Here is a 228,540-nt window from a genome sequence, read left to right on the forward strand (position 1 = left end):
AGGGCGGTCACGACACCCCCTGCCGACTCTACGGCGTGCGTGAGCAGGCTCACGGCCTTGCCGCCTGCGGGCACCTCGAGGCGCACGGTGATGGAGTACGACACACTGGGGACGGTCGCCACGTCAATCGCTCCTTCGGGACTGACCAAGAATGCATCCATGTTAGAGGTCATTCGGTCAATCCCGCGCCTCGGCGGCCATGACGATCAGGTCGGCACAGGTGGGCACGGGGATCGTGGTGCTGTCGATCACCAGGTGATAGAGGCAGGCGTCGGCCGGGTCGGTGCGGTAGAAGTGGCGCACGTAGGCGCTGCGCGCCCGGTCGTTGTCCTCGATGATCTGCCGGGCCTCGCGCTCGCCCAGCTGCCCCAGCGTGGCGGTCTGCCGCACCCGCCGGGCGACGGGGGCGTCGAGCCGGACGTGCAGCGCGCCGGGATGGTCGGCCAGCACCAGCGCCCCCGCCCTGCCGAGGAACACGCCGCCCTGGAGGCGCGCGGTGTCTTTCAGCACGCGCTCGGTGCGGTTGACGAACTCCTCGGGCGCGAGCGGCATCGCGCCGGGGACGTACATGTCGACGCCGCCGAACGTCACCGTGGGCAGCCGCATCGCCCCGGAGAAGAGCCGGCCGATGCCGTGCTCGGCCCGGTCGTCGTGGGCCAGCGCCTCCTCCAGCGTGCAGCCCAGCTCCTCGGCGACGGCACTGGGGATCGCGCGGTCGACGAAGGGCACGCCGAGGCGCTCGGCCACGGCCGGGCCGATCTGGCTGCCGGCCGTGCCGTATGTCGCCGATATGGTGACGACCCGCATGAATTCAGGTTAAAACAGGGCGCTCGCCAACGCTCTACGGGCCTTGGCCAAGGATGGGTCTTCGGCGGGCAAAGCCTCGAACAACCCGAGCAGGTGCCGCCTAGCCTTGTCGCGCTCGTCGCCCGAGGTGCGCTTGACCACGGCGATGATGCGCTCGAACGCCTGGTCGACCGCGCCCGACATCATCTCGAGGTCGGCCGCGAGCAGCTGCGCGTCCAGGTCGGCGAGGTCCTGCGCGCGGCGCTGGACGTCGGCGGGGTCGGCCTCGGACGTGCGTTTGAGCAGGCCCACCCCGGCCAGCCCCATCTTCGCGTCCTCGTTGCCAGGCTCGCGGGCCAGCAGCCGCTGGTAGGCCTGCATGGCCGCGTCGAAGTCACCACGGTCGATCGCCTGCTCGGCCGCCATCATGTCGGGGTCGGCGGGCGGCCCCGACGGCGCCTCCTGCTCACCGGGCTGGCCGGCCTCGCCAGCCTCCGGGGGCCTGGCACCGGGGTTGGCCTGGTAGAACTGCTCGACCGCGCCCATCAACTCGTCGAGCCAGCGGCGCACCTCCTGCTCGGGCAGCACCTGCTGGAAACCGGTCACCGCCTGGCCCTGGAAGATCGCCAGCACGGTCGGCACGGCCTGGACCCGCAGCGCCTGCGCGATCTGCGGGCTGGCGTCGACGTTGACCTTGGCCAGCACGGCCTTGCCGCCGAGGTCGCCGACCACCTTCTCCAGCACCGGGCTGAGCTGGGCGCTGCCCGGCGCCCTCGGCGACCAGAGGTCGAGCACGACGGGCACCGTCATGGACTTGTCGATGACGTCGCTCGTGAACGTCTCCTCGGTCACGTCGACGACCGAGGCAGTGGCCGCCTGGGGACCTGCGGCCTCCCGCCGGGCCTGCGCCTCCAGTGCCTGCTTGCGCGCGCCCAGGTCCACAGCTCCGTAGAGCGACCCGGGTTTAGAGAAGTCCGCCATGCTCTTCATCTTGCCGCATCGACGACCCCGCGAAGTCACCAGCCGCCACCCGGAGGGTGCGCAACTGGTCGAACATCTCCTGGAGTTCGTCCTCGGCGTACATCGACAGGCCGAACTCGGCGGCCATCAGGTCACCCGTGGCACGGCGTACGACGTCGCGTCCGGACTCGGTGATCTCGGCGAGCACGCCGCGCCCGTCGCGTGGATTGGGCAACCGCCGGACGAACCCGGACTTCTCCAGCCTGTCCACCGTGTTCGTGACGCTGGTGGGGTGGACCATCAACCTTTCCCCGATCTTTGACAAGGGCAGCGCCCCCGCCCTGCTGAACGTCAGCAACACCAGCGCCTCATACCGCGCGAAGGTCAGGCCGTAGGGCTTGAGCAGCGCGTCGAGCTGCGACAGCAGGATCTGGTGCGCTCGCATGATCGACGTCACCGCGGCCATGGCCGCGGACGGGCCGAAGTGCGCGCGCCAGCTCTCCGCGGCGCGGTCGATCGGGTCGAACGGCAGGTTGAGCGGCTTCGGCTGCGTCACAGCGATACGGTAGCGCGCTGGTCGTCCCGGTTCGTCTGGCTACTCACAGCGACAGGCCTCTCCGCTTGGCCAAGAGTCCGGACATCAATCATCACGCTCAGTTATGGTTCTCCTACGAATGGTGACGCGGAAGCCAAGTCCATCAGCCTGTGGGGACCGGCCGGACTGATCGTTTCCGCCTTGCCGAGGGGCACGGGGGGTGCTTGATGAACTTCAACGGGAAAACGGGTGCGTGAGCACGGGGGCGTTTCACGGGAGGAGCTGAAGCAGAGCGCGGCCGTCACTGTGGCCGTGCTGCTCGCTGTCGGCCTGGTCGCGGCGTGGAACGTCCTGATACCCGGCGTCGACGCCTGGGAGAACATCGTGGCAGCGGTCATCGGATCGCTGCGGTTGACCGGGCCGGTCGCCGCGGCCTTCGCCGCGTGGGTGGCGCTGCGCAAGCGCAAGGCGTTGCGCGGGCGCTCGCTCACGACGTGGCGGGCGCTCAAGGCCCCGCTGGCGATCGTGGTGGTGGTGCTGGGGTCGTTCGGGGCGACGGTGCTGGTCCTGGCAGTCAAGACGGTGCTGACCGACCAGGCCGGCCGGCTGAGCCTGGCGGGCCTGGGCATGGGCATGGCGGGCCTGGCCCTCTACTCGGTGATCGGGTGGGTGGCCGGCTGGGTGCTGCCGCACCCGTTCACGCCGCCGGTCGCCGGGCTGGCCTGCTACGGGGTGTTCTCATGGCTGGCCGACGACCGCGGGTGGGCCGACAAGCTGGCGCCGGGCACCGGTGAGCCGTACGACCTGTTCCAGGGGCTGAGCGGGGCGGCGTTCTTCGACCAGACGATCTGGCTGCTCGGCCTGACGGCGGCGCTGCTGCTCGGCTGGGCGGCGCTGGTGACCAGGCAGGCGCTGGTGCTGGCGTGCGCGCTGCTGGCCGTGCTGGCCGCGGGCATGGGCGTGTCCCGCGTCCTGACCCACTCCAAGCCGGCCGCCGCCGAGGAGATCGCCTACAGCTGCCAGGAGTGGCCGATCACGGTGTGCGTGCATCCGGGCATGCAGGCGGGGCTGACCGAGCTGGGGGCGTCGTTCACGCAGATCGCCTCCAGGCTGGCGGGCACGCCGGCCGCGTTCACGCGGGTGGAGCAGCGGCCGCTCGACGACGAGCTGAAACCGTCGAACGGGCTCGCGCCGATCCACGTGCCCGACCTTTCCGCCGGGTTCGCGGAGGAGGCGGCGTACGAGTACATCGAGTCGCTGGCCGCCCGCTGCCCCGGCACGGTCGCCGACGGCTACCGGGAGATCGTGATGGCCTGGCTGCGCGGCGAGCCGCTGCCCGGAGGGCCGCTGCCCGAGCACCAGTACGCCGCGTCGTGGTTCTCGGGGCTGAGCGAGCACCAGCGCAGGGAGTGGTTGCGGATGTTCTACAGCGACTTCCAGAGCTGCCGGCTGGCCGGCACCCACTTCGGCGGCGGGCCCGCCCACGCCCAGGTGGCGCCCTCACCCGTACGCCCCACGCCCTCGTCGAGCCACGTCTATCCCGTCTACCCCGACACCGGCGGCACACCGGCGTCGACCTCGGCCCCCGGTACGAGCTCGCCGCCGTTCGGACGTGGGCCGGGGACGTCCTCGCCGGTCGGCGGGGGCACGGCGGCGCCGGCGGTCGCGGCCGCGGACAGGTCCGCTGCCGCGAAGGGACCGGAGATGTCACCGCTCGGCTGGCGATGATGATCGCCAGGAGGGTAGTCATGCTCCCATGACGACTTCCCGTACGACGCCGCCCGAGGTGACGCCAGGGCGGCGCCGCAGGTGGCGATATCTCGCGGCGTTCCTGGTCCTGGCGGTCCTGCTCGTGGTGGGCGGCCGCCTGGCCTGGTCCTGGCTCGACCCGTTCGGCGGGCGGACCATCGACCGCAGCCAGCCGGCGCTGCTGCAGTCGATCAAGGACATGAGCCGCTACGAGGCGGCGACCGGCACCTTCCAGGTGGTCGTCGACCTGGAGAAGGACGCCAACTTCCTGCCCGACGCCGTCAAGGGCACGCGGACGTTGTTCGTCGGGGCGGGCGGCGTGGACGCGTACGTCGACTTCTCCGCCATGGGCACCAACGCGGTCACCGTCTCGCCGGACCGCACGGAGGCGACCATCCGCCTGCCGCACGCCCAGCTCGAGAAGCCCAACCTGGACAACAGCCGCTCTTACGTGTTCGCGCACCAGCGGGGGCTGTTCGACCGGGTGCAGGATTTCCTGTCGGGCTCGCCGGGTGACCAGCGGGAGCTGTACCTGCTGGCCGAGAAGAAGATCACGGAAGCGGCGGTGGCCAGTGACCTGCGCGCCAGGGCCGACGCCAACACCAAGGCGATGTTGTCGGGCATGCTCAAGTCGCTCGGGTTCACGAAGGTGACGGTCGAGTTCACCGGCGAGCCCTAGCCGCGCCTCAGCGGCCTTAGCCGCCCGTGCCCCCGCTTAAGTACCTGCCCGCGTCCAGAGATAAGGCATCCGCCCGATGTGGCGGGGAGGGCCTTAGGACGAGTCTTGAGAGTGCAGGCAACAGAGCAGAGGAGCACTTGGATGAACGCCGAACTCGAATACACCGTGATGCAGCACCGCGCGTCGGAGCTGCGCCGCGCCGCCGCCGAGCAGCGGCGGGTCATGGAGGCGCGCAGGGGCTCGCGCGGCGAGCGCCGCCACCGCTCGCTCGTCGCCAGGTTCCTGGCCTCATGACCGCCCACAAGCAGCCCGGCCGCAACCTCCCTCGCGGCCGGGCTGAACAGCCCCCTTGAGGGGCGCTCGGGCCCTGAATTCCTGGTGAGGGCCTGAGCAGTGCGTTACGGGGCCCCGGTCCAATTCCTGGTCGGACCGGGGCATCGCGCTGTCCTGGGCCGTCGGGCGTCCGTGGCGGGATCCTATGAGGCGAGCCGGCGCAGCCATCCACCGTGGAGTGCGCTGAACGCGGCGGGACGCCCGTCGAGCGCGACGACGTAGACCGTGGTGTGTTCCGGGGGCCGCCGGTCGAGGCAGGCCGCGATCCCGGGGAGCACGTCCGGCGCCTCCTGGGAGATCCAGTGGCAGCCGAGCCCTTCGACCTGGGCCACGAACGCCGCCCTGTCGTCCTCGGGCACGTAGAACAGCACCGCGGTGTCGACGACCACGAGGGTGGCGTGCGGGGGCGCCTGGGCAGCCACCTCTCCGAGACGGGCGTTGAGGTCTCCCCGCACGACGCGGGGCGGATCGTCGCGCGCCACGGCGATCGCGGCGTCCAGGCGGTCGAGCCGGTCATGGTGCTCCGGCCAGACCAGCGTGCGCAGCCACCTGACGTCGTCGGGGTCGGTCACGTCGAGCGGGTTGAGGTCGATGCCGGCCCGCCACGCGACGGTCACCGCGCCCGGCCCCGGCCACTCGGCGAACGGCTCCCCCTCGACGTGGCAGCGCAGCCGCACCGGGCTGCCGAGGTCTCCGGCGAGCCTCCCGTCGTAGTCGTAGCCGTAGCGGTCCGGCAGGAGGCACAACCCCGCCGACGCGCCGACCTCCAGCAACGCCAACGGCTGCGGGAGCGAGGCGAGCAGGGGATACAGCGCGGCGCACCGGGCGGGCTCGTTGGTCTGCGTACGGCGGGCGAGCATCGCGGCGACGACCGCGTCCCGGTGGTCCAGGACGGACCGCCGGAACTCCGCGTAGCCGGCCGGCGTGCCCGCGACGTACCGGGTGGCGGCGAAGAGCAGGTTGGGCTGGCGTTTGGCCGGCGGCAAGCCGGCCAGCAGGTCCAGCAGTTCGCGATCACCGGCCACCCCGTCGGCGAGTCGCTCGTAGAGCGGTGACCGCCCACGGGCCTCCATGGCCGCGAACCGCCGGTATTCCTCGGCTGTCATGACCGGGTAGCCCGATCCGGGCGCGTCACGAGCTCCTCCAGCCGCCGTACGACGTGGCCGAGCGCCGCGGTGGCGTCGACCTCGGCAGTCGCGGTCGCCCTGAGCAGCGGCTCGACGGTCTCCAGGTCATGCAGGACCGCGGCCCACTCCTCCGGGCGCTTGCGCCGGTCCGAGCCCGGACGCGGGCGAGCAGCGCCCGCGGCGCGGACGACTTGCCCGTGCCCGACGTCCCGGTGATCAGCACCTTCGACATGGTTCGAGGCTACGCCCGGCGTCCGCGGGTCCGGCGTGACGCGGGCTCAGGGGACGCGGATGAGCAGCGCGTCGCCCTGGCCGCCACCGCCGCACAGGCCCGCCGCTCCCAGGCCGCCGCCCCGCCGCTTCAGCTCGTACGCCAGCGTGAGCACGATCCGGGCGCCCGACGCCCCGATCGGATGGCCCAGGGCGATGCCGCCGCCGTTGACGTTCACCTTGTCCAGCGGGACGCCCAGCTCCTGCGCCGACTGGAGCACCACGCTGGCGAAGGCCTCGTTGATCTCCACCAGGTCCAGGTCGCCCGCCGACACGCCCTGCTTGGCCATGGCGTGCTTGATGGCGTTGGCGGGCTGGGACTGGAGCGAGGCGTCGGGGCCCGCCACGTTGCCGTGCCTGCCGATCTCGGCCAGCCACGGCAGGCCCAGCTCCTCGGCTTTGGACTTCGACATGACCACCACGGCGCAGGCGCCGTCGGAGATCTGGGAGGCGGAGCCGGCGGTGATGGTGCCGTCGGCGGCGAAGGCCGGGCGCAGCTTGGCCAGCGTCTCCACCGTCGTGTCGCCGCGTACGCCCTCGTCCTCCTTGACGACGACCGGCTCGCCGCGCCGCTGCGGGATCGGCACCGGGACGATCTCGTCCTCGAAGACGCCGTTCTTGATGGCGGCGGCGGCCAGCTGGTGGGAGCGGGCCGACAGGGCGTCCTGCTCCTCGCGGCCGATGCCCAGCCTGGTGTTGTGGCGCTCGGTGGACTCGCCCATCGCGCACTGGTCGAACGCGCAGAACAGGCCGTCGTGGGCCATCGAGTCGACCACGTCGGCCCCGCCGTACTTGACTCCCTTGCGCAGGCCGGGCAGCAGGTGGGGGGCGTTGGTCATCGACTCCATGCCGCCGGCCACCACGATGTCGAACTCGCCTGCCCGGATGAGCTGGTCGGCCAGGGCGATGGCGTCGAGGCCCGACAGGCAGACCTTGTTGACGGTGACCGAGGGGACGGTCATCGGGATGCCGGCCTTGACGGCGGCCTGGCGGGAGGGGATCTGGCCCGCGCCGGCCTGGAGGACCTGGCCCATGATGACGTACTCGACGGATTCGGGCGCCACGCCGGCCCGCTCGAGGGCCGCCTTGATGGCGATGCCTCCCAGGTCGACGGCGGTCAGTCCGGACAGGGCGCCGAGCAGCTTGCCGATCGGGGTGCGAGCTCCGGCGACGATGACGGAACTGGACATGGACACGGGCCTCCTGTGCTCGCCATCTGGTTCTTTGACACCATACCCACGAGTAGGTGACCGTTCGCTATGGAGGTGGGCCACATATGTTCCTGCGGATCGACCACATCGGTATCGCGTGCCGGGACCTCGAAGAGAAGATTCGTCTCTTTTCTGACACGTTCGACCTGACAGTAGTTGCCCGGGAGGTCAACGAGGAGCAAGGTGTCAAGGAGGCCATGTTGCACATCTCCGACGGCGAAGGCGGGGGCTCCTACATTCAGCTCCTGGAGCCTCTCTCCGAGGACTCCCCTGTGGGAAAATTCCTCACCAAGCGTGGCGAGGGCGTCCATCACGTGGCATTCGGCGTACGAGATGTGGCGGACGCCATGGGTAAGATCAACGAGAGAGGGGTGAGGCTCCTGGACGAGCGTCCCAGACACGGGTCGATGGACTCACGGATCGCGTTCCTGCATCCCAAAGACGTGGGGGGAATGCTGACCGAGTTGGTCCAGGCGGCCAGACGCTAGAAAAAGCCATATAACGCGCATATGTAACTAGTCACGCAGAAAGTTGGACGGGGCTTCGCAGGTGGCACCAGCGGAGTACGCTTGACCTCCCACCGGACATGGAGCCTGCCGCGAGGCACAGGCTCCTGGATCGGATGCCCCGAACCCCCCGTCCGGCCCGTGTAGCCGTCTCGACAACCCAGGATCGAGCCTCCATGCAGTCCGACATCGACGCCCAGCTCAACAACTTTTTCGAGGACGCCCCAGCGCGCGAGTTCGACGTGGTGCTCCGTGGTTACGACCGGCATCAGGTCCATGATCACTTGAAGCAGCTCGACGGAGAGCTACGCCAGGCGCGTGAGCAGGTCGCCGGCCTGCAGCGCGATCTGTCCGACTCCCAGCGCCAGCTGCAGGAGCAGGAGCGCCCCACCTACTCCGGACTCGGCGCCCGCATCGAGCAGTTGCTCCGCCTGGCCGAGGAGCAGGCCACCGAGCTCGTGCAGGCCGCCAGGTCCGAGGCCAACGAGATCAAGGCCGCCGCCAAGGTCGAGGCCGCCGACCTGCGGGCCGCCGCGGAGGCCGAGGCGGCCGAGAAGCGGGCCCAGGCCACGCGCGAGTCCGACGAGATGCGCACCTCCGCTGAGCGGGATGCCGAGGAGATCCGCTCGACGGCGCGCCGCGAGGCCGACGAGCTGACCAACACCACCGAGCGCGAGGCCGCCAAGCTGCGGGCCACGGCCGACCACGAGGTGGCAGAGAAGCGGGCCGACGCCGAGCGCGAGATCGCCAAGCTCCGCACCACCACCGAGCGCGAGGTCGCCCAGCTGCGGGCCTCGACCAAGCGCGAGCGCGACGAGGTGCTGACCACCGCCAAGCGGCAGGCCGACGAGATGCGCGCGCAGGCCCAGCGGGTGCTGGAGGAGTCGGAGGCCAAGCGCGCCCAGGACGAGGCCGAGTTCGAGATCCAGCTCGCCGCCCGCCGCGAGGACGCCGAGCGCCAGGAGGCCGAGCGCCACGCCTCCGCCCAGGCCGCCACGCAGAAGCTGGTCGCCGAGGCCGAGCAGCGCGCCGCCACGGCCGAGTCGAGGGCCACGAAGGCGACCCAGCAGGCCGACCAGACCCGCCGCGAGGCCGACCTGCACGCCAAGCAGCTCGTCGCCAACGCCCGCAAGAGCGCCGAGACCATCGTTTCCGACGCCAAGTCGAGCGCCGAGACGATCGTCACCGAGGCGAAGAACGAAGCCGAGCGCACCCGCACGGCGATGCAGCGCCAGGTCGACGAGCTGACCCGCCAGCGTGACAGCATCACCAGCCACCTGGCCCAGCTGCGCCAGCTGCTCGGCGGCGCCGCTCTGCCGGGTCAGGAGTCGCCGGAGGTCGCGGTCGCGGCCGCCCCGGCCAAGCCGGCGATCGCCGCGCCCGTGGTCGAGGCCTCGCCCGCGGAGCCGGCGCCCGCCGCCAAGGCTCAGGCCAAGGCGGAGGACGACGCGGAGTGGTGGCAGGAATAGCCGAAGTTCGCACGGGGGCTGAGTGACGGCTGAGAGAGCCTGGCGACCTGATCGTCGCTAGGCTCTCTCTTTGTTGCCGGGCCGACATGCTCCCGTGCGGGCTCGGCGTGGCACGTCGACGATCCCCCATGGAGTTCCCATGTCCACAGATGCCGAGCCCGCCAACGCCGAGCCCGCCGCCGGGCTCGTGGCCGCACCCGAGGAACGGCCTGAGGGCGGCAGGACCATGGCCCCGGCCGGAGAACGACCTGAGGACGGCGGACTAGAGGCCGCGACCGGGGAGCGGGCCGCGGGTGGGGGCGGCGAGGCGGGCGCCCAGCCGTACGGGCTGCCCGGCAAGCCGCTGGCCCGGGGGCCGTTCCTGTTCGGGCTGGTCGGCGGGCTGGGGGTGCTGACGGCGATCGCGATCGCCCAGATGGTCGTCAACTCGCTGAGCACGATCATCCTGGTCGTCGTGGCGATGTTCCTGGCCGTCGGGCTCAACCCGGCCGTGGAGGCCCTGCAGCGCTGGGGGCTGGCCAGGCGCGCGGCGATCTCGATCGTCTTCACCGGGGTGATCGTGGCGTTCGTGCTGTTCGGCCTGGCCGTGGTGCCGCCGGTGAGCAAGCAGCTGTCGGAGTTCATCGAGGCGGTGCCGGGCTACATCACGGAGCTGAGCAACCATCCGACGCTGCGCCAGATCGACGCCGACTATCAGGTCCTGCCGCAGCTGCGCACGTTCGTGACGAGCACGCTGGGGCCGTCGCTGGCCACCGGGATCATGGGGGCGGGCCTGGTGGTGCTGAACGGCGTGTTCACCACGGTGACGCTGCTGGTGCTCATGCTCTACTTCCTCGGCTCGCTGCACACGATCAAGGACTACCTGCTCAAGCTGGTGCCCGCCTCGCGCAGGGAGCGCACGAGCGCGATCAGCGAGGAGATCCTCACCGGCATCGGCGGTTACGTGGCGGGCAACGTGCTGATCTCGGTCATCGCGGGCGTGGTGGCCTGGATCTTCCTGTCGATCGTGGACGTGCGCTACGCGCTCGCGCTCGCTCTGGTCGTGGCGTTGCTGGACCTCGTGCCGCTGGTGGGCGCCACGATCGGCGCGGTGTTCGTGAGCCTTGTCGCGCTGCTGCAGTCGCTGCCCGCGGGGATCGCCTGCGCGATCTTCTTCGTGCTCTACCAGCAGGTCGAGAACTACTTCATCTATCCCAAGGTGATGAAACGCTCGGTGGACGTGACGCCGGCCGTGACGGTGATCGCCGCGCTGTTCGGGGGCGCGCTGCTCGGCATCGTCGGCGCGCTGCTGGCCATCCCGGTCGCGGCGGCGATCTCGCTGATCATCCGTGAGGTCGTGCTACCACGCCAGGCCCGGGCCTGAGCCCCGGGCTCCTACCCCGCCGAGCTCCGACCTGAGGAACTCGGTCACCGCGGCGTTGAACGCCTCAGGCTGCTCGACCGCGCTCAGGTGGCCGGCCTTCGGGATGACCTCCAGCCGCCCTTCGGGCACGGCGCGTACCATCTCCTCGGCGTCGGCGGGCGGTGACAGCTCGTCCTCCTCCCCCACCACGACGAGCAGCGGCACCTTCAGCGCCCGCAGCGTCTCGAACGAGCCGGCCCGCGCGGCCATCGCCCGCTGCGCCCAGGCGACGGCGCCCGGCGGAGCCGACTGCACCAGCCCCTTGACCCGTCCGAACACCATGGCCCGCCGCTCCTTCGTGGTCGGCCCGATGAGCGCCGGAAGCACCTCGCTGACCAGCACCTCGCTGCCTTCCGACAGGACGGCCCTGGCGATGCGCTCCCTGTTGTCCCTGGCCGCGGGCGGGTCCTCGCCCGCCTTCGTGTCGGCCAGGATCACGCCGAGCACCCGGTCGGGATGCCGGCGGCAGAAGGCCATGGTCACGTAGCCGCCCATGGACAACCCGCCGACCACCGCCCTGTCGATGCCCTCTTCGTCGAGCAGCCTGGCGACGTCGTCGGCCATCAGGTCGAGTGACGGCTCGTCGTCGCCCAGCCGCGAACCGCCGAAGCCCCGCAGGTCAGGTGTGATGACCCGGCAGGCTGTGGCCAGCCCCTCCCGCTGCGCCAGCCACATGGCCGACGACAGGGGGAACGCGTGGAGCAGCACAACCGGGATCCCCGTCCCGGCCGATCTCTTATAGAGCTGCACAGGCCCCACGGTAACCCGGTTCACGGCGACAATCACTCCATGTCCTGAACTCCTCCCGGCTGCAGGTCGCGGCCGGAGGCCCTCCCGCGCGTCGCGGTCAGGCAGCGCGCGGGGTCGACCCGCACCGCGGCAGAAGCGAGGGCCCGCCCCCTGAGCAGGGGGCGCGCCCTCGCACCGGACCACCCGTCAGAAGCCGCCGAAGAGGATGTCCAGGGCGTCTCCCAGGCCGCCCTTGTCGATCCAGCGGGTGAACCGTCCGCCGGTCTCGGCGATGGTGCCGGCCCGCGTGCTCTCCGGCTCGATCCGCTCCGGCTTGAACAGCTGCTTCTCACCCTGGCCGCTGCCGCTGCCCCGGCCCAGGTTCGACGGCGGCCGGCCCTGGGGGTACATCCGGCCGTTGCCGTAGATGGTGTAGGACTGGGTCGGCTGCCTCGTGCCGTCGTTGCGCCAGATGTGGCTCGGCCGTGGCTGGGCCGGCTGCCGGTTCACTTTCGGCGGCGACTGCCGCTGCGTCGACCTGTGGCTGGTCGGCCGGCTCGCCGGGCGCGACCGCGCCCGCTGGATGCCGCGCGGCAGCCTGCCTGCCCGCCGGTTGCGCGCCCTGGCCGCCGCCGCGGCGCGCCGCCTGGCCGCCGCCTCGCGAGCCTCCTTCCTCGCCTTCCTCCGTGCCGCAGCCGCGGCCCTGCGCCGCGCCGCCGCCTCCCGCGCCTTCCTGGCCTTGGCGGCCGCTCGTTTCCTGGCCGCCGCCAGCGCCCGCTTGCGCGCCGCGGCTGCCGCTCTCCTCCTGGCCGCCTCGGCGGCCTTCTTCCTGGCGAGCGCCGCGGCACGGCGCCGGGCCGCCGCGATCGCCGCGCGCCTGGCCGCCGCCCGCCTGGCCGCGGCCAGCGCCGCCCGCCTGGCCGCCGCCTGGGCGGCCCGCCTGGCCGCCCACCGGATCGCGATCCGGGCCGCGATGCCGGCCGCGAACCAGAACAGCTGACCGTCGGGGTCGCTCATGGTGACAGGGCTGTTGTTGGCGTAGGCGTAGGCGTTGAGCTGCTGCGGGTCGAGATCGTCGATGACCGGGTCGACCGACAGGAAGCGGCCGTTGCGCGCGTCGTACTCGCGGGCTCCGAGGTGGATGAGCCCGGTCGTCGGATCCTTGGTGCCGCCGACGAAGGCGCGCTGGCCCGGCCACCATGGCGGTGGCGAGCCCCGGTCCTCGCCGAACGGCGTCTGCCTGCGGATCGCCAGCTCGCCGTTGCCGGCGTTCACGGCCGCCTGCGCGGTGCCCTGATGGTCGTTGGCCAGGAAATAGACCTGGTCGTCCGGCGTGCGCACCGCGATGGGCTGGTCGTTGACGGTGTAGTAGCGGGTCTGCTCGACGGCGTCCTTGGCGAAGTCGAAGCGCAGCTCCATGTCGTCGACGTAGAGCGTGGCGTCGGCCGGCGTCCTGCGGATCAGCCGCTCGCCGTCCGCGTCGTAGACGAACGACGTCGTCTTGCCGGCCTCCGTCACTGACTCCAGGTTGCCCTCGGCGTCCCAGACGAGGGTCTGGTCGGAGGCTCCGACCTTGCGCCTGGTGGTGTTGCCTGTCGCGTCGTACTCGAAGAGGTCGGATCCGGCGCTCAGCAGCGCGTGCGGCCGCTGCTCGCCCGGCTTCGGGTAGGTGGAGGTGCGCACGGTCTCGGGCGCGCCGCCCCAGGCGTGCCTGGTCTCCTTGACGCGGTTGCCGGTGACGTCGTAGGCGTAGCTGACCGCGTACGGGGCCGCGCCGCCGATCGTGCCGGACCGCGGGGAGCCGGAGGCGCAGTCGTCGGTGGCCGTCCACGCCGACGTCATGCGGCGCAGGTGGTCGTAGGTGAAGCACTGCGTGTCCTGGCCGCCCGCCCGCTCGGCGATCTTGGTGATGTTGCCGACGGCGTCGTAGGAGTAGTGCAGGTCGAGATCGGTGTCGGCAGCGCCCTCCCGGTCCAGCCGCATGCTCGTCAGCCTGCGGGTGGACTCGTCGTGGGTGTAGGTGAGCCAGGTCTTCTTGCTTCCCGAGCCCAGCTCGTACTGCAGGGTCTCGCCCAGCTTGGAGTAGCGGGTCGTGTTCACGTACGTCGACGCGCCGGCGAGCCTGACCGGCTGTCCGAGCTCGTCGTAGCTGTAGACGACCGACTCCTCCGCCAGGCCGCCGGCGGCCGGGAAGCTGATCGACTGCACCTGGTCGTCGAGCGTGTAGCGGGTGTTGAGCACGTACGCGCCGGCCAGCTTGCCCTCGCGTTCGGGGATGGTGACCGTCTGGCGCAGCGTGCGGTAGTCGGCGTCGATGGCGTTGATCTCCGCCTTGTACGCCTGCCCGCCCGCGTAGCGGATGGTGGCGTTCATGTGGCCCTTGGCCAGGCCGTCGTACTTCCACTCGGCCAGCAGCGGGCCGGTCGCCGAGCCGTCGCGCAGTTCCTTCTTGCGGCCCAGCTCGTCGTAGACGTACCAGAGCGTCCTGCCGCGGGCGTCGGTGGTGCTGACGACCTCGTCGGCGTCGTTGTACGTCATCGTGGTGACGCCCTTGTCGGGGTCCTCGGTCCTGATCTCCCGTCCGCGCATGTCGTAGTGGTGACGCCACACGTTGCCCGCGGGATCGGTCACCGTGGCCAGCCGGCCCGCGTGGTCGTAGGTATACCTGGTGGACTCGTAGTCGCCCGTCGGGGTCGCGCCCTTGTACTGGCGCAGCTCGATCAGGCGGTCCTCGGCGTCGCCGATGCGGGTGGTCGCCGTGCCGCCCGGCGGCGGGGTCACGTGGATCCTGTCGCCCTCCTGCTCGGCGCTCACCCGCTGCTTCTCCACGCCCTTCGCCTTCAGCACCTGGGCGGTCACGTCACCCGAGCCGTCGAAGGACGACACGATCTGCGCCGGCACGTCGGCGTCCGCCACCGCCAGCAGCTCCGTGGAGGGCGTCCCGGTGGCGAAGTAGCCGGTGTTCGACTTGTACTGCTCGCCGAGCGAGTTGTGGAAGGTGTCGGTGATCGTGCGCCCCTCGCGCAGCGCGGGGTCGTCCGTCTGGTCGTCGCGGGGGGCGGGCTCCTGCGTCTGCCGCTCGCGCAGCAGGCCGTCGTACAGCTCGTGGCTGGCGGTGTAGCCGCCGTCGGCGCGCAACGTCTTCGTGGTGACGACGCTGGGGCCGTCGTTGCGCATCAGGTAGGAGTACTCCGTGCTGGGCGACTGCCCGGCGGCCTTGCTGCGGTCGGGCTGCCAGACCTTGACCAGGCGGCCGAGCGCGTCGTGCTCCATGTCGACGCGGCGGTTGTTGGCGTCGATCTCGGCGACGGGCTCGCCCCACGCCGGTTCGAGCAGGGTGCGCTCGACGTGGCCGAGCTGGTTGGTCTGCCTGACCTCGGTCGCCGGGGTGCCCGCGGCCGGGACGTAGGCGGTGACGGACCTGGTGCCGGCTGCGTCGGTCTCGCTGGTCTCGCGGCCGTAGGCGTCGTAGGTGTGGACGCGGTCGGTGATCGTCGCGCCGTCCCCGGACACGAGCTGCTGGACCTGGGTCACGTCGCCCTTGCTCGGGGCCTGGCCGAAGGCCTTGCCGTCGTACTGCACCCGCTCGTCGGAGATCACCTCTCCGGCGGAGAGCGTGGACACGGCGGTGGCGCAGCTCGCCGCGACCTTCTGGATCCTGCTGGTGTAGTCGAGCATCCAGGCCGCGTCGTTGCGGGCGTAGGTGTAGCGGGTGCACTGGTCGTCGTCCGCGGCGGCCAGGTCGCCCTTCTCCTCCACCTGCGTGAGCAGGCCCTTGGCGTCGTACGTGCGCTCCTCGCCGGTCCGCCGCCACGTGCCGCCGCCCAGGGCGGTGCGGGTGACCATGGACTCCGGCTCGACCACGTACGCGGCCTTGGTGACGCCGTCGTGCGTGGACTCCGCGGTCTTGAGCGACCACGGCTTCTCGACGGTCGAGGTCACGATTGGCCCGCCGTCGCCGTCGTACAGGATCTCCTCCCGCTCGAAACCGGCCAGCTGGTCGAGGTCGTCGAGCTTGACGCCCTCGGTGTCCTCGACCTGCGCGCTGCGCTTGGAGCCGTCGGCCTGCTTGTCACCGTGCAGCCCGCGGAAGTAGCGGAACTCCGTGAGCGTGCGCTCGGTGTCCTGGCCGTCGCCCTGGCGGACGCGCACCCGGCCGAACCCCCGGTAGTCCGCCCACGTGCGGTGCTCGGGCTTGACGAGGATGTTGTCGGCGTAGCGCCAGCCGGCGCCGCCGAGATACTCGTAGTCGGTGACCACGCTCGGCGAGCCCGCGACGCGGTCCACCTCGACCGTCTGCGTCACCACGTACTTGTGGAACCAGTCGGTGACCTGGGCCTCGTCCGGCGGGGCCCAGCGCTGCGGGTAGCAGCGTTTGTCGTTCTTGTCGGCGGCGGGCAGCTTGCCTGGCTCGCACTCGGCGGCCGAGTAGTGGACGCGCAGCTCGCCGCCGGACTCGTTGTCGACGGCCTGCACGCGCCACTTGACCAGCGGGGCGCGGCCCTCGTCCGCGTCGACCCGGTTGGGCAGCTGAACGCCGGTGAACGTCGTCTTGGGCAGGGTGATCGTGCCGCCCACGTGGCCGGTCTGCTGGATCGAGGCCAGCCACAACGACGGGCTCATGCCGTCGCCGGTGGCGGGGAACTGGTGGTCCAGCGCCCAGGAGTCCACCACCGCGTACTGTCCTTCGCCGTTGAGGATCTGCGTGGTGACCTTGGCCAGCCGCTTGCGGCTGAAGAACGTCGGCGCCAGGCGGTCGGTGCACTTCTGCCCCGAGTCGCAGATCTGGTCGAACGGCACGTCCGGCCAGTGCTTGGCGGTGTCCTTCTTGAGCTGGTCGGGGGCGCAGGTGACGGTGCCGCTGGGCAGGCAGCGCTCGACCACGTCGAAGACCACGCGGCCGGCGGGCGCCCTGGTGAACAGCTCGCCCTTCAGGTAGCCGTAGTCGATGCGGGTCAGGTAGGCGCCGCGCACGTACTGGGTGCCCTGTTCGGGCTTCATGTTGCGGCCGTAGTAGTTGCTCTCCTGGGCGTACCAGTAGGTGGTGGCGTTGCCGTGGGGGTCCACCGCCGAGTCCAGGTTCCACCGGTACGCCTGCCGGCACCAGGCGTTGGCCGGGGTGCTGGAGTAGCAGGGCTCACCCTTGTTGTTGCCGAACACCGGCACCGTCTGCACCGACTTCGTCTCCGGCTTGCCTGAGGCCCAGCCGGGCAGGCGGTTCAGCCCGAACGTGTACTGCGTGCCGTCGGCGGTGGTGACGCGCCAGTACTCGCCGTCGTTGTCGCCGTTGGTCGCGCCCGTGAGCTGCTCGATCCTGGTGCCGTCGTCGCGCTTGGGCCGCCACTGCTTCGTCGTGGCGTCCTTGACCAGTTCCATGGAGGAGTTGCCGAGCGACAGGGTGGCGTTGTCCTGGTCCCAGCACAGGTCACCGGTCTTCTTGCCGTCGACCATGCAGGACTTGAAACGGCGCTCGACGTAGCCGGCGGGGTTCAGCTCGAAGCCCTCACCGGCCCAGGACGGCTGGTTGTTGGTGGAGGCGGTGCGGCCGTCCACGCTCTGGGAGGAGTAGACGAGCGACACCTCCGGCTCCTCGCCGCCCAGCGCCGGAGGCGTGCGCAGCTCGTACGTCCAGCTGAAGTCGCCCGACTGGGTGCCGACGCTCCAGTCGGCAGAGGGGGCCAGGCCGGTGGCGGAGTGGTCGCCCGACTGGCCCGACGGGGCGGCGGTCACGGCGTACAGGCCGGTCGTCGCCACCTCGGCGGTCAGCGTGCCCGCCTCGGCGTCGTTCACGCTCTTGACGGGCTGCGGCTGGGCGCAGCCGGTGGCCTTGACGTCGAGGGCGCACTCCGCCAGCTCGACGACCCGCAGCCGGGCGCCGTAGTCGCCGCCGTACGCGTGGCGGAAGCCGGAGTAGTCGATCTCCAGGCGGGTCTTGCCCTCGGCCGCCTTCGCCGTGGCCCCTCCGCCGGGGGAGACGCGCAGTGCGAGGCCCAGCCTGCCGGTGGCCTCGGCGTCGAGGATCTCGACCTTCACCGGGGCCGCCGCGGTCACGCCTTTCCGCGCGGCCAGCCGTACCGGGAATCCGGCCGCCCGGGTCTTCGTTCCGGCGCCTCCGAGCTCGGCCGTCCGCGGCTCGGGCCAGGAGACGCCCGGTGGCGCCTGCCACGCCTGCTTCTCCGCCGGGTCCGCCATCGGCGGGATCACCGGGACCTTCTCGCCCTTGACCGGCGTCTCCTTCTGCACGGACGGGGCCTGGCGGGGCGCGGCGTGGGCGGGCATGGCGTACGCCATGGGCACGACGAGGACGATCGAGAGGACTGTGGCCAGCCGGCGTGGCCAGCGGGGCTCCGGCTTGGGCTCGACGAGCCTGTTCCAGGAGGGGTCTGCGATGTCTGGGTGGCCCGGTTCCCGGGATGGCTGAAAACGATTCCAGCGGGATTCGGGCAGGTCTAACTCGCTCTGCGGGTCCATGGCTCTCTCCCAGTGAGGTGCTGCTAGGGGGACTTACTGGGTCGGTCGGGGACTATTGGGCAGCCAACTGAGCGATCTGCTCGGCGCTGAGCACACCGTCGTACGTGCGGACATCGTCGAGGGCACCCGGCCAGTAGCCGGTGAGGACGCCTGCGGTCCTGGTCCGGCCCAGGTGCAACGGGCCGGTGGCGTTCCAGGCGCTGATGTGGTCGGTCACGGTGGTCGTGGACAGGCGGCCGTTGACGTAGATACGCAGCTCTCCGGCCAGGGGGTCGTACACGCCGGCCACGTGCGTCCACTCCAGGGGGACAGGAACGGCGTCGGAGCGGGTGCTGACGAGGGCGGCGGCGTCGGTGTCGGCGGCGGCCATGCCGAGAGCCCACCGCCCCTGGTCGAAGCCGAGCTGGAAACCGGCGGCGCGGCTGCCGGTCTGGGCCACGGCCGCGGTGGCGCCGGTGGGGAGGTAGTCGAGCTGGGTCCAGGCGGCGACGGTGAAACCCGTCCTCGTGTTGACGGCCGGCGCGCTCGTCTGCGCGTGCCCGTCGACGCCGTCCAGCGCGAGCGCGCCGTCCAGCCACCCGCCCGTCCACGAGGCGGCTCCGGACAACGACGCGGCGGTCGCGCGGCCCGAGGAATCGGCAGCCGACGAGCCGGACTCCTCGTCCAGCCTCCAGTGGCCGACCAGCGTGGCAGCGCTGTTGACCAGATCGGCGACCTCGTCGGCGAACATGGCGCGGGCGTACACCCGCACCTCGTCGACGTCCCCTTGCCAGTGGTCCGAAGCCGCCCCGCCGACCCTTCCGCGGCCGATCGTCAGGGGGCCTGTGGCGTTCCATGGTGGTGAGACGGCGACCGTGGACTCCAGCCGGCCGTTCACGTAGAGCGAGATCTGGCCGGCCGCCGAGTCGTAGACGCCGGTCAGGTGGGTCCATTCGCCGATCCTGGGCGCCGCCTGCGACAGGGCCCGGGCGACCGGCGCGCCGTCCGCGTCCGCGCCCGGCAGGCTCAGCGCCCAGCGGTCGTCGGCCTTGGCGTACTGCAGCGCGAACGCGCCCGTCCTGCCGCCCTCCTGGGTGACGGCCGTCGCGGAGGCGGCCGTGCCGGTCAGGCGGACCCAGGCGCTGACGGTGAAGGTACGGCTGGTGTCGACGACAGGGCCGGACGTCTGGGCGTACGCGCCGGCCAGCCCCAGCGCGGACCCGGTCCTGCCGGCCGTCCAGGTGGCCCCGTGCAGCGTCGCCGGGTGAGCGCCGGTGGCGTCGGCCGCCACGGTCCCCTCGCCGTCGTCCATCGTCCAGTGCCCGCTCGGCGGCTTGCCGGTGTTGACGTTGAAGACGTAGGTGCGGATCGGACCGAGGTGGCCGGCGCGGTCCCTGCTGCGCACCGCCAGCACGTTGGGGCCGCTGTGGCGCGGGGTGAGCACGATGGAGGCCGTGCCGTCCGCGCCGGGCACGGCCTCCGCCTTGGGTGTCGTGTCGAGGCCCCAGAGGTAGGCGGCGACGTCAGCGACGCCGTTCGGGGCGAACGCGAACGTGCCGGGCAGGCCGACGCCGTCGCTCCAGCCGTTCTCCGTGTAGTCGGGCGAGGAGACCTGCGGTTCCCTGCCCGGGGCCGTCGCGTCCACGGTGGCCTCGCACCACGGGCTCCACGCGCCGGTGGCCGTGCCGTCCTCGGCGCGCACCCGCCAGCGGATCATCGCGCCGTCGGCGAACAGGCTGTTCGGGATGGTCGCGGAGAACGCGCCGCCCGACGAACCCAGCGGGGTGACGTACTCGCCCGACTTGACCCCGCCGGCGTCGTACCACTCGAACCGACCCCTGACCGAGTTGTCGGCGTCCGCCAGCTTGGCCCACAGCTTGGGCGTGTCGGTGCCGATGACCGGCCTGCCGTCGCCGGAGACGCAGGCGCCGCCCGGGTCCGACCACAGGTCCGCGGCCACGGGGTCGGCGGGCACCGAGTTGTACTCGATGACCAGGCTCGGGTTGTTCCTGAACTTCTTCCAGGCGTACTGGTCGGTCTCGCTGGTCGCGCGGAGGCCGATGGTGACGTTGGACCACTGGTTGGCGGCGGCGTTGACCACCTGCGGGGTGACGTCGAACTCGACCCCGCCGGGCAGGCAGCTCGGTCCCCAGCCCTTGGCGACGTTCTTCGTGTCCAGCTTGGTGACCCATGCGGGCTGCTTGTTCCAGGTGGTGCTCTTGCTGATGGTGTTGGTCGCCCAGGCCTCCACCTTGCGGGCGCTGCACGAGTACGACCACGTCTCGTACGTGCGCAGCGTGGCCTTGAGGATCTGCTTGCCGTGGATGGCCGAGCCGGTGTTCATCTGGAAGAACGAGCGGTTCTTCTGCGAGTTGACGTGGCCCACCCTGGCGACGTCGCTGGAGTTGAGGTAGTTCGAGTTGGGCCAGTTGCTCCAGACGGCGGTCCAGGCGTTGCGGGCGGCCGAGAAGTACGGGTCGAGGTAGACGGGGAAGCGGGTCCCCGGGTCCGTCAGCATCTTCCTGTCGGGCCTGAGCCGCAGCCGGCCGTCCGCCAGCCGCACGCCCATGGTGGTCTCCCTGGCCTCCGGCGAGCGGCCCTCCTTGAGCGCCTGCGGGCTCGTCATGCCCTCGGAGTCCCACATCTTCGGGGTGGGCGCGACGAAGATCGTGCCGTCGTTGTCGTCGACGGCCTCCAGATTGCCCGCGCCGTCCGCCTTCACCGACAGGCCGGAGACGGACAGCGGGAACGCCAGCTCGGTCAGCCCGGCCGCGGCGGCCCGCGACTTGACCACCAGGAGGTGCGAGAAGCCGTCCACGTCCGCGGTGACCTGGAGGTCCACGCCCGGCATGACCTCGGGGTAGGTGGCGGTGTCGCCCTTCAGCTCCGGCCTGGGCAAGGCGCCCGTCCACCCCAGCCGCATCGACTTGCCCCCGCGCGACATGGCAGCCAGCAGACCGCTGCCGCCGCCGGAGAACGTCAGGCCGACCGCGGTGGCGACCGGCTCGACCGCGCCGTCGGGGCGCAGGCGGAGCGTGGTGTCGACGGGGACCCAGCGATCCCCCTTGCGCACGCGTACGGGCCGCACGTGCATCTCCATGGTGAGCCTGCCGTCGGGCTGGGCGAACACCTGGCGGGTCTCGCTGCGCATCGACCCGACCTCGACCGGCCTGCCCGCGCGCCGGGCCATCGCCAGCGCCGCCCCTTCGGTCTCCGCCGGGACGTGCGCAGGCGGCCCGGCCACCCGCTGCGATCGTTCCTGTGCGGACACCGGCTGCGGAACCACTAAGATCGTCGCCGATAACGCCGCCGCAGCCACTCCACGCATCGCCCGCATACGTTCCTCGCCCACGCTGAGCAGGGGTTACGCGCGGGGATCAAGCACCCGGCGTCTCCACGATCTTCGCTTGACGATCGGATTCTCACCCCGGTTAATTCACTTGGTCCAGAGTTCTGCTCATTCTGCTCAAAAAAACTTTCAGTGATCTTGGGCACACGGAACTATTCGCCAAGGCGGGCTCAGACCTCCGTAGGGAGAGGCCACGCCTCCGGATTCACCCGCTTGACGATCTCGTCCAGCGCGACGCGCACGTACGGCTCCCCCACCCACAGGTGCTTGGCGCCGTCGACCCCGACGACCTCGGCCTGCGGCACCCGGGCGAACCGCTCGCGGGCCTCCTCGGGCCGCAGATAGTCGTCGAACTCGGGCACCAGCGCGACCAGCGGCCGCCCGAACCGCGCCCAGGCGTCCAGGTCGTCGTCGGTGGCCCGGTGGAGCGGGGGCGAGAGCAGGATCGCGCCCTCCACGAGCGGATCGTGCGCCCATTTCAGCGTCAGCTCGGTGCCGAACGACCAGCCGACCACCCACACGTGCGGCAGATCGTGGAAGTCGGCGTACTCGAGGGCCGCGGCCACGTCGAACCGCTCACCCTGGCCACCGTCGAACGTGCCCTCCGAGGTGCCGCGCTCCGACGAGGTGCCGCGCGTGTTGAAGCGCAGCACGGCCAGGTCGGCGAGGGCGGGCAGGCGGTTGGCGGCCTTCTTGTAGACGTGGCTGTCCATGAAGCCGCCATGGGTGGGCAGCGGGTGCAGCGTGACCAGCGTGGCCACGGGAGGCCGGTCTAAGGGCAGGGCCAGCTCGCCGACCAGGGTCAGGCCGTCGCCGGTGTGCAGCTCGATGGGCTCTCGCCGGGCGGGCAGCACCGTGGCCGCGCGAATCTCCACCATGGGTCCTCTCAGTAACGGCTGCGGCCTGGGCCGCGGTCGAGTCTCTTACGCCAGCAGGCCTGGTGCCAGTGACGGCGCTCCTCGTCGCCGCCCGGCCAGGCGGGCCAGGCCACGATGTGCGGCAGCCCGACGCGGATCTCCTGGTCGCAACCCGGGCACCGGTAGTTCTTCGTGGACGACGAGCCGGTCAGCATGCGCACTTTCCACGAGCCGTCAGGCCACTCCTCCACCTTGTCCAGGCCGGTCGGGAAGCCGAAGGGGCGGGAGGACTCCCTGCGGCGGGCGCGACGCGGGCTCATCGGCTCCCGAGACCCATCACACCCACATCCGCCATCCGCGCCGCTCCCACCCGTTCGAACGCCATGCGACCAGTTTTCCAGAGCCGCTAAGGTGGGGCGTCATGCGGTTGGTCATCGCGCGGTGCAGCGTGGATTATGTCGGACGGCTCACGGCGCACCTGCCGATGGCGCCGAGACTTGTGCTGATCAAAGCGGACGGCAGCGTGAGCATTCACGCCGACGACCGCGCGTTCAAGCCGCTCAACTGGATGAACCCGCCGTGCAAGCTCAAAGAGGACGGCGAGACCTGGACGGTCACGCACGGCAAGACCGGCGAGAAGCTCGTCCTCACCATGGCGGAGATCCTCCACGACTCCAGCCACGAGCTGGGCGTCGACCCCGGGCTGATCAAAGACGGCGTTGAGGCCCACCTGCAGGAGCTGCTCGCCGAGCACATCACCACGCTGGGCGACGGCTATTCGCTGATCCGGCGCGAATACATGACGGCGATCGGCCCCGTCGACATCCTGTGCCGCGACGGGCACGGAGCGACGGTGGCCGTCGAGATCAAGCGCCGGGGGGAGATCGACGGCGTCGAGCAGCTCACCCGCTACCTCGAGCTGCTCAACCGCGACCCGCTGCTGTCGCCCGTGCGCGGTGTCTTCGCCGCCCAGGAGATCAAACCCCAGGCCCGCGTCCTCGCCTCCGACCGCGGCATCGCCTGCGTCACCCTCGACTACGACGCCCTGCGCGGCATCCAACCCGAGAATCCGACCCTTTTTTGATCCTTTACGGCTCCGCGGAGGCCAGCCACCCGCCACACTCCGGCTGACGGCCTTCCAGGGGAACGGCTTCTGACCCTTCAGTGGTGACCCGCCGCTACGGCGCGCCCTGTGGGCCCGGTAAGTGGTGATCTTCTCACCGGCATTCCCCTCAAGAGCATTCCGGCGTGGGTGAGGGCCGTGGTAAGCGGAGGGTGGGCGGTTTATGGTGACGCCATGGCGACGCTGACGTTCGACTCACTCAATCCGGCGACCGGCGAGATCGTCGGCAGTCACCCCAACCAGGCCCCCGAGGCCGTGCACCAGGCGGTGGGGCGGGCAGAGGAAGCCGCGCGGTGGTGGGCCGCGATCGGGGCGGCCGAGCGGAGGCGGCGGCTGCTCGACTACAAGGCGGTCGTGACCCGGGAGCTCAGGGCTCTCGCCAAGCTGGTCCACGAGGAGACGGGCAAGCCGGTCGGCGACGCCACGCTGGAGCTCGTCCTCGCCGTCACGCACCTCGACTGGGCCGCCCGCAACGCGGCGAAGGTGCTGGGCCGCCGCCGGGTCGCCACCGGCATGATCGGCCTCAACCTGACCGCCACCCTCGAATACCTGCCGCTGGGCGTGGTCGGCGTGATCGGCCCGTGGAACTACCCGGTCTTCACCCCGATGGGTTCCATCGCCTACGCGCTCGCCGCCGGCAACGCGGTCGTGTTCAAGCCGAGCGAGCTCACTCCCGGCATCGGCGTGCGGCTGGCGGAGCTGTTCGAGGAGTCCGTTCCTGAGCACCCGGTGCTGCAGACCGTGACGGGGCTGGGCGAGACGGGGGCGGCGCTGGCCGCTGACCCGAGGGTGAAGAAGGTGGCGTTCACCGGCTCGACCGCCACGGCGAAGCGCGTCATGGCGGCCTGCGCCGAGAACCTCACGCCGATCGTGGCCGAGTGCGGCGGCAAGGACGCGTTCATCGTGGACGCCGACGCCGACCTGCGGGCGGCGGCGGATGCCTGCCTGTGGGGCGCGATGTCCAACGCGGGCCAGACGTGCGTGGGCGTCGAACGTGTCTACGTCGTCGACGCCGTCTATGACGGCTTCATGCGCGAGTTGTCCGAGCGGGTGGCCGGGGTGCGGGCGGGCGAGCACTACGGCCCGATCACGATGCCCGGTCAGGTGGACATCATCAAGCGGCACATCGACGACGCCGCCAAGGCGGGGCGCGTGGTGGCCGGCGGCACCGGCTCGGTGCGGGCGCCGTACGTCGATCCGGTGATCGTGGAGGACGTGCCGGAGGACTCCCCCGCGGTGCGGGAGGAGACGTTCGGGCCGACCATCACCGTGCGGCGCACCCGTGACGCGCACGAGGCGCTGGAACTGGCCAACGCCTCGGCCTACGGGCTGGGCGGCACGGTGTTCTCCAGGAACGCGCGGCGGGCGACGGACCTGGCCAGGAGGATGCGCACGGGGATGACCGCCATCAACTCGGTGATCTCGTTCGCCGGGGTTCCGGCGCTGCCGTTCGGCGGGATGGGCGATTCGGGGTTCGGCCGGATCCACGGAGCCGACGGCCTGCGCGAGTTCGCCAGGCCCAAGGCGATCTCCCGGCAGCGCTTCGCGATGCCCGGGATGAACCTGACGTCGTTCTCCCGGGGGCCCGCGGAACTTGAGCGGCTGATCAGGCTTGTCACGTTCTTGCACGGGCGACGTAAGAGATAATCGCCGTGCTCTTTCCCAGAACCGATCATCCGTCCATAATTGTGTGCTCTGGGGGCCACGATCATGTTGGACGGGTGGAATGTGAACCGGTCTTACCGGGGAATGTCGGCTGAGCAAAGGCTGGCGGACAGACGAGAGCGGCTGATGACGGCCGCGTACACGCTATACGCGAAACCGGGTTTCGCGGCGACGACCATCGAAAGGTTGTGCTCGGAGGCGAGGATCTCCAACCGGGCCTTCTACGAATGTTTCGGCGGCCGCGAAGAGCTCCTTCAGGCGTTGCACGAACGCTGCGTGGAGGAAACTCTGGCCATCGTGGCCAAGGCGTTACAGGAGGCGCCCGGCACGCTGGCGGGCCGGGTGGAGGCGGGGATCCGCGCGTATGTCGAGTTCGCCACCGCCGACTGGCGCCGGGCCCGCATCATGCACGTCGAGGTGCGCAGGTCAGGGGATGTGCTGGCCATGTCGCGCCAGCGCGCGATCGAGTCGTTCGCCCTGCTCGTGGAGGAGGCGTCCGCCGATTTCCCGCAGGCCGCCCCGTCCAATCGGCGCTTGGTGGCGCTGGGTGTCATTGGCGCGCTCCAAGAGTTGCTCATCGAATGGCTGCTCTCCGAGGATCAACCGGGGATCGACGAACTCGTCGCCGTCGCCGTGCACATCTTCTACCGCAGCCTCGGCTCCGGCTGACTCCGCATAACCACCGCTTTTCAACGAGGATTCGGAGCGGTATCACGGACAGCCGTAATCGGCTTTTTGTCTAAGCCAAGAAAGAGCGGGCGACGGCTGATCGTCGCCCGCTCCGATATGTCACCTCAGGCCACCGCGGCGGCGGGAACCTCCACGTGCAGCACCCGATTCAGCCGGGTCACCGCGAGTATCCGCATGATCCGCGGGGGCACCCCCCGAAGAACGAGGCGACGTTGCACGCTCAACGCGCGCCGATGCGCTCCCACGAGCACCCCGAGACCGGTCGCGTCGATCATCTCCAGCTTGGAGAGATCGAGGATCAGGTCGCCTTCTCCGGTGTCGAGAGCTTTGTGCAGGCGCTCGCGCACCCCGGCCGACGTCCCGGCGTCAAGCCGGGTCCCTATCCGCACCACCTGGGCTCTCGGATTCCCCCGGACGCGCATGTCACCTCCTCAATCACGCCTGCGAGCAGGTCACCGGCCAGCGCGAACCTCGCCGGATGAAACTCCCCGCAAAACTCTCCTACCCACGTATCGGAAGTGACACGACTGCGTTCAGCACGAACTCGCCATCACCTGTCGGCTGGGCGCTCACCTTCCCACCTGCGGCGGCCAGCCGCTCCCTCAGGCCCGCCAGGCCGCTCCCCAGGTCCTCGCTCTGGCGCTCGACCGCCCCGTCGTTGCGCACCTCCAGCTCCGCCTCCTCATCGGTGAAGCGGATCGTGATGCGGCAGAATGTCGCGGCGCTGTGCTTGAGCACGTTGGTCACCGCCTCGCGGACCGCGTAGGCGAACACCGGCGCCACCCCTTCCGGCAGCTCGCGGTAGGGCAGGCGCGTCTCGGAGCGGACCCCCGCCGCTTCGAGTACGCCTTCGACGCTGTTCAGCTCGGCGGCCAGATCGAGCTCGCGGTAGCCGCGCACCGCCTGGCGCAGCTCCTTGAGCGCCTTCCTGGTCAGCGTGTTGACCTCCGCCATCTCGGCCTTCGCCGCGCCGGCGTCCTTGTCCGAGAGCCGTACGGCCAGTTCGGTCTTGACCGCGATGGCGGACAGCTGGTGCCCCACGAGGTCGTGCAGGTCCCTGGAGAAGCGCAGGCGCTCCTCGGCCACAACCAGCCGCGTGTGCGCGTCACGGCCCTCGTGGGCCTCCACGGCCAGCCTCCAGATCAGCAGCCAGACCCGGCCGGACGGCGGCAGGACGACGCACCAGAGGCCGTAGAGCAGGGCGCAATAGAAGAATTCCCGATCGGTGGGCACGTCGAGGGCCATGGCTCCCGGCGCCAGACCCAGCGTGACGCCTGCGGCCCAGGTCCCGAGCATCTGCAGGACGAGCGTGCGGATGGAGACGCCGAGCATGGCGATCCCCAGCCAGGCCACGAGTACGAAGCCCCATCCGGCCGGGTCCGCCCCGCCCGCTCCCGCCGCGACCAACGCGAGAACCGCCGCCACCACCACCTGCCTGGTGGGGTAGCGGCGGTCCAGGATCGCGTCGGCCATGCGCGGGTAGAGCCAGGTGAGGCCGCCGGCGGCGATCAGCGCCGGAACGGCCCGCCACCACGAGAACGTACCCTCCATGTGCGCGGCCACGGACGAGGCGACGATGAGGACCCACATCGTCAGCAGGCCCGAGGTGATCATCACCCAGGTGAGGCGCCGCGCCCGCCTGATCGGATCCATCTACTTCGTGCGCAGCACGTCGCCGAGTTTGAGCCGGGCACCCGTCCGGAGCACCGCGCGCTCGTAGATCTTGGCCCCGAAGGCCAGCACCGCGAGCACGGCCAGGATCATCGCCGCCGTGGACGCGCCCACCTGCCACAGCGGCACCTCGGTCGCGGCCATCCGCACCGGCATGACCATGGACGAGAACGGCGGGATGTACGACACGACCGTGGCCAGCGTGCCCGTCGCATCGTTGGTGGCGTAGAAGGCGACGAAGTACGTGATCATGATGAGCATGGTCAGCGGCGTCAGGACCGAGCCCACCTCCTCCTGCCGCGAGACCAGCGACCCGAAGGCCGCCGCCAGCGCCGCGAAGAAGGCGTAGCCGAGCACGAACCAGACCAGCACGCCGGCCACCAGGCCGGGGATGCCGGGCGGGAAGTCGGTGGCGATGCCCGAGGCCATCGCCGCGCCGAGCCCGACGACCAGGATGGTGACCAGGTTGATCAGGCCGAGCACGCCCAGCCCCACGATCTTGCCGCCGAGCAGCTGCCACGGCCGTACGGCGGAGAGCAGGATCTCCACGATCCTGCTGCCCTTCTCCTCCACCACGCCCATGGCGACCATCATGACCTGGCCTATGACGAGGGTGAAGAGCACGAGGACGAGCACCACGGCGATGCCGGTGCGCGCGCCTTCGTAGCGCGTGTCGGCGCCCACCGACTGCATCTGCAGCGGCGGGATGGACACGCCTGCGGCGCCGAGCTTGACCTCACGGTTCACGCTCTGCAGCAGCACGCCGAGCTGCCCGTCGATCTCCCCGTCCGTCAGCACCTTCGACCCGTTGACCAGCACCGCGTCCACGTCGCCGTCGAGCACCGCCTGCCTCGCCGCGCCCTCGTCGGGGAACGCCCGCCACTCGAACTTCGTGTCGGGCGCGGCGGCCTGCAGCGGGAGCTGCTGGGAGTTGACGGTGCCCAGCGTGTAGGAGTCCTCACCGCCCAGCACCTTGGGAGCGAACGAGGCCGCCGCCACCAGCACCGCCGTGATGAGCAGGCCGATGATGAACCCCTTCGTCCGCACCTGCGTCGCGACCTCCCTGCGGGCGACCAGCATCAGTCCGTTCACGCCACGGCCTCCTTGAAGATCTCGGTGAGGCTCGGCTGCTCGGCCCCGAAGTGTTCGACCCGCCCCGCCTTCACGGCGCGACGCAGGATCTCCTGGTCGTCGCCGCCGGAGGTGCGCAGGGTGTGCCGGTCGCCGTCGACGGTGACCGTGCCCGGCAGACCGTCCGCCCAGCCCGGCGCGGGGTTCCTGACGACCACGCGCAGCTCGTTCCGCTCCGCCGCCCGCAGGTCGGCCACCGCGCCCGCGGCGACCATCCGCCCGGCCGAGACGATGCCCACGGAGTCGCACAGCCGCTCCACCAGCTCCAACTGGTGGCTGGAGAAGATCACCGGCACGCCTCCCCTGCACCGCTCCTGCAGCACCGTGGCCAGCGCGTCGACCGCGATCGGGTCGAGCCCGGAGAACGGCTCGTCCAGGATGAGCAGTTCGGGGTCGTGCACCAGGGCCACGGCGAGTTGCACCCGCTGCTGGTTGCCCAATGACAGGGCCTGCACCGCGTCGTTCCTGCGCTCGGTCAGCCCGAGCTGCTCCAGCAGGTCGTCGGTGGCCTTCGTGGCGACCGTCGTGCTCATCCCGTGCAGGCGGCCGAAGTATTCGATCTGTTCGGCGACCCGCATCTTCTGGTACAGACCGCGCTCCTCCGGCATGTAGCCGAAGCGCCGGCGGTCGTCTGGCGAGAGCGGCGCGCCCCTCAGGGCCACCGAGCCGGAGTCCGCCTGGAGCACGCCCATCACGATGCGCATCGTCGTGGTCTTGCCCGCGCCGTTCGCACCGACGAACCCGAACATCTCGCCCGGCCGTACGGTGAAGCTGATCCCGTCCAAGGCGATCTTGGTCGCTGGGGAGCCGGGGCCGCCCGCGAAACGTTTGCGCAGCTCGTTGATCTCGAGCATCAGGTCATCTCCTTCATCATGGGTCAATCATGGCTTTCACCCGTTTCATCGAGCCAGTCGCCGAAATCACAGGCGCCATATGGACTTCGCGGCCCATTCCGATGACATTTGTCACGAGTACGCTGGGGACATGACGCGCGCCGACAAGGACAAGCCGGTCGTCCTCTCCCGCATCTACACCCGCACGGGCGACGACGGCACCACCACGCTGAGCGACATGAGCCCCGCCCCGAAGACCGACCTGCGGCTCGCGGCCTACGCCGACGTGGAGGAGGCCAACGCCCACCTCGGGGTCGCGCTCTCGCACGGCACCCTGACCGCCGACCTGGTGGAGGTGCTCGTACGCGTCCAGAACGAACTCTTCGACCTGGGGGCCGACCTGGCCACGCCGGTCGTGGCGAAACCCGACTTCCCGCCGCTGCGGGTGGAGCAGTCGTACATCGACTGGCTGGAGACGCAGTGCGACCGCTTCAACGCCGGACTCAAGCCGCTGCGCAGCTTCATCCTGCCCGGCGGCGATCCCGCCACGGCGGCCCTGCACGTCGCCAGGGTCACGGTGCGCAGAGCCGAGCGTACGGCCTGGGCCGCGCTCCAGGCGCACGACGACATGAACGTGCTGACGGCGAAATACCTCAACCGGCTGTCCGACCTGCTCTTCATCGCCTGCCGGGTCGCCCACGCCGGCAACGAGATTCTCTGGAAACCCGGCGGCACCCGCTGAACGCGACCGTCGGCCGCCGCGGCGTTGAGAGGCGCTGGGGCGCCGAGCCGAGGTCAGGCGACGTCGAGGTAGGCGCTCGGCGGCGCCGACTCCAGCCAGGCGAGGAAGCCCGTCAGCGCGTCGGCGCTCATCGCGATGGACACTCCGCGCGTGCTCCCGCTGAGATCCACCGCGAACATCCCGCCCTCGATCTCGCGGCGGGGAGAAACGACGAGGCCGCGCCTCGCGATAGCGTGGCGCGGCCTCAGTCGCACACCCAGAAGCGGGATCCAGTGGAGCTCCCCGTCGGCGTAGCGGGCTACGCCGCTCTGCCAGGCCCGCTCCCCCACCCGCAGACGACAGGGCACGCTCCCGCGCGAGCGGGTCAGCATGACCCAGCGCAGGACCACGAGGGCGGCGAACAGCACCAGGACAATCACAACCGTCGCCATCATGCCGCCCCCTGCGCCCCGTTGGGAATATTAAACCTCTTCGCCCGCCGCGCGGAGCCGAGCCCTGGCGCGCTTGGCCTCGATCGCCGCGTCGGCGTCTTCCTGGTTGGCCTCGATCGAGGCCTGGGCCCGGTCGAGAGCGTCACGGGCAGCCGCGACGTCGACCTCGGAACCGAGCTCGGCCACCTCGGCGAGCACGGACACCTCGTCGTCGGCCACGGAGATGAAGCCTCCGTGCACGGCCGCCGCGAGATCGCCCTCGCCTTCCCGTTTGATGCGCAGCACGCCGCCCTCGACGAGGACGCCGAGCACAGGTGCGTGTTGCGGCATGATACCGATCTCGCCGTCCACGGTCTTGGCAATCACCATGTCGGCCTCGCCCGACCAGATCTCACGCTCGGGTGAGACAACCCCTACGCGTAGCTTCGCCACTTGTGTAGGTTCCTTTCCGATCAGGTGGTGGCACGGCGGGCGGCCGTACCACCACCGTAGGTCCGGGCTCGCAGAACTCGCCCTTTAGGTAGGTCCGGGCTCGAAGCCCTTCGACTGGGGCGATTTAGCGGCGCTCGAGTTCCTTGGCCTTGGCCACGGCCTGCTCGATGCCACCGACCATGAAGAACGCCTGCTCGGGGAGGTGGTCGTACTCACCCGCGCACAGGCCCTTGAAGGAGGCGATGGTCTCGTCCAGCGGGACGGTCTCGCCCGGCTGGCCGGTGAACGCCTCGGCGGCGTACATCGGGTGCGACAGGAACCGCTCGATGCGGCGGGCCCGCTGCACGGTGACCTTGTCCTCCTCGGACAGCTCATCGATACCGAGGATCGCGATGATGTCCTGGAGCTCGCGGTACTTCTGCAGGATCCGCTTGGTCTCCTGGGCGACCCGGTAGTGCTCCTCGCCCAGGATCTGCGGGTCGAGGATCCGGGAGGAGGAGTCGAGCGGGTCCACCGCGGGGTAGATGCCCTTCTCCGAGATCGGCCGGGAGAGCACGGTCTGCGCGTCGAGGTGCGCGAACGCGTTGTGCGGGGCAGGGTCGGTGATGTCGTCGGCGGGCACGTAGATCGCCTGCATGGAGGTGATCGAGTGACCGCGCGTCGAGGTGATGCGCTCCTGGAGCACACCCATCTCGTCGGCCAGTGTGGGCTGGTAACCCACGGCGGACGGCATACGGCCGAGCAGGGTCGAGACCTCCGAACCGGCCTGCGTGAAGCGGAAGATGTTGTCGATGAAGAGCAACACGTCCTGCTTCTGCACGTCACGGAAGTATTCGGCCATGGTCAGCGCCGACAGAGCCACGCGCAGACGGGTGCCCGGCGGCTCGTCCATCTGGCCGAAGACGAGCGCGGTGTCCTTGAGGACGTCCGCCTCCTCCATCTCCAGCCAGAGGTCGTTGCCCTCACGGGTGCGCTCGCCGACACCGGCGAAGCACGAGGTGCCGCCGAAGTTACGGGCGACGCGGCGGATCATCTCCTGGATGAGCACCGTCTTGCCCACGCCGGCGCCGCCGAACAGGCCGATCTTCCCACCCTGCACGTAGGGGGTGAGCAGGTCGATGACCTTGATGCCGGTGACGAGCAGCTCGGTGCGGGACTCGAGCTGGTCGAACGCCGGGGAGGGACGGTGGATGCCCCACCGCTCCTCGACCTTGAGCGACGCGGTGGGCACGTCGAGCGTCTCGCCCAGCGCGTTCCACACGTGGCCCTTGACGACGTCGCCGACCGGCACCGAGATCGGGCCGCCGGTGTCCTGCACCGCCTGGCCGCGGACCATGCCGTCGGTGGGCTGCATGGAGATGGCGCGCACGAGGTTGTCGCCCAGGTGCTGGGCCACCTCGAGGGTCAGGGTCCTGGTCTCGCCGCCGAGGGTCACCTCGACCTTGAGCGCGTTGTAGATCTCGGGCATCGCGTCGACGGGGAACTCCACGTCGACGACCGCGCCGGTGACACGTGCCACGCGGCCTGTGCCGGCCGCCGCGGCTTCCACAGTTTCAACAGCCTCTGCAGTCATTTCACTCTTTCCCCGCTGCGGCGTCAGCGAGCGCGTTGGCGCCACCGACGATCTCGCTGATTTCCTGGGTGATCTCCGCCTGGCGAGCCTGGTTCATCTCCTGGGTGAGCAGCCGCATCAGCTCGTTGGCGTTGTCGGTCGCGGACTTCATCGCGCGCCGCCGCGCTGCCTCCTCGGAGGCCGCCGACTGCAGCAGCGCCGTGAAGATCCGGGACTCGACGTAACGCGGCAGCAGCGACTCGAGAACGTCACCCGCAGTCGGCTCGAACTCGAAGTAGGGCGGGATCGCGGTGGACTCGGTCGCCTCGGTCTCCTCGACCTCGAGCGGCAGGATCCGCTTGACCACGACGTTCTGGGTCAGCATGGAGACGAACTCGGTCGAGACGATGTGGATCTCGTCGATCCCGTTGTCGTCCTTGAACGAGTCGATCAGCGTCTGCGCGATCTCCTTGGCGTCGGCGTAGGCCGGCTTCCTGGAGAAGCCGACCCACTGGCCGCCCATCTCGCGCTGGCGGAAGGTGTGCCAGGTGACACCCTTGCGCCCGGTGACGAACGGCACGACGTCGAGGCCGCGGCCCTCCAGCAACCCGCGCAGGGCCTCGGCCTCGCGCAGGACGTTGGCGTTGAAGCCGCCGCAGAACCCGCTGTCGCTGGTGACGATGAGGACACCCGCCCTCTCGGGGTTGTCCTTCGCCACGGTCAGCGGATGGTCGACGCTGGCCGCGTTGCTGACGACGCCGGTGACGGCGCGAGTGATCTCGCGCTCGTACGGCAGCGCCGCCTGCATCCGCTGCTGCGCCCTCACGATCCGTGAAGAGGCGATGAGCTCCTGGGCACGCGTGATCTTCGCGGTCGACTTGACCGAGGTGATCCGCCGCCGCAGCAGCCTTAGCTGGGCACCCATGACCTACTTCTCCGCCCGACGGACGACCTTCTTGATCTTCTCCTGGCCGACCTCTTCGGCCTCCAGCGGCGCCACCGGCTCGTCCTTGACCAGCAGCTCGCCCGAGGAGGTGGTGAAGCCCTTCTTGAACTCCGTGATGGCGTCCTTGAGCGAGGTCACCGTGTCGTCGGTGAGCTCGTTGGTCTCGCGGATGGTGTCGAGGATGCCCTTGTGCGAGGACTGCAGGAAGTCGAGGAACTCCGTCTCGAAACGCCGCACGTCGTCGACCGGCACCTCGTCGAGCTCGCCGGTGGTGCCACCCCACACCGACACGACCTGGCGCTCGACGGGGAACGGTTCGTACTGGGGCTGCTTGAGCAGCTCCACCAGGCGCTGGCCGCGTTCGAGCTGGGCCTTGGAAGCCGCGTCGAGGTCGGACGCGAACGCCGCGAAGGCCTCCAGGTCGCGATACTGCGACAGCGACAGCTTCAGCGTGCCCGCGACCTTGCGCATGGCCTTGACCTGCGCGGAACCACCGACTCGGGAAACCGAGATGCCGACGTTGATGGCTGGGCGCACACCCGCGTTGAACAGGTCCGTCTCGAGGAAGCACTGGCCGTCGGTGATGGAGATGACGTTGGTCGGGATGAACGCCGACACGTCGTTGCCCTTGGTCTCGATGACCGGCAGACCCGTCATCGAGCCGCCGCCCATGTCGTCGGAGAGCTTGGCGCAGCGCTCCAGGAGCCTGGAGTGCAGGTAGAAGACGTCGCCGGGGAAGGCCTCGCGGCCCGGAGGGCGACGCAGCAGCAGGGACACGGCGCGGTAGGCGTCGGCCTGCTTGGTCAGGTCGTCGAAGACGATCAGAACGTGCTTGCCCTGGTACATCCAGTGCTGGCCGATGGCCGAGCCGGTGTAGGGGGCAAGGTATTTGTAGCCGGCCGGGTCGGAGGCGGGGGCGGCCACGATCGTGGTGTACTCGAGCGCGCCGGCCTCCTCCAGGCGGGCCTTGACCTGCGCGATCGTCGAGCCCTTCTGGCCGACCGCGACGTAGACGCAGCGAACCTGCTTCTCAGGGTCGCCCGACGCCCAGGCCTCGCGCTGGTTGAGGATCGTGTCGACCGCGATCGCCGTCTTGCCGGTGCCGCGGTCGCCGATGATCAGCTGGCGCTGGCCGCGGCCGATCGGCGTCATGGCGTCGATCGCCTTGATGCCGGTCTGCAGCGGCTGCTTCACCGGCTGCCGCTGGACGACCGAGGGGGCCTGCAGCTCGAGGGCACGGGTGCCCTCGGCCTGGATGGCGCCCTTGCCGTCGAGCGGGTTGCCCAGGGGGTCGACCACGCGGCCGAGGAAGTCGTCGCCGACGGGCACGGACAGGACCTCGCCCGTCCTGCGGACCGTCTGGCCCTCCTCGATGCCGCTGAAGTCGCCCAGAATAACGGCACCGATCTCGCGGGTGTCGAGGTTAAGTGCCAGACCGCGCGTGCCACCCTCGAACTCGAGCAGCTCGTTCGCCATCGCCGAGGGAAGGCCGGAGACATGGGCAATGCCGTCGCCGGCGTCGACGACGGTCCCGATCTCCTCGCGCGCGGCGCCTTCCGGTTCGTACGCCTGGACGAAGCGCTCAAGCGCGTCCCGGATCTCGTCCGGCCGGATCGTAAGCTCCGCCATCTCTACTCTGTCTCCCTATTCGCCTTAGCCGGCCAACCGGCGGCGGACTTCTTCGATTCGTCCCACAATGGTGGTGTCGATGATCTCGTCGCCGATGCGGACCGAGAACCCACCGAGCACTCGCTTGTCCACCTCGACGTTCAGGTGCACGTCACGGCCGTAGGAGGTGCGCAGCCACGCCATGAGGCGCTCGCGCTGCGCGTCGGTCAGCTCGACCGCCGTGCGCACCACCGCCACGAGGCGCCGGCGCTGCTCAGCCACGAGGTGACCGACCTCTTCCAGGCCCGACTCCAGGCTACGCCCACGCGGGTGCAGCACCAGCTGGCTGATCAGGCGCAGGCTCGTGGGGGCGACCTTGCCGTCGAGCAGCCGGCTCAGCAGCTCCTGCTTGCCGGCCTCCGGCGCTCCCGCGTCGGTGAGTGCCCGGCGCAGCTCCGGGTTGGCGGCGACGATGCGGCCGAAGCGGAAGAGCTCGTCCTCCACCTCGTCGAGCCGTGACTGGCCCTCCGCCTCCGCGGCCGCGGCGGCGACGCCGAGCCGTTCGAGCACGTCGGCCAGGTCGCCGGCGCGCGACCACCGTGCCGAGACCGCGGTCTCGGCGGTGGCGAGCGCCGCCTCGCTGATCTTGCCGTCGAGCAGCGAGCGGATCGTGGCCGCCTTCTGCTCGCCCGGCCTGGACGGGTCGGACAGGGCACGCCGCAGGCCGTGTTCGCGGTCGAGCAGATCCGCGACCGCGAACAACTCGTCGGAGAGCGTGCCGAGGTCGGCACTGCCGGCGACCGCGTTGAACCGCTCCTCGACCTCGGCCAGCGACGCCCTGCTCAGGCCCCTCATTAACGCACCGCCTGCGCGTTGGAGCTTTCCAGCTCGTCGAGGAACCGGTCGACGATGCGGCTCTGCCGGGCTTCGTCCTCGAGGGACTCGCCGACGATGCGGCCGGCCAGGTCGGTCGACAGGCGGCCGATCTCAGCGCGGAGCTGGGCGAAGGCCGCCTGGCGGTCCGCCTCGATCTGCGCGTGCGCGGCCTCGACGAGACGCCGGGCCTCGGCCTGGGCCTCCTCGCGGAGCTCCGCCTTGATCTGCGCGGCCTGCTCGCGAGCCTCCTCGCGCAGCCTGGCCGCCTCCTGCCTGGCCTCGGCCAGCTGGTCGCGGTATTCCTGCTGCAGGACCTGCGCCTGGGCCTGCGCTTCTTCCGCCCTCTTGATGCCGCCCTCGATCGCGTCCGTGCGCTCGGCCAGCGTCTTCTGGATGCGCGGGACGAGGATCCGGCCGACGACGACGAGGACGACGAGGAAGGAGAAGATGCCGACGACGAGCTCGTACGTGTGCGGGATGAGGGGGTTGGCGCCCTCCTCCTGCGCGAGGAGCGTAGCTGCCATAGTCATGGATGCAGCCTTTCGTCAGGTGGGGACCGTCAGATGGCCTGGAAGATGAACGGTGCGACCAGGCCGATCAGGGCGAGGGCCTCGGTGAGGACGAAGCCGAGGAGCATGTTCTGGCGGATCAGGCCGTAGGCCTCGGGCTGGCGCGCGATGGCCTGCACGCCCTGACCGAAGATGATGCCGACGCCGATGCCGGGGCCGATGGCGGCGAGACCGTAACCGATGGCGGTGACGTTGCCGGAGACCTCAGCGAGAACGCTCATTGCTGTTTTCCTTTACTGGACGGCCGGTGAAGCGGAGTCTCACCGGTCTGGACAAATCCGGTCTGTGGTTCTCAGTGATCGGGGTGCAGGGAGCCGCCGATGTACATCGCGGCCAGCATCGCGAAGAGGAACGCCTGCAGATACTGGATGAAGATCTCCAGTCCCGTGAGCAGGATGGTCATCACCACACCCACGACGCCGACGGGCGCGCCGAGCGGGGTCAGATTCTCGAACAGGAACCAGAAGCCCACCATGCTGAAGAAGGCCAGCAGCATGTGGCCCGCGAACATGTTCGCGAACAGTCGCACCGCGTGCGTGAAGGGCGCGATGATCATGTTCGACAGGAACTCGATCGGGGCCAGCAGGAAGTAGATCGGCTTCGGCAGGCCGGGCGGGAACATCATGTTCTTGAAGTAACCGATGCCGCCCTGGTGCTTGATGCCCAGGTAGACCTTGAGGCCGTAGATCAGGAGGGCCAGCACGGCCGGGAACGCGATGTGCGAGGCGACGGGGAACTGGAGCACCGGGACGACGCCCATGAGGTTCCAGACCAGCACCAGGAAGAACACGCTGACCAGCAGGCCCATCCACCGGTCTGCGTCCTTGCCCAGGAAGGGCCGGGCGACCTGGTCGCGGACGAACATGTAGCCGAGCTCGACGGCGTTCTGGACGCCCCTCGGCACGAGCTTGGGCTTGGCGAAGGCCGCCCAGCACACGCCGACCACGAGGATGGCGCTGATGGCGGCCAGCAGCACCGGCTTGGTGAACCAGTAGACCCCGGGGATGATGGGAGGCAGGTTGAACAATTCGTCTGGCGTCGGCGCCCCGAATTGATCGCCAGCGGGAGCGAGGACCGTCAGCGCATTCACGCGGCGTTCCCTTCAACGTCGTAGTGGATCACAAGAGTTTCCTCAGCGAAGCGGTTGCTGCTCCGGGCTAGCGACCGAACTTCCGGTAGACCAGGTAGCCGCCGAGCACAACCCCCAGGACAACGCCTATGGGGAAGAACGCGGACATGTCCAACCACCGGTCCAGCAACCATCCGAGGCCACCGTAGATGGCCATCCCGGCGAGTAGAGAACTGGGGACTGACCACATGGCGTCGGCGAAGTCGCGACCGTCTTCTTCGGGTCGGCGTTCCTGTGCGCTCATCGCGGGCCCGACGATAGCAGGCGAACAGCGGACTAGTCATATCGGACCCCGTCCAGGCAAGAGCGTCATGCGTCGCCCTTTCCTGGAACTCCGGCCTCGGGGTCGACGTAAAGCATCTTGGTCTTCATGAAGGCGCGGACCTCGAAGCCCGTCCACACGAGGGTGCAGACAACCACGGACCACGCGAATGCCTGGGTGTTCCAGGCCGTGGTGTCGCGGAAGGCCGACAGCACGGCCATGATGGCCAGGACCTTGACGAGATAGCTCACCATCGCGGCTATCGCCATCATCTGCGGGGAGACCCGGGCGGCGTAGGACACCACGACGACGCTGACGCTGAAGAAGATCCCGACGAGCAGGGCGCCCATGGCCGCGCCGAGCGCGCCCTTGCCGCCCGCCGCCAGGAAGGCGATCAGCACGGCGACCACCCCAACCACGAAGGTCGGAATCGCGGCGCTTTTGAGGACGCGCACGTCATTGGCCTGCATCGGTGCTCCATCAGCCTGTTGTCAAGCGAGCGTTTGCTACCTCCAGAACCGGTGCGTCTGGAGTCCCTGCTCGTGAAAGATATCACAAGCTCACGGAAGACCGCTTTTACCTGCCGTTTCTAGTTCGCGATCACGAACGCCCTGGATGGGCAGGAATGACCGGATTGCCCTCGGCCGTCGAGCGGCCCTGCGGCGAGCCGTCTCCCGGCGGCGGCATCCGCCGCCTGACCTCGGGCTCCGGCGGGATCGGCGGCATCGGCCCCGTGGGCGGACCGTCGTCGTCGGGGTCGTCGCGCGACACCGAGTGCGCCCCGCCCCTGCCCCGCCAGCGCGGCAGGGCCATCAGCACCAGCACGGCCAGCGCCAGCACGATGACCACGGGGAACAGCAGGACCGGCACGCCGATCGTGGACATGCCCACAATGCCGAAGGCGAACAGGAACGCCCACGCGTACATGATCAGCACGGACCTGCGGTGCGAGTGGCCGATGTCCATCAGCCGGTGGTGCAGGTGGCCGCGGTCGGGCGCGAACGGCGACAGGCCGCGCGAGGTGCGCCGCACCACCGCGGTGATCAGGTCGACCAGCGGCAGCACCAGCACCGCGGCCGGCAGGAGCAGCGGCAGCAGCACCGGCACCTTGTTCATGCCCTCGATGATCGCCGGGTCGAGCGGCGTCACGGTGACGATCGACGAGGCGAGCACGAGGCCGATGAGCATGGCCCCCGTGTCGCCCATGAAGATCTTCGCCGGATGGAAGTTGTGCGGCAGGAAGCCCAGGCACGCGCCGATGAGCACGGCGGCGATGGCGGCCGTCGTCGTGATGCGCCCCCCGCTGATCTCCTCGGCCAGGAAGATCGAGTAGGCCCAGGTGGCCATGCCCGCGATGCACACGACCCCCGCCGCCAGGCCGTCGAGCCCGTCGACGAAGTTGACCGCGTTGATCGTCACGACCACGACCATGATCGTGATGACGGTGCTGAGCGTGTAGTCGAGGCTGGTGGAGCCGCCCCAGTCCTGCGGCAGCGGGATGTAGAGGAGCCGCAGGTCGAAGAAGACCAGCACACCGGCCGCCGCGATCTGCCCGGCGAGCTTGACGAAGGCGTCCATGCCCCACCAGTCGTCGAGGAAGCCCGTGACCGTGATGAGCCCGCCCGCGACGATCAGCGCGATGACGGCGTCGCCGTCGGACTCCGCCAGGGCCGCGCCCGTGTGGGTGAGCCTGCTGGCCACCAGCAGCCCCACGACCAGGCCGCCGTACATCGCCAGGCCGCCAAGCCTGGGCGTGGGCGTGGTGTGCACGTCGCGCTCGCGAACCTCGGGCATGGCGCCGATGGCGATGGCGAAGCGGCGCACCAGAGGCACCAGCAGGTAGGTCACCGCTGCCGAGATGAGCGCCATGAAGAGGTATTCGCGCACGAACCTAGTTTCCCGGATGCTCCGGCCCGCTGTGACCGGAAAACGACACAGACCGGCTCAAAATTCGCTGAGATATGGCTGATGGATGGCGAGAAGGGCCGTCACCCTTGCCCTGACCTCCTCCGCGCCGCCCGGATCGCGCACGACCCTGGCGACCAGGGACCCCAGCTCCTTCAGATCTTCCGGCTCCATGCCCTGCGTCGTCACGCACGGCGTACCGACGCGGATCCCCGAGGTCACGGCCGCCGGCTCGGGATCGTACGGGATCACGTTGCGGTTGAGTGTGATGCCCGCGGCCGCGCACCTCCGCTCCGCCTCGACACCCGACACCCCCGCCCCGCGCAGGTCGATCAGCGCCAGGTGCGTGTCGGTGCCTCCGGACACGGCCCGCATGCCCTCCGCGTCCAGCGACGCCGCCAGCGCCCGCGCGTTCGCGATCACCTTTCTGGCGTAGCCGGCGAACTCCGGCCGCATCGCCTCACCGAACGCCACGGCCTTGGCCGCCACCACGTGCATGAGCGGCCCGCCCTGGACGAACGGGAACACCGCCCGGTCGATCCTGGCGGCCAGCTCCCCCGTGCACAGGATGGCGCCGCCGCGCGGCCCGCGCAGCGCCTTGTGCGTGGTGAAGGTCACGACGTCCGCGTACGGCACCGCCGACGGGATCGCACCGCCCGCCATCAACCCGATCGGATGCGCCACGTCCGCCAGCAACCACGCCCCCACCTCGTCCGCGATACCGCGGAACGCCGCGAAGTCGATCAACCTCGGGTACGCCGTCGCGCCGCACACGATGAGCTTCGGCTGGTGCCGCAGCGCCAGATCCCGCACCTCGTCGTAGTCGATGAGTTCGCTGTCACGACGCACCCCGTACGACACGACGTCGAACCATTTTCCCGAGAAGTTCACCTTGGAACCATGCGTGAGATGGCCGCCGTGCGGCAGGGCCATGGCCAGCATGGTGTCACCCGGCTGGAGGAGCGCCGCGTAGGCGGCCAGGTTCGCCGAGGCGCCCGAGTGGGGCTGGACATTGGCGTGCTCCGCCCCGAACAACCGGCACGCCCGCTCGATCGCCAGCCGCTCGGCCCGGTCGACGACCTCGCAACCGCCGTAATAGCGCCTGCCCGGGTAGCCCTCGGCGTACTTGTTCGTCAGCGTGGAGCCCAGCGCGGCCAGGACGGCGGGCGAGGTGAAGTTCTCGCTCGCGATCAGCTGGATCCCGCCGCGCACACGTTCGAGCTCGTCGAGCAGAACCTGCGCGAGCTCGGGATCCTGCCGGCGCAGCAGCCCGAAGTCGGGACCGTAGTAGGGTTCCGCACCCATTTCCCCACTGTACGACCTGGTGTCCGTCTCTCCCATAGAGAGGTGATGCCCGGAACTTCAGGGATGCGCCCGCCACGGGCGGAGGGCCCCTTCGATCCGGGCAGCGAGCCGTCCTGCGCGCCCGCTCGTCCGCGCCGGCCGCATGCCGCGGCAGACGAACGACCGGACGCGCACCCCGTCACTGGAACGCGTGCGGGGCGCTGGCCGTCGTCTGGATCCACCTCGGCGTGTCGGCGGCCTCGTCGCTGATCGCCGTCAGCACGGCATGCCGGTAGACCGACAGCCTGGTGCGCCACTCACGGATGTCCTTGACGTAGCGCTCGCCCACCGGGGCGTCCCACGTCTGCGGGCTCTTGGCCAGGGCGTACGCCTTGTCCAGAATCGTTCTGAGCGCCTCCAGCTGGGGCAGGACGGTGTTCCATGCGACGACCAGGCGCTGGTAGTCGGGATTGAACTCCCAGGCCCGCTGCGGGTTGTCCAGGGGGCCCGTGGAGCTGATGGGCGGGGTCTCGTCGCGCTGCCTGGCCTTGGGGGCGGGCGGGTCCACGTACATCACGCGCTCCTCTCCGGAGTCCCGGGATCGACCGACCCGCTCGGGCCGTCCGGCCTGATGTCCTCGGGCGTCCACCGGCCCTCGCCGTACTCACCCGGCGGGACCGCGACGGAGGGCATGTCGGCGGGCTGGATGTCCCTGTGGTGCTCGATGACCGTCCTGAGCGCGTCCAGGTCGGGCGGGGTGACGTTCACGGAGACCACAGCGCCGCCGTCGCCGCCGTCCCGCCGTCCGGACCCGTCGGCGGGGTCGCTCCAGGCGGGCTCGGTGCCGTAGGCGATCTGCACCGTGTAGGCCGGGCCCGTAGCACCCGCTTGACGTGGTTCCGCGGCGTACACGGTCGCCGCCCCGTCACCCCGTCCCGTTGCGCGGCCGGGGTCGGAGTCGGCGACGGCCGGGGTGCCGGTGGGCGGGTCGGCCGAGGGATTCGTCGGCGGGATCCTGACGGGTTCGCCCTGCTCACCCCTGCCGGTTCCCTGGCCTCCCGTCTCCTCGTCACCGGTTCCTCGGTCGCCACCCTCACGCTCACCGGGGTCACCGGCTCTACGGTCGCCCTGGTTTCCGGCCTCACGACCACCCGTGTCCTGACCGTCACGCGTACCTTGGCCTGGTTCGTCCCCCGCTGGTCTGCTGGGCGTCGTCCCACCGTCGCCAGGAGCCGTGTCGCCTGGTGTCCTGCCCGTGCCATCCGGCTGCTCGCCGGGGCCAGGGGCGCAGGTGCCGTCCTTGCCCCCTGCGGAGTCACCCGACGGCGGGGGGGTCGCGTCGCCGGTGCTCGGACGGCCGGGGTCGACGGAGCCTGCGGGGCCGTCAGGGCGGATGTCGCGTTCGGCCCACTCGCCCTTGCCGTATTCGCCCGCCGGAACCTCGACCCGCGGCATGTCCAGCGGCCGGATGTCGCGGTGCTGCTCCACCACGGTGTTGAGCGCGTCCTGGCCGGGCGGGGTCGTGCCGGCGGAGACCACGTCGCCGCCGTCGTTCGCCCAGGCGCTGACGTCGGAGGCGGCGGTGGTGTTGTCGGCCGGCACCCGGGGCATCTCGGCCGGGACCACCTTGTCGGTGTTCTCCAGCAGGTCTTCGAGTTGCTCGGCGGTGGGCGGGTCGAGCGGCACCTGCAACACCTTGACCCCGTCGACCACCACGACCTGCGGTTGGTTCACGCCCTGCGCGTTCTGGGCCGGAGTGTCGGACGGGTCGTCCCTCGTGCCGGTCTCGGCCTCGGCACCGCGGTCACGTCTGCTGTCCAGCTCGTCGTCCTTGGGCATGCCGACAGGCTGATCACCGCTCCGGGCGTCCTGATCGGTCCCGGCGTCCCGATCCGTGCCGGTGTCCTGACCTGTGCCGGTGTCCTGACCTGTGCCCGTGTCCCGACCTGTGCCCGTGCCTTTGTCGTCGTCGCAGCCGTTCCCGCCGGGGTCGGTCCCGGACCGGCCGTCCCCTCGGGGCTGGTCATCCGTCCGGGAGTCATCACCGGTCCCCGGCTGGTCACCCGTCCCGGGTTCGTCACCGGCTCTCGCGCTGCCGCCTGTCCCGGGCTGGTCGCCTGTGCGGGGCTCCTCGCAGGTCTTCCCGTCATCACCCTTGGGAACGTCGTCGCTCTTCGGGGCATCCCCGCCCTTCGGAACGTCGGTGTCGCCCTTACCGACCCCCCTGTCCTGGTCGGTCTTCGGGGCGTCACCCGTCTTGGGAGGAGCGTCACCGCTCCTGGGCGGATCGTCGGCGGACTTCGGAGGAGCATCACCGGTCTTCGGCGGATCGTCGGCCCTCTTCGGAGGGGTCTCGTCGGTCTTGTCACCGGCGCGCGGATTCTCGTACCGCTCCCGATCCCCGCGGACCCCCTTGGATTCGTCGGCGGCCCCCGCCCCCGTCCCAGGCGGATCGGCGCGCTTCTCCAGCACCCCGAGCCGGACGTTGACGTCTTTGATCATGGTGTCGACCGCGTCGGCGATCTGGGCGGGACGGTGGGTGGTCTGGGTGGAGAGCCCGGCCCGGTTCATGGTGAGCCGGACCTGGTCCTCGACCTTGCGCATCTCCGCGGCCGCGTGTTTCGCCTCGGCCAGCAGGTCACGGACCAGCTTGGGATCCATGCCGTCGAACTTGCCCATGGGCCACTCCCGACGTCCGATGAGAAACCCGCCACGTGGACTGCCGCGACGGCGGTGGCCGGGGACGACAGCGGGGCGGCAGTCGGGCGAGCAGGTTTCTCGATGGCAGCCGCTCCGCGCCTCACCGTAATTCGGCGCGAGCGCGACCGCAGCCGGAATAAGCAGCCGGTATACGTCAGTCGTCGGTGGCGACGTAGCCGATGATGCCGCGCAGTTTCTCCACCGGGATCGCCCCTCGCCGCAACATCCTGGGCACGGCCGTGGTGAGGTCGAGGATGGTGGAGGGCGTCTGGTCGGTGGTCTTGCCTGCGTCGAGATAGACGGCGACCGACTCTCCGAGCTGCTCCTCCGCCTCCTCTGCCGTGGTGGCGGCGGGCGCGCCGGAGCGGTTGGCGCTGGAGACGGCCATCGGCCCGGTCTCCTTGAGCAGGTCGAGGGCGACGGGGTGGAGCGGCATGCGGACGGCCACCGTGCCCTTGGTGTCGCCCAGGTCCCAGGAAAGGGCCCTGTTGGCCTTGCAGACGAGCGTGAGCGGCCCCGGCCAGAACGCGTCTATCAGGTCCTGCCCATAGGGCCCCAGGTCGTCTATGAGCGCTGTGGCGGCCCTGACGGTGCCCACCAGCACCGGCGGCGGCATGTCACGGCCCCGGCCCTTGGCGTCGAGCAGTGCGGTGACCGCCGCCGGGGTGAATGCGTCGGCGCCGAGGCCGTAGACGGTGTCGGTCGGCAGCACCACGAGCTCGCCACGGCGTACGGCGGCCGCCGCCTCCGTCAGGCCTTCGGTCCGCTGCTCGAGGTCGGAGCAGTCAAAGCGTCTTCCCACGGTTTCGTTGCCTCGCTCCGCTCGGCTACGAGCGGCGCTCTCGAGGCCTCCTCCCCTCAACTCGTTCGGTGGCTTCGCTCCCTCTCGTCGCGCGAGAGAAGGCCGGGCCGCTGGCGTGCATCTTAGTCCTGGCCCAGGCGGGCCGTGACGAAGCGGTCCCGTCTGGTGAGATCCTGGCGCAGGCGTACGTCACGCCAGCCGTTGTCCTCGGGGAACGTCAGGTAGACGGCCCTGCCCTGCTCGTCGGCGTGCTCGACGGCCACCCAGCCGCCTGGGCGCAACAGGCGGCGGGCCGTGCGCTCCACCGCGCGCACCTCTCCCAGCCCGTCGTCGCCGGAGCCGAAGAGGGCCCGGGTGGGGTCGTAGTCGCGCACCTCGGGGTCGCGCGGGATCGCGCCGGGCGGGATGTAGGGAGGGTTGGAGATGACCAGGTCGACCTTGCCGTTGAGCTCGGGCAGCGCCTCCGCGAGGTCTTCCGGGTGCAGGTGGGTGCGGCCCTGGCCGTGCTCGGAGATGTTGCGCTTGGCCCAGGTGTACGCGCCGGGGTCGACCTCCACGGCGTGGACCTCGGCCAGCGCCACCTCCTGGGCGATGGAGAGCGCGATCGCGCCCGAGCCGGTGCCGAGGTCGACCACCAGGGGGGCGGTGACGTCCATCGCGCGCAGCGTCTCTATGGCCCAGCCGGCCATCACCTCGGTCTCCGGCCGCGGCACGAACACGCCGGGCCCGACCGCCAGCTCGAGGTAGCGGAAGTAGGCGTGGCCGGTGATGTGCTGCAGCGGCTCGCGGGCCTCGCGCCTCGCCACGCCCTCCCAGAACAGCGCGTCGAAGTCAGCGTCCCTGACCGTGTGGAGCTCGCTTCTGCGCACGCCGTGGACGAACGCCGCGATCTCCTCAGCGTCGGTGCGCGGTGAGGGGACACCTGCCTCGGCCAGCCGGGCAGTGGCCAGGGCGATCTCGTCCAGCAGAAATGTCATGAGTGTTGTGCGAGCTTCTCCGCCATTTCGGCGTCAATAAGGGCTTGGGTGACGGCGGTGAGCTCGCCGTCGAGAACCTGGTCGAGGTTATACGCCTTGAAGCCGACCCGGTGGTCGGAGATGCGGTTTTCCGGGAAGTTGTAGGTGCGTACGCGCTCGGAGCGGTCGACGGTGCGGACCTGCGACTTGCGCTCGGCCTGAGCGGCGGCGTCGGCCTCCTCCTGCGCGATGGCCAGCAGCCGCGCGCGCAGGATGCGCAGGGCCGACTCCTTGTTCTGGAGCTGGCTCTTCTCGTTCTGGCACGAGACGACGACGCCGGTGGGCAGGTGGGTGATGCGGACCGCGGAGTCGGTGGTGTTGACGCTCTGGCCGCCTGGGCCGCTGGAGCGATAGACGTCGACGCGCAGGTCGTTGGGGTCGATCTGGACGTCGACCTCCTCCGCCTCGGGGTAGACGAGCACGCCTGCGGCGCTGGTGTGGATGCGGCCCTGGGACTCGGTGACGGGCACCCGCTGCACGCGGTGCACGCCGCCCTCGTATTTGAGCCTCGACCACACCCCCTCGTCGCCCTTGGCCCTGATGCCGACGGTCACGTCTTTGTAGCCCCCGAGGTCGGAGGGCTGGTTGTCGATGATCTCGGTCTTCCAGCCGAGCCGCTCGGCGTAGCGCAGATACATGCGCAGCAGGTCGCCCGCGAACAGCGCGGACTCCTCGCCGCCCTCGCCCGCCTTGATCTCCATGATGATGTCCTTGTCATCGTTGGGATCGCGCGGGATGAGCAGGTGCCTGAGCCGCTCCTCCAGCTGGGGGACGCGCTCCTCGAGCTCGGCCGCTTCGGAGGCGAACGTCTCGTCCTCACCGGCCAGCTCTTTGGCGGCGGCCAGGTCTTCGCGGACCGACTCGAGCTCGCGGTAGGTGCCGATGATCGGCGTGAGCTGGGCGTAGCGCCTGCCGAGGGTGCGGGCCTTGTGCTGGTCAGCGTGCACGGCGGGATCTCCGAGCTGCAGCTCCAGCTCGGAATACTCCTTGAGCAACTCGTCGAGATTCACCGTGCGTCCTTCGTCGTGGTTTGGGGCGTCGCAACCGACAACGCCGACCCGGCGCACCGGGGTGCGTCCGGGCCGGCGTCGGTGGAGCTATTTGCCCGCGGGCTTCTTGCCGAAGCGCTTCTCGAAGCGAGCCACTCGGCCGCCGGTGTCGAGGATCTTCTGCTTGCCCGTGTAGAACGGGTGGCAGGCCGAGCACACGTCGGCGTGGATCACGCCGTTCTTCGCGGTGCTCCGCGTGGTGAACGTGTTGCCGCAGGAGCAGGTCACCTGCGTCACGTGGTATTCGGGGTGGATGTCGCGCTTCATCGCTGTCCTTTCGGGCTGCGGCCGCCGGGTCGCCCTGATCGCAGGGCGTGAACCGGAACCGCAAAATGGTCAGCTACCAGTGTGCCAGATCGTGCAACCATCCCAGGCCATCAGGGATTCCCGATCAAGCTCGGCGGGCGCGGCCGGTGACCGTCAGGCCGGGCCCTCGCTCGTACGGCCCCCCTCGTGAACGCCGCGAGAGGCGGCGGGGACACCCCGTCCGCCTCTCGCGTGACGCACCGCCGGCAGAAGGCCGTCAGTCGCGGTCGTTGCTCACCGTGGTCTTCTGGACCTGCAGGAGGAACTCCGCGTTGGACTTGGTCTCCTTCATCTTCTCCAGGAGCAGCTCGAGCGCCTGCTGCATGTCGAGCGCGTGGAGCACCCTGCGCAGCTTCCAGACGATCTGGAGCTCTTCCTTGGCCATGAGGATCTCTTCCTTGCGCGTGCCGGACGCGTCGACGTCGACCGCGGGGAAGATGCGCTTGTCGGCCAGGGAGCGGTTGAGCTTGAGCTCCATGTTGCCGGTGCCCTTGAACTCCTCGAAGATGACCTCGTCCATCTTGGACCCGGTCTCGACCAGGGCCGTGGCGAGGATCGTCAGCGAGCCGCCGTTCTCGATGTTGCGGGCGGCGCCGAAGAAGCGCTTGGGCGGGTAAAGGGCGGTGGAGTCGACACCGCCCGACAGGATGCGACCGGACGCCGGGGCCGCCAGGTTGTAGGCGCGGCCGAGGCGGGTGATCGAGTCGAGCAGGACGACCACGTCGTGGCCCAGCTCCACCAGGCGCTTGGCCCGCTCGATGGCGAGCTCGGCGACCGTGGTGTGGTCTTCCGCGGGCCGGTCGAAGGTCGAGTGGATGACCTCGCCCTTGACCGACCGCTGCATGTCGGTGACCTCTTCTGGCCGCTCGTCCACGAGCACGACCATCAGGTGGCACTCGGGGTTGTTGCGGGTGATCGCGTTGGCGATGGACTGCAGCACCATCGTCTTACCGGCCTTCGGCGGCGAGACGATGAGACCGCGCTGGCCCTTGCCGATCGGCGACACGAGGTCGATGATCCGCGTGGTCAGGATGTTGTGCTCGGTCTCGAGGCGCAGGCGCTCCTGCGGGTAGAGCGGCGTCAGCTTGTTGAAGTCGGGCCGGTTGCGGGCCTGCTCGGGGTCCATGCCGTTGACGGTGTCGAGGCGGACCAGAGCGTTGAACTTCTCGCGCCGCTCACCCTCGCGGGGCTGGCGCACGGCGCCGGTGATGACGTCGCCCTTGCGCAGGCCGTTGCGGCGGATCTGGGCGAGCGAGACGTAGACGTCGTTGCTGCCGGGCAGGTAGCCGCTGGTCCTGACGAACGCGTAGTTGTCGAGGATGTCGAGGATGCCGGCGATCGGGATGAGCACGTCGTCGTCGCCGATGACCGGCTCGCCGCTGTCGAAGCGGTCGCGGCCACGGCCACGGTTGCGCTCCCTGAAGCGGCCCCTGCGCCCGCGCCCGCCACGCTCGTCGTCATCGCCGCCGCGCTGGTCGTTGCGCTGGTCGCCGCGGTTGCCCGAGTCGGTGCCGCGCTGGTCGCCCCGGCCGCCGTCACGGCCGTCGCGGCCGTCACGACCACCGTCACGACCGTCACGACCGCCGTCACGGCTGCTCTCCGACCGGTCGCCGCCGGAGCGGTCTCCCCGGTCGCCGCGGTCTCCCCTGTCACGCCGCTCGCCGCGGCTGCGGCGCTCGCGGCGGCTCTCGCCGCGCTCGGAACGCTCGGGGCGGGTGTCGTTCTGGCCATTCTCCGCGGGCTGCGCCTGCTGCTGCTCGACGACCGGCTCGGCCGGGGCGGCGACAGGCTCGGGCGCGGCGGAGGTCACGGGGCTCGCGGAGTTCGCGGCCACGGGCTCGGCGGCGGCGGGCTGCTGGGCGGCCTGCGGTGCGGGCTCCTCCGCGGTCTTGCGCGACCGCTCTCTGCGCGTCCGGGTGGGCCGCTCCGCGGCGGGCGTCGCCTCCGCCGGGGCCGAAGCGGACGCCTCGGACGCGGCTGCGGGAGCCGAAGCGCCTTCGCCGGAACCGCCACCCTGCTTCTCCTGGATGGCCGCGATGAGCTGGCTCTTCCGCATGCGCCCGGTCCCGCTGATGCCCAGCTCGGCCGCCATCTTCTGCAGCTCGGGCAGCACCTTGGCGGACAGGCCGGTGCCGGAGCGACGCGCACGCGGCTTGGCCGGGGCGCGGGTGGGGGTGTCGCCGGACGCGGGCTCAGCGCCTGATGCGTCGGAGAGGAGTTCGGTGGTGTCGCTCAACTAAAAGGTCCTTCCCAGGGGTCGGGCGCCGGTTTTGTTCTGCCGGGCGTCCCGGAGGTGCTTGCGATCCGGCGGGACAGACCGGGTCGGGGTGCACTCTGCGATCTTCGGCTGTCGCTGGAGACGGCCGCCACTCTTGGGGAGGGGCTCGTCCAGGCCGCCACAGGACCGTGGCGCGTGGCTGACACCCCCCAGATTGCTGTCGCCAACCAGATGTCGAGATGATTCGAACGCACAGATCCCCGTCGTCGCCACCTCGCGTTGAGCCAACCGGGTGTGGGCCAACCGGAGGCAACGGATTCCGGGGAGACAGCCGCGCTGCTCACGCCTCGCGACGTGAAGCATGATGCAGCGATGTGTGGCTGACAAGCACGCACCCACCAAGGGGGCATCTGGTGCGGCTATCAGCCTAACATCACCAGCGCACACGGCTATTCCCTGAAGGTCTAAAGAGGCATCAGCGTGTCTCGGGGAACTGAACGTTCGCACCAACCGGGTCGACGTCCATTTGCTGGATGTGCCAGTCATTACCCACTTCTGGCGCGATCAAATCCTGCGAATCCGATGTAAGGAACGCAAGAACCGCGGGACCCGCTCCCGAAACGACCGCGGGCACACCCACCGCACGCAGACGTTCTACCAGATCCGCGCTCTCCGGCATCGCAGGCGCGCGGTAAGGCTGGTGGAGCCGATCTTCTGTCGCGGCGAGCAGAACCTCTCGCTCGGGCCGTCGGGTCAGCGCGGCGATCAGCAACGCGGCCCTGCCGGCGTTGAAGGAGGCGTCCTTGTGGGGCACATCCTTCGGCAGCAACCCCCTTGCGGCCTCCGTGGACAGCCGGGTCGACGGGACCACGACCACCGGACGGATGCGCTCGTCGGGAGTCAGTTTCACCATACGCGGCACCCCCGTGTGGTCGCACCAGGCCACGGTCAGCCCGCCGGCCAGGCAGGGGGCGACATTGTCCGGATGGCCCTCCATCTCGGCGGCCAGCGCGAAAACCTGGTCGTCGGAGAAATTTGTCAGGCCGGCCAGCGCCCGCGCGGCGAGGATGCCCGCGCACACGGCCGCCGACGACGACCCGAGCCCGCGGGCGTGCGGAATCCTGTTACGGCACCGCAGGCGGATCCCGGCCGGTTGGGGCACGCCCATGCGGGCGAACGTCGTGCGCATGGCTTTGACGATCAGATGGCCCTCGCCGAGATCGACCTCACCCGCGCCCTCTCCCTCGACGGTGACGGCGGCCCCCGGCTCCCCGGTGAGCGCGGCCTCGACCTCGTCGTGCAGGCTCAGTGCCAACCCGAGCGTGTCGTAGCCCGGCCCCAGGTTGGCCGATGTGGCGGGCACGCGGATCTGAACAGTGCTCACGTTTGCCTCATGATTCCTCACTTCCCCCGTGGCCCCCGCGCCCTGGTGTGGCGTCAGGCGAGGTTGAGCGCCGCCGCCGCGGCGTGGACGTCGATGGGGATCACCACAGGCGCCGGCGCACCCGAGATGGCCCAGTCGGGGTCTTTCAGGCCGTTGCCCGTGACCGTGCAGACGACACGCCGCCCTGGCTCGACCATGCCCTGCGCGTGAGCCTGCAGCAGGCCCGCCACGCTGGCCGCCGACGCGAGTTCGACGAACACGCCCTCTTCCTGCGCCAGCAGTTTGTACGCCGCCGCGATCTGCCGGTCGGTCACCGCCTGGATGGCCCCGCCCGACTCGTCACGGGCCGAGGTGGCCAGCGACCAGGAGGCCGGGTTGCCGATGCGGATCGCGGTGGCGATCGTGTGCGGGTGGGCGACGGGCGCTCCCGCCACGATGGGCGCGGCCCCACTGGCCTGGAAGCCGAGCATGCGCGGCCGCTTCGTCGCCACCCCGTCGTCGGCGTATTCGCGATAACCCATCCAGTAGGCCGAGATGTTGCCGGCGTTGCCCACCGGGATGCAGTGGATGTCGGGCGCGTCGCCCAGCGTGTCGACGATCTCGAACGCCGCCGTCTTCTGCCCCTGCAGCCGGTACGGGTTGACCGAGTTGACCAGCGCGATCGGGTAGTTGGACGACAGCTTGCGGGTCATCTCGAGACAGTCGTCGAACGACCCCTCGACCTGCAGCAGCGTGGCGCCGTGCACGAGCGCCTGGGCCAGCTTGCCCATGGCGATCTTCCCCCGTGGCACCAGCACGGCGCAGGTCAGCCCGGCGCGGACGGCGTAGGCCGCGGCCGAGGCCGAGGTGTTGCCGGTGGAGGCGCAGATGACCGCCTTGGCGCCCTCTTCGACCGCCTTGCTGATGGCCATGGTCATGCCACGGTCCTTGAAGCTGCCGGTCGGGTTGGCGCCCTCGACCTTGAGGTAGACGTCGCACCCCGTCAGGGCGGAGACGCGGTGCGCGGGCACCAGCGGCGTGCCGCCTTCGAGCAGCGTGACGACGGGCGTCTTCGTGGTCACGGGAAGACGCTCTCGGTATTCCTCGATGAGGCCACGCCACGACCTGCTCATGATGGACTCCCTACCTGCGGTGTTCGGCACAGAGTGTACGGGGTGCGGACGACCGTCGCGGAGCCGCGTCCACGGGCCGGACACGGGAACGGGCACGGGAACGGGCACGGGGACGGACGCAGACCACGTACCCCTGCCCCGGACAGTCGTTGGACAGGGGCACTATTCAGGAAATTCTCAGCATCTCCCGATAAGGTCTCGGCCAGGGGGTCACCACCATGAACGCGCGTCCTGCTTTGAGGCAGAACGACTATTCACCAGTAGCGGTTCCGCAGCTAGGCGCCTGGTCACCGGATCTGTCCGTGAGCGTGGTGATACCGGCTCACGGCGGGCAGGGGCTCGATCTGACGCTGGCCGCTCTGGCCGCGCAGACGTACCCGGACCATCTCATGGAAGTCCTGGTCGTCGACGACGGCAGCGATCCGCCGATCCGGCTGCCCGAGATCAGGCCGGTCAACACCCGCGTCGTCCGCGTGCGCGACGGCTGGGGCATCTCCAACGCCGTCAACACGGGCGTCAAGGCCGCCGACGGCGAGATCATCCAGCGCCTCGACGCCGACATGGTGGCCTGCCGCGAGCACATCGAGGCCATGGCCCGCTGGCACCACGTGACCGACTATCTGGTCAGCATCGGCATGAAGAAGTTCGTCGACACGCCGCCCGTCACGCCACGCCAGGTCTTCGCGGCGCAGCGCCTGGACGAGGTGTTCGACCTGGCCGAGGCCGTGCCGAGCTCCACCGAGGCGACGATCGCCAAGACCCACGGGCTGCGCAAGAGCCGCAACCCCTACCACGTGTGTACGGGCCCGACCTTCGCCCTGCCCAGGGAGATCTTCCACGCCGTGGGCGGTCTCGACCCGAACGTGGTGCGAGGCGAGGACACCGAGTTCTCCTACCGGCTGGCGATGCACGGCGTGGTGTTCGTGCCCGAGATGGAGGCGCAGGCCGTGCACCTGGGGCTGCCCTCGCAACACCGTGACAGGGAACGCGCCGTGCGGGCGGTCGAGCCGTACCTGGCGCACCGGATCCCGCTCCGCAGGGATCTGCGGAAGGACCGCGCGCGGCGGTGGCTGGTGCCGTACGTCGAGATCGTGCTCGACGTGACCGACACGTCCGAGTCCGTGGTGCGGCGGGCGGTGGCGGCGGCGCTGGACGGCAAGCTGCAGGACGTCGTGGTGACGCTGGTCGGGCCGTGGTCGCGGCTGGACGACGAGCGGCGCGTGACGCTGTCCGACCCGTGTTTCGAGCTGCGGCTGATGCGTGATCTGTTCGCGCACGACGAACGCGTGCGCCTCATCGACGAGGCCGCCCCGACGCCCGCGCCGGCGCCGTTCCGCTATCGAGGGCCGGCGGACGTGCCGCTGCACCGGGCGACGCTGGAGCGCATGATCGAATCGGTGCAGAAGGATCTGGCGGGCATCCTGATCGTGGACCTGCCCGACGGGCGCTCCGCCCGGCTCGAACGCACCTCGGCGCTCGGCCGCGCCGTGCTCCTGTCGCCTTCGACGGGCTGGGCGGGCGCGGACCTGGACGACGTGATCGACACCACCCATGGGGTACGCCACGAGCCCTCAGACCGCTACTGGCCCGCGCCGCCCGCGCCCGCGCCGGAGCCGGTCACCATTCCCGCCCAGGTGCCGGCGCCCGCGGAGCCGTCCGAGAAGACCCTGCTCAGACGCCTGAAGTCGGCCCTTCGCCCCAGCTGACCGCGCGCTGGGCGCCGGCACCGCGGTGACCGTTCGCGCAGGCTCGGCTCCGGCCGCGCGGGGCGGTCAGCCGCGCAGGCGTTTGCGGAGGGCGCGTCTCATAGTGGTGGACACCATCGCGCGCAGGCTCTGCTGGGCGCGGTTGGCCGCGGCGATCTGGCGGCGCAGGGTGCCGACCTCGCGGCGCAGCTCGACGGTGCTCTTGCGCCAGCGCCCCGCCTCCTCTTTCCACTTCTCCACCTGTGCCCGCAGCCGCTCGTTCTCGCCGGCCCGCCTGGCCGCCTCCGTCTGCGCCTCGACGCGGGCCTTGTACGCCGCCCGCCGCCCGGCCGGCGGCTCGGGCTCGGCGGTGAACCCGTAGGTCTCGCCGTCGACCCAGGCGACCCCCGACACCGCGTCCACCGCGTCGTCGAGCTCCTCGTCCGGTGCCGCCACGATGCGGGCCCTGGCGAAGGCCGACGCGCGTTCCAGCCGCGCCGCGACGACGCCGTCCGCCGACTCTCGCAGCAGCACGTTCACCAGGCCGAGGCCCTCGTCGCGGGCCAGGTCGAGCAGGCGGGCGAGGGTGTCCTCGCCGGGCGCCCAGCCGGGCGGCAGGCGCAGCACGAAGGGCACGGCCGGGTCGATCTCTTCCGCGGACGCCAGGCGCACCCGGTGTTCGTGCTCGTAGTGGCCGTGGACCAGCACGAGTTCGAGGTCGGGGTCCTTCAGCGGCGCGCGGCGCTCGCCGCCGAGCCGCTCCCAGGGGCCGGTGAGGAGCACGGAGAGGTCGGGGACGGTGCCGGCGAGCAGGGCGTCCACCGCCGGCCGCACGGTGTCGTAACCCACGGTGCCGTCCATCACCACGGTCACGTACGGGATCTTCCACCGCCGCGCCGGATGGCCGCGCAACCAGCGGTAGGCCGGGATGCGGTCGGCGACGAAGGCGTGGCTCACCCGGTCGATCGGCTGTTTGTCGCGCATCCGCATGGTGGGCCCGAGGTGGTAGGCGCGGGCCTGCGGCTCGGGGACGAACACGGCTCCGGCCTGGGCGAGGCGGTAGCCCAGCTCGGTGTCCTGGCCGAGGATCAGGTCGTCGTCCATCGGGCCCGTCGCCGCGATCAGGCGGGCGTTGACGGAGGTCGCGCCACCGACGTGCAGGCTGAACGGGCGCTGCGGGTTGGCGGTGAGCCCGTCGGTGCGCTCGACCAGGTCGACGATCCAGGCGTGCGGCTCGGCCGGCTCGAACGCCGCCTCCAGGTCGTCGGGCAGCACCTCGGGCAGCGGGGCCTCGGTGAACCTGATGTAGCCGGTCACGACGGCGTAGGGGGCCGCGTGATGCCAGCGCATGTGGGCCTCGATCGCTCCCCGCGTGAGCACCACGTCGGAGTCGAGCCAGAAGATCACGTCGCCGGTGGCCTCGGCGAGCCCGGCGTTGCGGGCGGTGGCCCGGCCGGGCTTGTCGCATACGACCAGCCGGGCGGCCGTGCCCCCGGGCAGGCGCAGCGGGGGCGAGGTGCCGTTGTCGACGACGATGATCTCCGTCAGCGCGGCCGGGTACGTCTGCCGCGACAGGCCCTGCAGCACCAGGTCGAGCTTGTCCTGGCCGCCGTAGGCGGGGATGACGACGCTGACCGTGAGCTCCGGGGTGACGTGCTCAGGAGGGCCGAGAACCCGGTAGTCGTTGCCGCGCACCCTGACGTGACCGGCAGCCGTGTGCCGGGGCGTGGGCCGGGGCGTGGGCTGGGCGGACGCGCCGGCGGCGCCCCCGGGTGGCGTCATGCGGCTTCCAGCAGCAGGCTCGGCCGGAAGCCGCGCCACTGGTTGGCGGCGACCTTGAGGAAGTGGGCGAGAGGCAGTTGCCAGGTGTGGTCGGCGCTGAGCCCTCTGCGCAGGACGTAGCCCAGCCCGTGGGTGCGGTAGATTCGCGCGCCGGCCTTTTGCGCGGCTTTCAGAAATTCGAGATCGACAGCCCGAGGCACAGCAGGAAATCCCCCTATTTCCTCAAATTTTGAACGAGAAACCATGATGGTTCCTCCGGCCACGTGATCGGACCACACCTCGCTCGGATACCGCGCCCCGCTCGCGAACGTCGTACGCCTGATCGTCGCCTTGAGCGGCTCCAGGTAGAAGAACTCCGCGGTCGTGCCCACCACGTCGGCGCCGGTGTACGACATCGCCATGAACAGGTCGGCCAGGTGGCGGGGTCCGTACCAGTCGTCGTCGTCCCACTTGGCCAGGTGGTCGCCGCTCGCCAGCGCGGCCGTGCGGTTGAGCACCTCGCCGAACGGCACCGACGCCTCCGCCTCGATCCACCTCACCGGCAGCGAGCAGGACTCGGCCGCCTCGCGCACCTGCTCGAACCCCACCCCGTGCAACCCGAGCAGCACCTCGGCCTCGACCTCACGCTGGCGTTCCATCTGCGCCAGCGCCGCGCCGATCAGGCCTGCCCGTTTGCTCGCCATGACGATGCTGATCTTCGGGTGGATCGCGAGCGGGTGCGCCAGCCGGCGCAGGCGTACGCTGTGCTCCTCGCGCCGGAGGTCGGCCAGGGAGCGCGCGCCGCCGTCGGCGGCGTGGCCGAGCCAGTCGCGGTCGGTGAGCAGCTCGGCGAGGCCGGCCGGCACCCAGGGCTCCGCGCGTCCGGCCGTCAGCGGGACGCCGGCGGCGGCCAGGCTCAGCAGGCCGTCGAGCGGCACCTCGGCGGCGGGCCACTCGACCTCCAGGCCGCGCAGCGGGCGTAGCACGGGAACGTCGGGCGGCTGCCCGTCGACCGCCCAGCTCCCGTCGGCCCAGTGAAGGCGGCCCAGCCCTTGCTCCGGCGTGCGCACGAAGCCGCTGGGGGTGGCGGGCCCGATGGATGACCCGATGGAGACCGGGGCGGCGGACATGAAGGGCGCTCCTCGAACGCTCGGGACTCGGTCGGCGCCTACCTTACGCCCGATGCGCTGACCGCCAGCCACAATCTGGCACAGAAGTGCGCTAGTCGTCGCCTTCCACCCGCATGACGCTGGCCACCGCGCGGACGATGTCGAGCTCGCGCAGCCCCTCCATGGTCGCCGACAGCGCGGCGTCGGTGGCGCGATGGGTGACAATGACGAGCTGGGCGTCGTCGCCGTGGCCCTCCTGGCGCACCGTCTGGATGGACACGTCGTGCTTGGCGAACAGCTCCGCCACCCGCGCCAGCACGCCGGGCTTGTCGGCCACGTCGAGCGCCACGTGGCAGCGCGTGACGGTCTCCCCCATCGGGTGCACCGCCAGGTCGGCGTAGGTGGACTCGTCGGGCCCGCGGGTGCCGGCCAGGCGGTTGCGGGCCACGGCCACGAGGTCGCCGAGCACGGCGGAGGCCGTCGGCGCGCCACCGGCGCCCTTGCCGTAGAACATGAGCTGCCCCGCCGACTCGGCTTCGACGAAGACCGCGTTGTACGCCTCGCGCACCCCGGCCAGCGGATGCGACCTCGGGATCATCGCCGGGTGCACCCGCACCCCGAAGGAGCGGCCGTCGTCGGAGCGGGCGCAGATGGCCAGCAGCTTGATGACGTAGCCCATGTCCTTGGCGGAGGCGACGTCGGTGGCGGTGATCTCGGTGATGCCCTCGCGGTGCACCTCGGCGGCCGTGACGCGGCTGTGGTAGGCGAGCCCGGCCAGGATGGCGGCCTTGGCGGCGGCGTCGAAGCCCTCGACGTCGGCCGTCGGGTCGGCCTCGGCGTAGCCGAGGGTCTGCGCCTCCTCCAGGGCGTCGGTGAAGGACGCGCCCGTGGTGTCCATCTTGTCGAGGATGTAGTTGGTGGTGCCGTTGACGATGCCCAGCACCCGCTTGACGTGGTCGCCCGCAAGCGACTCGCGCAGGGGGCGCAGCAGCGGGATGGCGCCGGCCACACTGGCCTCGAAGTAGAGGTCGCCGTTGCCCTGGCGGGCGGCTTCGTACAGGCTCGCGCCGTCCTCGGCCAGCAGCGCCTTGTTGGCGGTCACCACCGACTTGCCGCCCGACAGGGCGGCGACGATCAGCGAGCGGGCCGGCTCGATGCCGCCGATGACCTCGATCACGATGTCGACGTCGTCGCGGGTCACCAGCGCCTCGGCGTCGGTGGTGAACAGCTCGGGGCCGATCTCGACGTCGCGCTTGCGGCCCAGCCGCCGCACGGCGACGCCGGCCAGCTCGAGCGGGGCGCCGATGCGAGCGGCCAGGTCGTCGGCCTGCTCGTGCATGAGCCGGATGACCTGGGTGCCGACGACGCCGCAGCCCAGCAGCGCCACTTTCAGCGGTTTCACAGCTGCCCCCTCAACAGGTCGTCCTCGGTCTCACCCTGCACGATCACACGGGACTCGCCGCGCGACACCGCCACCACGGCGGGTCGGGGCAGGTAGTTGTAGTTGCTGGCCAGCGAGCGGCAGTAGGCGCCGGTCGCGGCCACCGCGATCAGGTCGCCGGGGGCGAGGTCGGCGGGCAGGTGGCAGTCGCGCACGATGATGTCGCCGCTCTCGCAGTGCTTGCCGACCAGGCGGCTGAGCACGGGCTGGGCCTGGCTCTCCCGGCTGGCCAGCACGGCGGTGTATTCGGCGCCGTAGAGTGCCGTGCGCACGTTGTCGCTCATGCCGCCGTCGATGCTCACGTAGGTGCGCAGGCCCTCGACGTCCTTGACGGTGCCGACCTCGTAGAGGGTGATGCCGCCCGGGCCGACGATCGTGCGGCCGGGCTCGACCGTGAGGCGGGGCACGGGCAGGCCCGCGTCGACGCAGACCTTGGTGACGATCTCTCGCAGGCCGTCGGCCAGCTCCTTGATGTCGGGCGCCTCGTCGCCGTCGACGTAGGCGATGCCGTAGCCGCCGCCCAGGTCGAGCTCGGGCAGCACCACGCCGTGCTCGTCCTTGATCTGCACGAGGAGGGTGGTCAGCCGGCGCGCGGCCACCTCGAAACCGGCGGTGTCGACGATCTGGGAGCCGATGTGCGAGTGCAGCCCGACGAGCTCGAGCTGCGGCAAGGCGAGGATGCGGCGTACGGCCTCCGCGGCGGCGCCGGAGTTGAGCGACAGCCCGAACTTCTGGTCGTCGTGGGCCGTCGCGATGAACTCGTGGGTGTGCGCCTCGACCCCGGTGGTCACCCTGACCATCACCTTGGGCCGCTTGCCGAGCCGCTCGGCGTGGTAGCCGAGGCGGGCGATCTCCTCGAACGAGTCGACCACGATGTGCCCGACCCCGGCCTCCAGCGCCCTGGTCAGCTCGGCGGCGGACTTGTTGTTGCCGTGCATCGTGATGCGCTCCGGGGGGAACCCGACGCTCAGCGCGACGGCCAGCTCGCCGCCGCTGGCGACGTCGAGCCCGAGACCCTCGTCGCGCAGCCAGCGCACGATCTCCTTGCACAGGAACGCCTTGCCGGCGTAGTGGACGTCGGAGTCGGCGAACGCCGTGGCGTAGTCGCGCATGCGCGAGCGCACGTCGTCCTCGTCGAGGACGTACAGCGGGGTGCCGTGATCGCGGGCCAGGTCGCGGACGTCCACGCCGCCGACGGTGAGCGCGCCCTGCTCGGCGCGCGTCGACGTTCGGGACCAGATCGCGGGATTGATGCGGTTGATGTCGGCGGGCGCCAGCGGCGGGCGCTCGTGGGGCATCATCTCGGCGTGGCGGTCCCCGGCGGGATGGGCGTATCGACTCACCCGATCGAGGCTATCGGAACCGCCACCCCTCCCAGGACTCGTGACCACGGATCGAGACGCGATCACGCCCTAGAAGGGATATTTTTACGCCATTTCGCCGTTTGGCCGGATATTTTGTGAGCCATCAGAACCGATCAGGCCCGACGAGCACCCTGCCGACCGCCTCCGCCAGCCGCACCCGCGCCGTGTGCACCGGCTCCGCCGGGGCGTCCCCCACCGGCACGGCGGGCGCGCGCTCGTGCGCGTCGTGATAGGCCAGCGCCAGCCGCACGAGGTACGCCTCCCACCGCGGATCCCTGCTCGCCAGCCGCCCCGGCAGCTCGGCCAGCACCCGCAGCACCCTCCGATCGTACGGGTCGGCCGGCAGCCCGGCGGGATAGCCGCCGGACGGCACCCCCAGCTCGCGGGCCCACCGCCGGACGGCGCAGGTCCGCGCGTGGCCGTAGCGCACCACGAAACCGGGGTTGTCCCAGGTGCGCGGGAAGTCGGGCCACCCGGGATCGGGGATGTCCAGCGGCTCCACAGCCTCGACCAGCTCGCCCGGCACGCTCACGACGATCCGCAGGAACCCGTCCTCGCGCACGTCCACGCAGGACACCCCGCCGACCTCGCGCACCCGGGCGGCGAGCGCCGCGGGCGGTACGCGCCGCCGCAGCGCGGCCGCCGAGACGTACGCGGCCTCCCGCTCCCACGTCCCCTCGGGCGCCGGCGGCTCCCCCAGCACCTCGGCCAGCTCGCCGGGCGTCATGGCGACGGCCTCAGATGAGGGCGTGCGGCTCGGCGGAGCCGTACTCGACCAGGAGGGCGGCGCCCAGCAGCCAGCGGTCCTCGTCGCGCACGCGCACGTAACCGAACCGGTCGGCCGAGAACACCTTGATCCCGTCGGTGCGGCACTGCCGCATCAGCACCTCGTCCCACCCGTCGGTGAGGTCGGCGAAACGCAGCTCGCGCAGCGTGTTCCTACGCGCGAGCAGGGTCGCGCCGGCGATCTCGGGAAGGTAGGAGTATTCGGCGTCCGGCTGCTTGAGCAGCGTGGCCTGCGGCTTGCGCAGGTGGGCGTAGTAGGCGGCCTTGCCGACGATGTCGGCGGTGCTGAACAGGAACGCCCGCCGCAGGTCGGACAGGTAGTGGGCGCCGTAGACGTCGCGCGGGTCCATGACCGCCACCAGGTCGGCCTCGCACAGGTCGATGCCGGCGTTGAGCATCGCGCCCCCGGTCATCGACGGCTGCGGCCTGCGGTAGATCACGTCCACGTCGGGCAGCACGTCGCGGGCCCGCAGCTCGGCCTCCGGCGGACCGATGACGATGAGCTGGTCGACGCCCGACTGCTTGGCGACCTGCGCCAGCGCGTGCTCCATCAGGAAGGGGTCGAGGATGGGCAGCAGGACGGAGGTGTTGAGCGTGGCGCGGGCGCTGGGCAGGCCGATCGCGTCGAGCATCTCGTCGATCCGCTCGGTCATCGTGCCCATCTGGTACGCCCTGCGCAGCGCCACGTGCGCCCGCCGCGCGTCGGGTTCGGTGCCGATGGCCGTGCCGCAGGCGGCGATCTCGGCCAGCCGCCACTGGGGCGTCCCCGACGGGCAGTCGGCCGCGGCCGGCCAGCGGTAGGAGGTCAGCACGTCGGGGTAGGCCAGGTGGCCGGGCAGGAGCTGGTCGAGCGTGAGCACCCGGTCGATGCGCCCGCCCGCCAGCGGCAGCGGGTTGTGCACCCGGGGCTGCACCCCGAACTGCAGCCGCGGCCACGCCACGGTCAGGTCGGTCGTGAAGCGGTGCTCGAACAGCTCGGCCGCCGCGGCGTAGGCGGCCACGTCTCCCCCGGTGTGCCAGAAGACCGTGCGGATGCCGCGCTCGGCACACCAGGCCAGCAGCGCCTTGAGCCCCTCTCCGGGCTCGCCGGTGATCTCCTCGGCCCACGGGCCCTGCGTGACGGACTCGACCACGAGCAGGTGGGGCACCTCCAGCGGGAGCACCCTGGCGAAGTCGCGCGGCGTGAAGCCGGTCGTCTGCCGCCACTCGTAGCGCAGCAGCGCCTCGGCGTGCGGGTCGGCGATCACCGCCGCCGTGAGGTGGGGTCGCGTGTTGGGGCCGGTCGGCACCCGGAACGGCTTGAGCTTGAACGAGGCGCCGCCGAGCGTCCTGGTGGTGCTGGTGGCCTGGAACGCCGCTCCAGGGCGCTCGTCCTTGGCCTTGCCCGCGCCGGCGACGGGCTTGCGCTTGGGCGCGGACGGCCGCTTGACCGGCTTGGCGGCGCCCCTCAGCCCCTTGGCCAGCCGCATGGGGTTGTTCCTGCCGCTCTTGATGGCGTCGCCGAGCCGGTTCCATCGCGCGACCTTGATCGAGGAGAGTTTCCAGTTGGCCACCTCGGCCTGGAAGCGCTGCTCGGCCAGCTCCTTGCGGAGCTTGTCGGCCGCCGCCCGCTCGATCTCCAGCCGTTCCTCGGCCTCGCCCAGCTGCTCGGCCAGCGCCCTGGCCTCCTCGGCGCTCTGCTCCGCCGCCGCCAGCTTGGCCTGGGCGGCGCCCAGCAGCCTCGCCAGCTCGGCGGCGCGCTCGGCCTGCGCCACGGCATCACGCAACGCCCTCCGCGTGCTTTCCAGCTCAGTAGACAACCGGCCCTCCGCTCTCTCGGCCCGGCAAAGGATACTCTTTTGCAGCAAGCGTCTCGAAGGGATGAGATCCGGTGCAGTTCAACGTGCGGCCCTACGTATGCGGCGCTCTCGGCCGGATCGACACCGCCATGCTCGGCAAGCTGACCGCCGCGGGCCCGAAGGTCCGGCCGGCGCTCCAGACGCCCGAGGCCGCACTGTTCAGCTCCACGCCGCTGCCGCCCTACCATCGCGCCGGCGGGGGGTTCGCGTTCTCCTGGGGCGAGCGCAAGCCCGCCGGGCCGGACGACTGGATGGCGGTCGCGGAGACGTACGAGACCCCCGGCCTGATCGGCGACGGCCGCCGGGTGACCCTCCATACGGGGGCGCTGGGGCTGGTCGACGTCTACTACGTGCGCCACGGCGACGCGGTCTACTTCTCGTCCCTGATCCAGCCGCTGCTCAGCCTGGTGCCGATCGAGATCGACTGGGCGGCGTGGGCCTCGATCATCCAGGCGACGTTCCCGATGGGCGAGGCGACCCCGTACACCGAGGTCAAGCGCCTGCCGGGGTCGAGCGCGCTGGTGTTCGAGCACGACAGGCCGATGATCGAGCGCAGGCTGCCGCGCTGGCTGCGTACCGAGCCCTACGAGGCGTGGATCAGCCCGCACGAGATCGTGGAGCTGCTGCACGACGTGTACGCCGGCTACGAAGGGCGCAAGCTGCTCGTGCCGGTCAGCGGTGGCTACGACTCGCGCCTGCTGGCGAGCGTGGCCAAGGCTCGCGGTGCCGACGTCGAGTCGTGGACCACCAGCCCCGACGACGGCACCGACACCGACATCGCGTTCGCCCAGTCGATCACCAGGGAGCTGGGCATCCCGCACCGGGTGATCACCCAGGACGCCGCCGACTATCCCGCCGACGCGGTCGACGTGGCCCGCAGGCTCGAATACCTGACGCCTCACCACGCCTGGTACGCCCCCTTCGCCAAGGAGGTGCACGGCTCCGGCCGCATGCTGATCGACGGGCTGGCGGGCGGGCCGCTGCTGAAGAACTTCATGGTCAGCGGGGCGGCCCTGGAGGCCAGGACCCAGGCCGAGCGCTCGGCCGCCGTGCTGAGGTCGCTGTCGCTGGGCGCGCCGTCGCAGCCGTTCCTGTCCAAGGCGGCGGCGGAATGGATGGAGGAGACCGTCCGCGAGCAGTTCCTGGCGGCCACGTCCATGCTCCACGGGCACCGGGCCGAGCTGCCGCTGTCGGTGCTGCACACCAGGACCGTGCGGGGCATCGCGCGCTCGGTGGTCAACCTGGTGGGCCCCGAGGCGTCGTTCGCGGCGCCGTTCATCCATCCGGGCTTCTTCGACGCGGCGCTGTCGGTCGGCGTGGCCCGTAAGGACAAGGGGCGCTTCTACCGCGAGGTGCTGCACGCCGCCAACCCGCGGGTCGCCGCGCTGCCGTCGACCAACGTCGTCAAGCAGCCGCTGCGGCGGGTGCCGCTGCGGTCGACGGCCGTTCCTGCCCGAAATTATTCGCACCGGATGCTGGAGACCCTCGTGAGCCGGGTCCCGAGCCTGCTGTCGGATGAGCTGCACGAGGTGATCGCGGGCGGCCCTGACGCGCTGACCAGGTTCAACGGGTGGAACGATCGTTTCTGGGTGCGCGGTTTGGTGCTGTTCGGGCTCTGGCTGAGCGACTTCGAGAACGACCTCTCGGACGTCGCTCCACCTTTTTAGTGAACTCTGGGTAACAGGGTGATTACATACCGATCTCTCGGGTATCAACCCGGCACAGCAGAAGCGGGTTCCGGAAAGCCAACGGGCTGGTAGTGTTCGGCCCGTAAGCGCCGCACAAACGGGCACCAGATCACAAATCCGGTCTCGTTCATGGGCATGGGGTTCGCAGGGATGACGACTCCAGGCGGCGCGGTCACCAGATAAGAACGCCGGGGTAACCGGTGACTTCGTCCTGCCCACATCTCTTCCTGTGAGCGACATATGATCAACGCATCCCCAACACCGGAGCCGATCTCCGAGGCGTTCGTCTCGGAAGATCCAGCCTGGTACAAGCGGGCGGTGTTCTACGAGATCCTCGTCCGGGGGTTCAAGGACTCCAACGGCGACGGCACCGGCGACCTGCGCGGTCTCATCGAGAAGTTGGGCTATCTCGAGTGGCTCGGTGTGGACTGCCTGTGGCTGCTGCCGCTGTACGAGTCGCCGCTGCGCGACGGCGGTTACGATATTTCGGACTATATGAAGATCCTGCCGGACTTTGGGGATCTGGGCGATTTCGTCCAGCTGATCGAGCGGGCGCACGAGCGCGGCCTGCGAATCATCACCGACCTCGTGATGAACCACACCAGCGATCGGCACCCCTGGTTCCAGGCGTCCCGGCACGACCCCGAAGGGCCGTACGGCGACTTCTACGTGTGGTCCGACCACCCCGGCGCCTATCCGGACGCGCCGATCATCTTCATCGGCGCCGAGGAGTCCAACTGGACCTACGACCCGGTGCGCAAGCAGTACTACTGGCACCGGTTCTTCCACCACCAGCCGGACCTGAACTATGACAATCCTGCCGTGCAGGAGGCGATGCTGGAGGTGCTGCGCTTCTGGCTCGACCTGGGCATCGACGGGTTCCGGCTGGACGCGGTCCCCTACCTGTTCGAGCGCGAGGGCACGGCCTGCGCCGGGCTGCCGGAGACGCACGCCTACCTGAAGAAGATCCGCGCCGAGGTCGACCGGCTCTACCCCGACCGGGTGCTGCTGGCCGAGGCCAACGGCTGGCCCGAGGACGTCGTGGAATACTTCGGCGACCCCACCACGGGCGGCGACGAGTGCCACATGGCCTTCCACTTCCCGCTGATGCCGCGCATCTACATGGCGGTGAAGAAGGAGACCCGCGAGCCGATCTCCGAGATCATGTCGCGCACCCCGAAGCTCCCCGATTCGGCCCAGTGGGGCATCTTCCTGCGCAACCACGACGAGCTCACGCTCGAGACGGTGACCGAGGAAGAACGCGACTACATGCACAGCGAATATGCCAAGGACCCGCGCATGCGGGCCTACCTCGGCATCCGGCGCCGGCTCGCCCCACTGCTCGACAACGACAGGGACCGGATCGAGCTGTTCACGGCGCTGCTGCTGAGCCTGCCGGGCTCGCCGGTCATCTACTACGGTGACGAGATCGGCATGGGCGACAACATCTGGCTGGAGGACCGCGACTCGGTCCGCACACCGATGCAGTGGAGCCCCGACCGCAACGCCGGGTTCTCCAACGCCGACCCCGGACGCCTCTACCTGCCCGCGGTCATGGACCCGATCTACGGCTTCCAGGCGGTCAACGTGGAGGCCCAGCAGCGCCATGAGGGCTCACTGCTGCACTTCACCCGCAAGATGCTGGAGATCCGGCGCAGGCACCCGGTGTTCGGCGTCGGGGCGTACACCGAGATGTGGTCGTCGAACCCCTCGGTGCTCACCTACGTGCGCGAGGACCGCGACGACGCGATGTTGTGCGTCAACAACCTGTCGAAGTTCCCGCAGCCGGTCGAGCTCGACCTGCGCCGTTTCGAGGGCATGGTCCCCGTCGAGGCGCGCGGCGGGGTGCGGTTCCCGCCGATCGGCGAGCTGCCCTACCTGCTGACGCTGCCGGGGCACGGGTTCTACTGGTTCGCGCTGAAGCGGGAGGAGACCGCGCGGCCGGGCGCGGTGAGCGGACCCGTCAGCGCGCGGTGACGGGCACCTGGGCGCGGGCCGCGCGGCGGGCCGGGATCAGCGCGACCGCGAGGGCCGTGCCCACGGCGATCACCACGGCGACGGCCAGCGTCAGTGGCGAGGGCGGCCGGCCGATGCCGGCGCCCACGCCACTGGTGTGACCCTGCAGGTCGATCAGTCCCGTGACGACGGAGGCGCCGGCGGCGGCGCCCGCGCCGACGCCGAGCACGACCAGCAGCCCGGTGCCGGTCACGAGCGTGGCCATGACCTGCCGGGGCGTCAGGCCCATGGCCTTCAGCACGGCCAGGTCGAAGGCGTGGTCACGCAGGCCGAGCGCGCTCGCGGTGAGCAGGTTGGCCAGGCCGATCAGGGCCAGCACGGCGATCAGCGCCACGATCACGACCCTGATGATCGACAGGCGGTCCGCGGGGTTGACCGCGGCCTGCACGTCCAGGCCCTCGGCCGACTCGGCCAGCAGCCGGCCGCGCACCTCCGCCCGGTCGGCGCCCGGCCTGAGCGCGAGCGCGTAGTATTCCGGCGGCACGGAGTCTTTCGCGGCCAGGCTGTCCAGCCCCACCGAGAGCACCACGCCGTCCTGGTCGGGCTCGACGGTCCTGCCGACGATCCTGACGATCAGCGGCGAGCCGCCCACCGTCAGCCGCACCCGGTCGCCGATCTTGATCCCGAGCAGGTCGAGCAGGCCCTGCCCGGCGACGGCCTCGCCCTGACGGGCATATCCGCGGCCCTCGACCACGGGGTACGGGTAGGGGTCCGTGGAACTGCCGACGGCCCGCACCCGCACCGAGCGGGCCTCCCCCGGCGCCAGGGCGTTCACGTCGGTGCCCGGATAGACCGCGGCCACGTCCTTGTCGCGCCCGGCGATGCGCCCGGCCTCCGACGCCTCCAGCTTGCCCGGCCTGACGTACAGGCCGGCGTGCTGGCCGACCTGTTCGGGATGGCTGAGAAAGTTGTCGAGCGTGGCCCACACGCCGAGGCCGATCGTGATCATCATCATCGGCACAGCCAGCCCGAACGCCGTCAGGAACGCCGGCACCCGCCTCGTGAAGGCGTCCCTGGTGCCGAGGACGAGGGCGGGCGGGAGGCGTACGAGGAGGGCGAGCCTGGCCAGCCTGGACAGGTGGCCGCGCGGCGGCGAGGCGGGCGCCGCGGGGATCGGCGGAGTGCGGCCGCCGCGCCACGCGGGCAACCCCACCGCGGCCAGCACCACCAGCGCGGTGCCCGCGACGATGGCCAGCACCGGCACCGGCGCCACGGAGGTCGGGCCGAGCACCGCCGCCATCACCCCCCAGCCCGCCAGCGCGCCGAGCGCGACCCCGAGCAGGCCGAGCGCGCCGTGCTCGACCACCAGCAGCAGCGTGATCTGGCCTCTGGTGAAACCCATCGACTTGAGCGTGGCCAGGTCACGCAACTGGCCGAGCACCCGGCCGCCGGCCGCGTTGGCCAGCGCGAGCGCGGCCGCCACCAGCCCGACCACCCCGAACAACGCCAGCAGCGTGCCGAGCAGCCGGTTGTCCAGCTCCATGGCGCCCCTGACCTCGCGCCAGGTGTAGACGCGCTGGAGCTGGTCCTCCAGCATGACGACCACGCGCTGGGAGACGACCTGCGCGGCGTCGGGATCGGCCAGGCGCAGCCCGGTCACCCACTCGCTGCGGCCCATCATGGGCTCGATCCGGTCGAGCGTCCCGGGCAGCACGTAGGCCAGGCCCGGCGTCCACTCGGGGTAGAAGCCGTGCTCGGCGGTGTCGGCGATGCCGCGTACGTACAGGGTGTGGCGCTCGCCGCTGAGCGCGATGATCGTGAAGGGCGCGCCGGCCTCCAGCCGCAGCGACGACGCGAAGGACCGCTCGACGACCACGCCGTCCGGCTGGGCGGGGTCCAGCCAGTCGCCCTCCGCCACCAGCGGGTGCGCCACCCCCGCCGGCCGGGCCGGCATCGCGCGCAGCGCCGCGGGCTCTCGCCTGCCGTCCTGGCCCACGGTCACGGGCGCCGAGCGGTACGGGCCCGCGATCTGCGTCACGCCGTCGATGCCCCCAAGAGCGACCTCTGGGCTGTCACCGGTGTAGAACCACACATGGGCGCCGTCGGTCTGGGCCGACAGGCTCCGCCACGGGTTGGTGCCGTCCTCCAGCAGGGTCACCGCGGTGATCAGCGCGGCCACGATGCCCGCCACGGCCAGCACCGTCAGCACCGCCTGGCCCTTCCTGGCCCGCAGGTCGGCCTTGATCCACCGCCTGCCCGCCAGCGCGGTGCTCATAGGTCGCTCACCGGAGGTCGATCACTTCACCGGCGGTGCCCGTGCGCCTGCGGGCGATGCGGCCGTCGTCGACGATCTCCCCGTCGAACAACGAGACCACCCGGTCGGCCAGGGCGGCCACGCGGGCGTCGTGGGTGACCATGACGATGCTCTGGCCCTCCTTGTGCACCTTGCCGAGCAGGCGGAGCACGTCGCGCGTGTTGCGGCTGTCGAGGTTGCCCGTGGGCTCGTCGGCCAGCAGCAGGGTGGGCTGGTTGGCCAGCGCCCTGGCCAGCGCCACCCGCTGCTGCTCGCCGCCGGAGAGCTGGGCCGGCGCGGCGTCGGCCCTGTCGGTCAGGTCGAGCGCGCCGAGCAGGCTCTCCCTGCGCTCGCGGGCCACCTTGGGTGAGACGCCGGCCAGCAGGGCGGGCAGCTCGACGTTGTCGCCGACGGTCATGTTGGCGACGAGGTTGAAGAACTGGAAGACGAACCCGACCTTCTTGCGCCGCAACAGCGCCCACGCGCTCTCGGAGAGGGTGTCGACGCGCTTGCCGTCGAGCCAGATCTCGCCGCTGGTCCTGGCGTCGAGCCCGCCCAGCATGTGGACGAGCGTGGACTTGCCCGAGCCGGACGGACCCATGATCGCGACGAACTCGCCCGGCTCGACCTGCAGATCCACCCCGCGCACGGCGGGCACGGGGATGGCACCATCCTGGTAGATTTTGACCAGATTGACCGTTTTCAGCACGGCGCTCATGCCAGATCCTCCTGGCAACGTTCGAGCCAGTCAAGATCCGCCTGGAGGTGGAGCATGGCGCCCTCGATGAGCAGCATCGCCACCCGGTCGGACGGGGACGTGCGGTCGAGGAGGTCGTTGAGGTCACGCATCAGCGACAGGTAGTGGCGGCGCTGCCTGTTGATCAGCGCCATGCGGTCGGCGATGCCGGTCAGCGGGGCGAGGACGAGCTTCATGAAGAACTCGTCGCGCACCCTCGGACCCTCGGTGGGCTCGTCGACCCAGGTGGTGAGGTGCTCGCGGCCCTTGGCCGTCAGGTAGTAGACCTTCTTGTTGGGCCGGTTGGACTGCTCGACATCCACCGCCCTGACCAGGCCGTCCTTCTCCAGCCTGCCGAGCGTCACGTATATCTGGCCGATGTTGGGGGAGGGGTAGGCGCCGCCGAAGGTCTGCTCGAGAGCTTGTTTGAGCTCGTAGCCGTGAGCCGGCTCTTTGGCCAGGAGCGCCAGCAGGTGAAGCCGCACCGCCCCACCTCCCCGCTGTGTTACGCATGCGTTACGAAGATATCCGTTGACCTACAGATTACCGCTGTGCATAACATGAATGCATCTACCTAACACGTATGTAAACCCTCTGAACACACGGAGGAAACAGTGCTCCGCCCGCTCGTGCTCCTGCTGGCCGTGGCTCTCGCGGCCGGATGCGCGGCGGCGGGCGACGAGAGCGGCGGCGCGACGAGGACGGGCGGCACCGGGCCCATCACGTTCGCCACCGGACGCGACACCACGACATACCTGCAGCCCTTGCTGGACCGCTGGAACCAGGCCCATCCGGCCGAGAAGGTGACGCTGCTGGAGCTGCCCGAGGCCGCCGACGAGCAGCGCGCCCAGATGGTGGCCAACCTCCAGGCCCAGAGCAGCCGATACGACGTGCTCGGGCTCGACGTGGTGTGGACCGCCGAATTCGCGGAGAACGGCTGGATCATCCCCCTGGAGCGCGGGTTGTTCCCGCTCGACAGGTTCCTGCCGCCGGTCGTGGAGACGGCTGTCTACAAGGGCAAGCTCTGGGCGGTCCCCTACACGAGCAACGCGGGGCTGCTCTACTACCGGACCGACCTGGTCGACAAGCCGCCGAGGACGTGGGCCGAGCTTCGCGACCAAGCACGAAAGATCACGAAAAAGCATGACATAGATGGGTATGCGGGGCAGTTCCTGGCGTACGAAGGGCTCACGGTCAACTTCAGCGAGGCCGTGCAATCAGCCGGCGGCCAGATCGTCAGCCGCGACGGCAAAGAGGTGACCCTCGACCCCGCCCAGGGCGGGACCGCCCTGGGCTTCCTGCTCCAGGGGCTGCGCGAGGGCTGGATCCCCGAAGAGTCGCTGAGCTACAAGGAGGAGGAGTCGCGCCTGGCCTTCCAGGAGGGCAGGCTGGCCTTCGCCCGCAACTGGCCCCACGCGTACGGCCCCGCGAAGGCCGAGCTGGGCGACAAGGTCGCGGTGACCAGGCTGCCTGGGCTCGACGGGCCGGGGTCGAGCGCGCTGGGCGGCGCCAACCTGGCCGTCAGCGCCTTCTCCAAGCACCAGCACACCGCGCAGGAGTTCATCCGCTATTTCACGAGCCTGGAGAACGAACGCCGGGTGCTCACCGAGGGCTCGTTCCCGCCCGTGTGGACCGAGCTCTACGACGACCCTGCCCTGATCAAGCGCTTCCCCTACCTGCCGGTGCTCAAGGAGAGCATCCTCGCCGCCAAGCCACGGCCGGTCAGCGCCAACTACAACCAGCTGAGCCTGGTGATCGCCAGTTCGGTCGCCAAGGCCCTCACCAACCCTGCCACCGAGTCCGCCGACGACGTCGCGGCCTCCATGAAGTCCGAACTCGAAGAGATCATCAGAACCCAGTGAGGCAGCCATGCGAAGAAGCAGAGCAGCAGCGATCCTGGCCGGGCTCGCGGTAGCGGTCGCCGCCTGCGGCAACGCGCCGACGACGACGGAGCCCACCGCCTCGGGGTCGGCGCCGGCCACCGGCGGCGACAAGACGCTCGAAGGCGTGACGCTCGAGGTCGCGGCCAAGTGGACCGGGGCCGAGCAGAAGAACTTCGAGCAGGTGCTCAAGGCCTTCACCGACAAGACGGGGGCCAAGGTCACCTACGCCTCCACCGGCGAGGACACCGGCGCCTACCTCGGCCCCCGCATCCAGGGCGGCAACCCGCCCGACGTGGCGATCCTGCCGCAGCCCGGCCTGGTCCAGCAGTACGCCGAACAGGACGCGCTCAAGCCGCTGAACGACGCCGTCATCAAGGAGATCGACACCAACTACACCCCCTACTGGAAGGAGCTCGGCTCCGCCGACGACAAGGTCTACGGCGTGCTGATCAAGGCGGCGCACAAGTCGCTGGTCTGGTATCGCTCGCAGGCGTTCGACGACGCGGGCGTACAGGCGCCGACCAACTGGGACGAGCTGGTCAAGGCCGCGCAGACCGTCGCCGACTCCGGCACGCCGCCGTTCTCCTTCTGCGGCGCCTCCGGCTGGACGCTGACCGACCTGTTCGAGAACGTCTACCTCTCCACCGCGGGCCCGGAGAACTACGACAAGCTCTCCAAGCACGAGATCCCGTGGACCGACCCCACCGTGGCCACCGCGCTGGAGAAGATCCAACAGATCGTGAGCAAGCAGGAGTTCCTGGTCGACGGCGTCTCCGGCACCATGCAGACCGACTTCCCCACCTGCGTGAGCAAGGTCTACGGCACCAAGAAGGCCGCCATGGTCATCGAGGCCGACTTCGTGGCCGTCGAGGCCGACCAGTCGGGCGCCAAGGTCGGCGAGGAGGCGAAATACTTCCCGTTCCCCAAGGTCGGTGACACCGCCCCGGTCGTGCTCGGCGGCGACGTCGCGGTGGCCATGAAGGACTCCCCCGGCGCCATGGCCCTGCTGCAGTTCCTGGCCTCCAAGGAGGGCGGCGAGGTCTGGGCCAAGCTGCCCGGCTACCTGTCGCCCAACAAGAACGTCTCCCCCGACAACTACCCCGACGAGCTGACCAAGCAGCTCGGCCAGACCATCGTCTCGGCCGGCGACACCGTCCGCTACGACATGTCCGACCTGGCGCCGAGCGCGTTCGGCGGCACCGACGGCAAGGGCGAGTGGAAGGTGCTGCAGGACTTCCTGCGCGACCCGTCCGACGTCAAGGGCGCCCAGGAGGCGCTCGAAGCCGAGGCCAAGAAGGCCTGGAAGTAAAGAGGTAAGGCCGTGACCGAACGGTTGGACGGCCCGCAGGACCCGCCCGCGAACGCCGCGGGCGGGCCCTCCACCGGACCGGCTGAAACCCCCCAACGCAAGCGACGCCTCGGCCCCTCCCCGGCGGTCGCCATCGCCTTCCTCCTCCCGGCGGCGCTGCTGCTGGGCATCTGGGTGATCTATCCGATCGCCTACTCCATCTTCAGGAGCCTGTTCGACTCGACGGGCACCGGATTCGTGGCGCTGGGCAACTACACCACGATCTTCACCGACGCCGGCACCCTCACCACCATCCGCAACAACCTGATCTGGGTGGTGGTCGCGCCCATCGTGGTCACCACGATCGGCCTGATCTTCGCGGTGCTGACCGAGCGGATCAGGTGGGCGACGGCGTTCAAGCTGATCGTGTTCATGCCGATGGCCGTCTCTCTGATGGCGGCCGGCGTGATCTTCCGGCTCGTCTACGAGGAGAGCCCCGACAAGGGCCTGGCCAACGCCGTGCTCACCACGGTGCACGACACGTTCTCCTCCTCGCAGGGCTACCCGGAGGCCCGCCCGCGCGGGGGCGACGAGTCCCCGGTCGCCGAGCAGGACGGCGCGGTCGTCACCAAGCAGCCCGCGCAGGCGGGTCAGCCCGTGCTGGTGCCGATCGTCGGCGTCAAGCCGGAGCTGGTGCCGGGCGACGCCCAGCCCGCCAGGGCCCCCGCGGCCGGCGACGGGCTCTCGGGCACCGTGTGGTTCGACTTCACCCCCGGAGGCGGAGGCACGAACAACGCGGTCGACGCCGCCGAGAAGGGCCTGCCCGGCATGACCGTCGAGGCGGTGCGCGACGGCCAGGTCGCCGCGACCGCGACCACGGCCGGCGACGGGTCCTTCCGCTTCGAGGGGCTGCCCGCCGGCTCCTACGTCGTACGGCTGCCCGCGTCGAACTTCGAGGCCGCCTACGGCGGGCTGAGCTGGCTCGGCCCGACGCTCATCACCCCGGCGATCATCGGCGCGTTCGTCTGGGTGTGGGCCGGCTTCGCCATGGTGCTGATCGCGGCCGGGCTGGCGGCGATCCCGCGCGACGCGCTGGAGGCGGCCCGCATCGACGGCGCGAGCGAGTGGCAGGTGTTCCGCAAGATCACGGTGCCGCTGCTCTCGCCGGTGCTGCTCGTCGTCTTCGTGACAATGATCATCAATACGCTGAAGGTGTTCGACCTGGTCTTCATCATCGCGCCGGCCTCGGTCCAGCCACAGGCGAACGTGGTCGCGCTGGAGATGTGGCGCGTGTCGTTCGGCGGCGGCAACAACCAGGGCCTGGGCAGCGCGCTGGCCATCTTCCTGCTCATCCTGGTCCTCCCCTTCATGATCATGAACATCCGCAGGTTCAGGAGGGAGGACACATGAGCGAGCCCATCGACAGGCCCGGCACGCCGGACGCCTCGGGATCCGACGGGGAGGGGCACATGACCACGGCGACGGTCACGGCGCCGGCCGAGACGTACGCGGGAGCGCCGCGCAGGAGCCTCGCCGGCAGGCTCGCGGACCGTCTCGGCGGCGGGGCGGTCCAGGTCGTGATGGTGCTGCTCGGCCTCTTCTGGCTGGTGCCGACGCTGGGCCTGCTCGTCGTCTCCATGCGGACCTCGGAGGTCAACAACGCCGAGGGCTGGTGGACGATCTTCACCAAGCCGGCCGAGCTGACCGTCGACAACTACGCCAACCTGCTGGGCAGCGGCTTCACGGCGTCCTTCTGGAACACCGTGCTGATCACGGTGCCGACCACGGTCCTGGTGATCGGCATCGCGGCGATGGCGGCGTACGCGTTCGCGTGGATGGACTTCCGCGGCCGTGACACCGCGTTCCTCGTCGTCGTCGGGCTGCTGATCGTACCGATCCAGATCGCGCTGATCCCCGTCGCGTCCCTCTACGGCGCCGCCGACATGTTCGGCTCGATCGCCGGCGTGGTGCTGTTCCACGTGGCGTTCGGGCTGCCGTTCGCGATCTTCCTGCTCCGCAACTTCTTCGTCGGCATCCCCAGCTCGCTGCTGGAGGCGGCGCGGATGGACGGCGCGTCGGAGTGGAAGATCTTCGCGTCGGTGGTCTTCCCGCTGGGCAAGCCCGCCATCGCCTCGCTGGGCATCTTCCAGTTCCTGTGGGTGTGGAACGACATGCTCATCGCGCTGGTCTTCGCCGACACCGGGAACCAGCCGATGACCAAATATCTGCAGTCGCAGATGCGGCAGTTCGGGTCGAACGTCGACATCCTCTCGTCCGGCGCGTTCCTGTCGCTGATCATCCCGCTGGTGCTGTTCTTCGCGTTCCAGCGGTACTTCGTCCAGGGCATGATGGCCGGCTCGGTCAAGTGACCTCGCGGGCGCCCGCCGTACCGATGTGATCATTCCGGTACGGCGGGCGACCGTGTTTTGCCCGCAAGCCGTACCAGACATGGCTAAGCTTCACGCCCATGGCTGGTCGTCCTCTTCATGAAATCGTCGATGCCGGATGGGCGCGGGCGCTTGAGCCCGTCGCCGCGCAGATCGCCCAGATGGGCGAGTTCCTGCGCAAGGAGATCGCGGAGGGCCGGCATTATCTCCCGGCCGGCGCGCACGTGCTGCGTGCTTTCAGCCAGCCTTTCGACGACGTCAAGGTGCTGATCGTCGGCCAGGACCCCTACCCCACGCCCGGCCACCCCGTCGGGCTGTCGTTCTCCGTCGCCCCCGACGTCCGGCCGCTGCCGGGCAGTCTGGTCAACATCTACAAGGAGATGGAGAGCGACCTCGGCCTGCCCCGGCCGGCCAACGGCGACCTCACGCCGTGGGCGGAGCAGGGCGTGCTGCTGCTCAACAGGGTGCTGACCGTGATGCCCGGCAAGCCCGCCTCCCACCGGGGCAAGGGCTGGGAGCAGGTCACCGAGCAGGCCATCCGCGCCCTGGTCGCGCGCGACAAGCCGATGGTCGCCATCCTGTGGGGCCGCGACGCGCGCAACCTGGCGCCGATGCTCGGCGACGTGCCGCGCGTCGAGTCCGCCCATCCCTCGCCTCTGTCGGCCCGCAGCGGTTTCTTTGGCTCGCGGCCGTTCAGCCGCGCCAACGAGTCGCTGGTTCAGCAAGGTGCGGCACCTGTGGAGTGGAAGCTCCCCTAACATCATCGCCATGAGTGATGAACCGAAATTTCTGCGTCTCACGGTCGAGCTGACCGTCGAGGTGCTCGATGTGGACGCGTTGCAGGCGGCGGCGCTGGCCGAGGTCCGGCACCCCGACGCCGATCTCACCGAGGAGGAGCGCACCGAGCAGGCCGAGCTCGTCTCCTCCGACGACTCCGGCGCCTCCGCGCTGCAGTGGCTGATCGAGCCCGACCACGTGCTGCAGCTCGTCGACCACATCACCGAGATCGAGCCGCGCGAGGCCGTGCTCGGCGTGGAGCCGTCCGAGGGGCCGAGCGAGGAAGAGGAAGAAGAGCACGACCACGGGTGACGTCCGGCGGCACGGTCAGCGGCAGCCACGGCGTTCGACGGCGTCGTGGCTCTTCGCGAAGCGACCGTTACGATCGAGGCCTCCAGACTCAGGCGGCGCCGGCAGGTCCGGCGTGCCGAGCGCAGAGGAGCGGGAGCGGCTGGAGCGGCTCCTGACCAGGTCCGTCGGAAACCCGGATGCACCGCAGGAGGCACGCAGTGATCGTCGCATTCTCCATCACCCCGCTGGGCGTCGGCGAAGGGGTCGCCGAGCCCGTCGCCCGCGCCGTCCAGGTGGTCCGCTCCAGCGGGCTGCCCAACCGCACCGACGCGATGTTCACCACCATCGAGGGCGAGTGGGACGAGGTGATGGACGTCGTCAAGCGCGCGGTTGACGCGGTGGCGGAGGTCGCGCCCCGCGTGAGCCTGGTGCTGAAGGCCGACCTCAGAGAGGGTGTCACGGACGGCATGACGTCGAAACTGGAGTCCCTGGAACACCACCTCTCCTGACCGGCCACCACCCCTCACCGCGGCAGCGGAAGAACCGGCTCCGCATTCGTCCCTGACGCCCAGGCCCACCGCGCCCCTTAGGACAGCGCGATGAACGGCACACCCGTAGCCGGGGGCTCGCGGGCGTCGCGCCGATCACTTGCCAAGCCGCCGGTGCCCCACGGTGCTGATCACGCAGCGGAACATTTGTCCAAGACGCCCTCACCCTGAGCTTGTGATGCTCGATCTCGTGTCCGGCACGGCTTCCCGTGCGGAGGCCGCGGAGCTCCAAGCGACAGGAGAGGTGATGACGAAGACCGATGACAGCGCACCAGAGGTTCAGGTGGCCGGTGGCCGCCTCCGGGGCCGGATGGACCGGGGAGCGGCAGCGTTCCTCGGGATCCCGTACGCCGCCCCGCCCTTCGGGCCGCGCCGCATGCGGCCTCCCGAGCCGCCCGTACGGTGGGAAGGCGAACGCAGCGCCATCGATTACGGGCCGACCTGCCCGAAGGGCAACGACGATCCGGCCAGTTCAGCGCTGTTTCCGGAGGTCGTGATCCCTGGCGAGGAATGCCTCAACCTCAACGTGTGGACCCCCGATCCCCGGCGATCCGGCTTGCCAGTACTGGTCTGGATTCACGGCGGGATGTTCACGAAGGGGTCCGGATCCGTCTCCGGCTACCGCGGCACCTCCTTCGCCCGTGACGGGGTCGTGTGCGTCACGATCAACTACCGGCTCGGTGCCGAGGGCTTTGTCCACCTCGATGACAGCACCGTCAACCTGGGGTTGCTGGATCAGATCGCCGCGCTGGAGTGGGTCCAGGGCAACATCGCCGCCTTCGGCGGCGACCCGGGGAAGGTGACCGTCGCCGGCCAGTCCGCCGGGGCCATGAGCGTCATCACCCTCATGGCCATGCCCCGTGCCCGAGGCCTGTTCCGCCAAGCGATCTCCCAGAGCGGGGCGGTGACCCGGACGCTCACGACTGAGGCCGCCGCGGACGTCGCCTCAAGGCTGGCCGAGTCTCTCGGGGTTGCCCCGACCCGGGAGGCCTTCAGCCAGGTGCCGGTCGAACGGCTCACACGGGCGGCGTTCGCCCTCCTCAGGGAGGTCCAGACCGCCGCCGATCCGGCCACGTGGGAGATCCTCCCCTTCGCCCCGGTCATCGACGGCGACACCCTCCCCGATCACCCGCTCGACGCGCTGAGAAGGGGTGATGGCAGCGACGTGCGGCTCCTGGCCGGGTGGAACCGCGATGACACCCGGATCGGCCTCGTCCCTACTGGCATGATCGACATCGTCGACGAGTCCCTCCTCTCCGCGGCCGTGAGCGCCCTCGGCACGCCCGATGGGGCGGTCGAGCGCTACCGGGCGGCCCGGCCGGGAGCAAGCAACGGGGACCTGCTCGCTGCCGTGACCACCGACAGCTTCGTTCGGATTCCGGCGATCCAGGTCGCCGAGGCACGGTGCGCGGCCGGCGGGGCCGACACCTGGATGTACCGCTTCGACCACGAGTCGCCGAGCTTCGGCGGCCGCCTCGGCGCCGCCCATGGGGTGGAGATCCCGTACGTGTTCGACCTCCTCGACGAGAAGTCCAGCCGGGCCCTCATCGGCGACGTACGATCGCAGGTCGTGGCCGATACGGCCCACGGGGCCTGGGTTCGCTTCGTCGCCGACGGCGACCCGGGCTGGCCCCGATACGACCTGGCCGACCGGTCGACCGCGCTGATCGACGAGGGGATCACCGTCGTCCACGACTCCGGTGGCGCCGAAGGAGGGCCGAGGGCCGGCCGACACTGATCGGGAGTTGTCAGCGGATCCTTACGGGTACCGGGGTGCGCATGGCCGCGCGCCCGCACCCTGCCCGGAAAGGCCGCTATGCGCGCCACCGCGAAGCGGCTCCTAACATGTCTGCGTGGGATCCTCCGAGCCGGTTCGAGCCGGTGTGCCTCGATGGGAGATCACGGTTCCGTCGCGTCCCGGACGGCTGCCAGGGGTCGTGATGGCAGGGTTCAGCGATCAAGCGAATGAGTTCCGCGACGTTGCGCTGGTCCCGCATCCCGCCGTTACGGTGCTCTTCGACCTCGGCGACCAGCCATTCGTCTTCGAAGACGGTTGTGGTGCGCAGCAGCGGGAACGCGTCGTCGCCGGACTCGCGCCCCATAGGGCCCGCGGGCGGGGGCTGTCCAGAAGTTCCGAGTGCCTCCAATTACGGATTTCGCCGATGGTCGCGCACGCGGTCCTGGGCGCCTCCTCGGAACTGGGCGGGACGGTGGCCGCGCTCGATGATCTTTGGGGACGAGAGGCCGTGCGAACCCACGAGCGATTGCGTGCCGCCGGGTCGTGGGAGGAGCGATTCGCGATCGCGGAGGCCGCGCTGGCCCGGCGATACGACGCGGGCCGGGCTGTCGCCCCGGAAGTCACCTTCTGCTGGGAACAGATGGTGGCCAGCAGAGGGCGGGTACGCATCGAACGACTGGTCGCCGAGATCGGATGGAGCCGCAAACGCCTTTGGTCTCGGTTCCGCGCCCAGGTCGGCCTCACCCCCAAGCGGGTCGCGCAGCTCATCCGCTTCGACCACGCTGCCCACCGTCTCGCCGCCGGCCATGGCGCCGCCCTGGTAGCAGCAGAAAGCGGCTACACCGACCAGTCCCACCTTCACAGAGACGTCATGGCCTTCGCCGGGGTGACGCCGGCTACGGTCGCGGTCTCGCCATTTCTCGCGATCGACGATGTCGCGTGGCCTCCCGAGCCTGGATCCGGCGTGTGATGTGGGCGAGCGCTACGGCTGCTGCGGACGCCCATCGCGCTGACCACGAGGGCGGAACATTTTTCCAAGACAAGTCGTGAGAGATGGACAAGTCTCACCGCATGTCAAAGAGCAGCATGGATGGTGACCAGCCGGCGATCGAGGCGCACAGCCTGGTCAAGGTCTTCGGCGAGAACCGAGCGCTGGACGGGATCGACCTCACGGTCCGGCGCGGTCAGGTGTTCGGGTTTCTCGGCCCCAACGGGGCGGGCAAGACCACCACGATCCGCATCCTGGCCACCTTGACCCGGTTCGACAGCGGCACCGCCCGTGTCCTCGGTCACGACGTGATCAGCGAGCGAGATGCGATCCGAGCCCGGGTCGCCGTGACCGGCCAGTTCGCGGCCCTGGATGAGGACCTGACCGCGTATGAGAACCTGATCATCCTCGGCCGTCTCCACGGTCTGTCCCGCGCCGCCGGCAAACAGCGAGCCGATGACCTACTCGCGGCCTTCGAACTGACCCACGTGGCCGGTCGCCCTGTGGGTGGGTACTCGGGCGGGATGCGCCGCCGGCTGGACATCGCGGCCGGCCTGATCGTGACCCCCGACCTGCTGTTCCTCGACGAGCCGAGCACGGGGCTCGACCCCCGCAGCCGTAGCCAGGTCTGGGAGCTGGTCCGCCGGATCGCCGCGGCCGGCGCCACGGTGCTGCTCACCACCCAGTACCTTGAGGAAGCCGACCAACTCGCTGAGCAGATCGCCGTCATCGACCAAGGCCGGATCGTGGCCGAAGGCACCAGCGCCCAGCTCAAATCCCGAGTCGGCTCGGGCACCCTCCATGTCCGGCTCCTTGACGGCGAGCAGCGCCCGCGAGCGCGACAGGTCCTGGCCGGCGCTCTGGAAGGGACGGTCCATCCCGCCGCCGACCCGCTCGCCCTGTCCATGCTTCTCACCGCCCCGGCCGACGCGACAGACGTGGGCCGGCTGGTCGGGCACGCCCTGACCCGGCTCGCCGAAGCCCAGGTGGGCATCGCCGAGATCACTCTCGGCCAGCCCAGCCTGGACGAGGCCTTCCTCGCCCTGACCGGTCACACGACCAGCCCAGCCACCATCGACCAGGAGGGCGTGAACCCATGAACACCCCCGCCGCCGTCACCCGCCCCGCCGCCGCGGAGACCGACCGGATCGGAATCCTCCTCACCACCAGCCCGGCACGCCGCCGAGCCGGCGCACTCGCCGCCTCGGCGACCTTCGGCCGGCGCGCCATACTCAAGATCAAGCACGACCCCAAACAGCTCGTGGACTCGGTCGCCATCCCGATCCTGATCACCGTGCTGTTCACCTACCTCTTCGGCGGCGCCATCAGCGGCTCACCCGGTGACTACCTCAAGGTGCTCCTGCCCGGCACGCTGAGCATGAGCATCGCCATCGTCACCATGTACGGTGGTGCCCGCCTCGCCAAGGACGTGACAACCGGGGCCTTCGACCGCTTCCGCTCCCTGTCCGTCTGGCGCGGCGCCCTCGTGCTCGGCGGCCTGCTCAGCGATGCCGCCCGTTACCTGTTCGCCTCCGCCATCGTGGTCGTCCTCGGACTGATCATGGGCTATCGCCCCGGCGGTGGCGCATGGGGTGTGCTCGCCGCGGTCGCCCTCGTTGTCGCCTTCGGGCTCTCCCTCTCCCTGCTGTGGGCCACGGTCGCCCTGCTCGTGCCCGACCCCGCCGTCGTCATCAGCATCGCCAACGTCGTGCTGATGCCACTCTCGTTCGCCAGCAACATCTTCGTCCAGCCCCAGACCATGCCGGGCTGGCTCCAAGCCCTCGTCGAGGTCAACCCGCTCAGCCACGTCGCGACCGCGGCCAGGGCCCTGATGAACAACGCCGGCGGCACCGGCGGATCTGTCGTCTGGGCGCTCATCGCGACTGCCGCCATCACCGCGGTGTGTGCGCCGCTCGCCCTTCACCTTTACAGCAAGCAGGGCTGACGCGCGCCGCGCCACTGCACGCTGATCCGCTCGCGCGACATCCCCACCCCATCGTCGGGGATCGCCGGGTCGGGCCACGAACGCGGGCCGCGGGTCAGGAGGTGTTCGCTGGAGGTTTCCGCTTGCTACCAGGACCGCTCATGTGCGGAGCTTCAACCACATTCGAGATATATCTTGACCACTCCACAGACGCGACATATCGTGTTGCTCGTCAACGCGACAGTACGTGTTATGGAGGTGGCAGGCAATGGAGCAGGAGCGGGTGCCGATCCTCGTGGTCGGCGGCGGGTATGCAGGGCTGAGCGCGGCGGCGCTCCTGGCCTGGCGGGGCGTGCCGGTCATCCTGGTCGAACGGCACCCGGACACCTCCATCCAGCCCAAGGCCTTCGGCGTAGGACCGCGGGCGATCGAGCTGCTCCGCCCCGTGCCGGGCATCGAGCAGGAACTGAGCGACATCTGGGCGGGCATCGGCGACAACCTGCGCATCGCCATCGCCAGGGACCTCCGCGACCCGGATCCGCACATGATCATGGAGGACGAGGTCGAGGAGCTGGCCTTCCTGACCGACATCACCCCCGTGGCGAACGTCGGCGCACCCCAGGCCGAGATCGAGCGGGTGTTGCGGCGCAGGGCCGAAGCGCTCGGCGCCGACCTGCGCTTCTCCACCGAGCTGGTCTCGCTCGACCAGGACGAGGACGGCGTCACGGCGCTGATCCGCGGCGAGGACGGGGAGCGCGTCGTGCGGGCGGACTACGTGGTGGCCGCCGACGGCTGTCGCAGCCCCGTACGCCGGATGCTCGGCGTGCCCACCTCGGGCAAGGGCGTGCTGGGCACCATGTGCTCGATCATGTTCGATGCCGACCTGACCGGGCTCGTCGAGGATCGTATGGTCACGCTCTGGTATCTGCAGAACGACGTCTTCACCGGCGCCATCCTCACCGGCACCGGAGTGGGGGCGCACGTGCTGGGCGTCAACCACGCCGAAGGCGAGAGCGCGGCCGACTTCACCGGCGCGCGCTGCGCCGAGCTGGTGCGGATCGCGACCGGGCGACCGGATCTCGACGTGCGCATCCTGGACAGGACGACGTTCGACCTGGGGCACGTGCTCGCCGACACCTATCGCGCCGGCCGGGTGTTCCTCGCCGGCGACGCGGCCCACACCATGCCGCCCACCGGCGGGCAGGGCGGCAGCACGGCGCTCCAGGACGGCTGCGACCTGGCCTGGCGGCTGTGGCTCGTCGTCACGGGCCAGGCAGGTCCGGACTTCCTCGACACGTACGACGCCGAACGCCGCCCCATCGGCGCCATGACCGCCGACGCCCAGCTCGCCAACCTGGGCGTCCGCATGCCTCCCGGCGCCCGCGAGGGCTATCCGGAGCCCTTCGAGGACACCGCGGCCTGGCTGATCGGACACCGCTACCACTCCACGGCGATCCTGAACGAACCCGGCGACGACGGCTCGATCCTGGAGGACCCCCGTGTCCCGCACGGGCGCCCCGGCAGCCGGGCCCCGCACGTGGTGCTCGACTGGGAGGGGCAGCGCATCTCCACCATCGACCTGTTCGGCTCCGGCTTCGTGCTGCTGGCCGCCAAGGAGGGTGGCCAGGCCTGGGTGGACGCCGGCCGCCAGGTCAAGGAACGGCTCGGCGTGCAGCTCACGCGGCTGCTCCTCGATGCCGAGCTCATGGACGTGACGGGACGGTTCCAGGAGGTGTACGGCGTCAACAGGGGCGGCGCCGTGCTCGTCCGGCCCGACGGCTATGTGGCCTGGCGCTCGCCCGGCCCCGTCGAGGACCCGGCGGCCACCCTGGAAGGGGTCATGAGACAGATCCTCAGCCGCTGATCCATCACGGAACCCGAGGCGACCGGCCACGTCGGCGGCGGCAACCTGGCTCCTGCCGCGAAGGGGCCCGTCACACGACGAGCACCCGGGCCGAGCCAGAAGAGTCCGTCACACGACGAGCACCCGGGCCGACCCAGAAGAGTCCGTCACGCGAGGAGCACCCGGGCCACCCGGCAAGGGGTCGTCACGCGGCGAGGGTGGAGGACGGGGGGTGCATGCTCGCCAGGGAGGCGTGGGCGGGACCCTGGGTGGCGCAGAGCCAGTCGTTGGTGGAGCCGGTGAAGCCCAGGGGCGGCCCGACCTTGAGGCAGGTGATCTGGCCGGTGCCGGGCGCGGGACCGACCTTCAACCGCCGGAAACCCGCGGGGCCCACGGCGTCGGCCTCGTAAGGGGTCAGCCGGACGCCGAAGGGGCAACCACCGTCGGGCTGGTCGCCTGGCTGGATCTGGAGGAAGTCGTCGATCCGGCGCTCGGTTGCCTCCGGGTGGGCGGTGAGGTGGGCCAGGTGGTCGGCGACCAGGCGGCTGGCCACCGTGCGCAGGAGGTTGGTGGCGCACAGGTTGTGCGCGCAGGCGGCGCCGTCGAGGGTGATCTCGGGCAGGGCGAAGCGGCGCAGGCCGCGCGAGGTCACCCGGAGGCAGGAGGTGTCACCGGGATCCCAGGGTGCGCAGGCGGCGACTTCGTGCGTGCGGACGTCCCAGGCCAGCCAGTCGTCGTCGAGGTGGAACGCCGCGGGCTCGCCGGCGCACTGCCCGCAGGTGAGGATGGCCGCACCGGTCAAGGGGTCGATCAGCGGTCCGTCGCACTCGCGCGCCAGGGCTCTGGCCGCGGCCCTGGCCGCCTGCGCACTCGCGGGCAGCAGGTGCGGGGGCGCCGTGGCGGACACCACGACATGATGTTTCGCCCGCCGAAGGCGACGCCTCTCCTCGTCGCCGAGGTTGGCGCCGGTCGGTTTCCACGGGGTCGGATGGTACGTCGCGGTCAGGGCCCGGTTGCGCATGGCGCTGACCACGGCCTTCCTGTGGGGGCCGGCGACACGCCAGGGCAGGAACGCGTCGACGTCGAACCGCAGGTGCTCCATGGCCACGACGAACCGGGACGTCAGCGTGCGGGGCAGGGGCAGGGTGATCTTCATGAGCGACCTCCGGACGTATCGAAATGGTGCGGCGCTCAGAATCGGGGACGGCGGGTGAGCGAAAGTAAGTGGAGCGACATTCTGTGGATGACGTCGAGATATCCACAACGGGCGCACGGCAGCCCCGCGTCAGCGTGGAAGCAGAGCCCACACCACCCGCTCTCCGACCCGCGTGCAGTGCGTCCCCCAGGAGCCACGAGTGAGGTCGTCCACGACCCATAGGCCCCTGCCTCGCGTATCTCCAGGGCCAGGAGTACGGGGTAGCGGAACGGTCCTCGACAGGCCAGGATCTGCGACCGACAGTCGCCAGTAGCACCTCTGCCCCTCCTCCACCGGCAGCAGGCTCATTCGCACCCACGGCCCTCCCCCGTGGATCAGCGCGTTGGTCACCAGCTCGGAGGCGATGAGCTGAAGGTCCTCGAGGGCCGGATGCTCACCCATCCAGCGTCCAAGCTCTCGACGTGCCCTCCCGGGAAGCAAGGCACTGTCGTCAAGCTCCCTGATCAACCAGACCTTGATCCCTGCGTGCGGCTGCCCGGAAACAGCATGAACTGACATGGAGCGCTCACTTTCCCTCCTAGACACGGAGATGCCGTACGTTCTCGCCGGTGCCTGACGTTGCCCGAGTCCCATTGACCCAACGTCGCGACCTTCATCTCGCCTTCACCCGAATAAGCAGATTTTGTTGATTCACCCAGATCTAGGGTTCGTCACAAAGCATCCACGCAAATCGCCCGCCTGTGGATTCCCCGTCATGACCAGCGAGAGAGCGGAAACCTTTGACATTCAGTTTGCCCTTGAAGATGCTTAGCGTGCAGGCGAGACGGGTGCACAATCGAGGCCCAAAGGACACCTCCATTGGGGCCGACTGTCAATTGAAGTCAATTTCCGTCAAGTCACTGGGGACGACAGGTAAGGACAGTTATGGCGAACGGCCTTGATCCGCGTCTGACACCAGTTCAGCGCTTCGGCAGGGAGCTGGCGCGAACCCGCAGAGATCACGGACTGACCCAGGTCGCCCTCGGCAGGCGATTGGGCTGTTCGTCATCCCTCGTCGCCCACATCGAGAAGGGGGACCGCACCCCCAAGCCCGACCTCGCGGCCGCATGTGATCAGGCATTCGGCACAGGAGACCGCTTCTCCCGCCTCTGCCGCAGCATCACATCCCCCTCCGGTCCCGGTTGGTATCTGCGCTGGACCGACGAGATCGAACCCTCCGCCCGCGTACTCAGGAGCTGGGACCCGCTCCTGATCCCCGGCTTGCTCCAGACGGAGGACTACGCACAGGCGGTCTTCCGAGGCGATCTGGCCGGAGCCTCCCCCCAGGAGGTGGAGAACGGCGTCAGCGCGCGCATGCGACGCCAACTGATCCTTGACAGCGACGCGCCCCCGACCATGTGGGTCCTCCTTGACGAGATGGTCCTTCGCCGCCCTGTCGGAGACCCTCAAGTCATGGCCGCACAACTTGACCACCTCGTCGCAGCCGCCAACCGCCCCTACTTGACCGTGCAACTCGTCCCCTTCGAGACGCCCTGCACCGCCGGTTTTCTGTCGAGCTTCATCATCGCCGAACTGCCCGACGCCCCCACAGCCGTATCGGTAGACTCCGCAGGTCAAGGCGAGGTGTCAGCAGAGCACGACTTCGTTGCGCTCATCTGGGACAGATATGACAGAATACGCGCAGAAGCGTATCGTCCCGGATATTCGCTCAAAATAATCGAGGAAACCCGAGCCCAATGGAACGACAAGACCTGATTCGTGCAGACCTCTCCCAGGCGGCATGGCGGAAAAGTTCCTACAGCGGCGGCAACGGCGGGAATTGTGTCGAGGTCGCCAGCAATCTCCCTGGCCTCGTCGCCGTGCGCGACAGCAAGAACCCCAATGGCCCCGCGCTCATCTTCACACCAGCCGAGTGGGACGCCTTCCTCGGCGGCGTCAAGCTGGGCGAATTCGACACCTGACCACGCTGTTCGACCGCCTTACGGGCCTGCCGTCGCCCGTTGACGTGCGACCTTCATGCCTGCGATGAGGCGGGCGGGCGGCAGATCAGCAGTGACTGGCCCGGCAGGCGCACCCCCTCTCCATCGGCCGCCACCGGTTCGTCCGAGGCCAGCACGACCGTTCCCGGCGTCAGCGGCAGCGTCACCGAGTCCGTGGCGAAGTTCACCAGCACGGCCAGCGACCCCCGCCACATGACCAGCCAGTTGCCGTGCGGGTCCGTCTCCACGCGCACCCGCTCGAGCCGGGGGTCCGACAGCTCGGGCAGGGCCCTGCGCAGCGCGATCAGGTCGCGGTACCAGCACAGCAGCGACCAGTGCGCCTCCTCCTTGACCTCGCCCCAGTCGAGTTTGCAGCGCAGGAACGTCTCCTCCTCGGAGGGGTCCGGCGCGTTCCACGCGTACCCGAACCCCTCGAACTCCCGCTCGCGCCGCGCCGCCTCGGTTTCGCGCAGCCGGGGCTCGACGTGGTCGGAGAAGAACAGGAACGGCGAGCGCGCCCCCCACTCCTCGCCCATGAACAACATCGGCGTGAACGGCGAGGTCAGCAGCAGCCCGGCGCCCAGCTTGAGCGCGGGCATCGGCAGCCGGTCTCCCTGCGGCCGGTTGCCGATCTGGTCGTGGTTCTGCAGGCAGGCGACCAGCCGGTGTCCGGGGACGCCCGCGTAGGAGCGCCCGTGGGAGCGCCCGCGGAAGCTGGAGCGGGACCCGTCGTGCACCACCCCCGACGTCAGCGCCTTGGCCAGCGCGGGCAGCCGCGCGAAGTCCTGGTAGTAGCCGTGGGACTCGCCGCTCACCGCGCAGTGCAGGGCGTGGTGGACGTCGTCGTCCCACTGCGCCGTCATGCCGAGCCCGCCGGCCTCCGGCGGGCGCACCATGCGGGGGTCGTTGAGGTCGGACTCGGCGATCAGCGTCAGCGGCCTGCCGACGAAGCACGCCAGCGCGTCCACCTCCTCCGACAGCTCGGCCAGCAGGTGTTCGGCGCGCTTGTCGTGCAGCGCGTGCACGGCGTCCAGGCGCAGCCCGTCGATGTGGAAGTCGCGCAGCCACTGCACCGCGTTGCCGATGAGGTAGCGCCGCACCTCGTCGGAGCCTGGCCCGTCCAGATTGACCGCTTCGCCCCAGTAGCTCCCCTCAAATCCGGCAAAGTACGGGCCGAAGGGCCGCAGGAAGTTCCCCGACGGCCCGAGGTGGTTGTAGACGACGTCGAGGATGACCGCGATCCCCGCCCGGTGGCACGCGTCCACGAACGTCTTGAGCCCGTCAGGCCCTCCGTACGTCTCGTTGACCGCGTACAGGTCGACCCCGTCGTAGCCCCAGTTGCGCCCGCCCGGCACGGGAGCGACCGGCATGATCTCCACGAAGTCGACGCCGAGCTCGACCAGGTGTTCCAGCTTCTCCACGGCCGCCGCGAACGTGCCCTCAGGCGTGAACGTGCCGACGTGCAGCTCGTAGATCACCGCCCCGCGCAGGTCGCGGCCCTTCCAGTCGTGGTCGGACCAGAGGAAGCGGTCGTGGTCGTAGACGGCGCTCGGCCCGAAGACGCCCTCGGGCTGGCGGCGGGAGCGCGGGTCGGGGTAGGGCCCGCCGCCGTCCACCAGGAAGGCGTACGTCGTGCCGTGGCCCGCCTCGGCCACGTCGGCCGACCACCATCCTCCCTCACCGGGGGTCATCGCCCGGCGCCCGTCCATGACGTCCACCTCGACTGCCGTGGCCTTGGGCGCCCAGACCTCAAAGATCATGTCTCTCCAGGAGTGCGACCGGATACTGACCGAGCACGTGTGCGAGCGGGACGCGCCCGGTGTGCCGGACGCCGGTGAGCAGGTCGCGCCAGGCCCCCGCGGGCAGCGTCAGCGTCGTGGCGCCCCAGCCCGTCGCGGCCAGGCGTACGGGGAGCCTGGTGGCGACGGCGACCGCGCGCGGCCGCTCGCCGGAGCCCTCGCCGCCCCTGGCGAAGGCGATCACGTGCTCCGCCGCCTGCCCTTCCGCCGGCAGCGGCAGGTACGCCCCCGCGCCGCCGAGCCGCCGGCGCAGCCGCAGCGCCTGGGTGGTCACCAGCTGTTTGGCCGTGTCCCATGCGGTCACGGGCTTGGGCGGGAAGGACACCGGACGCCGGTTGTCCGGGTCGACCAGCGAGAAGTCGGTGATCTCGTTGCCCTGGTAGACGTCAGGCACGCCGGGCATCATGAGCTGGACGAGCTTGGCCCCGAGGGAGTTGGACATCGCGTACGGCTCGATGCGCGCGGTGAACTCCCCCACCGGCAGCCGCACGGCCGCCTCAGCGAAGTCCCGCAACTTCCGCTCATAAGACGGATCCGGATTTTTCCAGGAAATAGCGGTTTTCGCCTCGCGAGCGGCCTTCAGCAGGTAGTCCGTGAACCGCTCGGCCGAGATCGGCCACGCCGCCATCAGGTTCTGCCAGGCCAGGTAGTCGAGGCACGGGTCGAAGCTCAGCGCCGACGACCACTCCGACACGGCCTCGGCCCACTCGTCCGGCAGTTCCGACACCACCGACAGCCGGGCCCGCACATCCTCCGACCGTTTCGTGTCGTGCGTGGACAGGGTGGTCATCGTGTACGGGCGCAGCCCCGCGCAGAACTCGTGGAAGTCCTCCACCGGGACGCCGAACACGTCGGGCTCGCCGCCGACCTCGTTGAGGCAGGCCAGCGGGTACCACCGGTAGAGCGCCGTGTCCTCGACGCCCTTGGCCATGACCGGGCCGCACGCCTGCTGGAAGCGGATGATCGCCTCGGCGGAGCCGTACAGGACCTCGCGGACGAGGGGGCGCACGGCAGGAGAGCACGCCTCGGCGGCCAGCTCGACGATCTCGACGGACTCGGGCGGGGGCTCCTCCCCCGGCACGATGTACGCGCGGTAGACCGGCATCGCGGCGAGCAGCTCGCGCACGGCGGCGGGGTCGCAGGAGGCGGCCCTGGCCAGCCGGTCCACCTCGGAGCCGAAGAACAGGTCGAGCACCTCGCGCTTGGCCCGCGCCATCACCGGGCGGTAGTCCGCCGGCTGCCCGGTCCGCTCGCTGAAGAGCCGGACGAGCGGCTCCTTGCCCGCCGGGTCGACGAACAGGCCGTTGACGCGGTTGAGCACGTCGTAGCCGGTGGTGCCGTCGCAGGCCCAGTCGTCCGGCAGCTGCTCGGGACCGATGAGGATCTTCTCCACGACCGTCCACGCGCTGCCCGCGCGCCTGCGCAGCCGTTCGAGATAGCCGCGCGGGTCGGTGAGCCCGTCGGGGTGATCGACCCGCAGGCCGTCCACCAGCCCCTCGTCGAGCAGCCAGAAGATCACCTCGTGCGTGGCGAACAACACCGCCGGGTCCTCGACCCGCAGCCCTATTAATGACGACACGTCGAAGAAGCGCCGGTAGCCGGGGCCCTCGCGCCAGCCGGCCAGCCGGTAGTGGCCGGGGTGGGGGAAGGCGTGCTCGTGGTAGCGCAGCACGTCGCCGTCCACGACGGGCTCGACGTCGTCCCCCAGGACGGGCAGCGCCACCGTCCCGTCGATCCAGTCGATGTCGAACCACCGCGCGTACGGCGAGGCGGGTCCGTCCTTCAGCACCGACCAGAACTGCGCGTTCACCGTGTTCATGTGGTTGGGCACGATGTCCACGACCACGCCCAGGTCGTGCGCGGCCAGGTGCTGGGCCATCTCCCTGAACCCGCCCGCCCCGCCGAACTCGTCCCTGATCCTGGAATGGTCGGTGACGTCGTAGCCGTGGCGCGACTCCGGGGTCGACTGCAGGATCGGCGACAGGTAGACGTGGCTCACGCCGAGGTCGCGCAGGTAGCCGGCGATCTCCGCCACCTGGGCGAACCCGAAGTCGGGCGTCAGCTGCAACCGGTAGGTCGACGTGGGCCTAGACACGGCGCAGCACCTGCACGCTGCGGCCCGGCACCGCGACCGCCTCGCCCGCCCGGCACATCCGCGCGCCCACGTCGATGGGCATGGCCGTGTCGATCTCTGTGTGCCACATCTCGCCGTAGTCCTTGGGGATCGTGAACTGGATCGTGTCGTGGTGCGCGTTGAACAGCAGCAGGAACGAGTCGTCCCTGATCGGACGGCCGCGCCGGTCGGGCTCGGTGATGGCCTCGCCGTTGAGGAAGACCGCCAGCGACTTCGCGTACCCCACGTTCCAGTCGCTGTCGGTCATCTCCTCCCCCGAGGGGGTGAGCCAGGCGATGTCGCTCAGCCCGCGTACCGGCTTGCCGTAGAAGAACCTCCTGCGCCGGAAGACGGGATGTCTCTTGCGCAGCTCGGCCAGGCTCTGGGTGAACTCCAGCATCAGCCAGTTCTCCCTGATGTCCGACCAGTCGACCCAGGTCAGCGCGTTGTCCTGGCAGTAGCCGTTGTTGTTGCCCTGCTGCGTGCGGCCCAGCTCGTCGCCGTGCGAGAGCATCGGCACGCCCTGGGAGAGGAAGAGCGTGGTGAGGAAGTTCCGCTTCTGCTGCTCGCGCAGCGTCTCGACGGCGTCGTCCGCCGGCCCCTCCGCGCCGCAGTTCCACGAGCGGTTGTCGTCGGTGCCGTCGCGGTTGCCCTCCTTGTTGGCCTCGTTGTGCTTGCCGTCGTACGAGACGAGGTCCTGCAGGGTGAAGCCGTCGTGGCAGGTGACGAAGTTGATCGAGGCCGCCGGGCGGCGGCTGTCGGCCTGGTAGAGGTCGCTCGACCCGGTGAAGCGGGAGGCGAACTCCGGCATCGTGGCCGGCTGCCCGCGCCACAGGTCGCGGATCGTGTCGCGGTAGCGCCCGTTCCACTCCGTCCACCGCGACGGGAAGTTGCCCACCTGATAGCCGCCTGGACCCACGTCCCACGGCTCGGCGATCAGCTTGACCTGCGACAGCACCGGGTCCTGCTGCACCAGGTCGAAGAACGAGCTCAGCCGGTCGACCTCGTGCAGCTCCCGAGCCAGCGTCGAGGCCAGGTCGAAGCGGAACCCGTCGACGTGCATCTCGATGACCCAGTAGCGCAGCGAATCCATGATCATTTGAAGGACGTGCGGCGAGCGCATGAGCAGGCTGTTGCCCGTGCCGGTGGTGTCGACGTAGTAGCGCTTGTCGTTCTCGACCAGCCGGTAGTAGTCGGGGTTGTCGATGCCCCTGAACCCCAGCGTCGGCCCGAGGTGGTTGCCCTCGGCGGTGTGGTTGTAGACGACGTCCAGGATGACCTCGATGCCCGCCTCGTGCAGGCCCCGCACCATCGCCTTGAACTCCAGCACCTGCCCGCCGCGCTGCCCCTGGCTGGAATAGCGGTTGTGCGGCGCGAAGAACCCGATCGAGTTGTAACCCCAGTAGTTGGACAGGCCCCGCTGCTCAAGGATGTGGTCGGTGACGAACTGGTGCACCGGCATCAGCTCAAGGGCCGTCACGCCCAGCTTCGTCAGATGGTCGAGGATCTCCGGGTGGTGCAGGGCCGCGTACGTGCCGCGCAGATGCCTGGGGATCTTCGGGTGGCAGATCGTCAGCCCCCGCACGTGAGCCTCGTAGATCACGGTGTCGTGGTACGGCCTCGCGGGCGGCCGGTCGTGCCCCCACCCGAAGAACGGGTTGATCACGATGGACCGTGGCACGTAGGGGGCCGAGTCGAGGTCGTTCCTGGTGTCCGGCTGGCCGAAGCGGTAGCCGTACACCGCCTCGTGCCAGCGCACCCCGCCCTCGATGGCCATCGCGTACGGGTCGAGCAGCAGCTTGGCCGGGTTGCACCGCAGCCCGTGCGCCGGATCGTAAGGGCCGTGGACGCGGTAACCGTAGCGTTGACCCGGGCCGATCCCCGGCAGGTAGCCGTGCCAGATGAACCCGTCCACCTCGGTGAGCGGCACCCTGGACTCGGTGTTGTCCTCGTCGAACAGGCACAGTTCGACCTTGTCGGCGACCTCGGTGTAGAGCGAGAAGTTGGTGCCCGCGCCGTCATAGGTCGCCCCGAGTGGATAGGGGTCTCCCGGCCAGATCTCGATCATCGAGGCTCCCTTGCGGTCTCTCCCCATGTTCTGTTCCCCTGCTCCCCCGGACAAGCCCGGACCCCAGTGATGACCTTGTACCTTCCCCCCATCGCCTCTTCATTACTCCGCTGAACGTTCACCCAGGTCAAAAGGGTGCGCCGCGCCCGCCCACCCGATGCGTGGGCGCGGCGGCGGTCCGACAAGATGGACGGATGAGCGTTGAGTTGATGGTCTGGGACGAGCCTGAGCCGATCAGCAGGGACCAGGCGCGCGCCACCTACCTGGCGGTCAAGCGGAGCGAGCCCGGCGGCGGTGACGTGCCGGCCGTGGCCGACGAGCTGCCGGGGCGGGTCACGCCCTATCCGGGGCACGTGCTGGTGACGATGGACCTCGACACGATGGACGAGCTGTCCGCCAAGGTGTTCACGGTCGCGCGGGCGCACGGGCTGGTCTGCTACGACCCCCAGCGCGACCTCGTGCACAACGTAGCGCCGCTGGGCGTCTACGAGGGCATGCAGCTGCACTCGGGCGACGGCCTGGTCGTCCACGACCCCGACCTGGCGTTGGTGCACGACGTGCTGGGCACGCTCTCCCCGCAGAACCCGTTCGCCGCCCTGGTGAACTTCGGCCGGCACTTCCTGCAGGTCTCCCCCGGCTACGAGCTGGAGTACAAAGAGGGCACGCTCGTCAGCACGACGGTGCCGGACCTGGCGCAGGTGCGGCAGGCGTTCCACGAGTACGCCACCGGCGACCGGTCGTTCCTGACCCGCCACACCTGGGCGTGAAATGGCAGGATCGGGTGGCATGAGAACTCTGTACCCGCCCATCGAACCGTACGACTCCGGCCTGCTCGACGTCGGCGACGGCAACCAGATCTACTGGGAGGTCTGCGGCAACCCGGAGGGCAGACCCGCCGTCATGCTGCACGGTGGCCCCGGCGGCGGGTGCAGTGCGAAGCACCGGCGGCAGTGGAATCCCGAGCTGTACCGGATCGTCCTGTTCGACCAGCGCAACTGCGGCCGCAGCCGGCCGCACGCCTCCGACCCCGCCACCGGCCTCGCCGCCAACACGACGTGGCACCTGGTGGCCGACATGGAGCGGCTGCGCGAGCACCTGGGCATCGACGCCTGGCAGGTGTTCGGCGGCTCGTGGGGCAGCGCGCTGGCGCTGGCGTACGCCCAGACGCATCCTGAGCGGACGACCGAGCTGGTGCTGCGCGGGATCTTCACCCTGCGCCCCCAGGAGCTGAGGTGGTTCTACCAGGAGGGCGCCGGCCAGTTGTTCCCCGACCTGTGGGAGCGCTACGTCGCGCCGATCCCCGCCGAGGAACGCGGCGACCTGATCGCGGCGTTCCGGGCCCGGCTGGAGGGCGACGACGCGCAGGTGCGGCTGGCGGCGGCCAGGGCGTGGGCGCAGTGGGAGGGGGCCACGGTCTCGCTGCTGCCGGATCCCGAGCGGGTGGCGGAGTTCGGCGAGGAGGAGATGGCCGTCGCCTTCGCCAGGATCGAGAACCACTACTTCCACCACGGCGGCTGGTTCGAGCCCGAGCAGCTCATCAGGGACGTCGGCAAGATCCGGCACATCCCGGCGGTGATCGTGCAGGGCCGCTACGACGCCTGCACGCCCATGGCCACCGCCTGGGACCTGCACAAGGCCTGGCCCGAGGCCGAGTTCCACGTGGTGCCCGACGCGGGGCACGCCTACTCCGAGCCGGGCATCCTGGACCGGCTCATCGCGGCGACAGACGGCTTCGCGCGAGCCTGACCGCGGGGGTGACGGCGCCCACCGCCAGCAGCGCGAACAACGGCGCGAGCACCATCCCGAGCACGAAGCCCGCGGCGACGTCGTGCGGATAGTGCACGCCGACGAACACCCGCGAGAACGCCATGACGGCCGCCAGCGGGAACACCACCCAGGCCAGCGCGCGCCAGACCAGCACGAGCGTGGCCGCCGCGCCCGCCGCGATCGCGGAGTGGTTGCTGGGGAACGACCAGTCGTCCAGGGGCGGGCAGGCGGCGATCGTCGCGACCCCGCCCCTGCACGGCCGGTCCTCCCGCACGATGAGCTTGACCATCTCGCTGACGATGTACGCCAGCACCACCCCGGCCGGGCCGGCGATCACGAGCGCCAGGTCACGTGCGGGCCCTCGCCACGCGCGCCAGGCCGCCACCCCGAACAGCGCCACGAACACGAATAACCCGGCGTCCGTGCCCACCTCGGCGAGCACGTGCAGCCACGCGGGCGTGGCCATGGCGAAGTCGACAATCTCGTCGTACACAGGCGTCCAATCGGTGAATGAGCGATGGACACGACCTTACGAACAGAGATCATCAGATGCCTCCATCATGAGGTGGAAAATCCGGAAAAGCCTCGGTCGAAAGACCGAGATTCTTCGTCCGGACGGGCAGCCGGCGGATCATGGTGTGGGGAGTGCCGCGTACTCCCTGGTGGGAGCGGGTAGGGAGGCAGTCGTGATCGGTGAGCACGTGATCGTCGGATACACGAACGACGCGGGCGGGCGCGACGCGCTCGCGCTCGGCGCCGCGATCACCCACCTCACCGGCGGCGAGCTCACGGTCGCCACGATCTACCCGCCGGCCAGCCCCGGGCTGGCGGTGGAGGCGCAGGCCAACCTGGCGCACGCGGCGGACGAGCTGGGCGAGGCGCAGGCCGAGTACATCACGTTCGAGAGCCGGGGCACGGGGCGCGGGCTGTCGGTGGTGGCCAGCAGGATCCGAAGTGACCTGATCGTGGTCGGCTCGGGGTCGGGCGGCCGGCAGGGCCGCATCACGATCGGCTCGACCTCCAACCACCTGCTCCACCTGTCGCCCGAGGCGGTCATGCTGGCGCCCGCCGGGCACGAGCCCGCCGGCGAGCTAGCCCGGCTCACGCTGGCCTACGTGCACCGGCCGCAGTGCGACGAGGCCGTCGAGCGGGTGGCCCAGGCGGCGCTGCGGCTCGGGGTGCCGCTCCGCCTGATCACCCTCGACCTGCGGACGGACGACCAGGGCAAGCTCAGGGACGACCTCGCGCTGGCCGTCCGGCTGGCCTGGGAGACCACGGGCATCGAGGCCGAGTCGGAGGTCGCCGAGGGCCACGACGTGGCCGCCGCGATGGAAGGCGTCGCCTGGCTGCCCGGCGAGCTGCTGGTCTGCGCGGCCGGCGAGGACGCGCAGCCGCACCGGGTGTTCCTCGGCGAGCTGGCCATGAAGGTGCTGCGGGCCGCCCCCTGCCCCGTCACCGTGCTCCCCCGCGGTTTCTCCTAGGGGCGCGTGACCTGCTCGTACAGCTCCAGGTAGCGCTCGGCCATGACGGACGGAGAGAAGCGGCGGGCGGCCTCGCGGCGGCACTCCTCCGGGTCCAGCTCGTCCACCCGCAGGACCCACTCGGCCAGTTCCTCCTCGGTGTCGGCCAGGAAGCCCGTACGGCCGTGGTCGATGATCTCCGGCAGGCAGCCGCGGCGCAGGCCCACCGGCGGCACCCCGAGCGCCAGCGCCTCGACGACGGCCGTGCCGCCGGGTTCGTCCCACTGGAGGGGGAAGAGGGCGGCCCTGGCGGAGGCGTACAGGTGGTCCCTGGCCTGGCCGCCCACCGCCCCGACCCACCGGACCATCTCCTCGTCGAGATAGCGGGACACCTGGTCGAGGTGGTAGCGCACGTCTGGGTGGTGGTGCAGCGGGTGGTCCGGGTTCTGGGCCACCACGTCCAGCTCGGCCGCGGAGTCACGGCCGCACACCGGGCCGGCCAGCACCAGCGGCAGCCCGAGCTTCTGGCAGATTCTGGCCGCCACGTGCTGGCCCTTGAGCCCGCAGATGCGGCCCATGACGATCAGGTGCTCGCCGCGTTCGGCCCGCACGTCGCCGTCGGCGAGCGGCGTTGCCAGGTGGATCGCGCCGAGCGAGGCCGCGCGCAGGGCCTCGGGGGCGCGGGCGAGCTGCGACTCGGACACGCCGTTGACCGCGATCGACGGCGGGAACGAGCCGTAGAAGGCCGGATGTTTGCGCAGGTCCCAGTGGAGGGTGTGCAGGACGGGCGGCCCGCCGAACGCGGACAGCACCGCGGGCCCCACCACCTCCAGGTGGTCGTGGACGAGGTCGATGTCGTCGCGGACGCGCAGCTCGGCCACCACCCTGGCCTGGTGCGCGTGGGCGATGCCCACGACCTGGTTGTACGGCTTCTGCAACTCCGGGAACCGGCCCTCGTCGTAGACGCGGACCAGCTCGTCCACCTCGAGCGTGCTCGATCCCGCGGCGGCCAGGACGACGCTGACGCCGCGCTCGCGCAGCGCCGGCACCAGCGTGGCGACGACGTTCTCGATGCCTCCGTATCCAGGGGGCGGGATGGAGAGCCACGGCCCCGCGTTCATGAGGACTTTCATGCCACATCTTCCTCCAGGACAAGGGAGGCGAGCGGAGGTCGCTCCGCCACGGCCACGTCCACCAGATCGGCCCGCCCTTCGAGCCCGAACTGCAACAGCGTGCGCGCCGGAGGCTCCGGCGCCAGCACGCGGTCCTGCCGTTCCAGGCGGGACCAGGCGGTCTGCAGGATCTGCCCGGCCATGCGGCCGAGCGCGTCGATCGGCTGGTGGGTGTGCGTACGGTGACCCAGGTCCACCTGGGCCATCGCGTCGAGCCCGACGAGCTGGAGCAGATCGACGAGGAGCCCGAACTCCACGCCGTACTCGGTGACGAAGGGCACCCGTTCGAGCACCTGGCGCCGCGCGGCGTACTCGCCGCCGAGCGGCTGGGCGAATCCGGCGAGTTCCGGCCAGAACATGTTGAGCAGCGGTCTGGCCACCAGCTCGGTCACGCGGCCGCCGGCGCCACGCCGCACGACCCCGTCCTCCCCCGTGTACGGCCGCTCGTAGGCCGCCTTGACGAACTGGATGCCGCGGTCGGCCAGCAGCGGCCCGAGCAGTCCCGTCACGTAGTGCGCGCCGAAACTGCGCAGGTCGGCGTCCACGAACACGACGAGGTCGCCGCGGGAGGCGGCCAGCCCCTTCCACAGTGCCTCCCCCTTGCCGGTCAGCGGCGGCAGGTGGGCGAGCACCTCGTCCTGCGCCACCACCCGGGCGCCCGCCCGGCGCGCGCGCTCGGCGGTCGCGTCGGTGGATCGGGAGTCGACGACGAGGATCTCGTCGACGAGCGGCGCCCGCTCGACCAGGTCGCGGCGGATCGCGGTGACGATGTCCCCGACGGTGCTCTCCTCGTTGCGAGCGGGCAGGACGACGCTCACCGTCGTGTTTCCCTTGGCCGGGATTAAGGCGTCGACCGGCCAGTCGGCCGCGGTGCTCGAGTGCGGGCCGTACCATTTCTGGACCTTGGACAAGGCGCGCAAATCTGTCTCCATGCCGTCAGCCCCGATCTCATGAGGTCACGGCATCTGCCCGATACAAGCGCCTATGAACATGTTTGTTTGATGGCTGCCTGATGTGGCATATGCGAGATTGTGTCCCCAATGACTCGCATCGGCATCATAGGCGCCGGAAATGTCGCCGCTCGCCACGCAGACGTGCTGTCCGGATTCCCCGATGTGACGATCGCCGGAATCGCCGACACCGATCTCGGCCGGGCCGAGGCCCTGGCCGCGCGGCACGGCGCCCCCGCCTATGGCGGCCATGAGGCCCTGCTCGCAGCCGGCGGTTTGGACGCCGTCTACGTCTGCGTGCCACCTTTCGCGCACGGAAACCCAGAATTCGATGTTTTGTCGTGCAATATCCCAATTTTTGTGGAGAAGCCGCTCTCCTTGGATCTCCGCACCGCGGAGAACATCTCCTCAGAAATCGACAGACGATCCCTGCCGTCGGCCGTCGGGCACCACTGGCGTTACCTCGGCATCGTCGAGCAGGCGCGCGACCTGCTGGCCGGCCGGCCCGTACGCCTCGCGCTCGGCCACTGGCTGGACAAGGTCCCCCCGGTCGGCTGGTGGCTGAAGGCCGGCATGTCCGGCGGCCAGATCGTCGAGCAGGCCGTGCACGTGCTCGACCTGGCCCGCCTCCTGGTGGGCGAGGTGACGATGGTGCACGCCGTGCCCTCCGAGAGCGACGGGGCGGCGGAGGACGGCGAGGTCGACCGGGCCACCGCGGCGGTGATGCGGTTCGCCGGCGGCGCGGCCGGGCTGCTGGCCACCTCCTGCCTGCTCGCCCACAAGCACCGGGTCGGGCTGGAGGTGTGCGCCGAGGGCATCGCCCTGGAGGTCAGCGAGACCCGGCTGCTGGTCGACGGCCGGCGCGTCATCGAGGACGACGGGCAGGCGAAGACACGGGTCGACCGGGAGTTCGTCAACGCCGTCCGGGGCGGGCAGGCGGATGTGCGGGTGCCGTACCACGAGGCCCTGCGCACGCATCGCCTCGCCCTCGCCCTCGCCCGCTCGGCCGCCGAGCGCGCTCCCGTGTTCCTCGAACCGAGCGACATCCTCGAGGTGACGCCATGAGCAGCACCCTCGTCAGCATCGAGGCGCCGGGCGAGGTTCGCCTGGTCGAGGAGAAGCTGCCCGACGTGCCTGAGGGCGGGTTCATGGTGGAGACCGTGTACAGCGGCGTGTCCGCCGGCACCGAGTTGACCTACGTCAAGGGCACCAACCCCTACCTGCACTCCAGCTGGGACCCGGCGCTCGGGCTGTTCACGGAGGGCGTGCCGTCGGTGGCCTATCCGGTGCGCGGCATCGGCTACATGCAGGTCGGACGCGTGGTCGAGGCGCGCACCCGGGCGGTGACCCCGGGGACGCTGGTCGCGATGTGTTACGGGCACCGCACCGCGTACGTGGCCGACCCGATGACCGACAGGTTCGTGCCGGTGCCGGACGACCTGGACCCGCTGCTCGGCATCTACGTCGCCCACATGGGCCCGATCTGCGCCAACGGCCTTCTGCACGCGGCCCACGACCTGCACGGCCCGGCCGTCAGAGAGCTCGGCGACGGCGTGCGCGGGCGGCGGATCGCGGTGGTGGGCGCCGGCGTGGTCGGGCTGCTGACCGCGAGTTTCGCCCTGTCCGCCGGCGCGGCCGAGGTCGTGGTCGTGGACGAGACCCCGGAGCGGCTGGCGGTCGCGGAGGCGCTCGGCGCGAACGTGCTGTCCGCCGGCGACGACCCGGCGGTGGTGCTGAAACGCCGCTGGCGGCACGGCCAGAACGACCGCGGCGCCGACGTGGTGTTCCAGTGCCGCGGCCAGCCCCGGGCGCTGGCTGCGGGGCTCAGGCTGCTGCGCCCGCAGGGCACGCTGGTGGACCTGGCCTTCTACACGCAGGGGGCGCACGAGGTGCGGCTCGGCGAGGAGTTCCACCACAACGGGCTGTCGCTCCGCTGCGCCCAGATCGGCCGGGTGCCGCGCGGCCTGGCGCACGCCTGGGACAGGGAACGCCTCTCGCACGAGACGATCCTCCTGCTCAGGGAGCGCGGCAGGTTGCTAGAGGACCACGTGATCACTGATGTCGCCGGCTTCGCCGAGGCTCCCCGGCTGCTCTCCGACCTCGCCGCCCGCCGCAGGCGGGCCCTCCAGGCCGTGCTCCGCCACGACGTCGAGGATGAGAGCCGCTGACCAGCTGAAGTCGCTGCAGCCGTGGCCGCGCAGCGTGAACGGGTCGAAGTATTCGCGGAACCCGGCGGTGGACACCGCGCCGATCATCCCTTCGGCGAGCGGCGCCGCCAGGTCGGGGCGGCGGTCCTTGAGACCCTGCCAGACGAGCCAGGCCAGGTTGATCCAGCTCGGGCCGCGCCAGTAGCGGGCGGCGTCGAACTCGGGCGCGGCCGGTGAATAGCTGGGCAGCACCCCGTCCTTCAGCGCGAACCGGTCGAGTGCGGTGCCGATCAGCGCGTTGACGATCTCGCGCGGCAGCTCGGGCAGCAGGAGCGGGGTCAGCCCGGCGGCGCTGCTGGAGCGGATCAGGCAGCCCGTCCGCACGTCGCGGGCGTGGAAGAGGCCGTCGTCGTAGAGGTGCTCGACCATGGCGGCGGTGACGTCGGCCGCCTCGCGCTCGTGGGGCGCGGCGTCGAGCCCGCACGCCTCGGCGATCTTGGCGAGGGTGGACTCGGCGACGCCGTACGCGGCGTTGAACAGCGGATCCTCGACCTGGAACGCGCCGGGGTCGCGGTAGCCGGAGTCGCGGTAGGCGCGGGCCAGCGCGACGTACCGCTCGTAGTCGCGGTCGGTGGGCCGCTCGTCGGCGCTGACGGCGTCGAGGTCCCTGCGGACGAAACCGGCGGTGCCCGGCTCGACCGCCTGGAGCGGCAGGTCCCAGGCCGGGCTGTTGTCCATGCCCGACTCCCAGGGATGCACGATCGAGATCAGGCCCTCGGGCGACCGCCTGGCGGCGCGCAGGAACTCCTGCTGCGCCACGAGCCGCGGGTAGATTCGGCGCAGGAACGCCACGTCGGGCTCGGCCAGGTGCGCCTTCCACGCCGCCAGCGCGTGGACCGGCGGCTGGACGAGGCCGGAGGTCGCGGAGCCTGACGGAGCCCGCGCCCCCAGAACTCGGGGCCGGGGAAGTAGGCGCCCTCGGGCACCACGGGGTTGAACACGATGTGCGGCACCCTGCCGTCACGCCACTGCGCGCCGAACAGCGACAGCAGCTCCGAGCGGGCCCTGCGCGGCGACCAGCGGGCGTTGCCGATGGCGACGAAGGCGGAGTCCCAGCTCCACTGGTGCGGGTAGAGGCGGCGGGAGGGGATCGTGTAGCTGCCGTCCCAGTTGCTCACCAGGACGCGCACGGCCGCGCGCATCACAGGTATTTCCTGATGAAGGCCGCGGTCTGGGGAAGGACGATCTCGGGCTCGCCGCGCAGCCGGCATTCGAGCGCGAGATAGCCGTCGTAGCCGACGGCGTCGAGCGAGGCCAGCTGCGCGCCCCAGTCGATGTGGCCGGTGCCGGGCTGGTTCCTGTTGGACTCGCTGATCTGCATGTGCGCGATGTAGGGGGAGGCCTCGGCCAGCGAGCGGCAGGGGTCGTCCTCCTCGATGTTCATGTGGTACGTGTCGCCGACGATCCTGATCGTGTCCATCGAGCAGTAGGAGACCGCCTCGGCCAGGGTGTTGACCATGTGGTTCTCGTAGCGGTTGAGCGGCTCCAGCATGATCAGCACGCCGTTGCGCTGCGCGTGCTCGCCGAGGATGCCGAGCGCCTCGGTCAGCACCTCGCGGTCCTCAGCGGCGCTGCGCGGCGGCTCGAAGGGCGGCAGCCTGCGCGAGAACTGGCCCCAGGAGGCGGGGGTCATGACGCCGATGCCGCCCAGCTCGCCGATCACCGTGAGCTGCGACCTGAGCTGCTGGATGGCGTCCTTGCGCTTGGCCGGGTCGAAGTCGCCGATGAAGTGCGGCATGTCCACGCACACGGTCGGCATGACCACGCCGTCGGCCAGCGCCCGCTTGAGCTCGGTCAGACGGCCCGCGAAGTGGAAGTCGCCCTTGCCGCGCAGCTCGATGGCGTCGAACCCGGCGTCGACCGCGAACGCGTACTTCTCCTGCAGCGTGCGGCCGGGAAGAAGCTGCTCCTGTACGGCGAGCTTCACTGTGCCTCCTCAAAGTCGAAGACGAGCTGGAGCACCTCTGACGGGTGCTTGTCGAGCAGGTCGTAGGCCTCGGCGGCCCGCTCGGCGGGGACGACGTGCGTGACGAGGCCACGCGCCTCGACCTCGCCGCGGTGCACGAGCTCCATGAACGTGCGCTGTAGGCGTTCGACGTCCCACCGGTGCGCCAGCCACGAGGCGACACCGCCGATCTGGGAGGAGACGAGCTGCACCTGGTTGTGGTGGAACTCCTCGCCCAGGCGCAGCCCCATGCCGTCGCCCTGGTAGAAGCCCGCGGCCACGACCCGGCCGCCCTTGCGCACGGTCCTGATCGCCTCCTGCAGGCCCTGGTGGGTGCCGCTGAGCTCGATAGCGGTGTCGGCGCCCGCGACGCGCTTGCGCATGAACTCGGCGACCGACCCCGAGGTGACGTCGAACGTCTCGGCCGCGCCGAACGCCCTGGCCAGTTCGAGCCGGTCGGCGATGGCGTCGGCGGCCACCACCCTGGCGCCGCTCAGCACGGCCAGGCGGGTGGCGAGCAGCCCGATGACGCCCTGACCGAAGATCGCGATCTGGTCGCCGAGGTGCACGTCGGCGGCGTGCACGGCGTTGAGCGCGATGGCCCCGACCCGGGCGAGCACGGCGCTCAGCGGGTCGGCGCCGGGCGGCAGCGCGTGGCCGACGAGCTTGCCGGCCGGGACGACGGCTTCGGCGCGGTGGCCCCAGATGCCCCAGACGATGCTGCCGACAGGGGGATCGGCGACGTCGGGCGCCGCCTCCACCACCTCGCCGACCTCCTGGTAGCCCCAGCCGGACAGCGGGTAGGCATGAGTGCGGCCGTCGACGAAGAGCCGTCGCTCGGTGTCCCACTTGCGGCTGAGGTAAGGGTTGGTGCCTCGATAGGCGGTGAGTTCGGTGCCCGCCGAAACCCCGGAGTAGATCGTGCGCACGCGCACGGAGCCCGGCACGAGATCGGCGGGCGGCTCAAGGTTGACGCTGACTTGGCCTGGCTTTTCAAAGGTGATGACGCGCATTCCCCACACTTACGCTTTTTGATCAGACAAAAGTCAAAGATTTAGTCGTTGTTTGCACACCCTAGTTGCGCTCGTAACAGTCGTAAGTCTACGACTCCGACCTGGGAGGTGGCTGATGAAATCGGGGTCCCTGACAACGTGTCTTCCGGAAAGCGACCTTACCGACATCGCTCGATCAGCGACAGCGCAAGGCTTCGAGGCTCCCGACGTGGCGGGCCGGCGGTCTTCTGATGACCGAAATAACATCAGAGTAGATCGTTTCGATGCCGCCGAATGTGATCGTGTCAGGCGTGTCTTCGCGGATACCGGACCGACGCTTTCCACAATCGCCTGCCGCGAGGACAATCCGCGCCCTCCGCAAGGGGCGCAGGTGAACGCCCGGCGCCGCGGCCCATGCTGACGGCAGGGCAGATCCTCCAGCTCATCCGCCAGGGCACCTGCCGCACGCGCAAAGAACTGATCGAGCACACCGGCCTGTCCCGCTCGACGATCACCGACCGGGTCGACCGGCTCATCGACGCCGGCTACATCCACGAGTCGGGGGTGACCGTCTCGGGGGGCGGGCGGCCGCCCTCGGTGCTCGCCGTGGACGCCACCAGGCGGCTGGTGCTGGTGGCCGATCTGGGCGCCGCCCACGCGAGGGTGGCGCTGACCGACCTGGCGGCCAGGCCGCTGGCAGAGGAGCGCACCGCGATGCGCATCGAGCTCGGGCCCGAGGCCGTGCTGTCGTGGGTGCGGCAGGCGTTCCAGCGCCTGCTCGACAGGGCCGGACGGGCGCCGGGCGAGGTGTGCGGGATCGGCCTGGACGTGCCGGGCTCGGTGGACCACGGCACCGGCCGGCCGATCAGGTCGTTCCTGATGCCGGGATGGGACGATCACCCGGTCGGGGAGGCCTTCGCCGCGGCCTACGACGTGCCGGTCATGGTCGAGAACGACGCCGACGCGATGGCGCTGGGCGAGTGGTGGTCGACGTGGCGGGACACGGAATCCCTGCTCCTCGTCAAGGTGTCGACCGGGATAGGCACCGGCATCGTACTCGACGGGTCGATCTATCGCGGCGTCGGGGACGCCGCGGGCAATCTTGGGCACGTGCGGCTGCACGAGAGCGACGACCGCGTCTGCACCTGCGGCTCGCGCGGCTGCGTGGCCTCGCTGGCCAGCGGCAACGCCGTGGCCGCCGGCCTGGGCCACGGGTCGAGCCGCGACGTCGTCCGCCTCGTCCAGGCCGGCCATCCCACGGCCATCGCGCGCACCCAGGAGGCCGGGCGCACCCTGGGCCTCGTGCTGGCCACGGCGGTCAGCCTGCTCAACCCGGGCGTGCTGGTGCTGGCCGGCGACATGGCCGACACCGGGCAGCACTACCTGACGGGCATCAGGGAGGTCGTCCACCTGCGCAGCCTGCCGTACACGACCGCGAACCTGGAGATCGTCACCACGTCGCTGGGCGAGCGGGCCGGGATCGTCGGGATGGCGGTCGTCGTCATGGAGCACGTGCTCTCCCCCTCCGCCGTAGACGCCGCGCTCGGCGTCCACGGGCCCGCCGGGCGGGGGCGAACGACGGGCTGACCGGTCAGCCCAGGGCGCGGCGGAGCAGGTCGGGCGCCTGCACGAGCGACGGGCCGTACCACGTGAGCAGGCGGCCGCTGACCAGGGCGCAGGAGAGCCCGGGGAAGGCCTCGGGCCCGTCGGTCGCGGAGAACGCGTACGGCTCGTCCGGCAGCACCACCAGATCGGGCCCGAGCCCGGCCAGCTCGGTCAGCGGGATCCTGGGGTAGCGCTCGGCGTGGCCCGCGTAGAGGTTGTCCACGCCGAGGCGCCGCAGCACGTCGCCGGTGAACGTGTCGCGTCCCACCACCATCCACGGCCGCCGCCAGATCGGCACGATCGCCGTGCGCCGCGGGCCCCCGGCGGGCACGCGCCACGCCCGCTCCGCCGCGTCCAGCCAGCCGGGCCGGTCGGTACGGCACGCGTACGCGAACATCCGGCCCAGGGACGCGAAGGCCTCGTCCAGGGTCTCGATCCTCGTCACCCAGACGGGGATGCCCGCCCCGCGCAGCGCCTCGATGTCGGGCGGGCGGTTCTCCTCGGCGTTGGCCAGCACCACGTCGGGCCGCAGCGCTCTGATCGCGTCGAGGTCGGGGTTCTTCGTGCCCCTGACCCTGGCCACGTCGAGGTCGGCCGGATGCGTGCACCAGTCGGTCGCCCCTGCCAGCGCCTTGGGCATGGTGGCCGCCACCGACTCGGTCAGCGACGGCACCAGCGACACGATCCGTCGCACGGTCTCCGGAACCCTCACCTGCACCCCGGTGTCGTCTTCCACAACACGAGCCTAAAGCGATGCGGACCCGTAGAATCCACGCCATGCGCTGGGAGACGACCTGAATGATGGACGTTGGGCTGGCCGTGCCGCAATACGGCAGGTTCGCCGCGCTGTCCAGCGTGTTGCGGGTGGCTCGGGAGGCCGAGTCGATGGGGTTCGCCGGCCTGTGGGCGGGCGACCGGCTGCTGACGCCGCTGCGGCCCAGAGACCGCTACCCGGGGGGCGACGGCCGGATCCCCGAGGCGCACCGGGTGTTCCTCGACCCGTTCGCGGTGCTCTCGGTGGCGGCCTCGGCGACCTCCGCCATCCGGCTGGGCACCAGCGCGCTCAACGCCTGCTGGTATCCCCCGGTGGTGCTGGCCCGCTCGCTCACCACGATCGACCATCTCAGCGGCGGCCGGCTGGACGTCGGCCTGGGGCTCGGCTGGTCGTCCGACGAGTACGCCGCCGCCGGCGTGCCCTGGCGGGACCGGGCGAGCCGCTATGACGCCACGCTCGACGCCCTGGAGGCGATCTGGCGCGACGATCCCGTCTCGTTCGAGCACGAGCCGTGGACGATCGTGCCCAGCCACATCGAGCCCAAGCCGGCCCGCCGCCCGCCGATCTATCTGGGTGGTTTCGCCGCACCCGCGCTGCGCCGCATCGGCCGCAGGGCCGACGGCTGGCTGACGGCCTCGCTGCCGATCCCGATGCTCACCGCGATGTGGCGGACGGTGCGCGAGACGGCGGAGCGGGCCGGGCGCGACCCCGGCGCGCTCCGCATGGTGCTGCGGACCAACCCCGAGATCGCGGAGACCGGCAGGCCTCCGTGGAGCGGCACGGTCGCCCAGATCTGCGACTATCTCGCCGCCGCGGCGGAGGCCGGGGTCCACGCGGTGATCATCGACCTCCAGCACACCGCCACGGGCGACGAGCACCTACTGGAGCTGGCCGCGGAGTTCGGGGGTCACTTGAGAGCGGCCAGCGCGCCCTCGTAGTCGGGCTCCTGCGTGATCTCCGGCACCAGCTGGGAGTAGACCACCTTGTTGTCGCCGTCGAGCACGACGACCGCGCGCGCGGCCAGCCCGGCCAGCGGCCCCGACTCCTGCGCGACACCGTAGTCGGCCAGGAACTCGCGGCCCCGCATGAGCGAGAGCGTGGTCACCTTGTCGAGCCCTTCGGAACCGCAGAACCGCTTCTGCGCGAACGGCAGGTCGGCGGAGATGCAGAGCACGGCCACGCCGGGGTGCTCGGCCGCCACCTGGTTGAAGCGGCGCACCGAGGCCGCGCAGACGCCGGTGTCGAGGCTCGGGAAGATGTTGAGCACCTTGGTCTGCCCGCCGAAGTCGGCGAGCGTACGCTCACTCAGGTCGTCGCCGACCAGGCGGAACGCGGGCGCGCTGTCGCCCGGCTCGGGGAAGGAGCCGCCTACGGTGATGGGGTTGCCCTTGAACGTGACGTCGGACATGAGTGCCTCCTGGTAGCGATGTTCGATTCACTGGATATCAGGTTGGGCCGGGGATCCACGAACCAGGGGGTCAGGCCCACCCGTGGCGGGCGGCGTGCCAGCCGAGTTGCGCGCGCGTGCGCACGCCCGCGAGGTCCATCAGAGCGCGCAGCCGCCGCTGGAGCGTGCGTAGCGACAGGTCGAGCTGGCCGGCCACGGACTCGTCGGTCAGCCCTGACAGCAGCAGGCCGAGGATCTTCCTGTCGAGCTCGGTGATCGCCGGCTCGGGCTGCTCGTCGAGCGCGCCGGAGGCGTCCATGCGAAGGGGGTAGGCCCGCTGCCACACCGCGTCGAACAGCGCCTCCACGGCGCTCAGCAGGCCGCTGCGGTGCAGCAGCACGGCCGCGGGCTCGCCGCCCGGCTCGGTGGTCAGCGGGACCAGGGCCAGCTCGCCGTCCGCCATGATCAGCTTGATGGGCAGCTTGTCCACCACCCTGACCTGCACGCCCCTGCGGACGGAGTCGAGGGTCATCGCGGCGACGCCGGGGGTGGCCAGCACCTCGCGCTCCAGCACGACGAGATATTCCACGCCGCGGTCGACGGCCTGGTCCTCGGCGGTGTTGTCGCCGGGCGGCACCGCCACGAAGGGCGCCGTGGAGAACGAGCGCACCTGCCTGCCCGCCGCCCACTGGATCTGCAGGAAACGTTGCCGTACCGGCTCCATGCCGGTCACGACCTCGATGAGGTCTCCGGCGGGCACGGTCGGTGGCCGCCATCCTGTGCTGCTCGGCCAGCGCGACGAGGGCCAGCTCCGCGGTGCGCAGCTCCTCCCTGCGCGCGGTGAGCAGGCCGCCGAGCGCGACCGAGGGCGGCGCGGCCACGTGCCGGACGGGGGTGCCCGCGAGCCGCGAGACCAGGCCGCGCCCGATCAGCGCGACGAGGTCCTCCTCGATCGAGGAGCGCGACCGGTCGAGGGACTCGGCGAGCTCGGTGGCGGCGCGGGGGCCGTCGATCAGGAAGCGGTAGACGGTGAGGATTTCACCGTTTCCGCCATGCCCGCGGGTAGGCCATCCGCTGGCGAGAACCCGCCCTGACGGAATCCCGCCAGCGGACCTTTCAGACGTTGCGGCGGTACTGGCCTCCGGCCTCGAACAGCGCGTCGGTGATCTGGCCGAGCGAGCAGGCGCGGGCCGCGTCCATCAGCACCTCGAACGCGTTCTCCTCCGACATCGCCGCCTCACGGAGCCGGGCCAGCTGGGCGGGCGCCTCCGAGCGGTTGCGCTCGTGGAAGGCGCGCAGGCGGTCGAGCTGCGACTGCTTCTCCTCCTCCGTGCCCCTGGCCAGCTCCAGCTTGTGCGGGTCGGAGTCCTCGCCGTGGGCGCCGTTGCGGAAGGTGTTGACGCCGACGATGGGCAACGAGCCGTCATGCTTGCGCATCTCGTACAGCATCGACTCGTCCTGGATCTTGCCGCGCTGGTAGCCGGTCTCCATCGCGCCCAGCACCCCGCCCCGGTCCGACAGGCGCTCGAACTCGCCGAGCACCGCCTCCTCCACCAGGTCGGTGAGCTCCTCGATGATGAACGAACCCTGCAGGGGGTTCTCGTTCCTGGCCAGGCCCCACTCCTTGTTGATGATGAGCTGGATCGCCATGGCCCGGCGCACCGAGTCGGCCGACGGCGTGGTCACGGCCTCGTCGAAGGCGTTGGTGTGCAGGCTGTTGCAGTTGTCGTAGACGGCGATCAGCGCCTGGAGCGTGGTGCGGATGTCGTTGAAGTTCATCTCCTGCGCGTGCAGGGACCGCCCCGAGGTCTGGATGTGGTACTTCAGCTTCTGCGAGCGCTCGCCGGCGCCGTACCTCTCCCGCATGGCCACCGCCCAGATGCGGCGGGCCACCCGCCCGAGCACGCTGTACTCGGGGTCCATGCCGTTGGAGAAGAAGAACGACAGGTTGGGGGCGAAGTCGTCGATCTTCATGCCCCTGGCCAGGTACGCCTCCACGTACGTGAAGCCGTTGGCCAGGGTGAAGGCCAGTTGGCTGATGGGGTTGGCCCCGGCCTCGGCGATGTGGTAGCCGGAGATCGAGACCGAGTAGAAGTTGCGCACGCCGTTGCGGATGAACCACTCCTGGATGTCGGCCATCATCCGCAGCGAGAACTCCGTGGAGAAGATGCAGGTGTTCTGTCCCTGGTCCTCCTTGAGGATGTCGGCCTGGACGGTGCCCCTGACCGTGGCCAGGGTGCGGGCGCGCAGGTCGCGGTCCTCCTGCTCCTCGGGGTCGCGGCCGTGCTCGGCCCGGAACCGGTCGCGAGCCTGGTCGATGGCGGCGTTGAGGTAGAAGGCCAGGATCGTGGGAGCCGGCCCGTTGATCGTCATCGACACCGACGTGTTGGGCGCCGCCAGGTCGAAACCGTCGTAGAGCACCTTCATGTCGTCGAGCGTCGCGATGGAGACGCCCGACGTGCCGACCTTTCCGTAGATGTCGGGCCGCAGGTCGGGGTCGTGGCCGTACAACGTGACCGAGTCGAACGCGGTGGACAGCCGGGTCGCGGGCTGGCCCTCCGACAGCAGCTTGAAGCGCCTGTTGGTGCGGAACGGGTCGCCCTCGCCGGCGAACATCCTGGTCGGATCCTCGTCCGCGCGCTTGAACGGGAACACCCCGGCGGTGAAGGGGAACATGCCCGGCAGGTTCTCGCCGCGCAGGAACCGCAGCAGGTCGCCGTGGTCGGTGTAGCGGGGCAGGGCGACTCTGGGGACGCGGTTGCCGGAGAGCGTCTCGCGCCAGAGCGGGGTGTGGATCTCGCGATCGCGGATCTTCACCACCAGCTCGTCGGCGGTGTAGCGCTCCTTGAGCGCCGGCCAGGCGTCGAGCAGCGCCCGGCTCTCGTCGCCGAGCTCCCGCTCGGCCTGGGCTTCGAGCTCGGCCAGCCGCCCGTCGCCCTCCTCCAGCAGCGACCGTACGGCGGCGAGCTGCTGGCGGCGGCGGGCCACCTCCGCCTGGGCGAGGGTCTCGGCGTGGTACGCGCGGACCGTCTCGGCGATCTCGGCCAGGTAGCGCGCCCTGGCGGGCGGGACGATGGCGGCCGAGGCCCTGGAGGTGCGCTCGGACACCCGGGGCAGCAGCCCGGGGCCGGCGCCGGGCAGCAGGAGGGGCTTGAGGTGCTGGTAGAGGGCCGTCACGCCGCTGTCGTTGTAGCGGGCGGCGATGGTGCCGAAGACCGGCATCTCGTCCGGGGACACCCCGAACGCCTCGCGGTTGCGTACGAGCTGGCGGCGCACGTCACGCAGGGCGTCCTCCGCGCCGCGCCGCTCGTACTTGTTGATCACGACGGCCTCGGCGAAGTCGAGCATGTCGATCTTCTCCAGCTGGGAGGCCGCGCCGAACTCGGGCGTCATCACGTAGATGGGCACGTCGACGTGCGGGACGATGCCGGCGTCGCCCTGTCCGATGCCGGGCGTCTCCACGATGACCAGGTCGTGGCCGGCCGCGCGGCAGGCGGTGATCACGTCGTCGAGGCAGGCGGGCACCTCGTTGGCGGCGCCGCGGGTGGCCAGGGAGCGGAAGTAGGTCTGGGGTCCCAGGCTGTTCATCCTGATGCGGTCGCCGAGCAGCGCGCCACCGCCTCGCCTGCGGGTGGGGTCGATGGCGATGATCGCGATACGCAGCTTGTCGTCGTTGTCGACGCGGAACCTGCGGACGATCTCGTCGGTCAGCGACGACTTCCCCGAGCCGCCCGTGCCCGTGATGCCGAGCACCGGCGCCCTCGCGTCGCCCTCCTTCGGCCCCGCGGCCCGCAGGCCCTCCATCAGGTCGGCGGGGGCGCGCCCGGACTCCACGAACGTGATCGCCCGGGCCAGGGCCGCCTGGTCGCCGGAGACCACGGCCTCCACCGAGGGCGGGTCGTCCAGCTCGACGTCGCACTCCTCGACCAGCTTGTTGATCATCCCGGGCAGTCCGTAGCGCTGGCCGTCCTCGGGCGAGAAGATGCGGGCGACGCCGCGCGAGTGCAGCAGCTCGATCTCCTCGGGGACGATCACTCCCCCGCCGCCTCCGTACACCCTGACGTGGCCGGCGCCCCGCTCGCGCAGCAGTTGCACCAGGTAGGAGAAGAACTCCACGTGCCCGCCCTGGTACGAGCTGATCGCCACCCCCTGGGCGTCCTCCTGGATGGCGGCCGTGACGATCTCGTCAACCGAACGGTTGTGCCCGAGATGGATGACCTCGGCCCCCTGTGACTGGAGGATGCGTCGCATGATGTTGATCGCCGCGTCATGGCCGTCGAACAGGGCCGCGGCGGTCACGAAACGGACTGGGTGTACCGGGACGTGCACGCCTGTTCACTCCTTCGTGAGGGTGTCATCTCCGAAGATACTAGGACGTCCTACTATTTCCCAAGCCCGTCCGGGGTAGGGTCCCGCTGGAGGGGGTGAGCGCGATGCGTGCACTGACGTTCGCACCGGGCAAACAGGGGACACTCGGCGTCGAGGAACTACCCGAACCCCAGCCCGGCCAGGGCGAGCTGCTCGTCCAAGGGCTGGCCCTGGGCATCTGCGGGACGGACCGCGAACTGGCCGCCGCCGAATACGGCTGGCCGCCGCCCGGCAGGGAACGCATGGTCATCGGGCACGAGTCGCTGGGCCGGGTGCTCGAATCGCCCCAAGGATCCGCCTTCTCACCCGGAGACCTGGTGGTGGGCGTGGTCCGCCGCCCCGACCCCGTGCCCTGCGGGGCCTGCGAGCGGGGCGAGTTCGACATGTGCCGCAACGGCCGCTACACCGAACGGGGCATCAAAGACCTCGACGGGTACGCCAGCGAGCGCTGGGTCGTCGAAGCCGGCTACGCCGTCCGCCTCGACCCCTCGCTGGAGAGCGTCGGCATGCTGGTCGAGCCCACCTCCGTGGTCGCCAAGGCGTGGGAGCAGATCGAGCGCATCGGGTCGCGATCCTGGTTCGAGCCACGCACGCTGCTCGTGATCGGCGCGGGGCCGATCGGGCTGCTGGCCGCGCTCCTCGGCCGGCAGCGGGGGCTCGACGTGCACGTGCTCGACCGCGCCCCCAAAGGGCTCAAGTCCGGCCTGGTGGAGGATCTGGGCGCCACCTACCACTCGGGCACAGGGCTGGAGCCGTTCGCCGACGCGAAGCCGGACATCATCATGGAGTGCACGGGCGTGGGGCAACTCGTCATCGACGCCATGCGCACCACCGCCGCCGCGGGCATCGTCTGCCTGTGCGGCCTCGCCCCTGGAGGGCGTTCCCATCGGGTGGACGCCGGGGTGATCAACCGGGACATCGTCCTGGAGAACGACGTGATCTTCGGCACGGTCAACGGCAACCTGCGCCATTTCAGGGACGCGGCGGCGGCACTGGCCCAGGCGGACATCACGTGGCTGGAGCGGCTGATCACCCGGCGGCTGCCGCTGGAGCGCGCCCTGGAGGCCTTCGAGCCGAGCCACGACGTCAAGGCCGTCATCGATCTCCCGTCCTAGCGCCCGCCGGGCTCCCGCACCGCACCCTTACCGGAAGGCCGTGCACGGGGTCGGACCGACCGGGCGGCGCGCCGTGCCGTTGCCGGACGGGCATGCGCGGGGCGAACTCAGCGGGGTTCGTACGGGCGGCGCCGGGTGGGCGCGGCCTGTTTGGCGGCCTGATGCGCCGGGCCGGCGGGAACGCGGATCCTGGCGGGGCGGGCGGGCTGCTCGGGGGCCGGATGGCGCGGGGCGGGGCCGGGGTGGGCAGCGGCCCGTGCCTTCTCGCGCACCTTGGGAGGCCGCGTACCGGAGGAGGTCTTGGCGGGACGGCGAGTGGTTGGCGCGTTCCAGGGCCAGCCGAAACGGCGGGCGAAGCGGCGGTGGGTGCCTCGGCGGCGGCCGGTCACGCGCAGCGTGAGCACGATCGTGGTGATCACCATCGCGGCGAGCAGCGCGGGCGGGGTGCCTAAGACGTCCAGCGGCGAGCCGTTGCCCGTTTCCGGTCGAGGCGCGGACACGAACGGCCGCTCGGTCGACCGGATCTCGTCGAGCCGCTCGGCGTTCGCCTTGACTAATCGCGGGACGCCGTAGCCGACGACTTTGTCCGTCTCGCGGGTCTTGCGCTTGAGCCACTCCCGGTCGACGTTGGCCTCGATCGTGTGGATCTTCTTGCCGGCGACGCGCTCCACGACGCCCACATGGTCGACACCTTTGTAACTCTCGCCGCCGCGCCAGTCGAAGAAGACCAGCGCTCCCGGCTCGGGCTTCCGCGTCCACGCGTCCTGCTTGATGAACCAGGCCGCGTGGGAGGGTGTCCACGCGAATTCGCCGACGTATTCGGTGAGGCCGGCCTTGTCCGCGGCCCAGGCGAGGAACATGTCGCACCATGGCGCGTTGCGATACTGGGTGTCTTGGACGCGATCCGCATACCACTGGCCGAATTTGGTGACCTGGCCGCTCTTCTCCCTGTAGCCGAGTTCCTGCCGCACCGTCTTCAGCAGCTCGTCCGCGATCGGGTCCAGGGTGACACCTCCCAGATAACCGACAAATCACGATGGACTGTAATAGCGCCATCGCGCATACGCGTGCGTCACTGCGAAAGTGTCTCGCTATGAGGCGAAATACCGGCTATGCGGTCCTCGGGGCATAAGCACACCGACGAGGCTGAGGAGAATTCTGAGACTCCTGGGATCCGGCCTGTGCTGCGAAGATCAGGAACCTGCGCCGACGCGGTAGACGCTCACCTCTCCGGCGCCCGGCGCGACGACGTCGGCCACGATCACGGTCACGTTGTCGGGAGAGCCGCCCTCGTTGGCCAGATCTATCAACCGCTGGACGGCCGCGCCCGGGTCTGCCACCGTGGTCAGCACCTCGTGCAGGACCTCGGGCCCGAGCACGGTCGTGAGACCGTCGGAGCAGAGGAGGTAGCGATCGTCAGGCTCGGCTTCGCGCAGCGCCATGTCCGGCTCCGCCCTGCCCTCGCTGCCCAGCACCCGCAGCACCATCGAGCGCCTGGGGTGCACGGCCGCCTGGTCCTCCGTTATCCGCCCTTCGTCCACCATCGACTGCACAAGTGTGTGATCCTTGGTCATCTGGTAGAGAGCGCCGTCGCGAAGCAGATATCCGCGGGAGTCACCAAGATGAGCCAGGGCGAACCGGTAGCCGTCCCACAACATGGCGGTCACCGTGGTCCCCATCCCTCTGCGCGCGGGGTCGATGTCGGCCAGCTCGACCAGCCTGCGGGCCGCCTCGTGCACGGCGCCTTCCAGCGCCGCCTCCAGGTCGGCGCCGCTCTCGGGAAGCGTGGCATCCAGCTCCCGCATGACGGCGATCGCCGCCGAACTCGCCAGCTCACCGGCGGCATGGCCGCCCATCCCGTCAGCCACCACGAGCAACCGGCCACTCGCATAGCCGGAATCTTCGTTCTGCTCCCTGCGGCGGCCCACGTCTGATCCGGCGGCATAGCGGATGTTGTGCTTCATACCCAGCAGTAAATCATTGGTTGAAAGACTTCACAAGCAGATGCGCTGAAGACCCTTGTGAACTAATGTGGGCCCCATGAGCCACGACCCGACCGTCAACGCCGGGGACATCGCCCGGCTCGCCGGTGTCGGGCGTGCCGCGGTGAGCAACTGGCGCCGCCGCCACGACGACTTCCCCCACCCCGTCGGGGGCACCGCCAACCAGCCGCTGTTCTCGCTACGGCAGGTCGAGTCCTGGCTGCGTCGCTACGGGAAGTCCTACCAGGTCTCCCTGGGTGATCGGGTGTGGCAACGCCTGAAAGCCGCCGGCGATTTGCGACTGGGCGAGCTGGTGGCCCAGGCCGGGGTGCTCCTGACCCGCCATGCGCAGGCCACCACCTCCTCTCCCGCCCCCGGAACCCACGCCGGCGACGGACCCGGCCGGGACGGTGAGCGACCTCGCCCCCAAGCCGGAGACGACCCCGTTGAGAGCGCCAGAACGGTGGACGAACCGGCCGGGCTCGACCCCGAGCTGGCCGAGCTGATCCTGGAGCTGGCCGGGCAGCACGGCCCGCTGACCGCGTACGAGTTCCTGTGCGAGCGCTACCTCGAAGCGCATTCCAGGCAGCTCTCCGTCACCCGCGACGACGTGGCCGAGCTGATGCTCCGGCTCGTCGAACCGGACGGCGCCACCATCCTCGACCCTGCCTGCGGCGTCGGGACGCTGCTGCTCGCCCCCGCACGATCGGTTCATGGCCAGGACGGCGACGAGCGCAGGATGCCCGCCAGGATGCTGGGCCAGGAGCTGAGCGAGACGTCGGCGGCCATCACCGCCTCCCGGCTCCGGCTGCGCGGCATCGAGGCCACGGTCGTGGCGGGCGACTCCATGCGCCACGACGGGTTCGCCGGAGAGCGAGCCGACGCGGTGGTGTGCAGCCCGCCGTTCAACGAACGCGCCTGGGGCTACGAGGAGCTGACCGGCGACCCGCGCTGGGAGCACGGCCTGCCGCCGCGCGGCGAGCCCGAGCTGGCATGGGTGCAGCACTGCCTCACCCATGTCAAACCGCGCGGCCTGGTCGCCATCCTCATGCCCCCGGCGGCCGCCAGCCGCAAGGCCGGCCGCCGCATCCGCGCCAACCTGCTGCGCGCGGGCGCGCTGCGGGCTGTCGTGGCGCTGCCCGGCTCCGACCTGTGGCTGCTGCGTCGCCCCGCGGCGGGCGAGCGGCCGCCGTCCGACGTGCTGATCCTCGACGCCACGGCCGACCTGTCGCTGGTCGAGCCGGCCTGGCATGCCTACCTGGAGGACCGTTCCGACCAGACCGTACGCATCATCGACCTGCTGGCCGACGAGGTCGACATGACCCCGGCCCGCCACCAGCGGCGTGACGACGTCGGACGGGCGTTCGCCGAGGCCCGCGACCGGTTCCTGGCGGCCGCCGCCGTGCCGCCCGACCTCAAGGTCCTGGAGCAGCCGCTCGACCAGCCCGCCACCACGCTGGGCGACCTGATCAAGGAGGGCCTGGTGACCTCCGCGCAGGCCCCGCCCAAGATGGCCGCGGACGGCGGCGACATCCCGGTGCTGACCACCGACGACGTGCTCAACGGCACCTCGCCGTCCGGCCTCACCAGCACGCAGCAGGGGCTGGTCGCGATCCGCCCCGGCGACGTGGTGGCCTCCTATTCGGCGGTGCGGGTGATGGCCGACGACGGCGCGGTGCTGGGGCCCCACCTGACCCTCTACCGCGTCGACGCCGGGCGGCTCGACCCCGACTTCCTGGCCGGTTTCCTGCGGGCCGCGGGCGGCCGGGTGACGACCGGCTCCAGCAGATTCGACGTGCGCCGCACCCGGCTGCCGCGCCTGTCGCTGCGGGAGCAGCAGGCCTACGGCGCGGCGTTCCGGCAGCTCGCCGTGCTGGAGGACACCCTGCGCGAGACCGCCGCCCTGGGACAGACGCTCATCAGGCTGGGCCTCGACGGGCTCGCCGACGGCCACCTGCACCCACCTGCTCATGGCCCCACTTCGTGAGACGGGCTCGATCACCCCATGTCGCCGCCTGCTCATGGCCTCGCTCCGCTCCCGCCGCTCCGGCAGGCGACGGCACTCCTCACGAGTTCATGGCCTCACTCCGTTCGGCGGCTCGGTCGCCAGACGCCGCCGCCTTCCCCCGTTCTGGTCGCTCCGCTCCCGCCACTCCTCCAGGCGACGGCACTCCCTCGCGGCCCTGTTCTGATCGCTCCGCTCCCGCCGCTCCTCCAGGCGTACGGCACTCCTCGCCGTCCTGACGGTGTAGTTTTTTCCCGATAAGGCGGCAGGAGGGCGAATGGTCATCGGCGACCGCTATGAGCTCGACGACCTGCCTCTAGGGCAGGGCGGCATGGGTGCGGTCTACGCGGGCCACGACCGCCACCTCGATCGCCGGGTCGCGGTGAAGCTGCTCAGGTTGCCCAGCGGGCCCGACGAGGAGCTGGAGCGCAGGTTCATCCGAGAGGCCCGCATCCTGGCCAGGCTGGAGCACCCCGGCGCCCCCGTGCTGTACGACTTCGGCGCCCACGATCAGCGGCTCTACCAGGTGATGCAGTTCATCGAGGGCGTCACGGTGGCCGACGTGGTCAGCGAGCACGGCCCGCTGCCCGTGCCGTGGGCGGCGGCGATCGCGGCCCAGGCGTGCGCGGTGTTGTCGGCGGCCCACGCGCTGTCGATCTGCCATCGCGACCTCAAGCCGACGAACCTCATGCTCTGCCCCGACGGCAGCGTGAAGGTGCTGGACTTCGGGCTGGCCATGCTCCGCGACGCGGACGTCACCACGTTCACGAGGATCGGCCAGATCCTGGGCACGCCGGCGTACATGGCGCCCGAGCAGATCCAGCACGGCGTCGCCGAGCCGCGCAGCGACCTCTACTCGCTCGGCTGCGTCCTGCACGAGATGCTGGCCGGACGCCAGCTCTTCACCGGTCCCACCGACTACGTGGTCTTCGAGAAGCAGGTCAAGGAGCGTCCGCCCGCCCTGCCCGGGCTGCCGGGAGAGCTGGGCGCGCTGCTGGCGCAGTTGCTGGAGAAGAAGCCGGATGACCGGCCCGCGGACGCCGAAGAGCTGTACGAGCGGCTCGACCCGTTCGCCGTCAGCCTGCCCATGTTGCCCGGCTTCCTGACGAGGGCGCCGAGCCCTGGCCGGATGTACGCCCGGATGGCCGGGCGGGTGCTCAGCGACTGATCAGAGCCCGCACGACGCCTGCCGGGCACCTGTCCGGTTCGTGAGAACGCTCTCTTCATAACCCCGATTGTTACACAGAGCCCGTTGACAGAGCCGTACGAACGCCTGGAATCTCTTGAGAGAGCGCTCTCTCCACCCTTCAGCACCTACCCAGGAGGGTTTCCGATGACCCCTCGTATCCGGCGGATCGGCCTGTCCTTGCTCGCCGCGTCCGCACTCACCCTGGCGGCCGCGTGCGGCGGCGGCGGTGGCGGGGACTCCGCCGCAGAGGCGAGCGCCAACCCCGGCGAAAAGATCAAACTGACCGTCGACCTCTTCGGCGACTTCGGGTTCAAACCTCTCTACGAGGAATACAAGAAGACCCATCCCGACATCGAGATCGTCGAGAACGTCACGCAGTTCAACGACCACCACAACAACCTGGTCAAGCGGCTCGCCACGAACTCGGGCGCGGGCGACGTCACGGCCGTCGAGGTCGGCTACATCAGCACGTTCACCGCGCAGCCCGCCAAGTTCACCGACCTCAAGCAGTTCGGGCTCGACAAGCGGCAGGCCGACTACCTCGACTGGAAGTGGCAGCAGGGCCTGAGCAAGGACGGCTCGCAGGTGCTCGGGCTCGGCACCGACGTGGGCGGCCTGGCCATGTGCTACCGCAAGGACCTGTTCGAGAAGGCGGGCCTGCCGAGCGACCGCGAGGAGGTCGCGGCGCTCTGGCCGACGTGGGACGAGTACATCGCGACCGGCAAGAAGTTCGCCGCGGCCGACGTGGCCGGCGCGAAGTTCGTCGACTCCCCCGGCGAGATCTTCCGCGCCATGGTCAACCAGGCCCCCGTCGGTCTGTACGACGCCCAGGACCAGATCATCGTGGAGTCGAACCCCGACGTGAAGAAGGCCTGGGACCTGTCGAACCAGCTCACCCAGGAGGGCCTGACCGCGAAGCTGGCGGCCTTCTCCCCGCCGTGGAACACCGGTTTCGCCAAGGGCTCGTTCGCCACGATCATCTGCCCGGCCTGGATGACGGGCTTCATCCAGGAGCAGGCCAAGGACGCCTCCGGCAAGTGGGACATCGCGGCCGTGCCCGGCGGCTCGGGCAACAGCGGCGGCTCGCACCTGATGGTGCCGAAGCAGAGCGACCACCCGAAGGAGGCGGCGGAGCTGATCGACTTCCTCACCTCCAAGGAGAACCAGGCCAAGGTGTTCAAGGAGGAGGGCACGTTCCCCTCGATCCCGGCGCTCTACGACGACGAGGAGATCCAGAACTTCACCAAGCCGTTCTTCGGCGACGCCCCCATCGGCAAGATCTACTCCGACGCGGCCAAGGCGCTCAAGCCGCAGCACCTCGGCCCCAAGGAGGCTGACGTCCGGGTCGCCATCGGCAACGGGCTCGGCCGGGTCGAGCAGGGCAAGCAGACGCCGGACGAGGCGTGGGCGCAGGTGCTCGAGGACGTCAAGAAGATCAAATGAGCACTCTCCCCCTCGCGGTCACGCGACGGCGCGGGAAGGGCGTGCGGCACACCCTCGACGTGAGGGTGTCGCCGTACGCCTACGTGGCGCCGTTCTTCCTGCTGTTCTGCGCGTTCGGGCTGTTCCCGCTCATCTACACGGCCTGGGTGAGCCTGCACGAGTGGACGTTGTTGTCGGAGACCCAGACGTTCGTCGGGCTGGACAACTTCGCGACGCTGCTCGCCGACGACTACTTCTGGAACGCCACGTTCAACACGCTCTCCATCGGCGTGTTGTCGACGGTGCCGCAACTCGCGCTGGCCATCTGGCTGGCGCACCTGCTCAACCGGCGGCTGCGGTTCCAGACGTTGTTCCGGGTCTCGTTGCTGCTGCCCAACGTCACGAGCGTGGTGGCGGTGGTGGTGATCTTCAGCCAGCTTTTCGGCCGCGACTTCGGCATGATCAACTGGGTCCTGTCGTGGTTCGGGGTCGGCAGCATCGACTGGGCGGCGGGCACCGCGAGCTCGCACGTCGCCCTCTCGGTGATGATCATGTGGCGCTGGACCGGCTACAACGCGCTGATCTTCCTGGCCGCCATGCAGGCCGTGCCGCGCGAGCTGTACGAGGCCGCCACCCTCGACGGGGCGAGCAACCTCACGCAGCTGCGCAAGATCACCATCCCGATGATCCGGCCAACGATGATCTTCGTGGTCATCGTCTCCACGATCGGCGCCATGCAGATCATCGCCGAGCCCATGCTGTTCGGACAGAGCAGCGGCGGCGGGGGCGGCATCGCCACCGGCGGGCCCGACCGGCAGTTCCAGACCCTGGCGTTGTTCGTCTACGAGCAGGGCTTCGCGAACTCGACGTTCGACTTCGGCTACGCCTCGGCCGCGTCCTGGCTGATGTTCCTCGCCGTGGTGATCGTGGCCGGCATCAACTTCCTGATCACCCGCAGGGCGAAGGGAGGGCTGGTATGAGGCTGCGCTATCTGACCCTGACCGCGGTCGCCTTCTTCTCGGCGTTCCCGCTCTACTACAGCGTCGTGGTGGCCTCCCGGCACAACTCGGCGCTGGCCGAGGTGCCGCCGCCGCTGCTGCCCGGCGGCAACTTCTTCGCCAACGTCGCCCGGGTCTTCGACACCGTCCCCTTCGGGCTCGCGCTGCTCAACTCCATCATCGTGGCCGGATCGATCTCCGTCGCGGTGATGTTCTTCTCGACGCTGGCCGGGTTCGCCTTCGCCAAGCTCAGGTTCCGGGGCAAAACCGCCATGCTGGTGATCACCGTGGCGACCATGATGGTCCCGGCGCAGCTCGGCATCATCCCGCTCTACATGCTCATGGTGAAGCTGGAGTGGACCGGCACCAACTACGCGCTGATCGTGCCGGCGCTGGTCAACGCGTTCGGCGTGTTCTTCATGACGCAGTACCTCTCGCGCGCCCTGCCCACCGACCTGCTGGAGGCCGGGCGGGTGGACGGGTGCACGACGTGGGGCCTGTTCTGGCACGTCGTGTTGCCGGCGGCCCGGCCAGCGGCGGCCGTGCTCGGCATGCTGACCTTCATGTCGGCCTGGAACGACTATTTCTGGCCGCTGGTCGTGCTGAGCCCGGACAACCCGACGGTCCAGGTCGCCCTGTCGACGCTGGCCAGCGGATACGTCAACGACTACGTGCTGGGCCTGGCCGGAACGGCGATCGGCACGTTGCCGCTCGTTGCCGTCTTCGCCCTGTTCGGCAAGCAAATCATCGGCGGAATCATGCAAGGAGCTGTGAAGGGATGATTTTTCCCGAGGACTTCGTCTGGGGAGCCGCCACGGCCTCGTACCAGATCGAGGGGGCGGTCAAGGAGGACGGGCGGGGCCAGTCGATCTGGGACACCTTCTCCCACACCCCCGGGAACGTGGCGGACGGCGACACCGGCGACGTGGCGTGCGACCACTATCACCGCTACCGGGACGACGTCGGGCTGATGCGCGAGCTGCGGCTGGCGGCCTACCGGTTCTCGATCGCCTGGCCGCGCATCCAGCCCGACGGCGCGGGGCCGATCAACCCGCGCGGGCTGGCGTTCTACGACAAGCTCGTCGATGAACTACTAGCCGCCGAAATTTCGCCCTACGTCACGCTTTATCACTGGGATCTCCCCCAAGCCCTCGAAGAACGCGGCGGCTGGACCCACCGCGACACGGCCTACCGGTTCGCCGACTACGCCCAGGCCGTACACGACCGGCTCGGCGACCGCGTCAGCGACTGGGCGACGCTGAACGAGCCCTGGGTGGCGGCGTTCCTCGGCTACGGCAACGGCCTGCACGCCCCGGGCCGCCGTCTCCCGGCCGACGCCATGCGTGCCGCGCACCACCTGCTGCTCGGCCACGGGCTGGCCGCGCGGCGGCTGCGCTCCGGAGGCGCGCAGAGCATCATGCTGGTGGTCAACTCGGCGCCGGTGCTCACCCCCGCCCAGGTCAACAACCCCTCCGCGGTGCCGGACGAGGTGGACGCGGCCGTCACCCACCGCATCCACACGCTGCTGACCCGGCAGTTCCTGGACCCGGCGGTGTACGGGACGTACCCCCGGGAGGTGCTGGACGCGGCGGCCCGCAACGGCGGTACCGGCCACATCGAGGACGGCGACCTCGCGCTCATCAACGCGCCGATCGACCTGGTGGGCATCAACTACTACAACCCGTGCGTGGTCGAGGCGGGCCCAGGGTTGCCCGCGGACGCCGCGTGGCCGGGTTCGGAGGACGTCAGGTTCGCCGCGGCGGACGCGCCGACGACCGCGATGGGCTGGCCCATCGTGCCGGACGGCCTGTCCAGGCTGCTCGTACGCCTCTCGCGGGACTACCCGCAGGTCGGCCTGATGGTCACGGAGAACGGCGCGGCCTTCGAGGACGTCGTGGAGGACGGGCGCGTGCGCGACGACGAGCGGGTGGCGTACCTGGACGGGCACCTGCGCGAGGTGCACCGGGCCATCGAGGCGGGCGCGGACCTGCGCGGGTATCTGGTCTGGTCGCTGCTCGACAACTTCGAGTGGGCGGAGGGTTACCGGCGGCGTTTCGGCATCGTCCATGTGGACTATGCGACACAAACCAGGACGCCCAAGGACAGCGCCCTCTGGTACCGGGACGTGATCGGCCGAAACGGCCTGTAGATTTTTTCCATGCTCTCCCTCCTGCCGGTCCAGCCATGAGACGTCCGACGCTGGAAGCGGTCGCCGCCCGGGCGGGCGTGTCGCGCGCCACCGCTTCCCGGGTCGTCAACGGGCAGACGACGGTGGCGCCGCACATCCGTGACGCCGTGCTGCGCGCGATCGACGAGCTGGGCTATGTCCCCAACTCCGCCGCGCGCAGCCTCGTCACCCAGCGCACCGACTCGATCGCCCTGGTCGTCAGCGAGCCCGGCACCCGCGTCTTCTCCGAAGACCCGATGTTCTCCACGGCGATCAGGTCGGCCTCCATGGAGCTGGAGGCGGTCAACAAGCAGGTCGTGCTCATGATGGCCTCCTCCGCCAAGAGCCACGCCCGCGTGGAGCGCTACATCTCCGGCGGCCACGTCGACGGCGTCATGCTGATCTCCATGCACGGCGCCGACCCGCTGCCGTCGGCCCTGTCGCGGTTGCGCGTCCCCGTGGTCTCCTACGGCCGGCCGGCCGTCCCCGTGGAGATCCCCTACGTCGACAACGACAACATCGGCGGCGCGGAGGCGGGGGTTCGGCACCTGGTGGAGACGGGGCGGCGCAGGATCGCCACGATCGCCGGCCCGCAGGACATGATCGGCGGCCAGGACCGCCTGACCGGCTACCGCAACGTGCTGCGCGACTCCGACCACCGCTCGATCGTCGCCGTCGGCGACTTCACGCGGGAGTCGGGGGCGGTGGCGATGCGCCAGCTCCTGCGCGACGATCCCGAGCTCGACGCCGTGTTCGTGGCCAACGACCTGATGGCGGTCGGCGCGCTGCAGTCGTTGCGCCAGGCCGGCCGGCGGGTGCCCGACGACGTCGCCGTGGTGGGCTTCGACGACATAGAGGCGGCGAAATACACCGAGCCGCCGCTGACCACGCTCCGCCATCCGGTCGCCGAGCAGGCGGCGGCCATGGTCAGGCTGCTGCTCAACCTCTTCGAGGGTGGTGTGAGCGAGCCGGTGATCCTGCCCACCGAGCTGGTGATCCGCGAGTCGGCCTGACCGCGGCCTTGACAGCTCCGACCGCTGACACGACAGTCGGTCTCGACGATCATGCCCCACTCCCGAAGGGGACCCCATGACCACGAGATCCGTCGGCCGCCACGTCAGCGTGGCGTTATGCCTGGCCGCCTCGCTCCTGGCCACCGGCCATCCGGCCGCCGCCGACCCCGCGCGGACGACGGCGGTCACCGGCCCGCCCGTCCTCAACGCGCCCGTCTTCAACGATCCCACCGCCGACTCGGACGTGCCCGGCACGCCGAGCGCCGCCCAGTCCGCCGTCATGGACCAGCTGATCAGGCTGATCCAGGCGGTGCAGCCCGGTGGCGACATCCGGTTCGTGATGCACCAGTTCTCCACCGGCCAGCGGTCGAGCGAGGTGGCGAACGCGCTGGTCGCCGCCCACGAGCGCGGCGTGCGGGTGAAGGTCATCCTCGACAGCCGCGAGGACGCCTCCAACGACGCCGTCGAGGCCCAGCTCACCGCCGCGCTCGGCACCTCCGAGAGCGCAGGCTCGTGGGTGGTGGGCTGCGAATATCCCGACCCGTCCGCCGAGAACCGCGGCTGCATCGCGCGCAACTACCAGCACAACAAGTTCGCGCTCTTCTCCAACGTGCTGGTCGGCGGCACCCTGCATCCCAAGGTCGGCTTCCAGACGTCGTCGAACCTGTCCGACTGGTACCTGTACAACTCCTACAACGACGCCTACACCTTCACCGACGCCACGGTCTATGACGGCTACCTGACCTACTTCGACGACCTGCGCGCGGGCCGGCGCACGTCGGTCAATCCCGGCTATTTCTGGACCACCCCGACCGGCACTCCCATCCGGGCGATGTTCTTCCCGCGCCGGGTGTCGTCCGGCGACCCCGTCGTCAACATCCTGCGGCTCGTCGAGTGCTCGTACCAGACCCCCGACGGCGTCACCCGGCAGACCGACATCCGCATGGCGCTCACGGCCTTCAACAAGAACCGCAAGGCCATCGCCGACGAGCTGCTGCGGCTCAGGGGCAAGAACTGCTGGATCGACATCGTCTTCTACGAGAACGCCGGCAACGCCATGGAGAACGTCGACAGCGAGATCCGGAAGATCCTTGGCACCACGGCGTCCAACGGGAAGAAGATGCAGGTCACGCCCTGCCGGTTCACTGTCGGCTCGCGCAGCGTGGTGCCGCACACCAAGCTCATGCTGCTGGACGGCTTCTACGACGACGACATCACGCCCCGCGTCTACACCGGAAGCGCGAACTTCACGTATCTGGAGAACGCCGACGACGCCTGGCTGCGGCTCTCCGGCCGCGACCTGCACGACCGGTACGAGGCCTGGTTCAAGAGCATCCGTGGAGCCTGCGGCGGCCCGCCGCCCAGTTAGACACGGAAGACGCGGAGCTGGAGCGCCAGCGTCGTGTAGTAGCCGACCAGGGTGGTCAGCTCGAACACCACGCTCTCCTCCAGCTTCGCGTATTCGTCGTCGTCGAGGTCGCCTCTGGTCACCAGGGCGCGGGCGACGTCGAGGACCGCCTGCTCGTCCTCGGGCAGTGACAGGGGCGAGCCGTCGCGCAACGCCTGGAGCTGGTCGTCGGTGAAGCCGAGGCCGCGGGCGATCGGCTCGTGGGCGGCCCGCTCGAACGCGCTGTCGTGGTGGCCGGCGACGACCAGGATCGCCAGCTCCCGCGCCCGGTCGGTGAGCGCCGAACGGTAGCGGACGGCCGCCCCCAGCTCCTGCAGCGCGTCGCCGACCGGCGGGCTGAGCAACATCGCGTTGAACGGGCCGGTCAGCCCGCCCTCGGGGTCCACCATGAACGTGCCGCGCGGGCCGGCGGTGATCTTGTCATGGAGGGCGCGGGCGTGCGGCGCCAGGTCGTGCGGGGGCGTTCTGCGCAGGCGGGCCATCAGGCGATGGTAGCGCTGCGCGGCGGGGTCGCCCGCGGCATGTTGACACCGTATACGTCGATGTTTACGGTGTATACACGCCAACGGACGGGGGCAAGCTTCATGGCACGACTCAGGGCGCCGGCCGCACTGATGGCCTCGGCGCTGCTGTTCTACTTCGGCACCGGCTTCGCGCCGATCCCGGCGCTGACCTGGCTGGCCCCGCTGCCGGTGTTGCTGCTGGCGCCGCGGGTGAGCGCGAGGTCGACCTTCTGCGTCGCGTTGCTGGCGTACCTGCTGGGCTTGGGCAACCAGTTCGAGTTCTTCCTGAAGACTCCGTCGGTGCCGCTGCCCATCGGGATCGCCATCGTCATCGGCTCCTCCCTGCTGTTCGGGCTGGTGGCCTGGCTGTTCCGGGCGCTCCTCCTGCGCGGGCTGCCGCTGCTCGCCGCGAGCGCGCCACCCGCCGTATGGGTGGCTTTCATGTACGTGACCGTTCTCGCCAACCCGACCGGCATCGTCTGGCCGCTCGCCACGTCGGTGGCCGACGTGCCCGTCGTGATCCAGATCGCCTCGGTGACGGGCACGTGGGGGGTGACGTTCTTCGTGCTCATGGTGCCCGCCGCCATCGCGGCGGTGGCCTGGCCGGGAGCGGTCCCGGGGGCGCGGCTGCGCACCGGTGTCGCAGGGGTGGCGGCGTGCGCCGTCGTGCTCGGCTTCGGGGTGCTGCGCCTGGCCGACGCGGGCGGACCCGTCGCGCAGCGGGTGGTGGTCATGTCGGCGAGCCGCTTCCAGTGGGCCCCCGACGCGGCCGGCCCGGGAGGCCAGGCCCTGATCAAGGACTACGCGGCCAGGATCGCGGCGCTGCCGGAGGGCACGATGGCCGTGCTGCCGGAGGGCGCTCTGGGCACCGACGAGGACAGCCTGGCCGGCGCGCTCCAGCCGCTGCGCGCGGTCGCCCGCGAGCGAGGCGTCGACGTGGTGGTCGGTATCGTGCACACGACCCCGGAGATCAAGTACAACTACTCCGTGCACCTCCCGGCCGACGGGTCCGCGCCGGTCTCCTACACGAAGTGGCACTTCGCCCCCGGGGCGCCCTTCCGCCGCGGTGACGCGCTGGTCTTCGCGCACGGTCACGGGCGCGACGTCGGCCTGGCCAACTGCATGGACCTCAACTTCCCCACGCCGATCCGCGGCTACGCCCTGGCGGGGGCGCGCCTGCTGGCGACGCCGGCCGCCGACGAGTTCGGCAACGGCCGGCAGCACAGCCGCAACGCGTTGCTGCGCGGCGTCGAGAACGGGCTCTCGGTGGCGTGGGCGGCCCAGCAGGGCACGCCGATGATCTCCGACCCGTGGGGACGCGTGCTCGCCGAGACCGACACAGAAACGAGCAGCAGCCCGTTCGTCATGGCCGCCGCCGGCGTGCCCGAAGGGCCGGGCACCACCGTCTACGCCCGTTTCGGCGACTGGTTCGCCTGGTTGTGCCTGGCGCTCGCGGCGGCCGGCGGGTTGCGGCTCCTCAGGCGCGGGCGATCCGCACCCGAGACGGCCGGGACCCGCCGGGCCGTCCACACCGCGCACAGCGCGTGAGCGGTCAGCTCGCGGTCAGCCAGACCGTGGTGTCCGAGGGCAGCGCGCCGTTTACCAGCGGCCCGCTGGCCAGGACGACCTCGCCGGCGGGCCTCGGCACCGGGTCAGGGCCCAGGTTGGTGACGCAGGTCAGGCCCGACTCGCGGGTGAAGGCCAGCACGTTCTCCCCCAGCGGAAGCCACGTCATGGTGCCGTCGCCCAGCCGGTCGCGCCGGATGGCCAGGGCCGCCCTGTAGAGGGTGAGCATCGACCCCGGATCCGTGCGCTGGGCGTGCGCGGTGAGCTTGCGCCAGCTCTCCGGCTGCGGCAACCAGGGCGTGCCGGTCCCGAAGCCGTACGGCGGCTCGTCGCCCGACCAGGGCAGCGGCACCCGGCAGCCGTCGCGGCCCGGGTTGGCGCCGCCCGACCTGGCGAACATCGGGTCCTGGCGGAGCTCATCAGGAAGGTTCTCCACCTCCGGCAGGCCCAGCTCATCGCCCTGGTAGACGTAGACCGACCCGGGCAGCGCCATCGACAGCAGGGCCGCCGCCCGCGCCCGCCGGTAGCCCAGCTCCGGGTCCGACGGGGTTCCGTGCAGGCGTCCGCCGTGCTCGAACGTGGTGTCGGCGCGGCCGTAGCGGGTGACGGGCCTGGTCACGTCGTGGTTGGACAACACCCACGTGGGCGGAGCGCCGATCGGGGTGTGGGTGGCCAGCGTCAGATCGATGACCCGGCGCAGCTCGGCCGGGTCCCACGGGCATGACAGGAAGCCGAAGTTGAAAGCCGTGTGCAGCTCGTCGGGGCGCAGGTAGCGGGCGAACCGCTCCTGGTCCTGCAGCCAGACCTCGCCGATCAGGACGCGCTCGCCGTACTCGTCGGCCACCTCGCGCCACCGGCGGTAGACGTCGTGGACCTCGTCGAGGTCCTCGTAACCGGTGTCCGACTTGTACAGCAGGGCCGCCGAGTCGATGCGGAAACCGTCGACCCCGCGCTCGAACCAGAACCGCAGCACGTCCTCGAACTCCCGGTGCACCTCCGGGTTGGCCCAGTTGAAGTCGGGCTGCTCGGGGGCGAACAGGTGCAGGTACCACTGCCCGTCGGGCACCTGGGTCCAGGCGGAGCCGCCGAAGATGGACTGCCAGTCGTTCACGGGCTCGTCGCTGAACCAGAACCGGTCCCTGGCCGCCGGGTTCGCCAGCGCCTCCTGGAACCAGGCGCTCTGCGTCGAGCTGTGGTTCGGCACCACGTCGATGATGACCTTGATGTCCAGCTCGTGCGCCTCGGCGATGAACCGCTCCGCCTCGGCGAGCGTGCCGAAGTCCGGCTCGATGTCCCGGTAGTCGGCCACGTCGTAGCCGCCGTCGGCCATCGGCGACGGATACCACGGGTTCAGCCAGATGGCGTCGATCCCCAGCTCCTTCAGGTACGGCAGGCGGGCGCGCAGGCCGGCGAGGTCACCCACGCCGTCGCCGTTGCCGTCGGCGAAGCTACGCAGGTAGACCTGGTAGATCGCGGCTCCCCGCCACCACGTTTGCGACATGCGCTCATCCCTTGATGCTTCCGGCGGTGAGTCCCGCCATGATGTGCCGTTGGAAGATGAAGAAAACGATGATCATGGGGATGCCGGCGATGACCAGGCCTCCCATGACCTGGTTCTGCGTCACCGCTCCCGCCGTCTGTGACAGGCCCACGCTGATGGTCATCTTGTCGCTGTCGGTCATGACCAGCAGCGGCAGGACGAAGTCCTTGAACGCGGCGACGATCGTGAAGATGGAGACCACGCCGAGGATCGGCCTGGAGACCGGCAGCACGACCGACCACAACACCCGCAAGGGGCCGGCGCCGTCGATCTGCGCCGCCTCGATCAGCTCGCGGGGAATGGAGTCGAAGAACCGTTTGAGCAGGAAGATGTTGAAGCCGTTGGCCGCCGCGGGGAACCACAGGCCCCACGGGTTGTTGAGCAGCCCCAGGTCCACGATCGTGACGTAGAGCGGGATGAGGATCACCATCGGCGGGATCATCAGCGTGGCCAGCATGGCGCCGAGGATCACGTTGCCGAGGACCGGCCGCAGCTTCGACAGCGCGTACGCGGCCGTGACGTCCACCGCCATGGAGAACAACCAGGCGCCCAGCGCATAGTAGACGGTGTTGGCCAGCAGCGTGCCGATGTCGAACAGGTCCCACGCCTCGGCGAACGCGTCGGTCGTCGGGCGGGCGGGGAAGAGCGACGGAGGCATCTCGGCGATCTCCTCCGGCGTCTTCATGGCGCCGGTGACCATCCAGTAGAGCGGGAAGACGAAGGCCAGCGTGAACAGCACGATGACCGCGGCCAGCACCAGCCAGTAGATCCGCCGCCCCCACCTGCTGTTGAGCTGGTGCGGCGAGACGATCGTGCGGAACTGCACGTGGATGGGTCTCGGCGCGCGCGCCTTCCTGGCCCGGCGTCGTGCGGCGGGCCGGACGTCCGTTGCGGAGGTCATGCCTGGTCCTCCCTGGTCGTCCGGAGCTGGAAGGCCGCGAAGACGAGGAGGGCGAGCATGAGCATCATGCCGAGCGCCCCCGCCTGGCCGTAGTTCATCTGCGAGAAGGCGAACTGGTACATCAGGTACGCCACCGAGACCGTGGCGTTCTCCGGCCCGCCGCCGGTGAGCATGTACGGCTCGATGAAGACCTGCATGGTGGCCACGATCTGCAACATCAGCATGAGGAGGAGGATCAGCCGGGTCTGCGGGATGGTGACGTGCCTGATGCGCTTGAGGATGCCGGCCCCGTCGAGCTCGGCGGCCTCGTACAGCTCGGGCGGGATGTTCTGCAGGGCGGCGAGATAGATCAGCGTCGCGCTGCCCATGTTCATCCACGTCGAGACGAGGACCAGCGAGATCAGCGCCGTGGACGAGCTGTCGAGCCAGGCCAGCGGCGGCAGGCCGGCGGCGCCGAGGATCTGGTTGAACAGCCCGGGCCCCGGATCGTAGAACCACCGGAACAGCAGCACCGCGACGATGGGCGGCAACATGACCGGCAGGTAGACGACGAACCGCAGGTAGGCACGGGCGTGGCGCAGTTCGTTCAGCACGAGCGCGACGACGAACGGCACGGCATAGCCGCACAACAGTGCGAGGAGGGTGAACTCCATGGTGTTCAGCCAGGCCTCGCCGAAGGCGGGGTCCTGGACGGCCGCGGTGAAGTTGTCCAGGCCCACCCATTCGGGCGGGTTGATCAGGTCGGTCTTCTGGAAGCTCAGCACGAACTCCCTGACCATCGGATACCAGGCGAACACCGCGAAGCAGGCCAGCGCCGCGCACAGGAACCCGTAGGCCGTCAGATTGCGCCTCACGATTCCCACAGGGTCAGCCCTTGGCCGCCAGCAGGGAGTTCGCCTTGGTCTCGGCGTCGGCGAGGAGCTGGTCGATGCCGGCGTCCTCGCGGCTCAGCACGCCCGACATGGGCACGTCGAGGATGGCGTACAGCTCCTGCGCGTGCACCGGCTCGGCCTTCGGCGGGATCGTGGCGGCGGCCCGCACGTACGGGTCGTAGTTCTCGACCGGCAGCGAGGCGTTCTTCACGCGGTCGGCCTGGATCGCCTTGCCGGTGGGCGAGTCGCCGTAGACGTCGTTGTCGGGCACGCCGACCGGGTTGCCGAGGGCCTTGCCCCGGGCGAAGTCGAAGCGGCCCTTGCCGACGGTGTTGAAGCGGAAGTCGAGCCAGGCCAGGCCCGCCTTGGCCTCCTCAGGGTTGGCCTTCGGGTTGATCATGAACGCTTCGCCGCCGCTGAGCGACGCCTTGGCCTCGGGGAAGCCGGTGATGCCGTAGTCGGCGACGTTGCCCTTGAACTTGTTGACCACGTCGGTGACCACGTCGGGCGCCCCGAGCATCATGCCCACCTTGCCGCTGCCCATCGCCATCATCAGCGACTCCCAGCCGACCAGGAGCTTGTTGCCCATGCTGTCGTCCACCCAGCGCATGTCGTGCAGGGTCTGCAGCACGGCCTTGCCCTCGGGGGAGTTGAAGGCGGCCTTCGTGTTGTCGGGGGTCAGGATGCTGCCGCCGCGGCCGTAGATCGCCTGGGTGAAGTGCCAGCCTCCGGTGTTGCCGCCGGAGTATTCGCCGTAGCCGACGTAGCCCTGGCCGAGGGCGGCGATCTTCTTGGCCGCCTCGCGGACCTCGGCCCACGTCGTGGGCGGGCTGTTCGGGTCGAGCCCCGCCTTGGCGAACAGGGCGCGGTTGTAGACGAGTCCGACGCCGTAGTGGACGTTCGGGACGCCGTACACCTTGCCGTCCTTGGTGACCAGGTCGCGGACGTCGGGGCGCAGGTCGTTCCAGTTCTTGATCGTGCTGGTGTACGGGGTGATGTCGAGCGCCTGGCCCTTGCCGATGACGTCGGCGTAGTTGGTCACGGGCACCACGAAGACGGTCTCCATCTGGCCGCCGGCCATCTTGGGGCCGAACGTCTTGGGGTCGAAGCACGGCTGCTGGTCCGTGCTCTTGACCGTGACCCCGGGGTGGTTCTTCATGAACGTGGCCACGTCGTCATCCCAGGCCTGCCGCTCCTTCGGCGCCGACTTGGCGGGCTGGCAGGCCACCGTGATCGTCACGGCCTCGGCGCCGGCGGCGGAAGGGGAGGCTGGCTCGCCCGAGCCGCAGGCCGTGGCCGCGAGCCCGAGCACGGTTACGAGCAGGAGTCCGGTGGATCTCTGCATGGTCTGACCCTTCTGATGCGAGGTGCCCACACCATAGGATCGCCAACCGAAGTCCGCAATATTTCGACGGAATATTGCAAGATAACGACTACGTCACGAGCGACCTCGCGTCAACGGCGCCTTGCCGGGAGCGCGGGCCGTGGAGGCCCTGACCACGAGCTCGGGCTCGAACAGCAGCTCGTCCGCGGGCACGACCGCCTTGTCGATCTGCGCGACCAGCAGGTCCACCGCGGCCCTGCCCATGGCGTCGATCGGCTGGCGGACCGTCGTCAGCGGCGGCTCAGTGCAGTTCATCAGCGCTGAGTCGTCGAAGCCGATGACCGAGACGTCCGCCGGCACGGCGAGCCCGGCGCGGCGGGCCGCCCTGACGGTGCCGAGCGCGAGCAGGTCGCTGGCGCAGACCACGCCGGTGACGCCGCGCCTGACCAGCCGGGCCGCGGCGGCGTGCCCGCCCTCCAGCGAGAACATCGTGTGCTCGACCAGCTCGGGATCGCCACCCTCCGACAGGAACGTCTCCAGCTTGCGCCGCGACGGCATGTGGTCCTTCGGCCCGAGCACCATGCCGATCCGCTCGTGGCCGAGCGCGCGCAGGTGGGCGACGGCCATCCCGGCGGCCACCACGTCGTCGCAGGACACCTGCGGGAAGTCGAGCCGGGCCACGGCCGCGTTCACCAGCACGGTGGGCAGCTTGCGCTCGTGCAGCAGCTCGTAGTGCCCGTGCGCGGCGTCGGCCTGTGCGTAGAGCCCGCCGGCGAAGACCACGCCGCTGACCTGCTGCTGGAGCAGCAGGTCGACGTAGTCGGCCTCGGAGACGCCGCCGACCGTGCGCGTGCACAACACCGAGGTGAAGCCCTGCTGGGCCAGGGCGCCGCCGACCACCTCGGCGAAGGCGGGGAAGATCGGGTTCTGCAGCTCGGGGAGCACCAGGCCGACCAGCCTGGCCCGGTCGCCGCGCAGCTGGGTGGGGCGTTCGTAGCCGAGGACGTCGAGGGCGGTGAGCACCGCCTCGCGGGTCGCGTCGGACACCCCCGGCTTGCCGTTGAGCACGCGGCTCACGGTCGCCTCGCTCACCCCGACCTTCTTGGCCACCTCTGCGAGTCGTCGTGTCATGCGCAAACTATACGGCCTGGAACGCAAGCGCTTGCAATGGCTTACGTGAATCCGGCGCGGTCGCTTGCAGTGGACGCACGGCGCCCTTCGACGACCGGGGCAAGCCCTGACCAGCGAGGAGAGCCTTGGAAGCCATCGCGAGACCCGGTCAATTCCTTGCGAAATATCGTCGGAATATTGCGGCTATCTGCTTGTCATCCTATGGTTCGGCCAACCGCCTGACCCGAAGGGCCACCCCCATGAGAGCACTCATCGCCGCCCTCACGTTACTCACCGGACTCCTCGCCGCCCCCGCGCACGCCGCGGCCGACACCGACCTCGCCGCCGGGAAGACCGCCACCGCCAGCAGCCACGCCGACGTCTACCGCGCCGCCAACGCGACCGACGGCGACCAGGCCACCTACTGGGAGTCGGCCAACCACGCCTTCCCGCAGTGGATCCAGGTCGATCTCGGCGCCGCCGCCGACATCAGCAGGCTCGTGCTCAAGCTGCCCGCCGGCTGGCCCCGCCGCACCCAGACGCTGACCGTCCAGGGCAGCGCCGACGGCACGACCTTCACCACGCTCGCCGGCTCGGCCACGTACACCTTCGAGCCCACCGCGACGATCACCCTCACCGAGGCCAGAACCCGCCACGTCCGGCTGGCGTTCACCGCCAACACCGGCTGGCCGGCCGGGCAACTGTCCGAGTTCGAGATCTGGGGCAGCCGCCCCGACGGGCCCGGTGACCCCGGCGACGGCGCCAACCTGGCCCTCGGAAAGCCCGTCGAGGGCTCCTCCCACACCCACACCTACGTCGCCGCCAACGCCAACGACGACGACCTGAGCACGTACTGGGAGGGCGCCGCCTACCCCGGCACGCTCACCGTGAAGCTCGGCGCCGACACCGACCTGAGCTCCGTCACGCTCAAGCTCGACCCCGCCCAGGCGTGGGCCAGGCGTACGCAGGCCATCCAGGTCCTCGGCCGCGCGCAGGGCGCCACCGGCTTCACCAGCCTCGTCCCCCAGGCCACCTACACCTTCGACCCGGCCACCGGGAACGAGGTCACCATCCCCATGACCGGCAGGGCCGCCGACGTCCGGCTCAGGATCACCGCCAACTCCGGCGCGCCCGGCGGCCAGATCGCCGAGTTCCAGATCTTCGGCGCGCCCGCGCCCAACCCCGACCTGACCGTGTCGGGTCTCACCTCCTCGCCCGCGTCGCCGGTCGAGACCGACGACGTCACGCTCTCGGCCACGGTCGGGAACGCCGGCACCGAACGCTCCGCCGCGACCACGGTCAACTTCTACGTGGGCGACGACAAGGCCGGCAGCGCCGACGTGGCCGCGCTGGCCGCGGGGGCGTCGGCCACCGTGTCCGCGGACATCGGGGCGCGTACGGCCGGCACCCACGAGCTGTCCGCCAGGGTGGACGAGGACGGCGAGGTCACCGAGCAGGACGAAAGCAACAACGCCACGACCGGCACGTTGACCGTGAAACCCGCCGACACGGCCGACCTGGTCGCCTCCCCCGTCTCCTGGACGCCGGGCAACCCGCCCGCGGGCGCCACCGTGACGTTCACCGTGGCGATCAGGAACCAGGGCACGGTCGCCTCCGGCGGCGGCTCCCACGGCGTCACGCTCACCGTCGCCGACGGCTCGGGCGACGTCGTCAGGACGCTGACCGGCTCCGTGACCGGCGTGATCGCCCCCGGCGCCACCACCGCCCCGGTCAACCTCGGCACCTGGACCGCGGCCGACGGGAGGTACACCGTCAAGACCGTGCTCGCCGCCGACCCCGAAGAACTGCCGGTCCGGCGCGACAACAACACCAGCACGCTGCCGCTGTTCGTGGGCCGCGGCGCGAACATGCCGTACGACACCTACGAGGCCGAGGACGCCGTGCTCGGCGGCGGCGCCACCCGCGTCGGCCCGAGCAGGGAGATCGGCACGACCGCCGGCGAGGCGTCGGGGCGGCGCGCGGTGACGCTGGACAGGACCGGCGCCTACGTCGAGTTCACCACCAAGGCGCCGGCCAACACCCTCGTCACCCGCTTCTCCATCCCCGACGCCCCGGGCGGCGGCGGCATCGACTCGACGCTCAACGTCTACGTCGACGGGACGTTCCACAAGGCCATCGACCTGACCTCCCGCTACGCCTGGCTCTACGGCCCCGAGGCGAGTCCCGGCAACGATCCCGGCTCGGGCCCGCCCCGGCACATCTACGACGAGGCGAACCTGATGCTCGGCGCCACCGTGCCGGCGGGCAGCAAGATCAGGCTGCAGAAGGATGCGGCCAACGGCTCCACGTACGCGATCGACTTCGTGGACCTCGAGCGGGTGGCCCCGGTCGCCAACCCCGACCCGGACGCGTACGCCGTGCCGGCCGGCTTCTCCCACCAGGACGTGCAGAACGCGCTGGACAAGGCCCGCATGGACGCCGGCCTGACCGGCGTCTACCTGCCCGCGGGCGACTACCAGACCTCCGGCAAGTTCCAGGTGTACGGCAAGGCGATCGAGATCGTCGGCGCCGGCCCGTGGTTCACCAGGTTCCACGCGCCCTCGGGGCAGTCCAACACCGACATCGGCTTCCGGGCCGACGCCACGGCCAACGGCACGACGTTCGCGAACTTCGCCTACTTCGGCAACTACACCTCGCGCATCGACGGCCCCGGCAAGGTGTTCGACTTCACGAACGTGGCGAACATGACGATCGACAACATCTGGGTCGAGCACCAGATCTGCATGTACTGGGGCTCCAACACCGACGACATGACGATCAGGAACTCGCGCATCCGCAACGTGTTCGCCGACGGCCTGAACATGACCAACGGCAGCACCGGCAACCACGTCACCAACGTCGAGACGCGGTCCACGGGCGACGACAGCTTCGCGCTGTTCTCCGCGACCGACAACAACGCGGGCGAGCAGCACGGCAACGTCTACGAGAACCTGACCTCGCTGCTCACCTGGCGGGCCGCGGGCGTGGCCGTCTACGGCGGCTACGGCAACACGTTCAGGAACATCCACGTGGCCGACACGCTGGTGTACTCCGGCGTCACGATCAGCTCGCTGGACTTCGGCATCCCGATGCACGGGTTCGGGGCCGACCCGCCCACGGTCTTCGAGAACATCTCGCTGGTCAGGGCAGGCGGGCACTTCTGGGGACAGCAGACGTTCCCGGCGATGTGGCTGTTCTCCGCGTCCAAGAAGTTCCAGGGCATCCGCGTCAGCAACCTGGACATCGTGGACCCGACGTACAGCGGGATCATGTTCCAGACCGGCTACCAGGGTCCGGCGCCGCTCAACCCGATCGAGGACACGGTCTTCACGAACGTGTCCATCAGCGGGGCGAAGAAGAGCGGTGACGCCTTCGACGCCAAGTCCGGGTTCGGCATCTGGGTGAACGAGCTGCCCGAGCCCGGTCAGGGCCCGGCGGTCGGGTCGGCCACGTTCAACGGCCTGCGCTTCTCCGGCAACGCCCAGGACGTCAAGAACACGACCTCGACCTTCACTCTGGACATCGATCCCTGACAGCGCCTTCCACCGTCAGGTGAGGTCGGATCTGGTGGGCAGGCCCTGCCAGTCGCTCGCGCTGGTCACCGCGGCGGCGCTCAGCAGCGCCCCGCGGTGCAGGCGTTCCTGGGGGATGAGGCCGTCGAGCGCGGCGCTGATGTAACCCGCGGTGAAGGCCTCCCCCGCCCCTGACGTGTCCACGACGGGCACCTGCCAGCCGGGCACGTCGTACCGCATGCGGTCGGCCCGTACGCTCGCGCCCTTCGCCCCGCGGTCCACCACGACCTCGCGCTCGGGCGTGAGCGCGGGCTTGACCAGATCGAGCTCGTCCTGGCGGAGGAAGAGCAGGTGGGAGCGGCAGGCCAGCTCGCCGAGCACCTCCTCGGCCTCGCGTACGGACGCCCACAGGTCGGGGACGTACTCGACGGAGAAGGAGATCATCACGTCGGCGTTCCTGGCGGCGTTCACGGCGACCCGCACGGCTTCGCGCGTGTCCCTGCCGAGGCCGGCCGTCAGGCCGGTGACGTGCAACATCTTGGCCGCGGCGATCCGGTCGATGGGCACGTTGCCCGGCGCCAGCCGCGAGCCCGCCGAGCCGGCGCGGTACTGGGCCGCCCTCGGCTCGCGGCCGACGCGCGCCTCCCTGAGGAGCAGCCCCGTGCGCAACCCCTCGGACACGCGCATGTCCAGCACGTCCACGCCCTCGCCCCTGAGCACGGTGAGCGCCCTGGCGCCCAGCTCGTCGTCGCCCACCTTGCCGAGGTACGCGGACCGGTGCCCGAGCCGGGCCAGGGCGATCGCCAGGGTGAACTCGGGCCCGCAGACGTCCAGCCTGGCCTCGCTCTCGTGGCGTACGCGGCCGCTGGAGACGACGCCCAGCGGCTCGCCCAGGGTGTAGACGTCGGTCATGACCTCAAACTGTAGTGGCTCAAGTCACCCAAACAGTCCTTTTTGCTCGCATAAGCGCAGGTTAAAGCGTGATCAAAAATTTTCTCGAAACTTGGGCCAACCTTTTCCCGAACGGGTGCCTCTAAGCAGTAGAGGAGCCGGCGCCCCGGGCCGGTTCTGAAGTCAATACGGGGAGAGGAATCAGCACCCTCATGAAGAAGATCACAGCAGGACTCATTTCCGCCGTCGCCGGCGGCACCATGCTCGTGTCCGGCGCGGGCGTGGCGTCGGCCACCACCTACGACACCGAGCTTCGGATCCGCGACATCTCGCCGAACCCCGTCGTGGTCAAGGGCAACTCCGAGACCAAGGCGTTCTTCGACGTCGGCGCCAGCCGCGACGTCGAGAAGGTCGTGCTCAGCGTGGAGCCGGCCAGCTCCAAGTTCCGCACCATGCGCACCAAGGGCGTCGACGACCTCGAGGGCTGGCGCTACGCCATCGCCTTCAACAAGAACGACCCCGAGGGCAAGTGGAAGGCCACGGCCGTCGCCTACAACGAGGACGGCAGGCGGATCGCCACCGACTCCGCGTACTTCTACGTGGACATCCGCAAGGGCCGGGCCGACACCAGGATCACCCGGTTCAACGCGTCCCCGTACAAGGTGCGCAAGGGCCGGTCGATCTACTTCTCCGGCAAGCTCCAGGCCGACGACGGCCGGTGGGAGGGCGTCCGCGGCGAGCGGGTCAGCATCTACCACCGCGCCAGCGGCTCCAGCGCCTGGAAGTGGGTCGACTCCGCCACGACCGGTCGGCACGGCAAGTTCTACGGCAAGACGCGCGCCTACCGCAGCGGCAGCTTCAAGGCCGTCTACCGCGGTGACCGCGAGCTCCAGCCGACCACGAGCCGCACGGACTACGTGCGGGTCTACAGCTGGCGCCGCTAGTTCATCCACCTGAGGCCCGGTCCCCTGTCGGGGGGACCGGGCCTCAGGCTTTCCGGATTCGTGCACGATCCGAGGTTTATCGATCACGCGAATGTTGCATGGAGTACCCCATTGCGTTGATCGACCTCGAAGGAGCCGCCGGATGCCGCATCCCGTGATCGCCCTCGTCCTGAGCATGACGAGCACGCTCGGGACGGCCCCTCCATCCGAAGTGTCCGTACGCTACGACCCCGCCGGCTCGCCGCGCGCCGAGCAGGCCAGGAAGCTCCTGAAGGACAGCGGCGCGCTGAAGACCAAGATCCGGGTTCCCCGGCCCGTCAAGGTCGTGGCCAAGGACTGCGGCTCGCCCAGGGCCATCTGGGATCACGCCGAGCGCCGCATGACGATCTGCTACCAGCTGGTCGACAAGGTGCGCACGACGATGAAGGGCATCGCGGAGACCGAGGAGGTCGACGCGAAAGACGCGGCCGCCCGCATGGACGGCGCGCTGAGCATGCTCTTCCACCACCAGCTCGGCCACGCCCTGACCACGCTGAACGGCATGCCGGACAGCGAAGGCCAGGCCGACCAGTTCGCCGCGCTCACGCTCGCGGCCGACGCGCCCAAGCGCGTGGTGTCCGCCGCCGAGGCCCGCCACCTGCTGGCCGGGCACACCGGCGTCGACCACCTGTCAGGCCTGACCCAGTCGGCCACGTTCGCCTGCCTGTTGTACGGCTCCGACCCCGGCAAGCACGCCGAGATCGCCAGGGGCGGCTGGGTCCCCGCCGAGCGGGCGCCCTCCTGCGCCGACGAATACGCCCGTGTCAGGACGGCCCTCGGCTCCATGGCGGTGAAAGCCGGCACCTGACGGGTAGCGTCCGGGGTATGGCTGACGACCTGCTCAAGGATCACGACCCGTTCGACATCCTCGACGCCGAGGCGGCCCGGCTCGACCGGTTCTTCTCGGGGCTCGACGAGGCCGGCTGGTCGAGCCCCTCGCGCTGCGACGGCTGGTCCGTCCGCGACGTGCTGGGCCACCTGGCGGGCGAGGAGCTGTACAACCACGCCTGCCTCGACGGGACCGTCCAGGACCTGCTGACCCGCCTGTCCGCGGAAGGCGTGAGCGGCTACAACGACTTCAACGAGTGGTCCGTGCGAAGGCGCCGGGAGTCGCCCGTCGGAGAGGTCCTGGAGGAGTGGCGGGTCAAGAACGGCGAGACGCGCAGGCGCATGCGGGAGCTCGGCCCCGACGCCCTGCTCGACACGATGGCCGGCCCCTATCCCAACGGCCTGCAGGCCTTCCACTACGACTCCGAGTACGCCACCCACGCCGACGACGTCGGCGCCCCCGTGCCCGCCGGCGAGGCCGAGGGCAGGACCGCGTGGCGGGTCGCCGTGGGGCGGTTCGTGCTGGCGGAGCAGGAGGCCGAGGTGCAGGTCGAGCAGGCGGCCGGGCAGATCCGGGCGTCCGTCGACGGAGTCGCCGCGACGCTGTCGCCCGCGCAGTTCGTCGAGGCCACGGTGGGCCGGCTGCCCGCCTCGAGCGGCGTCGACCAGCGCGTCGTCGCGGCGCTGAGGTGCCTGGCCTGAGCCCTTCCAGCTGCAGAGAGGAGATCGGGTCATGTGGTTGCGCGACCGCTCGGGAACGGAGCCGGTGACCGCGCGCAGCCCTCTGCGCGCGCGCCGGATCCTGTCGTGGGTGGCACTCGTGATCGCCGTGGTGGCGGGGGTGTTCTTCCTCGTACGCGCCATGAGCACGGGCGAGGAGGTATGGCGCTGGGAGGCGACCATCGCCGCCGCGGTGGCCGTCGTCGCCGCCATCGACCTGGTGGTGCTGCGCCACCGATCAGGTCGCCAGCACGGCGACCAGCAGTGACACGATCACCAGGGCGGCGGCGAGATAGATCATCCAGGCGCGGGGCGCCCTCCTGCGCACGCCGCGCGCGTCCTTGTTGATCTCAGCGACGCGCCTGGCGAGCTCGGGGTCCTCCTGCTCAAGGGCACCCTCGATCTCGGCGAGGATGCGGCGCTCCCTTGGGGAGAGACTCATCGCGATCACCTCACACCGGTGACCACCTCTTACCCGCCGTGGGGGCGGACATGCCGCCCGCCCGGGGGCGGGGCGTCCTCATTCCCGTACCTCCTGGCCGGGCTCACCGTGCCTCCGGGTCGAGCCCGAGGACGGTGCGTCCGCCGTCCACCGGGATCGTGGCCCCGTTGACGAAGGAGGCGTCGTCCGACAGGAGGTGGGCCACGACGGAGGCCACTTCGGCGGGGGTCGCCACGCGGCCCAGGGGATGGAGCGTGGCCAGCTGCTCCTCGATGGCCGCCGCGCTCTCCGGGGCCTGGGCGGCCATGAACGCCTCGTGCCGCTCCGTGGCCACCGTGCCGGGTGCCACGGCGTTGACCCTGATGCCGTGCCTGCCGTACTCCACCGCGAGCGACCTGGTCAGCCCCTCGGTGGCGGCCTTCGCGGTCGCGTACGGGAGGCCGCCGGGCACCGCCCTGGCGGCCTGGTGCGAGGTGACGTTGACGATGGCGCCCGGCGTGCCGGCACCGAGGAAATGGCGTACGGCGGTGGCGCAGCCGACCACGGCCAGGTCCAGATTGGCCGCGATCAACGCTCTGACCTCGGCGATCGGGGCGGAGTGCACCGAGGCGTCCCGGAACACGGCGGCGTTGTTCACCCAGCCGCGCAGCGTGCCCGACTCCTGGGCCAGGTCCGCGGCCCAGGCGGCGACCTCCTCGTCCGCCGCGTCACCGATCACCGGGATCACCCGAGGGCCCGCCCAGGCCAGGGCGTCGGGGTCGTGCTCGACGGCGACCACGGTGTTCCGCTCGCCGAGCAGCCGTTCGACCACGGCCTTGCCGATACCGCGCCCGCCACCGGTTACCACATAAGAATGATCCATGACACAACGCTATTAGCCGTTCACGCATATAGGACAATGCAATTTCCGGCGTCGTGACTTTTATCACGAGTTGCCGCCACATGAGGCAACAGACGCGTCGCCTGCCGTACGAATGATCGGGCACGCGCGATCATCCGGACCGCCGGATACGGCGTGCTCTATTACGCGTTGCGGCTATTCGCCCCGCCGGGGAGGTCGCCTTCGCCGGGCCCGCCCGCGCAGCGCGCCGACCGGTCGCGAAGTCATCGCGGCGAACGGCGTCGACCGTGGCGGTCGGCCCTACGACGGGAGCCTGCTCGCGGACGCCGGCTGCCTGGCGGTGAGACCCGCCGCGATCAGCAGTCCGGCGGGAATGAGCCCGCCGAGGAACCCGCTCGGCCCGATCAGGAAGACGGCCAGCGCCACCCACCCGAGCATCGTCCAGCCCACGTAAGCCGGGACCTGCTGCCCCTGTCTCCCCATCCGCGACACCAGCAGCCCCAGCAACAAGAGGACCACGACAAACCCGCCCGGAAGGGCCCAGAACGTCGTCAGCGATTCGGTGTTCCCCGTCCGGTTGCGCAGGTCACCGGCGAACCAGCTCGACCAGGGGGCGAGGCCGGCGAACACGGCGGTGTGCAGCGCCGCGATGAGGATCATGGTGCGGCCGGCCCAGACGGTGAGCCGGCTCGTGGGCGTGTCAGTGCTCATGACAGCCATCCTCACCGGGTCGTGACCTGGGACACTCCCCTGCGGGAGCGATCCGCGTCCCCCGCTCCGGGGAGGAGCCGCGACGACCGTCCCACGGGATCAGGTGGCTTACCGTGGAGCGAGTCGACCGGCGGGGCACCCGCCCGATCTTCCGATCGCCGTCGGCGAACTCACGAAAAGCCGTCCCCCGAACACGTAAGGTAGCCGCATGGATACACCCCTCGAGGTCCTCCACCGCGTGTTCGGCTACGACTCGTTCAGGGCGGGTCAGCAAGAGATCATCGACCATGTCGTGACCGGCGGCGACGCGCTCGTCCTCATGCCCACCGGCGGCGGCAAGTCACTGTGCTATCAGATCCCCGCCCTGGTGCGACGCGGTGTGGGGGTGGTCGTCTCGCCCCTCATCGCGCTGATGCAGGACCAGGTCGACGCGCTGCGGGCGCTCGGCGTGCGGGCGGGGTTCCTCAACTCCACGCAGGATTTCGACGAGCGCAGGCTGGTGGAGTCGGAGTTCCTGGCGGGCGAGCTCGACCTGCTCTATCTCGCCCCCGAGCGGCTGCGCGTCGATGCCACGCTGCGGCTGCTGGCCAAGGGTGACATCTCGATGTTCGCCATCGACGAGGCCCACTGCGTGGCGCAGTGGGGCCACGACTTCCGCCCCGACTACCTCGAGCTGTCCAAGCTGCGCGAGTCCTGGCCCGACGTGCCGCGCATCGCCCTGACCGCCACCGCCACCCCGGCCACCCGCACCGAGATCTCCGCCAGGCTCGGTCTCGACGAGGCCCGCCACTTCGTCGCCGGCTTCGACCGGCCCAACATCCACTACCGCATCCTCCCCAAGAGCGAGCCCAAGCGGCAGCTGCTCGACTTCCTGCGCACCGAGCACCCGGGCGATTCGGGCATCGTCTACTGCCTGTCCCGCTCCTCGGCGGAGAAGATCGCCGAGTTCCTGGCCGCCAACGGGATCGCCGCGGTGCCCTACCACGCGGGCCTCGACGCCCGCACGCGCGCCGCCCACCAGGCCCGCTTCCTGCGCGAGGACGGGCTGGTCGTGGTGGCCACGATCGCGTTCGGGATGGGCATCGACAAACCCGACGTGCGCTTCGTCGCCCACCTCGACCTGCCCAAGTCGGTGGAGGGCTACTACCAGGAGACCGGGCGAGCCGGGCGCGACGGCCTGCCCGCCACCGCGTGGATGGCCTACGGCCTGCAGGATGTGGTGCAACACCGGCGGATGGCCATGGAGGGCGACGAAGCACACCGCCGCCGCCAGGTGCACCACCTCGACGCCATGCTCGCGCTCTGCGAGACCGTGGGCTGCCGGCGGATGATGCTGCTCGACTACTTCGGCCAGAAGAGCTCGGAGCCCTGCGGCAACTGCGACACCTGCCAGACGCCTCCCGAGTCGTGGGACGGCACGACCGCGGCCCAGAAGGTGCTCTCCACCGTGTGGCGGCTCGACAAGGAGCGGCGCCAGAAGTTCGGCGTGGGGCAGACGGTCGACATCCTGCTCGGCAAGAAGACCGCCAAGGTGCTCCAGCACGGCCACGAGACGCTGACGGTGTTCGGGGTCGGGGCCGACCTGGGCAACGCGGAGTGGCACGGGGTCGTGCGGCAGTTGCTGGCCCAGGGGCTGCTGGCGGTGGAGCCCAACCACGGCGCGCTGGTGCTCACCGACGGCAGCGCGGAGGTGCTCAGGGGCCGGCGCGAGGTGCCGCTGCGCCGTGACACGCTGCGCCCGGCCCGCGCCAGGACCGCGTCGGCGAAGGCCCAGGTCGCGGCCGAGCTGCCCGAGGAGGCGGCGCCGGTCTTCGAACGCCTGCGCGCCTGGCGCGCCGCCACCGCCAAGGAGCAGGGGGTGCCCGCCTACGTCATCTTCCACGACGCGACACTGCGCGAGATCGCCACCCGATCGCCGTCCTCGCTGGCGGAGCTGAGCCAGGTCAACGGCGTGGGCGAGAACAAACTGGCTAAATACGGCGAGCAGGTGCTGGCCGCGTTGCACGACAACCCCTGACACCCGCCATCGGGATCGGAGGGCGGCGACCAGCCGGGTCGGGTGGTGGCGACGGCCGCACGAAGAACGGTCGTCGCCACCACGTTGCTCGGCCCAGGCCGCGGCGATCCGCCGGGTCGCCCCGCCGACCGGGCCGGACGGATATCCGCCCCCTTGTGACACGGAATGCCCCGTGTGATGGTCCGGTGGTGACCGGTGGCCACTTACGATCTTCCCACCGTATCGGATGGATCGTTGGGGGTTCGCGGAGAGTCATGTCCGGGTGACTGCTCTGTACAGCACGATCGTACGGCGTTTTGTGTGGATTTGGTGGGATGGGCGCGCTCGATTACCTCGGGTGGCGCCCGCGACGCTTCCCCCTCCAAGGGTCGTTCCATGCGGAACACCCAAGATCTCCTGTTGATGGACGAAACCGCGCCGCGCCTGCACGTCCGTGGCCGGGGTCACGTCCCCAGGTGCGCGCGCCAGTCCGGGTCGCGGCCCAGGAAGGCGAGAAGGTGATCCTGCGCGGGCGCCTGGCGCGGAACGACCACGCGCGCGGCGAACCTGCCCGGGCGGTCCGCGGGCGTGACGAACACCCGGGCCAGCTCCAGCAGTTCCTCGGCCATCGCGGGCGGGATCGGGCGGTGCTCCCCGCACGACCTGGCCACGTCCCAGCCGTGCACGGCGATCTCGATCGCGCCGACCGCGGCCACCATCGGGCTCGACACGTGCCATCCGCCGATGGAGACGGGCTCGTCGGCGAGCAGGGCCGTCCAGAGACCGAGCACCGCCGTCGCGTCGTCCCTGAGATGCAGGGCCGGATTGGCGGCCGCCGGGCGGGGAGCGGCGGCCCCGCAGAGCTCGACGGCACGGGACGCCGCCGCCTCGTTCAGGCTCCGCAGCGAGTCGTCGACGTGGTCGAGCAGCCGCTGCAGGCTCCAGCCGGAGCAGGGCGTGCCGCGGCAGAGCACGTCCGGCGTGACGACCCGCAGGTTCCCCACGGCATACTCGATCGCCCGCTCCAGCAGCGCCACACCGGCGGCCAGTGCCCGATTCTGCTCGCCCATCATCGCCTCCTCGGACAGGAAGACCCGGCCACGGCGGGAAATTCATCGCAACCTTCCTGGCTGATCGGAAGTAGACAACGTGAGGAGGTTCGATCATGAGGTGGCTGACATGCGGGGCGGCCGTGCTGGCGGCGGCCGTCCTGGCCGGATGTTCGACCGCGGCGCCCGCTTCTGGTCCCGCCCCGAGCGGCGTGGCGAGCCCGACCGCGGGCGGCGTACCGAGCGGGGTGGCGAGCGCGACCCCGACCGGCGTGACGACCCCGGCTCCGAGCGGCGCTGCCGGCGCCACCCCGGACACCGGCCGGAGCGGCGGGTGTGCGGACGCCGTGGCGCCGCCGGCGGGCGGGGGGTTCCCCGAGGTCCAGGGGACGGCTCAGGACGCGGAACTGTGGGGGCTGCTCTTCGTGAAGAAGACCCCGCTCCACCATGGCGACGAGATCAAGATCGTGTGGCGGATGACCGGTGAGGGGCCGCTGCGTGTCAAGGCCACGCTGCCCGGCGGCGCCGCCGCCACGCTCGTCTGGGGGCCCGAGGAACACGGCGGATCCACCTGGCGGCGGCCCGGTCAGGAGTGGGGCACCGGGTTCGTGTTCCCCGAGCCGGGATGCTGGAAGGTCGAGCTGACCCGTACGCGGGGCTCGGGGCACGTCTGGCTGGCCGTGGACTGACCCCGCGCCCGCCCCGGCCGAGGGCGGTTCCAGGCCGAAAGACCACGCCCGTCGCCGAAGAGCCACGCCCAGGCCCGGAGCAGGAGGCCCGGACCCACCGTCCGAGGCCAGGAGAGCCACGCCGGGGCCGGGTCGGGAGGGTCAGGTCTGGGGCAGGGCGCGGTCGATGAAGGCCGTGACGTCGTCCAGCACCGCGTCCTTGTTGGTCTCGTTGAACACCTCGTGCCGGGCCTCCGGGTAGACGTGCTCCGTCAGATCGGTGCCGCGCACGGCCTCGACGCCGGGGCGGCTGCCGCTGATCGGGACGAGCTCGTCCGCCTCCCCGTGCACCCACAACGTCGGCAGCGGTCCGAGCGTGCCGCCCTTGGTGATCGTGGCCAGCGTCGTCGCGAACGCCTCCAGGGTGGCGCGCTTGAAAGGGCCGTGCCACACCAGCGGGTCGGCGGCGTACGCGGTGCCGACCGTGAGGTCGCGGGAGAGGGTCGCCGGGTCGATCGGGGTGTCCGGCGGCTCCTCGTAGGCCAGCAGCTCCGGCACGATCGCCCAGCTGCCGATCACCGGCCCCGACAGGACGAGCGCGGCCAGCCCGGCTCCGTAGCGCTGGGCGTAGCGGGCCGCGATCAGGCCGCCCATCGAGTGGCCGACCACCACGACGGGCACGTCCGGGTGCTCGGCCCTGCCGCGCTCCTCGACGGTGTGCACGTCAGTGACCACGTCTTCGAAGTCCTCGATGAGCACGCGGTCGCCCTCGGATCTGCCGTGGCCCATGTGGTCGGGCCCGTAGACGGCGGCGCCGTGGCGGACGAGCCGGTCGGCCACGTACTCGTAGCGGCCGATGTGCTCGCCGTACCCGTGGACCAGCACGGCTGCATAGCGCGGCCGGTCATTCGGCCAGCTGCGGACCGTGATGCGGCCCCTGGTGCCGGAGAAGGTGTGCTCCCGTGACTGCGCCATCGCTCACTCCTTGATCGAAAGTGCGGCGAGCGTACGCCCGGAGCCGCCCGGCCGTCCACCTGACCTGCTGCATCCGCCCGCTTGCTTCCACCCGATCGACCGGCGGGTCGCATGGACCGCGGCGGCGGTGGCGCTCGGGGCGTTATGGGCCGCGCTGGCCACGGGCGCGACACCGCTACCGGTGCTCACCCTGTGCGTCCTGGCGGCAGTGACGCTGACCGCACTGATCGCGTGGAATCGTTACAACTACGGGCCGTGGTCGCGGCTCGCGACACCTGCCGGTGAGGGAGACTCTTGAGGCGGCCAAGCGGGATAACCCCCGGGACACCGCCAACGGCCCCGTCGCGATCGCCCTGTACGATTCGCGTCGCGAGGAGCTGAAAACCGCGCTCGGCCTGCGGCCGCAGTGTTCATATACCTCGCCCTGGAGCGTACGCGCCGCAGGTTGCGGTGGTGGCGGCCACGGCGGAGGTTGCGGCGGCCCCTGACCGCCGCAGCAACAGAGGTAATCCTCGTGCTACAGCTCCGCGAAGCGGGATGAAAAGCACTTTGTGATCATCGACAAGTGAACGAGCCGCGGACGCCGGCGTCATGCGTTCCGTGCCGGCCGGGTCCCTCCGCCCGGCCGGCCGTCACGGGGCCGCGGCGGGAACGCGCGTAAACGCGGAGCGGCGGCTACCGCTTCGGGCAGAGCACCGCTTCGGCCGCCTGCTGGATGATCGGGTTAGGGGCATGCGGATTGATGGTCAGCGTGGTGGAGACGGCGAACTGCACGCGCCCGTCGAGCGTGCTGTAGGTCGTCGCGTTGAAACCTGCCGCTGCGCCTCCGGCAACCCGCATCGGCGGCTCGTTCCCGCATAGGCGCTCGGCGGGAGGCGGCGCTTCCGGCTTGCCGGGCGGCTTTTCGTCCCAGACCTGCTGCAGGTCGTCCGGCAACAGCTTGTCCTTCTCGAACGCGCTGAAGAACCTGCCCATGTCACGCGCGGTGGAGACCACTCCTCCGGTGCCCGCGCCGTAGCTCGAGTTGAGCCGGTCCATGTCGTGGAGCTTGCCCTCGTCATCACGAGCGTAACCGTGCCCGTGCGGGCCCTTGATGCCCTCAGAGGACCTGGCGGTCCCGTAGGTGCGGGTCATCTTGAGCGGGTCGAAGATCCGCCGCTTGAACTCCTCTGTGGAAGGGTTGCCGGTGATCTCCTCGATGATCATTCCGAGGAGGATGAAGTTGGTGTTGGAGTAGTGGTACTTCTCACCCGGCTCCCCCGTCCTGGGCAGGTCGCGGGTCTTCCTCACCAGATCGGCCGGCGAGTAGTTCCGGATGCGGCTTGGTGAGCTGGCAATCTTCACGAACGACGACGAAATCCATGAAGTGCTTGATCTGACGCTCTTCATGGATGAGCTCGAAATCCGCACGTTTCGCAGTCGTCACGATGGCCATACGAACGTATTTCGACAGTTCAGCCAGCGCCTCAGCGACGCCTTCGATCTCGATGGCTTCTGTCCTCAGATATTCTTGATAGAAATCATCACGGATCTGACGCTGCCTGCTGATGGTCCTTTCATCAATACCGGCCGCCCTGGCCTGGGCCCATGTGTCCGATCCCTGGCTCATCCCCCGGAGATACTGATCCTTGTCCAAGGTCAAGCCAAGGTCCGCCAGGGCTCGCCTCCCGGCTTCGTAATACCAGAATTCGGTGTCCACCAGAACGCCATCGTGATCGAAGAGAATGTACTTTCGCACTGTCCCGGGTCCTTTCCGGCAGCCGGAGGATGGCGGCGCCTGGCCGGCCGGGCTCGCTCGTGCGCCCCCTCGTCATGCGATCCGTGCCGGCCAGGTCCCCTGCGGCCGGCCGTCAGGAGGCCGCGGTGACGTAGTCGAAGTCGTCGTCGGAGAGCGTGCGCCGCAGGGTGCGCAGCACCTTGGCCGCGTCGTCGTGCGGCCCCTCCACGTAAAAGGGCCTGCCGTCGCGGCCGAACGTGATCGCCGACTTCTCGTCCCACGCGCCGAGAGCGCCGGCCGCCGGCTCGAACTCCTCGTCGGGCTCGAACCCGAGCGTGCGGGCGTAGTCGATCGACCCGAGCACGAGGTGCCTGGCCAGCTCGATCGGCGCCTCCTGCCATCCCGCGTACTCGCCGAAGAAGTATTCGCGAAAGCGCCGCAGCTCGAGGTCGTCGAGCACGTCGGGCCCGATGGCGTTCTTCACGCCCAGGCAGTAGACGTCGGCGAGGTAGCCGCAGACCGTCATCCGGTCCCACGTGTGCCGCCGGGCCACGAGCACGCACACCATGCCGTCCGCGCCGGAGCCGGGGGCTTCGTCCACCCAGCCGCGCGCGGGGTCGACGTCGAGGCCGTCGCTCCAGCCGGTGTTGATCCAGCACCCGACCACCTCGGGGTCGCCCGTGGGGGCGGTCTCGGCGGCGATGGCCCGCACGAGCGGCGCGACGACCGACGGCGCGACCTTGAGCGCGCGGGCGATCTCCTTCGGGGAGCGGCCCTGGAGGCGCAGCTCGCGTACGCGATCTTTCAAGTTCATGGGAGGAGCCTAGCCGTCCGCGAGCACGTCAGCCCGCCGACGACGTCACCGTGTCCACGTCCGCCTGCCCCACGGATCGGCCCGAGACCAGGACGAGGGCGAGGTTGCGAAGGTCGGACAGGCGGGTGAGCGGGTCGCCCGCGACCGCGATCAGGTCCGCCCGCTTGCCCGCCTCCAGGCTGCCGGCGACCTCCCCCACCCCGCAGGCGTCGGCGGCGCGCACGGTGGCCAGCTCGATGATCTCCGCGTTGCCGAACCCGGCCTCCGCGAACACCTCCAGGCTCGCCACGAATCCGTCCGTACGGTTGGCCACGCCGCCGGAGGCGAACCCGGCGTCGGTTCCCGCGATGAGCCGCACGCCCGCCTCCCGCATGGCCACGATGCCGCTCAGCCAGTCGTCGAGCATCTCGGCGCCGAGCACCTCGCGTGAGCGCCAGAACACGCCGTGCAGGGTCGGGCAGACGTACGTGCCGCCGGCCGCGACGAGGTCGGCGAGCTTGGAGTCGTAACGATGGCCCGAGGGCGTGAAGAACGAGCAGTGCTCGATCGTGGTGACCCCGGCTTCGAGCGCGCTGCGGATCGCCGCGTGGGCGTGGGCGTGCGCGGCGACGCCCTTGCCGCGCGCGCCGGCCTCCTCCACGACCACTCTGAGCTGCTCGGTGGTGTACTGGGGCACCCAGCTCGGAGGCGCGCCCGGCGTCATCTGGCCGCCCGAGGCCATCACCTTGAGGCAGTCGGCGCCGGCCCGCAGGTTCTCCCTGGCCACGCGGCGGATGGCGACCTCGTCGTCGGCCTCGCCGCCCATGTACCAGCAGTGGCCGCCGGTGATCGTGATGGGCCTGGTGGCGGCCACGATGTGCGGGCCGACGGCCAGCCCCTCCTCGATCGCGTCCCGGAGCGCCAGGTCGAGGAAGTCGCGCCCGCCGAGGTCGCGGGCGGTGGTGACGCCGGCGGACACGAGCTTGCGCGCGTTCTCCGCCATCCGCAGCAGCAGGTGGTGGTCGCTCTCGGCGCTCCGCCGCGTCACCGGGTCGACCGCGGCGTCGAACCCCAGGTGCACGTGCGCGTCGACCAGGCCGGGCAGCACCGTGTGGCCGGGCAGCTCGACGACCTCGCCAGCCTCGCCGGCGCTGCCGCGCGGCCCGACCGAGACGATCGTCGCCCCGTCGACGAGGACCTCCCCCTCGGCGATCACCTCTCCGGGACGTCCGGTGAGCACTCTGGCCGCGCGAATGATCCGCATGATCTCACCCTGTCATGGTCCTTCGGGCGCCGAGAAGGGGATCGTCAGCGCCGTACGCCACCGCGAAGCAGGTCGTGCACGTCCACCAGCTTGTACGCCGCGCCCTCCGCGTACGCCGCCGCGAACCCCTCCTCCCCCAGCGCCTCGCGTGCCCTGGCCGTGACCCGGTCGATCTCAACCTGCTCCGGCGGCCCCGCGGGGGTCCGGTTGTGCTCCCTGGCCGCGGCCGCCAGCCCCAGCAGCAGGGCGGCCTCGCCGGGCGCCCCCGTCGCGGCGGCCGCGCCCTCGACGGCCCACGCCATCGTCCTGGGGTCACCGATCTTCGCGGCGCCGGCCAGCGCCTCCAGCTGCAGGTCCAGGGCGGTGGCCGGGTCGCCGCGCCCTTCCGCGAGGAATCCCAGCTCGATCAGCGTGGAAGGGACGTGCAGGGAGGGCTCGGTGTCCGGGTCGCGCGGCACGCCTTCGAGCAGGCGGCGCAGGTGGACCTCGGCCAGGTCCGGGAGCCCGGCGCGGCGCGCGGCGAAGGCCAGGCCCATCCTGGCCATGACCTCGCCCTCCTTGTAGCCCTGCCCGATGGCCAGTTTCATGGCGCGCTCGCAGATCTCGACGGCGCCGTCGTAGTCGCCGCTCGAGAACGCGGTCCAGCCCAGCCACGCCGTCTGCGTGGCGGCCTCCGTCCACAACCCGAGGTCCTCGGCCATCCGCAGGCCCTCGCCGAACAGCCGGTTCGCGCGCTCGGCGTCGTGGGCCATCTCGGCCTGGGAGGCCAGCCACTCGGTGGCCCGCAGCAGCCCCCAGCGGTCGCCCAGCTCGGTGAACAGCCGCGCGCTCTCCCCCGCGGTGCGTTCGAGCGCGTCCAGGTCGCGCTGGGTGAACGCGTCTCTCGCCTGCCGGGTCAGCGCCGCGGCGATGCCCCACCTGTCGCCGAGGGCCCGGAACGTGGCCAGCGCCCGGCTGGTCAGCTCCTGCCCGGTCGGCATGTCCCTGAGGTGCAGGCCGACGAACAGCTCGGCCCTGGCCCGCGCGCCCGGGTCGTCGATCGCCGCCAGCGCGGGCTCGTACGCGACCTGCTCGCCCAGGATGAGTGCGAACCCGGCGTGCCAGGCGGCGGCCCTGGCACTGGCAGGGGACGGCCTTCCTTCGATCGCCAGCGCCTCCGCGAACGACCGCCGGCCCTCGGCCAGCCTGCCGCGCAGGAACCAGTACCAGGCCAGCGCGTTGACCAGCCGGGCCGCGCGCTCGCCCTCCTTCTGCGCGACCGCCGTGTCCAGGGCCGCCCGCATGTTCGCGGCCTCGGTGTCGAGGCGCAGCAGCCGGTCGCGCTGCTCGGGCCCGTACAGCTCCGGCTCGGCCCGCTCGGCCAGCTCCAGGTAGTGGCGCAGGTGTGCGAGGCGTACCCGGTCGAGCTCGGCGGCGTCGGCCAGCCGGGCCACGCAGTACGCGGACACCGACTCCAGCAGCCGGTACCTGACGCCGCCAGGAGCGTCGGTGACGACGACGAGCGAGCGGTCGACGAGGCGGGCCAGCAGGTCGAGCACGTCGAGGCCGCTCTCGGCGCAGACCGCCTCCGCGGACTCCATGGTGCAGCCGTCGGCGTGCACGGCCAGGCGGCGCAGGACGCGACGTTCGCCGTCGGACAGCAGGTCCCAGCTCCAGTCGATCACCGCGGTGAGCGTCTGCTGCCTGGCGGGGGCGCCGCGCTGCCCGGAGGCCAGCAGCCGGAACCTGTCGTCGAGCCGGGCCACCACGCCGTGCACGCCGAGCGCCCGCACCCGGGTCGCGGCCAGTTCGAGGGCCAGCGGGATGCCGTCGAGCCGCCGGCACAGCTGGGCGACGGCCTGCGCGTTGCCCGCGTCGAGCCGGAAGCCGCGGGCGGAGGCGGCGGCCCTGGACACGAACAGCCTGACGGCGTCGGAGCGGGCCATGGTCGAAAGGTCCGCGCCGGCGGGCACGTCCAGCGGCGGCACGCTCCACAACACCTCGCCCGCCACCGCCAGCGGCTCCCTGCTGGTGGCCAGGACGCGCAGGTCGGGGCAGGCCCGCAGGAGCCGCTCGGCCAGCTCGGCGACCTGCTCGACCACGTGCTCGCAGTTGTCCAGGACGAGCAGCATCCGCCGGGGCCCGAGCGCGGCGGTCAGCTGCCCCGCCGGGTCGCCGCCGGTGTCCTCCCTGATCTCCAGGGCCGCCATGACGGCCTCGGCGGGCGAGCGGGACGCCTGGTCGAGCGCGACCAGCCACGCGCCGTCGGCGAAGTCGTCCACGAGCCGGTTCGCGGCCTCCAGCGCCAGCCGGGTCTTGCCGACCCCGCCGCTGCCGGTGAGCGTCACCAGCCGCTCGTCGCCTGCGAGCGCGCACACCTCGGCCAGCGCCTGCTCCCGGCCGATCAGCTTGCCGACGGGGGCGGGCAGGTTGGTCACGGGATGCGTGGCGGGCACGTTGAGCTCGGGGGCCTGCCCGAGGATCGCCTGGTGGAGCGCCACCAGCTCGGGACCGGGGTCGAGGCCGAGCTCGTCGGCCAGCCGCTCGCGCAGCTCGCCGTAACCGGCCAGCGCCTCGCTCTGCCGCCCGGCCCGGTAGAGGGCCCGCATGTGCACGGCTCTCAGCCGCTCCCTGAGCGGATGCCTGGCCACCAGGTCGCCGAGCTCGCCGACGAGCAGCCCGTGCTCGCCCAGCTCCAACCGGGCCTCGGCGTGCTGCTCCAGCGCCGACAGCCGCTGCTCCTCCAGCCGGAGCACGGCCGTCCTCGTGTACTCCTCGTCGGCGAAGTCGGCGTACGCGGGACCCCGCCACAACGCCAGCGCGTCGCCCAGCAGCCGCGCCCTGGCCCGCGCGCTGCCCACCGCCTCGGCCTGGGCCAGCAGGGCCGCGAAGCGGACGGCGTCCACGGCCCTGCCATCAGGGCTGCCATCGGGTCGCAGCAGGTAGCCGGGGGCACGGGAGACGACGAGGTTCTTGCCGCCGGGCTCGGCGTCCTCCAGCGCCTTGCGCAGCTGGGACACGCGGACCTGCAGCGCGCCCGCGGGGTTGGCCGGCGCCTCCTCGCCCCAGAGGTCGTCGACCAGCCGGTCCACGGACACCGGATGGCCCTCGTGGACGAGCAGGTCCACGAGGAGCGCCCGGACTTTCCGGCCGGGAATCGTGACGGTCTCGCCGGCGTCCGTCCACACGGTCAGCGGGCCCAACACCCCGAATCGCATGCTCGTCACCATATGTGCGGCCAGGTGACCGCGAGAAGAAGCCCTCCTCAGGTGGTGCCGGCGGACGGCGGCGCCTTCCTGGCCGAGCCGCGATAGGCGTCGGGGTCGTAGCGGCGGTCGTTGTCGTCGAGCTTGGCCCTGGCCGCCTCCACCAGGTCGACGCCCAGGACGTCCGCCAGGCGCACCAGGTAGAGGGTCACGTCGCCGAGCTCGGTGCGCATCCGCGCGAGCGCCTCGTCGCCGGGGCTCCTCGACTCCTCGGCGGTGAGCCACTGGAACTCCGCCACCAGCTCCCCCACCTCGCCCGCGAGCGCCATCGCCAGGTTCTTCGGCGTGTGGAACTGCTCCCACTCCCTGACCTTCGCGAACTCCCGCAACCGTACGGCGAGGTCCTCCAGCTCCGTCGTCACGGAACAGGACACTACCGAGTGGAATGCCATCGACGACGAGGAGCGCACCCTGTGGATCACCGGGGTGGACCACCGGGGTGGACCACCCGGGGGTGGATCACCCGGGCGTCCACGGCGGGCCGGCCGATGGCGGTCAGCGGGGTTTGAGGTTGTCGGAGAGCAGGTCGAGCAGGGGCCGGCGGCGTACGCAGCGGTCGAGGAGGAAGGAGTCGGCCAGGGCGGTCAGCTCCCCGTCGTCGAGCCCGCGGAAGAGCTCCGCGTACTCCGGCAGCAGCGCCTGGGCCATGAGGATGTGCCGGATGAGGTCGTCGGTCTGGTAGCGGGCGCCCCACGGATAGGGCTCCCAGCCGGGGAACTCCGTCTGGATCAGCGCGTGCAGCGGGGCCAGGACATCGGCCGACTCCTCCATGGTGGAGCCCCAGCGGTCCACCCCGAGCCGCCGCTTCCTGTCGATGAAGTCGCCGAACCTGTCGAGGTACGGCCCCGCGGCGTGCACCAGGCCCTGCAGCCCCACGTCCTTGTAGGTCCACAACGACCAGCCCGCGCCGTGGCCGTCGTAGATGTCCAGCTGGTCGCGGAGGATCTGGTAGCGCTGCGCGTCCACGCCGGGGTCGCCGGTGTAGACGGGGCCGAACTCGCCCACCCACAGAGGTGTGCCGGTCTCGCGCTGGAAGCGGGATCGTTTGGCGAAGGTGCGTTCCAGCTCGTCGCGGTCGCACCACTCGCCCCGGGTGTAGCCGGGGTACGGTCCGCCGTGGGCGAAGCCGGCGAGCGCGTAGTCGTGCAGGACGAAAACCGTGTTTTCGTACATTTCACGAAATATGGAGAAGTCGGTGGCGTACGTGTTCCCGTCCAGGAACAGGATGTGTCCCGGGTCCGCGGCGCGCACGGCCTTGACCAGTCGATCGTAGAAGGGCCCGATCACCTTGCCGGTGAGGTCGCCCGGCTCGTTGACCGGGTTGTAGCCGGCCACCCAGGGATGGTCGCGGTAGTGGTCGGCGATGACCTCCCACAGGTGCACCGCCCGGTCCTGGAAGTGGCGGTGCTGCCAGAACCCGGCCACGTGCGTGGGGTTGTCGGAGTGCCAGTGCTGGTTCTGGGAGCCGGGCAGGGCGTGCAGGTCGATGACGCTGTAGATGCCACGCTCGCCGAGCAGCCCGATCACCCGGTCGAGGTGGCGGAAGCCCTGCGGGTCGATCTCGAACGGCCGGTCGTCGGACTCCCAGTGGCGGTAGTTGACCGGGATGCGCACGCAGTTCATCCCCAGCCCGGCCAGCAGGTCGGCGTCCTGCTCGGTGAAGAACGACGCGAGCAGCCGGTCGAAGAAGAGCTCCGCCCGCTCCTCGCCGAGCACCGAGCGCACGGCCCGCCGCATCGAGCTCTCGTTGGCCGGATAGCCGGTGATGAAGTTCTCCATGTTCATCCAGCCCCCGAGACCCACCCCGCGTAGTCGTACCGGTGTGTGGTCGTCCGCGACAAGCTGGGTTCCGGACACGTGAAGCATGTTCACCCTTTCGTAGCACCAGCGGTGAGACCACCGACAAGGTGGCGTTCTGCGACGGCGTAGAACCCGAGTGCCGGCACCATGGCCAGGACGAGGTAGGCGAGGATGCGGGCGGTGTCCGAGGCGTACTGGCCCTGGAACTGCTGGATGCCGAGCGGCAGCGTCCAGCTCACCTCTTCGCTGAAGACCACGAGCGGCAGCATGAAGTTGTTCCAGCTGCCCACGATGGCGAGGACGGAGACGGTGGCGATGGCGGGCCTGGCCATCGGCAGCAGGATCCGCCAGAAGAAGCCGAACGGGGAGCAGCCGTCGATGGTGGCCGCCTCTTCGAGCTCGCCGGGGATGCTGCGGAAGAAGCCCCGCAGGATGATGATCGTCAGCGGCAGGCCGAAGGCAGCCTGGGTGAGGATCACGCCCATCGGGTTGTCCAGCAGCCCGAGCGTGCGCAGCAGCACGAAGATCGGCAGGATGGCCACCGCGAACGGGAACATCAGCCCGGCCGTGAAGAGCGTGAAGTACAGCTCCCTGCCGCGGAAGGCGAACCTCGCGAAGACGAACGCCGCCAGCGCCGACAGCGCGACCGTCACCACGGTCGTGGTGACGGCGATGAACGTGCTGTTCCACATCTGCAACCAGAACGAGCCGGAGGCCAGCACCTCGGTGTAGTTGCCGGTCGCCCAGGTCCTGGGCAGGCCGAAGGGGTTCGAGGACAGCTCGCTGTTCCGCTTGAACCCTCCGAGCAGCGCGTAGACGACCGGGATCAGGATGAAGGCGCCGACGATCCACGCGATCAGGTGGAGCGGCAGGGTGGTGCGGCGCACACGGGTCGCCTTGCCGTGGTTCATCGGCGGCCTCCCATGGAGGTGGACGCGCCCTCGAGGTCACGGCGCATCACGAAACGCTGGTAGACGAGAGCGAAGACGAGGCTGAGCACGAACATCACGACGCTGATCGCGCTGGCGTAGCCGACCTGGGTGCGTTTGAAGCCCCACTCCATCATCGTGACGGCCATCGTCTCGGAGGAGTGCGACGGCCCGCCCCCGGTGAGGATCCAGACGAGGTCGAACAGCTGGATCGTGTAGATGACGGACAGGAAGATGCTGATCCGGATGGTCGGGCCGAGCAGCGGCAGCGTGACGTGCCTGAACGTCTTCCAGCCCGTGGCGCCGTCGATCTGCGCCGCCTCGATGAGCTCGTTGGGGATGTTCTGCCGTCCCGCCAGATAGATCATCATGTGGAAGCCGAAGTATTTCCACGTCATGACCAGGAAGAGCGACGGCATCACCGTGTCGGGGTCGGCCAGCCACTCCGACTCGACCCCGAACACCGACAGCAGCTGGTTGGCCATGCCCGCGTCCGGCGCCAGGATCAGCGAGAACAGCACGCCGGTGATCACCTCGGAGAGCACGTACGGCGCGAAGAACACGACCCGGTAAAGTGCCCGCCCGCGGATGCGCTGGTTCAGCAGCATCGCGAGGGCCAGCGAGAACGGCAGTTGCACGCAGATCGAGAACACGACCAGCACCAGCAGGTGCCACAGGTCCTGCGCGAAGATCTCGCTGCTGAACAGCCGGGTGAAGTTGTCGAAGCCGATGAAGTCGGTCGGCAGCCCGCCGAAGCCGTTCCACTTGAAGGCGCTGGAGTAGACGGCCACCAGCATGGGGGCCACGACGAGGAGGAGGAACAGGACGAGCGCCGGCAGCAGGAACAGGGTGATGGTCACCCAGCGTCCGCGCCGCCTGGCGGCGGGGGCGGGGGCCGGAAGCTTGACCGCCTCCGGCCCTCTGGTGAGTGTCGTCATTCTTCGCTCTTGGCCACTTCCGTGATGTCCTGGGAGACCTCTTCCGGCGTCTTCGTGCCGCCGATGAGCTCGGCCACGCTGTCGTTGACCTGCTGGCCGACGGCCGGCGGGTAGGCCTGGTCGAGGTAGAGCTGGTAGCCGGTGGTCTCGGCGAGCAGGGCCGCCACCTGCTTGAGGTTGGCGTCCTTGACCGCGCTCTCCTCGCCCTTGAGCACGGGCAGCACGCCGCCCGCCTCGACGGCCTTGGAGTGGTTCTCCATCTCCGTCATGTACTTGACGAAGTCGACGGCCTCCTTGGGCGCGTCGGCGCCCACGGCCAGGCCTCCGCCGCCGCCGAAGGCGTCGCCGATCGAGCCCTTGCCGCCTTCGACCGCGGGGAAGGGGAAGAAGCCGAGGTCGTCGCCGAGGCCCTCGCCCGCGTCCTCCTGCGTGACCGGCGCCCACTGGCCCATCAGCTCCATGGCCGCCTTGCCGTTGCCCATCGTGGCCGCCTGGCCGTCAGGGGTGCCGTAGCCGGCGCCCAGGAAGCCCTTCTGGAACGGCTGCAGGTCGGCCAGCGCCTTGACCTGCTGTCCCGCGGCCACGAAGTCCGGTTTGGTGAAGTCGTGGTCGGTGGCGGCCTGCTTGAGCGCGTCGAGGCCGGCGATGCGCATGGCGAGGTAGGCCCAGTAGTAGTGGCCCGGCCACTTCTCCTTGCCGGCCAGGGCGATCGGGGTGATGCCCGCGGCCTTGAGCTTCTTGACGTCTTCGAGGAACGCCGACCAGGTGGCGGGGGGTTCGCTGATGCCCGCCTTCTCGAAAAGTTTCTTGTTGTACCAGAAACCCACCAGCCCGATGTCGGTCGGCAGCCCGTACGTCTTGCCGTCGAACTGGTACGCGCTCAGCGCGGCGGGCGTGAAGTTCGGCAGGACGTCGGCGACGTCGCCGGAGAGGTCCTTGACCAGTCCCGCGTCGATCTGCTGCTGGAGCACCCCGCCGCCCCACGTCGCGAAGATGTCGGGCGCCTTGCCCGACTGCGTCACCGTGGTGAGCTTGGCCTTGTAGGCGTCGTTCTCCAGGACGGTGGCCTTGATGGTGACGTTCGGGTTCTTGGCCATGAACTCCTTGGCGCGCTGCGCCCAGAGCGTCTTGAGCGGGTCGGCGGTCGACAGGTGCCACCACTCGATCGTGACCTTGCCGGGCGAGCCGCCCTCGCCCTGGGGTGACGCGGACTCTCCGCCGCCGCAGCCGGTCACGAGCCCGGCGATCAGCACGGGGGCCGCGATCAGCACCACACTGCGTCGCATAGGGGTCCCTTCCTCAGGAATCGAAAATTTCGCCAAACCCCCGATACTTTCTACGCTCGGAGCGTAAGTAAACACCAGGTAAAGCGTCAACACCTGGGGGCCGGGCGATGGCAAACCGAAACTTTCGGATACACTCCCGAACGTGTCAGCGAAGAGGCGGGTGACGATCGCACTGATCGCGGAGGAGGCCGGAGTCTCCATCCCGACGGTCTCGAAGGTCATCAACGGACGTCCAGAAGTCGCTCCCGCGACCCGCCACCGGGTCGAGCGGCTGTTGCAGGAACACGGCTACCAACGGCGCATCAGCCAGGACGACACCCCGGCCGGCCTGGTCGACCTGGTGTTCGCCGAGATCGAGTCGCCGTGGGCCATGGAAATCGTGCGGGGCGCGGAAGGCGCTGCCCACGAGGCGGGGGCCAGCGTGGTCATCTCCGTCCTGCACACGCACGCCGGCCCGGGACGCGACTGGCTCGAACGCCTGGCCGCGCGCAGGACCGACGGCGTGGTGATCGTCGCCTCGCAGCTGTCGACCGGCATCCAGGCCCAGCTCAGCGCCCGTTCGCTGCCGTTCGCGGTGGTCGACCCCGAGGGCGAGCCCGCCCCCGGCGTGGTCTCGGTGGGCGCCACCAACTGGAACGGCGGCCTGTCCGCGACCCGCCACCTGCTGGAGCTGGGCCACCGCAGGATCGGCATGATCAGCGGCCTGTCCGACATGCTCTGCAGCCAGGCCAGGATCGACGGCTATCGCGCCGCGCTGGAGACGGCCGGGCTGCCCGTGGCGCCCGAGCTGATCAGGCGCGGCACGTTCCTGGTCGACTCCGGCTTCGACCAGGCCCACGCCCTGCTCGACCTCGACGACCCGCCCACGGCCATCTTCGCGCACAGCGACCTGATGGCGTTCGGCGTCTTCGAGGCGGCCAGGCAGCGCGGGCTGCGCGTCCCCGAGGACCTGAGCGTGGTGGGCTTCGACGACCTGCCACTGGCCAAGTCGGCCTGGCCGCCGCTGACGACGGTACGCCAACCGCTGCAGGAGATGGCGGCCCTGGCCACCCGTACGGTGCTGGCCATGGGCCACGGTGACGTGCCGGAGACGAAACGGGTGGAGCTGGCCACGGAGCTGATCGTCCGGGAGAGCACGGCCGCGTACGGGTGAACCCCGGGGTTCACCCGTCCCTGAGCGGCATCCTGAAGACGAACCGGGCGCCGCGTTCGGAGTCCTCGACGGTCAGCGTGCCGCCGTGGGCCGTGGCGATCTCGCGGGCGATGGGCAGGCCGAGCCCGCTGCCACCGGCGTCGCGGTTGCGCGCGGCGTCCAGGCGGGCGAACCGTTCGAAGATGACCTCGCGCTGCTCGGGCGCGATGCCCTCGCCGTCGTCGAGGACCTCCAGCACGGCCTGCCCGTCCTCCTCCCGCACCGTCACGGTGATCTGGCTCTCGGCGTGCCGGTCGGCGTTGTCCATGAGGTTCGTCAGCAGGCGGGCCAGCTGCAGGCGGTCACCCGTGACGACCACGTCCCGCCGCACGTCGGTGACGACCCGCTTCGAACGCCGCCGCATGACCTCGGCGGCGACCGACTCGGCCAGGTCCACGGGCTCACGGCGGCTCGGGGCGCCCGCGTCCAGCCTGGTCAGCACGAGCAGGTCGGAGACGATCCCCTGCAACCGGTCCAGGCTGGCGAGCACCTCGTCGCTCGTCTCCATCCAGTCGGTCTCCTCGGGGTAGAGCCGGGCCTCCTCGATCTGGGCGCGCATGGCGGTGATCGGGCTGCGCAGGTCGTGCGAGGCGTCGGCGGCGAACCTGCGCTGCCGTTCCATCGCGAGCTCCTTCTCCCGCATCGCCGTCTCCAGCCGCTCCAGGGTGCGGTTGGCGGTCTCGGCCAGGGCCGCGATCTCGTCGTCGCTCTGCGGCACGGGCACGCGCATCCCGCCGCCGAACGCGGTGAGCTCGGCCAGCCGCTTCGTGATGGCGCTGACGGGGGCGAGCGTCCTGGTCGTCGCGCGCCACACCACGAACCAGGTCAGCGCGACCAGCGCCGCCGCGAGAGCGACCTGCGAGAGGATCACCTGGGGTCCGACGTACCAGGGCATCGCCGGCTCGAAGGCGTAGATGATCCACTCACCGTCCGGCTGGTACGCGGTCACGGCGACCACGAGTTTGCACTCGCCGGGGAATCCGCTCAGCCCGCAGAGCTCGGCGACGGCGTTGGCCTGGCCGTCACGGGGGATCGCCGTCGTCTGCCTGGGCAGCCCGACCAGGTTGAGCGTCGAGGTGACAGGGCGCCCCGACGGGTCGATGACCTGGACGCCGTCGAGCCCGGCGTTCTCCAGAACCTGGGGCAGGCGGTCCTCCTTGATCTTGAGCAGCACGGACACGGCCCTGCCCGACATCTCCTGCGCCTGGATGTCGGCGAGCTCGTCGCGGATGCCGTGCAGCACGAATGCGCTGACGACGATGATCAGCAGCAGCATCGCGCTGCCGGCGAACATCGCCAGCCGCACCCGCAACGACCGGCCCAGCCATGCCCTCACGCGCCTTCCCCCGGCCATCAGAACATCACAGGCCTGACCTTCACCGCCAATCCAGGGAGATTCCTCGACAAAAGCGCACCTGCCGGAGCGCCCGGCTCAGCGGCGGCGGGCTCGCGAGGCGGTGGCGTGGGCGCGGTTGGCGCACCGGGTCGAGCAGAACTGCCGGCGGCCCGGGCGGCTGCGGTCGACGAAGGCGTCCTGGCAGGGCTGGGCGGCGCACAGTCGCAGGCGCTCCCAGCCGCCCGAGGCGGCGAGGTCGAGCAGCTCCGCCACCGCGCGGACGGCCAGCCGCTCCGCCATGGAGGCGCCGCCGGGCGCGGTGAGCCGGGCGCGCGGTGTGCCGCCGGAGTCGGCGACCGTCACCCGGACCGGCAGCTCACCCGCCCACCGTGCCAGGGCGGGCGTGCGCTCGGGCGGGTCGCATGCCAGCACGGCGCGCAGGCGGGCGCGCACCGATCTCACCGCGTCGAGGTCTGCCCCGGCCTCGTCATGCTCGCCCAGCTCAGCGCAGAAGCGACGCAGCGCCGCCACGTCCGGCAGCCGCTCGGGATCGTCCAGATAGGTGTCCCAGGTGTTGGCCAGGTCGATCGCCACCACACCCGTCTCGGCGAACTGGCGCATCCGCGTCCCCCTTGCTACCGTCACGACTATGACCATAGTAACTCCTGACAGAAGATCGACGATCCTCGACGCCCCCTCCAACCTCGGCCTGCGCCCGCCCGCGGCCGGCGCCGTCCCCGGCTGCTACAAGGCCCCCTGGGCCCTGCGTGACGCCGGGCTGGTCGAACGGATCGGCGCCATCGACGCGGGCGCCCTCGTCCCGCCCCGCTACGTCGCCACGTGGCGGCCGGGCGACGGCGTGCGCAACGGCCCCGCCATCGCCGCCTACACCCGCGGGCTCGCCGGCCGCGTGAGCGCGATCAGGGCGTCGGGCGGATTCCCCATCCTGCTCGGCGGTGACTGCTCGATCCTGCTCGGCCCTGCCCTGGCCCTGCGCAGGAGCGGCCGGTACGGGCTGGCGTACCTCGACGCGCACGCCGACTTCCGGCACCTCGGCAACTCCCCGCACGTCGGCTCGGCGGCCGGGGAGGACCTGGCCCTGGCGACCGGCCGCGGCGACGGCTACCTGACGGACATCGACGGGCTGAGCCCCTACGTCAGGGACGAGGACGTGATCGTGCTCGGCGTCCGCGACGAGGAGGATCTGCGGGACATCGAAGGCAGCGGCATCGCATACGTCCCCGGCGCCGACATCTCCCTGGACGCCGCCGGGAAGGTCCTCGTCCGCGACGAGCTCGACGGTTTCTGGATCCACCTCGACGTGGACGTGCTCGACCCGTCGATCCTGCCCGCCGTCGACTCGCCCACCCCCGGAGGGCTCGACGCCGGCCGGCTCACCGAACTGCTGCGCGGCCTGCTCGCGCTGCCGGGCGCGGCCGGTCTGGAGGTCACGATCCTCGACCCCGACCTGGACGAGGACGGCGGCCAGGCGGCGCTGCTCGCCGACATCCTCGTCGCGGCGCTGGCCTAGCCGATCACGTATGGGCTCGTGCTGGTGTGGCCGGCGCCGTTCGTGGCCGTGACGGAGGTCCACGAACCCTGGGGAACGTACGGGGCCCACGCCGACTCCAGCCGGCCGCCGGAGTGCCACTCCTGCCGGACCACCGTGCCCTCCGGGCCGAAGCGCAGGGAGCCGCCCCGCAGGTTGTGGCCCTGGACCAGGATGCCGGCCCGTCCGTTCCTGTCCTGCCGCACGGCGTGGACGATGACGGGCTGCCGCCAGCCCTTCGCGATGTCGTCGGCCAGCGAGGGCGTGTCGTAGCGGGCCTGGCAGGTGAAGAACGGATCCCACCCGTACGAGATGATCTTCGTGGCGTGCGGGCCCGAGGCCATGATCTGCTGGTCGAGCCGGCTCTTCGTGGTCCGCCCGCGCAGCGGCAGCGGATCGACCCGCCCGCACTCGCCGGCGGCCGGGGTGGGCTCGAAGCCTTCGACGTTCACCCACAGCTCCACCCCGTCGGGCACCTCGCCGGCGGCCGCCTCGACGTAGTCGCGCGTGGCGCCGTGGTAGGCCTGGGCGTTGCTGACCTCGCCCACCACGGGCACCAGCCGCGGCACGACCGTGGCGCCCTCCTCGTGCGGGCCGTGGACCGGTACCTTGCCCGTGCCGCGCCCGTCCTGGACGGCGATGGCCATGGGCGCGCCGGCCCGCGTCGCCGCGATGTCCTCCACGCCGTCGCCCGCCTGCTCGGGCGGGAACCCGCGCCCGCGGCGGGCGTCGATGTACGGGCTGACCAGGATCGGCTTGCCCGGCAGGGCGCCGGCGACGACGGCGTGCTGGGCCGTGTAGAGCTCGATGATCGGGTCCTTCGGCGCGCGGTCCCGCATGGCCAGCTCGAACGACTGGTAGACCCCGCCGAAGGCGCCGGACGCCCCGAAGCGCGCCCGGTAGTCGGCGAGCACCCGAGCGGTGAAGGCGTTCAGCGCGCCGGTGTGGTCGTGGTCGGGCTCCCACGGCTTGTCCTCCCGCTGCGCGGCCGCCGGCAGCCCGGGGAAGACCCTCATGCCGTACGCCGCCGCCTCGGCCATCAGGTTGCCCAGCCCGTCGCCGTCCGTGGCGACGAGCACGAGGTCGTGCACGGGTTCGCGGCAGTCATCGGCCAGCGACAGCCGGTAGAAGACGCGGCCCTCGCTCTCGATCCGCCGTTCGAGCCCTGGGCAGCGCAGCATGCCCTTCCCGAACTCCTCGCTGGTCGTGTACGTGTAGACCTGCCTGATCCGCTTGCCCGGCACCTGCGCGCACGGGCGGCCGTCGACGCGGCAGGCGGCGAACCCGGGGTCCTCGCGGGCGTTGAAGCGCGGGCCGAACGTGATGAGCGTGTCGCCGCCGATGGTGTGGATCGCCTCCACCATGCGCTGGGTGACGCAGCGGTCGGCCCGCGGCATGACCCAGTAGCCGGTGATCGCGTAGGGGGCGGTGACCCGGGTGTCGCGCGGCGGGCACCCTTCGGGCTCGGAGGCTCCGGGCACGAACGCGCCCACGACGAGAGCCACCGCGACGATCGACCAGAGGATCCGGTGCACCCACGCCCCTTCCACGCCTGCCCCCACAGCCTACGCACCGGCGCCGGAGCCGGTGCGTGCCCGCGGAAGACCGATCGCCGAGAATGGCAGCAAGGGGGTGCGGAATCGTGCACATCGATCTCACCGGGAAGACCGCGCTGGTCACCGGGTCGACGCAGGGAATCGGGGCGGCCATCGCCGCCGTGCTGGCGCGGGCGGGCGCCCGGGTCGGGATCAACGGCCGGGGCGAGGGCTCGGTCGCCAAGGTCGTCAAGCGGATGGAGGGCGACCTGGTCGCGGCGCCGGGCGACGTGTCCAAGGACGACGGGTGCGAGCGGGTGCTGAGCGTGCTGCCGCAGGTCGACATCCTGGTCAACAACCTGGGCATCTTCGGCGCGCAGCCGGCGCTGCTGGCCGTGTCCAGGGGGTTCGCCAAGGAGCCGGCGGGCAGCGGGGTCACCGTCAACTCCGTGATCGCGGGGCCGACGCACACCGAGGGCGTGGAGGACTTCGTCTACCAGCTGGTGAGCAGGGAGCTGCCGTGGGACGAGGCGCAACGGGTGTTCATGCTGCGGCACCGGCCGCAGTCGCTGCTGCAGCGCCTGATCGAGCCCGAGGAGATCGCCAACATGGTGGCCTATCTCAGCTCGCCGCTCGCCTCGGCCACGACGGGCGCGGCGGTGCGGGTGGACGGCGGCTACGTGGACTCCATCCTCCCTTAGGCGGTGGACGGGCCGGGCGTGCCAGGATCGCCCGTATGGCTTTCGCTTCCAGAAGTTCCGCCGGGCCGTCGGACATCCCGGCTCCCACGCAGCCGTCGTGGATCCGTCCTGTCTCCGAGGGCGCGGAGCGGGCGGCGCCCAACGACTACGACAGCTTCGCCGAGGCGTACTCGGCCGAGAACGAGACCAGCCTGCTCAACGCCTACTACGAGCGGCCCGCGATGCTCGACCTGGCCGGTGACGTGGCCGGCCGGCGGATCCTCGACGCCGGTTGCGGCTCCGGCCCGCTGTCCGCGGCGCTGCGCGACCGGGGCGCCGTCGTGACGGGCTTCGACTCCAGCGCCAAGATGCTGGAGCTGGCCCGCCGGCGGCTCGGCGACGATGCGGACCTGCACCTGGCCGACCTGGGCGAGCCGCTGCCGTTCCCCGACGCCGCGTTCGACGATGTGGCCGCGTCCCTGGTCCTGCACTACCTGGAGGACTGGACGGCGCCGCTGGCCGAGTTGCGGCGGGTGCTGGCGCCCGGCGGCCGGCTGATCGTGTCCGTCAATCACCCGTTCGTCGACTTCCTGGAGGCGGCCCGTTCCGGCGGCGGCTATTTCGGGATCCGCGAGGCTCGTGAGGAATGGACCCTCGGCGGGCACACCGCGTTGATGCGCTTCTATGGCCGGCCGCTGCACGCGATGACCGACGCCTTCACCGCGGCGGGCTTCCGGATCGCGGTCATGAGCGAGCCACCCCCCGCGCCGGGCGCCCGCGAGCTCTTCCCCGACGTATTCGCGGACAAGCCCTCGGACTCCTTCGTGTGTTTCCTGTTCTTCGTCCTTGAGTCCGCCTGATGCCGTGAAAGGCCACGTCCTCGCCGTGCGGCGGAGGCCGGCGGTCAGCGCCGGTCCAGGCCGGACAGCTGCCAGGCCAGCCGGCGCCGCACGGCGGGCAGCCGGCCCGCCAGCCGCAACACGAGGTTGCGCAGCGGCCGCCTGGCCGCGCTCATGGTGGCCAGCCTCGTCAGGCGGCTCGCCAGCCCCACCACCTTCTCGGCGACGGGGCGGCGGGCCGCGGCGTAGCCGTCGAGCAGGTCGGGCGAGCCGCCTCCGAGCACTTCCGACAGCGTCTCGCCCAGCATGACGGCGTCCTCGATGCCGAGGTTCATGCCCTGCCCGCCGGCGGGCGAGTGCACGTGCGCGGCGTCGCCGGCCAGCAGCACCCGCCCCTTCCTGTACGTCTGCGCGATGCGGTGGTGGACGCGGAAGCGCGATCCCCACACCACCTCCTCCACCACGGCGGGCACGGCCTCGGGCCCGCGCGCGGCGAGCAGCCGCTGCACGAACTCCACGCTGGGCTCGTGCGGCGCCCCGTCCACGGTGGCCACGATCCGGTGCAGCCCGTCGGGCAGCGGCGCGACCACCACGAGGCCTTCGGGCGAGAAGTACAGGATGACGTCGTCGGGCGGCACGCCGCCGCTCAGCCGCACGTCGGCGAGGGTGAATGACTCGGCGTAGGTGCCGCCGCCGAAGGCGATGCCCGACTGCTCGCGTACGAGGCTGTGCATGCCGTCGGCGCCCACCAGGTAGGCGGCCCGCACCGAGCGCCCGTCGTCGAGCGCGGCGGTGACACCGCCGGCGTCCTGTGCGAACGAGGTCACCCGCACGGGCCGCAGCACCTCGCCGCCCAGCTCCTTCAGCCGGGCCAGCAGGTACGCCTCCGTGTCCGCCTGGGAGATCATCAGCGTGTACGGGTAAGGCGTGGGCAGCCCGTCGAAGGGCACCGGCACCAGCAGCCGGTCGCGGTCGCGGATGGTGAAGCGGGGCGTGTGCACCCCGCGCTCGACGAGCGCCGGCGTGACGCCGTACGGCTCCAGCAGCTCCAGCGTGCGGGAGTGCACGACGGCGGCCCTGGAGGTGTTGGCGCCTTCGGCCTGCCCGTCGACGACCACCACGTCGTGGCCGAGCCGGGTCAGGACGACGGCGGTGGCCAGCCCCACCGGGCCGGCGCCGACGACGAGCACCTCTGTGTCGATCATTTCTCCTCCTCAGGAGAGCCAACGTTCGTAGGCCAACACATGTTGACATTAAGGAAGGCCGGCACGCTTGTCAACAATTGTTGGCCTACAGTTGTTGGCATGAGGAGATCATCCAGCGAGACGAAGGCGATCGTCCTGGCCGCGGCCCGCGAGCGGTTCGCCGCCGACGGCTACGAGCGGGCCACGATCAGGGCCATCGCCGCCGACGCGGGCGTCGACCCGGGCCAGGTCATGCGCTGCTTCGGCAGCAAGGACCGGTTGTTCGCGGCGGCGTGCGCCATCGACCTGAACCTGCCCGACCTGCTCGGCACGCCCTCCGGCGAGGTCGCCACCGCGCTCGTACGCCACTTCCTGGAGCGCTGGGAGTCCGACGAGACCCTGCAGATCCTGCTGCGCACGGGCGTCACGAACGCGGCGGCGGCCGAGCGCATGCGCACCGTCTTCGTCGCACAACTCGTTCCCGTCGCGGCCGCTCTGACCGGCGACCCGGGGGGCGCTCCTGTCCGGGCCGGACTCGTCTCCGCGCAGATACTCGGAATGGCCCTATGTCGTTATGTTCTGGCCATCCCTCCCATGGTCGCGCTGACCAGGGAAGAAGTCGTCGAGGCGATAGGCCCGGCCGTTCACCGCTATCTCGGACTCGAATCGTGACGCCCAACAGCCCCACCATTAACTGTGTTAGCAACTGCCCTCTTTGCACACACAACCGGATCATGTTAGATGGAGAGCAAAGGAACTGATCATGCGCCGGCAGAGAGGACCGGGCACCGTGACGCTGATACTCGATGGCGTCTTCGTGCGGCGGCGCGGGGAGACCTGGCTCGACGACATTCACCTGGAATTACCGAATGGAATGACCACCCTCGTCGGCCCCATGACCGCGGGAAAGACGACATTAATGCGCGTCGCAGCCGGTTTGCTGCCGCCCGACTCCGGCCGGGTGGTGGTCGGCGGAAAGGACGTGACCGGCATTTCCGTGCGCAAACGCTCGGTCGCCTTCGTCTATCAGCAATTCATCAACTACCCGTCCCTGACCGTCTACGAGAACATCGCCTCGCCGCTCCGCCTCGACCCGAAGTTCCGCCGCGACGGGATCGACCGGCGGGTCCGCGAGGTGGCCGAGCTCATGGGCATCGCGGGGCTGCTCGACCGCCGGCCCTCCGAGCTGTCGGGCGGCCAGCAGCAGCGCACCGCCATCGCCCGCGCCCTGGCCCGCCCCGTCGACGTGCTGCTGCTCGACGAGCCCCTGGCCAACCTGGACTTCAAGCTGCGCGAACAACTCCGCGCAGACCTGAAGACCATGTTCGCGGACTCCCCCGGCGTCGTCCTCTACGCCACCGCCGACCCGAACGAGGCGCTCACGTTCGCCGCGCCGACCGTGGTCCTGGGCGAGGGCAAAGTCCGGCACACCGGCGAGGTGGCCGAGATGTACGCCCACCCGCCCACGCTGGACGTGGCGGCCACGCTCAGCGACCCGCCGCTCAACCTGCTGCCCGGCGTCGTACGCGACGGCCGCATCGAATGCCTCGGCACGTCGTTCCCCGCGCCCCGCGCCCACGCCGACGGCCACCGGGTCATGCTCGGCGTGCGCCCCCACCAGGTCAGCCTCACCCCCAACGGCGAAGCCGCGCTCGAACTGCCCGCCGAGATCCGGCTCGCCGAGGTCACCGGCAGCGCGACGTTCCTGCACCTGCTGCTCCGAGGCGGCCTCCACCTGGTCGCCCACCTGGAGGGCACCCAGCTCTTCACGCCGGGCGAGTCCACGGTCGCCTACGTGGACCCGGCGCACGTCTTCGTCTTCGACGAGTCAGGAGGGCGCCTGCTCGCCACCAGCGCCGCGGAGGTCGACCTGCATGGCTGACATCCGCCTCGAAGGCGTGGGACACAGCTACGACGGCGGCCGCACGTGGGCGCTCAAGCCGATGACCTGGACGTGGCAGAGCTCCCGGGCGTACGCGCTGCTGGGGCCGAGCGGCTGCGGCAAGACCACGCTGCTGAACATCATCTCCGGCCTGATCACGCCCACGGCGGGGCGGATCTGGTTCGGCGACCGCGAGGTCACCGGCGTGCCGACGGCGGGCCGCAACATCGCGCAGGTCTTCCAGTTCCCGGTCCTGTACGAGGAGATGTCGGTCTACGACAACCTCGCCTTCCCCCTCCGCAACCGGAAATTTCCCAAGAAAGAGGTGGACCAGCGCGTCCGCCAGGTCTCCCAGCTCCTCGGCCTCGACCAGGTCCTGCGCCGCAGGTCGCGCCGGCTCGACCCGGGCCGCCAGCAGATCGTCAGCCTGGGCCGCGGCCTGGTGCGCCCCCAGGTGGCGGCGGTCCTGCTGGACGAGCCGCTGACCGTGGTCGACCCGGCGCTCAAGTGGACGTTGCGCAGCAAGCTCAAGGAGATCCACCGCGACACCGGCCACACGCTGATCTACGTCACGCACGACCAGACGGAGGCGCTGACCTTCGCCGACGAGGTCGTGGTGCTCAACGACGGGGCGATCGTCCAGGCCGGCCCGCCGGCCGAGCTGTTCCTGTCGCCGGCGCACGAGTTCGTGGGGCACTTCATCGGCTCGCCCGGCATGAACATGGTGCCCGCCGAGATCGACGGCGGCGTCGTACGCGTCGGCGCCACCGACGTGGGCGCCGCGCCCGACGGGCTGCCGCCGGGACCGGTCAGGATCGGGGTGCGGCCCGAGTTCGTCCGGATCGCCGGGCCTGACGCCGCACCCGGCGCGTCCGCCACGGTCACCGGGACCGACCGCATGGGCGCGTACGACCTCGTGCACACCCGGGTCGGCGAGCACCCGGTGATCGTCAAGACCGAGGCGGGCTCCGCCTGCGAGCCGGGCGCGGCCGTGTTCCTCCACTTCCCCGCGGAGCGGACGTTCCTGTTCCGCGACGAGGTCAGGTGCGGCTCCCTCGCGCCGCTGAACGGAAGGGGGCCGGCATGACCGACCAGACCACCGTCGCGCCGAACCCGGCCGGCCCCGCCGAACCCGCGCCCCCTCCGGCCGAGGAGGCGAGGGACGCCCGGGTGGACCCGAGGCCCAAGAACAACCGCGCGTGGTGGCTGGTCCTGCCGGTGGTCGTGTCCGTGGCGTTCACGGCGGTGATCCCGCTGATGACCGTGGTCAACTATTCCGTGCAGGACGTCTTCAGCCCGAGCGAGCGCATCTTCGTCGGCCTGGAGTGGTTCCGCGAGATCGCCCGTGACCCGGAGGTGCGCGGCGCGTTCGTGCGCACGCTGCTGTTCTCGGCGCAGGTGCTGCTCATCGAGATCCCGCTCGGGGTGGCCATCGCCGTGGCGATGCCGCGCCGCGGCGTGTCGGTGTCGGTGGCGCTGGTGCTGGTCGCGCTGCCGCTGCTCATCCCGTGGAACGTGGTGGGCACGATCTGGCAGATCTTCGCCCGCGGCGACATCGGGCTGGGCGGCTGGGCGATCAACAACGTGCTCGGCGTCAACTTCAACTACACGCTCGACTCCACCGACGCCTGGCTCACCGTGCTGGTCATGGACGTGTGGCACTGGACGCCGCTGGTGGCGCTGCTGGCGTACGCGGGGCTGCGCTCGATCCCCCAGCCGTATTTCCAGGCCGCGCAGATCGACGGGGCCTCGGCGTGGGCGACCTTCCGGCACATCCAGCTGCCCAGGCTGCGCGGGGTGCTGACGATCGCGATCCTGCTCAGGTTCATGGACAGCTTCATGATCTACACCGAGCCGTTCGTGGTGACGGGCGGCGGCCCGGGGAACGCGACGTCGTTCCTGAGCATCCTGCTGTCGAAGATCGCGGTCGGCCAGTTCGACCTGGGCCCGGCGGGCGCGTTCTCGCTGCTCTACTTCCTGTTCGTGCAGATCCTCTGTTACGTCTTCTTCACCGTGCTGACCAGGTCGGGAAGGTGAACCGATGAGACGGCTCCCGTGGGCGCGCACGGTCTTCTGGCTCTACGTGGCCACGCTCATGTTGCCGATCCTGTGGATGTTCGGCATGTCGATCCGGCCGAACGAGGACATCCTCGGCAGTTTCTCGCTCATCCCCGAACGGGTGACGTTCGACAACTACGCCACGTTCTTCGGGGAGACGTCGTGGTATTCGAGTTACCTCAACTCCATCATCTACACCTCGCTCAACGCCGTGATGTCGCTCATCGTGGCGTTGCCCGCGGCCTATGCCTTCTCGCGTTTCCGGTTCGCCGGTGACAAACACCTGTTCTTCTGGCTGCTGACGAACCGGATGGCGCCGCCGGCGGTGTTCCTGCTCCCGTTCTTCCAGATCTACCAGAGCGTCGGCCTCTTCGACACGCACCTCGGCGTGGCCATCGCTCACATGCTCTTCAACGTGCCGCTCGCCGTCTGGATTCTCGAGGGTTTCATGTCGGGAATTCCCCGGGAGATCGACGAGACCGCCGCGATCGACGGCTATTCGCTGCCGCGCTTCTTCGTCCGGATATTCCTGCCGATGATCCGCTCGGCCATCGGCGTCACCGCGTTCTTCTGCTTCATGTTCAGCTGGGTCGAACTCCTGATCGCCAGGACCATCACCTCGGTGAACGCCAAGCCCATCGCCGCGACGATGACGCGGACGGTGAGCGCGGCGGGCGTCGACTGGGGCCTGCTGGCGACCGCTGGAGTGCTGACGATCGTGCCGGGCGCGATCGTCATCTGGTTCGTCCGCAACTACATCGCCAAGGGCTTCGCCATGGGGAGGGTGTAGCCGTGCTCGACTGGATGGTCTGGACCGTCCCCACGGCCCTGGTCTTCGCCGGCCTCGCCGTGCTGCTGATCGCCATGACGGTCTGGGGCCGCATCTCGCCTCCCGTGGTCAGGCGGGGCTTCCTGCGCATCGAGACCGATCGGGGCGACCGGCTCTACATCGGCCTGATCAGCGCCGCCGTCGTGCTGGCGGGCTGGATCGCAATCACCGACCTGTCCATGTGGCTCGCGCTCGGCTGCGCGCTGCTCGTGGCGGTCGCGATCGGCATATGGGGCTAACGGAAAGGGAGTCAGACGATGAGGCGACGGACGACGAGGTCCGCGACCATGGGAGCGGCGGCGCTCATCCTGGTGGTGGCCGGCTGCACGCAGGGCGCGGACAAGCCCACGAGCGACTTCAAGGAGGCCGACGGCCGGGCCGCCGCCCAGCGGTGGGTGTCGGAGGAGTTCACCCCGAGCACGCTGAGCAAGGACGAGCAGCTCGCCGAGATGGAGTGGTTCATGAAGGCCGCGGCCCCGTACCGGGGCATGCAGATCAACGTGGTCTCCGAGACGATCACCACGCACGAGTACGAGTCGCGCCAGCTCGCCAAGGCGTTCACCGAGATCACCGGGATCAAGATCAAGCACGATCTGATCCAGGAGGGTGACGTCATCGAGAAGCTGCAGACCCAGATCCAGGGCGACCAGAACATCTACGACGCCTACGTCAACGACTCCGACCTCATCGGCACCCACTCGCGCGGCGACTACGTGCTCCCGCTGTCGGACTACATGGCCGGCGAGGGCAAGAACGTCACCTCGCCCACTCTCGACCTCGACGACTTCATCGGCATCAGCTTCACCACCGGCCCGGACAAGAAGATCTACCAGCTGCCCGACCAGCAGTTCGCCAACCTCTACTGGTTCCGCTACGACTGGTTCACCGACCCCGACATCAAGAAGCAGTTCAAGGACGCCTACGGCTACGACCTCGGCGTTCCGGTCAACTGGGCGGCCTACGAGGACATCGCCGACTTCTTCACCAACAAGGTCAACGGCGACGGCACCATCGACGGCAAGAAGGTCTACGGCCACATGGACTACGGCCGCAAGGACCCGTCGCTGGGCTGGCGCTTCACCGACTCGTGGTTGTCGATGGCGGGCAACGGCGACCCCGGCATCCCCAACGGCCTGCCGGTGGACGACTGGGGCATCAGGGTCGAGAACTGCCGCCCGGTCGGCTCGTCCGTCACGCGCGGCGGCGACACCAACGGGCCCGCGGCGGTCTACTCGCTCACCAAGTACGTCGACTGGCTCAAGAAGTACGCCCCCAAGGAAGCGGCGGGCATGAACTTCAGCGAGGCGGGCCCGGTCCCCGCCCAGGGCCACATCGCCCAGCAGATCTTCTGGTACACCTCGTTCACCGCCGACATGACCAAGCCCGGGCTGTCCGTGGTCAACGAGGACGGCACGCCCAGGTGGCGCATCGCGCCGAGCCCGCACGGGGCGTACTGGAAGGAGGGCAACAAGCTCGGCTACCAGGACGCGGGCTCGTGGACGCTGCTGAAGAGCACGCCGGAGGAGCGCAGGGCCGCCGCCTGGCTGTACGCGCAGTTCGTCACGTCGAAGACCGTGTCGCTGAAGAAGTCGATCGTCGGGCTGACGTTCATCCGCGACTCCGACATCAGGAGCGACTACTTCGCCGAGAACTCCAAGAAGTACGGCGGGCTCATCGAGTTCTACGGCTCGCCGGCCCGCAAGCAGTGGACCCCGACCGGCACCAACGTGCCCGACTACCCCAAGCTGGCCCAGCTGTGGTGGCAGAACGTGGCCACGGCCGTGACCGGCGAGACCACGCCGCAGCAGTCGATGGACAACCTGGCCAAGCAGCAGGACGACATCCTGTCCCGGCTGGAGCGGCTCTCGCGCGAGCGGGAGGGCTACGGCGGCCAGTGCGCGCCGAAGCTCAACCCCGAGCGTGACGCCCAGTACTGGTACGACCAGCCCGGCGCCCCGGCGCCGAAGCTGACCGACGAGCGCGGCAAGCCCGAGACGCTCGACTACGACAAGCTCATCGCCACCTGGAAGAAGTCCGACTAGCACCGCACGTGGCAGGAGCGCCGCCGCCCGTGGCAGGCCGGGCGGCGGCCGTCCGTCAGCCCGCCAACCGGCGGGCCAGCCAGTCGAAGGCCCGCTCCTGCATGGGCACGTCGAAGCTGTGCGGCACGTCGGCGAACACCGCCTCGTACGCTTCCTGGGCGTCGCGGTAACGTTCGCCGATCGTGGCGTGGGCGCGCCGCATCCCCGGCTCGGGGAACAGGTCGTCGCGCAGGGCGTACTGGACCATGAGGGGTCCGGGTGCGCGGGCGGCCACCAGGTCGGGCCAGTCGCCCAGGCGGGGCAGGCCCGGCGGGTAGAACATCCAGGTGTGCCTGGCGACGTGCCCGCCGAGCATGTCGCGGTAGGAGGACATCATCGCGGCGACGACGACCGCGCGCACCTGCGGGTCGAAGGCGCCGAGCAGCCCGGCGCGCAGCCCGCCGCCCGACAGTCCCGCGCACCCGACCGGCCCTACGTCCGGCCGGGAACGCAGGTACGCCGCCGCGGCCAGGTCCTCGCCCGCGACCACGCCCGCGAACGACGTGCCGAGCATCGCGCAGTGTTTGGCCACGACGTGCTCGTGCGCGACGGCGGCCCGGTCGTAGCGGTCGGCCTCGCTCTCCGGGCCGTCCCCGGTCTCCAGCGGGAAGCGGCGGCTGCCCCAGACGAACACGTCGTGCGCGAGCACCGCGAAGCCCCGGCGGGCCAGCTCGTTGGCGAACGCGCGCCCGCCGTACAGGTCCTGCCGCACCCTGCTCACCTCGGGCGACGGCCCTTCGGGACCGTCGGCGATCTTCTCCTTGCCGGCCCATTTCATCCCGGCGTGGCAGTGCAGCGCCACCACCCCGGGCAGCGGCCCGTCCGCGTCGCGCGGGCGCAGCAGGAACGCGCGGGTGCGCGGCCCGAACCCCACCGACCAGGACAGTTCCTCGCCCGCCAGTTCGCCGTCGGTCCACGTGCGCTCGACCCGCACGTCGCGGGCGGTGAGGTCGAGCACCCCCATCGCCGCACGGGCCGCCGCGCGCAGCTCGGGCCCTCCGAGCACGGGGTAGAGCCCGCGCTGCGCCGCGGCGATCTCCGCCAGCTCAGCGAACACGCGTGCCGTCGTCCTCCAGGACCACGGGGGCCCCGGTGCGGGCGGACATGGTGGCCGCGACGCCCGTCAGCACGCTGCGGATGCCGTCGCGGTAGCCGGCCTGCCTGGCCAGCGGGTCGTCGCCGGGGCCACGGAAGACGTCGTCGAGCAGGAGGCGGTCACCACCGCCGTGCCCGCCGGCCCCGGTCTCGATCGGCACCTCCTCAGGCCGGCTCCAGTGGCGGCGCAGCGTGAGCCGCTCCCACGCCCCCGACGCGTGCTCCTTGGAGGCGGCGCTCGGGTCGATGGCGGCGTGCGGCGGCGTCCACTCCCGCTCGACGACGTCCAGCTCCAGCCGCCCCTCCGTGCCGTTGAAGGCCACGCGGTAGCCCTCCCAGGGTGCGTGGGCGTGCAGCGAGTACGTCATGATCGCGCGGTTGGTGTAGCGCACCAGCACGGACATGTTGTCGTCGATGGTGACGCCCTCGCCGAAGACGTCCTGGTCGCGGACGTAGCCGTCCTCGTGCTCGGCCTCGAGGTAGAGGCGCTTGAGGCGCGGGTCGGCGGAGATGTCCAGGATGAACGGGTCGCTGCCGAGGCCGGGCGCGCCCTGCCCGCGTTCGGGACGCGGGTCGAGCCCGCGCTTCCTGGCGTTCTCGGCGCCGTAGAAGCGCAGGTCGGTCTGGGCGAAGACGAGCGCCGGGGCCGCCCCCAGCCACCAGTTGACCAGGTCGAAGTGGTGGGTGGACTTGTGCACGAGCAGGCCGCCCGAGCTGTCCCTGTCGCGGTGCCAGCGGCGGAAGTAGTCGGCGCCGTGGATGGTGTCGAGCGTCCACTCGAAGTGCACCGAGGTCACCTCGCCGATCGCGCCGTCCATGAGGATGCGGCGCACGGCGGAGTTGCGCGGCGAGTAGCGGTAGTTGAAGGTGACGATCAGCTTGCCGCTGCTGCGCTCGGCCGACGCCGCGATGGCCGCGCAACCCTCGGCGTCGACGGTGAGCGGCTTCTCGACGACGACGTCCTTGCCGGCGTCGAGCGCCGCGCACACGTAGCGGGCGTGCGCGGCGTCGACCGTGGTGACGATGACCGCGTCGGCGAGCTCGAGCACCTTGTCGAACTCGGCGGGCGTGAAACGCGGCACCTGGGCACCGATCCGCTCGGCGTAGTAGTCCATGCGCGTGCGGTTGGTGTCGCACAGGGCGACGATGGTGCCGGCGTCGCGCCACTCCCCGAGCAGCGCGTCGACGTACATCTGCGCGCGGTGCCCGAGCCCGACGAACGCGTACTTCATGTCTCTCCTCTGGTGCGAAGGATCAGCCCGCGATCGAGGCGTTGGCCTCGGTCAGGAACTTCTGTGCGGCGTCGTCGGGGGTCATCCTGCCGAAGAGGACCTCCTCCGAATACCGCGTCAGGATGTCTTCCATGGCGCTGGCGCCCTTGGGCGGCGCGGCCGGCGGGTCCGACAGCTCGCTCCTGACCTCGTCGATGAAGTCCAGCGTCTTGATGTCGGTGTCCGGCAGCTTGTCCTTGACCGCCGCCAGGACCTTGGAGCTGGCCGGCAGGCCGCGGTCGCTCAGGATGATCTCGCCCGCCTCGGGGTCGTTGATCATGAAGTCGATGAACTTGGCGGCCTCGGCCGGGTGCTCGGTCTTCGACGAGGCGGTGTAGAGCATCGCCGGCTGCAGGAACATGCCGCCGGTGGTGGCGCCCTCTGCCTTCGGCATCCGCAGCAGGCTGACGTCCTGGCCCGAGGCCTTGTTGATGGCGCCGAGCTGGTTGCTCCACCACATGCCCATCGCGCCGGTGTTGGTGCCGAGCAGCGACTGGTCCACGCTCTGGGCGCCGATCTCGACGCTCTTGGCGGCGTCGGGGGTGCCCTTGGACTTGATCAGGCTCTGCATGTTGGCCCACCACGCCTTGAGCGTGTCGGGCGAGATGCCGAGCTTGTTGCCCTGGTAGAACTCCTCGCCGCGCTGGGCGGCGAAGATCTGCAGGTAGCCGGGGTTGAAGCTCTGCTGCGTGCCGAAGACCTTGCCGCCGCTCTCGGCGGTGATCTTCGTCGCCAGGTCGACGTAGTCCTTCCAGGTCCACGTGGTGTCGTCGGGCAGCTTCTGCCCGTTCTTCTCGACCAGGTCCGGGTTGACGACCAGGCTGAAGGCGTTGACGCCGGTGGGGATGGCGTACTGCTTGCCGTCGAGGCTGCCGGTGGCCAGCACCTTGGCGTCGATGTCGGCGGTGTTGACCTTGCCGGCGAGGTCGGCCAGCGCGCCGCGCTCGGCATATTCGCGCAGGCCGCGGATCTCGATGGTGATGACGTCCGGCGCGTCGTTGCCCGCGACCTTGGTGGCCAGCGTCTCGTAGTAGCTGCCGAAGTCGGAGAACTCGCCCTCGATGTCGATGTTCGGGTTCTTCGCCTCGAACTTCTTGATCGCCTCTTCGGTCATCTTCTGCCGCGCGTCGCTGCCCCAGTAGGAGAAGCGCACCTTGACCTTGCCGTCGGCGCTCTCGCCGCCGCTGTCACTGCCGCAGGCCGCGGTGACCGCCAGCACGGCGGTGGCGAGCAGGGCCGCAGACCACATCTTCTTGCCAGAGCTCACGGCTCTACCTCCTAGGGGGTCTTCTGGGTTGGGGGGTGGAGGAGCTACTTCAGTCCCGTGGTGGCGACACCACGGATCAGGTACTTCTGCCCGGCCAGGAAGAAACCGAAGATCGGGCCGAGCGCGATGATCGACATGGCGAACATAGGGCCCCACGACGACTCTCCACTAGAGTCCAGGAACGTCCGCAACGCGACCGGGACGGTGAAGTTGTCCGGGTTGTTGAGATAGAGCAGCTGGCTGAGGAAGTCGTTCCACGTCCAGATGAAGGTGAAGATCGCGGTGGTGGCCAGGGCGGGCAGCGAGAGCGGCATGACGACCCTGATGAAGATGCGCCAGTAGCCCGCGCCGTCGATCTCGGCCGCCTCGTCCAGCTCCCTCGGCAGGGTGCGGATGAACTGCACCATGAGGAAGATGAAGAACGCGTCGGTGGCCAGCACCTTCGGCATGACCAGCGGCCAGATCGTGTTGATCAGGTCCAGCTCGGAGAACATGATGTACTGCGGCACGATCACCACGTGGTGCGGCAACATGATCGTGCCCAGCATGATCGTGAACCAGAGTTTCTTCAGCGGGAAGTTCAGCCGCGCGAAGGCGTAGGCGGCCAGCGAGCAGGCCACCAGGTTCGCCACCACCGACAGCGCGGTGATGACCGCGGAGTTCCACAGGTAGTAGCCGAAGGGGTGCTTCAGCGCGGTCCAGCCCTCGGTGTAGTTCTCCAGCGTGACCTCGTTCGGCAGCAGGCCGGGCTGCCGGAAGATGAGCTCCTCCGGCTTGAGCGAGCTGGAGACCATCCAGAGCAGCGGATAGAGCATGATCACGCCGAAGCCGATCAGCAGGAGGTGCTTGACCACCCGTCCGCCCTTGAGCGGGCGGAACAGAACCGGAAGCGGCCTACTTGGTGTCGCCATAGAAGACCCAATACTTGGAAGCGAGGAAGTTCACCCCGGTCAGCCCGGCGATGATGAGCAGCAGGACCCACGCCATCGCGGCCGCGTAGCCCATGTCGTAGTCCCTGAATCCGTTCAGGTAGAGGTAGAGCGTGTAGAACAGCGTCGAGTCGGCGGGGCCGCCGGTGCCGTTGCTCACGATGAACGACTGCGTGAACGACTGGAACGACTTGATGATCTCGAGCACCAGGTTGAAGAAGATGATCGGCGTCAGCAGCGGCAGCGTGATCGCCCTGAACTGCCGCAGCGGGCCGGCGCCGTCGACGGCGGCGGCCTCGTAATAGCTGCTGGGGATCTGGCGCAGCCCGGCCAGGAAGATGATCATCGGGGCGCCGAACGTCCACACGTGCAGGATGATCAGCGTGCCGAGAGCGTAGTCGGGGTGGCCGACCCAGCCGGGGCCCTGGATGCCGAATGCCCCGAGCAGCGCGTTGACCAGGCCGTCGGCGCCGAAGACCTTGCGCCAGAGGATCGCGATCGCGACGCTGCCGCCGAGCAGCGAGGGCAGGTAGAAGATCGAGCGGTAGATCGCCAGGCCGCGCAGCCCCCGGTCGAGCACCAGGGCCAGCGCGAGTGCGAAGGCGAGTTGCAGCGGCACCGAGACGACCACGTAGATCGTGGTGACCTTCAGCGAGGAGATGTACCTCGGGTCCTCGGTGAACATCTTGACGTAGTTGTCGAAGCCGATCCACTTGGCCTCCTCCAGGAGGCTGTAGTCGGTGAACGACAGGTAGAGCGAGGCGAGGATCGGGCCGATCGTGATGACGAGCAGGCCGGCGAACCAGGGGGCCAGGAAGAGATAGGCGGCCCGCGCCTCGCGACGGGAGCGTTTCGTGGAGCGGTGTCCGCCACCACGCGCGGGTCCGGTCACCGCCTCCCGGGGCCTCACCGCCACCGAGTCAGCCATGACGGAACTCACTCCTCATCAAGAACCCTCCGGCGAGATTGGTATTGGATAGCGCTTTCCTATAGCTGGTGGGAAAGGAGCGTCAACCCTTTGCAGCCGTTACCTAGCCGTTACCGATATATCGTTGACGTGTTCGCCCTGCTCAGCGGGTTGGCCTCAACAGAAGTCAGATGAATTTGGCCCTCGTTTAGTACAACCGTTTGCAGCCCTCCGCTAACGCGGAGCAGCCGTGGAGTCCCTCACGACCAGCCGGGTCTCCAACGAGGTGGTGGCGCTCACCTCCTGGATGAGCAGATCGACCGCGAGCCGCCCCGCCGCGGCGGTGGGCATGGCGACCGTGGTGAGTTTGGGACGGTTGAGCCGTCCGGGCACGATATCGTCGATCCCCACGACGCTCACGTCCGCGGGCACGCTCAGCCCCAGATCGGCGAGGCCCTCGATGAGCCCGATCGCGACCAGGTCGTTGTAGGCCAGCACGCCGGTCACCCCGGCGTCGCGCACCCGGCCCGCGGCGGCGAAGCCGCCCCGCTCGGTGGGCGCGTTGGGGCCGACGACGGCGAGATCCACGCCCGGCACCTGCTCGGCGGCGGCGCGGATCTCCGCACTCGTCCACGAGCCGGCGGGACCGGACACCAGCGCCACCCGGCGGTGCCCGAGCCCGGCCAGATGCTCGACGGCCAGCCTGGCGCCGTGGCCGACGTCCATCAGCACGGTGGCGGCCCCCCGCAGCCGCCGGTTGATCACCACGAACGGCACCCGCTCGGCCAGCCGTTCCAGCGCCTTGTTGGACGAGCGCGGGCTGCACAACACCACGCCGTCCACCTGCTTGGAGAAGGCCTGCACCAGCTCCTCCTCGGCGGCCGGCTCCTCGTCGGTGTCGGCCACGAACAGGTGGTAGTCGCGCTGCCTGGCAGCCGCGTGGGCGGCCTTGATCAGCGGCGGGAAGAACGGGTTGGCGATGTCGGCCACGATCAGGCCGAGATTGTGGGTGCGCCCGGTCGTGAGCGCCCTGGCCGCCCGGTTGGGCCGGTATCCGAGCTCCTCGGCCACCGTCAGCACCCTCGTGCGGGTGGCGGCGTTCACCATGTGCGGCGCGGAGAACGTCCGCGACACGGTCGATACATGCACGCCGGAGGCCCGGGCCACATCACGAATCGTCACAGTCACAATCGCACACCCTAACGCAACCGCTTGCAGAGGCCATGGGGCAGATGAAAGCGCTTGCTGTACTATCCCGCACCCTGAGCAACCAGAAAACCCCAGCTAGACAGCTGGCCATGAAATCACCTCTTGACGCCCTGGCCTTCCTGACACAAAGGTTTAGTGCAACTGTTTGCAGTCTTGAAGGAGCCCCTCACGGTGAGCAGAGTCCTCGTCACCGGAAGCGCAGGACGCCTCGGCCGCAGCGTGGTCACAACGCTCGCGAAGGCCGGGCACGAGGTCGTCGGCGTGGACCGCGCCCCAGGAACCCCAGGTGAGGCCGCCGCCACCTTACCCGCCGACCTCACCGACACGGGAGAGGCGTTCGAGACGATCGCCCGATTCCGGCCGGAGACGGTGATCCATCTGGCCGCGATCGCCACCCCCTTCAGCCGCCCGGAGTCGGTGATCTACAAGATCAACACCCAGCTGGCGTTCAACGTCTGCGAGGCGTCCGTGGCGCTCGGCGTGGCCGGCGTGGTCGTGGCCAGCAGCCCCACCGTGCTCGGGTACGGCGCCCCCGGCGGCTGGGCGCCGGCGTACCTGCCGATCGACGAGGAACACCCCGTGCGGCCGTGGAACGCCTACAACCTGTCCAAGGTGGCGGCCGAGCAGACGATGAGGGCCTTCGCCGTCGCCGGGACGACCAGGATGGCCGCGGTCCGGCCGTGCTTCGTCATCCCGCCCGAGGAGTGGGCGGGCGCGCCGACCCAGTCGGGGCACACCGTCAAGGATCGGCTGGACCGGCCGGAGCTCGCCGGCGTCTCGCTGTTCAACTACATCGACTCCCGCGACGCCGCCGACATGATCGCCGTGCTCGCCCAGGCCCTGCCGGAGCTGCCGAACGGCGAGGTCTTCTTCGCCGGCGCCGCCGACGCGCTGGCCAGGAAGCCGCTGGCCGAGCTGCTCCCCCAGGTCGTGCCCGGCACCGAGCAGCTCGCGGCCGGGCTCACCGGCACCTCCCCCGCCTTCTCGACCACCAAGGCAGAGCGCCTGCTCGGCTGGCAGCCGAAGCGAAGCTGGCGCACCGAACTCAAGGACATCTGATGAATCTCAGCGGTGTGCTGTTCTTCCCCGTGACCCCGTTCGACGCCGGCGGCGGGCTCGCCGAGGAGGTGCTGGCCGAGCACGTCTCCCAGCGCATGGAGCACGGCCCGGGCGCCGTCTTCGCCGCCTGCGGCACCGGCGAGTTCTCCGCCCTGTCGGAGTCCGAGCACGCCCGCGCGGTGCGGGTGGCGGCCGAGGCCGTGGGCAGCCGGGTGCCGGTGTTCGCGGGCGCGGGCGGCCCGCTCGGCGCGGCGCTGAGCCAGGCGCGGGCCGCCAGGGAGGCGGGCGCGGACGGGCTGCTGCTCATGCCGCCGTACCTGGCGCAGGGGCCGGGGCACGGCTACACCGCGTACGTGTCGGCGATCGCCGCCGAGCTGCCGGTGATCATCTACCAGCGCGGCACGGTCGTGCTGGAGCCCGACACCGTGGTCGAGCTGGCCGGGATCCCCGGGGTGATCGGGCTCAAGGACGGCCTGGGCGACATCGACAGGATGCAGCGCACCGTGCTGGCCGTGCGCGAGAGGTTCCCCGGGTTCCTGTTCTTCAACGGGCTGCCGACGGCCGAGCTGACCATGCCCGCCTACCGGGGCATCGGCGTCGAGCTCTACTCCAGCGCGGTGTTCGCGTTCGCGCCGGAGATCGCCACGGCCTACCTGAACGGCGACGAGCGGCTGCTGACGGAGTTCTACGCCCCCCTCGTACGGCTGCGCGGCAAGGTCCCCGGCTACCCGGTCTCGCTGGTCAAGGCCGGAGTCCGGCTGCGCGGCCTGGACGTGGGCGGCGTCCGACCGCCGCTGGTGGACGTCACCGCAGAGCATCTTGAGGAGCTGGAGGCGCTGATCAAGACCGGTCTCGACCTGGTGGCGTCATGACCGTCACCGAGCTGCGTACCGAGCTGCGCAGCGTCCCGCTGCCCCGTCCCTGGGGCGCGGACGTGCCGGCCAACCACGTGATCGTCACCCACGTCACGCTGGCGGACGGGCGCACCGGCAGCGGCTTCTCGTGGACGCCGCAGATCGGCGCGCACGCCGTCAAGGCGCTGCTCGACCACGACCTCCGGGAGGCGCTGATCGGCCTCGACCCGCACCCCGAGGTGGTGTGGGACCGGCTCTGGCGGCACCTGCGGGAGGCGGGCCCCGGCGGGATCACCACGGTCGCGCTGGCCGGCGTCGACCTGGCGCTGTGGGACCTGCGCTGCGGCGAGCGCGACCGTGGTGGCCGGCGTGCTCGGACGGCGGCGCGACGAGGTCCCGGTCTACGGCAGCGGCGTCAACCTGCACTACCCCCTGGAGGAGCTGGTCGCGCAGGCCCGCCGCTGGGTGGCGGCCGGCTACCGGGGCGTCAAGATCAAGGTGGGCCGCCCCGACCTGGCCGAGGACGTGGCGCGGGTGGCCGCCGTCCGCGAGGTGATCGGCCCCGACCGGCTGCTGATGATCGACGCCAACCAGCGGTGGGACCTGCATCGGGCGCGGCGGGCCCTCGCCGCGCTGCGCCCGTTCGACCTGCACTGGATCGAGGAGCCGCTGCCCGCCGACGACGTGGCCGCGCACGTGGAGCTGCGCCGCTCCACCGACGTGCCGGTCGCCGTCGGCGAGAACGTCTACACCGCGTACGGCTTCCGCGACCTGCTGGCGGCCGGCGCGTGCGACGTGGTCCAGCCGAACGTGGCGCGGGTCGGCGGCATCACGCCGTTCCTGCGCGTCGTGGAGCTGGCCAGGACGTACGACGTGCCGGTCTACCCGCACCTGCTGAGCGAGATGTCGGGGCAGCTCGCGCTGGCCCTGCCGCTGCCCGCCATGGTGGAGGACGTGGAGGACGCCTCGTTCGCCGCCCTCGGGCTGCTGGCGGAGCCGTACCCGGTGGAGATCTCCGGCGGCGCCCTCCGCGCGGGCGCGCACGCCGGGCTGGGGCTGAGGTGGTCGTGATGGCGCCGGCGAGAATCGTGCTGGCCGGAGCACACGGGCACGGCCGGCACCACCTGCGTCAGCTGCACCTGCTGTCCGACTCCGGCGTGGCCGAGCTGGCCGGGATCTGCGACGTGCGCCCGGTCGAGGTCGGATTCGGCTCGCCCCGGCAGTCGTCCGACCTGCGCGAGCTGATCGCGAAGACCGGCGCGGAGATCACGATCATCTGCACGCCGATCCACACCCACGCCGACCTCGCGGTGGCCGCGCTGCACGCGGGCTCGCACGTGCTGCTGGAGAAGCCGCCCGCGGCGACACCCGAGGCGCACCGGAAGATCGCCGCCGCGGTCGCGGAGACGGGGCTGGCCTGCCAGGTCGGCTTCCAGTCCCTCGGCTCCGCGGCGATCCCGGCGCTGCGCGAGCTGATCGCGAGCGGCGGCATCGGGCGGGTGCGCGGCATCGGCGGCGCGGGCGCCTGGGAGCGTCCCGCCTCCTACTTCACCCGCTCGGCATGGTCGGGCAGGCGCCGGCTGGACGGCGCCGACGTGGTGGACGGCGCGCTCACCAACCCGTTCGCGCACGCCGTGGCCACCGCCCTGGCCCTGGTGGACGGCCCGATCGCGGACATCGAGACCGAGCTCTACCGCGCCAACACGATCGAGTCGGACGACACGTCCTGCGTGCGGATCCGCCTCGACGACGGCCTCGTGCTCACCGTCGCGGTGTCGTTGTGCGCGCCGGAGCGGCACGAGCCGTATCTGGTGGTGCACGGCGACGCGGGCCGGGCCACGCTCGTCTACACGCAGGACAGCGTCAGGGTCGAGCTGCCGGACGGGTCGGTCACGACCACCGTGTACGACCGTACCGACCTGCTGGACAACCTGCTCGACCACGTGCGCACGGGGACCCCGCTGCTGGTCCCGCTGGCCCGTACGGAGAGGTTCACCCAGGTGCTGGACGCGGTGCGGCTGGCGCCCGAGCCGCAGCCGATCGCCGAGCGGCACCAGGAGGTCGAGCGGGACGGCGAGGGCGCGGTCGTGCGCCGGGTCCTGCCGGGCGTCGCCGGCCTCACCGCCCGCAGCGCCGAGCGGCTGGCGCTCTACTCCGAGCTGGACGTGCCGTGGACCCGGGTGGAGCTGCTGGCCGGCGACCGTCCGGTAGCCCGCTACGAGACGCGGCCCGACCTGCCGGTGACCGACTCCCCCCGCCCCTACCTGCACCTGGTGCGTACGCTGGGCGGCGTCGAGGTCACCGAGGTCAGGCCCGAGGACCACGTCCACCACCTCGGCGCCGGGGTGGCCATCGCCGACCTGGGCGGGGCGAACTTCTGGGGCGGCCGCACCTACGTCAGGGACCAGGGGCCCACCTGGCTCGACGACCACGGCGTCCAGCGGCACGTGGCGTTCTCGCGGCTCGACGACGGCGGTTTCGTCGAGCAACTGGAGTGGATCGGGCCCGGCGGCAGGCTGATGGCCCGCGAGGAGCGCGCGGTCACCGTACGACCGCTCCAGGACGCCTGGGCCCTGGACTTCGCGTTCACGCTCACCAACCTCACCGGAGCCCCGCTGGAGATCAACAGCTCGGCCACCAAGGGCCGCGCGGGCGCGGGATACGGCGGCTTCTTCTGGCGCGCGCCCGGCACCTCCACCGCCAGGACCACGGTGCCGGGGGACGAGCGGGCGGTGCACGGCAGCCGGGACCGCTGGGTCGCCATGTCCGGCACCGACCCGGACGGGCGGGACTGGACGCTGGTGTTCGCGCAGGACGGCGACGACCCCTGGTTCGTGCGCGTCGAGGAGTATCCGGGGGTGGGCCAGGCCCTGGCCTGGGACCGGCCGCTGATCGTCGAGGACACGCTGACCAGGCGGGTGGTCACGGCGGTGATCGACGGCCGGCTGGACGCCACCGCCGCCGGGTCCGTCGCGGGCGAACTGCTGCGATAGCGCGGGGGCCGCTGGAGTGTCGTCCGGCGACCCCTCCTCTCCACGCTGCATATCTAACGCCGTATGAATATTTCTTGACCTATGGAGCGGCCCATGTGAAGATCACCCCGACTGTCGACCTGGGGGACGGCGAGACACGGTGACCGACACGCAGCCGGCCTATCCAAGATTCTCCTGGCGTGATCTGAGCCTGGCCCGGATCCAGGACATTTTCGACGAACGAAGACGCCTGCTGGCGCTGTTACGTTTCAGCCGCCCACGTACGCTGGCCGCCCTGTGCGCGACGGTGGCCACCTCGGTCGCCGCGGCCCCCTTGACCGCCATCTTCGCCAGCCACGCGGTGCATGCGATGACGGCGGCGTCTCCCGAGGCCGGCCTGCTACCGCTGGTGTGGCCGGTGGCGGGGTTCGCGGCCGCGATGCTGGCCAGGCAGGCCGCCGAGGTCCTCGCGTGGGCGCTGAAGGCGTCGGCGGGCAGGCGCATCGACGGTGTGGTGCGCTCCCGGGTACGGCGAATCGCCCTGCGCCCGGATCGCATCGCCCACCTGGAGGACCCGGAGTTCCACGACGTGGCCGTGCGCGCCAGCGACCAGGGCTTCACCTGGCGGATACGCTCTCCCGGAGCCGCTGCCGTGGGCCAACTGGAGATCACCGCGCGAACGATGTCGGCGGTGGCGATGGCGGCGGTGCTGGCCGCGTACTTCCCCGTGCTGGCGGTGGCGCTGCTGGCGCTGTCTGTGCTGATCCGGTCGATCACCCGGCGGCAGTGGATGCATCTAGAGGCGGTCAAGGACGCGGCGACCCCCGAGCGGCGCAAGGTCGACTTCTGGGCGGACCTGGCGGCAGGGTCCGACGCGGCCAAGGAGGTCCGGCTGTTCGGTCTGGCGGGGTGGGTGAGCGAGCGGCGTCTGGCGGCGCACCACGCGTGGGAGGCCGGCCACTGGCGAACCCGCCGGCGCGTGCTGCGCAGCCAGAAGGCCACGTTCCTGCTCGCGGCGCTGTGCGCTGGACTGGGCCTGCTGGTCCCCGGGCTCGCCGCGTGGGCCGGGGAGCTGAGCATCGCCGAGCTGTCGCAGTGCCTGGTGGCGGTCTGGGGGATCCTCGCGATCTCGGCGATGGGCGGGGAGTCGTACGACATCGACTACGGCAGGACCGCGGTGACGGCGCTGCGGAAGCTGGAGGACCTGACCGGCCCGGATCGGCACGCCCCTCGGGAAAGCGCTCCCCCTGGCGGCCCCGCGCCCCTGGTGCGGTTCGAGGACGTGTCCTTCCGGTACCCGGGCGCCTCCGTGCCCGTGCTGCGAGGGCTGAGCCTGACCATCCGCCCCGGCGAGCGGCTGGCGATCGTCGGAGCCAGCGGGGAGGGCAAGACCACGCTGGTGAAGCTCCTGGCCGGCCTGTACGAGCCCACCGAGGGCCGCATCACCGCCGACGGCACAGACCTTCGCTCGCTGGACGCCACGGCGTGGCGGCGCGGGATGACGGCGCTGTTCCAGGACTTCGTCCACTACCCGCTCACCGCGCGCGACAACATCACGCTGGCCGCTCCTGAAGCCGCGCCGGCCGACGACGAAAGACTCCTGGAGCTGGTACGGGAGGGCGGCGCGCAGCCGGTGCTGGACCGGCTGGAATCGGGGCTCGACACCGAACTGTGGCGGACCGGCGCCGACGGCCGTGACCTGTCGGGCGGGCAGTGGCAGAAGCTCGCCGCGATCCGGGCACTCTACGCGGTGGAGCACGGGCGGCGCCTGGTGGTCCTGGACGAGCCCACCGCACACCTGGACGTCAAGGCCGAGGCCCGCTTCCACGAGCAGGTGATCGGCTCGGTCGGGGACGCCTCGGTCGTGCTGATCTCGCACCGGCTCTCCACCGTGCGTCCCGCCGACCGCATTGTCCTGCTGCGGGAGGGCCGGATCACCGAGGAGGGCTCCCACGACGACCTGATGCGGCTAGGCGGCGAGTACACCCGGCTCTTCCTGCTCCAGGCGTCAAGATTCCACAGGCCCACGGCCGGCGACGACAGGGCCACCGGCAACGGAGCCGCCGACAGCCGGGCCGACGGTGCCGGGGCCGTCGATTCCGAGCAGGGAGCCGTCGCTCGCGAGGGCGGCGAGGAGGCGCGATGACACTGCGGGACAGCGCCCGGATGGCGCGGCACACCCTGGCGCTGGGCCTGCGCGCGGACCGCCGCGTGAGCATCACGGTGGGCGTGCTCGTGCTGCTGCAGGCCGGGATGGCCGCCGGCATCGCCTACGCCCAGCGGCATCTGGTCGACGCGGCCGGCGCCCACCTGCTCGGCGGGCTGCTGGCCGCGGTCGCGCTGGGGATGACCGCCCACGCGCTGCAGCTCATCGGCTGGCGCTTCACCCACAACCTGCGCAATGATCTGCGCGACCGGATCCAGCTGGCGCTGGAGCAGGAGATCACCGAGGCAGCGGCGAAGATCCCGACCATCACCCACCTGGAGCGGGCGGACTTCCTCAACCGGATCGCCATGTTGCGCCGCGGCACGCTGGCGCTGTCGAAGACCGGGTGGGCGGCGGCGCACACGGCCTCCACCCTCGCCGGGATCGGGCTGAGCCTGTGGTTGCTCATCCAGGTGCATCCCGCGCTCGCGCTCCTGGCGGTGGCGGCCGTGCCGATCCTGCCTCTGGCCAACCGGGCCATGCGGATGCAGCGGCAGGCGCTCGACGCCACGGCCGAGTCGCTGCGCCGCGAGAGCAGGCTGCACGACCTCTGCCTGAACCCCGACCCCGCCAAGGAGGTCTGGATCTCCGGCAACGGCGCGGAGCTGGACCGGCACGCGCGCGCGTTGTGGGAGGAGGCGGCCGACCTGGAGGCCAGGGCTCGGCTGCGCGGGCTCGGTGGCGAGATCGGCGCCTGGGCGCTCTACTTCTCCATGCTGGCCGGCGCGCTGCTGGTCGTGGGGCTGCTCCTGGCCCGCGGCCAGGCCACTCCCGGCGACGCGGTGCTGATCATCTCGCTGGCCGGTCAGCTACGGCAGCAGCAGCAGAGCGCGGTCGAGTCCATCGCCCTGGTCGCCGACGGCGGCCGGGTGGCCGAGCACCATCACTGGCTCCTCACCTACGCCGCCGAACACGGCGTACATCCTGCGGGGACGGCCGTGCCGGCCCAGCTGACCGCCGGCATCGAGTTGCGCGACGTCTGCTTCACCTATCCGGGAACGGACACGATGGTGCTCGACCACGTGAACCTCACCATCCCCGCCGGCTGCACGCTGGGCCTGGTGGGCATCAACGGCGCGGGCAAGTCCACCTTGATCAAGCTGCTCATCGGGGTGTACCGGCCCACCTCGGGCACGATCCTGGTGGACGGCGTCGACCTGCGCGATTTCGATCCGTCCGGATGGGCGGCCGGGTGCACCGGCACGCTGCAGGACTTCCTCAAGCTGCAGACCCCAGTGGCCGAATCGGTCGGCGCCGGCGACCTGTCCAGGATCGACGACACCGCCCGGATCGGGCTGGCGCTGCGGCGAGCGGGCGCCGGCGGGATCGTGGAGAGCCTTCCCGACGGCCTGCGGACGCAGCTCGGACGGACCTTAGCGGCGCCGAACTCTCCCACGGCCAGTGGCAGCGCGTCGCACTCGCCCGTGGCCTCATGCGTGAGACTCCGCTGCTGCGCGTCCTCGACGAACCCACGGCGGCGCTCGACCCGCAGGCGGAGCACGACCTCTTCGAGCTGTACGCCGAGCAGACCCGCGATTTCACCGAGCGGGGCGCGGTGACCGTTCTGGTCTCGCACCGGTTCTCGACCGTGCACATGACCGACCACATCGCGGTGTTGTCCCATGGGCAGGTGGTGGAGCAGGGCAGCCACGCCGAGTTGCTCACGGCGGGTGGCGACTACGCCGACCTCTATCTCACCCAGGCACTCGCCTACCGATGACCGCCCGCCGGGCTCTGAGCCCTAACAGGGCTCCGGAGGGCGCGGACCTTCGTCGCGGCCCGCGCCGGACCTGAGCAGGCGCAGCGCGCCCCGCGACAGGGCCACCAGGATGTCGGCCGCCTCGTCGAGGTCGGGGTAGCGGCCCTCCAGGTGGCCGATGGCCAGGGCGTTGGTGGCCGCGTTGATGCCGTCGGCGATCATCTCCAGCCGCCGCCTGTCGTGCTCGTCGTCGGCGGTGTAGCCGAGGGCGGCCAGGTCGGCGGCGTGGTGCTCGCGGTAGGCGGCGGCGGTCTCCGTGGCGAAGTCGCGCAGCGAGGACGACGGGTCGTGCCGGGCCCGCAGCTGGATGCGGAGCAGCTCGGGGTGACGGCAGATGGCCTCCAGGGGGATGCGGAAGGTGTCGCGGTGGGCTTCGAGGTCGCCGGGGGCTTCGCGGGCGGCGCGCCGGGCCTCGCGCATGGAGTTCCGCAGCCGCCGGCCGCCCTCCTCGGCGAGCACCAGCAGCAGGTCCTGCATGTCCTTGAAGTGCACGTAGAAGCTCGACTGCGCGATGCCGGCGGCCCTGGCGACCTTGACGGTGGTCAGCCCGGCCTCGCCCTCCTCGTCGAGGATCGCCAGCGCGGCCCTGACCAGCTTGCGCCGGGTCAGGTCTTTCGCCTCGCTCCTGCTGCGCGGTGTGCTCGTCATCGATGCTCCCTCCCCTCCCGTAACGATTCTCCCGTGGCTCTTGTACGGATTTTCACCGATAGTACTATCGGTGAAATTGCTCTCGGGGGCCTACCGGGAGGAGGCGCGGATGAAACGCTGGAGGACGCCGGCCACGTTGATGCTGGCAGCGGCGGTGATGCTGGCGTGCAGCGGGCAACGCCCCGTCGCCACCCCGCAGGCGGGCGCGTCCGGCCCCGCCCAGGGCGGGCGCCTGGTGTACGGGTTGAGCGCCGACACCAACGGGTTCAACCCCGTCACCGACCAGTTCGCCGGGCAGAGCTACAGCATGGCCGGCACGATCATCGAGACCCTGACGGCCGTCGACGCCAACGGCGACTGGAAACCGAACCTGGCCGAATCGCTCACCCCCAACGAGGCACACGACGAGTGGACGATCAAGATCAGGGAGGGGATCTCGTTCTCCGACGGCCTCCCTCTGACCGGTGACGTCGTCAGGGCCAACCTGGAGGCGCAGAAGGCATCCCCGCTCAACGCCGCCGTGCTGGCGCCGGTCAAGGCGATCGAGCCGGCCGGCCCGATGACGGTCAAGGTCGTGCTCAAGCAGCCATGGGTGGCCTTCCCCTACTACCTGGACGCCCAGGTCGGCATGATCGTGCCGCCCGCCTCGCTCGAGGACCCCAAGGCGGCCAGCCTGAAACCGGTGGGCACGGGCCCGTTCCTGTTCAAGGAGTACGTGCCGGACAACCGCATGGTCGTCACGCGCAACCCGCGCTACTGGCGGCAGGGCCTGCCCTACCTCGACGAGATCGAGTTCCGCATCCTGCCCGACAGCCAGACCCGCGCCCAGACGCTCGACGCCGGCGGCATCGACGCCATGGGCACCTCACGCGACGAGAACCTCACCAAGTACGCCGCCCAGAAGGGCGCCTACACCGTCCAGCGGTCGGAGGGCATGGCCGTGGCCGAGTACATGTTCATGCTCAACACCACCGTGCCCCCGCTGGACGACCTGCGCGTCCGCAAGGCGCTCGCCCACGCCACGGACCGCGAGACCGTCATCTCGACCCTGCGCGGCGGAATGACCGAGCCGGCCGACGGCCCGTGGACGAAGGACTCCAAGTGGTACGCCGAGGGCGGCGGCTACCCCGCGTACGACCCGGCCAAGGCGGCGGCGCTGGTCAAGGAGGTGGAGGCCGAGAAGGGCCCCATCCGCTTCGAGATGATCTCCACGCCCGACCCGAACACCATGCAGGGCATCGAGCTGGCCCAGGACATGTGGCGCAAGGCCGGCATCGAGGTCACCATCAAGCAGGCGGACCAGGCCGACCTGATCAACCGCGCCGTCACCGGCAACTTCGCGGCCACCGTGTGGACCCAGTTCTCCTCCCCCGACCCCGACGGGGAGTACATCTGGATGCACCAGGCCTACTCCCAGCCCGTCGGCAAGGTGTCGCTCAATTTCTCCCGCTTCAAGGACAAGCAGCTCAGCGACGCCTTCGACGTCGGACGCACCGACCCGGACGAGGCCGCGCGCAAGAAGGCGTACGCGACCGTGCAGCGGCGGCTGCGCGAGCTGGTGCCGTACGTGTTCGTCGACCACCTGAACACCGGGGCCATCGTGGCGCGCACGAAGGTGCACGGCATCGGCGAGCACCGGCTGCCCGACGGCGAGCCGGGCCTGCCGCTGACCGGGTCGCCCATCCCCTACCACCCGTTCGCGCAGCTCTGGGTCGACGCGCAGTGATCGTCGTCCACCGGCTGGTCCGGCTCGCCGTCGTCCTGCTCGTCGTGACCTTCCTGTCGTACGCGCTGCTCGACCTGCTGCCCGGCGACCCGGTCACGCAGATCCTCGGCCTGTCGGCGACCGAGGAGGCCCGCGCGCAGGTCCGCCAGGACCTCGGGCTGGACCAGCCGCTGCTGGTGCGCTATCTCGGCTGGCTCGGCGGGCTCGTCACCGGCGACTTCGGCGAGTCGTACATCACCCGGATGCCCGTCGCGAGCGAGCTGGCCGAGCGGCTGCCCGTCACCCTGGAGCTGCTGGTCGCGGCGCAGGTCATCGCGCTGGGCCTGGCGATCCCCGTGGGCGTGGCCGCCGCCCGCCGCGCCGGCCGGGCTCTCGACCAGGTGCTCACCGCGCTCAGCTTCGCGCTGCTGTCGACCCCGGTCTTCGTGCTGGGCGTGCTGCTCATCCTGGTCTTCGCCGTCACCTGGCAGGTCGTGCCGGCGACCGGCTGGACCCCGATCTCGCTCGACCTGGGCTGGAACCTGACGTCGGTGATCCTGCCGGCGATCACGCTCGGGTGCGGGCAGCTCGCCGTCTACGCGCGGCTGCTGCGCACGGACCTGATCGCCACCCTCCAGGAGGACTACATCACGCTGGCCCGCGCGCGCGGCCTGTCGCCGCGCCGCATCCTGTGGCGGCACGCGCTGCGCCCGTCGGCCATCTCCCTGATCACCGCGGTCGGGCTCAACCTGGGCGCGCTCATCGGCGGCACAGTGATCATCGAGACCCTCTTCGGCCTGCCCGGCGTCGGGCGGCTCATCGTCGACTCCATCTTTTCCCGCGACTACCTGACGGTTCAGGGAGGCGTCGTGCTGATCTCGGTCGGCTACGTGGCGGTCAACTTCGCGGTGGACCTGGTGTACGCCGCCGTCGATCCCAGGATCCGGCGTGCGTAGCCGGTTGGGGCGCGGGTTGGGGCGCCGGTTGGGGTGGGGGTTCTGGGCCGCCGCCGGCTGGATCGGGCTGGTGCTGCTGGCCGCCGTCCTGGCCGACGTGCTGCCGCTGGCCCGCTACGACGAGACGCTGGCCGGGCCGCCGCGCTCGGGTCCCGGCGCCGCGCACCCGTTCGGCACCGACGGCCTCGGCCGTGACGTGCTCAGCAGGGTCGTGCACGGCGCCCGCGTCTCGCTCGGCGTGGGCGTCGGGGCGGTGCTGCTGGGCCTCGGCATCGGCGCGCCGCTCGGCATCCTGGCCGGCTACCGCCGCCGCGCCACCGACGCGGTCATCATGGCGGTCAACGACGTGGCGCAGGCCTTCCCCGCGCTGGTGTTCGCGCTGGCCGTGGTGGCCTTCGCCGGGGCGAACCTGCGCAACGTGCTCATCGTGCTCGGCGTGCTCGGCGTGCCGTCCTGGGTCAGGCTCCTCAGGGGCGCCACGCTGAGCTACGCCGAGCGCGAGTTCGTGCTGGCCGCCCGCGTGCTCGGCACCCGCGACCGGCGCATCCTGTGGCGGGAGATCGTGCCGAACGTGGCCGTGCCCGCGGCGTCGTACGCGTTCATCGGGATGGCCGTGGTCGTCGTCGCCGAGGGCAGCCTCGCCTTCCTCGGCCTGTCCGTCCAGGCGCCCACCCCCACCTGGGGCGGGCTGATCAACGAGGGCCGCACGTTGCTGGACAGCGCGCCGCACGTGGTGCTGGCGCCCTCGCTGGTGATGTTCCTGACCGTGCTCTCGTTCAACCTGGTGGGCGACCGGCTCAGGTCGCTGACGGACGTGCGGGAGAGCGGCCTGGAGCCGGTCCGCCAGGCCGCCCCCGCCCCTGCCGAGGAGCACGAGGTCCGAGCCGACTGCCTGCTGCAGGCCGAGGACCTGCGTACGCACTTCGTCACCCCGCGCGGCGTCGTCAAGGCCGTGGACGGCGTCTCCTTCACCCTGCGCCGCGGCCGGACGCTGGCCATCGTCGGCGAGTCGGGCTCCGGCAAGTCGATGTTGATCCGCTCGATCCTGGGCCTGCTGCCCGGCTCGTCCGTCAGGAGCGGCCACGTCTACCTGTCGGGCGACGACCTGACCGGCCACAGTCCCGCCCGGATGCGCTCGGTGCTGGGGCGGCGGCTCGGGACCGTGTTCCAGGACCCGATGACGGCGCTGAACCCCGTACGCACGATCGGCACCCAGGTGACCGAGCCGCTGCGGGTGCATCTCGGCATGAACCGCCGGCAGGCCCGCGCCGACGCCGCGCGGCTGCTGGCCTCCGTCGGCATCCCCGACCCCGAGCGCACGCTGCGCCGCTACCCGCACCAGCTGTCCGGCGGGATGCGGCAGCGGGTGACGATCGCGATGGCGCTGTCGTGCGGGCCGGACGTGCTGTTCGCCGACGAGCCGACGACCGCGCTCGACGTCACCATCCAGGACCAGGTGCTGCGGCTGCTGCACCGGCTGCGCGAGGAGCGGGACATGGCGGTGGTGCTGGTCAGCCACGACCTGTCGGTGGTGGCCCGGTGGGCGGACGAGGTGATCGTGATGTACGCGGGCAAGGTCGTGGAGCGGGGCCCGGCGGCGGAGGTGTTCGCCCGGCCCCGGATGCCGTACACGGAGGCGCTGCTGCAGGCCGCGCCCAAGCTGACGGACCCGGTGCACCACCGGCTGCGCGTCATCCCCGGCCGGCCGCCCGACCTGGTGGACCTGCCGCGCGGGTGCGCCTTCCAGCCGCGCTGCCCGTACGCGCGGGACCGCTGCGCGAAGGAGGCGCCGCCGCTGACCGGCTCCTACGCCTGCTGGTACCCGCGCGAGCACGCGCAGGCTCTGAGGGAAGGGGCGGACAGCGGTGGCCGGTAGCGGAAACGCGCACCTGCGTCCCCGTGACGAGGTGCTGCTGCGGGTGGAGGATCTGGTCGTGGAGTTCCCCGCCGGGCGCGGCCGTACGGTGCGGGCGGTCTCCGGCGTGAGCTTCGACCTGGCGCGGGGCGAGACGCTCGGGATCGTCGGCGAGTCCGGCTGCGGCAAGTCGAGCGCCGCCAGGGCGCTGGTCCAGCTCCCGCCGCCGCGGTCCGGGTCCGTCCGGCTCGACGGGCAGGAGCTGACCGCGCTGCGCGGCGAGGCGCTGCGCAGGACCCGCCGCCGCCTCCAGATGATCTTCCAGGACCCCATCTCGTCCCTGAACCCGCGCCGCCGCGTCCGCGAGATCGTCGGGGAGGGCCCCCGCGTGTGGGGCCTGCCCGGCGACCGGGTGGACGAGGTCCTGGAGGCGGTCGGCCTCGATCCGAGAGCGGCGGCGGTACGCAGGCCGCACGAGTTCTCCGGCGGCCAGTGCCAGCGCATCTCCATCGCCAGGGCGCTCATCCTCGATCCCGAGGTGATGATCTGCGACGAGCCCGTGTCGGCGCTGGACGTCTCGGTGCAGGCGCAGATCCTCGGCCTGCTGGAGGATCTCAAGGACCGCTACCGGCTCACGCTCGTGTTCATCGCCCACGACCTGGCCGTGGTGAAGAACGTCAGCGACCGCATCATGGTGATGTACCTGGGCAAGGTGTGCGAGCTCGCGCCGAGCGCCGCGCTGATCTCCCGGCCCGCCCATCCGTACACGAGAGCCCTCATCGCCTCCATCCCGGGCGGCGGCCTGGACCTCCCGCCGGCCGACACCCTGATCAGCGGCGAACCGCCGTCGCCCGTCGACCCGCCGAGCGGGTGCCGGTTCCGTACGCGATGCCCGCGCGCGTCCGCCAGGTGCGCCGAGGAGGAGCCCCGGATCCGGCGGGTCGGTGCCGATCACTGGCTCGCCTGCCACCACCCGACCGACTCACCTGACTGACCACGAGGAGCAGCATGGCCATCGACTTCACCCTCGCCCCCGAGCACGAGGAGATCCGCAAGCGGGTCCGCGCCTTCATCCAGGGCACCGTCGCGCCCGCCATGGAGGAGCTGGAGGAGGGCGACCGCGACGCCTACCTCCGCACGATCTTCCACCTGCGCTCCCTGGCCAAGGCCGAGGGGCTGTGGCTGCCGCACATGCCGAAGGAGTGGGGCGGCATGGGCCTCGGCCACGTCGAGCTGGCCATGGTGCAGTCGGAGGCGGCCAAGACCCGCATCGGCCCGTGGGTGCTCAACTGCCAGGCCCCCGACGAGGGCAACATGCACACGCTGCTGCACTGGGCGAGCGACGAGCAGAAGGAGAAGTACCTCCGGCCCCTCCTGGAGGGCACCAAGATGTCGTGCTTCGCCATGACGGAGCCGGAGGTCGCGGGCTCCGACCCCACCCTGATCCGGACGACCGCCGTACGCGACGGCGACGAGTGGGTGATCAACGGCCACAAGTGGTTCATCTCCAACGCCCGCCGGGCCAACTTCGCCATCCTCATCGCGAGGACCGAGCAGGACGTGCCCGAGGGCTCGCGGGGCGCCAACACCGCCTTCCTCGTCGACCTGCCCGATCCCGGCTGGAACGACGTGCGCGAGGTCGAGACGATGCACGGCTCGACCGGCCACAGCGAGATCGTCATCGAGGACCTGCGGCTTCCCGGCAGCCAGATCCTCGGCGGCCGGGGCAACGGCCACCGCCTCGGCCAGTACCGCCTGGGCCCGGCCAGGCTCGCCCACTGCATGCGCTGGATCTCGCAGGCGGAGACGGCCCTCGACATGATGGTCGGCCGCGCGCTCACCCGCTACAGCCACGGCTCCCTGCTGGCCGAGAAGCAGGGCGTCCAGTGGCTCATAGCCGACTCGGCCATGGAGGTCTACCAGTGCAAGCTCATGGTGCTGCACGCCGCCTCGAAGATCGACAAGGGCGAGGACTTCCGCACGGAGGTCTCGATGGCCAAGCACTTCGTCGCGAACAGCCTCAACCGCATCATCGACCGGGCCATCCAGGTGCACGGGGCCCTCGGCTACTCGACGGACACGCCGCTGGCGCACATGTTCCAGCACGCCCGCTGGGCCCGCTTCGCCGACGGCGCCGACGAGATCCACCAGATGCGCATCGCCGAACGCACCATCGCCGCCTACCAGGCCACCGGCTCCACCGCCTCCGCCACCGGCGACCTGCCCCTATGACCCCATGAGGAGATCACGGGCCCTGATCCTGGACGCATACCTGGTCGCCTACCGGCTCATCAAGGGAAGGGCACGGGAGCGAGAAAGGGCGCGCCTGCTCTTCGACGAGGTGCTCGCCGACGAGACGCCCGGAGCCGCCGGTCAGGAGGGCACCCGCGGTGCGGTGAGCGGGAGGATCTCGCGCTCGTAATAGCCGTCGAGGTCTTCCCCCGCGGCGAACAGCTTGTCCAGATCGCCCCGGCAGGCGGCGATCACCTCCTGGTCGTCGATCCGCCGGGCGCCGCTGTGCAGGCCCAGGGCGTCGTACGTCACCTCGTACATCACCGAGGTCCCCAGCACCACCAGCTCGGGCAGCCGCCGGTCGATCTCCAGGTCGGCCACCTGCTGGGCGGCGAGCACCCGCACCTCCTCGCGCGAGGCGCCCCGCGACGCCAGCACGTGCATCTCCCAGCGCAGGTAGGAGGTGACGCACGGCTCGACGATCCGCAGCCGCCTGCGGGCGAACCCTCCGGCCCGCCCGTCGCCGGCCAGCTTGAGCGACCGCTCCCAGTCGCCCTCCACCAGCGGGCCCGGCGTTACGGCCGCGTCGAAGCTCTGCACCCGCTGGAGTTTCCACACCACGTCGTCCGTACAGCGGTAGCTCGGCCAGAAGTCGTCGAGATAGTCGTCGGCGCCCAGCGAGACGGCCGGTATCTCGTGGATGCGCTCGAGCATGGAGACTTCCCTCGTGGCCGGCCGTCGCTGCAGGTCGTTACGGTGCCTATCACCGGCCAGGCCCCGGATAAACGGATGCGGCTAGCCTGGTGCGGTGCGTACGTGCTCGGACGAGACGCGGCTGATCGTGCTGCGCGGCAACTCCGGCTCGGGCAAGACGACGGTCGCGCGGGCCGTCCGCGACGCCTACGGCCGGCGCGGCCTGGCCATCGTCAGCCAGGACGTGCTGCGCCGCGAGATCCTGCGCGAGCTCGACGAACCCGGCGGCGTCAACATCGGCCTCATCGACACCGTCACCCGCTACGCCCTCGGCCACGGCCACCACGTCGTCCTGGAGGGCATCCTCACCGCAGCCCGCTATGGCGACATGCTCACCGCGCTGCGCCGCGACCATCCGGGCCGCAGCCATTTCTTCTATCTCGACGTCTCCTTCGAGGAGACCCTGCGCCGCCACGCCACCCGCCCCCAGAGCAGGGAGTTCGGGGCCGACATGATGCGCGGCTGGTACGTCGAACGCGACCTGCTCCCCGGCGCCGGCGAGATCGTCATCGACCAGGCCAGCTCGCTGGAGGAAACGGTCAGGCGCATCGTGTCGCGGACGTTCACCACGGCACCGTCTTCGCCTCCCGCAGATCCGCCAGGGTGGTCCGCCCGTTCCTGACGTGGACCGTGATCAGCTCCAGCGCCTCGTCAACGGTCACGTGCCGCCCGTGGGAGCACCGCGCCTGGGGATCGGGCGACTCGGCCCACAGCCGCATCCCCGGCTCCCACGCGAGCTGCAGGGTGGGCCCCGACCGCCCGCGGTAGCAGACGAAGTTGCCGTCGTGCGGGGTCAGCCAGAGCAGCAGGTCGCGGCATTCCTGCGCCGACATGGTCAGGGGCTCGTCGCGCCAGATCGAGGTGTAGTCGCAGAAGGTGACCGGCACGGTGGGCTGGGCGGGTGCCCGCTCCGCCCCCGGGTGGCCGGCCAGTGGCCCGAAGCGCCGCCGCTGCCAGTCGAGCGGCACGTGGACGCGCTGCCGGACGTCGCCGTCCCATTCGGGCTCCAGCCCGCGGCGCCGGCAGGCGGCCACGATCTCCGCGCCGATCTCGGCGGCGTCACCGTCGCCGGTGGCCCCGTAGGCGAGCATGACGCCGCCGCCCCCGGCCGCGGCCTGGGCGTCCTGGCGGTGGTAGAAGGTGTAGCCGCGCATGCCGGGGAGCTCGGCGAGCTCGCCGCCGAGCTCCGTGCGCCCGCAGTTGAGGCAGTCGGTGTAGCTCTCGCGCGGCAGGATGCCGGCCAGCGCGAGGTCGATCATGGCCATGCTGAGCCGGTCGCACGCGGTGACCTCCGGCCAGGTGTCCTGCGCCGTGAGGTGCCCGGCGAACTCGCGCCCGGCGATCTCCTCGGCCGCGCGCACGAAGAGGTCGTGGTCGTCCGTTTCCTGCTCCCACACGTCCAGGGCGCCACGGATCACCTGCTCGAACGTGCTGCGCCCGATTGCCACCTCTGTGCGGATATGGGCGGTGAGCACCTTTCGCATCAACTCGTCATCCATGGCGATCACTATGCCACCTGGCTGAGACAGGAAAGATCCTCCTGGGGCGCGAGATAGCGCCGCACCACCGGACGCCAGCGGTTGCCGCCCGGCAGGTCCCGCAGCGCCGCCATCCCGATGCAGTATTTGCTCACGCTCACCGGCCGCACCCCCATCCCGCGTAACACCCTGTCGACCAGCGCCCTGCCGTCAGCCGACTTCGACTCCAGCAGCACCAGGTCGCGCCGGGCGGGCACGTGCCGGCGCCCGTCGTGGCAGAGCAGGCCCGTGTCGCAGGTGAGCCGGGCCGCGCCCGCCCGGTCGATGAGCGTCACCCGCCGGTAGTCGGTGGACAACACCGGTGCGAGCCCGGCGGGCGGGGCGAGGCGCAGCTCCCCGACCAGCGTGTTGTGCACGAAGTCGCGCGCCTCATGGGTGAGGACGTGCGCGGGCACGCCGTCGTACGGGATGCGGTGCTTGTCGGTGCTGCCGCGCGCTCCGCTGAGCTTGAGCTCCAGCCACCGCCCGCCGCCGTCCAGGTAGGTACGGGTACGGAGCTTGAACCTGCGCCGCCTCCCCTGGCGGTGCTGGCGGAAGGTGAGCAGGTCGGGGGTGTCGAAGTAGGTGGAGGTGTAGCGGAACTGCCGTCGCCCGCCGATCCGCAGCACGGAGAACCGGTCCCCCAGCTCCCCCGCCAGCCGGGCCATGGTCGCGCCCGTCACGAGATACTTGTTGTCCACCCGGCTCATCAGCTCGGGCACGTCGGCCAGCCCGACCGGCCTGGCGGCCGCGGCCACCCCGGCGAGCAGCACGTCCGCGTCCGTCATCGCGGCGCCCCCGTCGCCTTGGGCGCCGTGACCGCGTACCGCACGTCGACCACGGTCACGTCACGCACGTAGTCGACCTGGGTGACCACGTGGTGCAGCACCCGCGCGCGCAGCCGGCTCTCCAGGTCGGCGCGGAGCAGGTCGGGGTCGGCGTGGACGACGTCCAGCGTCACGACCTGCTGCCGGGTGCGGCCGAGCAGCCGCGGATGGTCGGCGACGTACATGATCGCCAGCAGCACGCCGTTGAGCAGCAGCGCGGTCAGCGGCCACGCCCCGGCCAGGCCGTTGACCAGCCCCAGCACGATCGCGATGAAGTAATAGGCGATCTCCTGCTGGGTGATCTCGCTGGACCGCAGCCGGATGATCGACAACACCCCGAACAGCCCGAACCCGACCGCGATGTCGACCCGCTGGACGAGCAGCAGCGACACCACGGCGAAAATGCCCACATTGAGCGCGACGTAGGCGAACAGCAGGTCGCGCCGGTGGTGCCGCCGATAGTAGAGCCCGTACGCCAGCGCGACGATCGCCGCGATGTCCATCACCAGCCCGGTTGCCACGTTTTCTCCCTCTGTAGTGCCGTTGATGAACAGCCTCTACGTACGGGGTGAAGCAACCGTGAGGTGATGATTAGGCCACTCTCATCCGGTAGCCGGTGCCGCGGACGGTCTCGATGCGCTCGGCGCCGATCTTGCGTCGCAGATAGCGTACGTACACGTCCACGACGTTGGAGCCCGGGTCGAAGTCGAAGCCCCACACGTGGCTGAGCAGCTGCTCGCGGGTCAGCACCTGGTCGGGATGGCGACAGAAGATCTCCGCCAGCGCGAACTCCCTGGCCGACAGGTCGACCGCGCGCTCCCCCACGTACGCCCGCCGCGTGCGCAGGTCGAGCGACAGGTCCGAGACCCGCAACACGGTCACCTCGGGCGTGCGCTCCGCGCGCAGCCGCAGCCGCACCCTGGCCAGGAGCTCCTCGAAGGCGAAGGGTTTGGCGATGTAGTCGTCGGCGCCGCCCTCCAGTCCCGCCACGGTGTCGCTCACGCTGTCGCGAGCGGTCAGGATGATCACGGGCATGGTGACCCGCGACTCGCGCAGCCGCCGCAACACCGTGAACCCGTCGCTCAGCGGCAGCCCGATGTCGAGGATGAGCAGGTCGAACCCGCCCGCGCAGGCCAGGTCGTACGCGGCGACCCCGTCGCCGACCACGGCGGTCACGAAGCCGTTGGCCCGCAGCCCCTTCTCCACGAAGGAGGCGATCCTGGACTCGTCCTCGGCGATCAGAATGCGGTTCACCACTGCCTCCACACCTGCCGCAGCGGCAGGGTCATGACAAAACGGGCTCCTCCGCCCGGAGCCTCGGTCACTTTCACGTCGCCCCCATGGGCCTCGGCGATGGATTGGACGATGGCCAGCCCCAGGCCGGCCCCGTCGTGGGCGCCGGTGCGGCCCGTGCCGCGCACGAACCGCCCGAAGATGCGTTCGCGATCGGCGGGCGGCACGCCGGGGCCGCTGTCGCGTACCCACAGCTCCACCTGCCGGTCGCGGACGGCGGAGCCGACGGCGATCAGGTCGCCTTCGGTGGTGTGGCGCACGGCGTTGGCCGCCAGCTGCATGAGCGCCTGCGTGAGCCGCTGCCGGTCGGCCGGGAGCCGCGCCTCGGCCACCTCGTCGACCCGCCACCGGCGTTCGCCGAGCGCGCGGGCCTTGGCGACCACGCTGACCGTCAGGTCGGCCAGCTCGACGTCGTCGACCGTGAGGAATCCCGGCTGCTCGGCCTTGGCGAGGGTGAGCAGGTCGTCGACGATGCGGTGCATGCGGTCGAGCTCGTCGGTGACCAGGGCGATGGTCTCGGCGCGGTCGGCGGGGTCGTCGCCCATGAGCTCCAGGTGGCCGCGGATGACGGTGATCGGGGTGCGCAGCTCGTGGCCGGCGTCGTCCAGGAAGCGCCGCTGCCCGACGAACGCGCGCTCCAGCCGGTCGAGCATGTGGTTGAAGGTCGCGGCCAGCGCGGCCACGTCGTCGTTGCCGGGCACGTCGAGCCGGCGCGTGAGGTCGGTGGAGTCGCTGATCTGCTCCGCGGTCTGCCTGACCAGCCGGACCGGGGCGAGCACGCGCCCGGCCACGAGCCAGCCGGCGCCGCCCGACAGCGCCATCGCGGCCAGCGCGGACAGCCCGAGCGTGCTCACCGCCTCGACGATCTCGTCCCGGTGCCGCTCGTAGAAGATCGCCACGACGAAGTGGCCCCGGCGGGGGTCGCCCTGCACGCGCACCGGGATCACGGCGTACTTGACCGGGCCCTGCTCGCTCTCGACCGTGCCGCGCTCGGCCTCGGTGGCCTCGGCCATGTCGGCGACCAGTTCGGCGTCGGTGTCGATGCGTACGGGCGGCGGGATGGCGGTGACCTTGTGCGCCTCGCCGTCGACGATGCTGAAGAAGGTCTCCCACCGGTCGGGCGTGTTGACCGACAGGTATCCGTCGAGCAGGTCTTCGAGCGCGGTGAACGAGTGGCCGGTCTTCGGGTGGACGTAGGCGCGCAGCTTGTCCACCTCGTTGCTGATCTCGAGATTGATCCGGCTGTCGAGCCGGGCGAGCAGGACGGACCAGGTCGCGAAGATCGACACTGACAGGGCGAGACCGACGACGGCGAGCATCCAGCCCACGATCCGGGCACGGGCGCTCACCCGCATGCGACCTCCCCGTCAGTCGTCGTCGTCATCGTCGTCGTCACCATCATCGTCGTCGTCGCCACCGCCCGGTCTCGGCGAGGGTGGCCTGACCGGCTCCGCCTTCGTCCTGCGCGGTGTGGGGCCGACGCTGTGGCGGGGACCGGGGCTCGTGGACGGCGAGCCGGAGACGGCGGGCTCGGAGGTCTGCTGGCCGCTCGGGCTGGGATCGGACGTCCGGGGATCGTACGTGCTGTGCCCGTCCGGTGAGGGCGTCACCACGACGGGCCCGCCCAGATCGGGCTCCTCGGCCGCCTGCACCAGCCCCACCGACATGAATCCCGCCACGGCCGCCGCCAGGACGAGGAGGATCACGGTTCCCCGCTGCTTCATGGGGTCGAGCCTGACGCCCTTCGAGGAGACCACGCTGAGGTGCAGATGAGAGAACTCTCATCTGGGGGCAGCGCCGACGCAGTAGAATGTTGTTCTGTTACCGGTCGATCGTCTCAGGCTTTCAGGAGGAGCACGGATGCGCGCAGAGGGCAAGGTCGTCGTCGTCACGGGCGCGGCCGGCGGGATCGGCCGGGCGATGGCCCGCAGGTTCGCCGCTGAGGGGGCGGCGGGCGTGGTGGTCGCCGACCTCGACGCCGCCGGAGCGAGCGCGGTGGCCAAGGAGATCGGCGACCGGGCCGCCGCCGTACGCGTGGACGTGTCGTCCGAGCAGGAGGTCGCCGCGCTCGTCGACACCCCGTTCGGCCCCGTCGACCTGTTCTGCTCCAACGCCGGCGTCATCGACGGCCACGGCCTGGACGCCTCCGACCAGGACTGGAACCGCCTCTACACGGTCAACGTGCTGGCCCACGTCTACGCCGCCCGCGCCGCCGTGCCCTCCATGATCGCCCGCGGCGGGGGCTACCTGCTCAACACCTGCTCGGCGGCCGGGCTGATCAGCTGCCCCGGCGACGCGCCGTACGCGGTGACGAAGGCGGCGGCGATCGCGTTCGCCGAATGGCTGGCCATCCACTACGCCACCCAGGGCATCGGGGTCAGCGTGTTGTGCCCGCAAGGAGTGCGTACGGCGATGCTGGAGCAGGGCCTGGCGGACGACCACCTGACCGCCCGGGCCGTCAGCGCCTCCGCGCCCGTTCTTGACGCGGAGGACGTGGCAGGAGCGGTGATCGAGGGCCTGGCGGCGGAACGGTTCCACATATTTCCTCATCCGGAGGTGGCCGAGTACGTCCGCCGCAAGGCCGAGGACCCCGATCGGTGGCTCACCGGGATGTCCCGCTTCGTCGACTCACTCACGACCTGAAGCGACCGCCCGCCCTCGGACCGCACCGCGCTCGCCGGCCCCCGGATCGGCGGCGCGGCGACGGCCTCCGGCGGCACGGCCCGCGGCAGGCCCTCTCGCTAGACCGGCTCGCTAGACCGGGCAGCTGGGGCCGAGCCGCTGCCAGGGCGAGCAGTTGTCGGCGGAGGACGAGCAGCACAACCTCCTGTGCCAGCCGTTCGTGAAGCACTTGTACTGGTACGCGCACACGGCCGCCGCCTTCTCCTCCGGAAGTACCAGCTCCAGAGCCCTGTCGATGATCACTCTCACGTCCTGCCTCCTCGTAGCGCCTGCCTGCTGACGGTTGTGGCGATTATCGGGAGGGGCACTCGCCGCCGGTTAGCGCGGCGATAGCGCGGCGCGCGAGGCAAGGCACGGGCCTACCCGCCGGCGTCCTGCTCGTAGGCGGCCAACGCCGGCTCGCCGCCTTCGCGCAGCTCGAAGAGCACGCCGCGGTCCCCCGGATAGCCCTGCCGGTGGTCGAAACCGCCGAAATAGATCTGGTCCGGCACACCGCCGGGAAACGCCTCGCAGAACGGCAGGACCCGGTCGGCCGACGTCGTCCCCGCCGGGTTGGCCCGCTTCCTGATCCGGGAACACGCGTCGCAGATGGCCGGCCGTAGCCGCATGTCCTCCCCCTCCTGTCTTCCCTATGGCGGTTCGTAGTCGGGGTTGTCGTGCCACGGACCATATTCCGGCTCGGCCAGATGGTTGCCGACCGCTTCCTCGTTCAGCATCACCCGGAATCTCCGCACGTGCTTGAAGGGGAAACCTCCGGGGATGGCGACCTCCTGCTGGTGCCCGCCGTACAGCTCGCTGCCGACGGTCCTGTCCGCGTCGACGCCGCCCTCCAGGTCGAGCTCGTACTGGTATTTCCCGCGCCAGGGCATCACGGGATTGCGGCTGGTCGACACGAAGGCCCTGTTGCCCGCGCCGAGGTGCTGGTCGAGGTCGGCGTCGTGGATGTCCTTCGCCAGGAAACCGGTCTCCTTCAACTGGTCCGGGCCGCGGTTGTCCACCCGGTAGAGCGGCTCCCGCGTCTCCCGTATCACCACGTTGTCGACATGGTGTCCCAGGTTGGTGATGACGTATTCCGACAGGGCCTTCCACTGGTCGTCGGTCCTCGGAGGGGCGACCCGCCCGGCCGCGTACTCGTTCGGCGGGGCGTAACCGGTCGGCGAGATGCCCTTGGGGAAAAGGCTGAGGCCGAGCCGGTCCTTCACCCGCCCGCGCTGCTTGATGTCATCCTCCGTCCGCACCGCCATGTCCATGATGTGGGCCGGTATCCAGCGCTCGCCGAGGCGCGTGTCCCACACCGTGCGCTCGATGACGACGTCGGCGCGGACGGCTCCGATTCTCTTGTGCAGCGGCAGCCGCCCGTCAGCCGCCACCTCCACCTCGCGGCCGCGCCGGTCGTAATGGACCCCGCCCCGGACGCGATAGCCCCACACGCCATCGAGCAGGCCCGGCCCGTGGCCGGCGAACCACTCGGCGAGCTCCTCGCGGGCGTACGTCATGGCAGCGTCCTTGGCGGGTCCCGCGAAGTGCACGTCGCTCCTGTGCAGATCGGGCCGGGCCTTCTTGACGTGCTCCATCCCCGCTGCCCAGGCGGCGTCGACGGCGTCCGTCAAGGTGTCCCTCAGGTGACGGAGCGTCCGCTGGATCTGCCGCTGCACGAGCCGGTGGTCGTTGGGCAGCGCCGGATCGTTCAGCGGCGATACGAACTCGCCGCGGCGCGCCGCCGCCTCGGCCTTCTCCTCCGCCCTCCTCACGTGGCCGGCGGCGTCGGTGGACAGCGAGACCACGCCGGCGCCGGGCGAGGAAGGCTCCGCCACCGACGGGCGCGCGCCGGAACCCGCGCGATCGCCCTCCCCCGCCGTCCGGGCGCCCTCACCCTCCGGGTAGAGCTCCTCGTGCGTCCTGCCGAAATGGTTCCTCAGCGTCCCGTAGACGTAGTCGTGGCCCTTCCTGATGTCGCGCCATCGCGGATGATCCGGCGGTACCGCTCGCCCGTTCTCCTGGAACTCCCGCCAGGCGGCCAGGTCGTCGAGCCCGGCGGCGATGACCAGCTCCCGCTCCGAAGCCTTGCCCTCCTCCCAGCGAACCCACTGGTGGTTCCGCGCCGCGGCGGCACGGTCCTCCCCGATGTGGAAAGCCTCCAGCGCCACGTCCACCCAGAAGCCGTCGGCGTCGTTCGGCCGCGGGGAGAAGGCGTCCCGGGCATGCACCTCCTCCCGCTCCCGCGTACCGGACTCCGCGGGACCGCCTGGCCGGCTCGCCGCGTCACGGGACAGGCGCCGGTCGATCAGCCGGCCGATCGCCGTGGCCAGCGGGCGCGGCCGTTCGGCGTTGTGGAACTCGGTGAACGCCTCCGCGATCATCTCGTGCGGGTCGGCCGCCCCGATGCTCGACAGGTGCCACTCGACCTCGGTCCTGATCGCCGGGTCGTCGTGGAAGTCCCCCGCGTCGTACCGCATGCGCAGCACCCGCGACACGGCCCGGTCGAGTTCCGCGCGGAGGGCGGGGTCGCCCAGCAGGCCCTCGGCGAGCTGGTGACCGTACTCGTGGTGGACGATGCCTTCGACCGTGCCCCCGCCGGGCACCGTACGGCCGGTTTCCTCGTCCCGCGCCGCACGCGCCACCACGCCGGCGGGGTCGGCGAACTGCCGCCGGTTGATATAGACACCCCGGCGTTCCCCGCTGGTGACGGCCACGGCCGGCTGCGTGTCCGCGCCAGGGATGTGGGCGAAATCCTCAGCGAAGTTCACGGCCCGGAAATGGCGGAACCCTTCGACCGGATAGCGCTCGGCCAGCCTTCGCACGGCCGCCGCACTCGCACGCGCCGCCTCCGGGTGCATGCCGTCGAGATCGACGCGGAGGCCGGTGCCAGGCAGGCGCTCGGCCGGCCGTTCCGCCTCCCGCCGCACCTCGCCCTCGTACGTCTGCTGCCCCGTTTCCCTCGCCACCGCGCCGGGTGCGGCTCCTGCACCAGGAACGTCGTGGGCCGCTGTCACCGGCTGAGCCGGCGCAGAGGGCGAAGCCGCGGGGGCGGAGGACGCGGTTGCGGAGGCCGTCGGGCTCCCGTGGGCCGGGCCCTGCTGAGCCGCGGGCGGGGAACCCGCGGGAGCTGGTTCGGCCGTCCGCGCCGGCGCACCCGACGACGGATCCGCAGAGGGAGCGGCATGGCCGGTGACCCCGGAAACCGGCGCGGCGGACAGGCCCGTGCCCCTGGGAGGCCCGGAAGGGGGTTCGGCGGCGGTCCCTGCCGGGCTGGGAAGGGACCCGGAAGCGGAACCGGCGGGCCCCGAAGAGCCGGTCGACGGCGCGGCGGGCGCCGGGCCGGCGTCGAACGGGGTGATCAGCTCGCGGATGTCCGTGGCCGTGCCGATGACGGATTGGGAGACGCCCGCACGAGCCATGTCCTCGAGCGAGACGGGCTGCCCCGTGATGAAGCCCATGACAGCGGCCGCCGCGGCGCCACCGGTGGCGCCGCTGAACGCGCTGTGGCCGGCGGATCGCAGCAGCAACATCCGGCCGGCGTCGGCGATGCCGGCCGCACCCGGCGTGCCCCTGCGGTTCAGGGCGCCCTGGGTGAGGCTCTGCACCACCGACTCCATGGCCTCCTGGAAACCCTCCATGGCGGCCTTGCCGAGATCGATCCGGCCGCGGTTGCCCTGGAACGCCTGTATGCCCTGGACCGCCATGGACAGACCGGCCCCCGTCGCGAAGTCGACGGCGGCGTACCGCACCATGGCCTGCAGCAGTTGCCGGTAGATGAGCGTGATCCGCATGCGCTGCTGGGCCAGCCGGGCCGCGACCGCAGCCGCGGTGATCCCGCCTGCCCAGAGCGCGGTCACGAGCCGCACGATCGACACGACCACCACGGCCAGGGTGGCGAGGATCATCATCTGGGCGTACTCGATCTCGGTGGCGGCGTCCTTGAACTGCGTGCCCATCGCCCGGCAGAGCTGTTCGAGCCGGGCGGCCGACTCGCGCAGCTCGGACGCGCGGCCCGAGAACGCAGCGGACGAGTCGCCCTTGTTGTGCGACATCGACTGGCCGAGGGCCTCGTCCAGGGCGGGAAGGAGCGCTTCTATGTCGTCCGCGGCGCGCAGCCACGCGTCGCCGAGGCGGCGCATGGCCTCCAGGTCGACATCCGGCCACTTGCAGCCGCCGAGCCATCCGGCTGCCCATTCGGCCCAGGCGGGGAACTCCATGGATCAGGCCTTCATGCCGCCGTCGGTATCCGCCGCGAGGCGACCCGTGGCCTCGACCTCGTCCGCGGTGCCCGACAGCTGCGTGACCACCTGGCCGAAAAGGTGCATCGCGACGTCGCTGTTGGGCTCGAGCGATTCGGCGAGCTGCCGGCCGGCCTCGTCGTTCCGCTCCCAGCCCTCGTTGGCGGCGATCTCCCCCGCCAGCATCGACCTGATCTCGTCGAGCTCCCCGGCCAGGGCGCGCAGCCGCGCGGCGTCGCCGGACAGCCCTTCAGGCTGCACTTCCATGCGCCTGACGTTCACATTCCGCCCTTTCTTGCGTGGGTTACGGCGCCGATGGCTGGATATCGGGTCAACTATCGGCGAAGTAATGTGAACGCAGTTTCGGATTGCGGCATCAGGCCATCGTACTGTCGCTGCGCCGCAGGGCAGAATGCATGAAAAAACTTCGAAACATGCCCCGCACCTTCGGCGGAAGCGCCTCCGGCAGACCGGCCCTTCAGCCCGCGGGAAGGTCATGCGGGAGACGACAACGAGCCGGCCGGGCAATGGTCGCATGGCGGCCGACGGCAGCCCGGCCGTCGGCCGCCCGCCGGTCTACTGCTGCTCGGCCTTGGCTGCGGGGTCCGGGTCCGCCGGGCAGCGGGTGCCCTTTGCGGGCACCTTCAGCGAGATCAGGTACTTGTCCATCGCCGCCGTGGTGCACTCGGTCATGCCGTAGATGCCGTGGCCCCAGCCCTCGTAGCTGAGCAGCGTGGCCTTGGAGCCGAGCTGGCGGGCCACGTTGGCCGACCACTTGTACGGCGTGGAGGGGTCATGCCTGGAGGCGCCCACCAGCAGCGGAGCGCTTCCGGTGTACCGAAGCCGGTGCTGCGGGTTGTTGACCGGGTGGCCCTGGCACCTCGGCATGTCGCCCATCGGCATCGGGTTGTACCGCATGTCCGGGGCCGCCGCGTTGGCGCCGCGCATCACATCGGCGTACTCGGTGTAGTCGCGGAGCTTGAGGTTGAAGTCCTCGCAGAGGATCGCGGTGGGGAATTCGGCGTGCTCACCGCTCACGGGCCCGTTGCCGGGAGGGTCCGGCATGTCATCTGGCACCGGCCCGCCCTCGAGGGCGCGCAGCGCCTTGGCCTCCAGCGGCCAGTCCGGTCCCTCGTTCATCACCACGCCCAGCCAGAGCAGGTTGTGGGCGCTCACCGGACGGTCGGAGACCCCCGGCCAGTACAGCTTGCCGCGATCCGCCTTCTTGAGCAGTCCCTTCCACAGCGCCCGGACGTCGCGCCCGTGCAGGACGCAGTCGGTGTCCCGCTCGCACCAGGCGACGAACTCGTCGAAGCCGTCCTGGATGGCGGCCGCCTCGCTCACCTGGAACGCCTTGGCGTTCAGGCTGTGGTCCATGTTGCTGTCCAGCACCATGGCCCGGATCCGGTTCGGGAACAGCTCGGCGTACATCTGCTGGGCCAGCGTGCCGTAGGAGACGCCGTACGAGGTCAGCTTGTCGTCGCCGAGCGCGGCGCGAATGGCGTCCATGTCACGGGCCACGTTGACCGAGTCGATGTGGTCGTACAGCGGGCCGGTGAGCTTGCGGCAGTCCGCGCGCAGCTTCTTGTTGAAGGCGATCCACCTGTCGTAGTCGGCCTGGCTGGTCATGACCTCGTACGGGATCTTGTTGTACAGAGAAGCCGAGCAGGTCACCGAACCGCTGCGGGCGACGCCCCGGGGGTCGTAGCTGACGATGTCGAACCGCCGCTGCACATCCTCGCTGAACCCGGAAGGGCGAAGGATGTCGTTAACGCCGGAGTTGCCTGGTCCGCCCGGGTTGGTCAGCAGGCTTCCGATCCGCGCGGAGGGGTCGGTGGCCTTGCGCCGGGCGAGGGTCAGGTCGACGGTGGGTCCTTTCGGCTTGGACCAGTCGATCGGGACGGTCAGCGTGCCGCACTCGACGGTGGGGGCTTCCTTGCACGGCGCCCAGGCGATGCCACGTTGTCCGACACTTCCCGCGGCTTTCCCTCCCGGGGCCGCCTCGTTGCCCGCCGCGCTTATCGTGACGGTGACAGCAGCCGCCGTCACCACGAAGGCGGCCAGCGTGGACAGTCCTCTCCGCACTTTGCTCCAATCGTCGATCGGCGGACCTGGCCGCGCACACGGAACACGACCGACCTCAACCTGGCGCATCCGCCAGCCGCACAGAGCGGAAACAGAGGCTCGCCGACATTCAGCCGCAGGCTATTGAGCTGGCCTTATACCGCTACAGCATCATTGGTGCCTGCCATTTCAGTCTTCTGACCATCGAATATAACAGGACATAATCCTCATTTCGTCCTCAATTTTGCCTCGCCCCCTTGCGACCGGCCTGACGTCGGCGACCGACCAAGATGGCCGGCAGCCCCGCAGGCGCGCCAGACATACGGCTCGCAGCCAGGCTCAGGCCGGCATGCACAGAGCCGTGTCGAGTGCCTTCTCGACGTGCTCGCGGGCGGGGTGGTGACGGCGATGGCGGCGGTGAGCGGGGAGACGCCGGTCCACCAGCGAGAACGTGACGTGACCACGCGACCACGCCAGTGATCCCGCTGAAGCCGCATCGATCCTGGTGGCGGGCGTTCCCAGGTAGGGCCGGCCCTACCGAAACCCCGGGCCGCCGCCGAAGTGCGCGGCATGGTGATGTACGGGATGTCCGGAGAATGCCCGGTCATCGTCCTGGCCGGGCCGTCGTCACCAGGAGAGCGTGACAGGGACGAGACGAACAGCCAGAAGGCTGTTCGACCACCTGATGAGGGAACGGATTCGCTGCGGCACGTCGTGGCTCCACGGCCCTCGGAACGGAAACCACCATGAAGAGAATCCACCTGCTCCTGTCGGCGCTCGCCGCCGCCGTCCTCCTCCTGGCCGCATCCGCGGCCCCCGCGGCAGCAACCGCCGAAACACCGGCCCCATCCGGCCAGTACTGCGTGATGGTCATCGGCAAGGCGCCGCCAGGAAAGGCGTCCCCCGTCCGGTCACACGAATGCGCCGACGACTATGCCACCGCCTCCCGCAAGGCCGGCGCGAGCGACACGGTGCTCCTCATGGAGTGGTTCTGGAACGCCAACAACTCACCCTCCAACCTGACCCGCATCCACGGCGACTACGGCAACTGCGACGCCGATGGCTATCACATCAACATCCTCGACCATTGGGCTAACAACATCTCCGGCTTCAACTCCTACAGCCGGTGCAACGTCGTCACCGGATACAACTTCACCCTGTGGGAGGGCGACCGCCAGACGTGGTCGATGAACAAACCCTGCCAGTGCCTCCTGCAGGGATGGGTGGGCTCGTACATGAACGACCGCATCGAGTCCTTCTGGATCCGCCAAGGCTGACCCGACCTGTTCATGCAGAACGAACCGGAAGGAGGGCGGGCACCCGGCCCGCCCTCCTCTCGCCTTGTGCGCTCCTTCGACCCGTGGAAAGAGACCCATCTCCCGCTATACCGCCGCACGGAATTGTTCGTAGCGTTCTGCAAAAGTGTATTCGGTTCACCTGAAACTTGCACCGCAGCAATCCGTCGTCGCCTACGCTATCGCGACTGCAGCATCGTCGTAACTCGCATATGAGTCGATCACGCCGTGCAGGCTATCGAGGCGAAGCCAACACCCGGTGACCGTTCCCGGTCAGATCACTAGAGGTAGCCACTACAGGACGACAGTCGCGGGCCTACGCTTGAACTTCGGGAGATCTGGGCATTCAGCCTCAGCCCCAGCCTCGAGATATCTGGCCCTCGGAGACAGCCGCTCTGCTATCGCAGCCGCCCCGCCCGGAATGTCGCGCTCGAACCATCCACCGGGCGGCCCTGAACATCGCGCATGATGGCGACATGCCGCATCTTCTAGTGTTTGGGGAGCAGAAGATCCGCCATATCACCGTCTACGCGCTCCTGCTGGCCGTAAGCGCCGGCGTGGCCGCAGCGCTGGTCGTCCCTGACTTGCAGGTGGGGAATGCTATGGTGACCGACCCGCAATGGTCCGAACAGCACATCGCGGAGTGGCGCATCCAGGCGGTCCTGGCCTACACCTCCGGTAGTGCGGTCGGGCATGTGTGCGCTCTGCTCGCCGGACTCCTGGTCGCGCGGTGGAGCATGACCGATGCCCGTCAAGCCGGGTTCATCACGGCACTGCTTGCGGGTTCGGGGCTGGGAGCGATCCAGTTGGCGGTGGCGTCATGGGCGGCGACGCCTCTCCTGTACGAGCTGTCGGACTTCCCCGGGACGGGCGACCCGATGGAAGACTGGGTTGTCAATCCGGGCCTCCAACACCACGTCCCCGTGTTGGTCGGCATGGCGTTGACCTTCGCTGTGTTCCTGGCAGTTGCGGCTGCCGGGTTCTGGATGGCCTACCGGGCGGTCCTACTGAGATTCGTCCTGGTGGGGATAATCGTGGTCGTCATGCCCATCGCCCTCTTCTTCACCACCGCCATCGCGTTGATTCCGCAACCCTAGTGTCGTCATGGGCGCACCATCCGCGGACGCCGCCCGCGCAACCCACGGAAGGTGCTTGCCGGCGGCCTTTGTGGCCGGTTCCCTTTGGGGACATAGGTGTGGCGAGCGCCCTTGGATTTTCCACAAGCCCGCCGAAGTCGCGTTATCCGAGTGAGCTACTTCGTACAGTGACCACATGGATCCGGTGAGCGTCGTGGGGGCGTTGGCGGGAGTGGCCGCGGTGCTCATCGCCGCCCTGCAGTTGCGCCGGACCCCCCGGCAGGGCGCCCCGGCACCCGTGGTCCCGCCTCCTGCAACGCCTCCGCCTCAAGTGTCTTCCTCCGAAACGCGTCCGCCCGAAACGCCTTCCCCGGAAAACCTTCCGGCTGACGTACGGCCGGGGCCGTGCGCCGTCCCGGTGCTGCGGGCGCCGATCGGGCGGCTGCCCCAGGTGCGCGGCAGGGAGGACGTGCTCCTGCGGTTGGAGCAGCGCCTGGCCGAGCCGGACGGCGCGTTCCACGTGTTGGGCGGCCTGGGAGGGGTCGGCAAGACCACGGTCGCGCTCGCACTCGCCGAGCGGGCGCGGAGGGCGGGTCGGCGCGTGTGGTGGATCGCCGCGACGGACGCCCAGACGGTGACGTCGTCCCTGCTGGCCCTGGCCGCCGAGCTGGGCGCGCCGGCGATCGCGATCGGAGAGGCACGCGCCGGACGGCGCGATCCGGCCGACGTGCTCTGGACGCGGCTGGAGGAGCGGACCGGCTGGCTCCTCGTCCTCGACAACGCCGACGATCCGCGGGCGCTGGAAGTGGCGGGGGCACCGGTACGCGACGCGACCGGCTGGCTGCGGCCCACGACGTCCGGGCTCGTCGTCGTGACCACCCGCGTCGTCGAGCAGCGGGCCTGGGGCCGGTGCGGCCGGGTTCACCACGTCCTGTGCGTGAACGAGGACGACGGGGCGAGAATGTTGCTCGACCTCGCCGGGGAGGCGGGCACGCTGGAGCAGGCCGGCGCGGTGGCCAGGCGGCTGGGCGGGCTGCCGCTGGCGCTGTCTCACGCCGGTAGCCACCTCAGTTCTCCCTTCTCCAAGGAGAGGACCTTCCCCGACTACCTTCTCGCCCTGGACGACCGCTTCCCCGCGCTGCTCGGCGGCAGCGGTGGCGAGCCGTCGATCACCACCACGTGGGAGATCTCCCTTGACGCCCTCGCCGGGCGCGGGTGCCGGCAGGCCCGCCCTCTGCTGCGGGTGCTGGCCTGCCTCGCCCCCGCGGTGGAGATCGACACAGCGCTGCTGGACGCCGCGCCGCTGGGTGAGATCTGCGGCGGCGAGCACAATGTACGCCCCGGGCTGGAGGCGCTGCGGTCCATGGGCCTCATCCAGGCTCGCGCGCCTGCCGGGACGCTGGTCGTGCATCCCCTGGTCGCCGAGGCGAGCCGTACGCGTCTCACGCCGGACATCACCACCGTCGCGGTCGCCCTCCTGCGCGGCGCGCTGTGCGGCAGGCGTCACGACGCACCTGGCGACTGGCCCGCCTGGCAGGACCTGATGCCTCACCTGCGCGCCCTGCTGTCCATCACGTCCTCGGCCCTGGACGAGCGGACGCTGGTCGAGCTGGCCGAGCTGGTGAGCCGCGCGTGTGGAGCGTTCCGGGCGAGCGGCTGTTACGCCGCCGCCGCGGAGCTCGCGACGCTCTCGCTGCGGCAGGCCGACGTTCTGGGGGCGGACCATCCGGGCGTCCTCGCTCTGCGCCACCAGCGTGGCGCCGCGTGGGCGTGCATGACTCGCGCCGTCGAGGCGGAGGCGGAACTCGCCCGGGTCCTGCGCGCACGGGCGGAGCTGCTGGGCGAGGAGCACCCTGACACGCTGGCGACTCGGCACGACTTCGGATTCGCCCTCTTCGAACAGGGACGGTACGCCGAGGCCCACACCTGCTACGAACAGACGCTGGCCACGAGGACGCGGGTGCTGGGCCCCGACCACCCCGACACCCTCACCACCTGGCACGAGGTCGGGCGTGCCCTCGCCATGCGCGCACTCCTCAACGAGTCGGAGGCGGTGTGCCGCAAGGTGGTGGAGGCGCGCGCCCGTGTCCTCGGCCCTGAACATCCTGACACGCTGGCCAGCCGGTTCTACCACATCCGGGCCGTCGGCGATCTCGGCGACTACGCCACGGCGGAGAAGGGCTACGCCGACCTCCTCGCCACCCGCGTCCGCATCATCGGGCCGGACCACCATCTCACGCTGCGCACACGCTTCAACTTGCTGATGAACGTGGCCTTGCAGGGGCGCACCCGCGAGGCCGCGCGGGGCATGGCCGACCTGGCGGCCTACCAGGCCCGGGTGCTCGGACCGGCTCACCCCGACATCCTGCTCACCAGGTCGAACAGAGCCTGGATGCTCCGCGACATCGGCCAGGAGACCGAGGCCGAGCAAGAACTCGGCACGATCAAGGAGGCAGCCCAGCGGGTGTGGGGTGAGAACCACGTCTACACCCTGGACATCCGCTACGAGCTGGCGCGCACGTGGCGGGTCACCGGTGCGCACGATCGGGCGGAGGGCGAGCTGCGCGACGTGCTGCGGCGCCAGGTCCGCGCGCTCGGGCCGGGGCACCCCCAGACGATCGCGACCCGTTACGAGATCGCCCGTGTCATGGAGGAACGCAGCCTCTGGGACCAGGCGTGCCGCGAATACCACGCGGTGCTGGAGCTTTACCTGACCACGTGCGGCCCCGACCACCCGCAGACCAAACGCGCGGAAGAGCGCCACAGAAGAGCGTCCCTGCAGGCCCGCTAGGCCACGGATTCGGCCACATCCGTCAGCTCCGCGAACGCCGCCCGAGCTTCGCACATCTCAAGCATCATGATCAGACAGACGTTGACGGCGGCACTCGTGGCCGGCTTCCTCCTGGCGGGCACGGGTGCGGCGAGCGCGGAGGCGAAGTCCATCCCCAAGGGGTTCCTGCTGACGGAGGCCAGGGCGAGAGGACCGCTCCCCCCTGAAGCGGTGAACGAGGAGTGGTGGAAGATCAGCGACAGCCTGTCGAGGCGGCTCGTCCTCAATCCCTGCGCCACCAAAGGGAAGCCACGCGACGGCCGTGTCGCGATGCGTACCATCACCGTTCTGACCAGCGCCCCCTCCACCGGCGCCGAGCAGCTCCTGATCTACGGGAGCACGAAGTCCGCCCAGGCGGCCTTCCGTAAGCTCCTGGCCGATGCGAAGCGATGCCCCAGGACCGGCTTCCGTTACTCCACCAAGTCCGTGCGCATCGGCAGCGAAGCCATGTACGTGGGAAAGTATCACTTCACGAACGGCAAGCGGGAGGCGGACCCGGCGCTGCGGTGGGTTGTCGGGCGCCGCGGGAAGGCGCTGTTCCTCTACACCCACGATGACGTGCACCAGTGGAAGTGGCTGGCGAGTCAGGCGAAGAAGATGGCGAAGAAGGTGTGCGGCATCCGGGGCGTCTGCGGCTGACGACCTCAGGGCACGAGGCTGTTCAGGGGCGTGGTCGGCAGCGCGATCCAGCCTTCCGTGGCCGCGGCCTGCGCCTGGTTTCCGGCGGGCACGGTCGCGAGGCCGAGCGCCGACGCGCGGGCCGCGAGCGCGGAGATGACGGCGTCGGTGGCGTCGTCGGAGGCCCGGCAGAGCGGCTCATGCCCTCCCAGGTCGAGCCACGGCGCCGCCTCCCGCAGGCGGTCGACGAGCTCTCCCAGCCCGGCGAGGTTGGCGGCGCGCTTGTAGCCGCGGTGGGGCAGCCCCCACTGCTTGAGGCAGGCGGCCGGGTAGACCTCGACGACGGCCCCGCCGCCTCGCCGGTCGACGGGCTGACCACGCCGGGCCAGCTCGGCCAGCAGCGCGGCGCAGCGCATGGTGGCGTGGCCGATGCGGTCGGCTGAGACGCTGAGCGGCGTCAGCCCGGTCTGCGCGTGCACCACCTGGTCGGTGACCCGCCAGGCCAGGTCACGCCGCCAGTCCCGGCCGGCGAGCCCGTCCGGCACCTGGACGTGCCCGGCACGGTGGGCGGTGACGAAGTCGACGAACCTCTCCGGCCACCCGAGCGGGCAGTCGATCGCCGCCTTGCCCGCCTCCATCGCCGCCTCGACGATCACGTCGTCGCCCGCGCCGGTCCGTACGTTGACGAGCCGCGCGCAGCCGTCGTGCCAGTCGAGCCAGGCCACCGCGGTCCGCGCCGCCTCCGCAGCCATGTCGACGCCGACCGTCACCATGTCTTCACGTTAGGCCCCGAGGCCATGAACGTTCCGATCGCCATCGGAACGTCAGGCGCCGGTGCAGGTCGGGCTCGAGTCCTGGCCGACGAGGTAGGTGGCTCGCTCGGCCGCGGTGAGATCCCGCCGCACGGCTTGGCAGATGCGCCTGGTGGCGACTTCGGGGTCGGCGACGCGAGCGAGGAGGCTGACGTCCCAGGACTGGCCGCCCCGGGACAGCGTCGCGCCGTCGGAGCTGAAGGCCAGCGTCCGCCGGCCGTTGAGCATGGCGGCCGAGTTGTCCTGGCGGCCGGCGAAGGTGACGAGGTGGCGGGCGGACGTGACGTCCCAGAGGTTCATCCTGCCGCAGTGATCAGCGATCGCCAGTGTCCGGCCGAGGGGATCGAAGACGGCCTCGCTGACGATCGGACCTGTATCGTCCTCGCACTGTGTAGCTGTGACCTCGAAGCGGCTCGTCTGTCCCGTCACCCGGTTCCACGAGCCGACCAGCCCGATCTCATCGATGGCGATCAGATCGTCGCCGGCGATGGCGATGCCGAGGATCGACCGCTTGGTGAACCGTGGCACCCCTTTGAGAGGGGCGCCCGTCGTCACATCCCAGAGCTGGATGGATCCGCCGCCGCTCGCGGCGAGCGTACGGCCGTCCTGGCTGATCGCCAGTAAGTCGATCGCGTTCAAACCGTGTCTGACAGAGCGGCGGCGCCCGGTCTTCTCCTGTATCCACAGTTCCTTGCCGCCGCTGTCCACAACAGCGGTGATCCGGCCGTCCGGGCTGCGAGCGGTGATCTCTCCGGCCTGAGTGCCTGAGGATGAGCTGGACAGGGGCCTGCCGATGGTGGCGTCCCACACCCGGACGGCGCCGTCCTCGCCTCCGCTGGCGAGAGTCCGGCCGCCGGCGCTGTAGGCCAGCGAAGTGATGGCGCTCGTGTGACCGGCGATAGTGGCGCGGACGTCCCGCGACGCGGTGTCCAGAAGATGGATCGTCGACTCGTCGGTGCCGCCTCCGGCGGCAAGGGTCCGGCCGTCCGGGCTGAACGCCACCGCGTCGACCCGGTCGGCCACGTCCATGGGCCGGTTACGGTCGCGCCGCACATCCCACAGGCGGATTGTCCAATCGTCATTCACCGTGGCCAGGGTGTCGTTCGTGGGCCCGAAACGCACCACTCTCAATATGGTCCCTGTCTGGGTCAGGCTTCTCACCTGCCCGGTGGTCAGGTTCCGCAGCTCGATCCGGTCGGAGGCCTCGGCCAGGGCCAGCGTCTGGCCGTCCGGGCTGAACGACACCGACCACGCGAGCCCCTGGCCCGGCAGTTTGTCCGGCTTCGGCTCCCCTTTGCGCCACAGCCAGGTCGACCCGTTGGTGGCGATCGCGAGCACGTTTCCGTCGGGGCTGAAGTCCATCTCGTTCACCCTCTCGTCCAGCGTGGCGGCTCCCCACGCCGACACCACCTTTCCCGCACCGGCGGCGATGGTCGCGCCGTCAGGGCTCAACGCCAGTGCGGTGATCTCGCCGCCCATTTCGCGCCGGGCGCGGAGAGCACCGGTTTCCACGTCCCACACCTGCACCGACCGTCCCGCGCCGGCCACGACGGTCTGCCCGTCTCCGCTGAGGGCGACCGCGGCCACCCGGCCGGCAGCCACGAACCTGCGATGGAGCGGGAGCCCGGCTGCCGCGCGCAACATGGCCAGTGACCGCGCGTCGGGATAGGTCTGAAAGGCGCGGGCGGCCAGCAGCGCGGCCGTGTCCGGCTCGCTGTCGATGAGATCGCCGGCCACGACGGACAGCTGTCGTGACAGGGCCTGCCGGGCGCCGTCGGCGGCCACCTGCTGCTGCCAGACGGCGACGCCTCCCGCCACGAGGGCCACCACGAGCGCGCTTGCCAGGATGAGGTTGATCCGCCTGGCGCGCCTGATCGTCGCCTGCTGGTTGCGCAGGCTGGCTTCGACGAACGCCTTCACTTCGCTCGGCAGTGCCCGCTCTCTCTGCCAGGCCAGGCCTTCCGCCAGGTCGGTGCCGCGCAGCAGATCCTCCGTACTGCGCTTCCGCGACCAACGTTCTTCGGCTACGAGCACCTGGTTGAGCCAGGTGTGGAACTGACCGTCCTGCCTGACCCACTCGCGCAGGTCGTCCCAGTCGCGGGCGAGCGTGTCGTGGGCGAGTTCGACAACGCGATCATCCGGGTCCGGCTCTGACGAGGTGGCGTACGTCGTGATGACGCGGTCGTGCGCGAGCGACCGGAGGACCTCATCGGCGCCCGGCCCGGCAAGTTCCCGCAGGCGGCTGATCGGCTGCCGTTGGCGGGTCGCGGGGACACCGCGCTCCGGCTCCTGGGGGCGCACCAGCGCGGTGAGGATCGTTCTGGCTGTGGCGAGCTGCTGGTCCTTCAGGTGGCTGAGTGCCGTCGAGCACCAGGTGGCCAGGCTTCCCGCGACCTTGCCGATCGCCTGATAGTCCTGGTGGGTGAGGCGGCCGTCCTGCCGGCGCTCCCACAGCTGGGCGAGGGCCAGTTCGAGAGGGGCCAGCGCCGTGACGGGCGCGCTCCCGTTCTCCATGACGTCGGCGATGACGCGTTCGGCCAGACCCGGGTCGAACGCCACTCCGGAGCGCTCGACGATCGCCCTCAGGTCGCTCCTGCCGAGGGTGGCCGGCACGTTGACCTGCCCCTCGGCCGACAGATCCAGCAGGTCCGCGGCCTGGGCCGCCAGCTGCGGGAAGAAATCGTTGCGCATGATGAGGACGACGCTCACCGCGGCCCGCGAGTCGGCCAGTTCCATGATGTGGTCGATGGCGGCCCGGTCGGTCAGGAACTCCTCGAACTGGTCGACGACCAGGAGCAGCCGCTCCTCGCCCCGGCCGGGCACGCCCGGAAGCTTCTGGCCGGATCCGGTGACCAGCACCTGCTGCCAGCGATCGCTGCCGGGCAGCGCGCCACGCGCGAGCGCGGGCAGGACCCCGGCCTGGACCATCGACGACTTACCTGAGCCTGACGGGCCGAGCAGCAGCAGGAGCCGGCGTGGTCCGCGCAACCGGTTCACGACGGCTTCCACCACCGCGTCACGGCCACGGAACAGCGACTCGTGTTCAGCTCTGAACACCTCCAGCCCCCGGAACGGGCTCTCGGGCGTCGTGAAGAGCACGGGCCGAACCGACCTGAGGGTGTCAGCGCTGGTCGCGTAGGCGACCGTCAGGCCTCTGGAGAACCCGTCCGGTTGCGTGATGGCGGTCAGCATGCCGATCACCAGGCCGGTCGACTCGTCGGCGACGGGCGCCCCGCTGAAGCCCTCCGTGAATCCGTTGGCATCGGTGAGCTGGAGCCAGCCGCCTGGCCGCGCTGCCGGCAGGAGGTCGCCTGCCCTGGCGTACCCGAAGTGGCCCGCGGGCGGAGCCTGCGCCGGATAGCCGAAGGACCGCACGGGGTGATCGCGAGTCCCCGCCGCGGTGCTCAGGCTCAGTGCCCGGGCTCCGGCGGGGACGTCGAGCAGCCGCAGAAAGGCGATGTCCTCGGCGTCCGGCGCGCGCCACCCCTCCCGGAGCACCAGCCCGACCGCGTCCGCGTCGTCGCCGAGCCCGGGAAAGGCCAGCTTCACCCGGCCGCCTGGTCCGTGACCGGCCTGCGCCACCACGTGCGCGCATGTGACCAGTTCGTCGGGGCCGACGAGGAAGCCGGCACCACATATCACCCCGTCATCGGAGACCAGCTGTGCGACACCCCGGCTGAACTCCTCAGCGCTGAGCACGCTGCCACTTGGCTGTCACCTTGATATGGCAGCCAGAATCGACCTTGGCGATCACGGCTCCGGCCTTTGCCGCCAGGTTCACCCCGAACTCGATTTCCACCTCGTCCGGAGCAGCCGTGCGGAGCTGGACGATCGCTTCCTTGGCCAGCTCCGCCACCGGCGCCATGACCTTCTGGAAGGCCGCCGGCAGATCTTTGATAACGTCACCGCGCCCTATTTGGACGGGTCCGTCACTTTTCGCCCCATCGGCCTCGACCAGAATCGTGCTTCCGTCTTCCAAGGACAACCGTGCGAGGTCGGCCATGAGGGCCCTCCCGGGGGTCAGCGAGTCCGCGAATGTCATGACAACAGAATGATCAGGCCGCGCAGGGTGACGCCATGCGTACCGTGATGATTTCGATAGCTACCCTTCCGGTACGCCGACGATCGGCGATATCGCAGCTATGAGTTAACCGTCCCACGCGCCGGCGAAGCGGATTAGGCTCCAAGTGATCCCCGTCATATGAGGGCGCCCCTTCACATGAGCGATATCAAGCAGAACGAACCGGCTGCGACAGAGCCGGGTAAGTCGCAGGTCGCATCAGCGGTGCAGACGGCGGTGATCGGTGCCCTGGCCGGCGCGTTCGTGACGTGGATCTCCGCGCCGTGGCTCGACCTGTTCACGAGCCAGCCCTTACACATCCAGCTGTGGGGGTCGCTGGGGACGGGCGTCCTGGTCGGGGCCGCGGCGCTCATCCCGGTGTTGCGCGATCTCATCCAGAAGCACCCGAAGGAGGTCAGGACGGCGCTGTGCGTGCTGGCCGGCGGGGCGCTGGCCACCGGGGTGTGGACCGGGGTGCGGGCGGTCGCCGCGGACGACCAGTGCCCGGCGCCTGCCGAGCTGCGGCTGGTCACCGCGCCCGAGAACGTGACCGAGCTGACCGCGCGCGCCCGGAGCTACGTGCGCGAGCACCAGACGGAGGACGGCTGCCCCGTGGTCAGGATGACCGTGGCGGTGGCGCCGCCGCCCATCCATCTCCATGACGCCTTCGACAACCGGTGGGAGTGGCGGGAGGACCGTCGCGACCAGCCGTACGCCCGCCTCTATGACCTGCAGCCCGACGCCTGGGTCGCCTCTTCCGCTGCCGAGCCGGACGAGCTCAGGGCGGGCGAGCTCCGCTCGCTCGGCGCTCCGGAGCCGGAGGACGCGGTGGGGCGTGACCAGCTGGTCCTGGCGATGACCGGGCAGCGGCACGAGGAGCTGGGCACGTACATGGACAATCCGGACGGCTATGCGTTCGGCGAGGTGTGGGACACGCTGACGAAGAAGATGGGCATGACCATCGCGCGGCCGTTCCCCGAGACGTCCGTGGCCGCGCTGATCGGCACCCACGACGTGTTCCACGACCGCGGGCTGCCCGAGTCGCGCTATCTGGAGGCCGAGCAGGAGCTGGTGGAGAACGGGCTCGGCGCGGACACCGTCACCTCGTTGTTGTGCGAGTTCGACCGGCTGGCCGACAGGTCGGGCGCCGGCGATCCGAAGATCGCGATGCTGGTTCCCGCGCACAGCGTGGACGACTTCAACGCGGGCCGGGTGAAAGGCTGCGAGGGGACGGGTGACAGCGCGCGCCTCGTCGCGGTGCGGCACCACGACCTGAGCACGCTCGACTACCAGTTCGTCAAGGTGTCCTGGCCGGACCAGCGTTCGGCCGAGCGGGAGAAGCTGGTCGACCACTTCGGCGCGTGGCTGCGGGCCCACCCGCTCTTCCCCAACGCGCCGGGGCCGGCCGACGGCGAGCTCGACCGCCATGACCTCGGGCGGCTCAAGAAGCTGGTGCTGGACGAGCTGCGCCCGAAGCTCGACCTGCGGCTGCTCGTCGACACCTCGGGATCGGCGGACCGCCCGGTGCGGGTCCGGGCCGCAGAGGCGGTTCGGGCCAACAGCCGGCTGCTCGGGCCGCGCGACGGGGTCCGGGTGTTCGGCCTGCACGCGCGTACGAGGAACGGGCCCGCCGAGGTCACGAGCATCGCCGCCGACAGCACCAGGGAGCAGCTCGGCGCCGTGGCCGCGAGCATCGAGAGCACCGCGTTCGACCACTGGGACGCCCCCGCCTCCGCGGGGCTGACCCGGCTGGGCACGGGCGACGAGGCGGTGGCCGCTCCCGTGGTGCTGCTGACCGACGGCAGGTTGTTCGACAACGAGGGCAGGGGCGAGGCCGCGAAGGTGATCGCCCGAGCTCTGGAGCGCGCACCGACGGTCTCGGGTCTGTACGTGGTCGTCTTCGGACAGGACGCGTGCGCCGTGACCGCGCTGCCCGGCTCGGGCAAGCCGTACCGCTGCGTGACGGCGAGCGAGGGCGCGGACAAGGCGCTCACCCGGGCCATCATCACGGTGCGGGGGTGGCGATGAGGACGTGGCTCCAGGCAGGCCGGCGCGAACGTGTCCGGCGCAGGAACGTGGTGGCGTTCGGCTGCGGCGCCCTGCTGATGGTGCTGCTCCTGACCTGGCAGTCCGGCCTGTCCGCAGGACCGTCCCAGCCGGACCGGCCCCGGTCGACGATCTCCCCGCCCTCGGTGCCCGTCACGCCTCAGGAGAGCTGCGGCGGCAACGACGCCGAGCTCGTCGTGGCCACCGGCGACGACGTCAGCACGGGCAGCGTGCGGCGGGAGGTGATCGAGGAGTGGAACGGCCTGCTGAAGCCGCCCGGGGACCCGCGGGCCAAGCTGCTGGAGCTGTCCGCCAGCACCGACGTGCGGCGCGCCCAGATGGCGGCGCTGGCGCAGGCGGGCAGCTGCGCGTACGACATCCTCGTGCTCGACGTGGCGTGGGTGACCGAGTTCGCCCGGCACGGCTACATCCAGCCGATCGATCTGGCGGATCGCGACGACGAATTCCTGTCCGGCCCGCTGGGGGCCGGGCGGATCGACGGCGAGCAGTACGGCGTGCCGTTCGCCGCCGACGCGCCGCTGGAGTTCCGGCGGCTGGACCGGCGGTCCGGCGGCTACCTGCTGCAGCTCGACGACAACGAGATGGGCACCATCAATTTCCTGGAGACGATCGAGCTGGCCGGCGGGAAGGTGCTCGGCGGCGACGACAGGACCTCCATCGTGCTGGACCAGCAGCGCGACGCCACGTGGGAGGCGCTGAGGTCGTTCAGGCGCACGCTGTCCACCACGGGGGAGAACGTCGCGGTGCTGCGCGAGTCGCTCCAGATGGACGAGGACGCGAGCGTCGTGGCCTTCAAGGAGGGCCATGTCGGCGGGCAGCCGGTGTCCTGGATGCGCAACTGGCCGATCGCGTTCCACCAGCTGGCGGCCGATCCGCGCATGCGCGACTCCGGCGAGGACCTGCGCTTCGACGTGTACGCGCCCGCCGCGCGCGGCGGCGTGCTCGGCGGGTCGGTGCTGGCCGTCTCCCAGCACATCAAGCCGGCCAAGCTGGCTCCCGCCAGGCGCCTGATCGACCGGCTCACCAGCCCGGAGGTGCAGGCCACGTTGTTCGCCTGCGGCGGTTACTCGCCGGTGCTCACCGAGGTGTACGAGCGCTACGCAGGCGGCGGCGGCCCGTCGTGCCAGCGCCAGGACGGCTCCGACATCACCAACCCGAGCCTGGACGAGCTGGCGAGGCTGGCGGCGGAGACGAAAAGGTCGATCGACCGGGCCAGGCCGCGGCCGAAGTCGCCCTACTATGCCCAGTTCAGCGAGCTGTTCCGCCGGTGTGCCCGGGGCGTCTGGGAGGACAAGGTCTCGCGGGAGACGTTCTTCGCGTCCGTGGACGCGCTGGAAGGGGCGCTGAACGGCCGGGTGCAGGACGACCGCCCGCTCTGCGGAAAGGACGGCACTTGACAGAGGCTTCGATGACGGCGGGTCCGCGGGGGAAGCTGCTCGTACGGGCCGTGATCTGCGTGCTCGTCGCGGCCGGGCTGGCGATCTTCGCGGGCGGCCCCACGTGGGTCGTGGTGGGGCTGTCGATCGCCTTCATGGCCGGCTCGTTCCTTACCTCCCTGCCCACCGGGCAGTTGCTCGCGCGGTCCGCGGACCCGGCTCGGCACATCACGGTGGTCATGGTGGTCCATCTCGCGCTGCAGGAGCTGATCCGCCTGGGGCTGGTGCTCTGGTCGGGCATGAGCGCGGTCGAGGCAGCGTGGATCGGGCTGCTGACGTGGAGCCTCGTGCTGCCGCTCGGGCTGGTCGGGCTGAGGTGGTGTTGTGGCTCGTCTGAGACAGGTGTGACTAAAGGGACAAAAGTGTCAGTTGCGATGTTTGGTACGTCGAATCCCGGTTAGTACGTAGTCGATGACCCTGTGGGAGTACGTCGAGGACCGGTGGGACCTCATCCTCTTCGAGACGGCGCAACACGCGAGCATGGTCGCCCAATGTGTCCTGGTGGCGGCCGTCCTTGGCGTGCTCATCGGCGTGGCCACCTACCGCCGCCCGCGGCTGGCCTCGCTGGCCACCGCCTCCTCCGGGGTGTTGTTCACCGTGCCGTCGCTGGCCATGCTGGGCCTGCTGATCCCGGCGCTCGGGCTCGGGGTGGCGCCCAGCGTGACCGCGATCACCCTGTACGCGCTGCTTCCCATCATCCGCAACACCGTCGTCGGCCTGCAGGGCGTCGACCAGCTCGTCGTCGACGCGGCGCGCGGCATCGGGATGGGCCGGGGCCGGTCGCTGGCCAGGATCGAGCTGCCGCTGGCCTGGCCGGTGATCCTCACGGGCATCCGGGTGTCCACGCAGCTGGCCATGGGCATCGGCGCGGTGGCCGCGTACGTCTCAGGGCCTGGGCTGGGCGAGCAGATCTTCTCCGGGCTGGCCAGGCTGGGCGGCGCCAACGCGGTCAACTCCACGCTGACCGGCACGATCGGGGTGGCCATCCTCGCGCTGCTCTTCGACGGCTGCTTCGTGCTGATCGGGAAGCTGACCAGGCCGGAGGGCCCGCTGAGCCGGCGCCTGACCACAGGAGGCGTCCGTGGCTGACCAGAGCACCGCCGGGGTGCCGATCGAGTTGCGCAAGGTGACCAAGGCCTTCCCCGGCGGCGGCGACCCCGCCGTACGCGAGCTCGACCTGAACATCCCCGCGGGCGAGATCGTGGTGCTGGTCGGGCCGTCCGGGTGCGGCAAGACCACCACCATGCGCATGATCAACCGTCTGATCGAGCCGACCTCCGGCGACATCGTCATCGACGGCCGCAGCTCCCACGACATCGACCCCGACCGGCTCAGGCGCAACATCGGGTACGTCATCCAGCAGGCCGGCCTGTTCCCCCACATGACGGTGGCGGCGAACATCGCCCAGGTGCCGAAAATGCTCGGCTGGGACCGCGCCCGCATCGCCGAGCGGGTCGACGAGCTGCTCACGCTGGTGGGCCTGGACCCGCAGGTCTACCGCGACACCTTCCCGCGGCGCCTGTCCGGCGGCCAGCAGCAGCGCGTCGGCGTCGCCAGGGCGCTGGCCGCCGACCCGCCCGTGCTGCTCATGGACGAGCCGTTCGGAGCGCTCGACCCCATCAGCCGCGAACGCCTGCAGGACGAGCTGCTCGGCCTCCAGGACGACCTGGCCAAGACGATTGTCTTCGTCACGCACGACATCGACGAGGCGCTGAAGATCGGCGACCATATCGCGATCATGAAGGCGCCCGGCCACATCGTGCAGTACGCCAGCCCCGCCGAGATCCTCACGAACCCGGCCGACGACTACGTCGAGCAGTTCCTCGGCGCCGGCTCCTCGATGCGGCTGCTGCGCCTGACCAAGGTGGGCGACATCGAGGTGGACCAGGTGCCGTACGCGTCGGAGGACGCCGATGCGGCCGGGGTGCTCGCCGAGATCGAGCGCGACGGCCGGGGCTACGCGCTGATCACGGACGGGATGCGGCGGCCGCTGCGCTGGGTCGGCGCCGAGCATCTCCAGGGCGTCGAGGGGCCCGTCGGCTCGGCCGGCGACCCGATCACCGGCACCCTCGGCCACCGGATGACGTTGCAGGACGCCCTGGAGTCCCTGCTCAACGCCGACAACGACGTGGTGCCCGTGGTGGGCAGGCGCCGGGCGTACGCGGGGGCGCTGTCGCTGAGCACCGTGCAGAACGCGATCCAGACGATCAAGACCAGGGAACGCGAGCGCCGCCTGCACCGCAACCACCCCGGGGAGAGCGGATGACCGCTCCCACGGCCGCCGCCGACGAAGCCGTCAGCCCGGAGCCGCGGCTCGGCCGCTCCTGGCACATCGTGCTGCCGCTCCTCTGCTACCTGGCCGTGGGCGCGGCCATGATCATATATACGCAGTCGGTGCCGCTCGACGGCATCGAGCGCGGCTCGCTCAACCTGCCCTACATCTTCGGCCGCACGTGGGAGCACATCCAGCTGGTGTTCTACTCGACCCTGCTGGTGCTGCTGGTGGCGCTGCCGCTGGGCGTCATGCTCACCAGGGGCGCGATGCGCCGGGCGACACCGTTCGTGCTGGCCGTGGTCAACCTGGGCCAGGCCACTCCGGCGGTGGGGCTGGTCGTGCTGCTGGCGGTGGTCTTCCAGATCGGCTTCTGGACGGCGGTCGCGGCCCTGTTCGCCTACAGCCTGCTGCCCACGCTGCGCAACACCATGGTCGGGCTGCAGCAGGTGGACTGGCGGCTGATCGACGCCGGCCGGGGCATCGGCATGTCGGCGACCAGGGTGCTGTTCAAGGTGGAGCTGCCGATGGCCGCGCCGGTCATCCTGTCAGGTGTCAGGACCACGCTGGTGCTGAACGTCGGCACGGCCAGCATCGCCGCCTTCATCGGCGCGGGCGGGCTCGGCGACCTGATCACCACCGGTGTGAGCACGCAGCGCAACCTGGTACTGGTCACCGGGTGCGTGCTGATCGCGGTGCTCGCGCTGATCATCGACTGGGTGGGCGGGCTCGCGCAGCGGGTCCTCGCCCCGAAGGGGCTGTCGTGAGAGCGTTCCTGGCCCTGCTGCTCGTCCTGGTGCCCGTTATGGTGACCGCCGGGTGCGGGCTGCAGCCGGCGTCGTCGTTCGTGCCGCCGGTCGAGCCGGCCGGCATCCAGCCCATCCCGTCGCTGGAGGGCACGCCGATACGGGTGACGTCCAAGGAGTTCACCGAGCAGCTCGTGCTCGGCAAGATCGCGGTGCTCGCCCTCACCGCCGCCGGCGCCGACGTGCGCGACCAGACGAACGTGCAGGGCAGCGTCAACGCCCGCGCCTCCCTGACCCGCGGCGACGCCGACCTGATGTGGGAGTACACCGGCACCGGCTGGATCACCTATCTCGGCCAGACCGAGGCGCTGCCCGACCCGCAGGCGCAGTACGTCGCGGTCCGCGACCTCGACCTGCGGAAGAACGGCATCGTCTGGCTGCCGCCCGCACCGCTGAACAACAGCTACGCCATGGGCGTCACCCGGGCCACGTCGCAGAAGTGGGGCGTGAAGACGATCTCGGACATCACGAAGATCCCGGTGAACGAGCGCACGTTCTGCGTCGACCACGAGACCTTCGGCCGCGACGACGGCTTCCTCGGCATGCTCAAGGCGTACGGCATGACCTACGGCAAGGAGGTCCCGAGAGCGAACGTGCGCCTGGTGTCCGTGGGCGTGCTCTACAACTCCGTCGCCAGCGGCCAGTGCGCCGTCGGCATGGTCACCACGACCGACGGCCGCGTCCAGGCGCTCGACCTGGTGCTGCTCGAGGACGACAAGAAGTTCTTCCCCAGCTACAACGCCGCGGTGACCATGCGGCGCGAGCTGGCCGACGCGCACCCCGAGATCGCGAAGATCTTCGCGCCGATCAGCGCCAAGCTGACCGACGACGTGATGCGCGGCCTCAACGCCCAGGTGGACGTGGACGGCGACGTGCCCGCCCTGGTGGCGCGCGAGTGGCTGCGGGACGAGGGTTTCGTCCGGTAAGGGCGTTAGCCCGGCCCGTGCGCGGGCAGCCGCTGGGCATGTCGCAAACACCACCCGCCCAGAACCAGCCGTACCCGGGCCGTACGGACGAGATGGCCCCTGAGCCGCGCGACGAGATGCGCGACTACGTGGGCCGCGACCTGCTGGACGGCAAGAAGGCGCTGATCACCGGCGGCGACTCCGGCATCGGCCGGGCGGTCGCCGTGGCCTTCGCCAAGGAGGGCGCCGATGTCGCGATCGCGTACCTCAGCGAGCACGAGGACGCCGCGCACACCCGCAAGCTGGTGGAGGCGACCGGACGGCGCTGCGTGCTCCTGCCCGGCGACCTGGGCGACCGCGACCACTGCGCGTCCGTCGTCGAGCAGACCGTGGCCGAGCTGGGCGGCCTGGACGTGCTGGTGAACAACGTGGCCTACCAGGCGCCCGTCGACGGCCTGGAGGAGCTGACCGACGAGCAGTGGGAGCACACGTTCGCGGTCAACATCCACAGCTACTTCCGCGTCATGAAGGCCGCGCTCCCCCACCTGCGCGAGGGGAGCGCAATCATCAACACCTCCTCGATCAACGGCCTGCGCGGCAACAAGACGCTCATCGACTATTCCGCCACCAAGGGCGCCATCAACGCCTTCACCTACTCCATGGCCCAGAACCTGGTCGATCGCGGCATCCGGATCAACGCCGTGGCGCCGGGCCCGGTCTGGACGCCGCTGATCCCGGCGACCCTGCCGGAGGACAAGGTCGGCTCGTTCGGCGGGCACGTCCCGATGGGCCGGCCCGCCGACCCGGACGAGATCGCCCCCTCGTACGTGTTCTTCGCCTCCGGCCGGATGTCGTCGTACTACACGGGCGAGGTGCTGGCCCCGATCGGCGGCGAGACGCTGCCCGGTTAGTCCGCGATCGGCAGGTAGACCCGGCCGCCACGCTCGGCGAACTCGGCCGCCTTCTCCGCCATGCCGGCCTCGATCGCCTCCTGCGTGTCCAGCCCGTGCTCGTCGGCGTAGCGCCGGACGTCGTGGCTGATGCGCATGGAGCAGAACTTGGGGCCGCACATGGAGCAGAAGTGGGCGGTCTTGGCCGGCGCGGCGGGCAGGGTCTCGTCGTGGAACGAGCGTGCCGTGTCGGGGTCGAGCGACAGGTCGAACTGGTCCTCCCAGCGGAACTCGAACCGCGCGTCCGAGAGCGCGTCGTCCCACGCCTGCGCCCCCGGGTGGCCCTTGGCGAGGTCCGCGGCGTGGGCGGCGATCTTGTACGTGATCACGCCGGTCTTGACGTCGTCCCTGTTCGGCAGGCCGAGGTGCTCCTTGGGGGTGACGTAGCAGAGCATGGCGGTGCCGTACCAGCCGATCATGGCGGCGCCGATGCCCGAGGTGATGTGGTCGTATCCGGGGGCGACGTCCGTGACGAGCGGGCCGAGGGTGTAGAACGGCGCGTCGTCGCAGAGCTCGCGCTGCAGGTCGACGTTCTCCTTGATCTTGTGCATGGGCACGTGCCCCGGGCCCTCGATCATCACCTGGACGTCGTGCGCCCGCGCGATCGTGGTCAGCTCGCCGAGCGTGCGCAACTCGGCGAACTGGGCCTCGTCGTTGGCGTCCGCGATCGAGCCGGGGCGCAGCCCGTCGCCGAGGGAGAACGACACGTCGTAGCGGGCCAGGAGCTCGCACATCTCGTCGAAGTGCTCGTACAGGAAGCTCTCGCGGTGGTGCGCCAGGCACCAGGCGGCCATGATCGAGCCCCCGCGCGAGACGATCCCGGTCTTGCGGCGGGCGGTGAGCGGCACGTACGCCAGCCGCACCCCCGCGTGCACGGTCACGTAGTCGACGCCCTGCTCGCACTGCTCGATCAGGGTGTCGCGGTAGACCTCCCACGACAGCTCCTCCGGGCGGCCCTTGACCTTCTCCAGCGCCTGGTAGATGGGCACGGTCCCGACCGGCACCGGCGAGTTGCGGATGATCCACTCGCGGGTCTCGTGGATGTCGGGCCCGGTGGACAGGTCCATGATCGTGTCGGCGCCCCACCGGGTGGCCCAGGTCATCTTCTCGACCTCCTCCTCGATGGAGGAGGTCACGGCGGAGTTGCCGATGTTGGCGTTGATCTTGACGAGGAAGTTGCGGCCGATGATCATCGGCTCGGTCTCGGGGTGGTTGACGTTGGCGGGGATGATGGCCCGGCCGGCGGCGACCTCCTGGCGTACGAACTCGGGGGTGACGCCCTCCCGCACGGCCACGAACTCCATCTCCTTGGTGACGATCCCCCGCTTGGCGCAGGCCACCTGGGTCACCGGC

199 protein-coding genes and 4 pseudogenes (1 of these 203 only partly in view) are annotated in these 228,540 nt (G+C 70.5%); 93 read left to right on the forward strand and 110 right to left on the reverse strand.

Annotated features, from left to right (window positions below):
• Positions 1-177 precede the first annotated feature (177 nt).
• The 3 genes from ACTWPV_RS25605 to ACTWPV_RS25615 are packed head-to-tail and all read right to left on the reverse strand — an operon-like array spanning position 178 to position 2,302.
• Positions 178-807 carry an AAA family ATPase gene (locus ACTWPV_RS25605; RefSeq protein WP_443153728.1) on the reverse strand — a complete coding sequence of 210 codons (630 nt, stop codon included), beginning with the start codon at positions 805-807 and terminating at the stop codon, positions 178-180.
• A 9-nt stretch (positions 808-816) separates the two neighbouring features.
• Positions 817-1,767: a tetratricopeptide repeat protein gene (locus ACTWPV_RS25610; protein ID WP_443153729.1), complete on the reverse strand. Its 951-nt coding sequence runs from the start codon at positions 1,765-1,767 to the stop codon at positions 817-819.
• Positions 1,751-2,302 (reverse strand): MarR family winged helix-turn-helix transcriptional regulator, encoded by a 552-nt coding sequence (locus ACTWPV_RS25615; protein WP_347621794.1) that lies wholly within the window; start codon positions 2,300-2,302, stop codon positions 1,751-1,753. Before ACTWPV_RS25615 ends, ACTWPV_RS25610 begins: the two co-directional genes overlap by 17 nt.
• Positions 2,303-2,530: 228 nt before the next feature.
• On the opposite strand from ACTWPV_RS25615, the gene ACTWPV_RS25620 reads away from it, so the two are divergent.
• The 3 genes from ACTWPV_RS25620 to ACTWPV_RS25630 all read left to right on the forward strand — a co-directional run bounded on the left by ACTWPV_RS25620 (position 2,531) and on the right by ACTWPV_RS25630 (position 5,003).
• Positions 2,531-4,009: a hypothetical protein gene (locus ACTWPV_RS25620; protein WP_443153730.1), complete on the forward strand. Its 1,479-nt coding sequence runs from the start codon at positions 2,531-2,533 to the stop codon at positions 4,007-4,009.
• A gap of 28 nt (positions 4,010-4,037) precedes the next feature.
• Positions 4,038-4,709: a DUF4230 domain-containing protein gene (locus ACTWPV_RS25625; RefSeq protein ID WP_443153731.1), complete on the forward strand. Its 672-nt coding sequence runs from the start codon at positions 4,038-4,040 to the stop codon at positions 4,707-4,709.
• 141 nt (positions 4,710-4,850) lie between these two features.
• Positions 4,851-5,003, forward strand: a complete 153-nt coding sequence (locus ACTWPV_RS25630; RefSeq protein ID WP_443153732.1) for a hypothetical protein — start codon at positions 4,851-4,853, stop codon at positions 5,001-5,003.
• 182 nt (positions 5,004-5,185) lie between these two features.
• Here the strand turns inward: ACTWPV_RS25630 and ACTWPV_RS25635 are convergent, their stop codons facing one another.
• Both ACTWPV_RS25635 and ACTWPV_RS25640 read right to left on the reverse strand, forming a co-directional pair.
• Positions 5,186-6,148 carry a DUF2332 domain-containing protein gene (locus tag ACTWPV_RS25635; RefSeq protein ID WP_443153733.1) on the reverse strand — a complete coding sequence of 321 codons (963 nt, stop codon included), beginning with the start codon at positions 6,146-6,148 and terminating at the stop codon, positions 5,186-5,188.
• A gap of 299 nt (positions 6,149-6,447) precedes the next feature.
• Entirely contained in the window at positions 6,448-7,629 is a 1,182-nt protein-coding gene (locus tag ACTWPV_RS25640) for an acetyl-CoA C-acetyltransferase (protein WP_443153734.1), read from the reverse strand.
• Between the two features lie 86 nt (positions 7,630-7,715).
• On the opposite strand from ACTWPV_RS25640, the gene mce reads away from it, so the two are divergent.
• The 3 genes from mce (at position 7,716) to ACTWPV_RS25655 (ending at position 10,988) form a co-directional block, all read left to right on the forward strand.
• Positions 7,716-8,138 (forward strand): methylmalonyl-CoA epimerase, encoded by a 423-nt coding sequence (gene mce / locus ACTWPV_RS25645; protein ID WP_347777410.1) that lies wholly within the window; start codon positions 7,716-7,718, stop codon positions 8,136-8,138.
• A 194-nt stretch (positions 8,139-8,332) separates the two neighbouring features.
• Positions 8,333-9,625 carry a DivIVA domain-containing protein gene (locus ACTWPV_RS25650; RefSeq protein ID WP_347643813.1) on the forward strand — a complete coding sequence of 431 codons (1,293 nt, stop codon included), beginning with the start codon at positions 8,333-8,335 and terminating at the stop codon, positions 9,623-9,625.
• Positions 9,626-9,764: 139 nt separating this feature from the next.
• Positions 9,765-10,988, forward strand: a complete 1,224-nt coding sequence (locus tag ACTWPV_RS25655; RefSeq protein ID WP_443153735.1) for an AI-2E family transporter — start codon at positions 9,765-9,767, stop codon at positions 10,986-10,988.
• Here the strand turns inward: ACTWPV_RS25655 and ACTWPV_RS25660 are convergent.
• From ACTWPV_RS25660 to ACTWPV_RS25680, 5 genes are all read right to left on the reverse strand, one after another.
• Entirely contained in the window at positions 10,965-11,777 is an 813-nt protein-coding gene (locus ACTWPV_RS25660; protein WP_443153736.1) for an alpha/beta fold hydrolase, read from the reverse strand. The two genes, ACTWPV_RS25655 and ACTWPV_RS25660, sit on opposite strands and share 24 nt — an antisense overlap.
• A gap of 186 nt (positions 11,778-11,963) precedes the next feature.
• On the reverse strand, positions 11,964-18,047 hold the full coding sequence (locus ACTWPV_RS25665) for an RHS repeat-associated core domain-containing protein (RefSeq protein WP_443153948.1): 6,084 nt from the start codon (positions 18,045-18,047) through the stop codon (positions 11,964-11,966).
• A gap of 232 nt (positions 18,048-18,279) precedes the next feature.
• Positions 18,280-21,450 carry a LamG-like jellyroll fold domain-containing protein gene (locus ACTWPV_RS25670; protein ID WP_443153737.1) on the reverse strand — a complete coding sequence of 1,057 codons (3,171 nt, stop codon included), beginning with the start codon at positions 21,448-21,450 and terminating at the stop codon, positions 18,280-18,282.
• Between the two features lie 275 nt (positions 21,451-21,725).
• Complete coding sequence (locus tag ACTWPV_RS25675; protein WP_347643836.1) at positions 21,726-22,430, reverse strand: alpha/beta hydrolase; 705 nt, start codon at positions 22,428-22,430, stop codon at positions 21,726-21,728.
• Positions 22,431-22,441: 11 nt separating this feature from the next.
• Positions 22,442-22,732, reverse strand: a complete 291-nt coding sequence (locus ACTWPV_RS25680) for an ATP/GTP-binding protein (protein ID WP_443153738.1) — start codon at positions 22,730-22,732, stop codon at positions 22,442-22,444.
• Positions 22,733-22,833: 101 nt separating this feature from the next.
• On the opposite strand from ACTWPV_RS25680, the gene nucS reads away from it, so the two are divergent.
• The 3 genes from nucS to ACTWPV_RS25695 all read left to right on the forward strand — a co-directional run bounded on the left by nucS (position 22,834) and on the right by ACTWPV_RS25695 (position 25,869).
• On the forward strand, positions 22,834-23,496 hold the full coding sequence (gene nucS / locus ACTWPV_RS25685; protein ID WP_132595512.1) for an endonuclease NucS: 663 nt from the start codon (positions 22,834-22,836) through the stop codon (positions 23,494-23,496).
• A gap of 213 nt (positions 23,497-23,709) precedes the next feature.
• Positions 23,710-25,182 carry an aldehyde dehydrogenase family protein gene (locus tag ACTWPV_RS25690; RefSeq protein ID WP_443153739.1) on the forward strand — a complete coding sequence of 491 codons (1,473 nt, stop codon included), beginning with the start codon at positions 23,710-23,712 and terminating at the stop codon, positions 25,180-25,182.
• A gap of 144 nt (positions 25,183-25,326) precedes the next feature.
• Positions 25,327-25,869 (forward strand): TetR/AcrR family transcriptional regulator, encoded by a 543-nt coding sequence (locus ACTWPV_RS25695; RefSeq protein ID WP_443153740.1) that lies wholly within the window; start codon positions 25,327-25,329, stop codon positions 25,867-25,869.
• A 125-nt stretch (positions 25,870-25,994) separates the two neighbouring features.
• Here the strand turns inward: ACTWPV_RS25695 and ACTWPV_RS25700 are convergent, their stop codons facing one another.
• The 4 genes from ACTWPV_RS25700 to ACTWPV_RS25715 form a co-directional block, all read right to left on the reverse strand.
• Positions 25,995-26,312, reverse strand: a complete 318-nt coding sequence (locus ACTWPV_RS25700; RefSeq protein ID WP_347643805.1) for an STAS domain-containing protein — start codon at positions 26,310-26,312, stop codon at positions 25,995-25,997.
• Between the two features lie 79 nt (positions 26,313-26,391).
• Positions 26,392-27,543, reverse strand: a complete 1,152-nt coding sequence (locus ACTWPV_RS25705) for a sensor histidine kinase (protein ID WP_443153741.1) — start codon at positions 27,541-27,543, stop codon at positions 26,392-26,394.
• On the reverse strand, positions 27,544-28,653 hold the full coding sequence (locus ACTWPV_RS25710) for an ABC transporter permease (RefSeq protein ID WP_347643803.1): 1,110 nt from the start codon (positions 28,651-28,653) through the stop codon (positions 27,544-27,546).
• Complete coding sequence (locus ACTWPV_RS25715) at positions 28,650-29,546, reverse strand: ABC transporter ATP-binding protein (RefSeq protein ID WP_347643802.1); 897 nt, start codon at positions 29,544-29,546, stop codon at positions 28,650-28,652. Before ACTWPV_RS25715 ends, ACTWPV_RS25710 begins: the two co-directional genes overlap by 4 nt.
• Before the next feature lie 130 nt (positions 29,547-29,676).
• Here ACTWPV_RS25715 and ACTWPV_RS25720 point away from each other — a divergent pair, with 130 nt between their 5' ends.
• Positions 29,677-30,267, forward strand: coding sequence for a cob(I)yrinic acid a,c-diamide adenosyltransferase (locus tag ACTWPV_RS25720; RefSeq protein ID WP_347643801.1), 591 nt, complete (start codon positions 29,677-29,679; stop codon positions 30,265-30,267).
• A gap of 53 nt (positions 30,268-30,320) precedes the next feature.
• On the opposite strand, the gene ACTWPV_RS25725 is transcribed toward ACTWPV_RS25720, so the two are convergent.
• The 22 genes from ACTWPV_RS25725 to thrC form a co-directional block, all read right to left on the reverse strand.
• Positions 30,321-30,701: a DUF2550 domain-containing protein gene (locus tag ACTWPV_RS25725; RefSeq protein ID WP_443153742.1), complete on the reverse strand. Its 381-nt coding sequence runs from the start codon at positions 30,699-30,701 to the stop codon at positions 30,321-30,323.
• A 27-nt stretch (positions 30,702-30,728) separates the two neighbouring features.
• Positions 30,729-31,130: a F0F1 ATP synthase subunit epsilon gene (locus ACTWPV_RS25730; RefSeq protein ID WP_132331956.1), complete on the reverse strand. Its 402-nt coding sequence runs from the start codon at positions 31,128-31,130 to the stop codon at positions 30,729-30,731.
• A gap of 124 nt (positions 31,131-31,254) precedes the next feature.
• Positions 31,255-32,703, reverse strand: a complete 1,449-nt coding sequence (gene atpD / locus ACTWPV_RS25735; RefSeq protein WP_132509766.1) for a F0F1 ATP synthase subunit beta — start codon at positions 32,701-32,703, stop codon at positions 31,255-31,257.
• A gap of 1 nt (position 32,704) precedes the next feature.
• Entirely contained in the window at positions 32,705-33,607 is a 903-nt protein-coding gene (locus ACTWPV_RS25740; protein WP_443153743.1) for a F0F1 ATP synthase subunit gamma, read from the reverse strand.
• Between the two features lie 3 nt (positions 33,608-33,610).
• A complete protein-coding gene (gene atpA / locus ACTWPV_RS25745) occupies positions 33,611-35,257 on the reverse strand; it encodes a F0F1 ATP synthase subunit alpha (protein WP_443153744.1) in 1,647 nt (548 codons plus the stop codon).
• Positions 35,258-35,281: 24 nt separating this feature from the next.
• The gene (locus ACTWPV_RS25750; RefSeq protein ID WP_347643797.1) at positions 35,282-36,091 is read right to left on the reverse strand and encodes a F0F1 ATP synthase subunit delta; all 810 of its coding nucleotides are present in this window, start codon (positions 36,089-36,091) and stop codon (positions 35,282-35,284) included.
• Positions 36,091-36,642, reverse strand: coding sequence for a F0F1 ATP synthase subunit B (locus ACTWPV_RS25755; protein ID WP_443153745.1), 552 nt, complete (start codon positions 36,640-36,642; stop codon positions 36,091-36,093). Before ACTWPV_RS25755 ends, ACTWPV_RS25750 begins: the two co-directional genes overlap by 1 nt.
• A 29-nt stretch (positions 36,643-36,671) precedes the next feature.
• Positions 36,672-36,902 (reverse strand): ATP synthase F0 subunit C, encoded by a 231-nt coding sequence (gene atpE, locus ACTWPV_RS25760; RefSeq protein ID WP_132595523.1) that lies wholly within the window; start codon positions 36,900-36,902, stop codon positions 36,672-36,674.
• A 71-nt stretch (positions 36,903-36,973) separates the two neighbouring features.
• Positions 36,974-37,708, reverse strand: coding sequence for a F0F1 ATP synthase subunit A (gene atpB / locus ACTWPV_RS25765; protein WP_443153746.1), 735 nt, complete (start codon positions 37,706-37,708; stop codon positions 36,974-36,976).
• 130 nt (positions 37,709-37,838) lie between these two features.
• Complete coding sequence (locus ACTWPV_RS25770; protein WP_347621982.1) at positions 37,839-38,000, reverse strand: AtpZ/AtpI family protein; 162 nt, start codon at positions 37,998-38,000, stop codon at positions 37,839-37,841.
• A gap of 119 nt (positions 38,001-38,119) precedes the next feature.
• Positions 38,120-38,542, reverse strand: a complete 423-nt coding sequence (locus ACTWPV_RS25775; RefSeq protein WP_443153747.1) for a hypothetical protein — start codon at positions 38,540-38,542, stop codon at positions 38,120-38,122.
• A gap of 130 nt (positions 38,543-38,672) precedes the next feature.
• Complete coding sequence (locus ACTWPV_RS25780) at positions 38,673-39,959, reverse strand: glycosyltransferase family 4 protein (protein ID WP_443153748.1); 1,287 nt, start codon at positions 39,957-39,959, stop codon at positions 38,673-38,675.
• Positions 39,960-40,016: 57 nt separating this feature from the next.
• Positions 40,017-41,282, reverse strand: coding sequence for a serine hydroxymethyltransferase (gene glyA / locus ACTWPV_RS25785; protein ID WP_443153749.1), 1,266 nt, complete (start codon positions 41,280-41,282; stop codon positions 40,017-40,019).
• A gap of 178 nt (positions 41,283-41,460) precedes the next feature.
• Complete coding sequence (locus tag ACTWPV_RS25790; protein ID WP_443153750.1) at positions 41,461-41,835, reverse strand: hypothetical protein; 375 nt, start codon at positions 41,833-41,835, stop codon at positions 41,461-41,463.
• Positions 41,835-43,940 (reverse strand): hypothetical protein, encoded by a 2,106-nt coding sequence (locus ACTWPV_RS25795; RefSeq protein ID WP_443153751.1) that lies wholly within the window; start codon positions 43,938-43,940, stop codon positions 41,835-41,837. Before ACTWPV_RS25795 ends, ACTWPV_RS25790 begins: the two co-directional genes overlap by 1 nt.
• Positions 43,941-44,115: 175 nt before the next feature.
• Positions 44,116-44,763 carry an L-threonylcarbamoyladenylate synthase gene (locus ACTWPV_RS25800; protein ID WP_347621765.1) on the reverse strand — a complete coding sequence of 216 codons (648 nt, stop codon included), beginning with the start codon at positions 44,761-44,763 and terminating at the stop codon, positions 44,116-44,118.
• 122 nt (positions 44,764-44,885) lie between these two features.
• Positions 44,886-45,740, reverse strand: coding sequence for a peptide chain release factor N(5)-glutamine methyltransferase (gene prmC, locus ACTWPV_RS25805; protein WP_132595529.1), 855 nt, complete (start codon positions 45,738-45,740; stop codon positions 44,886-44,888).
• A complete protein-coding gene (gene prfA / locus ACTWPV_RS25810) occupies positions 45,737-46,789 on the reverse strand; it encodes a peptide chain release factor 1 (RefSeq protein ID WP_347643790.1) in 1,053 nt (350 codons plus the stop codon). The genes prmC and prfA overlap by 4 nt, the downstream gene beginning before the upstream one ends.
• Positions 46,790-46,876: 87 nt before the next feature.
• Positions 46,877-47,095, reverse strand: a complete 219-nt coding sequence (rpmE, locus tag ACTWPV_RS25815; RefSeq protein WP_132518486.1) for a 50S ribosomal protein L31 — start codon at positions 47,093-47,095, stop codon at positions 46,877-46,879.
• A 256-nt stretch (positions 47,096-47,351) separates the two neighbouring features.
• On the reverse strand, positions 47,352-49,370 hold the full coding sequence (gene rho, locus ACTWPV_RS25820) for a transcription termination factor Rho (protein ID WP_347643789.1): 2,019 nt from the start codon (positions 49,368-49,370) through the stop codon (positions 47,352-47,354).
• 457 nt (positions 49,371-49,827) lie between these two features.
• Positions 49,828-50,736, reverse strand: coding sequence for a homoserine kinase (thrB, locus tag ACTWPV_RS25825; protein ID WP_443153752.1), 909 nt, complete (start codon positions 50,734-50,736; stop codon positions 49,828-49,830).
• Between the two features lie 53 nt (positions 50,737-50,789).
• The gene (thrC, locus tag ACTWPV_RS25830) at positions 50,790-51,848 is read right to left on the reverse strand and encodes a threonine synthase (RefSeq protein ID WP_347643787.1); all 1,059 of its coding nucleotides are present in this window, start codon (positions 51,846-51,848) and stop codon (positions 50,790-50,792) included.
• Positions 51,849-52,150: 302 nt separating this feature from the next.
• Between thrC and ACTWPV_RS25835 the strand changes: the two genes are divergently transcribed.
• Complete coding sequence (locus tag ACTWPV_RS25835; protein ID WP_443153753.1) at positions 52,151-53,554, forward strand: glycosyltransferase; 1,404 nt, start codon at positions 52,151-52,153, stop codon at positions 53,552-53,554.
• 66 nt (positions 53,555-53,620) lie between these two features.
• Here ACTWPV_RS25835 and ACTWPV_RS25840 read toward each other — a convergent pair whose 3' ends face one another.
• From ACTWPV_RS25840 to ACTWPV_RS25865, 6 genes are all read right to left on the reverse strand, one after another.
• Complete coding sequence (locus ACTWPV_RS25840; protein WP_443153754.1) at positions 53,621-55,315, reverse strand: glycosyltransferase family 2 protein; 1,695 nt, start codon at positions 55,313-55,315, stop codon at positions 53,621-53,623.
• Positions 55,312-56,424, reverse strand: coding sequence for a glycosyltransferase family 2 protein (locus tag ACTWPV_RS25845; RefSeq protein WP_443153755.1), 1,113 nt, complete (start codon positions 56,422-56,424; stop codon positions 55,312-55,314). The genes ACTWPV_RS25840 and ACTWPV_RS25845 overlap by 4 nt, the downstream gene beginning before the upstream one ends.
• Positions 56,425-56,515: 91 nt before the next feature.
• Entirely contained in the window at positions 56,516-57,805 is a 1,290-nt protein-coding gene (locus tag ACTWPV_RS25850; RefSeq protein WP_443153756.1) for a homoserine dehydrogenase, read from the reverse strand.
• Positions 57,802-59,187, reverse strand: coding sequence for a diaminopimelate decarboxylase (gene lysA, locus ACTWPV_RS25855; RefSeq protein ID WP_443153757.1), 1,386 nt, complete (start codon positions 59,185-59,187; stop codon positions 57,802-57,804). Before lysA ends, ACTWPV_RS25850 begins: the two co-directional genes overlap by 4 nt.
• A 124-nt stretch (positions 59,188-59,311) precedes the next feature.
• Positions 59,312-59,935 carry an anticodon-binding protein gene (locus ACTWPV_RS25860; protein ID WP_443153758.1) on the reverse strand — a complete coding sequence of 208 codons (624 nt, stop codon included), beginning with the start codon at positions 59,933-59,935 and terminating at the stop codon, positions 59,312-59,314.
• A 10-nt stretch (positions 59,936-59,945) separates the two neighbouring features.
• The gene (locus ACTWPV_RS25865; RefSeq protein ID WP_443153759.1) at positions 59,946-61,760 is read right to left on the reverse strand and encodes a hypothetical protein; all 1,815 of its coding nucleotides are present in this window, start codon (positions 61,758-61,760) and stop codon (positions 59,946-59,948) included.
• A gap of 104 nt (positions 61,761-61,864) precedes the next feature.
• On the opposite strand from ACTWPV_RS25865, the gene ACTWPV_RS25870 reads away from it, so the two are divergent.
• Complete coding sequence (locus tag ACTWPV_RS25870) at positions 61,865-63,499, forward strand: asparagine synthetase B family protein (RefSeq protein WP_443153760.1); 1,635 nt, start codon at positions 61,865-61,867, stop codon at positions 63,497-63,499.
• Between the two features lie 261 nt (positions 63,500-63,760).
• Positions 63,761-65,497 (forward strand): maltose alpha-D-glucosyltransferase, encoded by a 1,737-nt coding sequence (treS, locus tag ACTWPV_RS25875; protein ID WP_347643778.1) that lies wholly within the window; start codon positions 63,761-63,763, stop codon positions 65,495-65,497.
• Here the strand turns inward: treS and ACTWPV_RS25880 are convergent.
• From ACTWPV_RS25880 to ACTWPV_RS25890, 3 genes are read right to left on the reverse strand one after another with little or no spacing between them, the layout of a single operon-like run.
• Entirely contained in the window at positions 65,484-67,751 is a 2,268-nt protein-coding gene (locus tag ACTWPV_RS25880) for an ABC transporter permease (protein ID WP_443153761.1), read from the reverse strand. The genes treS and ACTWPV_RS25880 overlap by 14 nt on opposite strands.
• 7 nt (positions 67,752-67,758) lie before the next feature.
• On the reverse strand, positions 67,759-68,487 hold the full coding sequence (locus ACTWPV_RS25885) for an ABC transporter ATP-binding protein (RefSeq protein ID WP_347643776.1): 729 nt from the start codon (positions 68,485-68,487) through the stop codon (positions 67,759-67,761).
• Positions 68,484-68,990: a PadR family transcriptional regulator gene (locus tag ACTWPV_RS25890; RefSeq protein WP_347643775.1), complete on the reverse strand. Its 507-nt coding sequence runs from the start codon at positions 68,988-68,990 to the stop codon at positions 68,484-68,486. The genes ACTWPV_RS25885 and ACTWPV_RS25890 overlap by 4 nt, the downstream gene beginning before the upstream one ends.
• Positions 68,991-69,119: 129 nt before the next feature.
• On the opposite strand from ACTWPV_RS25890, the gene ACTWPV_RS25895 reads away from it, so the two are divergent.
• From ACTWPV_RS25895 to ACTWPV_RS25950, 12 genes are all read left to right on the forward strand, one after another.
• The gene (locus ACTWPV_RS25895) at positions 69,120-70,367 is read left to right on the forward strand and encodes an ABC transporter substrate-binding protein (protein ID WP_443153762.1); all 1,248 of its coding nucleotides are present in this window, start codon (positions 69,120-69,122) and stop codon (positions 70,365-70,367) included.
• A gap of 7 nt (positions 70,368-70,374) precedes the next feature.
• Positions 70,375-71,697 (forward strand): ABC transporter substrate-binding protein, encoded by a 1,323-nt coding sequence (locus ACTWPV_RS25900; protein ID WP_347643773.1) that lies wholly within the window; start codon positions 70,375-70,377, stop codon positions 71,695-71,697.
• A gap of 12 nt (positions 71,698-71,709) precedes the next feature.
• On the forward strand, positions 71,710-73,086 hold the full coding sequence (locus ACTWPV_RS25905) for an ABC transporter permease subunit (protein ID WP_443153763.1): 1,377 nt from the start codon (positions 71,710-71,712) through the stop codon (positions 73,084-73,086).
• Between the two features lie 59 nt (positions 73,087-73,145).
• Complete coding sequence (locus ACTWPV_RS25910) at positions 73,146-74,045, forward strand: carbohydrate ABC transporter permease (protein ID WP_443153949.1); 900 nt, start codon at positions 73,146-73,148, stop codon at positions 74,043-74,045.
• Positions 74,046-74,143: 98 nt separating this feature from the next.
• Positions 74,144-74,821 carry a uracil-DNA glycosylase gene (locus tag ACTWPV_RS25915; RefSeq protein WP_443153764.1) on the forward strand — a complete coding sequence of 226 codons (678 nt, stop codon included), beginning with the start codon at positions 74,144-74,146 and terminating at the stop codon, positions 74,819-74,821.
• Positions 74,822-74,831: 10 nt separating this feature from the next.
• Positions 74,832-75,152, forward strand: coding sequence for a hypothetical protein (locus ACTWPV_RS25920; protein WP_347621743.1), 321 nt, complete (start codon positions 74,832-74,834; stop codon positions 75,150-75,152).
• Between the two features lie 197 nt (positions 75,153-75,349).
• Positions 75,350-75,640 carry an MTH1187 family thiamine-binding protein gene (locus ACTWPV_RS25925; RefSeq protein ID WP_347643770.1) on the forward strand — a complete coding sequence of 97 codons (291 nt, stop codon included), beginning with the start codon at positions 75,350-75,352 and terminating at the stop codon, positions 75,638-75,640.
• Positions 75,641-75,926: 286 nt separating this feature from the next.
• A complete protein-coding gene (locus ACTWPV_RS25930; RefSeq protein ID WP_443153765.1) occupies positions 75,927-77,417 on the forward strand; it encodes a carboxylesterase/lipase family protein in 1,491 nt (496 codons plus the stop codon).
• Positions 77,418-77,619: 202 nt separating this feature from the next.
• Positions 77,620-78,387, forward strand: coding sequence for a helix-turn-helix domain-containing protein (locus ACTWPV_RS25935; RefSeq protein WP_443153766.1), 768 nt, complete (start codon positions 77,620-77,622; stop codon positions 78,385-78,387).
• A 116-nt stretch (positions 78,388-78,503) separates the two neighbouring features.
• Positions 78,504-79,505 (forward strand): ATP-binding cassette domain-containing protein, encoded by a 1,002-nt coding sequence (locus tag ACTWPV_RS25940; RefSeq protein ID WP_443153767.1) that lies wholly within the window; start codon positions 78,504-78,506, stop codon positions 79,503-79,505.
• Complete coding sequence (locus tag ACTWPV_RS25945; RefSeq protein ID WP_443153768.1) at positions 79,502-80,350, forward strand: ABC transporter permease; 849 nt, start codon at positions 79,502-79,504, stop codon at positions 80,348-80,350. Before ACTWPV_RS25940 ends, ACTWPV_RS25945 begins: the two co-directional genes overlap by 4 nt.
• A gap of 247 nt (positions 80,351-80,597) precedes the next feature.
• Positions 80,598-82,193, forward strand: a complete 1,596-nt coding sequence (locus ACTWPV_RS25950) for an FAD-dependent monooxygenase (RefSeq protein ID WP_443153769.1) — start codon at positions 80,598-80,600, stop codon at positions 82,191-82,193.
• Between the two features lie 184 nt (positions 82,194-82,377).
• On the opposite strand, the gene ACTWPV_RS25955 is transcribed toward ACTWPV_RS25950, so the two are convergent.
• Positions 82,378-83,328 carry a hypothetical protein gene (locus ACTWPV_RS25955; protein ID WP_443153770.1) on the reverse strand — a complete coding sequence of 317 codons (951 nt, stop codon included), beginning with the start codon at positions 83,326-83,328 and terminating at the stop codon, positions 82,378-82,380.
• 924 nt (positions 83,329-84,252) lie between these two features.
• Between ACTWPV_RS25955 and ACTWPV_RS25960 the strand changes: the two genes are divergently transcribed.
• The gene (locus ACTWPV_RS25960; RefSeq protein WP_443153771.1) at positions 84,253-85,083 is read left to right on the forward strand and encodes a helix-turn-helix domain-containing protein; all 831 of its coding nucleotides are present in this window, start codon (positions 84,253-84,255) and stop codon (positions 85,081-85,083) included.
• A complete protein-coding gene (locus ACTWPV_RS25965; protein WP_443153772.1) occupies positions 85,065-85,289 on the forward strand; it encodes a DUF397 domain-containing protein in 225 nt (74 codons plus the stop codon). The genes ACTWPV_RS25960 and ACTWPV_RS25965 overlap by 19 nt, the downstream gene beginning before the upstream one ends.
• 53 nt (positions 85,290-85,342) lie before the next feature.
• Here ACTWPV_RS25965 and treZ read toward each other — a convergent pair whose 3' ends face one another.
• Genes treZ through glgX form a run of 3 tightly spaced genes read right to left on the reverse strand, consistent with a single transcriptional unit; the run spans position 85,343 to position 91,287 of the window.
• Positions 85,343-87,067 (reverse strand): malto-oligosyltrehalose trehalohydrolase, encoded by a 1,725-nt coding sequence (treZ, locus tag ACTWPV_RS25970; RefSeq protein WP_443153773.1) that lies wholly within the window; start codon positions 87,065-87,067, stop codon positions 85,343-85,345.
• The gene (treY, locus tag ACTWPV_RS25975) at positions 87,057-89,201 is read right to left on the reverse strand and encodes a malto-oligosyltrehalose synthase (RefSeq protein ID WP_443153774.1); all 2,145 of its coding nucleotides are present in this window, start codon (positions 89,199-89,201) and stop codon (positions 87,057-87,059) included. The genes treZ and treY overlap by 11 nt, the downstream gene beginning before the upstream one ends.
• Positions 89,194-91,287, reverse strand: coding sequence for a glycogen debranching protein GlgX (glgX, locus tag ACTWPV_RS25980; protein ID WP_443153775.1), 2,094 nt, complete (start codon positions 91,285-91,287; stop codon positions 89,194-89,196). Before glgX ends, treY begins: the two co-directional genes overlap by 8 nt.
• Positions 91,288-91,481: 194 nt before the next feature.
• On the opposite strand from glgX, the gene ACTWPV_RS25985 reads away from it, so the two are divergent.
• Together ACTWPV_RS25985 and pip are read left to right on the forward strand one after the other, a co-directional pair.
• Positions 91,482-92,054 carry a hypothetical protein gene (locus ACTWPV_RS25985; protein WP_443153776.1) on the forward strand — a complete coding sequence of 191 codons (573 nt, stop codon included), beginning with the start codon at positions 91,482-91,484 and terminating at the stop codon, positions 92,052-92,054.
• Positions 92,055-92,073: 19 nt separating this feature from the next.
• Positions 92,074-93,033, forward strand: a complete 960-nt coding sequence (gene pip / locus ACTWPV_RS25990) for a prolyl aminopeptidase (protein WP_347643751.1) — start codon at positions 92,074-92,076, stop codon at positions 93,031-93,033.
• Here pip and ACTWPV_RS25995 read toward each other — a convergent pair.
• Complete coding sequence (locus ACTWPV_RS25995) at positions 92,999-93,547, reverse strand: phosphatase PAP2 family protein (protein ID WP_347643750.1); 549 nt, start codon at positions 93,545-93,547, stop codon at positions 92,999-93,001. The two genes, pip and ACTWPV_RS25995, sit on opposite strands and share 35 nt — an antisense overlap.
• 193 nt (positions 93,548-93,740) lie before the next feature.
• Between ACTWPV_RS25995 and ACTWPV_RS26000 the strand changes: the two genes are divergently transcribed.
• Complete coding sequence (locus ACTWPV_RS26000) at positions 93,741-94,535, forward strand: universal stress protein (protein ID WP_443153777.1); 795 nt, start codon at positions 93,741-93,743, stop codon at positions 94,533-94,535.
• On the opposite strand, the gene ACTWPV_RS26005 is transcribed toward ACTWPV_RS26000, so the two are convergent.
• Both ACTWPV_RS26005 and ACTWPV_RS26010 read right to left on the reverse strand, forming a co-directional pair.
• Positions 94,532-95,647: a glycosyltransferase gene (locus ACTWPV_RS26005; RefSeq protein ID WP_443153778.1), complete on the reverse strand. Its 1,116-nt coding sequence runs from the start codon at positions 95,645-95,647 to the stop codon at positions 94,532-94,534. The genes ACTWPV_RS26000 and ACTWPV_RS26005 overlap by 4 nt on opposite strands.
• Positions 95,644-96,597, reverse strand: coding sequence for a glucosyl-3-phosphoglycerate synthase (locus ACTWPV_RS26010; RefSeq protein WP_443153779.1), 954 nt, complete (start codon positions 96,595-96,597; stop codon positions 95,644-95,646). Before ACTWPV_RS26010 ends, ACTWPV_RS26005 begins: the two co-directional genes overlap by 4 nt.
• A 129-nt stretch (positions 96,598-96,726) precedes the next feature.
• Here ACTWPV_RS26010 and ACTWPV_RS26015 point away from each other — a divergent pair, with 129 nt between their 5' ends.
• Both ACTWPV_RS26015 and ACTWPV_RS26020 read left to right on the forward strand, forming a co-directional pair.
• Positions 96,727-97,701 carry a Gfo/Idh/MocA family protein gene (locus tag ACTWPV_RS26015; RefSeq protein WP_443153780.1) on the forward strand — a complete coding sequence of 325 codons (975 nt, stop codon included), beginning with the start codon at positions 96,727-96,729 and terminating at the stop codon, positions 97,699-97,701.
• On the forward strand, positions 97,698-98,804 hold the full coding sequence (locus ACTWPV_RS26020; protein WP_443153781.1) for a zinc-binding dehydrogenase: 1,107 nt from the start codon (positions 97,698-97,700) through the stop codon (positions 98,802-98,804). The genes ACTWPV_RS26015 and ACTWPV_RS26020 overlap by 4 nt, the downstream gene beginning before the upstream one ends.
• 57 nt (positions 98,805-98,861) lie before the next feature.
• Here ACTWPV_RS26020 and ACTWPV_RS26025 read toward each other — a convergent pair.
• The 3 genes and pseudogenes from ACTWPV_RS26025 to ACTWPV_RS26035 all read right to left on the reverse strand — a co-directional run.
• Positions 98,862-100,054, reverse strand: a pseudogene (locus ACTWPV_RS26025) (MGH1-like glycoside hydrolase domain-containing protein); the annotation flags it as partial.
• Complete coding sequence (locus ACTWPV_RS26030; RefSeq protein ID WP_347643744.1) at positions 99,985-100,770, reverse strand: sugar phosphate isomerase/epimerase family protein; 786 nt, start codon at positions 100,768-100,770, stop codon at positions 99,985-99,987. The pseudogene ACTWPV_RS26025 and the gene ACTWPV_RS26030, both read right to left, overlap by 70 nt.
• Positions 100,767-101,801 (reverse strand): zinc-dependent alcohol dehydrogenase, encoded by a 1,035-nt coding sequence (locus ACTWPV_RS26035; protein ID WP_443153782.1) that lies wholly within the window; start codon positions 101,799-101,801, stop codon positions 100,767-100,769. Before ACTWPV_RS26035 ends, ACTWPV_RS26030 begins: the two co-directional genes overlap by 4 nt.
• A gap of 393 nt (positions 101,802-102,194) precedes the next feature.
• Between ACTWPV_RS26035 and ACTWPV_RS26040 the strand changes: the two genes are divergently transcribed.
• A complete protein-coding gene (locus ACTWPV_RS26040) occupies positions 102,195-103,367 on the forward strand; it encodes an ROK family transcriptional regulator (protein WP_443153783.1) in 1,173 nt (390 codons plus the stop codon).
• A gap of 4 nt (positions 103,368-103,371) precedes the next feature.
• Here the strand turns inward: ACTWPV_RS26040 and ACTWPV_RS26045 are convergent, their stop codons facing one another.
• Positions 103,372-104,121, reverse strand: a complete 750-nt coding sequence (locus ACTWPV_RS26045) for a helical backbone metal receptor (protein ID WP_443153784.1) — start codon at positions 104,119-104,121, stop codon at positions 103,372-103,374.
• Between the two features lie 62 nt (positions 104,122-104,183).
• Between ACTWPV_RS26045 and ACTWPV_RS26050 the strand changes: the two genes are divergently transcribed.
• Positions 104,184-105,098: a TIGR03619 family F420-dependent LLM class oxidoreductase gene (locus tag ACTWPV_RS26050; RefSeq protein ID WP_443153785.1), complete on the forward strand. Its 915-nt coding sequence runs from the start codon at positions 104,184-104,186 to the stop codon at positions 105,096-105,098.
• On the opposite strand, the gene tpx is transcribed toward ACTWPV_RS26050, so the two are convergent.
• Together tpx and ACTWPV_RS26060 are read right to left on the reverse strand one after the other, a co-directional pair.
• Positions 105,068-105,568, reverse strand: a complete 501-nt coding sequence (gene tpx / locus ACTWPV_RS26055) for a thiol peroxidase (RefSeq protein WP_443153786.1) — start codon at positions 105,566-105,568, stop codon at positions 105,068-105,070. The genes ACTWPV_RS26050 and tpx overlap by 31 nt on opposite strands.
• A gap of 70 nt (positions 105,569-105,638) precedes the next feature.
• On the reverse strand, positions 105,639-106,307 hold the full coding sequence (locus ACTWPV_RS26060) for a hypothetical protein (RefSeq protein ID WP_443153787.1): 669 nt from the start codon (positions 106,305-106,307) through the stop codon (positions 105,639-105,641).
• Positions 106,308-106,312: 5 nt separating this feature from the next.
• Here ACTWPV_RS26060 and ACTWPV_RS26065 point away from each other — a divergent pair, with 5 nt between their 5' ends.
• Positions 106,313-106,573 carry a hypothetical protein gene (locus ACTWPV_RS26065; RefSeq protein ID WP_443153788.1) on the forward strand — a complete coding sequence of 87 codons (261 nt, stop codon included), beginning with the start codon at positions 106,313-106,315 and terminating at the stop codon, positions 106,571-106,573.
• 90 nt (positions 106,574-106,663) lie between these two features.
• On the opposite strand, the gene icmF is transcribed toward ACTWPV_RS26065, so the two are convergent.
• Complete coding sequence (gene icmF / locus ACTWPV_RS26070) at positions 106,664-109,876, reverse strand: fused isobutyryl-CoA mutase/GTPase IcmF (RefSeq protein WP_443153789.1); 3,213 nt, start codon at positions 109,874-109,876, stop codon at positions 106,664-106,666.
• 104 nt (positions 109,877-109,980) lie between these two features.
• On the opposite strand from icmF, the gene ACTWPV_RS26075 reads away from it, so the two are divergent.
• Positions 109,981-111,030, forward strand: a complete 1,050-nt coding sequence (locus ACTWPV_RS26075) for a glucose 1-dehydrogenase (protein ID WP_443153790.1) — start codon at positions 109,981-109,983, stop codon at positions 111,028-111,030.
• 107 nt (positions 111,031-111,137) lie between these two features.
• Here the strand turns inward: ACTWPV_RS26075 and ACTWPV_RS26080 are convergent, their stop codons facing one another.
• Positions 111,138-112,001, reverse strand: coding sequence for a CHAP domain-containing protein (locus ACTWPV_RS26080; RefSeq protein ID WP_443153791.1), 864 nt, complete (start codon positions 111,999-112,001; stop codon positions 111,138-111,140).
• Positions 112,002-112,223: 222 nt separating this feature from the next.
• Entirely contained in the window at positions 112,224-112,994 is a 771-nt protein-coding gene (locus ACTWPV_RS26085; protein ID WP_347643733.1) for a PP2C family protein-serine/threonine phosphatase, read from the reverse strand.
• Between the two features lie 76 nt (positions 112,995-113,070).
• On the opposite strand from ACTWPV_RS26085, the gene ACTWPV_RS26090 reads away from it, so the two are divergent.
• The 8 genes from ACTWPV_RS26090 (at position 113,071) to ACTWPV_RS26125 (ending at position 123,175) form a co-directional block, all read left to right on the forward strand.
• On the forward strand, positions 113,071-114,999 hold the full coding sequence (locus tag ACTWPV_RS26090) for an HsdM family class I SAM-dependent methyltransferase (RefSeq protein WP_443153792.1): 1,929 nt from the start codon (positions 113,071-113,073) through the stop codon (positions 114,997-114,999).
• A 295-nt stretch (positions 115,000-115,294) separates the two neighbouring features.
• A complete protein-coding gene (locus ACTWPV_RS26095; RefSeq protein WP_347643731.1) occupies positions 115,295-116,185 on the forward strand; it encodes a serine/threonine-protein kinase in 891 nt (296 codons plus the stop codon).
• Positions 116,186-116,350: 165 nt separating this feature from the next.
• Positions 116,351-117,649 (forward strand): ABC transporter substrate-binding protein, encoded by a 1,299-nt coding sequence (locus ACTWPV_RS26100; protein WP_443153793.1) that lies wholly within the window; start codon positions 116,351-116,353, stop codon positions 117,647-117,649.
• Entirely contained in the window at positions 117,646-118,608 is a 963-nt protein-coding gene (locus ACTWPV_RS26105) for a carbohydrate ABC transporter permease (protein WP_347643729.1), read from the forward strand. Before ACTWPV_RS26100 ends, ACTWPV_RS26105 begins: the two co-directional genes overlap by 4 nt.
• A complete protein-coding gene (locus ACTWPV_RS26110; protein ID WP_443153794.1) occupies positions 118,605-119,408 on the forward strand; it encodes a carbohydrate ABC transporter permease in 804 nt (267 codons plus the stop codon). Before ACTWPV_RS26105 ends, ACTWPV_RS26110 begins: the two co-directional genes overlap by 4 nt.
• Complete coding sequence (locus ACTWPV_RS26115) at positions 119,405-120,775, forward strand: GH1 family beta-glucosidase (protein ID WP_443153795.1); 1,371 nt, start codon at positions 119,405-119,407, stop codon at positions 120,773-120,775. Before ACTWPV_RS26110 ends, ACTWPV_RS26115 begins: the two co-directional genes overlap by 4 nt.
• 35 nt (positions 120,776-120,810) lie before the next feature.
• Entirely contained in the window at positions 120,811-121,806 is a 996-nt protein-coding gene (locus ACTWPV_RS26120) for a LacI family DNA-binding transcriptional regulator (protein WP_443153796.1), read from the forward strand.
• A 76-nt stretch (positions 121,807-121,882) separates the two neighbouring features.
• Complete coding sequence (locus ACTWPV_RS26125; protein ID WP_443153797.1) at positions 121,883-123,175, forward strand: phospholipase D-like domain-containing protein; 1,293 nt, start codon at positions 121,883-121,885, stop codon at positions 123,173-123,175.
• On the opposite strand, the gene ACTWPV_RS26130 is transcribed toward ACTWPV_RS26125, so the two are convergent.
• Positions 123,172-123,696 (reverse strand): carboxymuconolactone decarboxylase family protein, encoded by a 525-nt coding sequence (locus tag ACTWPV_RS26130; RefSeq protein WP_347643725.1) that lies wholly within the window; start codon positions 123,694-123,696, stop codon positions 123,172-123,174. The two genes, ACTWPV_RS26125 and ACTWPV_RS26130, sit on opposite strands and share 4 nt — an antisense overlap.
• A gap of 102 nt (positions 123,697-123,798) precedes the next feature.
• On the opposite strand from ACTWPV_RS26130, the gene ACTWPV_RS26135 reads away from it, so the two are divergent.
• Positions 123,799-125,265 carry a nitrilase-related carbon-nitrogen hydrolase gene (locus tag ACTWPV_RS26135; protein ID WP_443153798.1) on the forward strand — a complete coding sequence of 489 codons (1,467 nt, stop codon included), beginning with the start codon at positions 123,799-123,801 and terminating at the stop codon, positions 125,263-125,265.
• A gap of 4 nt (positions 125,266-125,269) precedes the next feature.
• Here ACTWPV_RS26135 and ACTWPV_RS26140 read toward each other — a convergent pair whose 3' ends face one another.
• The 5 genes from ACTWPV_RS26140 to ACTWPV_RS26160 form a co-directional block, all read right to left on the reverse strand.
• Positions 125,270-126,784 (reverse strand): glycoside hydrolase family 13 protein, encoded by a 1,515-nt coding sequence (locus ACTWPV_RS26140; protein ID WP_443153799.1) that lies wholly within the window; start codon positions 126,782-126,784, stop codon positions 125,270-125,272.
• A gap of 4 nt (positions 126,785-126,788) precedes the next feature.
• Positions 126,789-127,724: a carbohydrate ABC transporter permease gene (locus tag ACTWPV_RS26145; RefSeq protein ID WP_347643722.1), complete on the reverse strand. Its 936-nt coding sequence runs from the start codon at positions 127,722-127,724 to the stop codon at positions 126,789-126,791.
• Positions 127,721-128,578 carry a carbohydrate ABC transporter permease gene (locus tag ACTWPV_RS26150; protein WP_347643721.1) on the reverse strand — a complete coding sequence of 286 codons (858 nt, stop codon included), beginning with the start codon at positions 128,576-128,578 and terminating at the stop codon, positions 127,721-127,723. The genes ACTWPV_RS26145 and ACTWPV_RS26150 overlap by 4 nt, the downstream gene beginning before the upstream one ends.
• Positions 128,579-128,591: 13 nt before the next feature.
• Complete coding sequence (locus ACTWPV_RS26155; protein ID WP_443153800.1) at positions 128,592-129,941, reverse strand: ABC transporter substrate-binding protein; 1,350 nt, start codon at positions 129,939-129,941, stop codon at positions 128,592-128,594.
• A gap of 93 nt (positions 129,942-130,034) precedes the next feature.
• On the reverse strand, positions 130,035-131,051 hold the full coding sequence (locus ACTWPV_RS26160) for a LacI family DNA-binding transcriptional regulator (protein WP_443153801.1): 1,017 nt from the start codon (positions 131,049-131,051) through the stop codon (positions 130,035-130,037).
• 239 nt (positions 131,052-131,290) lie between these two features.
• Between ACTWPV_RS26160 and ACTWPV_RS26165 the strand changes: the two genes are divergently transcribed.
• Positions 131,291-134,563 (forward strand): discoidin domain-containing protein, encoded by a 3,273-nt coding sequence (locus ACTWPV_RS26165; protein ID WP_443153802.1) that lies wholly within the window; start codon positions 131,291-131,293, stop codon positions 134,561-134,563.
• A gap of 15 nt (positions 134,564-134,578) precedes the next feature.
• On the opposite strand, the gene ACTWPV_RS26170 is transcribed toward ACTWPV_RS26165, so the two are convergent.
• Complete coding sequence (locus tag ACTWPV_RS26170) at positions 134,579-135,454, reverse strand: sugar kinase (RefSeq protein ID WP_443153803.1); 876 nt, start codon at positions 135,452-135,454, stop codon at positions 134,579-134,581.
• Between the two features lie 191 nt (positions 135,455-135,645).
• Here ACTWPV_RS26170 and ACTWPV_RS26175 point away from each other — a divergent pair, with 191 nt between their 5' ends.
• The 4 genes from ACTWPV_RS26175 to ACTWPV_RS26190 all read left to right on the forward strand — a co-directional run bounded on the left by ACTWPV_RS26175 (position 135,646) and on the right by ACTWPV_RS26190 (position 138,232).
• Positions 135,646-136,377 carry a hypothetical protein gene (locus ACTWPV_RS26175; protein WP_443153804.1) on the forward strand — a complete coding sequence of 244 codons (732 nt, stop codon included), beginning with the start codon at positions 135,646-135,648 and terminating at the stop codon, positions 136,375-136,377.
• Positions 136,378-136,519: 142 nt separating this feature from the next.
• Complete coding sequence (locus ACTWPV_RS26180; protein WP_347643715.1) at positions 136,520-137,224, forward strand: DUF4344 domain-containing metallopeptidase; 705 nt, start codon at positions 136,520-136,522, stop codon at positions 137,222-137,224.
• Positions 137,225-137,241: 17 nt separating this feature from the next.
• A complete protein-coding gene (locus ACTWPV_RS26185; RefSeq protein ID WP_347643714.1) occupies positions 137,242-137,946 on the forward strand; it encodes a maleylpyruvate isomerase N-terminal domain-containing protein in 705 nt (234 codons plus the stop codon).
• A 31-nt stretch (positions 137,947-137,977) separates the two neighbouring features.
• On the forward strand, positions 137,978-138,232 hold the full coding sequence (locus ACTWPV_RS26190; protein WP_347643713.1) for a DUF6343 family protein: 255 nt from the start codon (positions 137,978-137,980) through the stop codon (positions 138,230-138,232).
• Here the strand turns inward: ACTWPV_RS26190 and ACTWPV_RS26195 are convergent.
• The 3 genes from ACTWPV_RS26195 to ACTWPV_RS26205 form a co-directional block, all read right to left on the reverse strand.
• Positions 138,203-138,406 (reverse strand): DUF3040 domain-containing protein, encoded by a 204-nt coding sequence (locus ACTWPV_RS26195; protein ID WP_347643712.1) that lies wholly within the window; start codon positions 138,404-138,406, stop codon positions 138,203-138,205. The genes ACTWPV_RS26190 and ACTWPV_RS26195 overlap by 30 nt on opposite strands.
• Before the next feature lie 103 nt (positions 138,407-138,509).
• Entirely contained in the window at positions 138,510-139,268 is a 759-nt protein-coding gene (locus ACTWPV_RS26200) for an SDR family NAD(P)-dependent oxidoreductase (protein ID WP_347643711.1), read from the reverse strand.
• 279 nt (positions 139,269-139,547) lie between these two features.
• A complete protein-coding gene (locus ACTWPV_RS26205) occupies positions 139,548-139,958 on the reverse strand; it encodes a DUF6463 family protein (protein ID WP_443153805.1) in 411 nt (136 codons plus the stop codon).
• 208 nt (positions 139,959-140,166) lie between these two features.
• On the opposite strand from ACTWPV_RS26205, the gene recQ reads away from it, so the two are divergent.
• A complete protein-coding gene (gene recQ / locus ACTWPV_RS26210; protein ID WP_443153806.1) occupies positions 140,167-141,975 on the forward strand; it encodes a DNA helicase RecQ in 1,809 nt (602 codons plus the stop codon).
• Positions 141,976-142,418: 443 nt separating this feature from the next.
• Here recQ and ACTWPV_RS26215 read toward each other — a convergent pair whose 3' ends face one another.
• Positions 142,419-143,024 (reverse strand): TIGR03086 family metal-binding protein, encoded by a 606-nt coding sequence (locus ACTWPV_RS26215; protein WP_347643708.1) that lies wholly within the window; start codon positions 143,022-143,024, stop codon positions 142,419-142,421.
• Positions 143,025-143,119: 95 nt separating this feature from the next.
• On the opposite strand from ACTWPV_RS26215, the gene ACTWPV_RS26220 reads away from it, so the two are divergent.
• A complete protein-coding gene (locus ACTWPV_RS26220) occupies positions 143,120-143,692 on the forward strand; it encodes a hypothetical protein (protein ID WP_347643707.1) in 573 nt (190 codons plus the stop codon).
• A gap of 141 nt (positions 143,693-143,833) precedes the next feature.
• On the opposite strand, the gene ACTWPV_RS26225 is transcribed toward ACTWPV_RS26220, so the two are convergent.
• The gene (locus ACTWPV_RS26225) at positions 143,834-144,646 is read right to left on the reverse strand and encodes an alpha/beta hydrolase (RefSeq protein WP_347643706.1); all 813 of its coding nucleotides are present in this window, start codon (positions 144,644-144,646) and stop codon (positions 143,834-143,836) included.
• A 10-nt stretch (positions 144,647-144,656) separates the two neighbouring features.
• Here ACTWPV_RS26225 and ACTWPV_RS26230 point away from each other — a divergent pair, with 10 nt between their 5' ends.
• On the forward strand, positions 144,657-144,944 hold the full coding sequence (locus ACTWPV_RS26230) for a hypothetical protein (RefSeq protein WP_443153807.1): 288 nt from the start codon (positions 144,657-144,659) through the stop codon (positions 144,942-144,944).
• 377 nt (positions 144,945-145,321) lie between these two features.
• Here the strand turns inward: ACTWPV_RS26230 and ACTWPV_RS26235 are convergent, their stop codons facing one another.
• From ACTWPV_RS26235 to ACTWPV_RS26280, 10 genes are all read right to left on the reverse strand, one after another.
• Positions 145,322-145,990 carry a serine hydrolase domain-containing protein gene (locus ACTWPV_RS26235; RefSeq protein ID WP_443153808.1) on the reverse strand — a complete coding sequence of 223 codons (669 nt, stop codon included), beginning with the start codon at positions 145,988-145,990 and terminating at the stop codon, positions 145,322-145,324.
• Positions 145,893-146,384 (reverse strand): HAD family hydrolase, encoded by a 492-nt coding sequence (locus tag ACTWPV_RS26240; protein ID WP_443153809.1) that lies wholly within the window; start codon positions 146,382-146,384, stop codon positions 145,893-145,895. The genes ACTWPV_RS26235 and ACTWPV_RS26240 overlap by 98 nt, the downstream gene beginning before the upstream one ends.
• A 112-nt stretch (positions 146,385-146,496) precedes the next feature.
• Entirely contained in the window at positions 146,497-147,177 is a 681-nt protein-coding gene (locus tag ACTWPV_RS26245) for a helix-turn-helix domain-containing protein (RefSeq protein ID WP_347643703.1), read from the reverse strand.
• Between the two features lie 28 nt (positions 147,178-147,205).
• Positions 147,206-148,420: an amidohydrolase family protein gene (locus ACTWPV_RS26250; RefSeq protein WP_443153810.1), complete on the reverse strand. Its 1,215-nt coding sequence runs from the start codon at positions 148,418-148,420 to the stop codon at positions 147,206-147,208.
• 44 nt (positions 148,421-148,464) lie between these two features.
• Positions 148,465-151,617: a BTAD domain-containing putative transcriptional regulator gene (locus tag ACTWPV_RS26255; RefSeq protein ID WP_443153811.1), complete on the reverse strand. Its 3,153-nt coding sequence runs from the start codon at positions 151,615-151,617 to the stop codon at positions 148,465-148,467.
• Between the two features lie 47 nt (positions 151,618-151,664).
• The gene (locus ACTWPV_RS26260) at positions 151,665-152,027 is read right to left on the reverse strand and encodes a nucleotide pyrophosphohydrolase (RefSeq protein WP_347643700.1); all 363 of its coding nucleotides are present in this window, start codon (positions 152,025-152,027) and stop codon (positions 151,665-151,667) included.
• 133 nt (positions 152,028-152,160) lie between these two features.
• Positions 152,161-153,531: a glycoside hydrolase family 5 protein gene (locus tag ACTWPV_RS26265; RefSeq protein ID WP_443153812.1), complete on the reverse strand. Its 1,371-nt coding sequence runs from the start codon at positions 153,529-153,531 to the stop codon at positions 152,161-152,163.
• 2 nt (positions 153,532-153,533) lie between these two features.
• Positions 153,534-154,376: a carbohydrate ABC transporter permease gene (locus ACTWPV_RS26270; protein ID WP_443153813.1), complete on the reverse strand. Its 843-nt coding sequence runs from the start codon at positions 154,374-154,376 to the stop codon at positions 153,534-153,536.
• A complete protein-coding gene (locus ACTWPV_RS26275) occupies positions 154,373-155,332 on the reverse strand; it encodes a carbohydrate ABC transporter permease (RefSeq protein WP_443153814.1) in 960 nt (319 codons plus the stop codon). The genes ACTWPV_RS26270 and ACTWPV_RS26275 overlap by 4 nt, the downstream gene beginning before the upstream one ends.
• Positions 155,329-156,618, reverse strand: a complete 1,290-nt coding sequence (locus ACTWPV_RS26280) for an extracellular solute-binding protein (RefSeq protein ID WP_443153815.1) — start codon at positions 156,616-156,618, stop codon at positions 155,329-155,331. The genes ACTWPV_RS26275 and ACTWPV_RS26280 overlap by 4 nt, the downstream gene beginning before the upstream one ends.
• 142 nt (positions 156,619-156,760) lie before the next feature.
• Between ACTWPV_RS26280 and ACTWPV_RS26285 the strand changes: the two genes are divergently transcribed.
• Positions 156,761-157,771: a LacI family DNA-binding transcriptional regulator gene (locus tag ACTWPV_RS26285; RefSeq protein WP_347643695.1), complete on the forward strand. Its 1,011-nt coding sequence runs from the start codon at positions 156,761-156,763 to the stop codon at positions 157,769-157,771.
• 10 nt (positions 157,772-157,781) lie between these two features.
• On the opposite strand, the gene ACTWPV_RS26290 is transcribed toward ACTWPV_RS26285, so the two are convergent.
• Positions 157,782-159,146 carry a sensor histidine kinase gene (locus tag ACTWPV_RS26290; protein ID WP_443153816.1) on the reverse strand — a complete coding sequence of 455 codons (1,365 nt, stop codon included), beginning with the start codon at positions 159,144-159,146 and terminating at the stop codon, positions 157,782-157,784.
• A gap of 96 nt (positions 159,147-159,242) precedes the next feature.
• On the reverse strand, positions 159,243-159,791 hold the full coding sequence (locus ACTWPV_RS26295; RefSeq protein WP_443153817.1) for a CGNR zinc finger domain-containing protein: 549 nt from the start codon (positions 159,789-159,791) through the stop codon (positions 159,243-159,245).
• Between the two features lie 4 nt (positions 159,792-159,795).
• Between ACTWPV_RS26295 and ACTWPV_RS26300 the strand changes: the two genes are divergently transcribed.
• On the forward strand, positions 159,796-160,677 hold the full coding sequence (locus ACTWPV_RS26300; protein WP_443153818.1) for an arginase family protein: 882 nt from the start codon (positions 159,796-159,798) through the stop codon (positions 160,675-160,677).
• On the opposite strand, the gene ACTWPV_RS26305 is transcribed toward ACTWPV_RS26300, so the two are convergent.
• The gene (locus tag ACTWPV_RS26305) at positions 160,674-162,230 is read right to left on the reverse strand and encodes a DUF4434 domain-containing protein (protein ID WP_443153819.1); all 1,557 of its coding nucleotides are present in this window, start codon (positions 162,228-162,230) and stop codon (positions 160,674-160,676) included. The genes ACTWPV_RS26300 and ACTWPV_RS26305 overlap by 4 nt on opposite strands.
• 107 nt (positions 162,231-162,337) lie before the next feature.
• On the opposite strand from ACTWPV_RS26305, the gene ACTWPV_RS26310 reads away from it, so the two are divergent.
• A complete protein-coding gene (locus tag ACTWPV_RS26310) occupies positions 162,338-162,931 on the forward strand; it encodes an SDR family NAD(P)-dependent oxidoreductase (protein ID WP_443153820.1) in 594 nt (197 codons plus the stop codon).
• Between the two features lie 35 nt (positions 162,932-162,966).
• Positions 162,967-163,770: a class I SAM-dependent methyltransferase gene (locus ACTWPV_RS26315; protein WP_443153821.1), complete on the forward strand. Its 804-nt coding sequence runs from the start codon at positions 162,967-162,969 to the stop codon at positions 163,768-163,770.
• 44 nt (positions 163,771-163,814) lie between these two features.
• Here ACTWPV_RS26315 and ACTWPV_RS26320 read toward each other — a convergent pair whose 3' ends face one another.
• Positions 163,815-164,954: an FAD-dependent oxidoreductase gene (locus tag ACTWPV_RS26320; protein WP_443153822.1), complete on the reverse strand. Its 1,140-nt coding sequence runs from the start codon at positions 164,952-164,954 to the stop codon at positions 163,815-163,817.
• A 99-nt stretch (positions 164,955-165,053) separates the two neighbouring features.
• Between ACTWPV_RS26320 and ACTWPV_RS26325 the strand changes: the two genes are divergently transcribed.
• The 7 genes from ACTWPV_RS26325 (at position 165,054) to ACTWPV_RS26355 (ending at position 171,744) form a co-directional block, all read left to right on the forward strand.
• On the forward strand, positions 165,054-165,605 hold the full coding sequence (locus ACTWPV_RS26325) for a TetR/AcrR family transcriptional regulator (RefSeq protein WP_443153823.1): 552 nt from the start codon (positions 165,054-165,056) through the stop codon (positions 165,603-165,605).
• 91 nt (positions 165,606-165,696) lie between these two features.
• Positions 165,697-166,815 carry an ABC transporter ATP-binding protein gene (locus ACTWPV_RS26330; protein ID WP_443153824.1) on the forward strand — a complete coding sequence of 373 codons (1,119 nt, stop codon included), beginning with the start codon at positions 165,697-165,699 and terminating at the stop codon, positions 166,813-166,815.
• Positions 166,808-167,902, forward strand: coding sequence for an ABC transporter ATP-binding protein (locus tag ACTWPV_RS26335; RefSeq protein ID WP_443153825.1), 1,095 nt, complete (start codon positions 166,808-166,810; stop codon positions 167,900-167,902). The genes ACTWPV_RS26330 and ACTWPV_RS26335 overlap by 8 nt, the downstream gene beginning before the upstream one ends.
• Positions 167,899-168,852: a carbohydrate ABC transporter permease gene (locus tag ACTWPV_RS26340; protein WP_347643684.1), complete on the forward strand. Its 954-nt coding sequence runs from the start codon at positions 167,899-167,901 to the stop codon at positions 168,850-168,852. Before ACTWPV_RS26335 ends, ACTWPV_RS26340 begins: the two co-directional genes overlap by 4 nt.
• Positions 168,853-168,856: 4 nt before the next feature.
• Positions 168,857-169,663 (forward strand): carbohydrate ABC transporter permease, encoded by an 807-nt coding sequence (locus ACTWPV_RS26345; RefSeq protein WP_443153826.1) that lies wholly within the window; start codon positions 168,857-168,859, stop codon positions 169,661-169,663.
• Positions 169,664-169,665: 2 nt separating this feature from the next.
• Positions 169,666-169,941: a DUF2160 domain-containing protein gene (locus ACTWPV_RS26350; protein ID WP_443153827.1), complete on the forward strand. Its 276-nt coding sequence runs from the start codon at positions 169,666-169,668 to the stop codon at positions 169,939-169,941.
• 18 nt (positions 169,942-169,959) lie between these two features.
• Positions 169,960-171,744, forward strand: coding sequence for an ABC transporter substrate-binding protein (locus tag ACTWPV_RS26355; protein WP_347616076.1), 1,785 nt, complete (start codon positions 169,960-169,962; stop codon positions 171,742-171,744).
• A 55-nt stretch (positions 171,745-171,799) separates the two neighbouring features.
• Here ACTWPV_RS26355 and ACTWPV_RS26360 read toward each other — a convergent pair whose 3' ends face one another.
• The 6 genes from ACTWPV_RS26360 to ACTWPV_RS26385 form a co-directional block, all read right to left on the reverse strand.
• A complete protein-coding gene (locus ACTWPV_RS26360) occupies positions 171,800-172,840 on the reverse strand; it encodes an alpha/beta hydrolase family protein (protein WP_443153828.1) in 1,041 nt (346 codons plus the stop codon).
• On the reverse strand, positions 172,830-174,110 hold the full coding sequence (locus tag ACTWPV_RS26365) for a Gfo/Idh/MocA family protein (RefSeq protein WP_347643680.1): 1,281 nt from the start codon (positions 174,108-174,110) through the stop codon (positions 172,830-172,832). Before ACTWPV_RS26365 ends, ACTWPV_RS26360 begins: the two co-directional genes overlap by 11 nt.
• A gap of 22 nt (positions 174,111-174,132) precedes the next feature.
• The gene (locus ACTWPV_RS26370) at positions 174,133-175,416 is read right to left on the reverse strand and encodes an ABC transporter substrate-binding protein (protein WP_347643679.1); all 1,284 of its coding nucleotides are present in this window, start codon (positions 175,414-175,416) and stop codon (positions 174,133-174,135) included.
• Between the two features lie 44 nt (positions 175,417-175,460).
• Positions 175,461-176,327: a carbohydrate ABC transporter permease gene (locus tag ACTWPV_RS26375; RefSeq protein ID WP_347643678.1), complete on the reverse strand. Its 867-nt coding sequence runs from the start codon at positions 176,325-176,327 to the stop codon at positions 175,461-175,463.
• On the reverse strand, positions 176,311-177,273 hold the full coding sequence (locus ACTWPV_RS26380; RefSeq protein WP_347643677.1) for a carbohydrate ABC transporter permease: 963 nt from the start codon (positions 177,271-177,273) through the stop codon (positions 176,311-176,313). The genes ACTWPV_RS26375 and ACTWPV_RS26380 overlap by 17 nt, the downstream gene beginning before the upstream one ends.
• A 213-nt stretch (positions 177,274-177,486) precedes the next feature.
• Entirely contained in the window at positions 177,487-178,440 is a 954-nt protein-coding gene (locus ACTWPV_RS26385; protein WP_443153829.1) for a LacI family DNA-binding transcriptional regulator, read from the reverse strand.
• A gap of 192 nt (positions 178,441-178,632) precedes the next feature.
• Here ACTWPV_RS26385 and ACTWPV_RS26390 point away from each other — a divergent pair, with 192 nt between their 5' ends.
• From ACTWPV_RS26390 to ACTWPV_RS26430, 9 genes and pseudogenes are all read left to right on the forward strand, one after another.
• The gene (locus tag ACTWPV_RS26390; protein ID WP_443153830.1) at positions 178,633-179,520 is read left to right on the forward strand and encodes an NAD-dependent epimerase/dehydratase family protein; all 888 of its coding nucleotides are present in this window, start codon (positions 178,633-178,635) and stop codon (positions 179,518-179,520) included.
• The gene (locus tag ACTWPV_RS26395; protein ID WP_443153831.1) at positions 179,520-180,392 is read left to right on the forward strand and encodes a 5-dehydro-4-deoxyglucarate dehydratase; all 873 of its coding nucleotides are present in this window, start codon (positions 179,520-179,522) and stop codon (positions 180,390-180,392) included. Before ACTWPV_RS26390 ends, ACTWPV_RS26395 begins: the two co-directional genes overlap by 1 nt.
• Positions 180,389-180,655, forward strand: a pseudogene (locus ACTWPV_RS26400) (mandelate racemase/muconate lactonizing enzyme family protein); the annotation flags it as partial. The gene ACTWPV_RS26395 and the pseudogene ACTWPV_RS26400, both read left to right, overlap by 4 nt.
• An 88-nt stretch (positions 180,656-180,743) precedes the next feature.
• Entirely contained in the window at positions 180,744-181,445 is a 702-nt protein-coding gene (locus ACTWPV_RS26405) for a mandelate racemase/muconate lactonizing enzyme family protein (RefSeq protein ID WP_443153950.1), read from the forward strand.
• A complete protein-coding gene (locus ACTWPV_RS26410; RefSeq protein ID WP_443153951.1) occupies positions 181,445-183,367 on the forward strand; it encodes a DUF6807 family protein in 1,923 nt (640 codons plus the stop codon). The genes ACTWPV_RS26405 and ACTWPV_RS26410 overlap by 1 nt, the downstream gene beginning before the upstream one ends.
• A 139-nt stretch (positions 183,368-183,506) precedes the next feature.
• The gene (locus tag ACTWPV_RS26415; protein ID WP_443153832.1) at positions 183,507-185,492 is read left to right on the forward strand and encodes an ATP-binding cassette domain-containing protein; all 1,986 of its coding nucleotides are present in this window, start codon (positions 183,507-183,509) and stop codon (positions 185,490-185,492) included.
• A gap of 1,067 nt (positions 185,493-186,559) precedes the next feature.
• Positions 186,560-186,712 (forward strand): annotated as a pseudogene (locus ACTWPV_RS26420) (ATP-binding cassette domain-containing protein); the annotation flags it as partial.
• Positions 186,713-186,732: 20 nt separating this feature from the next.
• Positions 186,733-186,978 (forward strand): annotated as a pseudogene (locus ACTWPV_RS26425) (hypothetical protein); the annotation flags it as partial.
• 129 nt (positions 186,979-187,107) lie between these two features.
• A complete protein-coding gene (locus ACTWPV_RS26430) occupies positions 187,108-187,272 on the forward strand; it encodes a hypothetical protein (RefSeq protein WP_443153957.1) in 165 nt (54 codons plus the stop codon).
• A 21-nt stretch (positions 187,273-187,293) separates the two neighbouring features.
• Here the strand turns inward: ACTWPV_RS26430 and ACTWPV_RS26435 are convergent, their stop codons facing one another.
• On the reverse strand, positions 187,294-187,959 hold the full coding sequence (locus ACTWPV_RS26435) for a TetR family transcriptional regulator (RefSeq protein ID WP_347643669.1): 666 nt from the start codon (positions 187,957-187,959) through the stop codon (positions 187,294-187,296).
• 109 nt (positions 187,960-188,068) lie between these two features.
• Here ACTWPV_RS26435 and ACTWPV_RS26440 point away from each other — a divergent pair, with 109 nt between their 5' ends.
• The 6 genes from ACTWPV_RS26440 to ACTWPV_RS26465 are packed head-to-tail and all read left to right on the forward strand — an operon-like array spanning position 188,069 to position 194,897.
• Positions 188,069-189,685 carry an ABC transporter substrate-binding protein gene (locus ACTWPV_RS26440; RefSeq protein WP_443153833.1) on the forward strand — a complete coding sequence of 539 codons (1,617 nt, stop codon included), beginning with the start codon at positions 188,069-188,071 and terminating at the stop codon, positions 189,683-189,685.
• Positions 189,682-190,620: an ABC transporter permease gene (locus tag ACTWPV_RS26445; protein WP_443153834.1), complete on the forward strand. Its 939-nt coding sequence runs from the start codon at positions 189,682-189,684 to the stop codon at positions 190,618-190,620. Before ACTWPV_RS26440 ends, ACTWPV_RS26445 begins: the two co-directional genes overlap by 4 nt.
• The gene (locus ACTWPV_RS26450; RefSeq protein WP_443153835.1) at positions 190,613-192,496 is read left to right on the forward strand and encodes a dipeptide/oligopeptide/nickel ABC transporter permease/ATP-binding protein; all 1,884 of its coding nucleotides are present in this window, start codon (positions 190,613-190,615) and stop codon (positions 192,494-192,496) included. Before ACTWPV_RS26445 ends, ACTWPV_RS26450 begins: the two co-directional genes overlap by 8 nt.
• Complete coding sequence (locus ACTWPV_RS26455) at positions 192,486-193,469, forward strand: ABC transporter ATP-binding protein (RefSeq protein ID WP_443153836.1); 984 nt, start codon at positions 192,486-192,488, stop codon at positions 193,467-193,469. Before ACTWPV_RS26450 ends, ACTWPV_RS26455 begins: the two co-directional genes overlap by 11 nt.
• Before the next feature lie 14 nt (positions 193,470-193,483).
• Positions 193,484-194,707: an acyl-CoA dehydrogenase family protein gene (locus tag ACTWPV_RS26460; protein ID WP_443153837.1), complete on the forward strand. Its 1,224-nt coding sequence runs from the start codon at positions 193,484-193,486 to the stop codon at positions 194,705-194,707.
• Positions 194,708-194,711: 4 nt separating this feature from the next.
• Positions 194,712-194,897 carry a hypothetical protein gene (locus ACTWPV_RS26465; protein WP_443153838.1) on the forward strand — a complete coding sequence of 62 codons (186 nt, stop codon included), beginning with the start codon at positions 194,712-194,714 and terminating at the stop codon, positions 194,895-194,897.
• Here the strand turns inward: ACTWPV_RS26465 and ACTWPV_RS26470 are convergent.
• A complete protein-coding gene (locus ACTWPV_RS26470; RefSeq protein ID WP_443153839.1) occupies positions 194,849-195,421 on the reverse strand; it encodes a DUF6879 family protein in 573 nt (190 codons plus the stop codon). The two genes, ACTWPV_RS26465 and ACTWPV_RS26470, sit on opposite strands and share 49 nt — an antisense overlap.
• Before the next feature lie 94 nt (positions 195,422-195,515).
• Between ACTWPV_RS26470 and ACTWPV_RS26475 the strand changes: the two genes are divergently transcribed.
• Positions 195,516-196,082 carry a kinase gene (locus ACTWPV_RS26475; protein ID WP_443153840.1) on the forward strand — a complete coding sequence of 189 codons (567 nt, stop codon included), beginning with the start codon at positions 195,516-195,518 and terminating at the stop codon, positions 196,080-196,082.
• Here the strand turns inward: ACTWPV_RS26475 and ACTWPV_RS26480 are convergent.
• From ACTWPV_RS26480 to ACTWPV_RS26505, 6 genes are all read right to left on the reverse strand, one after another.
• Positions 196,024-196,959: a DUF6891 domain-containing protein gene (locus ACTWPV_RS26480; RefSeq protein ID WP_443153841.1), complete on the reverse strand. Its 936-nt coding sequence runs from the start codon at positions 196,957-196,959 to the stop codon at positions 196,024-196,026. The genes ACTWPV_RS26475 and ACTWPV_RS26480 overlap by 59 nt on opposite strands.
• Before the next feature lie 8 nt (positions 196,960-196,967).
• Positions 196,968-197,765, reverse strand: a complete 798-nt coding sequence (locus ACTWPV_RS26485) for a polyphosphate polymerase domain-containing protein (RefSeq protein WP_443153842.1) — start codon at positions 197,763-197,765, stop codon at positions 196,968-196,970.
• Positions 197,762-198,325, reverse strand: coding sequence for a DUF4956 domain-containing protein (locus tag ACTWPV_RS26490; protein WP_443153843.1), 564 nt, complete (start codon positions 198,323-198,325; stop codon positions 197,762-197,764). Before ACTWPV_RS26490 ends, ACTWPV_RS26485 begins: the two co-directional genes overlap by 4 nt.
• 70 nt (positions 198,326-198,395) lie before the next feature.
• Complete coding sequence (locus ACTWPV_RS26495) at positions 198,396-199,058, reverse strand: response regulator transcription factor (protein WP_443153844.1); 663 nt, start codon at positions 199,056-199,058, stop codon at positions 198,396-198,398.
• Positions 199,055-200,452, reverse strand: coding sequence for a sensor histidine kinase (locus ACTWPV_RS26500; protein WP_443153845.1), 1,398 nt, complete (start codon positions 200,450-200,452; stop codon positions 199,055-199,057). Before ACTWPV_RS26500 ends, ACTWPV_RS26495 begins: the two co-directional genes overlap by 4 nt.
• Positions 200,453-200,464: 12 nt before the next feature.
• The gene (locus ACTWPV_RS26505) at positions 200,465-200,821 is read right to left on the reverse strand and encodes a hypothetical protein (RefSeq protein WP_347643655.1); all 357 of its coding nucleotides are present in this window, start codon (positions 200,819-200,821) and stop codon (positions 200,465-200,467) included.
• 136 nt (positions 200,822-200,957) lie between these two features.
• Between ACTWPV_RS26505 and ACTWPV_RS26510 the strand changes: the two genes are divergently transcribed.
• Positions 200,958-201,740, forward strand: a complete 783-nt coding sequence (locus ACTWPV_RS26510; protein WP_443153846.1) for an SDR family oxidoreductase — start codon at positions 200,958-200,960, stop codon at positions 201,738-201,740.
• 111 nt (positions 201,741-201,851) lie between these two features.
• Here ACTWPV_RS26510 and ACTWPV_RS26515 read toward each other — a convergent pair whose 3' ends face one another.
• From ACTWPV_RS26515 to ACTWPV_RS26535, 5 genes are all read right to left on the reverse strand, one after another.
• Positions 201,852-202,028 (reverse strand): hypothetical protein, encoded by a 177-nt coding sequence (locus tag ACTWPV_RS26515; RefSeq protein ID WP_347643653.1) that lies wholly within the window; start codon positions 202,026-202,028, stop codon positions 201,852-201,854.
• Between the two features lie 110 nt (positions 202,029-202,138).
• Positions 202,139-202,387: a hypothetical protein gene (locus ACTWPV_RS26520; protein WP_443153847.1), complete on the reverse strand. Its 249-nt coding sequence runs from the start codon at positions 202,385-202,387 to the stop codon at positions 202,139-202,141.
• A gap of 21 nt (positions 202,388-202,408) precedes the next feature.
• Positions 202,409-205,975, reverse strand: coding sequence for a WXG100-like domain-containing protein (locus ACTWPV_RS26525; protein ID WP_443153848.1), 3,567 nt, complete (start codon positions 205,973-205,975; stop codon positions 202,409-202,411).
• 3 nt (positions 205,976-205,978) lie between these two features.
• Positions 205,979-206,263, reverse strand: coding sequence for a hypothetical protein (locus ACTWPV_RS26530; protein ID WP_443153849.1), 285 nt, complete (start codon positions 206,261-206,263; stop codon positions 205,979-205,981).
• Positions 206,264-206,572: 309 nt separating this feature from the next.
• Positions 206,573-208,081: an alpha/beta fold hydrolase gene (locus ACTWPV_RS26535; protein ID WP_443153850.1), complete on the reverse strand. Its 1,509-nt coding sequence runs from the start codon at positions 208,079-208,081 to the stop codon at positions 206,573-206,575.
• Between the two features lie 725 nt (positions 208,082-208,806).
• On the opposite strand from ACTWPV_RS26535, the gene ACTWPV_RS26540 reads away from it, so the two are divergent.
• The 4 genes from ACTWPV_RS26540 to ACTWPV_RS26555 all read left to right on the forward strand — a co-directional run bounded on the left by ACTWPV_RS26540 (position 208,807) and on the right by ACTWPV_RS26555 (position 213,900).
• Positions 208,807-209,337, forward strand: coding sequence for a hypothetical protein (locus ACTWPV_RS26540; RefSeq protein ID WP_443153851.1), 531 nt, complete (start codon positions 208,807-208,809; stop codon positions 209,335-209,337).
• 494 nt (positions 209,338-209,831) lie between these two features.
• A complete protein-coding gene (locus ACTWPV_RS26545) occupies positions 209,832-210,452 on the forward strand; it encodes a hypothetical protein (protein ID WP_443153852.1) in 621 nt (206 codons plus the stop codon).
• 397 nt (positions 210,453-210,849) lie between these two features.
• A complete protein-coding gene (locus ACTWPV_RS26550) occupies positions 210,850-213,222 on the forward strand; it encodes a tetratricopeptide repeat protein (protein ID WP_443153853.1) in 2,373 nt (790 codons plus the stop codon).
• A gap of 66 nt (positions 213,223-213,288) precedes the next feature.
• On the forward strand, positions 213,289-213,900 hold the full coding sequence (locus ACTWPV_RS26555) for a hypothetical protein (RefSeq protein WP_443153854.1): 612 nt from the start codon (positions 213,289-213,291) through the stop codon (positions 213,898-213,900).
• 5 nt (positions 213,901-213,905) lie between these two features.
• On the opposite strand, the gene ACTWPV_RS26560 is transcribed toward ACTWPV_RS26555, so the two are convergent.
• From ACTWPV_RS26560 to ACTWPV_RS26570, 3 genes are read right to left on the reverse strand one after another with little or no spacing between them, the layout of a single operon-like run.
• On the reverse strand, positions 213,906-214,652 hold the full coding sequence (locus tag ACTWPV_RS26560) for a DUF429 domain-containing protein (protein WP_443153855.1): 747 nt from the start codon (positions 214,650-214,652) through the stop codon (positions 213,906-213,908).
• 51 nt (positions 214,653-214,703) lie between these two features.
• Complete coding sequence (locus ACTWPV_RS26565) at positions 214,704-218,390, reverse strand: nSTAND1 domain-containing NTPase (RefSeq protein WP_443153856.1); 3,687 nt, start codon at positions 218,388-218,390, stop codon at positions 214,704-214,706.
• On the reverse strand, positions 218,377-218,694 hold the full coding sequence (locus ACTWPV_RS26570) for a CU044_2847 family protein (RefSeq protein WP_443153857.1): 318 nt from the start codon (positions 218,692-218,694) through the stop codon (positions 218,377-218,379). The genes ACTWPV_RS26565 and ACTWPV_RS26570 overlap by 14 nt, the downstream gene beginning before the upstream one ends.
• A gap of 216 nt (positions 218,695-218,910) precedes the next feature.
• Between ACTWPV_RS26570 and ACTWPV_RS26575 the strand changes: the two genes are divergently transcribed.
• The 8 genes from ACTWPV_RS26575 to ACTWPV_RS26610 are packed head-to-tail and all read left to right on the forward strand — an operon-like array spanning position 218,911 to position 227,148.
• On the forward strand, positions 218,911-220,779 hold the full coding sequence (locus ACTWPV_RS26575; RefSeq protein ID WP_443153858.1) for a hypothetical protein: 1,869 nt from the start codon (positions 218,911-218,913) through the stop codon (positions 220,777-220,779).
• Positions 220,776-222,215, forward strand: a complete 1,440-nt coding sequence (locus tag ACTWPV_RS26580) for an extracellular solute-binding protein (protein WP_443153859.1) — start codon at positions 220,776-220,778, stop codon at positions 222,213-222,215. The genes ACTWPV_RS26575 and ACTWPV_RS26580 overlap by 4 nt, the downstream gene beginning before the upstream one ends.
• Positions 222,212-222,655: a hypothetical protein gene (locus ACTWPV_RS26585; protein ID WP_443153860.1), complete on the forward strand. Its 444-nt coding sequence runs from the start codon at positions 222,212-222,214 to the stop codon at positions 222,653-222,655. Before ACTWPV_RS26580 ends, ACTWPV_RS26585 begins: the two co-directional genes overlap by 4 nt.
• A gap of 10 nt (positions 222,656-222,665) precedes the next feature.
• Positions 222,666-223,343, forward strand: coding sequence for an ABC transporter permease (locus ACTWPV_RS26590; RefSeq protein WP_347643635.1), 678 nt, complete (start codon positions 222,666-222,668; stop codon positions 223,341-223,343).
• Positions 223,336-224,520, forward strand: coding sequence for an ABC transporter ATP-binding protein (locus ACTWPV_RS26595; RefSeq protein WP_443153861.1), 1,185 nt, complete (start codon positions 223,336-223,338; stop codon positions 224,518-224,520). The genes ACTWPV_RS26590 and ACTWPV_RS26595 overlap by 8 nt, the downstream gene beginning before the upstream one ends.
• Entirely contained in the window at positions 224,517-225,293 is a 777-nt protein-coding gene (locus tag ACTWPV_RS26600) for an ABC transporter permease (RefSeq protein WP_347643633.1), read from the forward strand. Before ACTWPV_RS26595 ends, ACTWPV_RS26600 begins: the two co-directional genes overlap by 4 nt.
• Positions 225,290-226,258, forward strand: coding sequence for a glycine betaine ABC transporter substrate-binding protein (locus ACTWPV_RS26605; protein ID WP_443153862.1), 969 nt, complete (start codon positions 225,290-225,292; stop codon positions 226,256-226,258). The genes ACTWPV_RS26600 and ACTWPV_RS26605 overlap by 4 nt, the downstream gene beginning before the upstream one ends.
• 38 nt (positions 226,259-226,296) lie before the next feature.
• Positions 226,297-227,148, forward strand: a complete 852-nt coding sequence (locus ACTWPV_RS26610; RefSeq protein WP_347643631.1) for an SDR family oxidoreductase — start codon at positions 226,297-226,299, stop codon at positions 227,146-227,148.
• Here ACTWPV_RS26610 and thiC read toward each other — a convergent pair.
• Positions 227,145-228,540: the 3' portion of a phosphomethylpyrimidine synthase ThiC gene (gene thiC, locus ACTWPV_RS26615; RefSeq protein WP_347643630.1), read on the reverse strand. The gene runs 209 nt beyond the window's last position; only the last 1,396 of its 1,605 coding nucleotides appear in the window; its start codon lies off the right edge, out of view; the stop codon is at positions 227,145-227,147. The genes ACTWPV_RS26610 and thiC overlap by 4 nt on opposite strands.

Source organism: Nonomuraea sp. KM88 (assembly GCF_052245635.1).
In the GTDB taxonomy this organism is placed as follows: domain Bacteria; phylum Actinomycetota; class Actinomycetes; order Streptosporangiales; family Streptosporangiaceae; genus Nonomuraea.

Excerpts from the sequence above, each read along its gene's own strand:
- ACTWPV_RS25605 (WP_443153728.1), bottom strand. The coding sequence starts at position 807 with ATGCGGGTCGTCACCATATCGGCGACATACGGCACGGCCGGCAGCCAG.
- ACTWPV_RS25610 (WP_443153729.1), bottom strand. The coding sequence starts at position 1,767 with ATGGCGGACTTCTCTAAACCCGGGTCGCTCTACGGAGCTGTGGACCTG.
- ACTWPV_RS25625 (WP_443153731.1), top strand. The coding sequence starts at position 4,038 with ATGACGACTTCCCGTACGACGCCGCCCGAGGTGACGCCAGGGCGGCGC.
- ACTWPV_RS25630 (WP_443153732.1), top strand. The coding sequence starts at position 4,851 with ATGAACGCCGAACTCGAATACACCGTGATGCAGCACCGCGCGTCGGAG.
- ACTWPV_RS25635 (WP_443153733.1), bottom strand. The coding sequence starts at position 6,148 with ATGACAGCCGAGGAATACCGGCGGTTCGCGGCCATGGAGGCCCGTGGG.
- ACTWPV_RS25640 (WP_443153734.1), bottom strand. The coding sequence starts at position 7,629 with ATGTCCAGTTCCGTCATCGTCGCCGGAGCTCGCACCCCGATCGGCAAG.
- mce (WP_347777410.1), top strand. The coding sequence starts at position 7,716 with ATGTTCCTGCGGATCGACCACATCGGTATCGCGTGCCGGGACCTCGAA.
- ACTWPV_RS25650 (WP_347643813.1), top strand. The coding sequence starts at position 8,333 with ATGCAGTCCGACATCGACGCCCAGCTCAACAACTTTTTCGAGGACGCC.
- ACTWPV_RS25655 (WP_443153735.1), top strand. The coding sequence starts at position 9,765 with ATGTCCACAGATGCCGAGCCCGCCAACGCCGAGCCCGCCGCCGGGCTC.
- ACTWPV_RS25665 (WP_443153948.1), bottom strand. The coding sequence starts at position 18,047 with ATGGCGTACGCCATGCCCGCCCACGCCGCGCCCCGCCAGGCCCCGTCC.
- ACTWPV_RS25680 (WP_443153738.1), bottom strand. The coding sequence starts at position 22,732 with ATGAGCCCGCGTCGCGCCCGCCGCAGGGAGTCCTCCCGCCCCTTCGGC.
- nucS (WP_132595512.1), top strand. The coding sequence starts at position 22,834 with ATGCGGTTGGTCATCGCGCGGTGCAGCGTGGATTATGTCGGACGGCTC.
- ACTWPV_RS25690 (WP_443153739.1), top strand. The coding sequence starts at position 23,710 with ATGGCGACGCTGACGTTCGACTCACTCAATCCGGCGACCGGCGAGATC.
- ACTWPV_RS25695 (WP_443153740.1), top strand. The coding sequence starts at position 25,327 with ATGACGGCCGCGTACACGCTATACGCGAAACCGGGTTTCGCGGCGACG.
- ACTWPV_RS25700 (WP_347643805.1), bottom strand. The coding sequence starts at position 26,312 with ATGCGCGTCCGGGGGAATCCGAGAGCCCAGGTGGTGCGGATAGGGACC.
- ACTWPV_RS25705 (WP_443153741.1), bottom strand. The coding sequence starts at position 27,543 with ATGGATCCGATCAGGCGGGCGCGGCGCCTCACCTGGGTGATGATCACC.
- ACTWPV_RS25715 (WP_347643802.1), bottom strand. The coding sequence starts at position 29,546 with ATGCTCGAGATCAACGAGCTGCGCAAACGTTTCGCGGGCGGCCCCGGC.
- ACTWPV_RS25720 (WP_347643801.1), top strand. The coding sequence starts at position 29,677 with ATGACGCGCGCCGACAAGGACAAGCCGGTCGTCCTCTCCCGCATCTAC.
- ACTWPV_RS25725 (WP_443153742.1), bottom strand. The coding sequence starts at position 30,701 with ATGATGGCGACGGTTGTGATTGTCCTGGTGCTGTTCGCCGCCCTCGTG.
- atpD (WP_132509766.1), bottom strand. The coding sequence starts at position 32,703 with ATGACTGCAGAGGCTGTTGAAACTGTGGAAGCCGCGGCGGCCGGCACA.
- ACTWPV_RS25740 (WP_443153743.1), bottom strand. The coding sequence starts at position 33,607 with ATGGGTGCCCAGCTAAGGCTGCTGCGGCGGCGGATCACCTCGGTCAAG.
- atpA (WP_443153744.1), bottom strand. The coding sequence starts at position 35,257 with ATGGCGGAGCTTACGATCCGGCCGGACGAGATCCGGGACGCGCTTGAG.
- ACTWPV_RS25750 (WP_347643797.1), bottom strand. The coding sequence starts at position 36,091 with ATGAGGGGCCTGAGCAGGGCGTCGCTGGCCGAGGTCGAGGAGCGGTTC.
- ACTWPV_RS25755 (WP_443153745.1), bottom strand. The coding sequence starts at position 36,642 with ATGACTATGGCAGCTACGCTCCTCGCGCAGGAGGAGGGCGCCAACCCC.
- atpE (WP_132595523.1), bottom strand. The coding sequence starts at position 36,902 with ATGAGCGTTCTCGCTGAGGTCTCCGGCAACGTCACCGCCATCGGTTAC.
- ACTWPV_RS25770 (WP_347621982.1), bottom strand. The coding sequence starts at position 38,000 with ATGTGGTCAGTCCCCAGTTCTCTACTCGCCGGGATGGCCATCTACGGT.
- ACTWPV_RS25775 (WP_443153747.1), bottom strand. The coding sequence starts at position 38,542 with ATGCAGGCCAATGACGTGCGCGTCCTCAAAAGCGCCGCGATTCCGACC.
- glyA (WP_443153749.1), bottom strand. The coding sequence starts at position 41,282 with ATGGGTGCGGAACCCTACTACGGTCCCGACTTCGGGCTGCTGCGCCGG.
- ACTWPV_RS25790 (WP_443153750.1), bottom strand. The coding sequence starts at position 41,835 with ATGTACGTGGACCCGCCCGCCCCCAAGGCCAGGCAGCGCGACGAGACC.
- ACTWPV_RS25795 (WP_443153751.1), bottom strand. The coding sequence starts at position 43,940 with ATGGGCAAGTTCGACGGCATGGATCCCAAGCTGGTCCGTGACCTGCTG.
- prmC (WP_132595529.1), bottom strand. The coding sequence starts at position 45,740 with ATGACATTTCTGCTGGACGAGATCGCCCTGGCCACTGCCCGGCTGGCC.
- rpmE (WP_132518486.1), bottom strand. The coding sequence starts at position 47,095 with ATGAAGCGCGACATCCACCCCGAATACCACGTGACGCAGGTGACCTGC.
- thrC (WP_347643787.1), bottom strand. The coding sequence starts at position 51,848 with ATGAGCAGGTCGTGGCGTGGCCTCATCGAGGAATACCGAGAGCGTCTT.
- ACTWPV_RS25840 (WP_443153754.1), bottom strand. The coding sequence starts at position 55,315 with ATGACGCCACCCGGGGGCGCCGCCGGCGCGTCCGCCCAGCCCACGCCC.
- ACTWPV_RS25845 (WP_443153755.1), bottom strand. The coding sequence starts at position 56,424 with ATGTCCGCCGCCCCGGTCTCCATCGGGTCATCCATCGGGCCCGCCACC.
- ACTWPV_RS25860 (WP_443153758.1), bottom strand. The coding sequence starts at position 59,935 with ATGACGCCCGGCGAGCTGGCCGAGGTGCTGGGGGAGCCGCCGGCGCCC.
- treS (WP_347643778.1), top strand. The coding sequence starts at position 63,761 with ATGATCAACGCATCCCCAACACCGGAGCCGATCTCCGAGGCGTTCGTC.
- ACTWPV_RS25880 (WP_443153761.1), bottom strand. The coding sequence starts at position 67,751 with ATGAGCACCGCGCTGGCGGGCAGGCGGTGGATCAAGGCCGACCTGCGG.
- ACTWPV_RS25885 (WP_347643776.1), bottom strand. The coding sequence starts at position 68,487 with ATGAGCGCCGTGCTGAAAACGGTCAATCTGGTCAAAATCTACCAGGAT.
- ACTWPV_RS25900 (WP_347643773.1), top strand. The coding sequence starts at position 70,375 with ATGCGAAGAAGCAGAGCAGCAGCGATCCTGGCCGGGCTCGCGGTAGCG.
- ACTWPV_RS25910 (WP_443153949.1), top strand. The coding sequence starts at position 73,146 with ATGACCACGGCGACGGTCACGGCGCCGGCCGAGACGTACGCGGGAGCG.
- ACTWPV_RS25915 (WP_443153764.1), top strand. The coding sequence starts at position 74,144 with ATGGCTGGTCGTCCTCTTCATGAAATCGTCGATGCCGGATGGGCGCGG.
- ACTWPV_RS25920 (WP_347621743.1), top strand. The coding sequence starts at position 74,832 with ATGAGTGATGAACCGAAATTTCTGCGTCTCACGGTCGAGCTGACCGTC.
- ACTWPV_RS25930 (WP_443153765.1), top strand. The coding sequence starts at position 75,927 with ATGACGAAGACCGATGACAGCGCACCAGAGGTTCAGGTGGCCGGTGGC.
- ACTWPV_RS25935 (WP_443153766.1), top strand. The coding sequence starts at position 77,620 with ATGGCAGGGTTCAGCGATCAAGCGAATGAGTTCCGCGACGTTGCGCTG.
- ACTWPV_RS25940 (WP_443153767.1), top strand. The coding sequence starts at position 78,504 with ATGGATGGTGACCAGCCGGCGATCGAGGCGCACAGCCTGGTCAAGGTC.
- ACTWPV_RS25945 (WP_443153768.1), top strand. The coding sequence starts at position 79,502 with ATGAACACCCCCGCCGCCGTCACCCGCCCCGCCGCCGCGGAGACCGAC.
- ACTWPV_RS25950 (WP_443153769.1), top strand. The coding sequence starts at position 80,598 with ATGGAGCAGGAGCGGGTGCCGATCCTCGTGGTCGGCGGCGGGTATGCA.
- ACTWPV_RS25955 (WP_443153770.1), bottom strand. The coding sequence starts at position 83,328 with ATGAAGATCACCCTGCCCCTGCCCCGCACGCTGACGTCCCGGTTCGTC.
- ACTWPV_RS25960 (WP_443153771.1), top strand. The coding sequence starts at position 84,253 with ATGGCGAACGGCCTTGATCCGCGTCTGACACCAGTTCAGCGCTTCGGC.
- ACTWPV_RS25965 (WP_443153772.1), top strand. The coding sequence starts at position 85,065 with ATGGAACGACAAGACCTGATTCGTGCAGACCTCTCCCAGGCGGCATGG.
- treZ (WP_443153773.1), bottom strand. The coding sequence starts at position 87,067 with ATGATCTTTGAGGTCTGGGCGCCCAAGGCCACGGCAGTCGAGGTGGAC.
- glgX (WP_443153775.1), bottom strand. The coding sequence starts at position 91,287 with ATGATCGAGATCTGGCCGGGAGACCCCTATCCACTCGGGGCGACCTAT.
- ACTWPV_RS25985 (WP_443153776.1), top strand. The coding sequence starts at position 91,482 with ATGAGCGTTGAGTTGATGGTCTGGGACGAGCCTGAGCCGATCAGCAGG.
- pip (WP_347643751.1), top strand. The coding sequence starts at position 92,074 with ATGAGAACTCTGTACCCGCCCATCGAACCGTACGACTCCGGCCTGCTC.
- ACTWPV_RS26005 (WP_443153778.1), bottom strand. The coding sequence starts at position 95,647 with ATGAAAGTCCTCATGAACGCGGGGCCGTGGCTCTCCATCCCGCCCCCT.
- ACTWPV_RS26015 (WP_443153780.1), top strand. The coding sequence starts at position 96,727 with ATGACTCGCATCGGCATCATAGGCGCCGGAAATGTCGCCGCTCGCCAC.
- ACTWPV_RS26020 (WP_443153781.1), top strand. The coding sequence starts at position 97,698 with ATGAGCAGCACCCTCGTCAGCATCGAGGCGCCGGGCGAGGTTCGCCTG.
- ACTWPV_RS26035 (WP_443153782.1), bottom strand. The coding sequence starts at position 101,801 with ATGCGCGTCATCACCTTTGAAAAGCCAGGCCAAGTCAGCGTCAACCTT.
- ACTWPV_RS26040 (WP_443153783.1), top strand. The coding sequence starts at position 102,195 with ATGCTGACGGCAGGGCAGATCCTCCAGCTCATCCGCCAGGGCACCTGC.
- ACTWPV_RS26050 (WP_443153785.1), top strand. The coding sequence starts at position 104,184 with ATGATGGACGTTGGGCTGGCCGTGCCGCAATACGGCAGGTTCGCCGCG.
- tpx (WP_443153786.1), bottom strand. The coding sequence starts at position 105,568 with ATGTCCGACGTCACGTTCAAGGGCAACCCCATCACCGTAGGCGGCTCC.
- ACTWPV_RS26075 (WP_443153790.1), top strand. The coding sequence starts at position 109,981 with ATGCGTGCACTGACGTTCGCACCGGGCAAACAGGGGACACTCGGCGTC.
- ACTWPV_RS26085 (WP_347643733.1), bottom strand. The coding sequence starts at position 112,994 with ATGAAGCACAACATCCGCTATGCCGCCGGATCAGACGTGGGCCGCCGC.
- ACTWPV_RS26090 (WP_443153792.1), top strand. The coding sequence starts at position 113,071 with ATGAGCCACGACCCGACCGTCAACGCCGGGGACATCGCCCGGCTCGCC.
- ACTWPV_RS26095 (WP_347643731.1), top strand. The coding sequence starts at position 115,295 with ATGGTCATCGGCGACCGCTATGAGCTCGACGACCTGCCTCTAGGGCAG.
- ACTWPV_RS26100 (WP_443153793.1), top strand. The coding sequence starts at position 116,351 with ATGACCCCTCGTATCCGGCGGATCGGCCTGTCCTTGCTCGCCGCGTCC.
- ACTWPV_RS26105 (WP_347643729.1), top strand. The coding sequence starts at position 117,646 with ATGAGCACTCTCCCCCTCGCGGTCACGCGACGGCGCGGGAAGGGCGTG.
- ACTWPV_RS26110 (WP_443153794.1), top strand. The coding sequence starts at position 118,605 with ATGAGGCTGCGCTATCTGACCCTGACCGCGGTCGCCTTCTTCTCGGCG.
- ACTWPV_RS26115 (WP_443153795.1), top strand. The coding sequence starts at position 119,405 with ATGATTTTTCCCGAGGACTTCGTCTGGGGAGCCGCCACGGCCTCGTAC.
- ACTWPV_RS26120 (WP_443153796.1), top strand. The coding sequence starts at position 120,811 with ATGAGACGTCCGACGCTGGAAGCGGTCGCCGCCCGGGCGGGCGTGTCG.
- ACTWPV_RS26125 (WP_443153797.1), top strand. The coding sequence starts at position 121,883 with ATGACCACGAGATCCGTCGGCCGCCACGTCAGCGTGGCGTTATGCCTG.
- ACTWPV_RS26130 (WP_347643725.1), bottom strand. The coding sequence starts at position 123,696 with ATGGCCCGCCTGCGCAGAACGCCCCCGCACGACCTGGCGCCGCACGCC.
- ACTWPV_RS26135 (WP_443153798.1), top strand. The coding sequence starts at position 123,799 with ATGGCACGACTCAGGGCGCCGGCCGCACTGATGGCCTCGGCGCTGCTG.
- ACTWPV_RS26140 (WP_443153799.1), bottom strand. The coding sequence starts at position 126,784 with ATGTCGCAAACGTGGTGGCGGGGAGCCGCGATCTACCAGGTCTACCTG.
- ACTWPV_RS26145 (WP_347643722.1), bottom strand. The coding sequence starts at position 127,724 with ATGACCTCCGCAACGGACGTCCGGCCCGCCGCACGACGCCGGGCCAGG.
- ACTWPV_RS26155 (WP_443153800.1), bottom strand. The coding sequence starts at position 129,941 with ATGCAGAGATCCACCGGACTCCTGCTCGTAACCGTGCTCGGGCTCGCG.
- ACTWPV_RS26160 (WP_443153801.1), bottom strand. The coding sequence starts at position 131,051 with ATGACACGACGACTCGCAGAGGTGGCCAAGAAGGTCGGGGTGAGCGAG.
- ACTWPV_RS26165 (WP_443153802.1), top strand. The coding sequence starts at position 131,291 with ATGAGAGCACTCATCGCCGCCCTCACGTTACTCACCGGACTCCTCGCC.
- ACTWPV_RS26170 (WP_443153803.1), bottom strand. The coding sequence starts at position 135,454 with ATGACCGACGTCTACACCCTGGGCGAGCCGCTGGGCGTCGTCTCCAGC.
- ACTWPV_RS26175 (WP_443153804.1), top strand. The coding sequence starts at position 135,646 with ATGAAGAAGATCACAGCAGGACTCATTTCCGCCGTCGCCGGCGGCACC.
- ACTWPV_RS26180 (WP_347643715.1), top strand. The coding sequence starts at position 136,520 with ATGCCGCATCCCGTGATCGCCCTCGTCCTGAGCATGACGAGCACGCTC.
- ACTWPV_RS26185 (WP_347643714.1), top strand. The coding sequence starts at position 137,242 with ATGGCTGACGACCTGCTCAAGGATCACGACCCGTTCGACATCCTCGAC.
- ACTWPV_RS26190 (WP_347643713.1), top strand. The coding sequence starts at position 137,978 with ATGTGGTTGCGCGACCGCTCGGGAACGGAGCCGGTGACCGCGCGCAGC.
- ACTWPV_RS26195 (WP_347643712.1), bottom strand. The coding sequence starts at position 138,406 with ATGAGTCTCTCCCCAAGGGAGCGCCGCATCCTCGCCGAGATCGAGGGT.
- ACTWPV_RS26200 (WP_347643711.1), bottom strand. The coding sequence starts at position 139,268 with ATGGATCATTCTTATGTGGTAACCGGTGGCGGGCGCGGTATCGGCAAG.
- ACTWPV_RS26205 (WP_443153805.1), bottom strand. The coding sequence starts at position 139,958 with ATGAGCACTGACACGCCCACGAGCCGGCTCACCGTCTGGGCCGGCCGC.
- recQ (WP_443153806.1), top strand. The coding sequence starts at position 140,167 with ATGGATACACCCCTCGAGGTCCTCCACCGCGTGTTCGGCTACGACTCG.
- ACTWPV_RS26215 (WP_347643708.1), bottom strand. The coding sequence starts at position 143,024 with ATGGGCGAGCAGAATCGGGCACTGGCCGCCGGTGTGGCGCTGCTGGAG.
- ACTWPV_RS26220 (WP_347643707.1), top strand. The coding sequence starts at position 143,120 with ATGAGGTGGCTGACATGCGGGGCGGCCGTGCTGGCGGCGGCCGTCCTG.
- ACTWPV_RS26225 (WP_347643706.1), bottom strand. The coding sequence starts at position 144,646 with ATGGCGCAGTCACGGGAGCACACCTTCTCCGGCACCAGGGGCCGCATC.
- ACTWPV_RS26245 (WP_347643703.1), bottom strand. The coding sequence starts at position 147,177 with ATGAACTTGAAAGATCGCGTACGCGAGCTGCGCCTCCAGGGCCGCTCC.
- ACTWPV_RS26250 (WP_443153810.1), bottom strand. The coding sequence starts at position 148,420 with ATGCGGATCATTCGCGCGGCCAGAGTGCTCACCGGACGTCCCGGAGAG.
- ACTWPV_RS26255 (WP_443153811.1), bottom strand. The coding sequence starts at position 151,617 with ATGCGATTCGGGGTGTTGGGCCCGCTGACCGTGTGGACGGACGCCGGC.
- ACTWPV_RS26265 (WP_443153812.1), bottom strand. The coding sequence starts at position 153,531 with ATGCTTCACGTGTCCGGAACCCAGCTTGTCGCGGACGACCACACACCG.
- ACTWPV_RS26270 (WP_443153813.1), bottom strand. The coding sequence starts at position 154,376 with ATGAACCACGGCAAGGCGACCCGTGTGCGCCGCACCACCCTGCCGCTC.
- ACTWPV_RS26275 (WP_443153814.1), bottom strand. The coding sequence starts at position 155,332 with ATGACGACACTCACCAGAGGGCCGGAGGCGGTCAAGCTTCCGGCCCCC.
- ACTWPV_RS26280 (WP_443153815.1), bottom strand. The coding sequence starts at position 156,618 with ATGCGACGCAGTGTGGTGCTGATCGCGGCCCCCGTGCTGATCGCCGGG.
- ACTWPV_RS26300 (WP_443153818.1), top strand. The coding sequence starts at position 159,796 with ATGACCATAGTAACTCCTGACAGAAGATCGACGATCCTCGACGCCCCC.
- ACTWPV_RS26315 (WP_443153821.1), top strand. The coding sequence starts at position 162,967 with ATGGCTTTCGCTTCCAGAAGTTCCGCCGGGCCGTCGGACATCCCGGCT.
- ACTWPV_RS26320 (WP_443153822.1), bottom strand. The coding sequence starts at position 164,954 with ATGATCGACACAGAGGTGCTCGTCGTCGGCGCCGGCCCGGTGGGGCTG.
- ACTWPV_RS26325 (WP_443153823.1), top strand. The coding sequence starts at position 165,054 with ATGAGGAGATCATCCAGCGAGACGAAGGCGATCGTCCTGGCCGCGGCC.
- ACTWPV_RS26330 (WP_443153824.1), top strand. The coding sequence starts at position 165,697 with ATGCGCCGGCAGAGAGGACCGGGCACCGTGACGCTGATACTCGATGGC.
- ACTWPV_RS26335 (WP_443153825.1), top strand. The coding sequence starts at position 166,808 with ATGGCTGACATCCGCCTCGAAGGCGTGGGACACAGCTACGACGGCGGC.
- ACTWPV_RS26340 (WP_347643684.1), top strand. The coding sequence starts at position 167,899 with ATGACCGACCAGACCACCGTCGCGCCGAACCCGGCCGGCCCCGCCGAA.
- ACTWPV_RS26345 (WP_443153826.1), top strand. The coding sequence starts at position 168,857 with ATGAGACGGCTCCCGTGGGCGCGCACGGTCTTCTGGCTCTACGTGGCC.
- ACTWPV_RS26355 (WP_347616076.1), top strand. The coding sequence starts at position 169,960 with ATGAGGCGACGGACGACGAGGTCCGCGACCATGGGAGCGGCGGCGCTC.
- ACTWPV_RS26365 (WP_347643680.1), bottom strand. The coding sequence starts at position 174,110 with ATGAAGTACGCGTTCGTCGGGCTCGGGCACCGCGCGCAGATGTACGTC.
- ACTWPV_RS26375 (WP_347643678.1), bottom strand. The coding sequence starts at position 176,327 with ATGGCGACACCAAGTAGGCCGCTTCCGGTTCTGTTCCGCCCGCTCAAG.
- ACTWPV_RS26380 (WP_347643677.1), bottom strand. The coding sequence starts at position 177,273 with ATGGCTGACTCGGTGGCGGTGAGGCCCCGGGAGGCGGTGACCGGACCC.
- ACTWPV_RS26395 (WP_443153831.1), top strand. The coding sequence starts at position 179,520 with ATGAATCTCAGCGGTGTGCTGTTCTTCCCCGTGACCCCGTTCGACGCC.
- ACTWPV_RS26410 (WP_443153951.1), top strand. The coding sequence starts at position 181,445 with ATGGCGCCGGCGAGAATCGTGCTGGCCGGAGCACACGGGCACGGCCGG.
- ACTWPV_RS26435 (WP_347643669.1), bottom strand. The coding sequence starts at position 187,959 with ATGACGAGCACACCGCGCAGCAGGAGCGAGGCGAAAGACCTGACCCGG.
- ACTWPV_RS26440 (WP_443153833.1), top strand. The coding sequence starts at position 188,069 with ATGAAACGCTGGAGGACGCCGGCCACGTTGATGCTGGCAGCGGCGGTG.
- ACTWPV_RS26460 (WP_443153837.1), top strand. The coding sequence starts at position 193,484 with ATGGCCATCGACTTCACCCTCGCCCCCGAGCACGAGGAGATCCGCAAG.
- ACTWPV_RS26465 (WP_443153838.1), top strand. The coding sequence starts at position 194,712 with ATGAGGAGATCACGGGCCCTGATCCTGGACGCATACCTGGTCGCCTAC.
- ACTWPV_RS26470 (WP_443153839.1), bottom strand. The coding sequence starts at position 195,421 with ATGCTCGAGCGCATCCACGAGATACCGGCCGTCTCGCTGGGCGCCGAC.
- ACTWPV_RS26480 (WP_443153841.1), bottom strand. The coding sequence starts at position 196,959 with ATGGATGACGAGTTGATGCGAAAGGTGCTCACCGCCCATATCCGCACA.
- ACTWPV_RS26485 (WP_443153842.1), bottom strand. The coding sequence starts at position 197,765 with ATGACGGACGCGGACGTGCTGCTCGCCGGGGTGGCCGCGGCCGCCAGG.
- ACTWPV_RS26500 (WP_443153845.1), bottom strand. The coding sequence starts at position 200,452 with ATGCGGGTGAGCGCCCGTGCCCGGATCGTGGGCTGGATGCTCGCCGTC.
- ACTWPV_RS26505 (WP_347643655.1), bottom strand. The coding sequence starts at position 200,821 with ATGAAGCAGCGGGGAACCGTGATCCTCCTCGTCCTGGCGGCGGCCGTG.
- ACTWPV_RS26510 (WP_443153846.1), top strand. The coding sequence starts at position 200,958 with ATGCGCGCAGAGGGCAAGGTCGTCGTCGTCACGGGCGCGGCCGGCGGG.
- ACTWPV_RS26520 (WP_443153847.1), bottom strand. The coding sequence starts at position 202,387 with ATGCGGCTACGGCCGGCCATCTGCGACGCGTGTTCCCGGATCAGGAAG.
- ACTWPV_RS26525 (WP_443153848.1), bottom strand. The coding sequence starts at position 205,975 with ATGGAGTTCCCCGCCTGGGCCGAATGGGCAGCCGGATGGCTCGGCGGC.
- ACTWPV_RS26530 (WP_443153849.1), bottom strand. The coding sequence starts at position 206,263 with ATGGAAGTGCAGCCTGAAGGGCTGTCCGGCGACGCCGCGCGGCTGCGC.
- ACTWPV_RS26540 (WP_443153851.1), top strand. The coding sequence starts at position 208,807 with ATGAAGAGAATCCACCTGCTCCTGTCGGCGCTCGCCGCCGCCGTCCTC.
- ACTWPV_RS26545 (WP_443153852.1), top strand. The coding sequence starts at position 209,832 with ATGCCGCATCTTCTAGTGTTTGGGGAGCAGAAGATCCGCCATATCACC.
- ACTWPV_RS26555 (WP_443153854.1), top strand. The coding sequence starts at position 213,289 with ATGATCAGACAGACGTTGACGGCGGCACTCGTGGCCGGCTTCCTCCTG.
- ACTWPV_RS26560 (WP_443153855.1), bottom strand. The coding sequence starts at position 214,652 with ATGGTGACGGTCGGCGTCGACATGGCTGCGGAGGCGGCGCGGACCGCG.
- ACTWPV_RS26570 (WP_443153857.1), bottom strand. The coding sequence starts at position 218,694 with ATGGCCGACCTCGCACGGTTGTCCTTGGAAGACGGAAGCACGATTCTG.
- ACTWPV_RS26575 (WP_443153858.1), top strand. The coding sequence starts at position 218,911 with ATGAGCGATATCAAGCAGAACGAACCGGCTGCGACAGAGCCGGGTAAG.
- ACTWPV_RS26580 (WP_443153859.1), top strand. The coding sequence starts at position 220,776 with ATGAGGACGTGGCTCCAGGCAGGCCGGCGCGAACGTGTCCGGCGCAGG.
- ACTWPV_RS26590 (WP_347643635.1), top strand. The coding sequence starts at position 222,666 with ATGACCCTGTGGGAGTACGTCGAGGACCGGTGGGACCTCATCCTCTTC.
- ACTWPV_RS26600 (WP_347643633.1), top strand. The coding sequence starts at position 224,517 with ATGACCGCTCCCACGGCCGCCGCCGACGAAGCCGTCAGCCCGGAGCCG.
- ACTWPV_RS26610 (WP_347643631.1), top strand. The coding sequence starts at position 226,297 with ATGTCGCAAACACCACCCGCCCAGAACCAGCCGTACCCGGGCCGTACG.